Consider the following 223,358-nt stretch of genomic DNA (forward strand, 5'->3'; position numbering starts at 1 on the left):
TGCTCCGGCCATTATTCGCATAACGAGCCACGCCGGTCTTCCTGCGTGGCTTGTTGTTTTTTGACGCGCCTGCGGGCGCCCAAGAGAAGAGGCTCGACGATGAGTGCATTGGTTGGCGTGATCATGGGCTCCAAGTCCGATTGGTCCACCCTTAGCCACACCGCCGATATGCTGGAAAAGCTCGGTATTCCCTTCGAGGTCAAGGTGGTTTCCGCCCACCGCACCCCGGACCTGCTGTTCCAGTATGCCGACGAGGCTGAAAGCCGCGGCATCGAGGTGATCATCGCCGGCGCCGGTGGCGCGGCGCACCTGCCGGGCATGTGCGCGGCCAAGACGCACCTGCCGGTGCTGGGCGTGCCGGTGCAGTCGTCCATGCTCTCGGGCGTCGATTCGCTGCTGTCCATCGTGCAGATGCCGGCCGGCATCCCGGTGGCGACACTGGCCATCGGCAAGGCCGGCGCGATCAACGCCGCGCTGCTGTCGGCCAGCATCCTGGGCGCCAAGCACCCGCAGTTCCACGCTGCGCTGAAGACGTTCCGCGCCGAGCAGACAGACAACGTTCTGGACAATCCCGACCCGCGCCAGGCCTGAGGTTCTTTGACATGAAGATCGGTGTAATCGGTGGCGGCCAACTGGGCCGCATGCTGGCCCTGGCCGGTACCCCCCTGGGGATGAATTTCGCTTTCCTGGATCCGGCGCCCGACGCCTGTGCCGCGCCCTTGGGCGAGCACCTGCGGGCCGACTACGGCGACCAGGACCATCTGCGCCAGCTGGCGGACGAAGTCGACCTGGTCACCTTCGAGTTCGAAAGCGTGCCGGCCGAGACGGTGGCCTTCCTGTCGCAATTCGTGCCGGTGTACCCCAGTGCCGACGCGCTGCGCATCGCGCGCGATCGCTGGTTCGAGAAGAGCATGTTCAAGGACCTGGGCGTTCCCACGCCGACGTTCGCCGACATCCAGTCCCAGGCCGATCTTGACGCTGCGGTGGCCAGCATCGGCCTGCCTGCTGTCCTCAAGACCCGCACCCTGGGCTATGACGGCAAGGGCCAGAAGGTCCTGCGCAGCGCTGCCGACGTGGCTGGCACCTTCGCCGAGCTGGGCAGCGTGCCGTGCCTGCTCGAAGGCTTCGTGCCGTTCACCGGTGAAGTGTCGCTGATCGCCGTGCGCGCCCGCGATGGCGAAACCCGTTTCTACCCCTTGGTGCACAACACCCACGAGACCGGCATCCTGCGCCTGTCGGTGGCTAGCACCGCACACCCGCTGCAGGGTCTGGCCGAAGATTACGCTGGCCGTGTGCTGGAGAAGCTCGACTACGTCGGCGTGCTGGCATTCGAATTCTTCGAAGTGGACGGTGGCCTCAAGGCCAACGAAATTGCACCCCGCGTCCACAACTCCGGGCACTGGACCATCGAAGGCGCCGAGTGCAGCCAGTTCGAGAATCACCTGCGGGCTGTAGCAGGTCTGCCCCTGGGCTCGACTGCCAAGGTCGGCGAGAGCGCCATGCTCAACTTCATCGGTGAGGTGCCGTCAGTGGCGCAGGTCGCCGCCATCGACGATTGCCATCTGCACCACTACGGCAAGGCCTTCAAGGTTGGTCGCAAGGTGGGTCATGCCACCGTGCGCAGTGCCGATCGCGCCACGCTGCAACGGCAGATCGCCGAAGTGCAGGCCCTGATCGAGGGTTGAGGAACCATTGCCGACCATCAACTCTCTGATGGCTGTACGCCAAGGCTGCTATCGAGCCCTGGCATCAAGCCTGTTCATATCAGAGGGAACATCATGGGAATCATTGGGACTATCTTCATCGGCTTGATCGTTGGTCTGCTGGCTCGTTTTCTGAAGCCTGGCGATGACAGCATGGGTTGGATCATGACCATTCTGCTGGGTATCGCCGGCTCCCTGGCCGCGACCTACGGTGGTCAGGCCCTGGGCATCTACCGAGCTGGCGAAGGTGCCGGCTTCCTTGGTGCCCTGGTCGGCGCGATCATCCTGCTGGTGATCTACGGCATGATCAGCAAGAAGCGTTGATCCACCGCGTTCGATGCCCGTGGCAGCGATGCGGGTGTCACGCCGCTGGAACCGCAGCCCCCCTCGAGCCTGCCTCGATGGGGGCTGCGTCGCGTCTGGGCTGTGAGTAGAATGGCCGACCTTTCAACCTGGGCCCTGTCATGCGCCGACTTCTACTGCTCTGCCTCGTATTCGCTGCAGCCACTGCGCGCGCTGAATTGCCGGAAACCGACTGGCTGCAACTGATGCCCAAGGCCGATCAGGAGGCGTTGGAACGGATGCCCGAAATCGACCACGACTCGCCCGAAGCCCAGGGTACGTTCACCGAAAAAGGCGGGATGAAGCAGGCCAAGGGTCTGCCCGCCGTGATGTATTCCACCAAGACCGTGCCGGCCATGAACGGCAAGGACATCCGCATCGGTGGCTATCCCGTTCCGTTGGAAAGCGATGCCAAGGGCAACAGCACGCTGTTCTTCCTGGTGCCGTATCCGGGTGCCTGCATCCACGTGCCGCCACCGCCGCCGAACCAGTTGATCCTGGTGCGCTACCCCAAGGGCTTGAAACTGGCCGATATCTATACGCCGTTGTGGGTGACGGGCAAGGTCAAGGTGGAGAAGGTCAGCAACGACTTGGCCGATGCGGCCTATGCGCTGGATGCGCAGAAGGTGAGGGTGGTGAAGGAGTCGGATTTGTGAGTTTGTGAGTTTGTGAGTTTATGAGTTTATGAGGTTGCAGGTCTGGCCTCTTCGCGGGCAGAGCCCCGCTCCCACAGGTAAAGTGATCATCTGTGGGAGCGGGCTCTGCCCGCGAAGAGGCCCGCAAAGCCTGCATAAATCAAAGCTGTGAAGCAGTAAACCTCACACCCATGGCACAGGCCGCGCCAGGCGCCAGCGTCACCACGTCATCCCACACGTTCGCCGTCTCGATGCACAGCATGCCCTGCCAACCGTCGTCGGCCATGTCCGGCAAGGCTGCGGCCCGTGCGGTCCATGGGTTCCACACCACCGCGCTGCGCGAGCCGGTGGAGGCGAGGGTTACCCGACGGTGCCAGCCCGGGTCGACGAAGCTCAGCTGCGCCGGAGTGTTCAGGTAGATCCGGTCGGTCTCGCCGGCAAAGCCGAGCACCCCGGCCTGCTGGCGGGGCTGCCAGTTGTCCAGGGTCTCGATGTAGGTCAGGCCGCCCAGGCACTCGACCGTGGCCTGGCGCACGTCACTGACGGCGAAGTAACTGTGCAGCGCCTGGCTCAGGGTGACCGGATGGTCGTCCAGATTGCGGCTGTGCAGTGTGATTTCCAACGCGTCGCCGAGTACCACGCACAGCTTGACTTCGACCTTGTGCGGCCATCCAGGCAGTTCGCCGCGAGCGGCCTGCGGTACGCTCAGTTCGACCTTGATGCCCGATTCGAGTTGGTCGATGCCCAGCAATTCCCAGTCCAGCGTACGCACCAGGCCATGGGCAGAGGCTTCGTCGGTGGCGGTACGCATGGCCTGCACCGACTCGGGGTTGCGCGCCAGGTTGCCGAACCACGGCCAGCACACCGGCACGCCGGTACGAACGGCCTTGCCCGGCTTGTACAGCGCCGCCGGGTTGGGCCAGATCAGCGGCTGCTGCCCGTGGCGCTGGTAGCTGATTACCTGGGCGCCCTGTTGCGCGATCAGCAGCTCGGCCTGATCGGTGCTGATGCGCCAGCAATTGAGTTCATCGAGCTTGACCGATTCGACCTGCGGCTCAGACATGTAGAGTTCTCGCTATGGGTTCAAAAAGTCGGGGTGAAGCGCCGCGGGCTCATCAGCGCCGTGGCGGTACCGCGCGGGTGCGACCGCTGCCGTCGATGGCGACGAACACGAAGACGGCTTCGGTGACCTTGCGCCATTCACTGGACAGCGGATCGTCGCTCCACACTTCGACCATCATCTGGATCGAGCTGCGGCCGATCTCCAGGGTCTGGGTGTAAAAGGACAACTGCGCGCCGACGGCGACCGGGACCAGGAAGGCCATGCGATCGATGGCCACCGTGGCCACGCGGCCTCCGGCAACCTTGCTGGCCATGGCCGTGCCGGCCAAATCCATCTGGGCCACCAGCCAGCCCCCGAAAATATCACCGAAGCCATTGGTTTCGCGCGGCAGCGCGGTGATCTGCAAGGCCAGGTCGCCTTGGGGAATTGGGTCTTCTTGTTCGAGTTCAATCATGCCGGGGGGCCTCTGACCCGTGACGCTTTATTGGAGTGGCGCATCGATCGTCGCCAATGACAAAAGCCTACACGGCTTTTCTTTCAACTGGCGCACACAGGGTACCTCTGCGAAATCGGCTACAACGCTAGCTGCGTTTTCGCACAACACCCTTCAATAATGCCCAGTATATAGGCGCAGAACCGCTATAACGACCGTTCGCTGTTCAATTACTGTGTTTGCCAATACAGGCCATGTGCTTTTTCTAGCAATTTGCTATCGTGCCTGCACTGCCAAACCCAAAACAGCAACAAAGCTGTGGATTTGTATATAAGAGAACATCACATGACCGCCGCGCCTTCGAGTATCGCTCCGCCTTCGCGTCCGCTGACCCGCAGTGATTACAAGACACTTTCGTTGTCCGCCCTGGGCGGTGCACTTGAGTTCTACGACTTCATCATCTTCGTATTCTTCGCAGCGGTGGTGGGCAAGTTGTTCTTCCCCGCCGACATGCCCGAGTGGCTGCGCCTGATGCAGACTTTCGGCATCTTCGCGGCCGGCTACCTGGCGCGACCGCTGGGCGGCATCATCATGGCGCACTTCGGCGACCTGCTGGGGCGCAAGAAGATGTTTACCCTGAGCATCTTCATGATGGCCGTGCCGACCCTGATCATGGGTCTGCTGCCGACCTACGCACAGATCGGCATCTTCGCACCCATCCTGTTGCTGCTGATGCGCGTGATCCAGGGCGCGGCCATCGGTGGCGAAGTGCCCGGCGCCTGGGTGTTCGTCTCCGAGCACGTGCCGGGGCGCAATGTCGGCTATGCCTGCGGCACGCTGACCTGCGGCCTGACCAGCGGGATTCTGCTGGGGTCGCTGATGGCCACGGCCATCAACAGCATCTACACCCCGGCCGAGGTTTCCGACTACGCCTGGCGTATCCCGTTCCTGATCGGCGGTGTATTCGGGCTGGCCTCGGTGTACCTGCGTCGCTGGTTGCATGAAACCCCGGTCTTCGCCGAACTGCAGCAACGCAAGGCGCTGGCCGCCGAAGTGCCGCTGCGCACGGTGCTGCGCGACCATCGCGGTGCGGTGGCCATTTCCATGCTGCTGACCTGGTTGCTGTCGGCGGGGATCATCGTGGTCATCCTGATGACCCCGACCATCCTGCAGACCCTCTACGGGTTTACCCCCAAGCAGTCGCTGCAGGCCAACAGCCTGGCGATCGTGTTCCTGAGCCTGGGCTGCATCGGATCGGGCGCGCTGGCCGACCGGTTCGGCGCCGGCAAGGTGTTCGTATTCGGCAGCCTGGCCCTGCTGGCCACCTCCTGGACCCTGTTCCACAGCCTGCACGCCCACCCGGATTGGCTGTTCCCGCTGTATGCGGTGACGGGGCTGAGCGTCGGTGTGATCGGTGCGGTGCCGTACGTGATGGTCAAGGCCTTCCCGGCCGTGGTGCGCTTCTCCGGCCTGTCGTTTTCGTACAACGTGGCCTACGCCATCTTCGGTGGCCTGACGCCGATGGCGGTGACCCTGCTGATGAAGTCCAACCCCATGGGCCCGGCCTACTACGTGGCGGCGATCTGTGTGATCGGCTTCCTCTGCGGCGTGTACCTGATGGCCAAGAAGCGCTGAGCCCGGCGCGCGTTCGCGGGTTCTGCCCGCGAACGGACCTCGCGCAGAGGATGATGGCCATTCATCCTACTGTCATAATCCTTTCATAGAGTGTTGCCACGGCCCACCGATACCGAGCGCCGATTCAACACCCTTTTCTGGATTCGCTAGGAGCAAGGCATGAAACTCACGCGTTTGATGGCCGCCATGACCTTTGTCGCTGCTGGCGTTGCCACGGCCAATGCGGTAGCCGCCGTCGACCCTTCCATCCCTGCCTACGTCAAGACCACCGGCGTGTCGGGCAACCTGTCCAGTGTCGGCTCCGATACCCTGGCCAACCTGATGACCTTGTGGGCCGAGAACTACAAGAAGGAATACCCGAACGTCAACATCCAGATCCAGGCAGCCGGTTCGGCCACGGCGCCCACGGCGCTGATCGAAGGCACCGCCAACCTGGGGCCGATGAGTCGCAAGATGAAGGACACCGAAATGGCGGCCTTCGAGCAGAAATACGGCTACAAGCCCACCGCCATTCCAGTGGCCGTCGACGCCCTGGCCGTGTTCGTGCACAAGGACAACCCGATCCAGCACCTGACCATGGAGCAGGTCGACGCCGTGTTCTCGTCGACTCGCCTGTGCGGCGCCAAGGCCGACGTGAAGACCTGGGGCGATCTGGGCGTGACCGGCGACCTGGCCAACAAGCCGGTGCAGCTGTTCGGTCGCAACTCGGTGTCCGGCACCTATGGCTACTTCAAGGAGGAAGCCCTGTGCAAGGGTGACTACAAGCCCAACGTGAACGAACAGCCGGGCTCGGCCTCGGTGGTGCAGTCGATCAGCAGCTCGCTGAACGGCATCGGTTACTCGGGTATCGGCTACAAGACGGCCAGTGTGAAGACCGTGCCATTGGCCAAGAAGGGCAGCACCGACTTCATCGAAGACACCGAGGAAAACGCCCTGAACGGCAAGTACCCGCTGTCGCGCTTCCTCTATGTGTACGTCAACAAGGCACCGAACAAGCCACTGGCACCGCTGGAGGCCGAGTTCGTCAAGCTGATGCTGTCCAAGCAGGGCCAGGAAGTCGTGGTCAAGGATGGCTACATTCCCCTGCCTGCCAAGGTCGCCGCCAAGGCACTGGCCGACCTGGGCTTGAAGGAAGGGGCAGACGTCGCCAAGCAGTGAATATAGCCACCCTGTAGGAGCGGCCGGTGGCCGCGAAAAGAGCGCCGCGGTACACCTGATGCACCGCAGTGACAGGTTCGCGGCCAAAGACCGCTCCTACGGGATTACCGTATATCCATTCGCCGACGGCCTTGAGCCGGCCGGCGATTTTGTCGCGTCACCTCGTTGTCATGTTTCTGTCATACAGGATCGCTAGGGTGTGCGCATGAACGATCTGGCCAATTCCCGATGACCCCGACTTCTCCACCCAAGCGCATCGATTTCAACACCCCCGAGATGCAGCGCAAGCGGCGCATGCGTGCGCTCAAGGATCGCTTCACGCGCTGGTATGTGTTGGTTGGTGGCCTGGCGGTGCTGGCCGCGATCACCCTGATTTTCTTCTTCCTCGCCTATGTCGTGGTGCCGCTGTTCAAAGGCGCCGACCTGACCGTCGAGGCGCCCTTGCATCCGGCATGGCTGCAGGAGGCCGGCAAGCCTTTGGTGTACGCGCTCGAAGAGCAGAACGAAGCGGGCATGCGCGTTTCCGAGCAGGGCACGGCGCTGTTCTTCAATGCCCATACCGGTGAAGAGCTGTCGCGCACGGCGCTGCCGATTCCGGCCGGGGTGACCGTGACCGCCAGCGCCAAGGACCAGCCCGGCGCACCGCTGGTGGTACTGGGCTTGTCGAACGGTGCGGCCCTGGTATTTCGTCATACCTACCGCGTGACCTACCCAGGTGGCAACAAGACCATCACGCCGGCGATCGAATACCCCTACGGCAATACCCCCATCGTACTCGACCCCCAGGGTCGCGCGCTGGAGCGGGTCAGTATCAATGCCAGCGATGCCAGCCTGATCCTGGCCGGCTCGACCGGCGACCAGCTCAACGTGCTGCAACTCACCCGCGAAGAAAGCATGATGACCGGCGAGGTCACTAACGAGCAGAAGCGCATCGAGCTGCCGCAGATGAACCAGGCGGTGAAGGCGATCTTCATCGACCCGCGTCAGCAGTGGCTGTACGTGATCAACGGACGTGCCCAGGCCGATGTTTTCAGCCTGCGTGACCGCAGCATGAACGGCCGCTACAAGCTCAGCGAAAACGCCGACACCCAGATCACCGCCAGCGCGCAACTGGTCGGCGGCATCTCGCTGATCATCGGCGACTCCAAGGGCGGCCTGGCGCAATGGTTCATGGCCCGCGACGAGGACGGCGAACCGCGCCTCAAGCAGATCCGTACGTTCCAGATGGGCCACTCGCCGATCGTGCAGATCAGCTCCGAGCAGCGTCGCAAGGGCTTTACCGCCCTGGACGCTTCGGGCCAGCTGGGCGTGTTCCACAGCACCGCCCACCGTACGCTGCTGGTCGAGCAGGTGGTCGACGGTCCCGGTATCTACGCCTTGTCGCCACGGGCCAACAGGCTCATGGTCGAAGCCAACGGCGCATTGCAGCCGTTGAGCCTGCACAACCCGCATCCGGAAGTGTCGTGGAGCTCGATGTGGAGCAAGGTCTGGTACGAGAACTACGACAAGCCCGCCTACGTCTGGCAGTCGACGGCGGCCAACACCGATTTCGAGCCCAAGATGAGCCTGGCGCCGTTGACCTTCGGTACCTTGAAGGCCGCGTTCTACGCGATGCTGCTCGCCGCGCCACTGGCCATCGCCGCCGCGATCTACACCGCCTACTTCATGGCTCCGGGCATGCGTCGCAAGGTCAAGCCAGTCATCGAGCTGATGGAAGCCATGCCCACGGTGATCCTCGGCTTCTTCGCCGGCCTGTTTCTGGCACCCTATGTGGAAGGCCATCTGCCGGGTATCTTCAGCCTGCTTCTGCTCACCCCGCTGGGCATTCTGAGTGCAGGCTTTCTGGTCAGTCGTCTGCCCGAGTCGATTCGCCTGCGCATCCCGGATGGTTGGGAAAGTGCGATCTTGATCCCGGTGATCCTGCTAGTGGGCTGGTTCGCTCTGTACATGAGCCCGTTCCTGGAAACCTGGTGGTTCGGCGGCGACATGCGCCTGTGGATCAGCAACGACCTGGGCATCACCTACGACCAACGCAACGCGCTGGTAGTGGGCCTGGCCATGGGCTTCGCGGTCATTCCTAACATCTATTCGATTGCCGAGGACGCCGTGTTCAGCGTGCCGCGCGGCCTGACCCTTGGCTCGCTGGCGCTGGGCGCCACGCCGTGGCAGACATTGACACGCGTGGTGATCCTGACCGCCAGCCCGGGCATCTTCTCGGCGTTGATGATCGGCATGGGCCGGGCCGTGGGCGAAACCATGATCGTGCTGATGGCCACCGGCAACACGCCGGTCATGGAAATGAACCTGTTCGAAGGACTGCGCACCCTGGCCGCCAACGTGGCGGTGGAAATGCCGGAGTCGGAAGTGGGCGGCAGCCATTACCGCGTGCTGTTCCTCTCGGCCCTGGTGTTGCTGTTGTTCACCTTTGTCATGAACACCGCGGCCGAGCTGATTCGTCAGCGCCTGCGCAAGAAATATTCATCGCTTTGAGAAAAGGTAGCCGGCTGTGAAGCAGAACTCCCTGAAAGGCTGGTTCAAGAGCGGCTCGCCCGGTGTCTGGATCAGCGGTGGCGCCGTGTCCATTGCGGTCATCATGACGCTGGGCCTGCTGGCCGTGATCGCCGTGCGCGGTCTGGCGCACTTCTGGCCGGCGGACCTGGTCCACGCCAGCTACAACGTGCCGGGGATGGCCAATCATCTGGTCATCGGCGAGATCGTGCAGCAGGAAGAGGTGCCGCGCGAACGCCTGAAGAGCGCTGGCCTGCCGGTGCCCGACGACGGCCCCGAGTTCATGACCCGAGAGCTGGTCAAGGTGGGCAACCGCGACATCAACGGTGCCGATTTCACTTGGATCGTCGGTGACTGGCTGACCGAACAGAGCACCCCACCCGAATTGCTGGCGCTGGAACGTCGCGAGTGGGGCAATTTCTACGGCTACCTGGTCAACATCAAGGAGCAGGGCAAGGTCGTGGCCGAGGGCGAGGGTGCCTGGCCGGAGCTGCAAAGCCGCATCTTGCGGGTCAGCGACCTGGCGGACGCGCTCGGCCGACTGGAAAAATCCGACATCGGCAAGGTCAACGCCGGGCTCGAAAGGCTGCGCCTGCAAAGCCGTCGCCTGGAGCTCGAAGGCCAGCTCAATCCAGCCGCTCAGGCCGACATGGACGCCGAGCGTGCCGAGCTCGATGCGCGCTACAAAGACATCGAAACCCGCCTGGGTGCGCTGCATGCCCAGGTCAACCGCGACAGCATCACGGTGCGCGACGCCAACGGCAAGGAAATCGAGGTCCAGCTGGGCCAGATCGTCCACGCTTATCAGCCCAATGCCATGAGCACGCTGACCAAGCTGGGTTTCTACTTCAACAAGATGTGGGAATTCCTCAGCGACGATCCGCGTGAAGCCAACACCGAAGGCGGGATCTTCCCGGCCATTTTCGGCACGGTGATGATGACCCTGATCATGGCCGTCATCGTCACGCCGTTTGGCGTGCTGGCAGCGGTGTACCTGCGCGAATACGCCAAGCAGAACGCCCTGACTCGGCTGATCCGCATCGCGGTGAACAACCTGGCGGGGGTGCCGGCCATCGTCTATGGCGTGTTTGGCCTGGGGTTCTTCGTGTACGTGCTCGGTGGCTCGGTCGATCGGCTGTTCTTCCCCGAAGCCCTGCCAGCGCCGACCTTCGGCACGCCCGGCTTGTTGTGGGCCTCGCTGACCCTGGCGCTGCTGGCGGTGCCGGTGGTGATCGTGGCCACCGAGGAAGGTCTGGCGCGGATTCCGCGCACCGTGCGCGAAGGTTCCCTGGCCCTTGGCGCGACCAAGGCGGAAACCCTGTGGAAGATCGTCCTGCCCATGGCCAGCCCGGCGATGATGACCGGCATGATCCTGGCGGTGGCCCGTGCCGCTGGCGAGGTGGCCCCGCTGATGCTGGTGGGCGTGGTCAAGCTGGCGCCGTCGCTGCCGCTGGACGGCAACTACCCGTACCTGCACCTGGATCAGAAGATCATGCACCTGGGCTTCCATATCTATGACGTGGGGTTCCAGAGCCCCAACGTCGAAGCCGCCCGACCGCTGGTGTATGCCACCGCATTGTTGCTGGTGCTGGTGATCGCTACGCTGAACCTGTCGGCGGTCTGGATTCGCAACCATTTGCGCGAGAAGTACAAGGCGCTGGACAGTTGAGTGCGCTCACCCGCACCACACGTTTGCAGCGCGAACAGAATTTGACAGCCTTTGGAGTCTGCCATGCAGCATGAAAACCCATCCCATGGCATCAACCTGTCGGCCCTGGGGCGCGACAAGCAGGGCCTGAACCTGGCCAAGGAAACCGTAGCCATCGAAGTGCCCGGCTTGAGCCTGTTCTACGGCGACAAGCAAGCGCTGTTCGACATCGGCATGAACATTCCCAAGCAACGCGTGACCGCGTTCATCGGTCCGTCGGGCTGCGGCAAATCGACCCTGCTGCGCACCTTCAACCGCATGAACGACCTGGTCGACGGCTGCCGTGTGCAGGGCGCGATCAACCTCTATGGCAACGACATCTATCGCAAGGGTGAAGACGTCGCCGAGCTGCGTCGTCGCGTCGGCATGGTGTTCCAGAAGCCCAATCCGTTCCCCAAGACCATCTACGAAAACGTGGTCTACGGCCTGCGCATCCAGGGCATCAACAAGAAGCGCATCCTCGACGAAGCGGTCGAATGGGCACTCAGGGGCGCGGCGCTGTGGGACGAGGTCAAGGACCGCCTGCACGAGTCGGCCCTGGGCCTGTCCGGCGGCCAGCAGCAGCGCTTGGTGATCGCCCGCACCATCGCCGTCGAGCCCGAGGTATTGCTGCTCGACGAGCCGTGCTCGGCGCTCGATCCGATCTCCACGCTCAAGGTCGAAGAGCTGATCTACGAGCTCAAGTCCAAGTACACCATCGTCATCGTCACCCACAACATGCAGCAGGCCGCACGGGTGTCCGACTACACGGCGTTCATGTACATGGGCAAGCTGGTGGAGTTCGGCGACACCGACACGCTGTTCACCAACCCGGCCAAGAAGCAGACCGAAGACTACATCACCGGTCGCTACGGCTAGGGCTTCGCCGCCGTTGCTGGCATCATCCCGAGCGGACGCACCAAGGATTCGACCCATGATCAGTAAAGAAGGCCTTACCCATCACATCTCGCAGCAGTTCAACGCCGAACTGGAGGAGGTGCGCAGCCACCTGCTGGCCATGGGCGGGCTGGTCGAGAAGCAAGTCAACGACGCGGTCACTGCGCTGATCGAGGCCGATTCGGGCCTGGCCCAGCAGGTGCGCGAGGTCGACGAGCAGATCAACCAGATGGAACGCAACATCGACGAGGAATGCCTGCGCATCCTGGCGCGGCGCCAGCCGGCGGCCTCCGACCTGCGGCTGATCATCAGCATTTCCAAATCGGTGATCGACCTGGAGCGTATCGGCGACGAGTCCACCAAGATCGCCCGCCGTGCCATCCAGCTATGCGAGGAGGGCGAGTCACCGCGTGGCTACGTCGAGGTGCGCCACATCGGCGACCAGGTGCGCATCATGGTGCGCGACGCGCTCGACGCCTTCGCCCGCTTCGACGCCGACCTGGCCCTATCGGTGGCCCAGTACGACAAGACCATCGATCGCGAGTACAAGACCGCGCTGCGCGAGCTGGTCACCTACATGATGGAAGACCCGCGCTCCATTTCCCGCGTGCTCAACGTGATCTGGGTGCTGCGCTCGCTGGAGCGCATCGGCGACCATGCGCGCAACATCTCGGAACTGGTGATTTACCTGGTGCGCGGCACCGATGTGCGGCACATGGGCCTCAAGCGCATGAAGCAGGAAGTCGAAGGCACCCTCGACAGCGCTAATGTTCTGGACCAACCTGACGATAAGTAAGGTGGTCCGACACGAACGCCCGGCCTTTGCCGGGCGTTTTTCGTTGTAGGGCGAAGCGAGGCAGCCGTGTGGCCAGCCCCGCCGAGTGGCACGTGGCCCTCGGCGAGTGGCGATGCCCGCGCGGTTTTCAGGAGCGGTCGATGAGCAAGATCAGTGTACTGGTAGTGGATGACGCGCCGTTCATCCGCGACCTGGTGAAGAAATGCCTGCGCAATGCCTTTCCCGGCATCGTCGTCGAAGACGCAGTGAACGGCCGCAAGGCGCAGTCGCTGATGATGCACAACAGCTACGACATGGTGCTGTGCGACTGGGAAATGCCGGAAATGTCCGGCCTGGAACTGCTGACCTGGACCCGCGAGCAGGAAAACAGCAAGACCTTGCCCTTCATCATGGTGACCAGCCGTGGCGACAAGGAAAACGTCGTACAGGCGATCCAGGCCGGCGTGTCGGATTACATCGGCAAGCCGTTCACCAACGAGCAGCTGATGACCAAGGTCAAGAAGGCCCTGGCCAAAGTCGGCAAGTTGCAGGCCCTGGCTGCAGGCGCGCCGACCCGTCAGCAGGCGGCCTCGGCCTTTGCCAACGATTCGCTCAGCGCGCTGACCTCGGGCCGCGCCGAGCCTGCTCGGACCGCCACGCCGGCACCGCAGCCTGCCGCTGCGTTCGCGTCAACCGGTGCGCCTGCGTCAGCGTCGCCACGGGCGGCTGCGCCCATGGGCCGCGGCCAGGGCCAGCTACGCCTGCCCGGCGGCAGCCAGCAGTGCGTGATCAAGGCCCTGAGCCTCAAGGAAGCCTTGCTGGTGGTACGGCGCACGGCCACGCTGCCTCAGGTGCTGGAACTCGCGGTGCTGGACCTGGAGCAGGGCGAGAACGCCGAAGTGGCGCGCCTCAATGGTTATCTGCACGCCGTGGCGGCCTTCGAACCCAAACCCGACAGCGACTGGCTGCAGCTGACGTTCCGTTTTCTCGACCAAGATGCGCAGAAGCTGGACTATGTATCGCGCTTGATCGCCCGTGGATCCGTGCAAAAGCATTTCGTGCCGGGCGCCTGACAGATGGCACATTGCCGCTCTGCGGATACCTGCTAATCTGGGCGCACTTTTCCTCTCAGACATTGCCGCCATGATCTATCGCCTCCTGCTGATCTGCGGCCTGTTCGCGGCTGCCCCCCTGGCTCAGGCCGCGACTGTCTACAAATTCACCAATGCCGATGGCGTCACGTCCTATACCGACCGGCCTGTGCCCGGCGCGCGGGTCTTCGTGATGCGCGAGCGCATCGTCGAACGCATCGACCGGCAGGTTCGTCTCGAGGTCAAGAAGAGCAAGGGCAGCGCCAATTTCATGGTGCGTAACGATCTGTATGCGCCCGTCGAGGTAGAGCTCAAGCTGAGCAAGTTGCGCAACGTGCAAGGCCAGCCGCCCAGCAGCATTCGTCGGGTGGTGCCTGCGCGCAGTAGCGTCAGCCTGGTGATACTCACGGCGCAGCAGGCCAGCAAGCCGCTGGGCTACGCCCAGACCCTGATGTCCTCGATCGGCGATCCGCAGGGCGAGGCACACGGCTACCGCTACCCCTTCCCATGGCGCGGCGGGCCTTTCCGCCTGACCCAGGGGCCCAATGGCCAATACAGTCACTTCGGCGCCAAGGGGCGCTATGCCATGGACATCGCCATGCCCGAAGGCACGCCGATCATCGCGGCGCGCGGCGGCACGGTGATCAAGGTGGAAAACGAGCAGAACAATCGCGGTGACAACCCTTCGGGCAACTTCGTGCGCATCCTGCACGAGGACGGCACCATGGGTGTGTACCTGCACCTGATGCGCGGCTCGGTGAGCGTCAAGGAAGGCCAGAAAGTGAGCGTCGGCTCAGCGCTGGCGCGCTCGGGCAACACCGGCAACAGCACCGGCCCGCACCTGCATTTCGTGGTGCAGCGCAACGTCGGCCTGGCGCTGGAATCGATTCCCTACCAGTTCGACCGGCCACTGGGCGTACTGCCCAACTTCGCCGTCGGCGGCCAGTAGAGGCTCATATCACTCGATTTTGAGCACCTTGGCCAGGATGATCTTGGGCCCCTTCATCTTCTTGATGATGATGCGCAAACCTTCCACCTCCAGCAGCTCCTCTTCCTCGGGCACCCGCTTGAGGGTCTCGTAGATCAGCCCTGCCAGGGTTTCCGCCTCGATATGATCCAGGTCCACGCCCAACAGCCGCTCAACCTTGAACAACGGCGTGTCGCCCCGCACCAGTAGCTTGCCGGGCTGATAGGCGAGAATGCCGCGCTCGGCCTTGCGGTGTTCGTCCTGGATGTCGCCGACCAGCACTTCGAGCACGTCTTCCATGGTCAGGTAGCCGATGATCTTGCCGTCGGCTTCTTCGACCAGGGCGAAGTGCGCGCCGCCCTTGCGGAACTGCTCCAGCAGACGCGACAGCGGCATGTGCCGCGAGACGCGCTCCAGCGGACGGGTCAGCTCGGCCAGGTTGAACGACTCGGGCAGGTGGTCGAGCGCGGCCAGTTCCAGCAGCAGGTCCTTGATGTGCAGCAGGCCGACGAATTCTTCGCGCTCTGTGTCATACACCGGATAGCGGCTGAACTTGTGGCGACGAAACATCGCCAGGATTTCCTTGAGCGGCGCGTTGAATTCCAGGCTCACCAGGTCTTCGCGCGAGTTGGCCCAGTCGACCACCTCCAGCTCGCCCATTTCAACCGCCGAGGCCAGTACGCGCATGCCTTGGTCGCTGGGGTCCTGGCCACGGCTCGAGTGCAGGATCAGCTTGAGCTCGTCGCGGCTGTAGTGGTGTTCGTGATGCGGGCCGGGTTCGCCTTGGCCGGCGATGCGCAGAATGCCGTTAGCGCTGGCATTGAGCAGGTAGATGGCCGGGTACATCGCCCAGTAGAACAGGTACAGCGGCACCGCCGTCCACATCGACAGCAACTCGGGCTTGCGGATCGCCCAGGACTTGGGCGCCAGCTCGCCGACCACAATGTGCAGGTACGAGATAACGAAGAAGGCGCTGAAGAACGATACGCCCTTGATCACTTCCGGCGACTGTACGCCAACGGCGCCCAGCAGCGGCTCGAGGATGTGCGCGAAGGCCGGCTCGCCGACCCAGCCCAGGCCCAGCGAGGCCAGGGTGATACCCAGCTGGCAGGCGGACAGGTAGGCATCGAGCTGGCTGTGCACGGTGCGCAGAATGCTGCCGCGCCAGCCGTGCTTCTTGGCGATGGCCTCCACGCGGGTCGAGCGCAGCTTGACCATGGCGAACTCGGCGGCAACGAAGAAGCCGTTGAGCAAGACCAGGAACAGAGCGAAAAGAATCATGCCGAAGTCGGCGAACAGTGACGAAAGGGAGATGCCTGTGGAAGGGTCCATGGTGGCGTTTTACGGTGTCCGTGTGCTGGAGGGGAATTAAGGCGATACCCAGGGTGGGTAATGTGTTTGGCAATGTAACGGCTGGGCGGGCCCTTGCCTAGGGGGTGCGCTGATAAGGCAGCCATATGCAGCGTTCACCCAACGCACCGCAGCGCCTGCTTCGCGGCCAATGACCGCTCCTACGGGAACACCACAACTTCCGTAGGAGCGGTCCGTGGCCGCGAAGGGCGCGCCGCGGTTACCGAACCACCACCTGTACCAGCGAGAAGTGACAAGTGAAGACACTGCCATGGCCCGGCACGCTGCTGATCTCCAGCGTCGCCCGATGGCGCAGCAGCACATGCTTGACGATGGCCAGCCCCAGCCCGGTGCCGCCGGTATTGGAAGCGCGGCTGGAGTCCACGCGATAGAAGCGCTCGGTCAGGCGCGGCAGGTGCTTGGCATCGATGCCGATCCCCGAATCCTGTACCCGCAGATGGGCACCCTGGGCGTCGGCCCAGCAGCGCACGCGAATGGTCCCTTGTTCCGGCGTGTATTTCACCGCGTTGAACACCAGGTTGGAAAACGCGCTGCGCAGCTCCGCCTCGCTGCCTTTGAGCAGCACGTCGTTCTCGATGTCCAGGCTGATCGTCTGATTGCGTGGCCCGGATAGGGCCCGGGCGTCACCGACGATGCTCTGCAGCAGGGCCGTGACTGCCACGGGGAGATTGTCCGAGGGGTAGTCGGTGGCTTCCAGCTTGGCGAGCAGCAGCAGGTCATTGAGCAGGGTCTGCATGCGCACGCCTTGCTGCTCCATTTGCTGCAAGGCGCGCGTCCAGCGCGGGTTCACGTCCTCGACGTTGTCCAGCAGGGTTTCCAGGTAGCCCGTGATGACCGTCAACGGTGTGCGCAGCTCGTGGGATACGTTGGCCACGAAATCCTTGCGCATCTGTTCCAGCTGGTGGATACGCGTCACATCGCGCACCAGCATCAGGTGTTCGTTATTGCCGTAGCGCGTGATCAGAAACTGCACACGCACACGATCGTTGACCGGCGAGGGAATCTCCAGCGGTTCGGCGTACTGCTCTTGGGCAAAGTATTCCTTGAAGCGCGGATGGCGGATCAGGTTGGTCACCGGTTGCCCGCTGTCCTGCGGGGTCTTGAGCCCCAGCAAGGTCTCGGCGGCACGGTTCCACCATTCCAGGTTGCCGTCGGCGTCGAGCATGATCACGGCATCGCGCAGGGCTGCGGTGGACTCCTGCACGCGATCGATCACCGCCTGCAGACGCCCGCGCGCGCGCTGATCGCGTCGCTGCATGTGATAGATGTTGTCGAATACCTCGCCCCACAGGCCATAGCCATCGGGCGGCGGTTGATCCGGCTGGTGCTCGCGCAGCCAGCGGTGCAGGCGCAACAGTTGCTTGAGCGTCCAGGCCAGGTACAACCCCAGGCCCACTGCCAGGCACCACCCATAGTGGCCAGTGATCAGCCCGACCAGCAGGCACCCCGTTACCAGTAGCAGCATGTGACGCACGAGGGTGGCATACCAGTCTTGTTTCACGTATCGCGCATCCTTTGCTGTGAAAGCCCGCCGGTTCAGCTCTTGGTGGAGAAGCGGTAACCGGTGCCGCGCACGGTTTGTACCAGATTTTCGTACGCGTCGCCCAAGGCCTTGCGCAGACGCCGGATATGGACATCCACGGTGCGCTCTTCGACGTAGACATTGCCACCCCAGACCTGGTCGAGCAGTTGTCCGCGGGTGTAGGCGCGCTCCTGATGGGTCATGAAGAACTGCAACAGGCGGTATTCGGTAGGGCCCATTTCGGCAGGCTTGCCGTCGATGGTCACGCGATGGCTGATCGGGTCGAGCAGCAGGCCGCCGACTTCGATCGGCGATTCGCCATCGCTGGGGCCGGCACGGCGCAGCACGGCCTTGAGCCGGGCCACCAGTTCGCGTGGCGAGAACGGCTTGGTGATGTAGTCGTCGGCACCGACTTCCAGGCCCTGGATCTTGTTGTCTTCTTCGCCCTTGGCGGTGAGCATGATGATCGGGATATCGCCGGTCAGCTCGTCGCGCTTGAGGCGCCGGGCCAGTTCGATGCCCGAGGTGCCGGGCAGCATCCAGTCGAGCAGGATGAGATCGGGTTTGCGGTCGACGATGATCGCATGGGCCTGCTGGGCGTTCTCCGCCTCGAAGCTGTCGTAGCCTGCCATTTCCAGGGCTACGGCGATCATTTCGCGGATCGGTGCCTCATCGTCGACGATGAGAATGCTCCTGCCAGCCATTGTGCAAACCTCTTGTCATTACCCTGTCATGCGCCGCATTAGATAACGCAATTATTGCAGTCGTGTGACAGCTGCTCGAGCGTATCAAGTTATTCAGACTGTACTAAGCTGTAAATCCCTGTTCATCGATGACAAGAGGTACCCATGAAGACTCGTACGACTTCGGCCTGGACGGCCCTGTGTGGCGCCCTGGCGCTGACGTTGTCCGGCATGGCGATGGCCGCCGACCACCCGCTGCTGGAGCCGGGCAAGGCGTTCGTCGACAGCCGCGGCATGACGCTCTATACCTATGCCGAAGACGAAGACGGCAAATCGACCTGCAACGCCGACTGCGCGAAGAACTGGCCACCGCTGATGGCCAACAAAGGCGCCAGCGACGACGGCGACTGGACCGTGGTCAGCCGCGACGACGGCAGCCTGCAGTGGGCCTACATGGGCAGCCCGCTGTACACCTACAAGGCTGACAAGAAGCCTGGCGACACCAGCGGTGACGGCAAGAAAGACAACGCCTGGCAGGTCGCGCGCCCCGTGGAAGACTGACCCGCCGGCTCGATGCGGCGCGACGGCCAGGGACGGCGTCAGCGCAGCGCGTAGTCGAGCACGATACCGACGAAGATGGCCAACCCTACCCAATGGTTGTGCAAAAACGCTCGGAAGCAGGCCATTCGCTCGCGCTCGCGGCTGTGCCACCACTGCCAGGCGAAACACAGCGCGGCCACTGCCAGCCCTGCATGAAACCAGCCGCCAAGGTCGAACCGCGCGCCGGCCAGCAGCAGGCAGGCCAGTGCCAGCCCCTGCAGAATGACGATGATCAGCCGATCGGCCGCGCCGAACAGAATGGCCGTGGACTTGACCCCGATGCGCAGGTCGTCATCGCGGTCGGTCATGGCGTAATAGGTGTCGTAGGCCACTGTCCAGAGCAGGTTGGCGATCCACAGCAGCCAGGCAGCCGCTGGCAATTCACCGGTTTCGGCGGTGAACGCCATCAGCATGCCCCACGAGAACGCCATGCCCAGCACCACTTGGGGGTAGTAGGTATAGCGCTTCATGAACGGGTAGCTCGCCGCCAATATCAAGCCACCTACCGACAGGCCAATGGTCTGGGCGTTGGTGCACAGCACCAGCACGAAACTGATGCCCACCAGCACGGCAAAGAACATCAGCGCTTCCTTGCTGCTGATTTTGCCACTGACCAAGGGCCGCGCTTCGGTGCGCTTGACGTGGCCATCGACCTTGCGGTCGGCGAAATCGTTGATCACGCAACCGGCCGCGCGCATCAACACCACACCGGCGACGAAGATGCCCAGGTTGGCCAGCGAAGGCCGGCCTTCACCGGCAATCCACAGGGCCCATAGGGTTGGCCACAGCAACAGGTAGACGCCGATGGGCTTGTCCATGCGCGTCAGCTGAATGAAATCCCAGGCGCGCGGGTTCAGCCGGTTCAGCGACTTGAGCAGGCTCTGGTACATCAACGACGCTCCACATGGTTACGAACGGCTTGCCACACAGGCGGCAGGAAGACTTCAGCGACCAGCACCGCCAGCGGCCCGCGGTCGAAGCGCGAGCGCCTGGCCCAGAATTGCTCGCCGGCGTGCTGCGCGGGCAGCCACCGGGCCGGGTAGCGGCAGGTCTGGATGGGGCCACGGACGAACGCCGGGTCGCAGAACAACAGCTCGCCGAGCGAACGATTGCCCAGCGCCTGCAGGTCCAGGTCACTGGCCTGCAAGCTGCTGCGCGCCGCCACACTGCGGGCGAACACCCAGCTCTGGCCATGACCGAGCAGGCACACCTCGCGCACCCAGCCCTCGCTGCCCACTGGCACGCCAAGCGCCAGGCATTCTTCATCGCGCAGTGGTTGCCAGTCCTGCAGCAGCACGCGGACGCTGAAATGGTCATCACTGAGCAGGGTCAAGCGGCGGGTCAGGGAGCCTGGGTCGAACAGCCAGTCGCGTACCAGCGGTTCGGCGTCGGCCAGGCATTGCCAATCGGGGGCGGGGTATCCTGAATGGGGCACGGTAGCGGATCGGGTCGGCCGAAAAGACGCCGAGCTTATCATGTTTGCCGACGCCGATTGACCGCCCCCGCCCGATGAAGCTTGCATCGCACGGCGTTGATCAGTACAACCCGCCAGAGCCGGGCGACAACGTCATACCATCGAGCGCCCGCCAGATCGCCTGAATACCGAGGGAAGATGATGAAGAAGTGGCAATGTATCGTGTGTGGCCTGATCTATGACGAGGCTGACGGCTGGCCCGAGGACGGCATCGCTGCCGGCACCCTTTGGCAAGACGTGCCCGAAGACTGGCTGTGCCCCGACTGTGGCGTGGGCAAGATGGATTTCGAAATGATCGAGATCGGTTGATCATGACCCCCGTACAGGCACGCCTGCTCTGATCGGCACCGTTCTGTCGGAATAAACCGCGCTTTGCCGCAACAAACCCGTGGCAGACACTGGCGCGCCCTCGTGCAGCGTGCCATTCTCACTTGGTCTGCCGCAGCGTAGAGCCTGCGGCGAGTTAGGCGTCGCCATCCTCCAGGCCGCCGCCAATAAAAACAAAAACCGCCATAAGAGGCTTCACCATGCGTAAACCAGAGCTCGTAGATGCTATCGCTGAAAAAGCGGACCTGACCAAGGAAGAGGCCAACCGCGTCTTGAATGCCGTACTCGAAGAAATCACCGGCGCACTGCACCGCAAGGACAGTGTCACTCTGGTGGGCTTCGGCACCTTCATCCAGCGTCATCGCGGCGCCCGTACCGGCAAGAATCCGCAGACCGGCGAGCCAGTGAAGATCAAGGCCAGCAATACCGTTGCCTTCAAGCCTGGGAAATTTCTCAAGGACAGCGTGAACACCACCAAATAAGGCGTCTGGTACCGCGCCGCCGAGCGCAGCCCGCCAAGGCACCCGGTCCGCCGGGTGCTTGCGCCATACCCGCCGCCATACCAGCCAGATAGCCTGTCCCGCCGCAGCCGGACTGCCTTGACCCAGGCATTGCCGGTACACTCGCCGCCACGTTCCCGCGCCGAGACCTCGCCATGAAATTCCGCTTCCTGCTCTGGGCCATGGGCCTGATGATGGCCCGCGCCAGCCGCAACAACCCAGCCTTCGCCCAGCAGCTCAAGGACAAAGACCTGGTGTTCCAGTTGCAGACACTGGACGGCAAGATCGCCCGGCATTTCACCGTGCGCGATCAACGCGTGACCAGCCGCAGCGGCAGCGTCGAGCAGCCGGCCTTCGCGATTGCCTTCAAGGATGCCGCGTACGGCTACGACACCCTGCAGGCCAGCAACAAACAGCTGGCATTCATGCAGGGCATCCAGGACAAGCACATCCAGATCAAGGGCAATCCGGCGCTGGTGATGTGGTTCCAGGGCGCGATGAAATACCTCAAGCCCAGGAAACGCTGAGGCTACCGCGCACTCATCAGTCGAACTGGTGGGCCAGCTCGCGCAACAGCGCCTCGGCTTCCAGCACCTTGCTCACGACCGCTTCGGCCTTGTCTCGGCTCAGTTCCAGGTGCTCGAACAAGGCATCGGGAATGTGCTGATCGCCGCTGCCGATGCCACGGCTGCGCAGCAGGCGGATGGCCAGGCACACGAGGTTGGCATAGGCCGCATGCTCGCCGGTATAACCAGGATCGTGCTGAAAGCGCAACGCGGTGCTGAGCTCTTCCGGCATTTCCCAATAGCGCATCAGCCAAGCGCCCATCTGTTCGCGGGTCACGCCCAGCAAATGCTGCTCGACGAAATCATGTTGCAGGTGCGGGTTGACCTCCAGGTGTCGGCAGATCAGCTGGAAATGCGGTGGAAACAAGTGGGCGAGCAGCAGGTAGCCGAAGTTGTGCAGCAAGCCAGCCAGGTAGGTAAGGCCGGCTTCCGGACGACTGGCCCGCGGCATGGCACGAGTCAGACCCTCGATCACCGCTGCCACGTAGATGGACTGGTGCCAATGGGGCGTGGCGTGGCGCGGATGATCCTTGGGCAGGCTCATGGTCTTGCCCAAGGCCAGGCCCAGCGCCAGATTGATCACCAGATCGAATCCGAGCACGCGGACGATGGCATCTTCCACCGAACGAATCTTGCCCGGTGAGGCGTAGTAGGGCGAAGCCGCCCAACTGACTACCTGCGCAGCCAGCGCCGGATCGGTCTCGACCACGCCGGTGATGTCGTCGATGGTCGCATTGGGGTCGACACGCAGCTTGATGATCTTCTGCGCGGTGGCCGCCAGGGGAGGAATCTCGATGGTCGATTCCAGGCGCTGTTGTATCCGCCGTGCGGTGAAGTTCTGCACGGCGCGAGTGATTTCCTTGCCGTCGTCCGCAGGTCGATCGAGGTTGGGCCGGACGTTGGCCAAGGGCTCGCCGAAGGCGTTGGAGCTGGCTTTGGTCAGCATCTTGCGGAAATCATCGACGCCCAGCTCGAGCCATCCACCGGGTTCACCGGAGCTGATCAGCAGCGTGGGTTCGAGCAGCAATCGCTCGTCGTACAGGCAGGGCGAGCTGGTCAGGATCGGCAAGCCAGGGAGCACGGCCAGGCGATGCTTGCCGAGCATGGATGCCAGGCGCTCCTCGGACACGGCTGCGAGCTTGCGACCGGTCAGTTCGGCCAGGCGACCGAGGTCCAGCAGCTGGCTTTGAGGAAACAGCACCATGAGTGCGCCGATCTCGTCCTCCAGCAGGACGGCCTGGATCGTGCGGCTGGCATCGGCGGCGGTCAGGGGTTGCCCATCGACCAGGGTCCAGGCGATGCCAGAATCGCTGAGCATCTTCTGGATGACCGAGGGGACGGGCGAGGTGACGGCTTCCAGCGCAAGTTCATTCATGGTCTGCATCCATTGTCCTACATTCACTTCAGTATACTCAGCTTGCCTGGGAAACCGAGCTCTGTATCGTGCAAGTTTCTGGAGTGCTTCAGACCTGACCGTATTGCTGCCCATGTCGCAGCCAACGTTCGAGCAGCGGCGTGACATGTCCGGGCCAGCGCTGAATCAGCTCCTGGGCCGCATCGCGCACGGCCGGCAGCAGGTCGGCGTCGCGCATCAGGTCGGCGACCTTGAACTGCAGCAGGCCTGTTTGCCGGGTGCCGAGCATTTCGCCGGGGCCCCGCAGTTGCAGGTCCTTCTCGGCAATCACGAAGCCGTCGTTGGTTTCACGCATGATACCCAGCCGTTCCCGACCGATCTGCGACAGCGGCGGATGGTAGAGCAACACGCAGTGGCTGGCGGCGCTGCCGCGACCGACGCGTCCGCGCAGCTGGTGGAGCTGGGCCAGGCCCAGGCGTTCCGGGTTCTCGATGATCATCAGGCTGGAGTTGGGCACGTCGACGCCGACTTCGATCACCGTGGTCGCCACCAGCAGCTGAAGCTCGGCGGCCTTGAACAGCGCCATCACCTCGGCCTTCTCGACCGGCTTCATGCGCCCGTGGATCAACCCCACGCGCAGCTCGCCCAAGGCCAGGGTGAGTTCCTCGAAAGTGCTTTGCGCGGCCTGGCAGGTCAGCTCTTCGGATTCCTCGATCAGGGTGCACACCCAATAGGCCTGACGGCCTTCGGCACAGGCGGCGCGCACTCGCTCCACCACTTCGGGGCGGCGGCTGTCGACCACCAGCACGGTATTGACCGGCGTACGTCCCGGCGGCAGCTCGTCGAGTACGGACGTGTCGAGGTCGGCATAGGCGCTCATCGCCAACGTCCGCGGGATCGGCGTGGCGGTCATGATCAACTGATGCGGGCACATCGTTCCGCCCACGCCTTTCTGGCGCAAGGCCAGGCGCTGCTGCACACCGAAACGATGTTGTTCGTCGATGATCACCAGGGCCAACCGGGCGAACTGCACTTCGGGCTGGAACAGCGCGTGGGTGCCCACCACCATCGGCGCACCCGCGGCAATCCGCTCAAGTGCGCTGACCCGTGCCTTGCCCTTGAGCTTGCCGGCCAGCCACGCGACTTCGATGCCCAAGGGCTCGAGCCAGCGCTGGAAGGTGATGAAGTGCTGCTCGGCGAGAATCTCGGTCGGCGCCATCAAGGCCACCTGATAGCCCGCTTCCAGCGCTTGCAGTGCCGCGAGGGCCGCAACCACTGTCTTGCCCGCGCCAACGTCGCCCTGCACCAGGCGCAACATCGGCTCCGGCTGGCTCAAGTCGTAGGCGATTTCGGCACCCACCCGACGTTGGGCGCCGGTTGGCGCAAAACCCAGGTTGTCCAGGTAGCGTACCGGCAGGTCGCGAGCCTGGGGCAGGGCGGGGGCGCGCTGGGCGCGCAGGCTTTCGCGCAGGCGCTGCTGGGACAGCTGATGGGTCAGCAGCTCTTCGAAGGCCAGGCGGTGCTGGGCCCAGTGATGCCCTACCGCAAGCTCCTCGAGATCGGCGTCCGGCGGTGGCCGATGCAGGTAGCGGATCGCTTCATCCAGGGGCGCCAACTGGTGCTCGCGCGCCAGTTCCAGGGGCAACCAGTCGGGCAGGCTGCGCGGGCCCAGCAGGTCGAGGGCCTGCTGGGACAGCTGACGCAGACGCTGCTGGGTAAGGCCTTCGGTAGTGGGGTAGATCGGCGTCAGGTTCTGCTCGACCGGAATGTCTTCTTCGCCGGTCAGGACGCGGTATTCGGGGTGGTAGATTTCCAGCCCCGAGGCGCCGGGCCGTGCCTCGCCGTAGCAACGCAGGTGGGTGCCACGCTTGAGCGCTTCCTTCTGGGCATTGCTGAAGTGATAGAAGCGCAGGCTCAACGAACCACTGCCATCGCCCAGGCGCACCAGCAGGCTGCGGCGCTTGCCCATGGAGACGTCGGCGCCACTGACCACGCCTTCGATGACGGCGTCCTGGCCAGGCCGCAGGGCACCGATCGGTACCACGCGGGTGCGGTCCTGATAGCGCAAGGGCAGGTGGAACAATACGTCCTGCAGGTTCTCGAGACCCACCCTGGCGAGTTTTTCCGCCATCGCCTCGCCCACACCCTTTAGCGCGGTGACCGATACCTGAGCCAGCTCGGTCATGGCGTGTCGCGGCCCACCGGCTTGGCCACCGAACACAGGCGGATCGAGTCGGCGAGGATCTCGATGGCCTTGGGCCGCGGGAAGCTGGCGCGCCAGGCGATGGCCACGGTGCGGAACGGCGTCGGCGGGGTCAGGGGGCGCACTTCGATGATGCCAGGCGCGTAGTGATGGCTGTCGACTGCCGACAACGGCAGGATCGACACCCCAAGGCCCGAAGCAACCATGTGCCGAATGGTTTCCAGCGAACTGGATTCCACGGTGGTGTGCTTGGCGCCTTCCGAACCTTTGGTCAGGGTCGGGCAGGCCTCCAGGACCTGATCGCGGAAGCAGTGGCCTTCGCCCAGCAGCAGCAGGCTCTTGTCGTTGAGCAGGCCCGAGTCGATGGTTTGCTTGCGTGTCCACGGGTGGTCGGCAGGCATCAGGACGTAGAACGGCTCGTCGTAGAGCGGCAGGGTCAGCACATCGGCTTCATTGAATGGCAGCGCGATGATCACCGCGTCCAGCTCACCGTTGCGCAGTTTGTCGCGCAGCACGTGAGTGAAGTTTTCCTCGATGTACAGCGGCATCTGCGGCGCCACGCGGTGCAGTTGCGGAATGAGGTGCGGGAACAGGTACGGGCCAACGGTATAGATGGCGCCGACCTTGAGCGGTGCGGTGAGCTGGTTCTTGCCGGCCTGGGCCAGCTCGCGGATGCCCTGGGCCTGCTCGAGCACCTTCTGCGCCTGAGCCACGATGCCTTCGCCGACCGGGGTCAGGCGCACGGCGCTCTTGCTGCGCTCGAAGATCAGCACGCCCAGCTCGTCCTCGAGCTTCTTGACGCCAACCGAGAGGGTGGGCTGGCTGACGTGGCAGCGCTCGGCCGCGTGGCCGAAGTGTTGCTCCTGGGCCAGGGTAACGATGTAGCGCAATTCTGTGAGGGTCATAACGTGCGTCCATGAAGTTGCGAGCCCAGCATAGCGGCTGCAACCGATAGACGCACGTTATCAACAGCGCGCAAACGCATCAAAGTATGCGATTCAGCGCTTGTCCAGCGAGTAAACGAAAGGCGCGACCACTTCCAGGCTGCCATTGACCAGAATTTCGGCCGGTGGCTTGGGCAACGGTTGCGCCCGACGGATCATCTCCATTGTGGCGCGATCCAGCGCAGCGCTGCCCGACCCCCCTGCCAGGGAGTACGACAACACCCGGCCTTCGGCATCCACCACGAAGCGCAAGCGGTTGACCCCAGTCATGCCGCGGCGACGCGCATCCTCCGGATACTTCTTGTACTTGGCCAGATGGCGCAGCAGATCGCCCTGCCAGCTGGGCAACGCATTGCTGTTGGACGGCGGGCTGGGCGCAGGCGCTGCCGGCTTGGCCGGTTGTGGCGGTGCCGGGCGGCTGTCCACGGTCTGCTCGGCTGGCGGCTGCTCCTTGGGCGGCTCGGGTTTCTTCTCGACCTTGGGCGGCTGCGGTTTGGGCTTGGGCTTGGGCGGCGTCGGCTTGGGCACCGAGATGGTCGGCTTGGGCGCTTCGGCCAGCTTGGGCAATGGGTCCTCGACCACAGGCTCGGGCGGTGGCGGCGGCGTGACGACCTGCGGCGGCGGTGGTGGCGCCGGTTCGGGCAGCGGCGCCATCTCCACCATCATGGCCTGCGGCGGCAGCTCGATGGGCTGCGGCGCGGGCCAGTTCAAGGCAATCACGATGGCCGCAGCGTGCACACCGAGGACGACCGCCAGGCTGGCAACATAACGCGTCGTTTTCTGGCGCGTCGTGATCATTGCTTGGCTGCCGTCTCAAGGCCGACCAGGCCTACCTTCAGGTAGCCCGCGCCGCGCAGGGTGTTCATCACTTCCATCAGGTCGCCGTAATCCACGCCTTTGTCGGCCTGGAAGAAGATGGTCGTGTCCTTGTTGCCGTGGGTCTTGGCATCGAGGATCTGGCCCAGCTGCGTGCGCTCGACCTTGTCGTCGCCCACGTACAGGTTCTGGTCGGCCTTGACGCTGAGGAACACCGGTTTCTCGGGCCGCGGCGCCGGCTTGGCGGTCGAGGCGGGCAAGTCGACCTTGATGTCCACCGTCGCCAGGGGGGCTGCGACCATGAAGATGATCAGCAGCACCAGCATGACGTCGATGAACGGCGTCACGTTGATTTCATGGTTCTCGGCGAGGTCATCGCCGCCTTCGTTCAGGTGCAGGCCCATAGGTCAGCCCACCTTGACCATCTGCGGCTGAGCTGCGCGCTCGCCTGGCTGGTGGTCGAGGTCGCGGCTGACCAGCAGCAGCACCTGGGCCGAAGCGTCCGATACCTGCGCCTTGTAGCCGGCGATGGAACGGGCGAAGACGTTGTAGATGACCACCGCAGGAATGGCCGCCACCAGGCCCAGGGCCGTGGCGAGCAGGGCTTCGGCGATGCCGGGGGCGACCACGGCCAGGTTGGTGGTCTGGGTCTTGGCGATGCCGATGAAGCTGTTCATGATGCCCCAGACGGTGCCGAACAGGCCGACGAAGGGGGCGGTGGAACCGATGGTGGCCAGCACGCCGGTGCCCATGCTCATGTTGCGACCGCAGGCGGCGACCAGGCGCTCGAGACGGAAGCTGACCCGCTCCTTGATGCCTTCACGTTCGCGGGCGTTGGCCGACAGGTGCATTTCTTCGAGCGCGTCGTGCACCAGCAGGTTGGCCAGGGTGCCTTTGCGCGTAGCGGTTTCGCTCGCCTGCTTGAGGTTGGCGGCTTTCTTCAGCGCGGCGATTTCACCCTTCAGACGACGCTTGGCGCCCAGCAGCTCGAAGCCCTTGGCGATCCAGATGGTCCAGGTGATGATCGAGGCGATTGCCAGGCCGATCATCACGGCCTTCACCACGATGTCCGCATTCTGGTACATGCCCCAGGGCGACAGGTCGTGACCCATGCCCAGGGTGGTGTCTTCGGCCAGCGCCTGCTCGGCAGGCACCGGTGCCGTCTGCTCGGCGCCCGGTGCAGCAGTGGCGGCAGGCTGGGAAGCCGGCGCGGCTTGTACGGGGGCTGCGGTCGCAGTCGACGCCGGTGCATTGCTCGGCGCAGTGGCGTCGGCGAATGTCAGCGGGGCGATGGCCAGGCCCAGCAACAACGCGGCAATGGCGCGCCATGCGCGTGGCTGGTTTGGCGAAGCGGAAGGGTGTTTGCGAATCATGCTGGCCGGACCTGAGAAGAGAAAGAAAAGGGGGCACGTTCTTCAAGGCCTCGAAAGACCGAGAACAGATTGGGGGCGCATTATTGCAAGTAATTCTTGTTAGCAAAAGTAATAATGTAACTTTTTTAATACCGCTGGCCGCAAAACCTTGGGTAAGGGTAGGCTCGACGCCTGACTTTCAGGAGCCTTGCGCATGACCTCACCCACTGTATTGATTGCCGGTTGCGGCGATATCGGCAGTCGCGTTGCACGCCGCTTGTTGGCACTGAACTGGCGCGTGCACGGTCTGCGCCGACACATCGAGCAACTGCCCACCGGCGTGCTCGGCGTCGCAGCCGACCTGCATCAGGCGCAATGCCCTGCCGCCTGGCCACAGGAGCCGCTGGACTACCTGCTGTATTGCGTGGCGGCCACGCAGCATGACGAGCAGGGTTATCAGGCCGCCTACGTCGACGGCTTGCGCCACGTATTGGACTGGTTGGCAGACAATCGGCAGGCACCCAGGCGAATCGTCTTCGTGTCCAGCAGCAGCGTGTATGGACAGAGCGAAGGGGAGTGGGTCGATGAAACTTCGACGGTAGCGCCGATTGGGTTTTCCGGGAAACTGATGCGCAAGGCCGAGCAACTGGCACTGGGCGCTCCCGTGCCGGCGACCATCGTGCGCCTCACTGGTATCTATGGTCCCGGCCGTGAGCGGCTGGCCGGCCAGGTACGCGAGGGGTATCAGGTCGCGTCGCAGCCACCGTTGTACGGCAACCGCATTCATGCCGACGATGCAGCAGGGCTTTTGACGTTTCTGCTAGAGGCGGATGCTCGGGGCGTCGGGCTGGATGAGTGCTACATAGGCGTCGACGACGCTCCGGCCCCGTTGCACGAGGTGGTGGATTGGCTGCGCACGTACCTGGGTGTCACTCAGCGCTCGCAGACCCAGAGCATCCGCCGCACCGGTTCCAAGCGCTGCAGCAATGCGCGCGCACGCGCTCTGGGTTGGACGCCGCAATACCCCACCTATCGAGAGGGGTACGCGGCCTTGCTGAGCCGGTAGCCTTGCCTCGTCCCGGTGCTACTTGCTGAGCAACCAGCGCCGGGTGCCAGGCACCAGGTTGGGCATCTCGTCGTCCAGTGCCTGGTTGAGCGCCTGCAGGATTTCCAGCTGATTGCCATTGCGCCGGAAGATGAAGGCGTTGCCGCGCTGTTGCTGTTCCAGCCACAGGCTGTCGAACTCGCCGCTCATGGCTGCACAGTCCCCGGCCAGGCATAGCGCGTACCGGTCCAGGCCGGCCAGGCCATCGATGCGGCCATCGGGCAGGAAGTGCGCCACGCCGCCCTGGCCTGGGCCTTCGACGACCTTCCAGTCGCCGCCCATGTAGGCGGTGTACAGCGCCTGCTCGAAGGTCGCACCCACTGGGGTGTCCGCGCGCGCTGGCGTGGCCGACTTGCTGAACGTCTGCATCGGGGTGTTTTCGCTCGCGGCCTGCTGCAAGGTATCGCCGTCGATCTTCAGGGTGTCTTCGCCGTTGTCGTAGAAGTCCACCTTGAACTCACCATCGGCCTGGGGCAACAGCTTGCCTTCGCCCTCTTCGAAACCGTTGCTGAATCGAGCCTGGCCGGCCACGGTGTCGATCGACCATTCCAGTGTCGGACCGTTAGCCAACAATGCCTGGCGCAGGCTTGCGCCCTTGGCGGCGGCATCGATGGCTTTCTGATTGATCCAGACGCCGTTGGGGTCGACGTTTTCGTGGCTGGCGCAGCCACCCAGAAGCAGGGCGGCCAGGGATAGGGCGAGGGCGTGACGCATGAAGGAAGTCCTTGCTGGCGAATGGCGCTGCAGGCAGTGGCTGCAGCGCGCGAGGCGGCTTATTCGATGACCAGGATAGCGTCCATTTCAACCTGCGCGCCCTTGGGCAGGGCAGCGACGCCAATGGCGGCACGGGCAGGATAAGGCTGCTGGAAGTAACGGCTCATCACTTCGTTGACCGTGGCGAAATGGCTCAGGTCGGTCAGGAAGATGTTGAGCTTGACGATGTCCTTGAACGAACCACCGGCTGCCTCGGCGACCGACTTAAGGTTCTCGAACACCTGCACGGTCTGGGCTTCGAAGCCTTCGACCAGTTCCATGGTGGCAGGGTCCAGGGGAATCTGGCCAGACATGTAGACGGTATTGCCAGCCTTGATGGCCTGGGAATAGGGGCCGATGGCAGCCGGTGCCTTGTCGCTGGTGATTACGGTCTTGGTCATGAACAGCTCCTTTGAATGAGGGTTCCGCGCCTCAGGCACGCACGCGCGTGAGGCGGGTGACGCCAGCCAGGGCGCGCAGTTTCTTGATCACGCGGGCCAGGTGCACACGGTCGTGCACACTGACCACCAACTGGACCACGCTGATGCGGCCATCGCGTTCGTCCATGCTGATTTTCTCGATGTTGCCGTCGGCCGCGTTGACGCTGCTGGCCAGCAATGCGATCAGGCCGCGCTGGTGCTCGAGTTCCACGCGCAGTTCGACGTTGAACTCGCCCGTGACGTCCTTGGCCCAGCCCAGCTGGATGCATTTTTCCGGGTTGTGGCGAATCTCGCTGATGTTGCGGCAGTTTTCCAGGTGAACCACCATGCCCTTGCCCGCCGACAGGTGCCCCACGATCGGGTCGCCGGGGATGGGCGTGCAGCACTTGGCATAACTGAGCACCAGGCCCTCGGTCCCGCGAATGGCCAGCGGCCCCTCGGGGCTGGGCAGTTGCTCGCCGCCATCGGTGGCCAGCAGGCGTCGCGCCACCACATAGGCCATGCGGTTACCCAGGCCGATGTCTTCGAGCAGGTCCTCGATGAGTTCCAGGCGGTACTCGGCCAGCATGGCCTGGATGCGCTCGGCGGGGATCTTGTCCAGGGCGCTGTCGAAACCGTTGAGGACCTTGTTCAGCAGGCGTTCGCCCAGGTTCACCGATTCGGAGCGGCGTTGCAGCTTGAGGGCATGGCGAATGTGCGTGCGGGCCTTGCCGGTGACCACGAAGTTGAGCCAGGCCGGGTTGGGCCGTGCGCCGGGCGCGCTGACGATCTCCACCGTCGAGCCGCTCTGCAGCGGCTCGGACAGCGGTGCCAGGCGCCGGTTGATGCGGCAGGCGATGCAGCTGTTGCCCACGTCGGTATGCACCGCATAGGCGAAGTCCACCGCCGTGGACCCCTTGGGCAGCTCCATGATGCGGCCCTTGGGCGTGAACACGTAGACCTCGTCCGGAAACAGGTCGATCTTCACGCTTTCGATGAATTCCAGTGAGTTGCCGGCACGTTGCTGCATTTCCAGCACACCCTTGACCCACTGGCGGGCACGGGCATGGGTGCCCTTGGGCTGTTCGTCGTCGCTGGACTTGTACAGCCAGTGGGCAGCGATGCCGTTGTTGGCCATCTCTTCCATTTCGCGGGTGCGGATCTGGATTTCGATGGGCACGCCGTGCATGCCGAACAAGGTGGTGTGCAGTGACTGGTAGCCGTTGGCCTTGGGGATCGCTATGTAGTCCTTGAAGCGACCGGGCAGGGGCTTGTACAGGTTGTGCACGGCGCCGAGCACGCGGTAGCAGGTGTCGACCTTGTCGACCACGATGCGGAAGGCGTACACGTCCATGATCTCGTTGAAGGCACGGCGCTTGCCGCGCATCTTCTTGTAGATACCGTAGATGTGCTTCTGGCGACCGCTGACATCGCCCTCGATACCGTCCACCGAAAGGCAATGGGCCAGGGAATGCTCGATCTTGTTGACCAGTTCCTTGCGATTGCCGCGGGCACGCTTGACCGCCTGGTAGATGCGCGCCGAGCGCATCGGGTACATGGCCTTGAAGCCCAGGTCCTCGAATTCGACGCGCACGTTGTGCATGCCCAGCCGATTGGCGATGGGTGCGTAGATTTCCAGGGTTTCCTTGGCGATGCGTCGACGTTTTTCGCCGGACAGCACTTCGAGGGTGCGCATGTTGTGCAGGCGGTCGGCCAGCTTGACCAGGATCACGCGGATGTCCCGGGCCATGGCCATGGCCATCTTCTGGAAGTTTTCCGCCTGGGCCTCGGCCTTGGTCTCGAAGTTCATCTGGGTCAGCTTGCTGACCCCGTCGACCAGATCGGCCACGGTTTCGCCGAACTGGGCACTGAGTGCTTCCTTGGCGATACCGGTGTCTTCGATCACATCGTGCAGCATGGCCGCCATCAGGCTCTGATGGTCCATGTGCATGTCGGCGAGAATGCCTGCCACCGCCAGCGGGTGGGTGACGTAGGCTTCACCGCTGCGACGGCGTTGACCGTCGTGAGCTTGTTCGGCGTAGAAATACGCCCGGCGGACCAGATTCACCTGTTCCTTGCCGAGGTAGGTCGACAAGCGATCGGCGAGGGCGTCTATGCTCGGCAAGGGGAGACCTCCTGCCGATGTGGGATAGAACCTCGCGCCGTACAGCGTCGACCAGGCATGGACTTAGACGGCCTCGTTGGCCTCGTCTTCGAACGCTGCGAAAAGGGGTTCGTCTTCAACGATTTCAGCTTCAGCGATAGCAGCATAGTCGATCAGGCCTTCAGCGATTTCACGCAGGGCTACCACGGTAGGCTTGTCATTTTCCCACGCCACTTTCGGCTCTTTGCCGCCGGTCGCCAGTTGGCGAGCACGTTTGGTGGAGAGCATGACCAGCTCGAAACGGTTATCCACGTGTTCTAGGCAGTCTTCAACGGTTACGCGGGCCATGGTCTTCCTCGTAGCAAATGCAATTATGCGCGCAGCCCGGACGGGCGAGCGGACTCGATAGTTTAAAAAAACACCAGCGTTTAGGGAAGCTTTGTTTTCAGGCAAGCAGTTCGGCCAGCAAATTGCCGTGCCTTTGCTGCTGCGCCTGCTGCTGAAGACGGTTGGCGCGAAACACCGCCTTGAGGTCTTCCAGGGCCGAAGCGAAGTCGTCGTTGATGATCAGGTAATCGTATTCCACGTAGTGGCTCATCTCGCTGACCGCCTCGCGCATCCGCGTCTCGATGATCTCGTCGCTGTCGGTGCCGCGGTTGGTCAGGCGCTGGCGCAGTGCCAGTTGCGACGGCGGCAAGATGAAGATCGAGCGCGCGCCGGGCATCAATCGACGTACTTGCTCGGCACCTTGCCAGTCGATTTCCAGGATCAGGTCGTGGCCTTCGTCGAGGGTCTGCTGCAGGTGGCTCTGGGAGGTGCCGTAGAGATTGCCGAACACCTCGGCCTGCTCCAGGAAGTCGCCATGGCCGATCATGTCGATGAAGGTTTCGCGGTCGACGAAGTGGTAGTTCACGCCACACACCTCGCCCGGACGCATGGCGCGGGTGGTGTGCGAGACCGAGACGCGAATGGAAGGCTGGGCGTCGATCAGGGCCTTGACCAGGCTGGTCTTGCCCGCGCCCGAAGGCGCCGAAACGATGTAAAGGGTGCCGGTGCTGTGGTTCATGAAGGGATGGCCTTACTCAATGTTCTGCACTTGTTCACGCATCTGCTCGATCAACACCTTGAGGTTGACGGCAGCCTGCGTACTGCGTGGGTCGAAGGCTTTGGAGCCCAGGGTGTTGGCTTCGCGGTTGAGTTCCTGCATGAGGAAATCCAGGCGCCGGCCGGCGGCACCGCCGGCCTTGAGCACGCGCCGCACTTCGGTGACATGGGTGGCGAGGCGGTCGAGCTCTTCGGCCACGTCGCTTTTCTGCGCCAGCAGGACCATTTCCTGCTCCAGGCGCTGCGGGTCGAGTTCGGCCTGCAGGTCGGCGCAGCGGTCGAGAATCTTCTGTCGCTGGACGCTGAGCATCTGCGGCACCAGGCTGCGCAAGGTGGCGACCTCGCTGCTCATGGCATCGAGCCGGTCGTTGATCAGCCGGGCCAGTTCGGCGCCCTCGCGCACGCGGCCGGCCTTGAGCTCGGCCAGTGCCTGGGCGAACAGTTCGTTCGCGGCCGTGCTCAGCGCCTGCGGATCGCTGGCGTCGGCCACCAGCACGCCGGGCCAGGCCAGTACTTCCAGCGGGTTGAGGGGGGCAGGCTGCTTGAGCAAAGCGGCGACGGTTTCGGCGGCGGCGATCAGCTGGGTGGCGCGTTCGCGATCGACCTGCAGGGGCTGGCCACCGGTTTCCTCGGTGTAGCGCAGGGTGCATTCGACCTTGCCGCGCGACAGGCCCTGGCGCAGTGCCTCGCGCACCGAGCCTTCGAGGTCGCGCAGGGCGTCGGGCAGGCGCAGATGCGGTTCGAGGTAGCGATGGTTGACCGATCGCAGCTCCCAGCTCAGGGTGCCTTGGGCCGCGGCTCGTTCGCAACGGGCGAAGGCGGTCATGCTGTGCACCATGGGGGAGAAACCTCGCAGGCGATGGACGATGAATCGAGGCGCAGGATTGTAGCGCAACCTGGCGTCGGCTCCCAAGGGTGGCGTGACCTGCGGGAGCGGGACGGGCAATTCATGGTCGGACGCCCTATAATGCCCGCCAGATTTGTGTCCAGTACAGGTATCCCGATGAAACGTCCAAGTGGTCGCGCCGCCGATCAGCTCCGCTCGATTCGCATCACTCGCAACTACACCAAGCACGCCGAAGGGTCTGTATTGGTGGAGTTCGGCGACACCAAGGTGATCTGCACCGTCAGCGTCGAAAACGGCGTGCCGCGCTTCCTCAAGGGACAGGGCCAGGGTTGGTTGACCGCCGAATACGGCATGCTGCCACGCGCCACTGGCGATCGTAACCAGCGCGAAGCCAGCCGTGGCAAGCAGGGTGGTCGCACCCTGGAGATCCAGCGCCTGATCGGCCGCTCGCTGCGCGCTGCGCTCGACATGAGCAAGCTGGGCGACATCACGCTGTATGTCGACTGCGATGTCATCCAGGCCGACGGTGGCACGCGGACCGCGTCCATCACCGGTGCCATGGTGGCGTTGGTCGATGCCTTGAAAATGGTCAAGAAGCGCGGCGGCCTGAAGGGCGGTGATCCGCTCAAGCAGATGATTGCCGCAGTATCTGTAGGCATGTACCAGGGCGAGCCGGTCCTGGACCTCGACTACCTGGAAGACTCCGCCGCCGAGACCGACCTCAACGTGGTGATGACCAGCACCGGTGGCTTCATCGAAGTGCAGGGCACTGCCGAAGGCGCGCCGTTCCAGCCCGCCGAGCTGAACGCCATGCTGGCGCTGGCCCAGCAGGGCATGGAAGAGATCTTCGCCCTACAGAAAGTCGCCCTGGGCGAGTGATGCAACCATGGGCACTCGGTTTGTCTGAAATACCGCAGTGCCTTTTTCGCGGCCACCGACCGCTCCTGCGAAGGGGATCAGCAGTACCCGTGGGAGCGGTCATCGGCCAGGCACAAAAAAGCCGACCTCGCAAGGTCGGCTTTTTTGTGCCTGGCGATCAGATCGTCAGGGTCCAGTCGTAGTCCACGATGAGTGGCGCATGCTGGGAGAAGCGTGGCTGGCGCGGCAGGCGCGCGCTGCGCACGAAGCGCCGCAGGCCGGGGGTCAGCAACTGGTAGTCGAAGCGCCAGCCCAGGTTGAGCATCTCGGCCTGTTCGTTGTCGGGCCACCAGCTGTACTGGTCGCCTTCGCGGCTGACTTCGCGCAGCGCATCGACATAGCCCATGTTGCCGACGATTTCATCCATCCAGGCCCGCTCGGGCGCCAGGAAGCCGGGCGACTGCTGGCTGTCGCGCCAGTTCTTGATGTCGAGTTTCTGCTGCGCAACATACAGCGAGCCACAGTAGATGTATTCGCGACGCTTGCGCCGTTGCTTGTCCAGGTACTTGCCGAAGTCGTCCATGAGCTTGAACTTCTGGTTCAAGTCTTCATCGCCGTTCATGCCCGAGGGCAACAGCAGGGTGGCAATACTGAGCTTGTCGAAATCTGCCTGCAGATAACGCCCGTAGCGGTCGGCTGTCTCGAAACCCAGCCCACTGATGACCGCCTTGGGTTGCAACCGCGAATACAGCGCCACGCCGCCTTGGGCTGGAACTTCTGCATCGCACGCATAAAGGAAGTAGCCGTCCAGTTGGAAGGCGGCGTCGTCCAGTTCAAAGGCGGAAGCACGGGTGTCCTGCAAGCAGATGACGTCGGCATTCTGGGCCTGCAGCCAACTGAGCAACCCGCGCTCGACTGCCGCCTGAATACCATTGACGTTCACACTGATGATCCGCATACATGGCCCCAAAAATCTTGTGCGTGTATGATACCCGAGCTCTACCTAATTAGCTAAATCCGTGGTATCCGGGACTTTTTCGATGCAGGCCTATCAGCGCGACTTCATTCGTTTTGCAATTGATCGAGGCGTTCTGCGTTTCGGCGAATTTACCCTGAAATCAGGGCGTACCAGTCCTTATTTCTTCAATGCCGGCCTGTTCAATACCGGCGCCGCACTGGCCGAACTGGCGCGCTATTATGCCGCAGCCATCGTTGACAGCGGCATTGCCTTCGACGTGCTGTTTGGCCCTGCCTACAAGGGTATTCCACTGGCGGCCGCCACTGCCGTGCAACTGGCCGAAAAGCATCAGTTGGACGTGCCTTGGTGCTTCAATCGCAAGGAAGCCAAGGCGCACGGCGAAGGTGGCAGCCTGGTCGGCTCGCCGCTGGCCGGCAACGTGCTGATCATCGACGACGTGATCACCGCCGGTACCGCCATCCGTGAAGTCATGCAGATCATCCAGCAGCAGGGCGCGACTGCGGCGGGGGTGATGATCGCCCTCAATCGCCAGGAGCGCGGCAATGGCGAGCTGTCGGCTATCCAGGAGGTGGAACGTGACTTCGGCGTGCCGGTGGTCAGCATCGTTTCGCTGAACCAGGTGCTGGAATTCCTTGCCGACGATGCGCAGCTCAAGCAGCACCTGCCGGCGGTCGAAGCCTATCGTGCGCAATACGGTATTTAATCACGTGCGTTTGCGGGCGCTGGCGATCGCAGCGCTCGGTGTGCTGCCGGCCACGGTCATGGCTGCCGAGGCGCCGGGCATGCTGCTTTATCGCTATGTCGACAGCCGCGGCGTGACGGTGCTGGATCGCCAGGGTGTACCGCCGGAGTACGTGGGCAAGGGTTATCAGGTGCTCAACCAGAGCGGTCGGGTGGTGCAAACCGTGCCGCCTGCGCCGACGGCCGAAGAAATACGCCTCAAGCAACAGGCCGAAGTGCAGTCGCAGGCCGATGCGCAGTTGCTCGACCGTTATCCATCGTTGGACGAGCTGGACAAGGTCAGTGCTCGCCGCCGGGCGGAGATCGACGCATTGATTGCCGTGGCCACGGCGAACGTGCAGACCTTGCAGGGGCAGCAAGCGACGCTGCAGGGGCAGGCAGCGGCGCAGGAAAGGGCGGGTCAGGAGGTGTCGACATCGATGCTCGACCAGTTGCGTGATGTGCAGGCCCAAACTGCCGAACTGCAGGCCCGAATCGCCAAGCTGCAGCAGACACGTAGCGAAGCCGACGCCGGGTTCGCCCAGCAGCGAGCCCGATTGGTCAAAGTCCTCGAATCCCCGCTGTAGTTGCGTCGGGTCTTTCCGCGTTTTTTCCGAAACACCGCATGCACCGCCGACGCGGCTCGCGCCGCTGCTACAGGGATCGCGAACTCTGTAGTTGGCCATCGCGGGGAGGCCGGACGCGGCTTGCGCCGCTGCTACAAGGGATTGCGAATTCCGTTGTTACGGGGGATCGGAATTCTGTAGCAGCGGCGCGAGCCGCGTCGGCGGCGGGCGCGGTGCGTCTGCTGCACCGCGGTCGGGTCAGCCGATCTTCTTGTTGCTGATCAGGGTGCCGACGCCGCTGTCGGTGAAGATTTCCAGCAGCACGGCGTTGGGGACGCGGCCGTCGATGATGTGCGAGGTGGTCACGCCACCCTGAACCGCTTCCAGTGCGCAACGGATCTTGGGCAGCATGCCGCCGTAGATGGTGCCGTCGGCAATCAGGCCGGCTACCTGCTCGGTGGTCAGACCGGTCAGCACGTTGCCTTCCTTGTCCATCAATCCGGCAATGTTGGTCAGCAGCATCAGCTTCTCGGCCTTGAGCGCCTCAGCCACCTTGCCGGCCACCAGGTCGGCGTTGATGTTGTAGGACTCGCCATCCGGACCCACCCCGATGGGCGCGATCACCGGGATGAAGTCACCGTTGACCAGCATGTTCAACAGGTCGGTATTGACCCCGGTGACTTCCCCGACGTGACCGATGTCGATGATCTCCGGCTTGGTCATCTCAGGGGTCTGGCGAGTCACCGTGAGCTTGCGCGCGCGAATCAGTTCGGCGTCCTTGCCGGTCAGGCCGATGGCGCTGCCGCCGTGGCGGTTGATCAGGTTGACGATGTCCTTGTTCACCTGGCCACCCAGCACCATCTCCACGACGTCCATGGTCTGGGCATCGGTGACGCGCATGCCATCGACAAAATGGCTCTCGATGGACAGGCGCTTGAGCAGGTCGCCGATTTGCGGCCCACCGCCGTGCACCACCACCGGGTTGATGCCCACAGCCTTCATCAGCACGATGTCACGGGCGAAACCGGTCTTGAGCTCCTCGCTCTCCATCGCGTTGCCGCCGTACTTGATCACCAGGGTCTTGCCGACGAAGCGGCGGATATAGGGCAGCGCTTCGGACAATACCTTGGCGACGTTGGTGGCGGCATCACGTTCGAGGGTCATGCGGGGCTCCAGTGAAACAAGTGGTCAGAACGGTAGGTGCAGATCAGGTGCGACTTTCAACAGCTGGGTACGGAAGACGCCCTGGATTCGTTCGAGTTCCTCGGCGTCTTCGGCCTCGAAACGCGTCACCAGCACAGGGGTGGTGTTGGAGGCACGGACCAGGCCCCAGCCTCTAGGGTAGTCCACGCGCACGCCGTCGATGAGGGTGAGCTGGGCGTCACCCCATTGAGCGCCGTGGTGCAGGGCGTCGATGATGCTGAATTTGTTGTCTTCGGTCACTGGGATATTCAGCTCGGGCGTGGACACGTCGTCGGCGAATGCCGCGAACACGTCTTCGGCACTGAGGTTTTCCCGGCTGAGGATCTCCAGCAGGCGTGCAGCACTGTAGATGCCGTCGTCGAAGCCGAACCAGCGCTCCTTGAAGAAGATGTGCCCGCTCATTTCCCCGGCCACCAGCGCGCCCGTGCGCTTCATTTCTTTCTTGATCAGGGAATGGCCGGTCTTCCACATCACCGGGCGACCGCCGTGTTCCTTGATCAGCGGGCCCAGGCGGCGGGTGCATTTGACGTCGTAGATCACGTCGGCGCCGGGGTTGCGCGACAGCACATCGCGGGCGAACAGCATCAGCAGGCGATCGGGATGGATGATGCGGCCGGTGTTGGTCACCACGCCCACACGGTCCGCGTCGCCGTCGAAGGCCAGGCCCAGGTCGGCGCCCGTTTCACTGACCTTGGCGATCAGCGCCTGCAGATTGGCGGCTTTGCTGGGGTCCGGATGATGATTGGGGAAGTGCCCGTCGACCTCGCAGAACAGCGGGATGACCTCGCAACCCAAGGTCTGGATCAGCTGCGGCGCCACCACGGCGCCGGCGCCGTTGCCACAATCGACCACGACTTTGAGCCGGCGGGTGAGGACGATGTCGTCGCGGATCTGCGCCACATAGCGCTCCAGGATCTCGACCTTCTCCACACTGCCCTGGCCCTGGGTGAGGTCGTTGTGCACCAGGCGCTGGTGCAGGGCCAGGATCTGCTCGTTGGCCAACGTGTCGCCGGCGATCACCACTTTGAAACCGTTATAGTCCGGCGGGTTGTGGCTGCCGGTGAGCATGACCCCGGAGCGGCCGGTGAGCACATGGTTGGCGTAGTACAGCGCCGGTGTCGGCACTAGGCCGACATCGCTGACATGGCAGCCGGCGTCGACCAGGCCCTGGATCAGCGGCTGCACCAGCTCAGGCCCGGACAGACGGCCGTCGCGACCGACATTGACGTTGGCCTCGCCCATGGCCAGGCTTTGCGCGCCGACGGCGCGGCCAACCCAGTAGGCCGTATCGGCATTCAAGGTGCTGCCGACGATGCCGCGAATGTCGTAGGCGCGAAAGATACCGTGGGGCAGCGCTGGCGGCAGGTCGCTTGCTTCGACGACAGGGTCGGCGACATCGAGCTCGAGCATGTCGATGTCCTGGAAGATCGGGTTGGTCCAGTTGTCCGATACCGGCGCCGGCGCGGGTGCAGCCGAAGTGCTGTCGGTCGGGTGCGCAGTGCGTTCGCGCAAGGACAGCCGCGCCAGACCCTGTGCCAGGCCGTTCAGGGGCGCCAGGCTCAGGCCGAACGCCTTGACCGCCTTGCCACCGGACAACTCATCGAGCAGTTGCTCGAGCTGCCGCGCGTCGGCCTCGATGCGTGCATACAGCTGGCGTTGAGCCAGACGCACCGCCAGCGCGGCGCAGCCAATGGCAATCGCTGCGGCCAGCATCATCAGGCCCAGCGAACTCCAGGCGAAGGGTGGTTGGAACAACGGCCCTGGGCTGAATTCCAGGCGCCAGTTGGGGTTGGCCGTCGGATACGGATAGCGGGTGGCCGAAGCGTTGCTGCCTTGCTCGGCCAGCACCTGCGGTGGGCTGCCCAGCACGCTCTGCTGCAGGCGCAGCTGGCCGAACTCGGCGTCGGGCAACGCCAGGGCCTGGGTCAGCGGCTGCATCTCGAAGGCCAGCACCAGCGTGCCCAGCACGGGCGATGTCGAACTCTGCTGGACGGTCGCGACGTTGTAGATCCACCAGCGTCCGTTGACCTTGTAGGCTTCCGGCGGCGTGGCGACACCGCGTTCGGCGCGGCTGATCATGTCCAGCACGGCGAAATTGATCGGCGCAGCGCCCTGCTGGTCGACCTTGGCCTGGCCTGGCAAATTCAGGCGCACGCCTTGCAAGCCGCCAATCAAAGGCACCGCACCGGCGGCCTGAGCGATAACCGCAGGGTCCTGGCTAACCAGCGCGGCACCCAGCGCAGGTGAGTGCGCCAGGGTAGTCGTCACGCCTGACTGGCGCGCGATCACGGCGTCCAAGCCTGCGATGAAAGGCGCGGCGGCGCTCGCTTCGGCATTCTGGAAGGCCCGGCTGGCCAGCGGTGCAACGACCAGAAACCAGATCAGGAGCAGGGCGGCGAGCACCCCGGCAATGGCGATCAGCAATGCTTGACTGCCGGCACCAGACCGCGCGTTCGACGCCTGGCCGTTTTCGGCCGTCTTGGCATTGCGAGGAAATCCTTTCACCTGTCATCTCCGCATTGAACGCTTGGGAGCAGCCTGGTATCGCCAGGGCGCCGGGTCTGCATGGCCGTTTACTGGGTGCCGGAGTGACCGAAACCGCCGGTCCCGCGCTGGCTCTCGTCGAAGCTTTCGACGAGTTCGAAATGGGCCTGCACCACCGGCACCAGCACCAGCTGGGCGATGCGTTCGCCCACCGTCAGGGTGAACGCGCTATCGCCACGGTTCCAGCACGAGACCATCAGTTCACCCTGGTAATCGGAGTCGATCAGGCCGACCAGGTTGCCGAGCACGATGCCGTGCTTGTGGCCCAGGCCCGAGCGCGGCAGGATCATCGCCGCCAGGTCCGGATCGCCGATGTAGATCGACAGACCGGTGGGGATCAGCAGGGTTTGCCCTGGTGCCAGCAGGGTGTCCTGCTGCAGCATGGCGCGCAGGTCCAGGCCCGCGGAGCCAGGTGTGGCGTAGTGGGGCAGTGGGAAATCCCGGCCCAGGCGTGGGTCGAGAATCTTGGCTTGAAGGGCGTGCATGGGTGTCGTTAAACCTGGTCGAGGCGCTTGGCAATGAAGGAAACCAGCTGGCGGGCGATCTTGCCTTTGCTGGTCTGGGCGAAAGCAGTGGTCTGCAACTGGCGGTCGATCACGCTGCAGGCGTTTTCTTCGCTGTTGAAACCGATGCTGGGGTTGGCGACGTCGTTGGCCACGATCAAGTCCAGGTTCTTGTCCTTGAGCTTGCGCGCGGCGTAGTCGAGCAGGTGTTCGGTCTCGGCGGCGAAGCCCACGCTGAACGGGCGGTCGGCGCGACCGGCGATGGTCGCCAGGATGTCCGGGTTGCGCACCATCCGCAGCAGCAGGCCGTCGCCACTGCTGGGGTCTTTCTTGAGCTTTTGCGCAGCCACCACCTCTGGGCGGTAGTCGGCCACGGCGGCGGACGCGATGAACACGTCGCAGGGCATGCCAGCCTCGCAGGCGGCGAGCATGTCGCGCGCGCTGACCACGTCGATACGGGTGACACGATCGGGCGTGGGCAGATGCACCGGGCCGCAGATCAAGGTGACGCGCGCACCGGCCTCGACGGCCGCTTCGGCCAGGGCAAAGCCCATCTTGCCGGAGCTGTGATTGGTGATGTAGCGCACCGGATCGATGTTTTCCTGGGTCGGCCCGGCGGTGATCAGCACGTGCTTGCCGGTCAGTGCCAGGTGCTCGAAGCATTCGGCCGCGCACAGTGCCAGTTCGGTGGCTTCGAGCATGCGGCCCAGGCCGATGTCGCCACAGGCCTGGCTGCCGGCAGCTGGGCCGAAGACCTTCAGGCCGCGGCTGCGCAGCAGGTGCAGGTTGTCCTGGGTGGCCGGGTCGCGCCACATGGCCTGGTTCATGGCCGGGGCGATGGCCACGGTGGCGTCGGTGGCCAGTACCAGCGTGGTCAGCAGGTCGTTGGCCAGGCCCTGGGCCAGGCGTGCCATCAGGTCCGCGGTGGCCGGGGCGATGAGCACCAGATCGGCCCATTTGGCCAGGTCGATATGGCCCATCGCAGCTTCGGCCGCCGGGTCGAGCAGGTCCATGTGCACCGGGTGGCCGGAAAGCGCCTGCAGGGTCAGCGGCGTGATGAACTCGCTGCCGCCCTTGGTCATTACCACGCGCACTTCGGCGCCTTGCTCCAGAAGCCTACGTACCAGCTCGGCGCTCTTGTAGGCGGCAATGCCGCCGCCGACGCCCAGAATGATGCGTTTTCGATACAGCCGCTGCATAGGCCTGCCTTTATCATCTGGTAATAACACCACGGTGAAACCGCCTCCCGGGGCCGGGTCGCCGTGCAAAAAGTTGCGTTAAGATAGCACAGCGCTCGCTATGGAACAGCGAGGCACACAGACAGGGAGTGGGGATGAGTATTCGTGATTGGCCCGAGGCCGAGCGTCCGCGTGAGCGCCTGCTGGCGCATGGTCCGGGTAGTCTTTCCGATGGCGAGCTGCTGGCGATATTCCTGCGCACCGGCGTGGCCGGGCACAGCGCCGTGGACGTCGCGCGCAACCTGCTGATCCGCTTCGGCGGCCTGCGCGCCCTGCTCGAGGCCGACCAGAAAACCTTCAGCCAGCATTTCGGCATGGGCCCTGCCAAATACGCCCAGCTGCAGGCCTCCATCGAGATGAACCGCCGCTACATGGCCGAGCGGTTGAACCGCGGGCCGGCCATGGAAGATCCGGAGTCGGTGCGCCGCTACCTCAAGGCCAAGCTGCGCCACGAGCGCCAGGAAGTGTTCGGTTGCCTGTTCCTCGACACCAAGCATCAGCCGTTGGGTTTCGAAGTGCTGTTTCGCGGCACCATCGACAGCGCGGCGGTGTACCCGCGCGAAGTGGTCAAACGGGCTATCGCCCTGAACGCCGCGGCGTTGATCCTGGCGCACAACCATCCTTCCGGGAATCCAACCCCGAGCCAGGCCGATCGCTCGCTGACCCAGCGCCTCAAGGAATCACTGGCGCTGGTGGATGTGCGGGTGCTCGATCACATCATCATCGGCGAGGGTGAGCCGCTGTCGATGGTCGAGCACGGGTGGATGTAAGGACCGGGTTCTACCCGCGAAGAGGCCGGTAGTGGCAGCCTATTTCTCGACTGACACCCTGGAGAAATCCTGCCGGCCGAACGGGCTGACGGTGTAGCCCTCGACACCTTTTCGCGCCAGCACCGCAGCTGTCGGGTGGGCCAGCGGCAGCCACAGCGCCTGCTTCTGGATCAGAGCCTGGGCCTGCTGGTACAGCTTGCTGCGCTGAGCCTGGTCGGTTACCGCCTTGCCGTCACTGATCAGCTTGTCCAGGCCCTTGTCGCAGTAACGCGCGAAGTTGGTCCCCGACTGCACGGCCGCACAGGAAAACTGCGGTGTGAGGAAGTTGTCCGGATCACCGTTGTCGCCGGCCCAGCCCATGAACAGCAGGTCGTGCTCGCCAGCCTTGGCGCGGCGGATCAGTTCGCCCCATTCGATCACGCGGATCTCGGCCTTGATGCCGACCTTGGCCAGGTCGGCCTGCAACAACTGCGCACCCAGGCTGGGGTTGGGGTTGAGCAGGCTGCCGGAAGGGCGGGTCCAGATGGTGGTGTTGAAGCCGTCCTTCAGGCCGGCCTTGGCGAGCAGCTCGCGGGCCTTGGCCGCATCCTGCTTGTAGCCTGGCAAGTCGCGCGCATAGCTCCAGGTATTGGGTGGGTACGGGCCATTGGCAGCCTCGGCGGTGCCTTCGAACACGGCCTTGAGGTAGCTGTCCTTGTCGAAGGCCAGGTTGATGGCCTGGCGCACTTCAGGCTTGTCCAGGGGTGGGTGCTGGCTGTTGATGGCCAGGAACGCGGTCATGAAAGCCTCGGTCTTGATCACCTGGAGGCTCTTGTCGTCGGCGGCTGCGGCGATGTCCAGTGGCTTGGGCGACAGGGTCAACTGGCACTCGTTGCGGCGCAGTTTCTGCAGGCGCACGTTGGCGTCCGGGGTGATGGCAAACAGCAGCGGGTCGACTGCAGGCTTGCCGGCAAAGTAGTCCGGGTTGGCCTTGTAGCGCACCACGGCGTCCTTCTCGAAACGCACGAAGACGAACGGGCCGCTGCCGATCGGCTGGCTGTTGAGCTTTTCCGGAGTGCCGGCTTTCATCAATTGATCGGCGTATTGCGCCGAATAGATCGAGGCGAAGCCCATGCTCAGGGTCGCCAGGAACGTTGCATCGGGATGATTCAGGGTGAACCGCACGGTCAGCGGATCAGGCGCCTCGATGTTCTTGATCAGGCCAGGCAGCTGCATCGACTGGGCATGCGGGAAGCCGCTCTGCGCGACCTTGTGCCAGGGGTTGGCCGGGTCGAGCATGCGCTGGAAGCTGAACAGCACGTCCTGCGCGTTCAGCTCGCGGTCCGGCTTGAAGTACGAAGTGCCGTGAAACTTGACGCCGGGGTGCAGCTTGAACGTGTAGGTCAGGCCATCGGCCGACACGCTCCAGCTGTCCGCCAGGCTGGGAATGACCTTGCCAGCCTTGGCATCGAATTCAACCAGGCGGTTCATCAGCACATCGGCCGACGCGTTGGTGGTAGTCAGCGAGTTGTACTGCACCACGTCGAAGCCTTCGGGGCTGGCCTCGGTACAGACCGTCAACGGCGCGGCATGCACCAGCGCAGAGGCAAACAGGGGAGCAAGCAAGAACGGCAAAGTCGCAAGACGCATGGTGTGTTTCCTTGGCGTGTCGAGGGCCCATCTGCCTATGCAGTCTGGAGAAAAGTCCTACCCTAGAGATGTCGAGCAGCGTTGACTATCCCTAAATCGTTTTTTTGCGCGACGAGTGGTCATGCCGCAGCACGCCCGCCAGTGCTGTGCCTGCGCCGATGCCTGCGCAGCTGGACGCACCGATTGTGCATCTGGAGTTGTTGCGCCGCAGGGTTTCTGGTATAAAGCAGCGCTCTTTTCTAGGGCCCTGTTCCTCTGCCTTTACGGTGAGGCGGGTAAGACCCTGAAGAAACGCGGCGCCGTGCGCCAAATGACTGAGAGATAAGCGGCCAACCCATGCCGGGTTGGGCATGTGGTTTTAGAGGGCTGAGGCATGTCGAGAGTCTGTCAAGTTACCGGTAAGGGTCCGGTGACTGGGAATAACATTTCCCACGCAAACAACAAAACCCGTCGTCGTTTCCTGCCGAACCTGCAGCATCACCGCTTCTGGGTTGAAGAAGAGAAACGTTTTGTTCGCCTGCGCGTATCCGCCAAGGGCATGCGTATCATCGACAAGCGCGGCATCACTGTCGTGCTGGCCGAAATCCGCAAAGCTGGCAAGATCTAAGGGAGCTTTATCATGCGTGAATTGATTCGTTTGATCTCGAGCGCCGGTACTGGTCACTTCTACACTACCGACAAGAACAAGCGTACTACCCCGGACAAGATCGAGATCAAGAAATTTGATCCGGTTGTTCGCAAGCACGTGATGTACAAGGAAGGCAAAATCAAGTAATTGATTTTGGCGACCAGAAAAAGGCCCGCGTCGAAAGATGCGGGCTTTTTTTTATGTGGATTTTGACCTCGTGGGGAGGCCTTCGCGGGTAGAACCCGCTCCCACAGGGAAGCCCCATCAAGCTTTGGCTTCGAACACCACGTAGATCTTGCGGCACGCCTCCAGCACCTCCCAGGTGCCGGTGAAGCCTGCGGGGATCACGAAGCGGTCGCCGGCGCGCAATGTCTTGCCGTTGCCTTGGTCGTCACGCAGTACGGAAACGCCCTGCACGATCTCGCAGTATTCGTGCTCGGTGTAGTTGACCTTCCATTGCCCCACTTGGCCTTCCCAGACTCCCGCGTTCATCTGTCCGCAAGGACTTTGATAGTGGTTGAACAGCGTCTGTTCGGGGTCGCCACCGAGGATCTTTTCGGGCGCCGGCCGGTAGCGTTCCGGGGTGACGCTGTGTTGGGCAAAGTCGACGATGCTGGTGATGTTCATGCAGGAAACCCCTCGCTTGTTGGATAAAACGCACATCCGTGGGCCTGTGTGCGCTGAGTGTCAAATATATTGAAATGCGGCGCGCCGGTGGTTTAGGGTGGTTCGATGTCACCCCGCTCAGCCTTGCACGGCCGGGCTTTGCATTCAATCACAGGAGATCCGTATGACCACTCTGACTCGCGCTGACTGGGAGCAACGTGCCCAGCAGCTGAAGATCGAAGGGCGCGCGTTCATCAACGGCGAGTACACCGACGCCGTGTCGGGCCAGACCTTCGAATGCGTAAGCCCCGTCGACGGTCGACTGTTGGCCCAGGTGGCCAGCTGCGATGCTGCCGACGCTCAGCGCGCGGTCGAGAATGCCCGCGCCACGTTCGATTCCGGGGTCTGGGCCAAAGCCGCGCCGGCCAAGCGCAAGGCCACCCTGATTCGTTTCGCCGGGTTGCTGCGCGAGCATGCCGAGGAACTGGCGCTCCTGGAAACGCTGGACATGGGCAAGCCGATCAGTGATTCGCTGAACATCGACGTGGCCGGCTCGGCCAATGCCTTGGCCTGGAGCGGCGAGGCCATCGACAAGGTCTACGACGAAGTCGCCCCGACCCCACACGACCAGCTCGGGCTGGTCACCCGGGAAGCGGTGGGCGTGGTGGCCGCAGTGGTGCCGTGGAATTTCCCTCTGATGATGGCCTGCTGGAAGCTGGGTCCGGCCCTGGCCACGGGCAACTCGGTGATCCTCAAGCCGTCGGAGAAATCCCCGCTGACGGCCATTCGCATCGCGCAGCTGGCGATCGAAGCCGGCATCCCGAAAGGCGTGCTCAACGTGCTGCCCGGCCATGGCCACACGGTCGGCAAGGCGCTCGCCCTGCACATGGACGTGGACACCGTGGTGTTCACAGGTTCCACCAGAATCGCCAAGCAACTGATGATCTACGCGGGCGAGTCGAACATGAAGCGCGTCTGGCTGGAAGCGGGCGGCAAGAGCCCGAACATCGTGTTCGCCGATGCACCCGACCTACAGGCGGCGGCCGATTCGGCGGCCAGTGCCATTGCCTTCAACCAGGGCGAGGTCTGCACGGCCGGTTCGCGCCTGCTGGTGGAACGTTCGGTCAAGGAGCGCTTCCTGCCGATGGTGGTCGAGGCGCTGAAGGCCTGGAAGCCGGGCAACCCGCTGGACCCGGCGACCAATGTCGGTGCGCTGGTGGATACCCAGCAGATGAACACGGTGCTGTCGTACATCGCTGCCGGTCAGGAAGGCGGCGCCACCTTGCTGGTGGGCGGCAAGCGCATCCTTGAAGAAACCGGTGGCACCTACGTCGAACCGACCATTTTCGATGGCGTGACCAATGCCATGAAGATCGCCCAGGAAGAAATCTTCGGGCCCGTGCTGTCGGTGCTCACCTTCGACACCGCCGAGGAGGCCGTACGCATCGCCAACGACAGCGCCTATGGCCTGGCGGCGGCGGTATGGACCGCAGACATCTCCAAGGCGCACCTGACCGCCAAGGCACTGCGCGCAGGCAGCGTGTGGGTCAACCAGTACGACGGTGGCGACATGACCGCGCCGTTCGGTGGGTTCAAGCAGTCGGGCAACGGCCGTGACAAGTCACTGCATGCGTTCGACAAATACACCGAACTGAAGGCGACCTGGATCAAGCTCTGATCCACTGCCAGTCGGGTTGGGGGTCAAAGCATCTTCTCCAGCCCGATCACCTCACTGGCCCACGCATTCAGCCGACGCCACCAGTCACCCGGTTCGCGGTACAGGGTGTGCATCTGCTGATGGTCCTCGGTGTCCCACACTACCTGGCCATTCTCCAGACGCACCTGATAGCTGCGCGCAGGTGACATACCCTCATGGGCCAGGTGGCGCATCTGTGCCGCCAGTTCCGGGCTGTCGACCAGCACGCCCACCTCGGTGTTCCACAGCACCGAACGCGGGTCGAAGTTGAACGAGCCGATGAAGGATTTGCGCTCGTCGAAGATCATCGCCTTGCTGTGCAGGCTTGAATCGGAACTGCCGCTAAAGCTCAACGTGCCACCGGCATCGTCGCCCGGCTGGCGACGCAGCTCGAACAGCTTCACTCCGTGCTCGAGCAAGTTCTTGCGGTAGGGCACGTAGCCGCCGTGCACCGCCGGTACGTCGGTCGCTTCCAGGGAATTGGTCAGCAGGCTGACGTCGACGCCGGCGTCGGCGCGTCCGGTGAGATAGTCGCGGCCCGCTTCGCCGGGCACGAAGTAGGCGGAAATCAGCATCAGTTCATGCTTGACCTGGGTCAGCTCCGGAGCGAGCTGCGTGGTCAACAGCAGGTGCGGGTCGGGCTCGCCTCGGGCCAGTACCTTGGTCGGCGCATCCCACAGCGCCTGGCCCCAGGCCCAGATCAACTGGCGTCGCCAGACGTCCAGCTGCGGCGCACTCTGGTAGGTCATCAGGCGTTCGTAGAGGGCATGGTGCTGGCTCCGCGAGGTGGTCAGGGACTTTTCCAGGCGCACCCGCGACGCAGCCAGGTGTTTGGCCGTCGGCACCGTGAACAGGAAGTTGGCAATCGGCTGGCTCAGGGCACTGTTCCAGTATTGGTCGAAGCTGTAGCCCAGCTGCTGGGCCACCGGGCCAAAGCCGAGCAGATCGATGTCAGTGAAGTTCATGTCCGGCTCGGCGTCGAAGTATTCGTCGCCCAGGTTGCGTCCGCCGACGATGGCCACGCTGTTGTCGGCCAGCCACAACTTGTTGTGCATGCGCCGGTGTTGCCGGGACAGGTGCAACAGGCGACCCATCGCGCGGGTGACGCCAGTCGAACGGCCTAAGTGCGTCGGGTTGAACAGTCGGATCTGGATGTTGTGATGCGCCGCCAGGGTGGCGATGGTCTTGTCCAGGCCATCGCTGGTGGTGTCGTCCAGCAGGATGCGCACGCGCACGCCGCGGTCGGCAGCCTTGAGCAGCTCGTCGACCAGCGCCCGGGTACTGAAACCGTCATGCACGATGTAGTACTGCAGATCGAGGCTGACCTGGGCATTGCGGATCAGCTCGGCGCGCGCGCGGAACGCCTCGTCACTGCTCGACAGCAGGCGGAAACCCGACTGGCCACGGTGGGCTTGTACTTGGGCCTGCACCGACCTGCCGAAGGCCGATTGCTCGGCCGGTAGCATCTCGCTGTACTCGCGCGGCGCATTCACGCTGGCACAGCCTTGCAGTGCCAGGATCAAGGTCAACAGCAGCGGTAACAGCCTGGGGCAGGGCAAAGCGATCATCCTTGTGGGGTAGCTGGTGGGGAGGCGGGCGTGCCGTTCGACCTTGGCATGGGCTCAAAGGTCGGCGTCAGGGTGCGGATTTTCCATGAGCAACTGCTGCGCGCAGCTTCCTACCGTGCGCACCGCGGCCTCGATCTCGGGCGAAGGCTTGCTGGCGAAGTTCATGCGCAGGCAATTACGGTACTTGCCCGAAGCCGAAAAGATACTGCCCACGGCGATCTGCACGCCCTGGTCGAGCAGCAGGCGGTTGAGCTTGAGGGTATCGAAACCTTCGGGCAGTTCGACCCACAGCATGAAGCCACCCTGCGGACGGCTGCAGCGGGTGCCCGCGGGAAAGTAGCGGGTGACCCAGTCGATCATCAGGTCGCGGCTACGCTGGTACTGCGTACGCATGCGGCGCAGGTGCGGTTCGTAATGGCCACCCTTGATGAATTCGGCGATGGCCAGTTGCGGCTGCGTGGCCGTCGAGCCGGTGCCGATGTACTTCATGTGCAGCACCCGCTCCAGGTAGCGACCCGGCGCCACGAAGCCGATCCGCAGGCCGGGGGCCAGGGTCTTGGAAAACGAACTGCACAACAGCACGCGGCCGTCTTCGTCGAACGACTTGATGGTGCGCGGACGCGGATAGCTGAAGGCCAGGTCGCCATACACATCGTCCTCGATGATGGCCACGTCGAAGCGTTGCGCAAGCGTCAGCAAGGCGCGCTTGCGAGCTTCGGGCATGACGTAGCCCAGCGGGTTGTTGCAGTTGGGCGTCAACTGTATGGCCTTGATCGGCCATTGTTCCAGTGCCAGCTCCAGGGCTTGCAGGCTGATGCCGGTCAGCGGGTCGGTGGGGATCTCCAGGGCTTTCATGCCCAGGCCCTTGAGGGTCTGCATGGCGCCGAAGAAGCTGGGCGAGTCCACCGCAACGATGTCGCCGGGTTCGCAGATGGCGCGCACGCTGGCCGACAGCGCCTCGTGGCAGCCGGTGGTGACGACCAGTTCGCCAATGCTTAGCTGGCAGCCAGCATCCACCAGTAATCGGGCGATCTGTTCGCGCAGCGCCTGGGTGCCATGCAGCGAGTCGTAGTAGAGGCCTGGCATCGCCTGGTGCCGACTCAGGCGGGCCAGCTCGCGCAGCAAGGGCCGCAGGGTCGGGCTGCTCACATCGGGCATGCCGCGGCCCAGCTGCACCACGTCGTCGCGCGGCGCGGCGCGCATCAGCTCGACGACCTGGTCCCACTGCGAGATGTCCACGGGACGCTGCATGGGTCGGCCTACCGCCGGCAACGCTGGCAGCTCGCGGGCAGTGGGCACGAAGTAACCGGACTTGGGCCGGGGCGCTGCCAAGCCATGGTCTTCGAGCTGTCGATAGGCTTGCTGCACGGTGCTCAGGCTGACGCCGTGCTCGATGCTCAGGGCGCGCACCGAGGGCAGGCGATCGCCAGGACGGTAAAGACCCTGCTCGATGCGCTGGCTGAGCAGTTGGGCAAGGTTCATGTACAGCGTCATGGGCGTGCTCGAACTGATGACCATACAGATGCGTGGAAAATACAGCATTCAGACGCACTGGTCAGCCATCTGTATGAAAAACATAAGCGATTTTTGAATCTGTATTAAGTGGTGTCGGCTGCGGCACCATGGCCTTGCTGTCCAAACACTTCAAGGAGAACGGCCATGAACGGCTTGAGCGATGTACGTCTGCTGCTGCGCAACGAAGAACTGCTGGAAGAGCCGAAGGTGCGCTCCCGTGCCCGGTGCGCCTCAGCGGATTTGGGGCGATGGGCGCTGATGCTGCATCACTTGCGCACACGGCCCGCTTTGCTCGAACTGGACAAGGACCAGCTGCGCGACATCGGTCTGGATGCGCAGCAGGCGCGCCGCGAGGGCATGAAGCCGTTCTGGCGCCTGTAGGGGCGCTGCTGGGCGCTGCGTCTAGCCCAGTTCCTTGAACCGGTGCCAGAGCATGCCCAGCGCCAGCAGGGGCGAGCGCAGGTGGCGGCCGCCGGGAAAGGTCATGTGCGGCACCTTGGCGAACAGGTCGAAGCCACGGCTGGCCTGGCCGCTGATGGCTTCGCCGAGCAGCTTGCCGGCCAGGTGCGTCACGTTCAGCCCGTGCCCGGAATAGGCCTGGGCATAGAACACGTTGGGCTGCTCCTTGAGCCTGCCGATCTGCGGCAGACGGTTGGCACCGATGCCAATCATGCCGCCCCATTGATAGTCGATGCGCACATTCGCCAGCTGCGGGAACACGTCGAGCATCTTGGGCCGCATGTATTCGGCGATGTCCTTGGGATCGCGCCCCGAATAGTGACAGGCGCCGCCGAACAACAGGCGCCGGTCGGCGGACAGTCGGTAGTAGTCCACCGTTACACGCTGGTCGCACACCGCCATGTTGCGGGGCAGCAGCTGCCGCGCCTGTTCGGGGTTCAGCGGCTCGGTGGCGATGATGTAGCTGCCGGCCGGCAGCACCTTGCCACTCAACTGCGGGTTGAGATCGTTCAGGTAGGCGTTGCAGCCCAGCACCAGGAAGCGTGCCCGCACCTGGCCTTGAGCGGTGTGCACGCGCACTTGCGGGCCATATTCGATACGCGTCACCCGCGAGTGCTCGAAGACCTGCACACCCAACTGCCGGGCCACTTCGGCCTCACCCAGGGCCAGGTTGAGCGGATGCAGGTGGCCGGAGCCCATGTCGACCAGGCCGCCGTGGTAGCGATTCGAGCCGACCACGCTGTGCATGTCCTGCGCCTCGATCACTTGCAGTTCGTGCCGGTAGCCAAGGCTGCGCAGGGCTTCGGCGTCTTCGACGAACCCCTGCAGCTGGGCCGGCTTGTTGGCCAGGTCGCAGTAGCCCCAGGTCAGGTCGCACTCGATACGGTGCTGGTCGACCCTCTGACGGACGATCTCGACTGCTTCCAGCCCCATCAGGGTCAGGTCGCGCACACCCTCGTCGCCGATGGTCTTGCGAAACTGCTCCAGATCATGGCCGACGCCGCGAATCAATTGCCCGCCGTTGCGCCCACTGGCGCCCCAGCCAATCTGGTGGGCCTCGAGCAGGGCCACGCTGAAACCGCGCTGGGCCAGTTCGATCGCCGTGTTCAGCCCGGAGAAACCGCCGCCTACCACGCAGACGTCGACGCTGACCTCACCCAGCAGGGGCGGGTATACCGGCTGCCGATGCAGACTGGCGGCGTAGTACGAGGCGGCGTGCTCGGCGCGAGCGTTCATGGGTGTGATCCTGATTGGAGGGCTTGGAAAAGTGTTTGGAAAATTTGACGCAGCATAAGCCGGGGTTTCCCACGGCGGCAACCGCGCGGCACAATGGCGCCTCGTCCATCCGGTGACCTTCATGAGCTGCAACAGCCACAAGCTTCGCTTCCTGCGCGAGCAGATCCCTTCGTTCGAATGCGTGCCGGGATGCCATGACTGCTGCGGGCCGGTGACCACTTCGTCCGAGGAAATGGCCCGCCTGCCGCGCAAGACGGCTGCCGAACAGGAGGCCGCGCTGGCGCGTTTCGACTGTGTGCATCTAGGGCCGCAGGGGTGCACGGTGTATGAAGAGCGTCCGCTGATCTGCCGACTGTTCGGAACCACGCCGACCCTGCCGTGCCCCAACGGACGGCGTCCGGTGGAGTTGATCGACCCTGCCGTGGAGCATCAGGTGCACAAGCTGATCGCCAGTACCCGCCAGGTGCTGGTTTGAAGCGTCTGCGGTTCAGTCCGGCACTGGCAGGTTCAAGCTCTCCTTCACCTCTTCCATGACGATGTAGCTCTTGGATTCGCGCACATGGGGCAGTTTCAGGAGGATGTCGCCCAGCAGCTTGCGGTAGGAGGCCATCTCGGAAATGCGGGCCTTGACCAGATAGTCGAAGTCGCCCGACACCAGGTGGCACTCCAGCACGTGGGGCAGCTTGAGGACCGCGCGGCGAAATTCCTCGAAGGTGTCGCCCGACTTGTAGTCCAGGCTGATCTCGACGAACACCAGCAGGCTGCCGCGCAAGTGTTGCGGATTGAGCCGGGCGTAATAGCCCATGATGATGCCTTCGCGTTCCAGGCGGCGGACCCGTTCGGTGCAGGGTGTGGTCGACAGGCCGACCTTCTCGCCCAGCTCGGTGAACGACATGCGCCCGTCGGCCTGCAATATGCGCAGGATGTTGCGGTCGATCTTGTCGAGTTCGCGTTTGCTCTGATGCTGGGTACGCACAGGCGATGCCCCTCCGTTAAAGCGTCGATGGCCGAGAATTGTCGCCAAATATAGCCTTGCATACAGTGAAAAGCACTGGCTGGACCTTTTTATACTGCCCACATCTTCGGACCTAACATCTTACGTCAGCGGATTTCCGCGATGAGGGCGACACACATGCGCGTTCTGGTACTCGGTAGTGGTGTGATCGGCACCGTCAGTGCCTATTATCTGGCTCGGCAAGGCATGGACGTGACCGTGGTCGATCGCCAGCCGGCCGTCGCCATGGAAACCAGCTTCGCCAATGCCGGGCAGGTGTCGCCGGGCTATGCCTCGCCCTGGGCCGCGCCGGGTGTGCCGCTCAAGGCGATCAAATGGCTGCTGGAGCGTCACTCCCCGCTGGCGATCAAGCTGACCGGCGATGTCGACCAGTACCTGTGGATGGCGCAGATGCTGCGCAACTGCACCGCCAGCCGTTATGCGGTGAACAAGGAGCGCATGGTGCGCCTGTCCGAGTACAGCCGCGACTGCCTCGACGAGCTGCGCGCCGAGACCGGCATCGCCTATGAAGGCCGGACCCTGGGCACCACCCAGCTGTTCCGCACCCAGGCGCAACTGGACAACGCGGCCAAGGACATCGCTGTGCTGGAGCAGTCCGGCGTGCCCTACGAGCTGCTCGACCGCGAAGGCATCGCCCGCGTCGAGCCGGCCCTGGCGTCGGTGACCGGCATTCTGGCCGGTGCCCTGCGCCTGCCCAACGACCAGACCGGCGACTGCCAGATGTTCACCACCCGCCTGGCGCAGATGGCCAGGGACCTGGGCGTGCAGTTCCGCTTCGGCCAGGCCATCGAACGTCTGGACTTCGCCGGCGATCGCATCAACGGTGTCTGGATCGACGGCAAGCTGGAAACCGCCGACCGCTACGTGCTGGCACTGGGCAGCTATTCGCCGCAGCTGCTCAAGCCATTGGGCATCAAGGCGCCGGTATACCCGCTCAAGGGCTACTCGCTGACCGTGCCGATCACCAATGCGGCGATGGCGCCAACCTCGACCATTCTCGACGAGAGCTACAAGGTGGCGATCACCCGTTTCGACAACCGCATCCGCGTCGGTGGCATGGCCGAGATCGCCGGTTTCGACCTGAGCCTGAATCCACGTCGTCGCGAAACCCTGGAAATGATCGTCAATGACCTCTACCCGCAGGGTGGTGATCTGACTCAGGCCAGCTTCTGGACCGGGTTGCGGCCGACCACCCCGGACGGCACGCCGATCGTCGGTGCCACGCCGTTCAAGAACTTGTTCCTCAATACCGGTCACGGTACTTTGGGCTGGACCATGGCATGCGGTTCGGGACGCTTGCTTGCCGACCTGATCGCGCGTAAAAAGCCGCAGATCAGCGCCGCCGGCCTGGACATATCGCGCTACGGACAGCCACACGAAACGGTCCGCCAGGGTCAGTCGGCGCCGGCGCATTCGTAACTGTTGGTCCAGGATCGCCGCCCTGCGCGGCGGTCCTTGCAACTTTTTACCCTTCAAACTTTGCAAAAGAAGCCCGCCATGCGTCCAGCCCGCGCCGTGATCGACCTCTCCGCCTTGCGCCACAACTATCGACTGGCACGCCAGATGAGTGGGGCGAAGGCGTTGGCCGTGGTCAAGGCCGATGCCTACGGGCACGGTGCAGTGCGTTGCGCCCAGGCGCTGGAAGGCGAGGCGGACGGGTTTGCCGTGGCCTGCATCGAGGAAGCCCTGCAGCTGCGTGCGGCGGGTATCACCGCGCCAGTGTTGCTGCTCGAAGGTTTTTTCGAAGCCAGCGAATTGCCGCTGATCGTCGAGCACGGCCTGTGGTGCGTGGTGCATTCGCTATGGCAGCTCGAGGCCATCGAGCAAGCGCGCTTGAGCCAACCGTTGCAGGTCTGGCTGAAGCTCGATTCGGGCATGCACCGCGTGGGTCTGCATCCCAAGGATTACCAGGTTGCCTATCAACGTCTGCTGGCCAGCGGCAAGGTGGCCAAGATCGTGCTGATGAGCCACTTCGCCCGCGCCGACGAGCTGGACTGCCCCAGCAGTACCGAGCAGCTGGCGGTGTTCGACGCCGCCCGCCAGGGGCTGAGCGCCGAGATCAGCCTGCGCAATTCCCCGGCCGTGCTTGGCTGGCCGCAGATCCCCAGCGACTGGGTGCGCCCCGGCATCATGCTGTACGGGGCCACGCCGTTTGAAACCGACACCGCCGCCAGTGCGCCGTTGCAGCCGGTGATGACCCTGCAATCCAAGGTCATCAGCGTCCGCGAACTGCCCGCCGGGGAGGCCGTGGGCTACGGCGCGCGCTTCGTCACCCAGCGGCCCAGCCGGATCGGTGTAGTGGCCATGGGTTATGCCGATGGTTACCCGCGCCTGGCGCCCAATGGCACGCCGGTGCTGGTCGACGGGGTACGTACCGTGCTGGCGGGGCGGGTGTCGATGGACATGCTCAATGTCGACTTGACCGACGTGCCCCAGGCGGGCGTCGGCAGTACGGTCGAGCTGTGGGGCAAGCAGGTGCTGGCCAGCGACGTCGCCCAGACGGCAGGCACCATCGCCTATCAGATCTTCTGCAACCTGCGCCGCGTGCCGTTGCAGTACGTCTAGGCGAACCGCCTGGCCGCGCCACGCCTGGCCAAGGCATTGCCCGCCCACGTGTTGTAAATCCTGAACGCTGTTGCCATGATACGGGCCATCATGAACTGCACAGCATTCCAGGAGGCTTAAGCATTGGACGTCGGCGAACGACTGCAAGCCATTCGCAAACTCAAGGGTTTGTCCCAGCGTGAACTCGCCAAACGGGCGGGCGTCACCAACAGCACCATTTCCATGATCGAGAAGAACAGCGTCAGCCCCTCGATCAGCTCGCTGCGCAAGGTGCTGGGCGGGATTCCGATGTCCATGGTGGAGTTCTTTTCCGAAGAACTGCAGGCCGAGCGTCCTACCCAAGTCGTCTATAAAGCGGACGAGCTGATCGATATCTCCGACGGCGCGGTGACCATGAAACTGGTCGGCAAGGCCCATCCCAGCCGGGCCATCGCCTTTCTCAGCGAGGTCTATCCGCCCGGTGCCGACACGGGCATGGAAATGCTCATGCATGAAGGCGAGGAGACCGGCATCCTGGTGGAAGGGCGTCTGGAGCTGGTGGTTGGCCAGGACACCTACGTGCTCGAAGAGGGCGACAGCTACTATTTCGAAAGCAGCAAGCCCCATCGTTTTCGCAATCCGTTCGACAGGCCCGCCCGCTTGATCAGTGCCGCCACGCCGGCAAACTTCTGAGCCTTCCGCCTGCTGGGATCAGCCTGCAGGCGTTTGCAGCACGTCGAACAGCTGTTCGCCGAGCTGGAATTGCGCGACGACGTCCATGCCCATTTTTTGATGAGCCTTCAGTGAGCCGACGTTGCTGCGGTTGATGAACAGCAGTCCGCGGCGCTCCCCCATGTAATCACACAGCTTTGTGTAGAGAGCCTTGGGCAGGCCCTGGCCGCGCATCGAGGCATCTACGCAGATAGGGCCATAGGCGTAGGCATCGTCAATGGCGGGGCAGGCGGCGAACATGGCCTTGACGGGCGCAGCGGCTCCGTCAGCATTTTCGGCGCTGAACAGCACGCCTTTTACCTGTTCGCCGTCGATCGCGACAACGATGGGCGTACCTATTTCGATCCACGTGCGCACCACGGCCTCGGACCAGTCGCCATACAGGGTTCCGCCGTTGGCGGCCGAGTTGGCAACCAGCAGGCGGGAGATCGCCGCGGCGTCGGTACGGGCGGCAAGACGAAGTTCGAGCGTCATCGGGTATTCCTGAGTAATCTTGATTGGGTCTCTCACCCGGCCGGCGCAAGCGGTGGGTGTGCAACGATCACAACAGGATAGCGGTCCAACCTGCAAATAACAGGTCAGGAGGCCAGAGCATGGTGCACCGATGTTCAATCGAAGCGGCCGTGGACCAGGTATTGCAGCGTTTGCCCACGCATATCCACATGGGCATGCCACTGGGCCTGGGCAAGCCCAACCGCTTCGTCAATGCGCTGTATGCCCGCATCAAGGGCCTGCCCGAACGCCGCCTGACGATCTACACCGCACTGGTGCTGGGCCGCCCACCGCTGGGCGATGGCCTGCAGAAACGGTTGCTGGAACCGTTCGTGGAGCGGGTTTTCGGCGATTACCCCGAGTTCGACTTTCTCGCCGACCTGCGCAGTGATGAGCTGCCCGCGAACGTCAGTGTGCAGCAATTCTTCATGCAGCCGGGCAGCCTGTTGGGCAGCACCACGGCGCAGCAGAGCTACATCAGCAGCAACTACAGCCATGCCGCCCGCGACATCAATGCCAAGGGGTTGAACCTGGTGGCGCAGTTGGTCAGCCAGAACCCTGAAGATGCCGAGCGCCTGAGCCTGAGCTGCAACCCGGACATCACCCTGGACCTGCTGCCGATGATCGAAAAGCGTCGCGCTGCGGGCGAGACCATTCTGATGCTGGGCCAGGTCCATGAAGCACTGCCGTTCATGCCGGGCAGTGCCGAGATCGACAGCGCGGCATTCGATCTGCTGATCGATACCCCTGAGCAATCGACGCTGTTTTCCACACCGAACATGCCGGTGGGTGTGCAAGACCATTTCATCGGTCTGCACGCCAGCACCCTGGTGCGCGACGGCGGCACGCTGCAGATCGGTATCGGTGCAATGGGTGATGCCTTGAGCGCCGCCTTGCTTGCGCGCCAGGCCGACAACGCCGGTTACCGGGCGCTGCTCGATGAGCTCGACCTGTCGCCCTGGCAGGCGTTGATCCAGGCCGAAGGCGGGGTGGAGCCCTTTGCCACCGGTCTGTATGGCTGCAGCGAAATGTTCGTCAACGGTTTGCTGGCCCTGGCCGAGGCGGGGGTGATACGCCGTAAGGTGTATCCGGACGTGGCCCGCCAGGCTGCGGCCAACGCTGGCGTGCTGCAAACCGCGGAGGACCGGGATGGGGTGGTGGTGCACGGCGGTTTCTTCCTTGGCCCGAACAGTTTCTATCAGCGCCTGCGCGAGCTGCCCTCGGCCAGCCTTGCGCAGTTCGACATGACCGCGATCAGCTACATCAACGAGTTGTATGGCGACGAGCCGCTCAAACGTCTGCAACGGCGCGATGCGCGCTTCATCAATACCGTGTTCACGGCCACCGTCATGGGCGCGGCAGTGTCGGACCAGCTTGAAGACGGGCGGGTCATCAGTGGGGTTGGTGGGCAATACAACTTCGTTGTCCAGGGGCACGCGCTGGAGGATGCGCGTTCGGTCCTGATCCTGCGCAGCTGGCGCGAATCGGCGGGCGTCATCAGCTCCAATGTGCTGTGGGATTACGGCCACTGCACGATCCCCCGACACCTGCGCGACATCGTCGTGACCGAGTACGGCATCGCCCAGTTACGCGGGCGTAGCGATGCCGAGGTGATCGAGGCGATGATCAACATCAGCGATTCGCGCTTTCAGCCCAGCCTGATCGCCGAGGCTCAGCGCGCAGGGAAGTTGAACAAGGATTTCGTGCTCGATCCGCGCTTTGCCAACAACACCAGCGAGCGTCTGGAGGCGATCCGCAATCGACACGCGTCGCTGTTTCCGGAGTACCCGCTGGGGTGCGACTTCACCGACGAGGAGAAGGACCTGCTGCGCGCGCTGAACTGGCTCAAGAGCAAGTTCAAGCTCAGCGAGCTCCTCGAGCTGGGCAAGGCGGCCATGGAAGCTCCCGAGGCCAGCCGCTACCCCCTGCACCTGCAGCGCATGGGGCTGGATCAGCCACAGGGGTTGCGCGAGGAGCTCTACCAGCGCCTGGTACTGGCCGCCCTGCAGGAAACCGAAAACCCCATGTTCCAGGAGCGGGTCACTCCATGAAGGTCACGACGCCGTTGGCCAGCGACTGCACGCGGGCCAGGGATTCCACGCGATAGCCTTGCGCATCGAGTTCGGCGCGGCCGCCCTGGAAGGATTTCTCGATGACGATACCCAGCCCGGCCAGTTTGGCACCGGCCTGGTTGATGATCGAAATCAACGCCTGCGAGGCCTTGCCATTGGCGAGAAAATCGTCGATCACCAGCACGGTATCGTTGCTGTTCAAATGACGTGGCGAGATGGCCACCGTGCTCTCTGTCTGCTTGGTGAACGAATACACCGAGGCCACCAGCAGGTTTTCCGTCAGCGTCAGCGACTGATGCTTGCGCGCGAAAATCACCGGTACGCCCAGGCGCAGCCCGGCCATCACCGCCGGGGCGATGCCCGAAGCCTCGATGGTGACGATCTTGGTGATCCCGGCATCGGCGAACCGGCGGGCGAACTCGTCGCCGATCTGCTGCATCAAGAGCGGATCGATCTGGTGGTTGAGAAAGGCATCGACCTTCAATACCTGATCGGAAAGCACGATGCCTTCTTCGCGAATCTTTTTGTGCAGAGCTTCCACGGTGGTTCCTCGATGTACCAATGTGCGCGGGCCGGCTATGGCCCGGGCAGGGTTGAATTCAGCGTTTGAGCATGGCGCGGATATCGGCCAATGCGGTATTGCCGCGCACGGCTTTGACTTCCGTGGGCGTGTCGTCGTTGCCTTCCCAGGCCAGGTCGTCGGGCGGCAGCTCGTCCAGAAAGCGGCTGGGCGCACAATCGATGATCTCGCCGTACTGCTTGCGCTTGGCGGCGAAAGTGAAGGCCAGGGTCTGCCGCGCGCGGGTGATTCCCACGTAGGCCAGGCGGCGCTCTTCTTCGATGGTGTCGGCCTCGATGCTGGAGCGGTGCGGGAGGATTTCCTCTTCCATGCCCATGATGAACACGTAGGGGAATTCCAGGCCCTTGGACGCGTGCAGGGTCATCATCTGCACGCCCTCGGCGCCGTCCTCTTCTTCCTGCTGGCGTTCGAGCATGTCGCGCAGCACCAGCTTGCCGATGGCTTCCTCGACCGTCATGGCACCGTCTTCGTCTTTCTCCAAGGTGTTCTTCAACGCCTCGACCAGGAACCACACGTTGCTCATGCGGTAGTCGGCGGCCTTCTCGCTGGAGCTGTTGGTGCGCAGCCACTGCTCGTAGTCGATGTCCATGACCATGCTACGCAGCGCACCGATCGGGTCTTCGCCGGCGCACTGCTCGCGAACCTTGTCCATGTAGCGCTTGAAGCGGCCCAGGCGGTCGGTGAAGCGTGCGTCCAGATGCTCGCCCAGGCCGATCTCGTCGGTGGCCGCGTACATCGAGATCTTGCGCTCGGTGGCATAGTTGCCGAGTTTTTCCAGGGTCGTGGAGCCGATTTCCCGGCGTGGCACGTTGATCACCCGCAGGAAAGCGTTGTCGTCGTCCGGGTTCACGATCAGGCGGAAATAGGCCATCAGGTCTTTCACTTCCTGACGCCCGAAGAAGCTGTTGCCGCCGCTCAACCGATAGGGAATCTGGTGGTGCTGTAGCTTGAGCTCGATGAGCTTGGCCTGGTAGTTGCCGCGATAGAGGATGGCGAAATCGCTGTAGGGCCGGTCGGTGCGCAGGTGCAGGCTGAGAATCTCGACGGCCACCCGTTCGGCTTCGGCATCTTCGTTGCGGCAACGGATCACGCGGATTTCATCGCCGTGACCCATCTCGCTCCACAGCTGCTTCTCGAAGGCATGCGGGTTGTTCGAGATGAGCACGTTGGCGCAGCGCAGGATGCGGCTGGTGGAGCGGTAGTTCTGCTCCAGCATGACCACCTTCAGCGACGGGTAGTCGTCCTTGAGCAGCATCAGGTTTTCCGGCCGCGCACCACGCCAGGCGTAGATGGACTGGTCGTCGTCGCCGACCACGGTGAACTGGTTGCGCGTACCGATCAGCAGCTTCACCAGCAGGTACTGGCTGGCGTTGGTGTCCTGGTACTCGTCCACCAGCAGGTAACGCACCTTGTTCTGCCACTTCTCGAGGATGTCCGGGTGTTCCTGGAACAGCTTCACCGGCAGCAGGATGAGGTCGTCGAAGTCCACCGCATTGAACGCGCGCAGCGTGCGTTGATAGTGGGTGTAGACGATGGCGGCGGTCTGTTCCTTGGGGTTGCGCGCGTTTTCCAGGGCTTCGGGCGGCAGCACCAGGTCGTTCTTCCAGGCGCCGATCATGTTCTTGATCTCGTCGACGCCGTCCTCGCCCGAGTACTCTTTTTGCATGATGTCGGTCATCAATGCTTTCACGTCGGCTTCGTCGAAGATCGAGAAGCCCGGCTTGAAGCCCAGTCGCGTGTGTTCCTTGCGAATGACGTTGAGGCCCAGGTTGTGGAAGGTCGAGACGGTCAGGCCGCGCCCTTCGCCGCCGCGCAGCAGGCTGCCGACGCGCTCTTTCATCTCCCGCGCCGCCTTGTTGGTGAAGGTCATGGCGACGATGTACTGGGCACGGATGCCGCAGTTCTGGATCAGATGGGCGATCTTGCGGGTGATCACGCTGGTCTTGCCGGAACCGGCACCGGCGAGCACCAAAAGAGGGCCGCCGACATAGTTCACGGCTTCTTGCTGCCGGGGGTTGAGTCGGGACATGACGGGAGTCACTGACGAAATGGCCGCGCATTTTAGCACCGCTGGTCACGCTGTGCCGCGACCGCAGATCCATTAAAATTTGCCGGTTTGGCGACTTTGCAGCAGGATGTGGTTACACGTTGACACGTACTTTGGATTGGGTCTGCCCCGAGCTGTTGGCGAGGCCGTTTTTAATCGCTATCGAATGACTGTGAAACTGTCCTAAGGAGCTCGTTTGTCTACGCCTGTCGAACCCGCGCGGCTGTTGCTACTGGCCCAGGATCGTACCTGGGCTACGTCGTTGCGCGAGTGCCTGGCGCCCCTGGGCGACGTGGCCACCTTGGTCGAAGCCGCGTCCTGGGACGCCGTGGCCAGGCAGTTCGACAATCAGCCCGGCACCCTGCTGCTGACCACCACCGCCTTGCTGCCGGCGCCCGGCCGCTGCGCCCTGCCGATCGTGCTGCTGCTCAGCCAGGAGCCTGCGCAACCGCCGCCAGGCGCCAGCGACTGGCTGGTGGCGGGCGAACTGACCAGCGATACCCTGCGCCGCTGCCTGCGCCATGTACGCGAGCGTGGCGTGCTGCAGGACACCCTGCAACGCCTGGCCGAACAGGACCCATTGACCGGTATCGCCAACCGCCCCGGTTTCCAGACCCTGCTCGCCGCCCGCCTGGCCGAGCAGGAAGGCCGTGGCGTCGCCCTGGGCCATCTGGACATGGACAATTTCCGCCATGCCAACGATGCGCTGGGGCATCAGGCCGGCGACCGACTGATCCTGCAGGTGGTGGCACGCCTGAAGAAGCAGCTCGAGGCCGGCGACCAGGTCGCTCGCCTGGGCAGCGACGAGTTCGCCTTGCTGATCGACACCCGGCGCGACCCGTCGCGCGCCGAGCGCCTGGCCGCCAACATCATCGAGGCCATGGCCGAACCCTATTACGTGGACGGCGAGAGCCTGCTGATCGGCTGCAGCCTGGGCATCGCCCATGCCCGCGCCGGCGCCGGTGCCGACCCGCTGATGTGGCACGCGCACATCGCCATGCAGCAGGCCAAGAGCACCCAGGGCTGCAGCTACCATCTGTTCAACGAACGCATCAACCGCCATGCGCGCAGCCTGGCCGACCTGGAAAGCGAGCTGCGCCGCGCCCTGCGGCGTGACGAACTGGAACTGCACTACCAGCCACGGCTGGACCTGAGCGGCAATACCATCGTCGGTCTAGAAGCCCTGGTGCGCTGGCGTCACCGCGAGCGCGGCGTGCTCGCCCCCGGCGAGTTTGTGCCCCTGGCCGAGCAGAGCGGGCTGATCGTGCCGATGGGCTACTGGGTCATCGCGCGCGCCCTGCGCGACATGCAGACTTTGCGCGAAAGCGGCTTCGAACCGTTGCACATGGCGATCAACCTGTCGTTCCGGCAGTTTCAGGACAGCCAGCTGCTCAGCACCTTGGGACGCTTGATCGCCGAGCGCGGCATCGATGCCGGTTGGCTGGAGTTCGAACTCACCGAAACCGCCGTCATGCGCCGCAATGACCTGGTCAAGCAGACCATGGATGCATTGGGCTGTCTGGGCGTGCGCTTTTCCCTCGACGATTTCGGCACCGGGTTTTCCTCGTTCGTCCACCTGAGCAGCCTGCCCATCGCCCTGCTCAAGATCGACAAGAGCTTCGTCAGCGGCATGGAGCAGCGTCCGGAAAACAGCAAGCTGGTGCACGCCATGATCAACCTGGCGCACAACCTCGACCTGAAGGTTGTCGCCGAAGGTGTGGAAACCCCTGAACAATTGGCTTTGCTGCGCGGGTTCGGCTGCGACCAGGTGCAGGGCTACCTGATCAGCCGGCCCTTGCCCCTGGAGCAGTTGCAGGCCTTCCTGCGTTTCGGCCAGGCGCAGGCGATCAGGTCGCCTGCGCCGTAGTCATGGCCAGGCGCCGCAGTCGGCGCATGCGCCATTCGAACGCCCAGGTCAGGGTGCAGGCCGAGCACAGCAGACCCAGCGCCAACCCCCACCAGACGCCCACCGCGCCGAGCTGGAAATGGAATGCCAGGCTCCAGGCCGCGGGCGCACCGATCGCCCAGTAGCAGAACAGCCCGACCAGAAAGGTGGTCTTGGCGTCCTTGAGGCCACGAATGGCCCCCATGGCGATGGTCTGGATACCGTCGAACATCTCGAACCAGGCCGCCACGGCCAGCAGACTGATGGCCAGCTCGATGACGCCGTGGAAGGCCGGATCGGAGCGGTCCAGAAACACCCCGACCAAAGGCCCCGGCGCGAGCCAGAACAGCAGGGCGAAGCCGAGCATCACCACCGCGCCGAGACTGATGCCGACCCGCCCCGCCAGGCGCGCGGCCAACAGGTGCCCAGCGCCGTAGTGCTGGCCGATGCGCATGGTCACCGCGTAGGACATCCCGGCAGGCACCATGAACGCCACCGAAATGATCTGCAGGGCGATCTGGTGCGCAGCCAGCGGCGTGGTGCCCATGGTGCCGATGCACAGCGCGGCGAAAGCGAACAGGCCGACTTCCACGGCATAGGTGCCGCCGATCGGCAGGCCCAGCCGCCACAACTCGCGCAGGGCGTTCAAGTTTGGCCTGGCCAGACCCTTCAACAGTGGATAGGGCGTATAGGCACGGTGATAGCGGATGTACAGGGCCAAGGCAATCGCCATCAGGTTGCTGATGATCGCCGTGACCATGCCGATGCCCACCAGACCGAGCTTGGGCAAGCCGAACATGCCTTCGATGAACGCGTGGTTGAGCAGGTAGTTGGCCACGGTGGCAACGATGCTGATGACCATCACCGGCGTGGCGCGGCCCAGCGCGGCGGTGAAGCCGCGCAGCGCCATGAAACTGAGGTTGCCCGGCAGCGCGAAGGGCAGTAGCAGCAGAAACTGGGTGGCGAAGGCGACGTTGGCCGGGGTCTGCCCGAGCATGGCCAGGACCGGCCCCAGGTTCCACAGCAGCACGGCCGCCACTGCGGCCATCGCCCATGCCAGCCAGAGCCCGGCCTGGGTCAGGCGGGCCACGCCTTGCTGGTCGTTGGCACCCTTGCGGATCGCCACCAAGGTACCGACGGCGGCAATCACGCCGATGCAGAAGATCGAGACGAAAGAATAGCTGGCCGCTCCCAGGCCGCCCCCGGCCAACGCCTCGGGGCTCAGGCGCGCCATCATCAAGGTGTCGGTCAGAACCATCAGCATGTGTGCCAGCTGCGAGGCGATCAGCGGCCCCGCCAGCCGAAGCAGGGCTCGAAGTTCGATACGGAGGGTGGAATGCATGATGAAGCTCGGTCGGCTCGGCGATGGGACGCTGGATTCTCGGCCTTGTGGCAGCGCAACGCAAATGGATGTGTCGGGTGCATGCCACAGTGCGGCGCTCAAGTATTCATTCGAATTGCCGATGTAGCAGTACCAATAAAAACCAAGGATGGCAGGTGCCCGGCAGGTCTGGACTGTCTTTGGCATTGCCTGTCACGTACACGTTTCTCAGGAGCTTCACATGTCTCAACCTCGCGCTCGTATCGCCACGCAACTGGGCATTGCCCTGGCTGTGATCCTGGCCGTCGTCATCACCGCCAGCACGGCATTCGCCCTGCGCTCGCTGGACATCGCCAACCTGGCCATCCGCGAACAGCACATGGCCAGCGAGGCGCGATTGCTGGCCGATCAGCTCAGCACTTTTCACAGCACCCTGCGCGACAGCACCCAGCGCTTGAGCGGGCTGTTCGAAAAGCGCTTCGCCGGCGGCCTGAGCGTGGACACAAGCACGCAGGTCACGGTGGCCAACCAGCAGACGCCGAGCCTGCGCCTGGGCAGCCAGACGCTGAACAACGATTTCAAGGAAGTCGACGATTTCAAGCAGCTCACGGCAGGCGTTGCCACGGTGTTCGTGCGCAGCGGCAACGAATTCGTGCGCATCAGCACCTCGTTGACCAAGCAGGACGGCAGCCGCGCGATCGGTACGATTCTCGACCACGCCCATCCCGCCTACCAGCGCCTGCTCGACGGCCAGAACTACATCGGCCGTGCCGTCCTGTTCGAACGCTCCTACATGACCCAGTACACCCCGGTGCGCGACGGCTCGGGCCAGGTGATCGCCGTGCTGTTCGTCGGCTTCGACTACACCGACGCGCAGAACACCCAATTCGCCAACCTGCAGCGCTTCCGCATCGGCCAGACCGGCTCGCTGGCCTTGCTCGACGAGCAGAACCGCTGGCTGGTAGCGCCGGCCAACGTCAACGATCCGCAGGCCGCCGCCAAGACCTTGGCCGACCTGGCACTCCTGGATGGCAAGGGCCGGCTGTGGAACGACGGCAAGCAGGACATCTTCTCCGAAGCGGTGACTTTCCCAGGCGGCCCCTGGAGCGTCGTGGCGAGCATGCCCAAGGCCGAAATCAATGCAGTGACCTGGAACGTCGGCACTCAGTTGGCGATCGGCAGCCTGTTGGCCATGCTGATCGCGGTGGGCGCCGCCATCTGGCTGTTGCGCAGCAAGCTGCGGCCACTCGGTGAGCTGGTCCGCCAGGCCGAAGCGCTGGGTGCAGGCGATCTGGATGCCCGCTTGAAGGTGTCCAGCCACGACGAGATCGGCCAACTGGCCAGCAGTTTCAACCACATGGGCGAAGCCCTGTCGAACATGGTGGTGCACATCCGCAACGCCGCCCATGAAGTCAGCGGCCGTGCGCAAACGTTGTCGAGCCTGTCGGCGGGCGCCTACGAAGGCATGGAGCACCAGTCCGGGGAGATTTCCAGCATGGCCGGCGCGGTCGAGGAATTCAGTGCGACGTCCCTGGACATCGCCGACAACATGGGCCACACCCAGCGCCTGGCCCAGGACAACGCCCAGCAGACCCGCATCGGCCGCACCTCGATGGACGAGGCGTCCAATTCCCTGGAGCAGATTGCCGGCGCGCTGAACAGCACCGCGGGCGTGATCAACACCCTGGGCCAGCGCTCGCAGGAAATCGGCGGCATCGTCGGGGTGATCACTTCGATCGCCGAGCAGACCAACCTGCTGGCCCTCAACGCAGCCATCGAAGCGGCTCGTGCCGGCGAACAGGGCCGAGGTTTTGCCGTGGTCGCCGATGAGGTACGCAGCCTGGCCTCGCGTACCCGCCAGGCCACTGATGAGATTTCCGGCATGATCGGCAGTATCCAGAAGGAAACCGCCAACGCCATCAGCACCATGGACCAAGGCAACGTGCTGATGCGCGAAGGCCTGACCCGCAACGCCAAGGTCGCCCAGGCGCTTGCCCAGATCGACGAGCAGAGCCGGTCGGCCGGGCATCAGTTCGATGCGATCAGCACCGCGACCCAAGAGCAGAGCAGCACGGCCACCATGCTCAGCAGCAACCTGCAGAGCATTGCCATGACCAATGGCGAGCAGCGCGAGGTGGTCTCCAACCTGGCGCAGACCGCTCGCGAGCTGGAAGGGCTGGCGGCGGAACTGCGTCAGGAAGTGAATCGCTTCCGCGTGGGCGGCGCCCGCTAGCGGCAGGATCAGCCTAGCGAGGGGAGGCCCAGTGCGCGAGCGCAGTCGTTCAGCGAGCGCTGCTGGGTCTGGGCGTACAGCGCGAGCTCATCGAGCACCGTGCGGCCCAAGGCCTGGTGAAACGCCTCCTGGCTCGAGCCCAGACCGTATTCGGCCTGGGCATCGTCGCCCAGGTTGGACTGGAAGATGCCGGCGGCGCTGACCGGCAGGAAATCTTCGTACACCAATGGCTCGCAATGAATCGCGCCATTGTCCAACAGCCCCTGCAATGTGGTTTCGCCGGCACTTGGCTGGCCGCTGGGGAAATAACGGAAGAACGCCAGGTCCTGCTCGCGCATCTGCGCCAGATCATCCGGAAACTCACTGAACTGCTCGCCCAGCAGGCGCATGTATTCGGTAGCGTTGGTCTCGCTGGGAAACCCGGCAAGCGCGGTACGCGAGGCGTTCAGCAGGCGGTCGTACAGCGCGCGTCCCTTGGGCGTCAGCGCCGCACCGCGTTGTTCGATCTCGCCGAAGCGTGCGGTGTGGCTGCCTTCGGCCACAGCGGTCTGGTCTGTAAACGCGACTTTTTCCTGCAACGCCTTGAAGCTGGTCTGGCGCAGCAGAATGGCGTGGCGTCGCGGTGGCGGCCCTTCGATGACAGCCTTGGGCGCGATCCCGCGCGCCGGCATCAGCGCCTGCACCGTGTCGATGTCCAGCGTGCGTGGCGTCAGGTGATTGATGTGCGGCCCCTTGAAGGCCACCACGTCGGCGATCAGGCGGTGGGCGTCATGCAAGCGCTGGTACTGGGCCGCGGTCACCGTGGCGTCATGGTGCCAGCGGAAGGTTTCCAGGGCCTGCTCGACGAACGCGTCGGAGCCGGCCTGATCGAGGCCGCCGTCCCGCTCGAATTGTTCGATCAAGGCCAGGCACGATTGGGTAAAGATCTGCCGCTGTTCCAGCAGTTGCCGGGCCTGCTCGCGCAAGGCCACATCCTCGATCAGCTCCAAACGCAGCAGCGAAGTGAACACGCGAAAGGGGCTTACTTGTAGCGACTGCTCATGCACCGCCCGAAAGGCCGTGGAATGCACCGGTACACCTGCCGAGGTGAGGTCGTAATAACCCACGGGCTGCATGCCCATGACCGCGAACAGGCGGGCGATGGTCGCCAGCTCCGCAGCGGTGCCGACCCGAATCGCGCCATGGCGCTCGGCATCCAGGCGCTCAATCTCGCCGGTACGGGCCAGGGATCGGGCCAGCTCCGGCTGTTGCTCGAGGCACTGACGATTGACCTCGCCGACCAGGCTCATCAAGTCGCCGTACAACGGCACTTCTTTCTTGTACATCTCGGACATGGCGCGGGAAAACGCGGCACGGGTCTGGTCGGGACTGACGAAGGGCATGGTGGACTCCTGGCGCAAAGGGCTGGGAGTATGAAAGCGGGGAATGACCTGGACGATCAAGCGAAAAAAAGTGCGGGGGTCATTCCGACAAGTCGGCTTCAGTGGGCCTGGGGCGTGATCTGTTCCAAGATCCAGTCGACCAGCGCACGTACCTTCGGCACTTCCGCCGCGTGTTCGGCGAACGCGACGAAATGCGCTCCCTGACTGCGCATGGTATGCGGCCAGGGCATCACCAGACTGCCGCTGGCCAAGTGGCTCTCCGCCAGATAGCGCGGCACCAGTGCCACGCCGCAGCCAGACAGGGCAGCACTCAAGCACATATAGAAAGTGTCGAAGCGCGGGCCGTGGTAGCTGTTCTGGGCGCTCAGGCCCTGCTCCAGAAACCATTCGTGCCACGCCTCGGGCCGCGATGTGCATTGCATCAGTACCAACTCGGCCAGTTGTTCGGCGTTACTCAGCGGCTGTTCCAGCAGGTCGGGCGCACACACCGGCACCACCTGATCGTCGAACAGCTCGATGCACGTCGCCCCGGGCCAGGTGCCCTGGCCGAAAAAGAAACCCACGTCCGCCTTGGCCTGCAGCAGCGCGAACGGCTCCAGTTCATTGCGGATGTCCAGGTGGATATTGGGGTGCGCCTTGCCGAAACCCTTGAGCTTGGGGATCAGCCAACCCACGCCGAAGCTGGGCTGGGTGGCCACGGTGAGCACTTCGGTCTCGTCACCGTAGGACAGGATGTAGCGGCTGGAAATGTCCACCTGGGTGAGGATCTTGTTCACCTCGGCCAGGTACAGCGAGCCTGCCGGTGTCAGTTGCAGGCGTCGGCGAATGCGCAGGAACAGGTGGTGGCGCAGCATGTCTTCGAGCTGTGCGACCTGCTTGCTGACCGCACTCTGGGTCAGGTGCAGTTCTTCCGCCGCGCGGGTGAAGCTCAAGTGGCGGGCGGCCGCTTCGAAGCACTGCAAGGCCGTCATCGAAGGAACAAGGCGTTTTGACATGGAGGCATCGGCGCAAGGTCATGAGGTGAGGGAATGATATATGGAATATTGCTCCGTTGTGGTGGTCTGGCCTGCGGATTAATACTGATCTCAATTCGTTCTTATCGTTAAAGCCTTGTGAGGAGAAAACAATGGTCGATGGCCTGCTCGAAAGCCTGGGTGTTGCAGCGAGTGCATTCAAGGATGGCAACCATCCCGTGCATACCCCGATCGATGGCAGCCAGATCGCCTCGGTAAGCCTGGAATCCAAGGCGCAGGTGGTCGACAAGATCGCCCTGGGGCATGAGGCGTTCCTGGCCTGGCGCACCGTGCCGGCACCACGTCGCGGCGAGCTGGTGCGTCTGTTCGGCGAAGTCCTGCGCGCCCACAAGGCCCAGCTCGGCGAGCTGGTGTCGATCGAAGCGGGCAAGATCACCCAGGAAGGGTTGGGCGAAGTGCAGGAAATGATCGACATCTGCGACTTCGCGGTCGGCCTGTCCCGCCAGCTGTACGGCTTGACCATCGCCTCCGAGCGCCCTGGCCACCACATGCGTGAAACCTGGCAGCCGCTGGGCGTGGTCGGCGTCATCAGCGCCTTCAACTTCCCGGTGGCGGTATGGGCGTGGAACACCGCCCTGGCCCTGGTGGCCGGCGACTCGGTGATCTGGAAACCGTCGGAAAAGACGCCGTTGACTGCGCTGGCCTGTCAGGCGCTGTTCGACAAGGCGCTTCAGCAGTTCGGCGACGCCCCCAAGGGCCTGGCGCAGTTGATCATCGGTGATCGCGAAGCCGGTGAAGCACTGGTCGACGACCCGCGCGTCGCCTTGGTCAGTGCCACCGGCAGCACCCGCATGGGCCGCGAAGTCGGCCCACGGGTCGCCGCGCGCTTCGGCCGCAGCATCCTCGAACTGGGCGGCAACAACGCCATGATCCTGGCCCCCAGCGCCGACCTCGACCTGGCCGTGCGCGGCATCCTCTTCAGTGCCGTCGGCACTGCCGGCCAGCGCTGCACCACGCTGCGCCGGGTGATCGTGCACAGCTCGATCAAGGACGAAGTGGTCGCTCGGGTCAAGGCGGCCTACGCCAAGGTGCGTATCGGCGATCCACGCAAGGACAATCTGGTCGGCCCGCTGATCGACAAGCCATCCTTCGACGCCATGCAGGGCGCCCTGGCCAAGGCCCGTGACGAAGGCGGCGAAGTGTTCGGCGGCGAGCGTCAACTGGCCGAGCAATACCCGAACGCCTACTACGTGGCCCCGGCCATTGCTGAAATGCCTGGGCAATCGGACGTGGTGCGCCACGAGACCTTCGCGCCGATCCTGTACGTCTTGAGCTACGAAGATTTCGACGAGGCCCTGCGTCTGAACAACGAAGTGCCACAGGGCCTGTCTTCGTGCATCTTCACCACCGACCTGCGTGAAGCCGAGCGCTTCCAGAGCGCGGCCGGCAGCGATTGCGGCATCGCCAACGTCAACATCGGCACCAGCGGCGCGGAAATCGGCGGCGCTTTCGGTGGTGAGAAGGAAACCGGTGGCGGCCGCGAATCCGGCTCCGATGCCTGGAAAGCCTACATGCGTCGCCAGACCAACACCGTCAACTACTCGCGCGAACTGCCGCTGGCCCAGGGCATCGTATTTGATTGATGGTTGATTGATGGTTGATTGATGGTTGATTGATGGTTGAGTGATGTGGTGGCGGGGCTGGCGCTATCGCGGGCAGAGCCCGCTCCCACAGGGATCTTTGCTGCAGTGGATATCCCTGTGGGAGCGGGCTCTGCCCGCGATGACGGCGGCGCGGTCCGAACCCGATTTCCCTGGCTTGGAATGAGTCATGAGCGAACTACGGCAACAATGTCTTTGGGAACACATCACCGCCAGGCCCCCTCACACGGCGGCTCTGGCCAGTGCGGTAAAGGCGGATGTCTGCGTGATCGGCGGCGGTATCACCGGGTTGTGCGCGGCCATCGAATTACTGGAGCAGGGCAAGCGTGTGGTGCTGCTCGATGCCAGTGAAATCGGCACCGGCGGCTCGGGCCGCAACGTCGGGCTGGTCAACGCCGGTACCTGGATCCCGCCCGACGAAGTCGAGCAGACCTTGGGCAGTGCCGTGGGCGGTCGCCTCAACACCGTGCTCGGCGGGGCGCCGGCCGAAGTCTTCGCGCTGATCGAACGCTATGGCATCGACTGCCAGGCTCACAACGACGGCACCCTGCACATGGCCCACAATGCCAATGGCGTGGCCGACCTGAAGTCGCGCTGCGAGCAATGGCAGCGGCGGGGCGCCGACGTGGAACTGCTCACCGGGGCGCAATGCATCGACTACTGCGGCACCGAGAAGATCGAAGCGGCCTTGCTCGACCGCCGCGCCGGCACCATCAACCCCATGGCCTACACCCGTGGCCTGGGCGCGGCGGTACAGCGCCTGGGCGGGCAGGTGTTCCAACACTCGCCGGTACTGGGGCTGGAGCAACAAGCCGGGGGCTGGCTGGTGAAGACCGCCAGGGGCGAGGTCAACGCCGACAAGGTGCTGATCTCCACCGGCGCCTACACCGAAGGCGACTGGTGCAACCTGCGCGGGCAATTCTTCCGTGGCTACTACTATCAGGTCGCTTCCAAGCCCCTGGATTCGGCAGCCGCCGATGCCGTGCTCAAACATGGGCAAGGCTCGTGGGATACCCGCCTGGTGCTGAGCAGCATCCGCCGCGACGACGACGGCCGTCTGTTGCTCGGCAGCATGGGCCGGGTGGACAACAAACCTGCCTGGTTCATCCGCCGCTGGGCCGACCGCATCCAGACCCATTACTTTCCACAACTGGGCAAGATCGACTGGGAGATGCACTGGACCGGCTGCATCGACTTCACCCCCGACCACCTGATGCGCCTGTTCGAACCGGCGCCAGGGCTGGTGTCGGTGACCGGCTACAACGGTCGCGGCAACACCACCGGCACCGTCGTGGGCAAAGCCTTGGCGCAGTTCTTGTTGCATGGCCAGGCTGGCAAGCTGCCCTTGCCGTTCTGCGCGGACAAACCGGTGTCGGCAGCTGGTTTGCGTACCGGCGTCTACGAAACCGGCTTCTCCCTCTACCATGCCGGCCAAGTCCTGCGCGTTGTTTTGTAAGCCGAAGGCGTGTCGGACCTGATCGCGTTCCGACAGATCCATCGCACCCACCGCCGACGCGGCTCGCGCCGCTGCTACAGGGGTATCGCAATTCTCCACCGGCGTGGTGAGCCACGAACACCGCATCCATGACCGACGCGGTGATGCACGAACACCGCATCCATGGCCGACGCGGTGATGCGTGAATGCCCGATCCCCTGTAGCAGCGGTGCAAGCCGCGTCGGCGGTATCCCCGATTGGCCTGCTGAAACGCAATCCTGCTTCTGGCTCCACTGCACATCCCCGTCACCGCTCACTGTGCCGAAGGCCGATATTGCAACGCTTCCGCAACATGCGCCCGCTCGATATCTTTCGCCTGCTCAAGATCCGCCAAAGTGCGAGCCACCTTCAACAATCGATGCGCCGCCCGCAGCGACAGCGTCAATCGCTCGCACGCGGTTTCCAACCAGCGCTCGTCCTCGCCCGACAACCTGCAATGCTCGCGCAACCCCGGCAGATCCAGAAACGCATTGGCACAACCCTGACGTCGATTCTGCAATTCACGCGCCTCGGCCACCTTGGTGGCAGCACTGGCTGTGTTTTCACCCGCCTGTGGCTCATGGCTCAGGGCCGTCGCCTCCCGCGCCACCGTGAGATGCAGATCGATCCGATCCAGCAACGGCCCGGACAGCTTGTTGCGGTAGCGCTGGATCTGATCGCTGCCGCATTGGCATTTGCCACTAGGGTCTCCCAGATACCCACAGGGGCACGGGTTCATCGCCGCCACCAGTTGAAACCGCGCAGGAAAACGAATCTTGTCCCGCGCCCGCGCAATCACGATCTCGCCGCTCTCCAAGGGTTCGCGCAAGACCTCCAGCACCTTCCTGTCGAACTCCGGCAATTCATCGAGAAACAGCACGCCATGGTGCGCCAGGGTGATTTCCCCTGGCTGCGGCCGACTTCCCCCGCCCACCAGCGCCGCACCCGATGCCGAATGATGGGGATGCCGAAAGGGCCGCTGCGGCCAATTCTTCAGCGGCACATGGCTGGCCACCGACTGAATGGCTGCCACTTCCAGCGCTTCGCGCTCGTCCAGCGGCGGCAGCAATCCGGGCAATCGACTGGCGAGCAAGGTCTTGCCGGTTCCCGGTGGGCCACTGAACAGCAGGTTGTGCGCGCCAGCGGCGGCCACCAGCAACGCGCGCTTGGCCGCGACCTGACCCTGTACTTCGCTCAAGTCCGGATAAGGCTTGCTCACCAGCAGCAGCCCATTGGCATTGAAGGGGCTGATCGGGTTGCGCCCGTTGAAGTGACTGACCAGCTGCATCAGATCATCCGCGGCAATCACTGTCAGGTTCGAGGCCAGCGCCGCCTCTTCGGCGTTATCCCTGGGCACGATCAGCGTGCGTCCTGCATCGCGAGCGGCAAGGGCAGCGGGCAACACACCCTGCACCGGCCGAACGGCGCCCGAAAGCGCCAGCTCGCCCAGGCACTCTACGTTATCCAGCGTGATCGCCGGAATCTGCCCGCTGCCCGCCAGGATACCCAGCGCAATGGCCAGATCGAACCGCCCGCCGTCTTTCGGCAGATCCGCCGGCGCCAGGTTCAACGTGATCCGCCGCGCCGGAAACTCCAGCCCCGAATTGAGGATGGCACTGCGCACCCGATCCTTGCTCTCCTTGACCGATGCCTCCGGCAACCCCACCAGGGTCAGCGCCGGCAGCCCATTGGCCAGATGCGCCTCGACCGTGACCGCAGGCGCACCCACACCCACCTGGGCCCGGCTGTGAACGATAGCGAGAGACATGCGTGCTCCATGCGTTGAGAGATGAACCGCTTCCTGCGGTGGTGGTGCGAGGGTAGTAGAAGAGGGCAGGTATGCCAGTGGGGAAATGATTCACGGTGCTACGGACACTGCGCCAAAATAGACGGGTTCACGCCCTCATGTTTGAGGGCAAAGATGATGTGGGCGAGAAAATCCCCAGCCTCCGGTGCAACCGCCTGTGGCACTGCAAGTGCGCCATTGATCCGCTCAATACGGGTGACGGGTTGAACGAGTGCAGGCTTCTTTACCCCGATAGCCTTCAGGCCCATCGCCTCGATCAAATGGGCGTAACCCACCAGATTTCCCATTTTCCGCCCCCTGCCTTTGGCCAGATTTTCTTAACGCAGCCAAGATTTTTTTAAAATATGCGCCAATCGCTCAGAAAATCTTAACCGGAAATGGCCCGCCTTCACTATTTTTGGGCCCATGCCTACAGGAATGTCACCGTAGAGCGACCTGATATCCTGAACGTACTTGATCGAGAGTTCAGCGTGGCATCCCCCAACAAGGTCTGGTGCGGTGACATGACGTACGCTTGGGCCGAAGTCGATGGTACTAACGAGCAGCGATGATCGATCCTTATGCGTGCCGAGTCGTAGGCTGGGCTACAACCCACCCCGATCCCCCATGAACGCCTCCAACCGCGACCGCAACCACCGCTCCGCCGGGTCCGTATCGGTGATGCTCAACCACACCATCGACAGGTCCAGGGTGGGCGCATCGAACGGCAACGGTTCGTCGAACAGATTGCCATGCGCGGCCATGGCGGTTGCGGCGTAGTCGGGCAGGCCCGCGAGCAGGTCGGTGCCGGCGAGCAGAGCGGGGAGGGAGCTGAACTGGGGCACCGAGAGCACCACCTGGCGGGTGCGGCCTATCTCATGCAGCCACTCGTCCGCAATGCCGCTTGTGTGTGCGGTGGGCGATACCAGCACGTGGGGGCGCGAGCAGTATTCGTCCAGGGTTAAAGGTGTGGCGGATTTGTCGGCGCGCAGCACGCGCGGGCGCATGCGGCGCAGCAGTTTGCGCTTGGCGTTGGCCGGCAGGCCGCGGGTCTGGCTGATGCCCACGGTGATGTCGCCGGAGGCGAGCAGGTCGGGGATGCGCCAGTAATCCACGTGCTGCACCACGATCACCACTTTTGGCGCTTCGGTGCGCAACGCGCGCAGCACTTGCGGCAGCAGGCCGAACTCGACGTCGTCTGACAAACCGATGCGGAAGGTCATGGTGCTCACGGTCGGGTCGAAATCGTGGGTCAGGCTCAGCGCGACGGACATGGCGTCCAGCGCGGGCGAAAGGTGCCGGATGATTTCCTCGGCGCGCGCGGTGGGCTCCATGCGATGGCCGATGCGGATGAACAAGGGGTCGTTGAACAGGGCACGCAGCCGGTTCAGTGCCGAGCTGACCGTGGGCTGGCCCAGGAACAGCTTTTCCGCGACGCGGGTGACGTTACGCTCGAGCATGAGCGCTTCGAACACTACCATCAGGTTGATATCGGCCTTGCGCAGTTCGTTGCGGTTCATCGAAGCACGTCCCTGCTGTTCAATGGCGATACCGAGGGGGTGATGCAAAGCGGTGCAGTCGAACACCCGACGACGTGCACCACCGACGTTACTCGACCTTTGGCGTCGCCTTGGCTTCCATCTCGGCGACTTTGGCCTCCAGGCTCTCCAAACGTGCACGGGTGCGTGCAAGGACGAGCATCTGGCTATCGAATTCTTCGCGGCTGACCAGGTCGAGCTTACTGAAACCGGATTGCAGCAACGCCTTGAACTGGTTTTCCAGCTCGGCGCGCGGCTGCGCGGTGTCGCCGCTGAACAGGCGTGAGGCATGGTCGCTCAGGGCGTCGAGGAAAGCTTTGGGCGCGAGCATGGGAAATATCCTGAGGCGAAGTGACGTGCAGTGTATCACGCAGCCTTGTACTGCAAAGCTGGCGGGCGGCGCACGGTTTTCGCGCACGGCAGTGCGGGTGGCTGCACCCTTGTTGTGCGCCGGTAGGCGTTACCCGGCGACGCAGCTGCACAAAAACCGGGCCCGGCTGTGAAATCACGCTGTTTACGCGACATGGCAAGCTTTCTGCTTAGAGCCAAGTGACGACGCGTTACAAAGCCAGGCGCTGCGCTTAGACTTGATCCGGGTTTGTTTTCCTGGGGCAAGTCCACCAATTCGGGAGAAGTTTCATGAAGCTAGTCACTGCCATCATCAAGCCATTCAAGCTGGACGACGTTCGCGAGTCGTTGTCGGAAATCGGCGTGCAGGGCATCACGGTTACCGAAGTCAAGGGTTTCGGTCGGCAGAAAGGCCACACCGAGCTGTATCGCGGTGCGGAATACGTGGTCGACTTCCTGCCCAAGGTCAAGATCGACGTGGCCATCGACGACAAGGATCTGGATCGCGTCATCGAAGCCATCACCAAGGCCGCCAACACCGGCAAGATCGGCGACGGCAAGATTTTCGTGGTCAATCTGGAACAGGCGATTCGCATCCGTACCGGCGAAACCGATACCGACGCAATCTAAAAAAAAGCCGACACAACCCAACGCCCCAGGAGTAAACAATATGACTCTGCGTCAATTCGCAGGGCTAGGAGCCCTGTTGTCCCTCGCAATGCCTGGCCTTGCCTTGGCGGACGAGGCGGCAGCCCCTGTTCTCAACTCCGGCGATACCGCCTGGATGTTGACCTCGACCGCACTCGTGCTGTTCATGACCATTCCTGGCCTGGCGTTGTTCTACGGCGGCATGGTGCGCTCCAAGAACGTGTTGTCGGTGATGATGCAGTGTTTTGCAATCACCGGTCTGATCAGCATCCTGTGGATGGTCTACGGCTACAGCCTGGCCTTCGACACGACCGGCATGGAACAAGGCGTCGTCAACTTCAATTCCTTCGTCGGCGGCCTGTCCAAGGCGTTCCTCAGCGGCGTCACCCCGAGCAGCATCACCGGCCCTGCGGCGCTGTTCCCTGAAGCGGTGTTCATCACCTTCCAGATGACCTTCGCCATCATCACCCCGGCGCTGATCGTCGGTGCTTTCGCCGAGCGCATGAAGTTCTCCGCGATGCTGATCTTCATGGCCATCTGGTTCACCCTGGTCTATGCACCGATCGCGCACATGGTCTGGTCCGGCAACGGCGGCCTGATGTGGGACTGGGGCGTGCTGGACTTCGCCGGTGGCACCGTGGTGCACATCAACGCCGGTATCGCCGGTCTGGTTGCCTGCATCGTGCTGGGCAAGCGCAAGGGCTACCCAACCACCCCGATGGCGCCGCATAACCTGGGCTACACCCTGATCGGCGCGGCCATGCTGTGGATCGGCTGGTTCGGCTTCAACGCCGGTTCCGCGGCCGCAGCCAACGGCACGGCCGGCATGGCGATGCTGGTGACCCAGATCGCTACCGCCGCCGCTGCACTGGGCTGGATGTTCGCCGAGTGGCTGACCCACGGCAAACCCAGCGCCCTGGGCATCGCTTCGGGCGTGGTGGCTGGTCTGGTCGCCATCACTCCGGCGGCCGGTACGGTCGGCCCGATGGGCGCACTGGCCATCGGCCTGGTATCCGGTGTCATCTGCTTCCTCTGCGCCACTACGCTCAAGCGCAAGATGGGCTACGACGACTCCCTGGACGCCTTCGGTGTGCACGGTGTCGGCGGTATCGTCGGCGCGATCCTGACCGGCGTGTTCGCCGCGCCCGCACTGGGTGGTTTCGGCACCGTCGAAGACATCGGCGCGCAGGTCTGGATCCAGCTCAAGGGCGTTGGCTTCACCGTGGTCTACACCGGTATCGTGACCTACGTCATCCTCAAGGTGCTGGATGCGGTAATGGGTCTGCGGGTCAACGAGGAAGAAGAGGCCGTGGGCCTTGACCTCGCGCAACACAACGAGCGCGGCTACAACTTGTAACCGTTCGGAAAAAAATGCCCGGCTTGCCGGGCATTTTTTTGCCTGCGATTTGTCATCTGCTTCAGTCCCTGCGGGTTTGCCGCACGGACCGCCCTTTGCCGTAGCGATCGAGGACGGCGGCTCACTGCAAAACAGTCGCGAACAGGCTCTTTGCTTTTTCCCAGAGCGCGCTAGAATGCGCCCCGAACGGACGAGAACGGTATGTGGCAGCAGACCCTCATCACCTTGCGAGCCAGGCCTCGCGGGTTTCATCTGGTGACTGACGAGTTGCTCGCGCAACTGCCGCGCCTGCGCGAATGCCGCACGGGCCTGCTGCACTTGTGGCTGCAACACACCTCGGCGTCGTTGACCGTCAACGAAAACGCCGATCCGGCCGTTCGCCGGGACTTCGAGCGTTTCTTCAACCGTCTGGTGCCACAGGGCACGGAGGGTTTCGAACACAACGACGAAGGCGCCGACGATCTGCCAGCGCACTTCAAGGCCAGCTTGCTGGGCTGCCAGGTGACTGTCCCGGTCACCGCGGGAAGGCTGGCGACGGGTACCTGGCAAGGTATTTATCTGGGCGAGCATCGCGATCATGGCGGCGCGCGTCGGGTCCTTGCCACGCTGTATGGCGAGGACGCTTGACCGCTGGTTATCAGTGGATGTGAATTTTTTCCGGCTACCGTCGACATAAGGTAAAGCTGGGCTATAAATAATCTGCTTTCGCAAGTCATGAGGTAGAACATGAGCGACGATGATCTGGAAAACGACGACCTCGAAGTAGGCGAAGAAGACGATACCGAGGAAACCCTCGAAGCGGCTGCCGAAGACGTGGCCGATGACGAAGGCGGCGACACGCCCGCGCCGGCTGCCAAGGGCAAGGCCAAGGCAGCGGTGTCGGTGGACGAATTGCCGAGTATCGAAGCCAAGAACAAAGAGCGCGATGCGCTGGCCCGGGCGATGGAAGAGTTCCTGTCGCGCGGTGGCAAGGTGCAGGAAGTCGAGCCCAATGTGGTGGCCGATCCACCCAAGAAGCCGGACAACAAGTACGGCAGCCGTCCTATCTGACGGTTTGCTGCGCTTGGCGCACTGACGAAAAAGCCCGCGGTCGCTGCGGGCTTTTTTGTGGGTATGGGGTAGGCAGTCAGGACCTCTTCGCGGGCAGCGGGCTCGCCGCCCGCTCCGCTCCTACAGCTAGGCTAGTTGGGGCAGCAACGCAGGGAGTTCGGCGAGGCTGGCCACTTCGGCGTCGGGTTTGCCTTCGGCGGCCCATGGCTTGCCCTGCGGGTTGTACCAGATAGCTTTCATGCCGGCTTTCTGAGCGCCGGCGATGTCATCGCTGGGGTGATCGCCGATGTGCACCGATTCATGGGCAGCCGCGCCACCCAGGCGCATGGCCTCCAGGAAGGGCTGCGGATCCGGCTTGCCGATACCCAGGTCCTCGGCGCACAGCGCAAAGGTGAAGAAGTCGGCCAGGCCCAGCCGACGCACATCGGCGTTGCCGTTGGTGACCACGCCCAGGGTGTAGCGCTGACAGAGAATTTCCAAAGCCGGTTGGGCCTCCGGGAATATCTCCACCTGGTGCCGCGCGTGCAGAAACACCTCGAAAGCCTTATCGGCCAATGACGTTGCCTCACCCTCGGCATAGCCTGCCTCCAGCATCGCGTGCAGCAGTACGCGCCGGCGCAAGGCGCTGATACGATGCGTGAGCGATGGGTCGGCGTCGACAAGGCGTTGGCGGATCTGGAACAGATGCTCGACGGGAACCGGCCCCAGTTTCGGCGCCTGGTCGGCGAGCCACTCGCGCAGGATGGCCTCGGCGCTGACGATCACCGGGGCGGTGTGCCACAGGGTGTCGTCGAGGTCGAAGGTGATCAGCTTGATGCTCATGAGTCGGCGCCTTTGCGTTTGGCCCGTGGATGGGCACTGTCATAGACACTGGCCAGGTGCTGAAAGTCCAGATGCGTGTAGATCTGCGTAGTGGCGATGTCGGCGTGACCGAGCATCTCCTGCACGGCGCGCAGGTCCTGGGACGACTCCAGCAAGTGGCTGGCGAACGAATGACGCAACATGTGCGGATGCAGGTTCTGCCCCAGTTCGCGCTCGCCGGCGGCCTTGACCCGGACCTGGATGGCGCGCGGCCCGAGCCTGCGGCCCTGCTGGCTGACGAACACGGCGTCGTCGATGGGGTTGCTCATCGAGCGCATGGCCAGCCACTGCTCCAGTGCCGCACGGGCCTTGCGCCCCACGGGCAGCACGCGCGTCTTGCTGCCCTTGCCATGCACCTGTACCAGTCCATCGGCGAGATCGAGCTGCCCAATGTCGAGGCTGGTCAGCTCCGACAGCCGCAGGCCCGAAGAATAGAACAGTTCAAGAATGGCCTGGTCGCGGTGGGCCAGGAAGTCATCCTCCACCGCACCTTCGAGCAGCTGCAGGGCACGATCGGTGTCCAGCGTCTTGGGCAGGCGACGTTCGCCCTTGGGTGGGGCCAGGCCGTTGGCCGGATCGTGGCTGCACAGGCCTTCGCGGTTCAGATAGCGGTACAGACCGCGCACCGCCGAAAGCAGGCGTGCCAGGCTGCGCGACGACTGGCCCTGCTGATGCTGGCGAGCGATCAGGCGCCGCAGCTGCTGAATGTCCAATGCCTGCCAGCTCGCCAGGTTTTCCTTTTCGCAGAATTCGACGACCTTGGTCAGGTCGCGACGGTAGGCGTCCAGGGTGTGCACCGACACCTGGCGCTCACTGCGCAGGTGCGTGCAGTAGGCGTCCAGTTGGTCGCGCACCTCAGCGTACCGCGCGCAGGGCGCCGGTGAAGCGTGGCAATACGCGGCTGAGCACTTCGCCAATATGGCTGAGGAACAGCGTGCCTACCGAGCTCTTGTAGTGCGCAGGATCGCGGCTGCCGATGGCCAGCACGCCATGCAGGCCTTGGTGCAACAACGGCACCAGTGCAGTCGAGCCCACCTGCGAGGCCTGGTCGCTGCCGAACAGGAACGCCAGCTCGTGCTCGCGCAATGCGCCACTGAGCGACTTGCCCTCCGACAACAAGCCGCCGATGGCCTGCTGGGCCTCGGCGCTGGTCACGCTACGGCCTACCGGTGCGGGAATGTCGTTGAACAGGATAAGGCTGACGAAGGGCACCTGAAAGTCCTCGCGCAAGCTGTCTTCCACGCAGATCACCAACTCATCCAGGGAGGTGGTGTCGAGCAGGGCCAGGATCAGGCGACGGGTCTTTTCGAACAGGCGATCGTTGTCCCGCGCGACCTCCATCAGGTGCGAAAGGCGCTGGCGCATCTCGCCGTTGCGCTCGCGCAGCAGGGTCATCTGCCGCTCGACCAGCGACACCGTATCGCCACGTTGATGGGGCAGGCGCAGCTGGGTCAGCAGTTCTTCATGCTGCTCGAAGAAGGCCGGGTTGGCAGCGAGAAACTCGGCCACGGCCGAAGCCTCCAGGAGCTCCGCAGGCGCGGGTACTTGAGGCTGATCGGTCATTGGCTGTACTCGCTCATAAACGCACTTGTCCTTCGAAGACCCGCACCGCAGGGCCGGTCATGATCACCGAATGGCCCGGCCCGGCCCATTCGATGGACAGGCGGCCGCCCGGCAGGTCGAGCAGCAGCGGCGAGTCCATCCAGCCCTGGCTGATGGCCGCGACCGCAGCGGCGCAGGCGCCGGTACCGCAGGCCTGGGTCTCGCCGGCGCCACGTTCCCACACCCGCAACTGGGCACGGGTACGGTCCACGACGTGGAGGAAACCCACGTTGACCCGCGCCGGAAAGCGCGGATGGTGCTCGATCTTTGGCCCCAGCGCGTGCACCGGCGCGTTGTTGATATCGTCCACACGCAACACCGCATGGGGGTTGCCCATGGACAGCGCGGCAATCTGCACGCTCTGGCCGTCGACGGACAGCGCGTAGCTGTGCGCCTGGGTGTCGGCCTGGAACGGAATATCGGCCGGTACCAGGCGTGGCGGACCCATGTCGACGCTGATCTGGCCATCGTTGCGGACGTCCAAGGTGATGATGCCGCCCTTGGTTTCCACGCGAATGGTCTTCTTGGCCGTCAGGCGCTTGTCCAGCACGAAGCGGGCGAAGCAGCGTGCGCCGTTGCCACATTGCTCCACTTCGGAGCCGTCGGAATTGAAGATGCGATAGCGGAAGTCGACGTCGGGATTGCTCGGCGCTTCCACCAGCAGCAACTGATCGAAGCCGATGCCGGTGTGGCGATCGCCCCATTGCTTGGCGTGTTTGGGCAGGATGTGGGCATGCTGGCTGACCAGGTCCAGCACCATGAAATCGTTGCCCAGACCATGCATCTTGGTAAAACGCAGTAGCATGGGATTACTCCGGCAACAGGCTTTCGCCGGCGAAAAGCTCAGCCACGGTTTCGCGGCGGCGGACTTCGAACGCCTGGTCGCCATCGACCAGCACTTCGGCACAACGGCCGCGCGTGTTGTAGTTCGAGCTCATAACGAAACCGTACGCACCGGCCGAATGCACTGCCAGCAGGTCGCCTTCGGCCAGCACCAGTTCACGATCCTTGGCCAGGAAGTCGCCGGTTTCGCAGATCGGGCCGACGACGTCGTAGGCTCGCGCCTGACCTTCACGCGGCTTGACCGGGGTGACGTTCATCCACGCCTGGTACAGGGCCGGGCGGATCAGGTCGTTCATGGCCGCATCGACGATGGCGAAATCCTTGTGCTCGGTGTGCTTGAGGTATTCCACCTGGGTCAGCAGGACGCCGGCATTGGCCACGATGAAACGTCCCGGCTCGAACACCAGGGCCAGCTCGCGACCGTCCAGGCGCTCGCGCACAGCCCCGATGTAGTCGGCCACCAGCGGCGGCTGCTCTTCGCTGTAGCGCACGCCCAGGCCACCGCCCAGGTCGATGTGGCGCAGGTAGATGCCGCAATCGCCCAGGCGATCGACCAGGTCGAGCAGACGGTCCAGGGCATCCAGAAACGGTGCCAGGGTGGTCAGCTGCGAGCCGATGTGGCAGTCCACGCCGACGACGTCGATGTTCGGCAATTGCGCCGCACGCACGTAGACGTCTTCGGCTGCGGCGATGTCGATGCCGAACTTGTTCTCTTTCAGGCCGGTGGAAATGTACGGATGGGTGCCGGCGTCGACGTCCGGATTGACGCGCAGCGACACCGGTGCCCGCACGCCCAGTTCGGCGGCGACGCCCTGCAGGCGTTCCAGCTCGTCGCTGGACTCGACGTTGAAGCAATGCACGCCCACTTCGAGGGCGCGGCGCATGTCGGCGCGGGTCTTGCCCACGCCGGAGAACACCACGCGATCGGCGCGCCCGCCCGCGGCCAGCACACGCTCCAGCTCACCGCCCGAGACGATGTCGAAACCGGCGCCCAGACGCGCCAGGACATTGAGCACGGCCAGGTTGGAGTTGGCCTTCACGGCAAAGCAGACCAGCGAGGGAGTGCCCTGCAGGGCATCGGCGTAGGCGTTGTACTGTGCCTCGATGTGGGCGCGCGAGTAGACGTAGGTCGGTGTGCCGAAGCGCTGGGCCACGGCCGACAGGGCTACGCCTTCGGCGAACAGTTCACCGTCGCGGCGTTGAAAAGCGTCCATGGTGTTCCCTTAGTAGTGCTTGTGCGGTTGCGACGACTTGGCTTGGTCTTCGGGCGATTTGCTGTCATCGGGCAGGTACAGCGGGCCTTTTTGACCACAGGCAGACACCAGGCAGGCAACGGCGACGAGCGCGGCCAGGGAAGAGATCAGGCGCTTCATGGCGAAATCCTTTGTATAAGCAGTAATTGCGCCCGAGTATACCCAGCGCCCGGCATGGTGGCTATGCAGGTGGGCTGCCAGCGTTGCCACCGATCCAGACGGGTGCATTATGCTTTGCATAAACCGCTGGCTGCTCGTATCTTGCCGCCCGTAGCGCGAACAGACACTTTCCGAGGTTCCTGCAATGAGTTTGACCGAAGCCCGTTTCCACGACCTGGTCGATGCCACCCAGCAGGCGCTGGAGGAGTTGCTCGAAGACCACGCCGACGACATCGAGATTTCCGCCGGCATGATGACCATCAAGTTCAAAAACGGCAGCCAGCTGATCATCAGCCGCCAGGAGCCGTTGCGCCAGCTGTGGCTGGCCGCACGTTCCGGTGGCTATCACTTCGACTACGACGAAGAGTCGGGCAAGTGGAGCTGCGAGAAATCCGAAGAATTGCTAGGCGAAGTGTTGGCCCGGGCCACCAAGGAACAGGCCGGCGTCGAGCTGGACTTCGAAGAGATCTGATGCCTGTGAGCCAGCCTGCACGCGCGCCCAAGCCGCTCTACAGCAATGTCAGCCCCTCGGTACAGTCACCCTGCGTGAGCTTGTGCCGACTGGACGAAGAGCGGGTCTGTCAGGGTTGTTTCCGCCACGTCGAGGACATCAGGGCCTGGCGCTCGGCAGATGACGACACCCGGCGCCAGATCATCGCTGCTGCCGAGCAGCGCCGGTTGCAGGCGCGGTCGGCGCCTGCGGACGATTGATCAGGTTTCCGCCACTCAGGCCGGTTCGGCCACCGTCAGGATGGTCAGCAACGACTGCGCGTGCTCGGCCGCTTCATGGCCCAGGCTGGTCAGATAGCCGCCGTCAGGCTTGGTGATCAATTCCTTCTCGTGCAGGCGCGTGGCGGCGGCAATGGCTGCCGGCGCTGCGGTGTGGTGGATTTTCAGGCCTTCCATGGTGTTGCCGAGGTTGAACAGGGCAAGAATTTCCAGCTCGGCAACCAGTTCCGGGGTGTAGGACGACATAGGCGCTCCCGACTTTCTTATGGAATGAACGACAGCGCCGAGTGGCGCTGTGCGCTGTACCCTCGACGCTGAGGCGCGGGGGTTTTTCCAGTGTAGTCAGCCTTGGGCGAACGCGCCTGCGCCGCTTCAGACTTTTTCCGGCGGCAGCTCGGGCAGGGCGCGCAGGGCGGCTTCGTACCACGCCGTGTCGAACGGCCGATCCTGTTCCAGAATCGCGTCGATCTCGATCGCCAGCACGTGAGCCATCATGTTCAGGATGTCCTCGCGCTCGTAGCCCACCAGCGTCAGCTTGTTGAACGTGGCCTTGGCAGCCGGCGGGTTGTCGCTTTCGATCTGGTTCTCGATGGCCTGGGTGAGGGTGGCTTCGGCGAACGCTTCGTCTTCGTCTATCAGGGTATCGCTCATGGCGTGTTCTCGATCGGGGGTCAATGTCGGGTTCTGTGGGGCGCCCTTCGCGGGCAGAGACCCGCTCCCACAGTAGGTGTTGAATATCCTGTGGGAGCGGGGGCAGGCGGCGAGCCCTCTGCTCGCGAAGAGGCCGGACCTGCCAGGCGCCTAGCGAGCGCACAGCCACTCCCCTTCCTGTGGGAGCGGGTCTCTGCCCGCGAAGAGGCCAGGCCTGCCAAGCACGTCTAGCGAGCCGTCAGCAACTCCCGGCCACGAGCCACGGCTGCACGCACCTGAGCCGGCGCCGTGCCGCCGATGTGATCGCGGGCGTTGACCGAGCCTTCCAGAGTCAAGACCTCGAACACGTCTGCCTCGATCTGGTCGCTGAATTGGCGCAACTCGTCCAGGCTCATTTCCGCCAGGTCCTTGCCGGTGTTTACGCCATGTTTCACAGCGTGGCCGACGATCTCGTGGCAATCACGGAACGGCAAGCCACGGCGCACCAGGTAATCGGCCAGGTCGGTGGCGGTGGAGAAGCCACGCAATGCCGCTTCGCGCATCATGGCGTGCTTGGGCTTGATCGCCGGGATCATGTCGGCAAAGGCGCGCAGCGAATCGCGCAGCGTGTCGGCGGCGTCGAACAAGGGTTCCTTGTCTTCCTGGTTGTCCTTGTTGTAAGCCAGCGGTTGGCCCTTCATCAGGGTCAGCAGGCCCATCAACGATCCGAACACCCGGCCGCTCTTGCCACGCACGAGTTCTGGCACGTCCGGGTTCTTCTTCTGCGGCATGATCGAGCTGCCGGTGCAGAAACGGTCGGGCAGGTCGATGAACTGGAACTGCGCGCTGGTCCACAGCACCAACTCTTCGGAGAAGCGCGACAGGTGCATCATCGCGATGCTGGCCGCAGCGCAGAATTCGATGGCGAAGTCACGGTCCGAAACGCCGTCCAGCGAGTTGACACCGACGGCTTCGAAGCCTAGCAGCTGGCAGGTCAGCTCACGGTCGATCGGGTAGGTGGTGCCGGCCAGCGCCGCGCTGCCCAGGGGCATCCGATTGGTGCGCTTGCGGCAGTCGACCAGGCGCTCATGGTCGCGGCTGAGCATTTCGAACCAGGCCAGCAGGTGGTGTCCAAAGGTCACCGGCTGGGCCGTCTGCAGGTGCGTGAAGCCCGGCATGATGGTGTCGGCTTCGCGCTCGGCCTGCGCAAGCAGACCTTGCTGCAGGCGGGTGATTTCGCCCAGGATCAGATCGATTTCGTCACGCAGCCACAGGCGAATGTCAGTGGCGACCTGGTCGTTGCGGCTGCGCCCGGTGTGCAGTTTCTTGCCGGTCACGCCGATGCGATCGGTCAGGCGCGCCTCGATGTTCATGTGCACGTCTTCGAGGTCCACGCGCCAGTCGAACTGGCCGGCCTCGATTTCCTGCTCGATGGTGCGCAGGCCATCGACGATGGTGTCGCGTTCCGCGTCGGTCAGCACGCCGACCTTGGCCAGCATGGTGGCGTGGGCGATCGAGCCCATGATGTCATGGCGGTACAGGCGCTGGTCGAAGTCGACCGATGCGGTGAAGCGGGCGACGAAGGCGTCGACGGGTTCACTGAAGCGGCCGCCCCAGGACTGGTTGGTCTTGTCAGTGCTCATGAATTGGCTCGTGCAAGGCGTGAACGGGAAATTGCCGCGATAATAACAAATGCGGCCCGGGTCTGTTGGCGGCATAGTGCAGGTGTCTATTGTCTGCATTCACCCCTTCGCGGGCAGAGGGCTCGCCGCCTGCCCCGCTCCCACAGATCGAGGTGATCCCTTGTGGGAGCGGGTCTCTGCCCGCGAAGAGGCCCGCAACACACCACAGCAGCCAGGGAACCGTACATGTTCAGCAAGCCGTCGAACCCTCCCGAGCCGGACTTTTTCCTGCCCGAGCTCTGCCTGCCCCAGGCCCTGCTGATGCTGATCGTGCTGGCGCAATTGCTGGTGTTCGTACTGGTGCTGGCCGAGCCCATGAACCCGGGCTTCAACTGGGTGCGCCTGGCGCTGACCTCGCTGTTCGTGCAGTGGATCGTCCTGCTCTCGGCCGGCCTGCTCTGTGCGCTGCGACCCTGGCTGGCGCGCCTGCGTCCGGGCGTGGCGGGCGGCCTGTGCTGCGCCCTGGTGGTGGGGCTGACCCTGGCGGGCACGGCGGTGATCGACTACTTCCAGCTGAGAGGGCTCGACACGCCGACCGTGGAGGTCAACCGCTACCTGCGCCATGCCTTGATCGGGCTGATCATGTCGGCACTGATGCTGCGTTACTTCTACCTGCAGAGCCAATGGCGGCGCCAGCAGCAAGCCGAGTTGCAATCGCGCATCCAGGCCCTGCAGGCGCGCATCCGTCCGCACTTCCTGTTCAACAGTCTGAACAGCATCGCCAGCCTGGTGGTCAGCGATCCGGTGAAGGCCGAACAGGCGGTGCTCAATCTCTCCGACCTGTTTCGCGCCAGTCTCGCGCAGCCCAACAGCCTGGTGATGTGGCGTGATGAAGTCGAATTGGCCAAACGTTATTTATCGATTGAGCAATATCGCCTCGGCGAGCGTCTACAGTTGCACTGGAGGATCGAAACAATCCCGGATGATCTGCCGATCCCCCAGCTAACCTTGCAACCATTGTTGGAAAATGCGCTGGTGCATGGCATCGCCCCGTTGATTTCGGGCGGAGTGGTCAGCGTGGAGGCCGACTATAAAGGGGGAGAGTTCATATTGACCGTCAGCAATCCCTACCAAGAAGCCGCCGCAGCCCATGCGTCAGGCGGAACCCAGCAGGCACTGGCAAACATTGGCGCTCGACTTGCGGCACTTTTCGGTCCGCGTGCAAGTCTTAGCGTGAATCGCCGTGACGGTCGTCACTTCACTTGTCTACGTTATCCATGTGCGAGACTCACGCAGGAATCCAGCGCTATATGAATGTCCTGATCGTTGATGACGAACCCCTTGCCCGCGAGCGATTGAGCCGATTGGTTGGCGAGCTCGAGGGCTATCACGTGCTCGAACCCGGTGCCAGCAATGGCGAAGAAGCGTTGAGCATGATCGAGGCGCAAAAGCCGGATGTGGTCCTGCTCGACATTCGCATGCCTGGCCTGGATGGCCTGCAAGTCGCCGCCAAACTGTGCGAGCGCGACGCGCCCCCAGCGGTGGTGTTCTGCACCGCCCACGATGAGTTTGCCCTGGATGCATTCCAGGTCAGTGCCGTGGGTTATCTGGTCAAGCCGGTGCGCTCCGAACATCTGCTCGAGGCACTGAAGAAAGCCGAAAAGCCCAACCGCGTGCAACTGGCTGCCCTGACACGTCCGGCGGCCGAAGCCGGCACCGGGCCGCGCAGTCACATCAGTGCACGCACCCGCAAGGGCATCGAGCTGATTCCGTTGGATCAGGTGATCTACTTCATCGCCGACCATAAATACGTGACCCTGCGTCATGAAGGCGGCGAAGTCCTGCTCGACGAGCCGCTCAAGGCGCTGGAAGACGAGTTCGGCGATCGGTTCGTGCGTATCCACCGCAATGCCCTGGTGGCCCGCGAGCGTATCGAGCGCCTGCAGCGCACCCCGCTGGGCCACTTTCAGCTCTATCTGAAAGGCCTGAACGGCGACGCGCTGATCGTCAGCCGCCGCCATGTCGCGGGCGTGCGCAAGATGATGCAGCACCTCTAGCGATCGAGCGACCGCGCCCGGTCTGCCCGATCGGGCGCGGTCCGGCGCACAGCTGGTATCATCGTCCGCTAATTTTCAAACGGATCGATCCATGCCCATTCGCGAAGTCCGCATCGCCACCCGTAAGAGCGCGCTTGCCCTGTGGCAGGCCGAATACGTAAAGGCCCGTCTGGAACAGGCCCATCCGGACCTGCAGGTAAGCCTGGTCCCGATGGTCAGTCGTGGCGACAAGCTGCTCGACTCGCCCTTGTCGAAGATCGGCGGCAAGGGGTTGTTCGTCAAGGAGCTGGAAACCGCCTTGCTCGAAGGCACGGCCGACATCGCCGTACACTCGATGAAAGACGTGCCGATGGATTTTCCCGAAGGGCTGGGTCTGTACTGCATCTGTGAGCGAGAAGATCCCCGCGATGCGTTCGTCTCCAATGCCTGGGACAGCCTGGAAGCATTGCCGGCGGGGAGCATCGTCGGCACCTCGAGCCTGCGTCGCCAGACCCAACTGCTGGCGCGGCGCCCGGATCTGCAGATTCGCTTCCTGCGCGGCAACGTCAACACGCGCCTGGCCAAGCTCGATGCCGGTGAATACGACGCGATCATTCTTGCCGCGGCAGGCCTAATCCGTCTGGGCTTCGAAGACCGCATCACCACCAGCATCAGCGTCGAGGACAGCCTGCCTGCAGGCGGGCAGGGCGCGGTCGGTATCGAATGCCGGACGGGTGACAGCGAGATCCATGCCCTGCTTGGGTCATTGCATCATCGCGATACCGAGTTCCGCGTCAGCGCCGAGCGGGCCCTGAACAAGCACCTCAACGGTGGCTGCCAAGTGCCGATCGCCTGCTATGCGGTGCTCGAAGGCGAACAGATCTGGCTGCGCGGCTTGGTGGGCGACCCCGCTGGGCAGCGTTTGCTGCACGCCCAGGCGCGGGCACCGCTGGCCGATGCGCAGCAGCTGGGTGTGCAGGTTGCCGAGGCGTTGCTGGAGCAGGGCGCCGACGACATCCTGCGTGCCGTGTACGGCGAGGCCGGTCATCCTTGAGCCCTTGGCGCGTGTTGCTGACACGGCCCATCGACGAATGTGCGCTGCAAACTCGAGCGCTGTGCGAGGACGGAGTGTTCGCCGCAAGCTTGCCGCTGCTGGCAATCGAGCCGCTGCCGGTGAGCGAGGATCAGCGCCGGGTTCTGGCCGATCTGGATCAATACGCGGCTGTGATCGTCGTCAGCAAACCGGCCGCGCGCCTGACGCTTGAGCGCGCCCCTGCCATCCTTGGCCAGACCCACTGGTTCAGCGTTGGCGCTGCTACGGCAGCCATTCTCGAAGAGCGTGGGCTGCACGTGACGTATCCTGAAACAGGAGACGATAGCGAAGCCCTGCTGAATCTGGCCCAATTGCGCACCGCGTTGGCCGGCCCCCGCCCGCGGGTGCTGATCATCCGCGGGGAGGGTGGACGCGAGGCACTGGCCGAACACTTGCGCGACCAAGGCGTGGCGGTGGAGTATCTGCAGCTGTACCGGCGCCGCATTCCAACCTACCCGCCGGGGACCCTGGCGGCCCGTATCGCGTCGGAACGCTTGAACGCCGTGGTGGTCAGCAGTGGGCAGGGTTTTCAACACTTGCATCAGTTGGCAGGCGAGCAATGGCCGGCGATCCGCGCCCTGCCGCTGTTCGTGCCCAGCCCGCGAGTGGCTGCGCTGGCGCGTGACGCTGGCGCTTTGAATGTTGTGGATTGCCGAGGTGCCAGCACTTCGGCGTTGCTGGCGGCGCTGCGTAGGCAGGCCGCACCCAGATCGTAAGGCGCGACCGTCAGCCGGTGAGCGCGCCCCTATGCAAAGGATGGACACGTGAGCGAAACAGCCTTGCCCAAAGACGAACCGCAGAGCGCCCCCAAGGCGCCTTTCGAACAGCCAGCCGCCGCGCCGCTACGGCCCTCGGCCAACGGCAATGGCTTGGCGATCATCGCGCTGCTGCTCGCCGCTGCGGGCCTGGCGGCCGCCGGCTGGGGCGTGTGGCAGGTGCGCACGCTCACTGCCGGTCATCAGCAGCAGTCGCGGGTGATCGAAGGGCTCGCCACGCAGACCCTCACCCTGGAACACAACGAACGGCAACTCAGTGCCGACCTCGCGCAATTGCCCGATGCCACCGAACTGGAAGACCGCCACCGCCTGGTCGCGCAGTTGCAGGGCGACCAGCAGCGCTTGAGTCAGCGCCTTGAAACCGTGCTGGGTGCCAGCCGCAAGGACTGGCGCCTGGCCGAAGCCGAGCACTTGTTGCGTCTGGCCAGCCTGCGTCTGTCTGCCTTGCAGGACGTCACCAGTGCCAAGGCCCTGGTGCAGGGCGCCGACGAAATCCTTCGCGAGCAGGACGACCCGCAAGCCTTTGCGGCGCGCGAACAACTGACCCGCAGCCTGGCGTCCCTGCAGGGCACTACCCAGCCCGATCGCACCGGGCTGTTCCTGCAACTGAGCGCACTGCGTGAACAGGCGACGCAAGTTACGGCCTTGGCACCGGAATTCCAGGCTGCCGCCGAGGCTGCGCAAGGGACTTCGCCAGAGGGCGAGACTCGCTGGCGGCAATGGTGGAACAAGATTTCCGGTTTCTTCCGGGTCGACTTCAACCCCGATGACAGCATTCGTCCGCTGCTCGCCGGGCAAAGCCTGAACCAGGTTCGCCTGGCCTTGAGCCTGGCACTGGAGCAGGCGCAGTGGGCTGCGCTCAATGGTCAAGGCAAGGTCTATACCCAGGCGCTGGACGACGCGCGCAGCATCCTGGTGGCAGGGTTCAATCGCGAGAACGGCCCTACCCAGGCCATGATCGAACAGTTGACCGCGCTCAAGAGCCAGCCGGTCTCGGTGACCACGCCTGATCTGGATGCCAGCCTCAATGCCATCCAAGCCTACCTGCAGCATCGCCACACCCCGGTCGAAGGCTTGCAGAAGTCGACCCAAGCCACGCCGGACGCTGCGGAGAGCCAGCCATGAAACGGTTCTACGTGATCCTGTTTCTGGTGATTGCCGCCATGGTTGGCCTCGGCTTGGCCGTGGCCAAGCACCCTGGTTATGTATTGATCGACTACCCCCATGTAATGCGCTATGAGTCGGGTCTGTGGACCACGTTGCTGGCATTGCTAGCCCTGGTGTTGCTGGCGTTCATCGTCTATCTGCTGGTCAGCGTGGTGGTCACTTCCGGTCGCGTGGTCAACCCGTGGTCGGGGCGCAATCGCAGTCGCCGCGTGCAGACGTCCATCGAAAAAGGTCAGCTGGACCTCGCCGAAGGGCGCTGGGCCAGTGCCCAGAAACATTTGCAGTACGCCGCCGAACATGAGCGCCAGCCGTTGCTTTACTACCTGGGCGCGGCCCGTGCGGCCAACGAGCTGGGTCGCTACGAAGACAGCGACAATCTGCTCGAGCAGGCCCTGGCACGTCAGCCCCAGGCCGAACTGGCAATTGCCCTGAGCCATGCTCAGTTGCAGAGCGACCGTGGCGACAGCGACGGTTCCCTCCAGACCTTGCAAGCCATGCACGAGCGTCATCCGCGCAACGTGCAGGTGCTGCGTCAGCTGCAACGGGTTCACCAGCAACGCGGCGACTGGCCGGCCGTCGTCAAGCTGCTGCCGCAATTGCGCAAGGACAAGGCGTTACCTGCTTCCGAACTTGCCGAGCTTGAGCGACGTGCCTGGGGTGAGAACCTGAGCGTGGCTGCCCATGTACCTGGGCAAGAGCCGGGGCAGGGCGAGGCGGGCCTGGCTGCATTGGAACGCGCTTGGCAGGCACTCAGTTCGGCGCAGCGCCAGGAGCCGGCACTGGTGCTCGCCTATGCCGAGCAACTGCGCCAGGTGGGTGCCCAGACCCAGGCCGAAGAGGTTCTGCGCACTGCGCAGAAGCGCCAATACGACACGCATCTGGCGCGACTCTACGGCCTGGTGATCGGCACCGATCCTGCGCGTCAGTTGCAGACTGCCGAAGGCTGGCTCAAGCAGAACACCCACGATGCCGGGCTGTTGCTGACCCTCGGCCGCCTGTGCCTGCAGAACCGCCTATGGGGCAAGGCCCGCGACTACCTGGAAAGCAGCCTGCGCCTGCAGCGCAGCCCGGAAACTTGCGCCGAACTGGCACGCTTGCTGGCCCAGTTGGGTGATACCGAGCGCAGCAATCTGCTGTTCCAGGAGGGGCTGGGAATGCTCGACGAGCGTTTGTTGTCTGCGCCACTACCCACATCGGTGCGTACGCTCTGAAACGCTTTCACACATAATCGCTTGCCGCGCCATCCCTCCGCTGCCCACTCACAGGCGGCACAGAGGGAGGCGCCGGTAAATCGGGCACATGCCTCGATATTGCTGCGATTAAACACTTGTATGAACATTATCCGATGCGTACCTTGATGCCATTGGCGCACGGGCATAATCTCCCCCTGCATGTACATCGACATTCGCCGTCACAGACCGCGAATCGGTCCGAGCCCTGTTTCCTGTGGTACAGGATCGCGAAGCCGGGCATGACCCACAAGGGAAGCACTCATCATGTTGGAAAGCTGCAAGAATGCCCAGGAACGCTGGGGCGGAGTTCACCTGCTGATCGATCGCTGGTTGCAGGAACGCAATGAGCTGATCAAGGCATTCGATGCACTGGGCGACACGCCCCAGGCACTGGTCGAGGATCGCAAGAGGCTGCAAGATTTTTGCGGCTTGCTGGTCGACTATACGTCGGCGGGCCACTTCGAGATCTATGAGCAATTGACCGACGAGGCCAAGGCGTTCAACGACAAGCGTGGACTGGAGCTGGCCGAGACGATCTGGCCGCGCATCGACGAAATCACGCAAAAAGCGCTCGACTTCAACGACTACTGCGACAAGGGCGACTGCTCCGATGCTGCGGTCATCCTCGACAAGCTCAAGGAGCTGGGCCGGTTGCTGCACGAGCGCTTCGAGCTCGAAGACTGCCTGATCGAAGTCCTGCACAACGCTCATAAGGAAGAGTCCGTCGCCCAGGCGTGACTCGATGCAAAAGCGGCCCTACGGGGCCGTTGCCAGTAACTGGATGTCGAACGTCAACGGTGTATAGGGCGCAATCAAGTCGCCCGCGCCGTCGGCACCGTAGGCGTGGGCAGAGGCGATCACCACACGCCATTTCGCACCGGTTGGCATCTGTTGCAAGGCTGTGCGCCAACCTTCGATGACGCTGTTCAAGCGAAACCATTGTGGTTGGTTGCTTTGATCGAACACGCTGCCGTCGGGCAATCTCCCTATGTACTGAACCTGCACGCGTCCATCGGCCGTGACGGGGGCGCCTGCCCCAGGCTCCAGCACGCTGACCAGCACCCCGTCCGAGATCTCCCGTACCCCTGACTTGGCCCTTTCGCCCGCCATGAAGCGACGCTCGGCGGCCAACGCCTTTTCAATGTCCGGCGCATTGTCGGCCGGGTCAGTCTGTACCTGATGCTGAGCCTGGTACTGGGCCAGCAATTGGCCTATGCGCTCATTGCTCAGCGCCAGTGGCTCTTGCCGATACGCCTGCTGCAAGCCCTTGAGCAGGGCGTCGAGCTGAAGGTCCGGCGCGTCCACGCGCAAGCGCTCGCCCAGGCTGGCGCCGACGCTGTAGGCCAGGTCATGGGCGCCATCGGGTATACCTTGCGCAGCCTGCGCTTGCGACCAGACCCAGGACAGCGGCAGCAGGGACAACGACACCAGCAGGCGAGGCAACATCACATTCTCCAGGACAAGGCATATCGAGCATCGAGCAATTATGCCACCGACCGCGCAACAGGGCCCGGCAAGCGGGGTCAACATGTTCTGGCGGCTCTACCGGCACAGGTCTAGTATGAGCCTCTACCCATCGGCCCGGAGGTAACCCATGTCGGCTAACAAGAAGCCCGTAAACACCCCGTTGCATTTGCTTCAACAGCTTTCTGGCAGTTTGCTCGAACACCTTGAAAGCGCGTGTTCCCAAGCCTTGGCCGATGCGGAAAAACTGCTCGCCAAGCTCGAGAAGCAGCGCGGCAAGGCTCAGGAAAAACTGCACAAGTCGCGCACCAAAGTGCAAGACGCTGCCGCAGCCGGCAAGAAAAAGAAACAGGCCAAGGCACATGACTCGGTGGCCGAACTGGAGCAAGTGCTCGACGACCTCAAGGACCGTCAAGCCGAAACCCGCGCCTACATTGTCGAGCTCAAACGCGATGCCCAGGACAGCCTGAAGCTGGCGGCTGGTGTGGGCCGTGTTCAGGAGGCGGCCGGCAAGGCCATCGAAGCGCGCTCGGCCAAGCCCAAGGCAACCACCGCCACTGGGTCCAAGTCGACCAGCGCTGCGACACGTACGCCGGCCAAGACCGCCACGCCGGGTTCGGCCGCGCGTGCCGCAGCCAAGCCGGCAGCGAGCAAGCCCGCAGCCTCGCGCAGCACCACACGCAAGGCCCTCGCGGCGCCGGGTGCCGCGGTCAAGCCTGAAACCCAGGCACCTGCCAAACCCAGCGCCCGCCCTGCCAGAAAACCTGCCGCCGCCAAGTCGCTTGCCGCAGCCGTGCATTCGAGCGCAACAGAGTCCGGCGCTCCAGCTGCTGTCGGTCAGGATGACAAAGGCGGCGCGTCGTCCAGCGAAGCCTGAGTCTCCCCGGCGGCCACGCTCAGCGCTTGCAAAGCGGGGCTGACGTGCGCTGCCGGCGTCGGTAGCAATGCAGACAGCCAAGCCTTACTCGATCGATCTGTATCGAGCGGCCAGCACGCGGCCTGGTCGTGCAAACGCTGCAGCAACTGGCGCTCGGCGCTCAACTCCAAGGCCTTGATCGATTCGCGCAGCAGCGTCAGTTCGGCGTCGCGCAAGGCCTGGTCGCGCCACTGCTGGCGAAGCGTGCGCAATGGTTGCACGACCTCTTCGTGCCACGGCGTGGCGATTGCTTGCAGCAGCGCCACGCGCTCGCCCGAGCAGGCCACACCCCGGGTATCCAGCCAGGCGCCGCACAGCAGCAGGCACACATTGGCGCCCTCTGCCTGCAACTGCAGGCAGGCGGCCTCGATACCCGGTCGGGCATAGAGGTTCAAGGCAAACTTCCACAACTCATCACGCATCGTGCTACTCGCGCCAGTGGGCGAGGAAGCTGGTAGACTTCGCCGCCATTATGATCCGACTTCAGAACCTCACTTTACAGCGTGGCCCGCAGCGTCTGCTAGAAGACGCCGAGCTGACCCTGCACGCCGGTCACAAAGCCGGCCTCATCGGTGCCAACGGCGCCGGTAAATCCAGCCTGTTCGCCTTGCTGCGCGGCGAACTTGCACCCGACTCCGGTGATTGCTACCTGCCTGCCGATTGGCGCATTGCCCATATGCGCCAGGAAGTCGATACCCTCGAACGTATCGCGGTCGATTATGTGCTCGATGGCGATGTGCGCCTGCGCGAAGTGCAACATGCGCTGGCGGACGCCGAAGCCCGGCAGGACGGTGCGGCCCAGGCTCGGCTGCATGCCGAGCTCGACAGCGCCGATGGCTATACCGCCGACGCCCGCGCTCGCAAGCTGCTGGCCGGGCTGGGCTTCAGCAACGAGCAGATGGATCGTCAGGTCGGTGATTTTTCCGGCGGCTGGCGGATGCGCCTGAGCCTGGCGCAGGCCCTGATGTGCCCCTCCGACCTGCTGCTGCTCGACGAGCCGACCAACCACCTCGACCTCGATGCCATCCTCTGGCTCGAGGACTGGCTCAAGGGCTATCCCGGCACCCTGCTGCTGATCTCCCACGACCGCGACTTCCTCGACGAAGTCGTCGATCACGTGGCGCACGTCGAGCAGCAGAAGCTGACGCTTTACCGCGGTGGCTACAGTGCTTTCGAGCGCGCCCGCGCCGAACGTCTGGCGCAGCAGCAGCAGGCGTACGACAAGCAGCAGGCGCAGCGTGCGCACATGGAGAAGTACATTGCGCGCTTCAAGGCCCAGGCCACCAAGGCGCGCCAGGCCCAGAGCCGGATCAAGGCCCTGGAGCGCATGGAAGAACTGTCGGCGGCCCATGTCGACTCGCCCTTCGATTTCGTCTTCCGCGAGTCGGTGAAGATTTCCAGCCCGCTGCTCGACCTTTCCGAAGGCCGACTGGGCTACGGCGACAAGGTCGTGCTGGAGAAGGTCAAGCTGCAACTGGCACCCGGTGCACGCATCGGTCTGCTGGGCCCCAACGGCGCTGGCAAGTCGACCCTGATCAAGAACCTGGCCGGCGAGCTGACACCCATTGGCGGCCGTCTGGTGCGTGGCGAGAATCTGGTCGTGGGCTATTTCGCCCAGCACCAACTGGATTCCCTGGACAGCAAGGCCAGCCCGTTGCTGCATCTGCAGCGGCTGGCCCCCAGCGAGCGGGAGCAGACACTGCGCGACTTCCTCGGCGGCTTCGATTTTCGTGGCGCGCGCATCGACGAGCCGGTGCTGAATTTTTCGGGCGGAGAAAAGGCCCGTCTGGCGCTGGCCCTGATTGCCTGGGAACGGCCCAACCTGCTGCTGCTCGACGAACCGACCAACCACCTGGACCTGGAGATGCGCCTGGCTTTGACCATGGCCCTGCAGGAGTTCAGTGGCGCGGTGCTGGTGGTGTCCCACGACCGGCATCTGCTCAAGAGCACCACGGACGATTTCCTGCTGGTAGCCGAGGGCAAGGTCGAGCCGTTCGACGGCGACCTGGACGACTACGCGCGTTGGCTACTGGATTATCGTCAACGCCATGCCCCGGTCAGCAACACCCCGGTCAACCTGGACAAGACCGACAAGAAAGCCCAGCGCCAGGCCGCCGCGGCGCTGCGCCAGCAGTTGGCACCGCACAAGCGCCAGGCCGACAAGCTGGAAAGCGAACTGGGTGAGGTGCAGACAAAGCTCGCCACGATTGAGGCCGGCTTGTCCGACAGCGCCGTCTACGAGGCTGCGCGCAAGGATGAACTGCGCGACCTGCTTGCCCAGCAGGCCAAGCTCAAGGTTCGCGAGGGTGAGCTTGAGGAGCAGTGGATGGAAGCCTTGGAGCTGCTCGAAGACATGCAGGCGCAACTCGAGGCATTGGGCTGATACTGGGCCTTGATGCCTAGCTGCCTGCACGGGCCCATAGCCAAATTCGCTGCGCCGTTTTACCTTAGGCTGTCCCTATTCGAGCGTCGAGGTCCGTATGCTGCTGGAAACCTGGTTGGCCTTTTTGGTGGCGTGCTGGATCATCAGCCTTTCGCCGGGGGCTGGGGCTATCGCGTCCATGTCCAGTGGCTTGCAGCACGGGTTCCTGCGCGGCTACTGGAATGCGATCGGCCTGCAGTTGGGGCTGCTCCTGCAGATTGCGATCATTGCGGCTGGCGTCGGTGCCGTGCTCGCGGCGTCGGCCACGGCGTTCCAGGCGATCAAGTGGTTTGGCGTGCTCTATCTGCTCTATCTTGCGTTCAAGCAATGGCGTGCCCTGCCTGCCGACATCAGCGAGGAAGCGGGGCAGAAGCCGGCCGGCAAGGCGTCGAGCCTGGTGCTGCGAGGTTTTCTGGTGAACGTCGGCAACCCCAAGGCGCTGGTGTTCATGCTCGCCGTGTTGCCGCAGTTCATCAATCCGCACGCGCCACTGCTGGTTCAATACCTGACCATTGCCGCGACCATGGTGACCGTGGACCTGATCGTCATGGCCGGCTACACGGGACTGGCGGCCAAGGTCTTGCGCCTGTTGCGCACGCCACGTCAGCAACGGCGCATGAACCGTACCTTCGCAGGATTGTTCGTGGCCGCCGCGACGTTGCTCGCGACCCTGCGTCGAGTGCCGGCCTGAAGCCGGCCGTCAGGCCTGGGTGAGCTCGATCACCCGGTCCACCAGCTTGTTGATGCCGGCAGCGGCCTCACTGATGGTCTTGGCGCTCATGTAGGCAGGTGTGCTGACCAGCTTGCGGGCGGTGTCCTCGACGATCTCGGTCACTTCGCATTCCTGGTGAGTGCCGCCCATCTTCTCGATGGCTTGGGCGGTGTCGGCATCGGTGCCGATGGTGCAGGTCACGCCGGGTCCGTAGATCTTCGCGGCCAATGCCGGCGAGATGCAGATCAGGCCAACCGGCTTGCGCGCTTCGGCGAACGCCTCGGCCAGTGCCTGCACCTGCAGGTTGACCGAGCAGGCAGCGCCGTCGCTGGCGAAGGAAGACAGATTTTTCGCCGCGCCGAAGCCGCCGGGGACGATCAAGGCATCGAAGTCGTCGGCGTTGGCCAGGGCGATGTCCTTGACCTGGCCACGGGCGATTCGCGCCGATTCCACCAGCACATTGCGCGACTCGGGCATTTCCTCGCCATTGAGGTGGTTGATGACGTGCTTCTGGGCAACGTCGGGGGCGAAGCACTGCACTTCACAGCCGCGTTGGTCCAGGCGCAGCAGGGTGATCACGCTTTCCTGAATTTCGCTGCCGTCATAGACGCCACAGCCGGAAAGGATCACCGCGATTTTCTTGGTCATGTCGAACTCCGATTCTGTCCGCTGTTTCAGTAGCATGGATCCCGATCGGCGTCGCGTGTTCAGTTCGAGTCGGCGATCAGGGCTGTTCGTCGCTGGGCGTAGGCGTGGCTGCTGGAGGTTGCAGGCGAGCCTGGCGGGCGATGCGTGCGGCCTTGATGCGGCGACGTATCCAGAACAGGACGCCGACCAGCACCAGCGCACCCAGCACCCACAGCTCGTACTTCTTTACGTTGCCCAGCATGTGTTCCAGGAACGAGCCGAAATGGTAGGCCGCAAGCCCCAGCGCAGTGGCCCACACCGCCGCGCCAATGCCATTGAGCAAGAGGTAGCGCCGCGGCGGATAGCCCGACAGGCCGATGGCGACCGGCATGACCGTACGCAGGCCATAGACGAAGCGAAAGCTCAGGACCCAGATGTCCGGATGCCGACGAATGTGCTCCAGCGCACGGTCGCCAAGCAGCTGCCAGCGAGGTTTGCGCGCCAACAACTTGCGTCCGTGCTTGCGGCCCATGAAATACCACAGCTGGTCGCCTGCGTAGCTGCCGAAGAAGGCCACCACCACAACCATGTTGATATCCATGTAGCCACGGAACGCCAGAAACCCGGCCAGGACCAGAATGGTCTCGCCTTCGAAGAACGTGCCGAGGAACAGGGCGAAATAGCCAAAATCGTTCAGGAATTGTTGGAGCATTTTATCGATGCTGGCGAAGTGAATGCGCAGCCTAACCCGTCATGGACAGACATGAAAGTGTCCAAATGTGTCTTGTCGTGAACAATGCTTGTCAACCAGAGATCGTAGACACCATGTGGATGCGGCCGGCCTGTCATGCAAACGTCATAATCGATGCTTATAACTGTCGCGCCCCCCTTCCAAGCGTGCAGGCGCCAATGGCATCCTGACGCATTACGCGATCCGTGCCGCTCAATTGCAGAGGGCAGTTACGCCCCCGGGAACGCCAGATGAACAACGAAGCCCAGACTCAAGTCGCTCTCACCCAAGATCAGCCGGTGGTCGAAACCCCGGTAGAAGCGCCGTTGGTCATAGAAGCCATCGTCGAACCCGCGCACCCGAGCGAGGCCCTCGCGCCGGCGCCGCACATCGTCGTGCCGGGGCTGGACGACAGCAGCCTGTACATTCATCGCGAGCTGTCGCAATTGCAGTTCAACATCCGCGTGCTGGAACAGGCTCTGGATGAATCTTATCCGCTGCTCGAGCGGCTCAAGTTCTTGCTGATTTTTTCCAGCAACCTCGACGAGTTCTTCGAGATCCGCGTGGCGGGGCTGAAGAAGCAGATTACCTTCGCCCGCGAGCAGGCTGGCGCCGATGGCCTGCAGCCGCATCAGGCACTGGCCCGAATCAGCGAGTTGGTGCATGGCCATGTCGATCGCCAGTACGCGATCCTCAATGACATCCTGCTGCCGGAGCTGGAGAAGCACCAGGTTCGCTTCATTCGCCGGCGGCACTGGACGACCAAGCTCAAGACCTGGGTGCGCCGCTATTTCCGCGACGAGATCGCACCGATCATCACCCCCATCGGCCTCGATCCCACGCACCCGTTCCCGCTGCTGGTGAACAAGAGCCTGAACTTCATCGTCGAGCTCGAGGGCATCGACGCCTTCGGCCGTGATTCGGGGTTGGCGATCATACCGGCGCCGCGCTTGTTGCCCCGCGTGATCAAGGTGCCCGAGGATGTCGGTGGGCCGGGTGACAATTTCGTCTTCCTGTCCTCGATGATCCATGCCCACGCCGATGACCTGTTCCAGGGCATGAAGGTCAAGGGCTGCTATCAGTTCCGCCTGACCCGCAACGCCGACCTGTCGGTCGACACCGAAGACGTGGAAGACCTGGCGCGCGCCCTGCGCGGCGAGCTGTTTTCGCGGCGCTACGGTGATGCGGTGCGCCTGGAAGTGGCCGACACCTGCCCCAAGCACCTGTCCGACTACCTGCTCAAGCAGTTCAACCTGTCCGAGACCGAGCTGTATCAGGTCAATGGCCCGGTCAACCTGACCCGCCTGTTCAGTATCACCGGCCTGGACAGCCATCCGGAGCTGCAGTACCTGCCGTTCACGCCACAGATTCCGAAATTGCTGCAAAACAGCGAGAACATCTTCAGCGTGGTCAGCAAGCAGGACATCCTTCTGCTGCACCCGTTCGAGTCGTTCACGCCGGTGGTCGACCTGCTGCGCCAGGCCGCCAAGGACCCTCATGTGCTGGCCGTGCGGCAGACGCTGTACCGCAGCGGTGCCAACTCCGAGATCGTCGATGCGCTGGTGGACGCCGCCCGCAACGGCAAGGAAGTCACCGCGGTCATCGAGCTGCGGGCGCGCTTCGACGAGGAATCCAACCTGCAACTGGCCAGCCGCCTGCAGGCAGCCGGCGCAGTGGTGATCTATGGCGTGGTGGGGTTCAAGACCCACGCCAAGATGATGCTCATTCTGCGTCGCGAAGCGGGCGAGATCGTGCGCTACGCGCACTTGGGCACCGGTAACTATCACGCCGGCAACGCCAAGCTGTATACCGACTACAGCCTGCTGACCTCGGACGATGCGCTGTGCGAAGACGTCGGCAAGCTGTTCAGCCAGTTGATCGGCATGGGCAAGACGCTGCGCATGAAAAAGTTGCTGCACGCACCCTTCACGCTGAAGAAGGGCATGCTCGACATGATCGCGCGCGAGACCCAGTACGCGGTCGACGGCAAGCCGGCGCACATCATCGCCAAGTTCAACTCGCTGACCGATCCGAAGATCATTCGCGCGCTGTACAAGGCGAGCCAGTCGGGCGTGCGCATCGATCTGGTAGTGCGCGGCATGTGCTGCCTGCGGCCGGGCATTCCCGGAGTGTCGCACAATATCCATGTGCGCTCGATCATCGGACGGTTCCTGGAGCACACGCGGGTGTTCTACTTCCTCAACGGTGGCGAGGAGCAGATGTTCCTGTCCAGTGCCGACTGGATGGAGCGCAACCTCGACAAGCGCGTCGAGACCTGTTTCCCGGTCGAAGGCAAGAAGTTGATCATGCGGGTCAAGAAGGAGCTGGAAAGCTACCTGACCGACAACACCCACTCCTGGATCCTGCAGGCCGACGGGCGCTACGTGCGCAACACCCCGACCGGCAACCAGAACGCCCGCAGCGCGCAGGACACCCTGCTGGAGCGGCTGAGCAACCCGATCTTGCCGGTGCGCTAGCGGCCAGCAAGATCGGCAGTGCCCCCTTCGCGGGCAGAGACCCGCTCCCACAGGGATCGCATTCCAATGTGGGAGCGGGTCTCTGCCCGCGAAAGGGCCTGTGCGGTCTTCAGCGAACGGTCAGGGTGAAGCCCACCCGAGTCAGCCATTCGGCTTCCTGGGCGAAGTCGGCCTGGGTCAACTGGTTGTTTTCCAGCCAGCCATCGGGGAACACTACATCCAGGCTCTTGGCCTTGGCATGCAGGGACACCGCCGGCATCTCCTGGGTGCCACGGATGTGGTGGAACAGGATGGCGAAGCGCAGCAGCACGCACAGGCGGATCAACTGCATCCCGTCGTCGCCGAACTCGGCGAACTTGTCCTTGGGGATATTGCGTCGGTGGCCGCGCACCAGCAGGGCCAGCATCTGCTGGTCTTCACGCGAAAACCCGGCCAGGTCCGAATGCTCGATCAGGTAAGCGCCGTGCTTGTGGTAATGGTAGTGGGCGATGTCCAGGCCGATCTCATGGACCTTGGCCGCCCAGCCCAATAGTTCGCGCCAGACACCGTCTTCCAGCTCCCAGTCCGCCGCCACCTGATCGAAGGCATGCAAAGCCTTGCGCTCCACGCGCTCGGCCTGCTCGACATCGACGTGATAGCGGGTCATCAGCGAACTCAAGGTGCGCTCGCGCACGTCCTCGTGGTGATGACGACCGAGCAGGTCGTACAGCACGCCCTCGCGCAGGGCGCCATCGCAATGGTCCATGCGTTGCAGGGCGAGCGCATCGAAGATCGCCTCGAGAATCGCCAACCCGGCCGGGAAAATGGTTCGGCGGTCGGGCTTGATGCCCTCGAAGTCGATCTTGTCTACGTCGCCCAGCTTGAACAGCTTGCGCTTGAGCCAGGCCAGGCCGTCGGCGTTGACCTCGCCGCTGCCCTGACCGCCGGCCTTCAGTGCCAGGCCGATGGCGCGGATGGTGCCGGACGAGCCGATGGCCTCGTCCCAACTGAGCCGATGCAGAGCGTTTTCGATGCTCATGATCTCCAGACGCGCCGCCGTGTAGGCCTGGGCATAGCGGGCGGGGGTGATCTTGCCGTCGCGGAAGTAGCGCTGGGTGTAGCTCACGCAACCCATCTGCAGGCTTTCGCGCAACAAGGGCTCGAAACGCTGGCCGATGATGAATTCGGTACTGCCGCCGCCGATGTCGGCGACCAGGCGCTTGCCCGGCGTGTCGGCCAGGGTATGGGAAACGCCCAGATAGATAAGGCGGGCTTCTTCGCGGCCGGAGATGACCTCCACCGGATGGCCGAGGATCTGCTCGGCGCGGACGATGAATTCGTTGCGGTTGCGCGCTTCGCGCAGGGCATTGGTGCCAACGATGCGCACGGCGCCCAGGGGCAGGCCGTTGATCAGTTGGGCAAAGCGCTTGAGGCAGTCCAGGCCGCGCTGCATCGACTCTTCGCTGAGCTGGCGCTCTTCGTCGATGCCGGCGGCGAGCTGGACCTTTTCCCCCAGGCGCTCGAGGATGCGGATTTCATTGACGTGGGCCTTGGCCACCACCATATGAAAGCTGTTCGAGCCCAGGTCGATGGCGGCGATCAGGGACAGGTTCTTGGCTTTGGTCTGCGGCATGGTCAAAGGATCTCGGTCGTTAACCCCCGCATCGTGCCACGATCAGGCGACGGCGCCAACGCGCCATCCTGATCTTTGCCCCCAGGCCCGAGCCCAGGCGAGCTTCAAGCCGGTTGCATACCGATGAACTGCGCCAGCTCAGGCGTGCGCGGATTGACGAACAACTCCTTGGGGTCGCCCACTTCATGCACCTTGCCGTGGTGCATGAACACCAGCTTGTCCCCGACTTCGCGGGCGAAGCGCATTTCATGGGTGACCATGATCAACGTCATGCCGTCTTCGGCCAGCTTGCGCACCACGCTGAGCACTTCGTTGACCAGCTCCGGGTCCAGCGCCGAGGTGATCTCGTCGCACAGCAGCACCTTGGGCGACATGGCCAGTGCCCGGGCAATCGCCACGCGCTGTTGCTGGCCGCCGGACAGCCGATCGGGAAACGCATCGAACTTTTCCCCCAGACCGACGCGCTCGAGCATCTCGCGGGCCAGCTCGCGGGCGCGGGCCTTGGGCACCTTCTGCACCACCTGCGGGGCGAGCATGACGTTCTCGCCCACGCTCAGGTGCGGGAACAGGTTGAACTGCTGGAACACCATGCCGACCTTCTGGCGCAGGCTGCGCAAATCGGCGCGCGCGGCATCCAGGTATTCACCATCGACTTCGATGACGCCGTCGTTGATCGATTCCAGGCCGTTCAGGGTGCGCAGCAGGGTGCTCTTGCCCGAACCGCTGCGGCCGATGATCGCGACCACCTGACCTTCGTCCACACTCAGGTCGATGCCCTTGAGCACGTGATGATCGCCGTAGTACTTGTGCAGGGCGGAAATCCTAAGCAGCGGCATGCAGCCTCCTTTCCAGATAGCGGGCACTGAGCGACAGCGGGTAGCACAGGGCGAAGTAGCCCAGGGCGACGAAGCCGTAGACCATGAAGGGTTCGAAGGTGGCGTTGGCCAGCATGCTGCCGGTCTTGGTCAGCTCGGTGAAGCCGATGATCGAGGTCACCGCGGTGCCCTTGACCACCTGCACCGAAAAGCCCACAGTCGGCGCCACGGCGATGCGCAAGGCCTGGGGCAGGATCACGTAGCGCAGTTGCTCGGTGCGGGTCAGTGCCAGGCTGGCCGAGGCTTCCCACTGGCCGTTGCCGATGGACTCCACGCAACCGCGCCAGATCTCGGCCAGGTAGGCGCTGGTGAACAGCGTCAGGGCCAGGGCCGCGGCCACCCAAGGCGAGATGTCCACGCCCATCAGCGCCACGCCGAAGAACACCAGAAACAGCTGCATCAGCAGCGGCGTGCCCTGGAACACTTCAATGTAGCAACGCGCGAGGGTGCGCAGTGGATGCATGGGCGAGATACGCAGGGTCATCACCAGCAAGCCGATCAGCCCGCCGCCGATGAACGCCACCAGGCTCAAGGCCAGGGTCCATTGCAGGCCGGTGAGCAGATTGCGCACGATGTCCCACAGGGTGAAATCCATCAACTGTTCCTCATGATGAAACGCCGACCCAGCCAGTTCAGCAGCATGCGGATCAGGATCGACATGGCCAGGTACACCAGAGTGGTCAGCACATACGTCTCGAAGGCGCGGAAATTACGCGACTGAATGAAGTTGGCGTAGAAGCTCAACTCCTGCGTGGCGATCTGCGAACACACCGCCGAACCCAGCATGACAATGATGATCTGGCTGCTCAGCGCCGGCCAGACCTTGGCCAGCGCAGGCTGAAGGACCACGTAGCGGAAGGCTTCGAACCGACTCATGGCCAGGGCCGCCGACGCTTCGAGCTGGCCCTTGGGTATGGCCTGGATGCCGGCACGGATGATCTCGGTGGAATAGGCCCCCAGATTGACCACCATGGCCAGCACCGCGGCCTGCCATTCGCTGATCTGCACGCCCAGGCTGGGCAGGCCGAAGAAGATGAAGAACAGCTGCACCAGGAAGGGCGTGTTGCGGATCAACTCCACGTAGACCCCGAAGAGGCCGGCGAACGGCTTGATCTGCCAGGCCCGCACGGCGCCGCCGACGATGCCCACGGACACCCCGAGCAGCGCGCCGATGGCGGTCAGCTCAAGGGTGAACAGTGCCCCCTTGAGCAGCAGGTCGGCCTGGGCGAGTACCGGGGCGAAAGCGAACTGATAAGCCATTGCGTACGCTCGACAATCAGAGATCGGCGGGCAGCGGCTGCTTCAGCCAGGTCTGCGCGTTCTTTTCCAGGCTGCCGTCTTTCTTGCCCGCGGCAATGATCTCGTTGACCTTGGTCAGCAGCTCGGGCTGTTGCTTGTTGATGCCCACGTACACCGGGGAATCCTTGAGCTTGATCTTCAAGGCTGGAATGCGCTTGGGGTTCTTCTCCGAGATGGCCACCATCACCACGTTGCCGCTGGCGATCAGATCGGTCTGACCGGCGAGGTAGGCGGCGATGGTCGAGTTGTTGTCTTCGAAGCGCTTGATGGTCAGGCCTTCGGGGGCGACCTTGCTCAGCTCGATATCCTCGATGGCGCCACGGGTCACGCTGATGGTCTTGCCCTTGAGGTCGTCGAGGTTGGCGACCGGTGCTTCCGGCGGACCGAACACGGCCAGGTAGAAGGGCGCGTAGGCACTGGAAAAATCGATGACCTGCTCACGTTCGGCGTTCTTGCCCAGGCTCGAGATGACCAGGTCGACCTTGCCGGTGGTGAGGTAGGGAATGCGGTTGGTGGAGTTTACCGGGGTGAGCTGCAGCTTCACCTTCAGTTGATCGGCGATCAGCTTGGCCGTGTCGATGTCCAGGCCACGCGGCTGCATGTCGGGACCGACCGAACCGAAGGGGGGGAAGTCCTGCGGCACGGCGACACGCAGGGTACCGCGCTCGGTGATGTCGCTCAGGCCATCGGCGTGGGCGACCTGGCCCAGCATGAGGCTGGCGACCAGGGCAGTGAACAGCAAGCTGCAGCGCGAAATCATGGCAATACTCCGATTACGGTCGAGTCGAGGTTGCCAGGGTGGTAGCACAGCGCGTGCCAGAATGGGGCAGGGCACGGGCCGTGCCGCGTGGCGATGCGAATCGGGTCGCGAGGGTTGCCCAGTTGTGGTCCCGGCGCGCACCGTTGCGGAGCGCGGCAGCCCAGCCCTACGGTCACTCCTGGTGCATCGCACAGGGTTCCATTGGCTGTATCACCACTGTTCATAGTGATGATCAATGATCATCGGCTTCCTGTAGCAGCGCTGTGCCGCTATGATGGGCCACGTTTTTCTTTCCGAATATGACCACGGAGACACTCCATGAGCAGCGACCTTATCAAGCACGTCAGCGACGCCAGCTTCGAAGCAGATGTACTCAAGGCTGACGGCGCTGTACTCGTCGACTACTGGGCCGAGTGGTGTGGCCCGTGCAAGATGATCGCCCCGGTCCTCGACGAGATCGCCGAAACCTACAAGGGCAAGCTGACCGTCGCCAAGCTCAACATCGACGAGAATCAGGAAACCCCGGCCAAGCACGGCGTGCGCGGCATCCCGACGCTGATGCTGTTCAAGAACGGCAACGTCGAGGCGACCAAGGTCGGCGCGCTGTCCAAGTCGCAGTTGGCAGCCTTCCTGGACGCCAACATCTGATACCCCAAAGGCCCCGCATTCGTCGGGGCCTTTTTCTGGGCGCAATACTAGACGCCTACAAATCGAGGTGTTACATTCGGCCTCGCATTGGTTTCTCCTCTGCCCCCTGCAAGCCGTCGCCGACGCACTCCTACTCGAATCAGTACGCGATCCTGTCGCCTTCTCTGCGGCGCGGCCTCATTAAGCCCAAAGCTTAATTTCTCCCCTCCATACATGATTACGTCATTCCCTTATGAACCTGACTGAACTCAAGCAAAAGCCGATCACCGATCTGCTCGAAATGGCCGAACAGATGGGCATAGAAAATATGGCCCGTTCGCGCAAGCAGGATGTGATTTTCTCCCTGTTGAAGAAGCACGCCAAAAGCGGTGAGGAAATCTCCGGTGATGGCGTGCTGGAGATTCTCCAGGACGGCTTCGGCTTCCTGCGTTCGGCTGACGCCTCGTACCTGGCCGGCCCAGACGACATCTACGTCTCGCCCAGCCAGATCCGCCGCTTCAACCTGCGTACCGGCGACACCATCGTCGGCAAGATCCGGCCGCCCAAGGAAGGCGAGCGTTATTTCGCCCTGTTGAAAGTCGATACCATCAACTTCGACCGCCCGGAAAACGCGAAAAACAAGATTCTCTTCGAAAACCTCACGCCACTGTTCCCTACGGTGCGCATGAAGATGGAAGCCGGCAACGGTTCCACCGAAGACCTCACCGGTCGCGTCATCGACCTGTGTGCACCGATCGGCAAGGGCCAGCGTGGCCTGATCGTCGCTCCGCCGAAAGCGGGCAAGACCATCATGCTGCAGAACATCGCGTCGAACATCACGCGCAACAACCCCGAATGCCACCTGATCGTCCTGCTGATCGACGAGCGTCCGGAAGAAGTGACCGAGATGCAGCGCACCGTGCGCGGCGAAGTGGTCGCCTCGACCTTCGACGAGCCGCCAACCCGCCACGTGCAAGTGGCCGAGATGGTGATCGAGAAGGCCAAGCGCCTGGTCGAGCACAAGAAGGACGTGGTCATCCTGCTCGACTCCATCACCCGTCTGGCGCGTGCCTACAACACCGTGATCCCGAGCTCCGGCAAGGTCCTGACCGGTGGTGTCGACGCTCACGCCCTGGAGAAGCCGAAGCGTTTCTTCGGCGCCGCGCGTAACATCGAGGAAGGCGGTTCGCTGACCATCATCGCCACCGCGCTGGTCGAAACCGGCTCGAAGATGGATGAAGTGATCTACGAAGAGTTCAAGGGTACCGGCAACATGGAACTGCCCCTGGACCGCAAGATCGCCGAGAAGCGCGTCTTCCCGGCCATAAACATCAACCGTTCCGGTACCCGTCGCGAAGAGCTGCTGACCGCCGACGACGAACTGCAGCGCATGTGGATCCTGCGCAAGCTGCTGCACCCGATGGACGAAGTCGCAGCCATCGAGTTCCTGATCGACAAGCTCAAGCAGACCAAGACCAACGACGAGTTCTTCCTGTCGATGAAACGCAAGTAAGCCCACCGGCTGCTTGATCCGAATGGCGCCCTTGCGGCGCCATTCTTATTTTCACCGTTCACCCATTCCGCCAGACCCGCTCGGCCGACAAGGATTGTTATGAATCACCTAGCCTATCGACGTGACATCGACGGCTTGCGCGCCGTGGCCGTCATTGCCGTGGTGTTGTTCCACTTTGGTATTCCGGGTTTCGCCGGCGGATTCGTCGGCGTCGACGTGTTCTTCGTCATTTCGGGCTACCTGATCACCTCGATCATCTGCCGCGAGCGTGCGTCGGGCCACTTCAGTTTCGTGGCGTTCTGGGTGCGGCGTGCGCGGCGTATACTGCCGGCCCTGGTGGTGATGGTGGTGGCCTGCCTGGTCGTCGGCTGGTTCCTGCTGGTGCCCCGTGACTACGAGGAGCTGGGACGTTCGGCGCGGTACCAGGCGATGTTCATCTCCAACGTACTGTTCGCGCGGCAGGACGGCTATTTCGATACCGATTCGGAGCTCAAGCCACTGTTGCACACCTGGTCGCTGGCGGTGGAAGAGCAGTTCTACATTCTTCTGCCGCTGTTGCTGGCCTTGCTGGGACGCTATGTGAAAGCCTGGCGCCGGGGCTTGCTGGGGATTGCCTTGGTGTCGCTCGCGGTGAGCCTTTGGCAAGTGCAGCACGCGTCTGCGCAAGCGTTCTTTCTGCTGCCGGCGCGGGCGTGGGAGTTGCTGGCTGGTAGCCTGCTGGCAGTTGCGCCCGTGTTCGACCGGGCAGTGTCGTCGGTGGTGCGCCACGCCGTGGCCACGGCCGGGATCGCCGCCGTTGCCGTGGCCATCGCCTGCTACGATTGGCAGACCGCGTTCCCCGGCATGGCGGCATTGCTGCCGGTACTGGGTACGGTGGCAATCATCTGGTCCGGCAGCGGGCAGGGCACCTGGTTGTCACGCATGCTGGGCACACGGCCGATGGTGGCGGTGGGTTTGATTTCGTATTCCTGGTACCTGTGGCATTGGCCGGTGCATGTATTCGCCGAGTACGCCGCCGTCGACGGTATCGCCATGCACGAGAACCTCGCGCTGATGCTGTGCAGTTTGCTGCTCGGCTACCTGTCCTGGCGCTGGGTCGAAACACCTATGCGAGGTCGGCGTTGGCTGGCCCAGCCGCGCCAGGCACTGCTGGGGGCACTGCTGGCCATGGTTCTGGTGGGCCTGGCCGGTCAGTCCCTGCGCTGGAGCGAAGGGGTGCCGTGGCGACTGTCGACGCAGGCGCTGGGTTATGCCAATGCCAGCCAGTGGCATGCCGGGCAGCGTGATTGCATGTTCGAAGCGGCTACCGCGCCCGAACGCCTGATCTGTCACTTCGGACCTCGAGGCGACGAGGCGTTGCCGCCGCTGGTCTGGGGTGACAGCCATGCCGCTGCGCTGATACCGGCGCTGCGGGTACATAGCGAGCACACCGGTCAGGCCCTCGACCTGGCCAGTTCGGCCGGCTGCATACCGGTCGCCGGGCTGGAGCGCAATGCGTTGTGCCGTCAGTTCAATGCACAGGTCCGCAGGGTGATCGCTCAGGCGCCGCGGCGCGACGTCGTGCTGGTCGCGCGCTGGACGTTGTACCTGTATGGCGACGAGCATGGCGACCTGACCTATCGCCTGCCTGGGCCTGATACATCGGCCCAGATGGCCGACGCGCTCAAGCGCGAAGTGCAGGCCCTGCGCCAAGGGGGCAGCCGCGTCTGGCTGCTCGACGAGGTCCCCTTGCAGAGCGCCAACGCGCCCTATCGGCTCAGTCGCCTGGCCATGCTGGAACGACCCACGCAGGGCGTCGGACGTAGTCTGAGCGAGCATCGGCAGCGCCAGGCGTTCATGCATGCGCTATTCGCCGAACTGGCCGCTGGCGATCCCCAGGTCCGTATTCTCGACACAACCAGGCTGTTCTGCGCCGACGGCATCACCTGCGTGGCCGAGGCCGCGGGGCACTCGTTGTACATGGATGACAATCACTTGGGCGACGATGCTGCCCGCTTCGTGGCGCCGCTGTTCGCACCCTTGCTTTCACCGGCGAAGGTCACCGGCCAGGGCAATTCCCATTAAAGCCCAGGCGGCGGCTGCGAGCGGCCGCCAGAGCAGGTAGGATGTAGGCTTATTTTCTAACTGGCATGGTCGATGAAATTCAAGGATCTTCGGGATTTCGTGCAGCAGCTTGAGCAGCGCGGAGAGTTGAAACGCATTCAGGTGCCTATCTCGCCGGTGCTCGAAATGACCGAGGTGTGCGACCGCACCCTGCGCGCAAAAGGGCCGGCGTTGCTGTTCGAAAAGCCCACCGGCTTCGACATTCCGGTGCTGGGCAACCTGTTCGGCACGCCCGAGCGGGTGGCCATGGGCATGGGCGCCGAATCGGTGAGCGAGCTGCGCGAGATCGGCAAGCTGCTGGCGTTCCTCAAGGAGCCCGAGCCGCCCAAGGGGCTGCGCGATGCCTGGTCCAAGCTGCCGATCTTCAAGAAGATCATCGCCATGGCGCCCAAGGTGATCAAGGACGCGCCCTGCCAGGAGATCGTCCTGGAGGGTGACGACGTCGACCTTGGCCTGCTGCCCGTGCAGCATTGCTGGCCCGGCGACGTCGCGCCGTTGATCACCTGGGGCCTGACGGTCACCAAGGGGCCGAACAAGGAACGCCAGAACCTGGGTATCTATCGTCAGCAGGTGATCGGCCGCAACAAGGTCATCATGCGCTGGCTGAGTCATCGCGGCGGTGCCCTGGATTACCGCGAATGGTGCGACAAGCACCCGGGCCAGCCCTTTCCCGTGGCGGTGGCCCTGGGTGCCGACCCTGCGACCATCCTGGGTGCGGTGACGCCGGTCCCCGACAGCCTTTCCGAATACGCCTTCGCCGGGCTGCTGCGCGGCAACCGCACCGAGTTGGTGAAGTGCCGCGGCAATGACCTGCAAGTGCCGGCGACCGCCGAGATCATCCTGGAAGGGGTGATACATCCAGGCGAGATGGCCGACGAAGGGCCATACGGCGATCACACCGGCTACTACAACGAAGTCGACAAGTTTCCAGTCTTCACGGTGCAGCGCATCACCCACCGGATCAAGCCGATCTACCACAGCACCTACACCGGCCGGCCGCCGGATGAGCCGGCGATCCTGGGCGTGGCGCTGAACGAAGTGTTCGTGCCGATCCTGCAGAAGCAGTTCCCGGAAATCACCGACTTTTACCTGCCGCCCGAAGGGTGTTCGTACCGCATGGCGGTGGTCACCATGAAGAAGCAGTACCCGGGGCATGCCAAGCGGGTGATGCTCGGGGTGTGGTCGTTCCTGCGCCAGTTCATGTACACCAAGTTCGTCATCGTCACCGACGACGACATCAATGCCCGGGACTGGAACGACGTGATCTGGGCCATCACTACGCGCATGGACCCCAAGCGCGACACCGTGCTGATCGACAACACCCCGATCGATTACCTGGATTTTGCCTCGCCGGTGTCGGGCCTGGGCTCGAAGATGGGCCTGGACGCCACGCACAAGTGGCCGGGCGAGACTACGCGTGAATGGGGCCGGGTCATCGTCAAGGACGAGGCCGTGACCCGACGCATCGATGAACTCTGGAATCAGTTGGGAATAGATTGATGCGTGTGACCTTGCAACCTTCGGGCGTGGTGCTGGAAACCTTGCCTGGCGAGCGAATCCTGGCCGCCGCGCAGCGCTTGGGCTACGACTGCCCGCAGAGCTGTCGCAATGGCAATTGCCATGTGTGCAGCGCGGTGCTGGTGGAAGGCAGCGTTCGCGAGGAAGGTGCCGTGATCGATCGGGGCGAATTTCATACCTGTATCGCCGAGCCGCTTGAAGACTGCGTGATCCTCTGGGACGGCGTGCTGGCCAAAGGCGAGTTGCCGGTGCGCAGCCTCGCCTGCCAACTGGTCGACTGCGTCGATATCGGCGGCGACGTCTGGCGCGTGCGCCTGCGTGCGCCGGCTGGCAAGCCGCCGCGCTACCACGCCGGCCAGTACCTGATGATCGAGCGCGACAACGGCGAAAAATCAGCCTTTTCCCTGGCGTCGGCGCCTCACAGCGGGCGCGATCTGGAATTGCACGTGCTGGTCCGCGAGGCCAGCGCGCAAAGTCTGATTGAGCAGTTGCAGCGTAACGGCATGGCCCGTGTGCACATGCCCTACGGCGATACGCACCTGGCCGAGCTGCCTGATGGGCCGTTGGTGCTGATCGCTGCAGGCACCGGCATGGCGCAGATGAACAGTCTGATCGAGCACTGCCGCTCCCAGGGCTTCAAGCATCCGGTGCATCTGTATTGGGGTGTACGTCGGCCCGAGGATTTCTACGAACTGGAACATTGGGAGCAGTGGAAACTGTTGCCCAACCTGTTCCTGAACAAGGTGGTGAGCGACCTGTGCGGTTGGGAAGGGCGCTGCGGCATGCTGCACGAAGCGGTCTGCGAGGACATTGCCGACCTGGGCGGCGTGCACGTCTACGGCAGTGGTTCGCCAGCGATGATCTACGCCACGCTCGATGCTCTGGTCAATGCCGGGATGGATGCGCACCAGATGCGTGCGGATGTCTTCGCCTACGCGCCGCGTCCGCTCTAGTTTCACCGGCACTGCTTCATTTCGTTGCCTGATTCATTCCCGTGCAATGCCTGCGTCGACCCCGACGCAGTCGCATTGGCGTGAAATCGTGCACGCGAATTTGGCCATGTACCTGTTTGGTGCTTATAACTCATTTATTTAAAGTTGATTATAAGCAATTGTATTTGTTGATTTATCTGCCATACGGTAGAAGTGCAGGACTTGCAATGCGTTAGAGTAAGGTGTCATTGCAATCTTACGGGGATAACAGGCGACTGCTTATGTCGGTATTCGAAACTGCGCACTTGAATGTGGTCTATCCACCGTCGCTCGATCTCGGGCCGCAATTGACCCACGAGCAACTTCTTCATTCGCTGGACACGACCATGCGGCGTCATCATGGCGGCCCGGTCTGGCTGTTCGCCTACGGCTCGCTTATCTGGCGGCCGGAGTGCAGCGCTGCGGAGCGTCGCCGGGCGCGCGTGCATGGCTATCACCGAGGCTTGTACCTCTGGTCCCACGAGCACCGTGGCACGCCCGAGCGTCCCGGCCTGGTGTTTGGTCTGGACCGGGGTGGCTCCTGTGCCGGGTTCGCCTATCGCTTGCCTGCGGAAAATCTCGAAGAGTCACTGCTGGCGCTGTGGAAGCGCGAGATGCCCTATCCCTCGTACCGCCCGCACTGGCTCAACTGCCGCCTGGAAGACGGCACCCGGGTGCAGGCGCTGGGTTTCGTATTGGAGCGGCATCTGCCCAGCTATGCGGGCAACTTGCCCGACAACCTGCTGACGCAGATTCTGGACAGTGCCAGTGGGCGGTTCGGCAGCACCCGCGATTACGTCGAGCAGACCATCAGTGCCCTGCGTAACCACGCGATGCCGGACAAGAACCTGGAAGCCAGGCTCAAGCGTTGCCATCAGGGCAGCTGCACTCAAGCTTCGCAGCAATTCCTGCCCTGACGGCATATTGCCCCCGAATCAGGCATGGCGCTCGGTGCTGGCGACTTGCTTGTGCCAGAGCGTGGGGATCAGGAACACGATCGCCAACAGGCAGGCGCCGATCAGCAGGACAAAACCACCGTCCCAACCGAAGTGATCCACGGTGTAGCCCATCGCTGCGCTGGCGGCGACCGAACCGCCCAGGTAGCCGAACAGGCCGGTGAAACCGGCGGCAGTACCGGCCGCTTTCTTCGGTGCCAACTCCAGGGCCTGCAGGCCGATCAACATCACCGGGCCATAGATCAGGAACCCGATCGAGAACAGCGCGATCATGTCCACGGTCGGGTTGCCCGGCGGGTTGAGCCAGTACACCAGGGTAGCCACGGTCACCAGGGCCATGAACACCACGCCGGTCAGCCCGCGGTTGCCGCGGAAGATCTTGTCCGACATCCAGCCGCACAGCAGGGTGCCGGGAATGCCCGCCCACTCATAGAAGAAATACGCCCATGAGGTGGTGTCCACGGTGAAGTGCTTGGCTTCCTTGAGGTAGGTGGGCGCCCAGTCCAGCACGCCGTAGCGCAGCAGGTAGACGAACACGTTGGCCAAGGCGATGTACCACAGCATCTTGTTGCGCAGCACGTACTTGACGAAGATTTCCTTGGCGGTGAATTCTTCTTCGTGGCTGGCATCGTAGCCTTCCGGGTAATCGTTCTTGTACTGCTCGATCGGTGGCAGGCCAACCGATTGCGGTGTATCGCGCATCGTCGCGAAGGCGAACAGAGCCACCAGCAGCGCCACGGCAGCGGGGACGTAGAATGCTGCGTGCCAGTCGTTGAACAGGCCCATGCCCAGCAGGAACAGCGGACCGATCAGGCCACCGCCGACGTTGTGGGCGACGTTCCATACCGATACCACGCCGCCGCGTTCCTTCTGCGACCACCAGTGCACCATGGTCCGTCCACTCGGCGGCCAGCCCATGCCTTGAGCCCAGCCGTTGATGAACAGCAATATGAACATCATGGTGACGCTGGACGTAGCCCAAGGCGCGAAACCGAACACGAACATCACGCCGGCGGACACCATCAGGCCGAACGGCAGGAAGTAACGCGGGTTTGAGCGGTCCGAGACGATCCCCATGAGGAACTTCGACAGGCCATAGGAGATGGCAATGGCCGACATCGCCAGGCCCAGCTGGCCGCGGGTGTAGCCCTGCTCTTCGATGAGGAACGGCATGGCCAGCGAGAAGTTCTTGCGCAGCAGGTAATAGCCGGCGTAACCGATGAATATCCCGGCGAAGATCTGCCAGCGCAGGCGGCGGTAGGTGCTGTCTATCTTTTCATCGGGCAGGGCTGCGCGATGAGGGGCGGGACGAAAGAAGGCGAACATGCACAAGCTCCATTTATTGTTATTTGCTGCGAATTCGAATATTACAGTTTCATTACCGAAAATAACATTCATTACCGCTCAATGGAGCTGCGAAAATGTTGCAATGCGAACTTAAGCGGTTCAGTTCTACCGAGCAAACGGCTTCTCGCTTTTGAAGAAGCGTTTCAGCTCATCGAATGCGACTAGCTATTGAATTGCCCGTACTGGCCGATACAGGCAGGTAACAGCGCCGGCAGCATGACAGTCCCGGCCAGGACACGACCTTGCGGAGAAATGAAAGATGAAAGCCTGGGTATCCATAGTGCTGGCGTTGGCCCTGCCAACCGCCGTGATGGCCAATGAAGCGGCCAAAGAAGGTGAAAATGCCGTGCCCAAGGTCGCCTACATCGGCATGACTCCGCCGTTCGTGGGCAACTACGCGCTCGACGGCGGCCCCAAGCTGCGTGTGTACAAGGCAGACATCGCCTTGAAGGTGACCGGGGTGGAAGCCGAGGCCGCAGTCAAACGGCAGGATCCTCTGCTGCGCAACCAACTGGTGGCACTCTTCGCCCAGCAGACCACTGAATCAATGAGCAATATCGAGGGCAAGGAAAAGCTGCGCCAGGAAGCCCTCAAGCAATTGCAGCAGGTGATGAACGACGAAGAGGGCAAGCCCATCGTGGAAGACTTGCTGTTCAACAACCTGATCGTGCAGTAACAGCGCAGACGGTCAGTCGGCACTCGAGCGGCAACAATTTCAGCGTTGGCCACGGCCTATTCGAATGCTCAGCGCAACTGCATCACCACCGCCCACTGCTCAGCCGTCACCGGCATTACCGAAAGACGGCTGCCTTTCTGCACCAGAGGCATGTCGGCCAGACCTGCTTGCTGCTTCAGATAACCAAGCCCAAGGACTTTGCCAAAGGTCTCCACATGCGCCACGTCGACCGAGGTCCAGGGATTCTTCTCAGTGCTGGCCTTGGCGTCGAAGTAGGGGCTGTCCGGGTCCAGAGCGGTGGGGTCTGGGTAGTCGGCGGCCACGATCCTGCCTACGCCGGCGATGCCAGGTTCCGGACAGCTGGAGTGATAGAAAAAGAACTCGTCGCCCACCGCCATGGCGCGCAGGAAATTACGCGCCTGGTAGTTGCGAACGCCGTCCCAGCGGGTTTGGCCAAGCGTGGCCAAACCTTGGATGGACAGTTCATCGGGTTCGGATTTCATCAACCAATAGGCCATGACGGAAGTTCCTCAGTGATACGAAATGGCCAGCTTTCAAGGGATTGAAATGCAGCCGACAATTGGTTGTGCACAAAGTTTGCTTGTCACGGAAGCTTGCCCCAGAATGCGCGCAAATTTAAGCCCGGCGTTGCTGTCCGGCACGCCAGAATACCGTTCTGTTTATTCCTGAATTGCCTGTAGGGGGGCAACGTCGATGCGCCGTAAGCCGGATTTGTTGTGGACATTGGTGATCTTGTTTGGCCTGGGTGTGGTCACTACCGGATACGCGCAGAGTCTGTGGGCGAGCAAGGCGGATACGGGTGTGGAGTTGACCGTGGTGCAGACTTCGGTGGTGAACTCGCGGTAACGGCGGCGCGGCTTTCGCGGCTACTGACCGCTCCCACAGGTTTCAAGTCAGATACCAACCCCTGTCCGTGACCGTGCCCTGCAACGGTACATCCCAGCTGGCTTGCGCCAGCCGCTCGACCTTCTGGCACTCATGGGCCAGACCCACCAGCACCGGTGCATGCCAGGCCGTGCGGCGTGGGCGATACGCCAGGCTGCGGTCGTAAAAGCCGCCGCCCATACCCAGGCGCCCCCCTTCGTCATCGAACCCCACCAGCGGCAGCAGGATCAGATCCAGCGCCCAGATGGTGCGTTGACGTGCGCGCTTGATACGTGGCTCCGGAATGCCAAAGCGGTTGGGACGAAGCTTTTCGCCTCGGCGTACCTGCTGAAACACCATCTTGGTGCGCGGCCAATCGCTGAGCACCGGCAGGTAGGTCCGCTTGCCGCGCCGCTGGGCTTCACGCAGCAAGGGCCGCGGGTCTATTTCACCGTCGTTCGGTAGATACAGCGCAATGTGCCGGGCACGCCGAAACAACGGATGCTGAGCCAGTTGCCGATAAAGGCACTGGGCAGCCTGACGCTGTTGTGCGGGGGTGAGGGCGCGACGTGCGGCGCGCAGCTGGCGGCGCAATTGTTGCCGAGACAGTTGTTCACGAGGCAGCGGCGCGGAGACGGTCATGGGCGCGGTCGATCCTGATCACGGACGCCACCGGGGCTGTACTGCCCAGCGACAAATGAAAAGCCCACGCCGAGTCGAGCTGGCATGGGCTGGAAATTCAGGTACTCCCCGACGAACCGCTGTCGGTGTAGCCCTTGAACCCGAAAGTTCAAGGTGGAGATCACAGGAGGTTTTAAGGCTTTCCGTCGAGCGGACATGCACACCAACCCCACGTGCAACCCCCGTGGTTGTGCGTATCGGCTCAGGGACATGACCGACTGGCAAGCACTCCAGGGAGTGACGCCAGTATACAGAAAAGCTTTGCGGATTTCAGCCCTTGGGCGTTTCCGGATCGTTGGCGAGCACCAGATCCACGCGTTCGAGCAGGTCGCGAACCTGTTCGCGGGTGTTGTCGTTGACCGGCTGTGCAGGCGTGTCCTGGCGATGCAGCAGGTCGTGGGTAATGTTGAGTGCGGCCATGACAGCAATCCGGTCGGCACCGATCACCTTGCCGCTGCTGCGGATCTCGCGCATCTTGCCGTCCAGGTAGCGGGCGGCGTTGACCAGATTGCTGCGCTCCTGCGGCGGGCAGATGATCGAGTATTCCTTGTCCAGGATCTGGACGGTGACGCTATTGCTTGAACTCATGAGTCTTGCTCCAGGGCCTTGAGGCGCGAAATCATGGACTCGACCTTACGCCGGGCGATTTCATTCTTTTCGATGAGACTTGCGCGTTCCTCGCGCCAGGTCTTTTCCTGCGCTAATAGGAGTCCGTTTTGTCGTTTAAGTTGCTCGACTCGGCCGATCAATGATTCGAGTCGGCTCATCAGCGCTTGCAGGTCGTTGTGTTCCATGGAGTCCCGGTAGATACGGTTGGAAAAAATGTCGCCCGCCGCTGAACTGGCAGGTCCGGTGAAGATGAACACGTAGTTGGCCGCGTCGATAGTCTGGCGCGGTTGCCGGTGCTAGGATACAAGGCCTTCATTCTAGTCATTGCGCCGTCTGGCGCCTAGTTGCCCATGCCTATTCAGAATTCCCCCTATCACGCTTTCGCCGCCCTGCTTGCCAGCAGCGGCCACACCGTCTCGCCCGCCGAACTGCACGGCTTGTTGCTGGGGCGCAGTTGCGCCGGTGCCGGCTTCGAGGTCGAGCCATGGCTGGTCGATGCTGCCGACCTGCTCGGCACGCCGCCTGCAGACAACGTTCGCCAGGCACTGATCGGCCTGCAGGAAATGGTCAAGGGCGAATTGACCAGCGACGACATGACCGTGGTGCTGCTGGTGCCCAGCGACGAGTCGCCGCTGCCCGAGCGGGCTGCCGCCCTGGGCGAATGGTGCCAGGGTTTCCTGGCCGGTTTCGGCCTGACCGCGCGGGACACGGCGCTGAGCACCGAGGCCATGGAAGTGCTGCAGGACCTGGCCGCCATCGCCCAGGTGCAGGATGCGCTGGAAGAGTCCGAAGACGGCGAGACCGACTACATGGAAGTCATGGAGTACCTACGCGTCGCGCCACTGTTGCTCTACACCGAATCGGCCAAGCCCCCGACCGCAGCCAGCCCCAAGCCGTCGCTGCACTGACCTGACCCTGGAGCCTGCGCCTGCCCATGAGCCACATCCCGAAATCGGAATATGCCCGCCGCCGCAAGGCGCTGATGGCGCAGATGGTGCCCAACAGCATCGCCATCCTGCCGGCCGCCGCGGTGGCCATCCGCAATCGCGACGTGGAGCACGTCTACCGCCAGGACAGCGACTTCCAGTACCTGAGCGGCTTTCCCGAGCCCGAAGCGGTGATCGCCTTGATCCCGGGGCGCGAGCATGGCGAGTACGTGCTGTTCTGCCGCGAGCGCAACCCCGAGCGCGAGCTGTGGGACGGGCTGCGGGCAGGGCAGGAAGGTGCGGTGCGCGATTTCGGTGCCGATGATGCCTTTCCCATCAGCGATATCGACGACATCCTGCCCGGCCTGATCGAGGGCCGAGATCGTGTCTACTCATCGATTGGCAGCCATCCCGAGTTCGATCGACACCTGATGGACTGGATCAATAGCATCCGTTCCAAGGCGCGTCTGGGCGCCCAGCCGCCCAATGAATTCGAGGCGCTCGACCACCTGCTGCACGACATGCGGCTGTACAAGTCGGCAGCCGAGGTCAAGGTCATGCGCCGGGCTGCCGACATTTCCGCGCGTGCCCATGTGCGCGCCATGCAGGCCTGCCGCGCCGGGCTGCACGAGTACAGCCTGGAAGCCGAGCTGGACTACGAGTTCCGCAAAGGCGGGGCGAAGATGCCGGCCTATGGCTCGATCGTGGCTGCGGGGCGCAACGCCTGCATCTTGCATTACCAACAGAACGATGCGTTGCTGCGCGACGGCGACCTGGTGTTGATCGACGCCGGTTGCGAAATCGACTGCTATGCCAGCGACATCACCCGTACCTTCCCGGTCAGCGGTCGCTTTTCCCCCGAGCAGAAAGCCATTTACGAGCTGGTGCTCGAGGCGCAGCAGGCGGCCTTCGCGGCGATTGGTCCCGACAAGCACTGGAACCAGGCCCATGAAGCCACGGTCCAGGTCATAACCCACGGGCTGGTGCGGCTGGGCCTGCTCAAGGGCGAGGTCGACGAGCTGATCGCCCGCGACGCGCACCGCGCGTTCTACATGCACCGCGCCGGCCACTGGCTGGGCCTGGATGTGCACGATGTCGGCGAGTACAAGGTGGGTGGCGAGTGGCGGGTGCTCGAACCCGGCATGACCCTGACCGTGGAGCCTGGTATCTACATAGCGCCCGACAATCTTGACGTTGCCAAGAAGTGGCGCGGCATTGGCGTACGAATCGAGGACGATGTAGTGGTGACCAAGAAAGGCTGCGAGATTCTTACCGGGGCGGTGCCCAAGTCGGTCGCCGAGATCGAGGCGCTGATGGCGGCCGCGCGGGCCGAGGCATGAGCCGCTTCAATCTGGCCATCATCGGTGGCGGGCTGGTGGGCGCGAGCCTGGCCCTGGCCTTGCAGGCCGGCGCCAAGGCTCGCGGCTGGAAAATCGTCCTGATCGAGCGTTTTGCCCCCGGCGATGCCTATCAGCCCAGCTATGATGCCCGTTCCTCGGCCTTGTCCTACGGCACCCGGCAGATCTATGAGCGCCTGGGGCTGTGGCCGGCCATCAGCCAGCGCGCCGAAGCGATCCAGCAGATTCATGTGTCCGACCGCGGGCGCTTCGGCACCGCGCGGCTTCGTGCGGACGACGAGGGCGTGCCTGCACTGGGCTATGTAGTGGAAAACGCGTGGTTGGGCCAGTGTCTGTGGCAGGCCCTGGACCAGGAGGTGGTGAGCTGGCGCTGTCCGGCGGAAGTCATCGGCACCCAGGCCTTGGCCGACGGTTACGAATTGACCTTGAACGACGGCACCCAGGTGCAGTGCGACCTGGCCGTGCTGGCCGACGGGGGGCGTTCCGAACTGCGCGAACGACTGGGCATTGCCGTACAGGAAACGCGCTACGATCAGGACGCCCTGATCGCCAACGTCACCCCTGGCAACCCGCACCAGGGTCAGGCGTTCGAGCGCTTCACCGATGACGGGCCGATGGCCTTGCTGCCTTTGCCCGACAACCGCTGCGCGCTTATCTGGACACGAACGCCGGCCGATATCCGCCGCCTCTCGGGTTTATCCGACCAGGCGTTTCTGCACGAGCTGCAGGCGGTGTTCGGCTATCGCCTGGGGACGCTGCAGCGCGTCGGCGCCCGGCACGTCTACCCGCTGTCGCTGGTCCGTGCCGAGGAGCAGGTGCGTTCCAATCTGGTGGTCCTGGGCAACGCGGCGCATGCCTTGCACCCCATTGCCGGGCAGGGTTTCAACCTGTCGATGCGCGATGTGCAAGCGCTGGCCGATGCCTTGCTCGCCAGTACCGGCCATGTCGGCCAGCTGTCGCTGCTGCGTGGCTATGAGCAACGCCAGCGCCTGGATCAGAACCTTACCGTGGGCTTTTCGGACCAACTGACACGCTTGTTCGCGACACCTGATCCATGGGTCGCGGTAGGCCGCAACCTGGGCCTGCTAGGGCTCGATTTGCTGCCGCCAGCCAAGCGCTGGTTCGCACGCCAGGCCATGGGCCTGGGCACTCGGTCGGACATCAAAGGGCAATGAATACAGTGACCCACACCAATGAGTTGCGCGCCGACCTGGTCATCGTCGGCGCGGGCATGGTCGGCAGCGCACTGGCGCTTGCCCTGCGTGACAGCGGCCTGGACATCCTGCTGATCGACGGCGGGCCGCTGACCAGCAAGCCTTTCGACGCCCAGGCGGCTTTCGAGCCGCGCGTCAGCGCGCTGTCCATGGCCAGCCAGCGCATTCTTCAGCGCTTGGGCGCCTGGGATGGCATTCAGGGGCGGCGTGCCAATCCTTATGGCCACATGTGCGTGTGGGATGGCAGCGGCACGGGTCAGATCAATTTTTCCGCCGCCAGTGTGCATGCCGACACCCTGGGCCATATCGTCGAGAACCGCGTGGTTCAGGACGCCTTGCTCGAACGTCTGCAGGACAGCGAAATCCGCCTGCTGGCCAATGCGCGACTGGAGCAGCTGCGCTATTCCGGCGACGATCGCCTGTTGACTCTCGCCGGTGGCCAGACCGTACGCACCCCGCTGGTGATCGCTGCGGACGGTGCGCATTCGGCGGTGCGCCGACTGGCAGGCTGCGAGACCCGCGAATGGGACTACCTGCACCACGCCATCGTGACCAGCGTGCAGTGTGCCGAGGGCCATCGCGATACGGCCTGGCAACGCTTCACCGACGAGGGACCATTGGCCTTTCTGCCTTTGCAGCGCGGTGATGGCAAGCATTGGTGCTCGATCGTCTGGTCGACCACGCCGGAGCAGTCCGAACGCCTGATGGCGCTGGATGACGCGGCGTTCTGCCGAGCGCTGGGGCAGGCCTTCGAGGGGCGCCTGGGGGAGGTCATGGCTGCCGATGCCCGCTTGTGCGTCCCGTTGCGTCAGCGACATGCCAAGCGCTATGTGGAAACCGGCCTGGCGTTGATCGGCGATGCCGCGCACACCATCCATCCGCTGGCCGGGCAGGGGGTCAACCTGGGCCTGCTCGACGCCGCGGTGCTGGCCGAAGAACTGATCCATGCCCGACAGCGCGGTGAGCGCCTGGCGGGACTGCCGGTGCTGACGCGCTATGAGCGCCGACGCATGCCTCACAACCTGGCGCTGATGGCAGCCATGGAAGGTTTCGAGCGGCTGTTCCAGGCCGATCCGCTGCCACTGCGCTGGCTGCGCAACACGGGCTTGAAATGGGTCGAGCAACTGCCGGAAGCCAAAGCGTTGTTTGTGCGCCAGGCGCTGGGGCTGACGGGTGACCTGCCGGCGCTCGCGCGCCGCTGAAAACGTCCACAGGACGGCGACTGCTTGCAACATTTGGTAACGCCTGAGCCCCGAGTTCGGTTGAGAAGCTAAATGTGATTCACTACCATTTCGCCTCACTCGAACGGCAAGGGTTCCCTCATGATGGCGCGCAAACGTCTCTTCGCTGCACTGGCGCTCTGTCTGCTGGGTGGCAACGCCCACGCTGCCGATGAAGTGGTCGTCTATTCCTCGCGCATCGACGAGCTGATCAAGCCGGTGTTCGACGCCTACACCGCGAAAACCGGGGTCAAGGTCAAGTTCATCACCGACAAGGAAGCGCCGTTGATGCAACGCATCAAGGCCGAAGGGCGGAACGCCACGGCCGACCTGCTGCTGACCGTCGATGCCGGCAACCTGTGGCAGGCCGAGCAGATGGGCATTCTGCAGCCCATCAATTCCACCGTCATCGATGGCAACATTCCTGCCCAATACCGCGCCGCGTCCCACCAGTGGACCGGCTTGAGCCTGCGCGCGCGGACCATTGCCTACGCCAGCGAACGCGTCAAGCCGCAGGAGCTGAGCACCTACGAGGCGCTGGCCGACAAGCAATGGGAAGGGCGGTTGTGCCTACGGACGGCGAAGAAGGTGTACAACCAGTCCCTGACCGCCACCTTGATCGAGACCCACGGCGCCGAGAAGACCGAGCAGATTCTCAAGGGCTGGGTAAACAACCTGTCCACCGACGTGTTCTCCGATGACATCGCCGTGCTGCAGGCTATCGATGCCGGGCAGTGCGATGTGGGTATCGTCAACAGTTACTACTATGGCCGCCTGCACAAGCAGCAGCCGGATCTGGGCGTGAAGCTGTTCTGGCCTAACCAGGGCGATCGCGGCGTTCACGTGAACCTGTCGGGCATTGGCCTGAACAAGTACGCACCGCACCCACAGGCGGCCATCGCTCTGGTCGAGTGGATGACCGGGCCGCAGGCGCAGGAAATCTTCGCCGGGGTGAACCAGGAATTTCCGGCCAATCCGGCGGTGGCTCCCTCTGCGGAAGTCGCCAGTTGGGGCAAGTTCAAGGCCGACACACTGCCCGTGGAAGTGGCGGGCAAGCGTCAGGCCGAAGCGATCCGGTTGATGGACCGTGCCGGGTGGAACTGAGCTGACATCGGTGGTGCGGCCTTCGCGGGCAGAGACCCGCTCCCACAGAAGAACAGGTGCTTTTGTGCTTTCAGTGTGGGAGCGGGTCTCTGCCCGCGAACGGCGCATGAGTAGCCCGCAATCTGAAAACCACGAGTGAGTCCATTGTCCTCTTCCGTCCAACGCCGTTGGTACCCGCTGGTTCTGGCTGTGGTCGGGCTCGTGCTGTTGCCGCTGAGCGTGCTGGCGCTGTCTTGGCAAAACATCGACCTGCAGATCTGGTCCCATTTGTGGGACACGCAGATGCCGCGTCTGCTGGGCAATACGCTCACCCTGGTGGTGGGCGTCGGTTGTGGCGTGACGGTGATCGGCGTCAGCCTGGCCTGGCTTACCAGCCTGTGTGAATTTCCCGGGCGGCGCTGGCTCGACTGGGCGCTGATGCTGCCGTTCGCCATCCCTGCCTATGTGCTCGCCTTCGTGTTCGTAGGGCTGCTGGATTTTGCCGGCCCCGTGCAGAGCCTGCTGCGCGAGTGGTTCGGCAGCGGCCTGCGCCTGCCGCGGGTGCGTTCCACGGGCGGGGTGATCATCGTGCTGGTGCTGGTGTTCTACCCCTACGTTTATTTGCTGGCGCGGACCGCGTTCCTGGCCCAGGGCAAGGGCTTGATGGAAGCGGCGCGCATGCTTGGCCAATCACCTTGGCAAGCTTTCTGGCGAGTGGCTCTTCCCGTGGCCCGGCCCGCCATCGGTGCCGGTGTCGCCTTGGCATTGATGGAAACCCTGGCCGATTTCGGTGCCGTGGCGGTGTTCAACTTCGACACCTTCACCACGGCCATCTACAAGACCTGGTACGGCTTCTTCAGCCTCTCCAGCGCAGCGCAGCTGGCCAGCCTGCTGTTGCTGGCCGTGATGCTGGTGCTCTATGGCGAACGCCGGGCGCGTGGCCAGGATCACGCGGCCAACGAGCGGCCGCGTGGGCAGGCGTTGTATCGGCTGAGCGGGCTCAAGGCGTGGCTGGCCAGCGGCTGGTGTGCGCTGGTGTTCGCCTGTGCCTTCGTCGTGCCCATGCTGCAGTTGGTCGTGTGGTGCTGGCAACGTGGGCGCTTTGACCTCGACGAGCGCTACCGCGAGTTGATCCTGCATACCTTGTACCTGGGCGCCATGGCTGCGCTGATCACCGTCACCGTGGCCCTGTTGCTGGCGTTTGCGCGGCGTCAGGCGCCCACGCCCGGCATTCGCGCCGGCGTGGCGGTGGCGAACCTGGGCTATGCCTTGCCGGGGTCGGTGCTGGCGGTATCGCTGATGCTGGCTTTCAGTTTTCTCGATCGCGAGCTGGTCGTGCCGTTGTCCGGCTGGCTGGGCGGTGCCGGTCGGCCATTGCTGCTGGGCAGTGTGGCGGCATTACTGGTCGCCTACCTCGTTCGCTTCATCGCAGTAGCCTATGGGCCGCTGGAAAGCAGCCTGGCGCGGATTCGTCCGTCCTTGCCCGAAGCGTCACGCAGCCTGGGTGTGGGCGGTCCGCGGCTGTTTTTCAAGGTCTACCTGCCACTGTTGCTGCCTGGCACGCTCAGCGCAGCGCTGCTGGTGTTCGTCGACACGTTGAAGGAGATGCCGGCCACTTTGCTGATGCGTCCTTTCGGCTGGGATACGCTGGCGGTGCGCGTCTTCGAAATGACCAGCGAAGGCGAGTGGGCACGTGCTTCGCTGCCGGCCCTGACCCTGGTGCTGGTCGGCCTGCTGCCGGTCATCGGGTTGATTCGGCGTTCGGCGCGTCAGTTGGGTCGAACTCACTGATCCAAGCTTCAGATGTCACACCGCGACCTTGTCGCTACAGATATCACCACCGCGACCTTGTCGCTACAGATGTTATACCGCGACCTTGTCGCTACAATGCGCCGCATCCGGCGCAGGCACCAAGGACAATCCGCCTGCGCTTTCGCCACGCCCGGAAGGAGAAACCCATGGGACAGCGTACGCCTCTGTATGACTTGCATCTTGCCCTCGGCGCAAAGCTGGTCGATTTTGGCGGTTGGGACATGCCCCTGCATTACGGCTCGCAGGTCGAGGAGCATCATCAGGTACGTCGCGATTGCGGCGTCTTCGACGTGTCGCATGTGACCGTGATCGATATCCACGGGCCGGATGCCCGGGCGTTCCTGCAATACCTGCTGAGCAACGACGTGGCCGCCCTGGCGCAGGCCGGCCAGGCCCTGTACAGCGCCATGCTCAATGAGCAGGGTGGAGTGGTGGACGACTTGATCGCCTACCTCACCGAGGATGGCTACCGCCTGGTGGTCAATGCCGCCACCCGCGACAAGGACCTGGCTTGGCTGAGCACCCACGCAGACGGATTCGATGTGCAGTGGCGCGAACGTCCCGAGTTGGCGCTGCTGGCGGTGCAGGGGCCCGAGGCTCGGCGCAAGGTCGCCGATCTGTTGGGCAGCCAGCGTCGCGAATTGCTGCTGCGATTGGAACCCTTCGAAGGGCGCCACCATGGCGACTGGTTCATCGCACGCACCGGCTACACCGGTGAAGACGGTCTCGAGATCGTCTTGCCGGCGGCGCAGGCGGCCGACTTCTTCAACGAACTGATCGGTGCCGGCATCCCGCCCATCGGGCTTGGCGCGCGCGATACGCTGCGCCTGGAGGCCGGCATGAACCTGTATGGCCAGGACATGGACGAGGCGCACTCGCCATTGGCGTCGAACATGGCCGGCAGTGTGGCGTGGCAACCGGCGTCGCGTGCCTTCGTCGGGCGTGAGGCGCTGGAGCACGAACGCGCCGTCGGACCGGCGATGAAACTGGTCGGTCTGGTGCTGGAGGAGCGCGGCGTGCTGCGCGCGCATCAGGTCGTGCGGATCGCCGGAGTTGGCGAAGGGGAGATCACCAGTGGTAGTTTCTCACCTACGCTGAGCAAGTCGATTGCCCTGGCGCGCGTGCCGATGGCGACCGCGGACCGTGCGGAAGTCGAGATACGTGGCAAATGGTACCCGGTACGGGTGGTCAAGCCGACCTTCGTCCGGCATGGTAGAACCCTGATCTGAATAATATGGCGGGCTGGCCGCTGACCCTTGTTGAGGACAATGTTATGAGCGATATCCCTGCTGAACTCCGTTTTGCCGAAAGCCACGAGTGGGCACGTCTGGAAGCCGATGGCACAGTGACCGTGGGCATCAGCGATCACGCACAGGAAGCGTTGGGCGACGTGGTGTTCATCGAGCTGCCGGAAGTCGGCAAGGTGTTCGCGGCCGCCGATCAAGCCGGTGTGGTCGAGTCGGTGAAAGCGGCGTCCGATATCTACTCGCCGGTAGGTGGCGAAGTGGTTGCCATCAACGAGGCACTTGCCGACGCGCCCGAGAGCGTCAACGGCGATCCGTATGGCGCCTGGTTCTTCAAGCTCAAGCCAAGCGCTTCCGATGAGCTGGACAAGCTACTCGATGCTGCCGGCTACAAGGCTGCCATTGGCGAATGACGGTCAGCGGGGGCGGCCTCCGCAGCCCCTGCCCGTTCAGAACGGTCGATCCCCCAATATCGTCGCTCGATGCATCACGCGTCGCTGCGGTCGGTAGTCGTCGATCGCGTAATGCTGGGTCACGCGGTTGTCCCAGAATGCCACGTCCCCCTGGCGCCACTGCCAGCGTACACAGAACTCGGGCCGCGTGCCGTGGGCGAACAGCAGGTCCAGCAGCGCCCGGCTTTCCGCCGCCGACACCTCGTTGATGCGTGTGGTGAAGCCGTCACTGACGAACAGTGCCTTGCGCCCGCTGACCGGATGGGTCCGCACCACCGGGTGCGACAGCGGCGGATGCTGCTGGCGCGTCTGCTCCCAGCGTGCCAGTGCCTGGGCATCGCTGCCGAAGCGCTCGAGTGGAAACGATTTGGCGAAATCATGGGTGGCAGTCAAGCCGTCGAGCAAGGTCTGCAACGGTGCAGACAAGGCCTCGAACGCAGCGATCCCGCTGGCCCAGCAGGTGTCGCCGCCGTAGGGCGGTACTTGCTGGGCCGTCAGTATCGCGCCCATCGCCGGTTCCGCGAGAAAGGTGACATCGGTGTGCCAGATGGCATTGTCGCGCACATCGGTCACGGCGGTGTCGAGCACCAGCACGTCGGGCTGCCCCGGCACGCTGGGGTAGATCGGATGGATATGCAGGTCACCGAATTGGTGCGCAAGCCGGGCCTGCTGGGCCGGCGTCAGCGGCTGGTCGCGCCAGAACAAGACCTGATGGGCGAGCAGCGCGGCGTCGATTTCGCGTTGCTGGGCCGGGGTCAGTTCGCGGCTGAGGTCGACGCCTGCGACGACCGCGCCGATGGTGGGGCTCAGGGGGGTGATGTGCAGAGTCATGTTGGTCAGCTCTGTTGGTGAAGTCGGTGATTCAGTGGCTCTGGCCGTGCCAGGGCACCAGCCGTCGTTGCAGGGCGCGCAAGCCCATTTCCAGGCCAAAGGCGATCAGCGCGATCACCAGGATGCCCAGTACCACCACATCGGTGACCAGAAACTGCGCGGCCGACTGCACCATGAAACCCAGGCCGCTGGTGGCGGCGATCAACTCGGCGGCGACCAGGGTCGACCAACCGACGCCCAGGCCGATGCGGATACCGGTGAGGATCTCGGGCAGGGCGCTGGGCACGATCACGTGACGAATCAGCTGCGCGCGGGTGGCGCCCAGCGATTGTGCGGCGCGCAGGCGGGCCGGATCGACGTTGCGCACGCCGGTGGCCGTGGCAATGGCGATCGGGGCGAAGATCGCCAGGTAGATCAACAGCACCTTCGAGGTCTCGCCGATGCCGCACCAGATCACGATGAGCGGCAGGTAGGCCAGTGGCGGAATGGGCCGGTAGAACTCGATCAGCGGGTCGAGAATGCCCTGGGCGATGCGGTTGTGGCCGATGGCAATTCCGACCGGAATGGCGAACAGCACGGCAAAAAACAGCGCCAGGCCGATGCGACCCAGGCTGGCGGCCAAGTGTTGCCACAATGTCGCGTCCATATAGCCCTGGGTTGCCAGCAGCCAGGCTTTGCTCAGCACCGCGCCGGGCGAGGGCAGGAACAGCGGCTCGATCAATTCGGTGGCAGTGACGGCCCACCAGAGCAGCAGCACGCCGGCCAGGGTCAGCGTGCTGATGGCTTGCGTACTCAGACGCCAGGGTCGGCGCGCAGCGGGTGCGCGAGCGCTGTCGATGGCTTGGGTTGAATAGAGGCTCATGCCAGTTCCTCGTGCGCGGTGGTGCCCTGTGGGGAAAGACGCTGTGCACATCCACGTTGTGCAAACTCTCGTTGTGCAAAAACCTGAGTCAGCACGTGCTCGCGGGTCTCGATGAATCGGGGGTCTGACTTGATCGCCCGGGCGCTCTCGCCGGCGGCGTAGCGTTGGCCGAAGTCCAGGCTCAGACGTTCCTCGACATGCCCCGGATTGGGCGCCAGCAGGATCAGATCGGTGGCCAGGAACACCGCTTCTTCGATGTCGTGAGTGATCAGGAACACCGGCTTGGCGGTTCGTTGCCAGACCTGCAGCAGCAGTTCCTGCATCTGCTCGCGAGTGAACGCATCCAGTGCGCCGAACGGCTCGTCCATCAACAGTACCTGCGGATCGGCCGCCAGCGCTCGGGCCAGGCCCACGCGTTGGCGCTGACCACCGGAGAGTTGCCACACCTGCCGCTCGGCGAAACCGGCCAGATCGACCAGCGCGAGCATTTCACGCGCCCGCGCTTCACGCTGGGCGCGGCCGATGCCCGCCAGTTGCAGGCCGAAGGCGACATTGGCCAGCACGTCCTGCCAAGGCAGCAGGGCGTCATCCTGAAACACCACGCCACGGTCCGCCCCTGGGCCCTTCACCGCGACGCCGTCCAGCGTGATGCGGCCACTGCTGGGCGGCACGAAACCGGCGATCAGGTTGAGCAGCGAGGTCTTGCCGCTGCCCGACGGACCCAGCGCCACGCACAGTTGCTGCGGGCCCAGGCTCAGGGAGATGTCCTGCAGCACCGGCTGCGCGGCGCCCGGGTAGTGGGCGCCGATACGGTCGAGAATCAATTGGGCCACGGTCGGACTCCGTTGGGCGTGTGCGGGATCACTGAACGAACTTGGCGCTGACGTAAGGCGTGTAATCGGGCAGCACGGCTTCCAGCTTGCCTTGCTCCTTGAGGAACTCGGCTGTCTTGGCCACCGCCTTGGCAGTGCCACCGCCCAGCAGCGCTTCCAAAGCCTGGGCCTCGGCGTCGGGATAGGTAGAGCCGGCGAGCAGGTCGGGAACATCCGCGGCATTGGCGCCCGTCAGCTTGGCGATCTTGCGCACCGGCTCGGAGTCGGCGGTCCACTGCGCCTGGTTCTTCGCGTAGTCGGCGAACGAATCCAGGGTGACCTTGGCGAATTTGGCGATCACTTCAGGGTGCTTCTCGGCGTAGTCCTTGCGCGCCACCCAGACCTCGAAGGTCGGTGCGCCCCATTGCCCGACCTGCGCGGCATCGGTCAGGGTCTTGCCGCTCTTGCGGATCTCGCCCAAGGCCGGCGACCAGACGAATGCGCCATCGATGTCGCCTCGCTTCCACGCGGCGGCAATCTCGGCCGGTTGCAGGTTGACCACCTTGACCTTGCCTTCCAGGCCCCAGTGCTTCAGCGCACCGAGCAAGCTGTAGTGGGAGGTGGAAACGAACGGCGTGGCGATGGTTTTGCCCACCAGTTGCTGAGGGTTGTCGATACCGCTGCCGTTGCGCACCACCAGGGCCTCGGCGGAATTGATCTGCGCCGAAACGATGAAGGCGACGATGGGCAGTTTGCGTGAAGTGGCAGCTGCCAGCGGGCTCGACCCCAGATTGCCGATCTGCACATCGCCCGAGGCGATCGCCGTCACCACTTCCGGCCCGCTGTTGAAGCGGCGCCAGTCGATCTTCTCGCCAATGGCTTTCTCATAGACGCCGTCGGCCTGGGGCACCTTGCTGGGGTCTATGCCGGTCTGGTAGCCGACGGTCAGCGGCGCGGCCTGGATGCCCATGGCCAGACCCGTCAGGGCCAAAGTGGTGAACAGTTTTCGTGCGAAGCGCTGCTTGGCCATGGTGGCTGCCTTTTGCAAGAGTCGGGTGGCGAGGGACCTTCAAGCGCGCGTCTTCGGCGTATGAAAAGTCGGGTGCCAGATCAACTGGCGATGGGGAATCTAAACGATATAAGAAACGGCTTTGAAATACCGTTTGGGAATTAGCTTATGTTTGGCAACTGGATTGAACTTTTTGGTTTGGAAGGTTCAGGCTGTTATGCGATTAAATTCTAAAAAAAATTGAAACAATGCTTTTTGGTTTTGTGAAAATTTCGTTAATCTCGGCACCCAGAGTTTGGCTTAGACCAAGGTCTCGAATCGGCTTGTAAACATTGACTAACTGGTCACGCTTTAGCGCTAATCGCGCATCGGCGGACAAGGGGCGCCAGACCCCGACCAAAGACACCACAAAAATTAGAAACCAGAGGAGCATCACATGTACAAGCAGTCGCTCGCCGTAGCCATCGCGCTCGCCAGCATCTCCACCAGTGTTTACGCCGCCGATCCGGCACCCTCGGGTTTCCTCGACGCCAGCAAGGTAACGCTGAGCTCGCGGACCATGTACTTCCGCAACGACACCCGTGAAGGCACCGCGAACGACCAGGAAGAGTCGGCTCAGGGCTTCCTCTTCAATTTCCTCTCTGGCTACACTGCCGGCACCGTCGGCTTCGGTCTGGACGTGCAGGCCATGACCGGTATTCACCTGGACGGCGGCCGTGGTCACCACCCGAATGCCAACACCTTCTTCCCAAGCGACAGCGATGGCTCGGCTGAGAAGTCCTGGTCGCGTCTGGGCGCCAACGGCAAGGTCAAGTTCTCCAAGACCGAACTCAAGGTGGGTAGCGCACTGCAGCCCAACCTGCCAATCCTGGTATCCAACGATGGTCGCTTGCTGCCTGCTGTGTACCAGGGCGGTATCCTGACTTCCAAGGACCTGGACAACTTCACCTTCACCGCCGGTCGACTGAACAAGTCCGCGGGCCGTGCCACCAGCAACTATTCGGGCCTGGGCGTCGGCGGTGCCACTCAGGACTCCAACAACTTCCAGTTCGGCGGTGTGGACTGGAAAGTGACCAAGGACCTGACCCTGCAGGTCTACCATGCGCAGCTGGAAGACTATTACAAGCAGACCTTCCTGGGCGCCGTGCACGTACTGCCACTGGGTGAAGATCAGTCGTTCAAGACTGACCTGCGCTACTTCGACAGCCGTTCCGACGGCAAGAACGGCGACGTCGGCTACCGCTTCAACAACAACAGCGGCTACGCCAAGAACCCTGGCAAGATCGACAACAAGACCTGGACTGCGATCTTCACCTACAGCCTGGCTGGCCACGCGGTCACCGCCGGCTACCAGCAGGTGGGCGATGATGGCGGCATGCCGTTCATCAACAACGGCAACGTGGTCGATGGCAACGGTCGCAACGAAGGCAACGGTGGCTCCAGCGTCTACCTGTTCACCGACAGCATGATCAACTCCTTCACCCGTGCTGGCGAGAACACCACGTTCGCCCAGTACTCCTACGACTTCAGCCGCATCGGCGTACCGGGCCTGAAAGCTTCGGTTGCCTACCTGCATGCCGATGACATCAAGGCAGCCGGTACCGGCGATTCGAGCAACTCGGAGTGGGAACGCGACATGCGCGTCGACTACGTGATCCAGAGCGGTCTGCTGAAGAACTTCGGCGCCACCCTGCGTAACGGTACCTACCGCAGCGACGTGGGCACCAACACCGATCAGACCCGTCTGATCTTCAACTACACGTACGCTTTCAAGTAATACGTGCCGTTGGAAAAAGCCCGCCTCGTGCGGGCTTTTTCGTTTGTGGCGGGGCGTTATTCCAGATTCGCCTAGCGCCATCACCATCCATTCTTTTTGTTTCCCGGCCGCTCGGTGCACAGTCATGCGCACAACAGTCCAGGAGCAGCACCATGACCATCCGACTCGGCGACATCGCCCCTGATTTCCAGCAGGAATCCAGCCAAGGCAGCATCAGCTTTCACCAGTGGTTGGGAGATAAATGGGGCGTGCTGTTCTCGCACCCGGCCGACTTCACGCCCGTTTGCACTACCGAGTTGGGCTTCACCGCCAAGCTGGCCGACGAGTTCGCCAAGCGCAACGTCAAGGCCATTGCCTTGTCGGTCGATCCAGTCGAGTCCCACCACCGCTGGATCGGCGACATCGACGAGACCCAGGGCACGACCGTGAATTTCCCGATTCTGGCCGATGTCGACCGCAAGGTGTCCGAGCTCTACGACCTCATCCACCCGAACGCCAACGACACCCTGACCGTGCGCTCGCTGTTCGTCATCGATCCGAACAAGAAGGTACGGCTGACCATCACCTACCCGGCCAGTACTGGGCGTAATTTCCACGAAATCCTGCGGGTGATCGATTCGCTGCAACTCACTGACAACCACAAGGTGGCGACTCCGGCCAACTGGCAGGATGGCGACGACGTGGTGATCGTGCCTTCGCTCAAGGACGAAGAAGAGATCAAGCAGCGCTTTCCCAAGGGCTACAAAGCGGTGAAGCCGTACCTGCGCCTGACCCCACAGCCAAACCGCTGAGCACCTCCCCTGTAGCAGCGGTGCAAGCCGCGTCCGGCATTTTGCGGTGCGTCTGATGTACCACGTTTACAGCCGACGCGGCTTGCGCCGCTGCTACAGGGGATGAGGTGACGTGGATATGTTTTTATCGAATAACCAAATGAATAAATATGATTTAAAGATATAAATCCTGCCTGTTACTGTTCCCTTCATTCCGGCGACTTCTCCAGAAGCGCTCCGACTTCGCTATTCAAGGATTTACCCCATGCTGGTCGTATCTCTGGGCGGCAGCCCCAGCCTGCGCTCGCGCTCCGGTGTACTGCTGGAGCGCAGCAAGCAGTGGTTGCAGCGTCAAGGCGTCGAAGTGGTGACCTTCCAGGTACGGGACTTCCCGGCCGAAGACCTGCTGCACGCTCGTTTCGACAGCCCGCACGTGCTGCTCTTCATCGAACTGGTCGGCAAGGCCGATGGCCTCGTGGTTGCCACGCCGGTGTACAAGGCCTCGTTCTCCGGCGCGCTGAAGACGCTGCTGGACCTGCTGCCCGAGCGTGCCCTGAGCAACAAGGTGGTCCTGCCCATCGCCACTGGTGGCAGCATCGCCCACATGCTGGCCGTGGACTACGCACTCAAGCCGGTGCTGGCCTCGCTCAAGGCCCAGGAAATGCTTCAGGGCATCTTTGCCGACGACAGTCAGATCGCCTATGGCGAAGGCGGCGTCGCAGCCCAGTTGGCACCGGCTCTCGAGCAGCGGCTGGAAAGCGCCTTGCAGGAGTTCCACGCATTCCTGCTGCGCCGACCGCAGACCCATGACCCGGCCCTGCTCACGCAAAGCCTGCGCAGTGCCCGCTGGAGCATCTGATTCCGACCGCCTTCGCGGCCGCTGGACCTTTCGCTGTACCCACCTTACTCGCCCGCCAACGGGCAAGCAGGTGCAACCCAATTCCCCCTGCAGAAGGAGAGTGCCATGCGCACCCTGTTCTTGCGTCGTGGCGTGGTCGCACTGTTTGCTGCGGCTGTGTCGTTCGGCGCCATCACCAAGGCCCAGGCTGAAACCCTGCGCATCGGTTATCAGAAATACGGCACGCTGGTGCTGCTCAAGGCCAAGGGCACGCTGGAGAAGCGCTTGGCAGCCCAGGGTGTGGACGTCAAATGGACCGAGTTTCCCGGCGGGCCGCAACTGCTCGAAGGGCTCAACGTCGGCTCGATCGATTTCGGCGTGACCGGAGAAACTCCGCCGGTGTTCGCCCAGGCGGCCGGTGCCGATCTGCTATACGTGGCTTATGAGCCACCGGCCCCGACCAGTGAAGCGATCCTTGTGCCCAAGGACTCGCCGATCCGCTCGGTCAGTGAGCTCAAAGGCAAGAAGGTCGCGCTGAACAAGGGCTCCAACGTGCACTACCTGCTGGTGCGCGCGCTGGAAGAGGCGGGGCTCAAGTACTCCGACATCCAGACCGTCTTCCTGCCGCCGTCGGATGCACGCGCCGCCTTCGAGCGCGGCAGCGTCGATGCGTGGGTCATCTGGGACCCCTACCAGGCGGCCGCGGAGCAGCAATTGCAGGCTCGCACCCTGCGTGACGGTCAAGGCATCGTCGACAACCTGCAGTTCTACCTGGCCACCAAGCCCTACGCCGAGAAGCACCCCGAGGTGATCACGGCACTGGTCGAAGAAGTCCGCGCGGTGGGTGAGTGGTCCAAGGCGCATCCCGAAGAAGTCACCGCCCAGGTCGCGCCGTTGCTCGGCCTGCCGGCCGACATCACCCTGACCTCGGTGAAACGCCAGGGTTACGGTGCGCAGTTCCTCAACCTGCAGACCGTTGCCGCGCAGCAGAAGATCGCCGACAGCTTTCATCAGCTCAAGCTGATCCCCAAGCCGCTGCGCATCCAGGATGTGATCTGGACACCACCGGCCAACGTAGCCAAGGCCCCGTGAATCGCGGCGTTGCAGCCATCGCACAACTTCACCGGCGCGCAGGCGCCGGTTCCGAGCCACGTCAGGAGACAACTCCATGAGCCTCAATATTTTCTGGTTTCTTCCCACCCACGGCGACGGCCATTACCTGGGCACCTCCGAAGGTGCACGGGCAGTCGACCACGGGTACCTGCAACAGATCGCCCAGGCCGCCGATCGCCTCGGCTACGGCGGCGTACTGATCCCGACCGGGCGTTCATGCGAAGACTCATGGCTGGTGGCGGCCTCGTTGATTCCAGTCACCCAGCGCCTGAAATTCCTCGTGGCCCTGCGCCCAGGCATCATCTCGCCCACCGTGGCAGCACGCCAGGCCGCGACCCTGGACCGGCTGTCCAACGGCCGTGCGCTGTTTAACCTGGTGACCGGTGGCGACCCGGACGAATTGTCCGGCGACGGGCTGTTCCTCACCCATGAGGAACGCTACGAAGCATCGGTGGAGTTCACCCGCATCTGGCGTCGTGTGCTGGAAGGCGAGACCGTCGATTACGATGGCAAGCACCTCACCGTCAAGGGCGCCAAGCTACTCTATCCACCGGTGCAGCAACCCCGGCCGCCGCTGTATTTCGGCGGCTCTTCCGACGCTGCCCAGGACCTTGCTGCCGAACAGGTGGAAATGTACCTGACCTGGGGCGAACCGCCCGCTGCCGTGGCCGAGAAGATCGCCCAGGTGCGCGAGAAGGCGGCCAAGCTCGGCCGCACCGTGCGGTTCGGGATCCGCCTGCACGTGATCGTGCGGGAAACCAACGAAGAAGCCTGGCAGGCCGCCGAACGACTGATCGCTCATGTCGATGACGACACCATTGCCCGCGCCCAGGCCTCGCTGGCGCGCTTCGACTCGGTGGGTCAGCAGCGCATGGCCGCCTTGCACGGTGGCAGCAAGGACCAGCTGGAGGTCAGCCCCAACCTGTGGGCCGGCGTCGGCTTGGTGCGCGGCGGGGCGGGTACCGCGCTGGTCGGTGACGGTCCGACCGTGGCCGAACGGGTCAAGGAGTATGCGGCGCTGGGTATCGATACCTTTATTTTCTCCGGCTATCCGCACCTTGAGGAGTCGTACCGCGTGGCCGAGTTGCTGTTTCCGCACCTGGACGTGCAACGCCCGGAGGCTCCTACCGGCGCCAACTACGTCAGCCCTTTCGGTGAAATGGTCGCCAACGACATTTTGCCCAAGGCCGCCGCCAAGCGCTGAGACCCTGCCATGAGTACATCGACTAGAATCATCCACCGGTTGGCGCCTTGGGCGCTGCCGGTCGGCCTGCTGCTGATCTGGCAGCTGTCGGTCAGCGTCGGCTGGCTGTCGACGCGTATCCTTCCGGCACCCAGCGCGGTGCTCGAAGCGGGTGTCGCGTTGTTCAAGTCCGGGGAGATCTGGACGCATCTGGCCATCAGTGGCTGGCGCGCCGGCATCGGCTTTGCCATCGGTGGCGGCATCGGCCTGGTGTTGGGGCTGATCAGCGGCCTGTCGCGCTGGGGCGAGCGGCTGCTCGACACTTCCGTGCAGATGATCCGCAACGTGCCGCACCTGGCGCTGATTCCGCTGGTGATCCTGTGGTTCGGCATCGACGAGTCGGCAAAGATCTTTCTGGTGGCTTTGGGCACGCTGTTCCCGATCTACCTGAACACCTACCACGGCATCAAGAACGCCGACCCCGCATTGGTGGAAATGGCACGCAGCTATGGCCTGTCAGGGTTTCGCCTGTTCTGGCAAGTGATCCTGCCCGGGGCCTTGCCCTCCATTCTGGTTGGCGTGCGTTTCGCCCTGGGTCTGATGTGGCTGACGCTGATCGTCGCGGAAACCATTTCCGCCAGTTCGGGTATCGGCTACCTGGCCATGAACGCGCGTGAATTCCTGCAGACCGATGTGGTGGTGCTGGCCATCGTGCTCTATGCGATTCTCGGCAAGCTGGCCGATCTCGCGGCACGGGGGCTGGAGCGAGTGTGGTTGCGCTGGCATCCGGCCTATCAAAGCAAGGGAGGTGCGGCATGACCGTTCTCAAGGAGCAGCCGCAGAACCTGCGGCGCGGGATTCCCCTGGCGGTCCGCCAGTTGCGCAAGACCTTCGGCGAGCGCGAGGTGCTGCGCGACATCGACCTGAACATTCCGGCCGGGCAGTTCGTGGCCATCGTCGGCCGCAGTGGGTGCGGCAAAAGCACCCTGCTGCGCCTGCTGGCGGCCCTCGACCAGCCTACCAGTGGCCAGTTGCTGGCCGGCACGGGGCCGCTTAGCGATGCGCGCAACGATACTCGGCTGATGTTTCAGGAGGCCCGGTTGCTGCCGTGGAAGCGGGTCATCGACAACGTTGGCCTGGGGCTTTCCGGCAATTGGCGCGAGCAGGCCTTGCAGGCGCTGGAAGCGGTGGGGTTGGCCGAACGTGCCAATGAATGGCCGGCGGCGTTGTCGGGCGGGCAGAAGCAGCGTGTGGCCTTGGCGCGGGCATTGATCCACAAGCCGCGGCTGTTGCTGCTGGATGAGCCGTTGGGTGCGCTGGATGCACTGACGCGCATCGAAATGCAGCAGTTGATCGAGAGCTTGTGGCGCAAGCATGGCTTCACCGTGTTGCTGGTGACCCATGATGTGTCCGAAGCCGTGGCGATTGCCGATCGGGTGATTCTGATCGAGGAGGGGCGTATCGGTCTGGACCTGGCCGTCGAGCTGCCGCGGCCGCGGGCCCGTGGTTCACATCGCCTGGCGGCGCTGGAAACCGAGGTGCTCAACCGGGTGTTGGCGTTACCGGTCAATCCACCGGAGCCAGAGCCCCCATCGCCATTGCCGACCCAATTGCGCTGGGCGCGTTGAACCGGACGCGGTACGTCAGGTAGTCCGCACGTACCGCCGACGCGGCTCGCGCCGCTGCTACAGGGACTGCATACCTAAACGATACGGTGGCACCCTGTAGCAGCGGCGTGAGCCGCGTCCGGGTGCGATGCGGTGTACCTGCCGCACCGCAGTCCAGAAGACACGGGGGACCCCTGTAGCAGCGGCGCGAGCCGCGTCCGAGGACGACGCGGTCTACCTGCCGCACCGCAATCCAAGCGCAACGCCTAGCCGTTATACGGTGTGCAAATACCAGTTGTATTCCAAATCCGAGATGGAATGCTCGAATTCTTCCAGCTCGCTTTCCTTGCAGGCCACGAAGATATCGATGTATTTCGGATCGATGTACTTGGCCAGCACCTCGCTGTCGTCCAGCAGGCGCAGGGCATCGCGCAGGTTGGTCGGCAGGCTCTGCTCGTTCTGCTCGTAGGAGTTGCCCGTCACCGGTTCGTTGGGCTCGACCTGGTTGGTCAGGCCATGGTGCACGCCGGCCAGCACCGCAGCCATCAGCAGGTAGGGGTTGGCGTCGGCACCGGCCACTCGATGCTCAAGGCGCACCGCATCCGGTGTGCCAGTAGGCACGCGCAGGGCCACGGTACGGTTGTCCAGGCCCCAGCATGGGGAGTTTGGCACGTAGAACTGAGCACCGAAGCGGCGGTACGAATTGACGTTCGGGCACAGGAACGCCATCGACGCGGGCAGGGTCTCGAGCACACCGCCGATCGCGTGACGCAATGCGGCGTTCTGCTCGGGATCCTCACTGGTGAAGATGTTCTTGCCGTCCTTGTCGAGGATCGAGATGTGCACGTGCAAACCGTTGCCCGCCTGGCCCGGGTAGGGCTTGGCCATGAACGTGGTGTCCATCTCATGGTCGTAGGCGATGTTCTTGATCAGACGCTTGAGCAGCACTGCATAGTCGCAAGCCTTCATGGCATCGGCGACGTGGTGCAGGTTGACCTCGAACTGCGCCGGCGCACTTTCCTTGACGATGGCGTCGGCTGGAATGCCTTGTTCCTTCGCCCCTTCGAGGATGTCCTGCAGGCAGTCCACGTACTCGTCCAGGTCGTCGATCAGATACACCTGGGTCGAATGCGGACGCTTGCCGGAGATCGGCGAGCGCGGTGGTTGTGGTCGACCGTTTACGTTCTCCTGGTCGATCAGGTAGAACTCCAGCTCGAAGGCAGCGCAGATGGTCAGGCCCATGGCGTCGAATTTCTCGACGACCTGGCGCAGCACCTCGCGCGGGTCGGCGAAGAACGGCTCGCCTTCGAGTTCGTGCATGGTCATCAGCAGTTGCGCGGTAGGGCGCTTCTGCCAAGGCTCGTTGCACAGGGTGTCGGGGATGGGATAGCAGATACGATCGGCGTCGCCGATGTCCAGGCCAAGGCCGGTGCTTTCCACGGTGGAACCGTTGATGTCCAGGGCAAACAGCGAGGCAGGCAGGTTGATGCCTTTCTCGTAAACCTTGTGGAGGCTGGTGCGTTCGATGCGCTTGCCGCGCACCACACCATTCATATCTGCAATCAGAAGGTCGACGTACAGAACCTCAGGATGTTCCTTAAGGAATGCGTTCGCTTCGTTAAGCTGAACGGCACGCGGGGGTACCGACATGATGCAACACCTTTGTTGTTAAAAATATCGTTGTTAAAAATATCAATCATTGGGTTGAGCAGGTTTCAGTCAATCCGAAAGCCCACATGAAGTCAAGCGAGCCCGGTTTTGCCCTGAAAGGGCGCTGTTGAGCCTTTTTTGCTGCATATCAGGGCGCGCGTGACCGGTAATCGCAGCACTTTGCAACTGCCCTGAAAGTGCGCGATGAAGTTTGCAGGTCGCCAGTTGTGGAAAAAAATGAACAAGGCTAAGCTCATTTTCAACCCGTCATTTCAATAATACCGAGGGTGAAGCATGGCACGCCTGCCATTATCTGTTATCAGTCACTGCAGCCACCGCTCGCCGGCGGCCAGAATAATTGACAGCCCACGGCGTTGCGTCTCTGTTTTTTTGCCCATCGTGTACTGCCTGCCGCCTGAAACCGCTACCCTGAGCCAGATGCTCCGGCCAGGTATCGAAAAGCCGGGCGGGCATCGTGGTGCCCTCGCATGAACGCTTTCCCAACGACGCCCACGCGTCACAAGTGCCCGGCTCGCCGCGAGCCAGGTTAATGGCCTCCTGAGGTATTTATGAGTCCCAACCTCGACCAGCTCACCGATTGGTTGAAAGATCACAAGATCACCGAAGTCGAATGCCTGATCGCCGACCTCACCGGCATCACCCGCGGCAAGATCTCTCCGACCAACAAGTTCATCGCCGAAAAGGGCATGCGCCTGCCGGAAAGTGTTCTATTGCAAACTGTGACCGGCGACTATGTAGAAGACGACATCTACTACGAGTTGCTCGACCCCGCCGACATCGACATGATCTGCCGTCCCGACGAGAACGCGGTGTTTCTCGTTCCCTGGGCCATCGAACCTACGGCGCAGGTCATTCACGACACCTACGACAAGCAGGGCAACCCCATCGAGCTGTCGCCGCGCAACGTGCTCAAGAAGGTCTTGAAGCTGTACGCGGACAAGGGCTGGCAGCCCATCGTGGCGCCGGAGATGGAGTTCTACCTGACCAAGCGCTGCGAAGACCCGGACTTTCCGCTGCAGCCGCCGATTGGCCGCTCCGGGCGTCCGGAAACCGGCCGGCAGTCGTTTTCCATCGAGGCGGCGAACGAGTTCGATCCGCTGTTCGAAGACGTCTACGACTGGTGCGAAGCACAGAACCTGGACCTCGACACGCTGATCCACGAAGACGGCACGGCGCAGATGGAAATCAATTTCCGGCACGGCAATGCCCTGCACCTGGCCGACCAGATCCTGGTGTTCAAACGCACCATGCGCGAGGCCGCACTCAAGCACAACGTAGCCGCGACGTTCATGGCCAAGCCCATGACCGGCGAGCCGGGCAGTGCCATGCACTTGCACCAGAGCATCGTCGATTCGGCCACCGGCAAGAACATCTTCGCCAACGAAGATGGCTCCATGAGCCAGCTGTTCCTGCACCACGTCGGCGGCCTGCAGAAATTCATTCCCGAACTGCTGCCGCTGTTCGCCCCCAACGTCAATTCGTTCCGCCGCTTCCTGCCCGACACCTCGGCGCCGGTCAACGTCGAGTGGGGTGAGGAAAACCGCACCGTGGGCCTGCGCGTGCCCGATGCCACGCCGCAGAACCGGCGGGTCGAGAACCGCCTGCCGGGCGCCGATGCCAACCCGTACCTGGCCATCGCAGCCAGCCTGCTGTGCGGCTACATCGGCATGGTCGAGGGCTTGAACCCGAGCGCGCCGGTCCAGGGCCGTGGCTACGAACGTCGCAATCTGCGCCTGCCGTTGACCATCGAAGATGCGCTGGAGCGCATGGAAAACTGCAAGACGGTGGAGAAATACCTGGGCAAGAAATTCGTCGTCGGCTATGTCGCGGTCAAGCGCGCCGAACACGAGAACTTCAAGCGCGTGATCAGCTCATGGGAACGTGAGTTCCTGCTGTTCGCGGTGTGAGAAAAAGGAGTAACAGATGAGCAACAACAACCCCCAGACCCAGCATTGGCAGGACTTGAGCAGCGCCCATCACCTGGCGCCTTTCAGCGATTACACGCAGCTCAAGAACAAGGGTCCGCGGATCATCACCAAGGCCGACGGCGTATACCTGTGGGACAGCGAAGGGCACAAGATCCTCGACGGCATGGCGGGCCTGTGGTGCGTGGCCATCGGCTACGGTCGCGAAGAGCTGGTGCAGGCCGCCAGCACGCAGATGCGCGAGCTGCCTTATTACAATCTGTTTTTCCAGACCGCCCACCCGCCTGCGCTGGAACTGGCCAAGGCCATTGCCGACCTGGCGCCGGCGGGCATGAACCATGTGTTCTTCACCGGTTCGGGCTCCGAAGGTAACGACACCGTGCTGCGCCTGGTGCGCCATTACTGGGCGCTCAAGGGCAAGCCCGAGAAGAAGGTCATCATCAGCCGCGTCAATGGCTACCACGGCTCCACCGTGGCCGGTGCCAGCCTGGGCGGCATGTCGGGCATGCACGAGCAGGGCGACCTGCCGATTCCCGGCATTGTGCACATTGCTCAGCCGTACTGGTTTGGCGAGGGCGGCGACATGACCCCCGACGAGTTCGGTGTCTGGGCCGCCGAGGAGCTGGAAAAGAAGATCCTGGAAGTGGGCGAAGACAACGTCGCGGCGTTCATCGCCGAGCCGATCCAGGGCGCCGGCGGGGTGATCATTCCGCCCGAAAGCTACTGGCCGAAGGTCAAGGAAGTGCTGGCGCGCTACGACATCCTGTTCGTCGCCGATGAAGTGATCTGTGGCTTCGGCCGTACCGGCCACTGGTTCGGCAGCGACTACTACGACCTGGCGCCCGACCTGATGACCATCGCCAAGGGCCTCACCAGCGGCTACATCCCCATGGGTGGAGTGATCGTGCGCGACGAAGTCGTGCAGGTGATCAACCAGGGCGGCGACTTCAACCATGGCTTCACCTATTCCGGGCATCCGGTAGCGGCGGCAGTGGGGCTGGAAAACCTGCGTATCCTGCGCGACGAGCACATCGTCGATAACGTTCGCACCGAGGCGGCACCGTATTTGCAAAAGCGTCTGCGGGAGCTGCAAGACCACCCGCTGGTGGGTGAGGTGCGCGGCCTGGGCATGCTCGGGGCAATCGAACTGGTCAAGGACAAGGCTACCCGCAGGCGCCACGAAGGCCGTGGCGCCGGCATGATCTGTCGGCAGTTCTGTTTCGACAACGGGCTGATCATGCGCGCGGTCGGTGACACCATGATCATCGCTCCGCCGTTGGTCATCAGCCATGCCGAGATCGACGAACTGGTGAGCAAGGCACGCCTTTGCCTGGACCTGACACTCGAAGCGCTAGGTGGCTAAATGCTAGGCTTGCTCCCGTCGGGAGCATCGGTACGCGAAATGCGGCGGGCTCCCGTGGGAGCGGTCATCGGCCGCGAAAGCCGCGACGCGGTATCAACGGATACCGCAGTGATTTCTTCGCGGCCGATGACCGCTCCTACGGATTCGCAAGGCCCGTCGTCTCGATCACTATTGGCATCAGGTTAAGACCAAGAACATTTAGGAGCTCAACGCATGAAGATATTTGGCAAGACCCTCCTCGCCGCAGCCCTGATGGGGGCGATGGCCAGTGCTGCACAGGCAGACGACAAGGTGCTGCATGTGTACAACTGGTCGGACTACATCGCACCGGACACGGTCAAGCAGTTCGAGGCGGAGTCGGGGATCAAGGTCGTCTACGACGTATTCGACAGCAACGAAACCCTGGAAGCCAAGCTGTTGGCCGGCAAGTCCGGCTACGATGTCGTCGTGCCTTCCAACAACTTCCTGGCCAAGCAGATCAAGGCCGGCGTTTACCAGGAACTGGATCGCTCCAAGCTGCCGAACTGGAAGAACCTCAACGAATCGCTGCTCAAGGCCGTGTCGGTGAGCGACCCGGACAACAAGCACGCCTTCCCGTACATGTGGGGCTCGATCGGCATCGGCTTCAATGCCGACAAGGTCAAGGCAGCACTGGGCGCCGACGCGCCGACCAACAGCTGGGACCTGCTGTTCAAGCCGGAAAACGCCGCCAAGCTGAAGTCGTGCGGCATCAGCTTCCTCGATTCGCCAACCGAAATGCTGCCGATCGCCCTGCATTACCTGGGCTACCCGACCGATTCGCAAGACAAGAAGCAGCTCGCCGAAGCCGAGGCGCTGTTCCTCAAGGTGCGTCCATCGATCGGTTACTTCCACTCGTCCAAGTACATCTCCGACCTGGCCAACGGCAACATCTGCGTGGCCGTGGGTTACTCGGGTGACATCTACCAGGCCAAGTCCCGCGCCGAAGAGGCCGGTGGCAAGGTCAAGGTCAGCTACAACATTCCCAAGGAAGGCGCTGGCAGCTTCTTCGACATGGTCGCCATTCCCAAGGATGCCGAAAACGTCGAAGGTGCCTACAAGTTCATGACCTTCCTGATGAAGCCGGAAGTCATGGCCGAGATCACTAACAGCGTGCAATTTCCCAACGGTAACCAGGCTGCAACGGCACTGGTGGATAAAGCCATCAGCGGCGACCCAGGCATCTATCCACCGGCCGATGTGCAAGCCAAGCTGTACGCCATCGCCGACCTGCCTGCGGCAACGCAGCGCATCATGACGCGCAGCTGGACCAAGATTAAGTCGGGCAAGTAAGTTTGCTTGAAGTGTCGTGTTGCGCCGTTCGCGGCCACCGACCGCTCCCACAGGGTATCTGTAGGAGCGGTCCGTGGCCGCGAAGGGCGCAACTCGATCTCGGCCCAGGTGAATCAGCAATTGCGGCGTGCGCGCATGGGCTGTAAGTTGCGCGCCGGTTTGTCTTATAGAACAAACGCTTGAGAGGACCTCCACTTGTCACACTCTTTGTTTCGCAAGGCCATGCTGATCGGTGCGGGTCTGACCCTGGCGCTCAATGCCCAAGCGGCAGGCACCGTGCACATCTACAACTGGTCCGACTACATCGGCGAAAGCACCCTGGCGGATTTCGAAGCGGCCAGCGGTATCAAGCCGGTCTACGACGTCTTCGATTCCAACGAAACCCTGGAAGGCAAGTTGCTGGCCGGCCATACCGGCTACGACGTGGTGGTGCCGTCCAACCATTTCCTGGGCAAGCAGATCAAGGCCGGCGCTTTCCAGAAGCTGGACAAGAGTCAGCTGTCCAATTATTCGAACCTGGACCCGGTGCTGCTCAAGCGCCTGGAAAAGAACGATCCGGGTAACCAGTACGCCGTACCCTATCTATGGGGCACCAATGGCATCGGTTACAACGTCGACAAGATCAAGGCCGTGCTGGGCGTCGACAAGATCGACTCCTGGGCCATGGTGTTCGAGCCCGAAAACATCAAGAAACTGTCCAAGTGCGGCGTCGCCTTCCTCGACTCGCCCGACGAGATGTTTCCGGCCGTGCTCAACTACATGGGCCTGGACCCCAACACCACCGACGAAAAACTCTACAAGCAAGCCGAAGCGAAGCTGCTCAAGGTCCGTCCCTACGTGACCTACTTCCATTCTTCCAAGTACATCAGCGACCTGGCCAATGGCAACATCTGTGTGGCCGTGGGTTACTCCGGCGACATATTCCAGGCCAAGGCGCGTGCCGAGGAAGCGGGCAAGGGCATCCAATTGGCCTATTCGATTCCCAAGGAAGGCGGCAACCTGTGGTTCGACATGCTGGCCATCCCTGCCGATGCGCCGGATGCCAAGCACGGCCTGGCGTTCATCGACTATCTGTTGAAACCTGAAGTGATCGCCAAGGTCAGCGACTACGTGGGCTATGCCAACCCCAATCTCAAGTCCGGCGAATTCATGGACCAGGACGTACGCAACGACGAGGCGGTGTATCCGCCACAGGCCATACAGGACAAGCTGTACGTCAACGTCGAGCTGCCGCCCAAGGTGCAGCGCTTGATGACGCGCAGCTGGACCAAGGTCAAGTCGGGCAAATAAATACTCGGGGCGGCCCGATCCAGAGCCGCCCCCACTCATGTTTGGGAGTTTCGTGAATGGCTGTTGCCTCCAGCGCCTACAAAAAAGCCCTCGAAGGCAGCCAGCAACCGAAGAAGGTGCTGGTGCGGATCGAAAAGGTCACCAAGAAATTCGACGAAACGGTGGCCGTGGACGACGTGTCGCTGGAAATCAACCAGGGCGAGATCTTCGCCTTGCTGGGCGGGTCGGGTTCCGGCAAGTCCACCTTGCTGCGCATGCTAGCAGGCTTCGAACGGCCGACCGAGGGGCGTATCTTCCTCGATGGCGTGGACATCACCGACATGCCGCCCTACGAGCGGCCGATCAACATGATGTTCCAGTCCTATGCGTTGTTCCCGCACATGACGGTCGCGCAGAACATCGCCTTCGGCCTCAAGCAGGACAAACTGCCGGCGGCCGAGATCGATGCGCGCGTGGCGGAAATGCTCAAGCTGGTGCAGATGACCCAGTACGGCAAGCGCAAGCCCCATCAATTGTCCGGTGGCCAGCGTCAGCGCGTTGCGCTGGCTCGCTCGCTGGCAAAGAAACCCAAGCTGTTGCTGCTCGACGAGCCGATGGGGGCGCTGGACAAGAAGCTGCGCTCGCAGATGCAACTGGAGCTGGTGGAGATCATCGAGCGGGTCGGTGTGACCTGTGTGATGGTGACCCACGACCAGGAAGAGGCCATGACCATGGCCCAGCGCATCGCCATCATGCACCTGGGCTGGATCGCCCAGATCGGCAGCCCGATCGACATCTACGAAACCCCCACCAGCCGCCTGGTGTGCGAGTTCATCGGCAACGTCAACCTGTTCGAAGGCCAGGTGGTCGAGGACATGGAAGGCTACGCGCTGATCAGCAGCCCGGAGCTGGAACGCAGCATCTATGTCGGCCATGGCGTGAGTACCGCTGCCGAAGACAAGAACGTGACCTACGCCATTCGCCCGGAAAAGATGCTGGTGACCACCGAGCAGCCCACCAGCGAGCACAACTGGTCGCGTGGCAAGGTCCATGACATCGCCTACCTGGGCGGTCATTCGGTGTTCCACGTGCAGTTGCCGTGCGGCAAGCTGGTGCAATCGTTCGTGGCCAACGCCGAGCGCCGCAACGCCCGGCCGACCTGGGACGACGAAGTATTCGTCTGGTGGGAAGACGACAGCGGCGTGGTACTGCGCTCATGAAGCTGCGCAAGATCAAACGCAAGCTCAAGCGGATCATCCCCGATGGGCGCCAGATGGTCATCGGCGTGCCGTTCCTGTGGTTGTTCCTGTTCTTCATGCTGCCGTTTTTCATCGTTCTCAAGATCAGCTTCGCCGAAGCCGACGTGGCCATTCCGCCGTACACCGAAATCTGGAGCTACGCCGAACAGAAGTTCGAGCTGATCCTCAATTTCGCCAACTACGCGCTGCTCACCGAAGACGACCTGTACATCTCGGCCTACCTGGGCTCGTTGAAGATGGCCTTCTTCAGCACGCTGATCTGCCTGTTGGTCGGCTATCCCATGGCCTACGCCATCAGCAAGGCGCGCAAGGACCTGCAGACCGTACTGTTGCTGCTGATCATGATGCCGACCTGGACTGCTATCCTGATCCGCGTGTACGCCTGGATGGGCATCCTGAGCAACAACGGTTTGCTCAACGCTTTCCTGATGTGGCTGGGCGTGATCGATCAACCGTTGCAGATCCTCAACACCAACCTGGCGGTGTACATCGGCGTGGTCTATGCGTACCTGCCGTTCATGATCCTGCCGTTGTTCGCCAACTTGGTGAAGCATGACAACAGCCTGCTGGAAGCGGCCTCCGACCTGGGTTCGAGCACCTTCAACAGCTTCTGGAAGATCACCGTGCCGCTGTCCAAGAACGGCATCATCGCCGGCTGCATGCTGGTGTTCATTCCGGTAGTCGGCGAGTTCGTGATTCCCGAGCTGCTCGGTGGCCCGGAAACCCTGATGATCGGCCGGGTGTTGTGGCAGGAGTTCTTCAACAACCGCGACTGGCCCGTTGCTTCGGCGCTGGCGGTGCTGATGCTGGCGATTCTGATCGTGCCCATCGTGCTGTTCAATCGCAGCCAGGCCAAAGAGCTGGAGGGCAAGCCATGAAGCGTTTCGGGTTCTCCAAACTGATCCTGATCCTGGGGCTTGTCTTCATCTATGCCCCGATGCTGATCCTGGTGATCTACTCGTTCAACGCCTCGCGCCTGGTGACGGTGTGGGGCGGCTGGTCGGTGCAGTGGTACGTCGGCCTGCTGGACAACGATCAACTGATGGGCGCAGTGATGCGCTCGCTGGAAATCGCCTGCTACACGGCGGTGGCGGCCGTTGCGCTGGGGACCATGGCAGCGTTCGTGCTGACGCGCATCAGCCGCTTCAAGGGGCGCACGATGTTCGGCGGCCTGGTGACGGCGCCGCTGGTGATGCCCGAGGTGATCACCGGCCTGTCGTTGCTGCTGCTGTTCGTGGCCATGGCCCAAGTGATCGGCTGGCCGCAGGAACGCGGCATCGCCACGATCTGGATCGCCCACACCACCTTCTGCGCCTCGTACGTGGCGGTGGTGGTGTCCTCGCGGCTGCGTGAACTGGACCTGTCGATCGAAGAGGCCGCCATGGACCTCGGTGCGCGGCCGTGGAAGGTGTTCTTCCTGATCACCATTCCAATGATCGCGCCATCGCTGGCAGCGGGCGGGATGATGTCTTTCGCGCTGTCGCTGGATGACCTGGTGCTGGCCAGCTTCGTTTCCGGACCCGGCTCCACGACCCTGCCGATGGAAGTGTTCTCGGCCGTGCGCCTGGGCGTGAAGCCCGAGATCAACGCGGTGGCCAGCCTGATCCTGCTGGCGGTTTCGTTGGTGACGTTCCTGGTCTGGTACTTCGGTCGGCGGGCCGAGGAACGTCGCCGCAAGGCGATCCAGCAAGCCATCGAGGAAAGCGCGGCGAACGCCTGGCAGCAGCCCACGGCACAGCGGCCGGTGGCGTCGGTTTGATGGGGTAGGGCGCTGGATCTTCAGCGCCCTCGAGGGCCTCTTCGCGGGCAGAGGGCTCGCCGCCCGCCCCGCTCCCACAAGTACGATGCAGGTTTATTGTGGGAGCGGGTCTCTGCCCGCGAAGAGGCCCGCACAGTCAGCACACGTATTGCCTTGGAATAATCATCCATGTCCCCTGCATTCCAGCCCGACACACTACGTACTTCTCTGCTACCTCTAAACGCACGGCAGCCGCTGTCCGCCGAAGCCCAGGCCTACCGACGCTTCTACCAGCTCGACCTGCCCGCGCAAAGCTGGCTGGGCCGCTTCTCGGCAGCCGGTTTCGACCTCGTCGCCCAGGTATGGATACCGCAACGAGCTGTCGCCACGCTCTTCGTGATGCACGGCTTCTATGATCACATGGGGCTGTATCGACACGCGGTGCAGTGGGCCATGGAACGAAACTTCGCCGTCATTTCCTGCGACCTGCCGGGCCATGGCCTGTCCAGTGGCGAACGGGCCAGCATCCATAACTTTGCCGACTATCAGGCCACCCTCGACGGCTTGTTCGCCGAGGCGAGCCTGCTGCAGTTGCCCCAACCGTGGCATTTGCTGGGCCAGAGCACGGGCGGCGCAATCATCGTCGACCACTTGCTGCACCACGGCGAGCAATCGCCGGCGCAAGGACGGGTCCTGTTGATGGCGCCGCTGGTGCGACCCTCCGCGTGGGGCGTGTCAAAGCTCAGCTATCGGGTGCTCAAACCCTTCGTCAGCGGTATTGCCCGGCGCTTCAGCGCTAATACCAACGACCCGGATTTCATGCCCTTTCTGCAAGCCGATCCACTGCAGCCGCGGCGCCTGCCGACGGCGTGGGTGGGTGCGCTGGTGCAGTGGGTGCAGCACATCGAAGCCGCGCCGCGCAGTCCGCGGACGGTGCTGATCGTGCAGGGCGATGACGACGACACCGTGGACTGGCACCACAACCTCAAGGTGCTGCGAGCCAAGTTCGCCGACGTGCGGGTGTTGCAGGTGGCGGGGGCCAGGCATCACCTGGTCAATGAGCTACCGGCCATTCGGGCGCAGTGTTTCGGGTTTTTTGACCAGCATCTGTAACCGAGTCGTTCCATTCGCGGCCACTGACCGCTCCCACAGGGGGTACTGGCCGCGAAAGGGGCGACTCAATTCCCGGCTCTGTCCTGGGGCTGTCCAACCGCCAGCCCCGCACGCACCGCTTCCAAGGCCGCCTGATAATAAGCCTGTCCAGCGGCAGACTCGGCGAAGCCGACGAACTCTTCCAGTTGAGGATCGGAGAGTTCGCGGTACACGTACAACAGCGTGTTGTTCAAATCGATGGCGATCTGCTGCTGCAGCCGCTCGCGCTGACCGTCGAGCAAGCCAGCCGCCTGTCCACCGCCGAGCAGCCCGGGAATCATCGAACTGAGGCTGTCGGCGGCCACCCCGGCGATCGCCAGGCTGACCTCCGCACCGGCCTGGCGGGCAGGCAGTGCCTGCGCCAAGTGGCCGATCAACAATGCGCGCGTGGACTCCACCTGCAGTTTCGGCAGACCCTGAGCGTTCTTGGCCAGTTGATCGCTGCGAGTCGCCAGTAGTTCGGCGGCGACGATCTTGCGGCCCAAGGGCGACTCGAAGAAAGCGAGGGCCGGCTTGGGGTCGGCCAGACCCTGACGCAGCCGCGCCTCGGCACGCTGGTCCATGGCCTGGGCCGCGAAGCGTTGGTCGCTGTTGCTCACCAGTGCCTGGAACACCGCCGGTGGCAGGCTGCTCTGGTAACGCTGCTGGGCCGCCTTGAGGGCATCGCTGAAATGTGCCCTTTGTTCAGGCCAGCCAGCGGCCTTGTACAGCTGGTCGTGGTCGTCGGCCCAGGCGGGCGTCGTACTGAACATCATCAAGAACACAAGGACGCGGCGCATAGGGACTCCTGTCGGCAAGGGGCCATTGTCCGTGGCATTGCCTGGCTTTGTCGAGAAGTGACACAGGCATCGCGCTTGGATGCGTCGACACTGTGCAAGCCTCTGTCGGTTTTGCGGGCGTATGGATACTATGCCGGGCATGCCAATACCTTCTGACCATCCACTGCTGCTGCGCATCGTCGACGACCTGGCCGAACACGGCTGGTCGCAGCAGGAACTCTTCGTGCCCCAGGATCTGACCCTGGCGCTGGCCGCCGAGTGCCGTTTGCGTCATGCCCAGGGTGAACTGGCGCCAGCGGCTGTCGGGCGCGGCCCGTCCCAAGAAATTCGCGAAGGCATTCGCGGTGATCGCATCCAATGGATCGAAACGGGCGAAGCGGCCTCGTGCGATCGCTACATGACGATCATGGACAGCCTGCGCGAGGCCCTGAATCGCGGCCTGTTCCTGGGGCTGGAAGACTTCGAATGCCACTTTGCCCTGTACCCGCCGGGCAGCGTTTACCTGCGCCACCTGGACCGCTTTCGCGACGATGACCGGCGCATGGTTTCAGCGGTGCTGTACCTGAACGATGCGGACTGGAGCGAAGAGGATGGGGGACAGTTGCGCATGTACCTGCAAGGCGACACGGCGTACGACGTGCAGCCGATGGGTGGCACGCTGGTGGTGTTTCTGTCGGGAGAGGTCCCGCACGAGGTGATGCCGGCGCAGCGCAACCGGCTGTCGCTGACAGGCTGGTTTCGCCGTCGCGGCAACGAGCCGTTCTGAAGCACTGCGGTGTGCCAGGCACACCGCAATCCGGCCGCTTTTAGAACAGTACGCGGCAGCGAATGGTCCCGTTGACCTGTTGCAGCTTCTCCTGCGCCAGGTCCGAGTATTCGGCGTCGACGTCGATCACCACGTAGCCGACCTTTTCATTGGTCTGCAGGAACTGGCCGGAGATGTTGATGGCGTTCTCGGCGAAGACCTTGTTGATCTCCATCATCACGCCTGGCACGTTCTCGTGGATGTGCAGCAGGCGGTGCTTGCCAGGGTGGGCCGGCAAGGCCACTTCCGGGAAGTTGACCGACGACACCGAGGTGCCGTTGTCGCTGTACTTGACCAGCTTCTCGGCCACTTCCAGGCCGATGTTGGCCTGTGCTTCGGCGGTGGAACCACCGATGTGCGGGGTCAGGATGACGTTGTCCAGGCCACGCAGCGGGCTTTCGAAGATGTCGTCGTTGGAGCGTGGCTCGACCGGGAACACGTCGATGGCAGCGCCGATCAGGTGCTTGTCCTTGATCGCCTCGGCCAGTGCGTCGAGCTCGACCACGGTGCCGCGCGCGGCGTTGATGAGGATACCGCCCTTCTTGATGGCGCGGATTTCCTTCTCGCCGATCATCCACTGGGTGGCGGCGGTTTCAGGCACGTGCAGGGTGACGATGTCGCTCATGCCCAACAGCTCGGTCAGGCTGGCGACCTGGGTAGCGTTGCCCAGCGGCAGCTTGGTCACGGTATCGTAGAAATACACCTGCATGCCCAGGCCTTCGGCCAGCACCGACAGCTGGGTGCCGATCGAGCCATAGCCGACGATGCCCAGTTTCTTGCCGCGGATCTCGAAGGAGTTCGCCGCGCTTTTGATCCAGCCGCCACGGTGGCAGGACGCGTTCTTCTCGGGGATGCCGCGCAGCAGCAGGATGGCCTCGGCCAGTACCAGCTCGGCCACGGAACGGGTGTTGGAGTAGGGCGCGTTGAACACCGCAATGCCGCGCTCGCGGGCGGCGGCCAGGTCGACCTGGTTGGTGCCGATGCAGAAGCAGCCCACGGCCACCAGTTTCTTCGCGCAGTCGAACAGCTCTTCGGTCAGCTGGGTGCGTGAGCGAATGCCGATGAAGTGCGCGTCGGCGATCTTTTCCTTGAGCTCGGCTTCGGGCAGGGACTTGGTGTGGTACTCGATGCTGGTGTAGCCGGCAGCCTTGAGGACGTCCACGGCGGATTGGTGGACACCTTCGAGAAGAAGGAACTTGATCTTGCTCTTGTCGAGGGAAGTCTTGCTCATCTGCGTAAACCTGTGTCCCGAAAAAAATGGCAGGAAGTGAAGCGGCGCGCACCGGGCCAGAGCTCGATTGGCGGGGTGCGTATGCTAGCATAGCCTCCCTGTCGTACGCCCATCCTGGGTCATGAGCCGTTCTCAGGGTGACTATGAATGGTTCGCGGTTCAACGTGCCGCAAACCGCTCGATTCGTGAATCCTTCACTTGCAGAGCCGCGTCCATGAACAGCCACGCCCTGATCGATGAACTCAAGACCCTGCTCGAGCCCGGCAAGGTCCTCACCGATGCCGCCTCCCTCGACACCTACGGCAAGGACTGGACCAAACAGTACGCCCCGGCCCCCAGCGCCATCGCCTTTCCCAAGACCACCGAACAGGTCCAGGCCATCGTCCGCTGGGCCAACCAGCGCCAGGTCGCACTGGTGCCCTCCGGCGGCCGCACCGGCCTGTCGGCGGCGGCCGTGGCGGCCAACGGCGAAGTGGTGGTGTCGTTCGACTACATGAACAAGGTGCTCGACTTCAACGCCACCGACCGCACCGTGGTGTGCCAGCCCGGCGTCATCACCAAGCAGTTGCAGAACCTGGCCGAAGAAAATGGCCTGTACTACCCCGTGGACTTCGCCTCGTCGGGATCCAGCCAGATCGGCGGCAACATCGGCACCAATGCCGGCGGCATCAAGGTCATCCGCTACGGCATGACGCGCAACTGGGTGGCGGGCCTCAAGGTCGTCACCGGCCAGGGCGATCTGCTGGAGCTGAACAAGGACCTGGTCAAGAACGCCACCGGCTACGACCTGCGTCAGCTGTTCATCGGTGCCGAGGGCACCCTGGGCTTCATCGTCGAGGCGACCATGCGCCTGGATCGCGCGCCGAAGAACCTCACCGCGATGGTGCTGGGCACTGCCGACTTCGACGCGATCATGCCGGTGCTGCATGCGTTCCAGGGCAAGCTCGACCTCACCGCGTTCGAGTTCTTCTCCGACAAGGCTTTGGCCAAGGTACTGGGCCGCGGCGACGTGCCGGCGCCGTTCGAAACGGCCTGTCCGTTCTACGCCCTGCTGGAATTCGAAGCCACCACCGACGACATCGCCGACACCGCGCTGGCTACCTTCGAGCATTGCGTGGAGCAGGGCTGGGTGCTGGATGGGGTGATGAGCCAGAGCGAGCAGCAGCTGCGCAACCTGTGGAAACTGCGCGAGTACATCTCCGAAACCATTTCCCATTGGGTGCCGTACAAGAACGACATCTCAGTGACCATTTCCAAGGTGCCGGCCTTCCTGCGCGAAATCGACGCCATCGTCAGCGAGCGCTACCCGGCCTTCGATGTGCTCTGGTACGGCCACATCGGCGACGGCAACCTGCACTTGAACATTCTCAAGCCCGAACACATGGACAAGGACGCGTTCTTCGCCGAATGCGCGCTGGTCAATACCGAAGTGTTCGAAACCGTGCGCAAGTACAACGGCTCCATCTCCGCCGAGCATGGCGTGGGCATGGTCAAGCGCGACTACCTGCAGTACAGCCGTTCGCCGGTCGAAATCCAATACATGAAGGCCATGAAGGCCGTGTTCGACCCCAATGGGGTCATGAACCCGGGCAAGATCTTTTCCATTTGATGCGTTCATCTGAGCAGAGGTTCGAGCAATGAGCTACCAGCACCAGTACATCGACGGCACCCGTATCCATTTCCCGCTGGGCAAGGTGGTGTGCATCGGCCGCAACTACGCCGAGCACGCCAAGGAGCTGGACAACCCGATCCCCACCGAGCCGCTGCTGTTCATCAAGCCCAGCAGCTGCGTGGTGCCATTGCAGGACACCTTTAGCATTCCCACCGACCGCGGCGCGGTGCACTACGAAGCCGAAATCGCCGTGCTGCTGGGCAAGTCCCTGAGCACCCGGCCCAGCGCCGAAGAAGTCATCGATGCCATTTCCGGTTTCGCCCCGGCGCTGGACCTGACCCTGCGCGACGTCCAGTCACGCCTGCGCGAGAAAGGCCTGCCGTGGGAAATCGCCAAGTCGTTCGACGGCGCAGCGGTGATCGCCCCCTTCGTGTCGGCCGCAAGCTTCGCCGACCTCACCGACATCCCGGTACGCCTCACCATCAATGGCGAAGTGCGCCAGGACGGCAACAGCAGCCTGATGCTCAACCCCATCGTGCCGATGATCCAGTACATGGCCGGGTGTTTCTCGTTGCAGGCCGGCGATGTCATTCTCACCGGCACCCCGGCCGGGGTAGGCCCGCTCGAGGTCGGCGCCGACATCGTGCTGGAACTGCCAGGTGTCAGCCGCTTCACCAGCCGCGTCCAGTAATCGCCGGGCGCCTCACCTTTTTTTGACATTCGATCTGGATAATGCCCCCACCCCAGTGGGTGCATCGTCCGGATGTGCCTGCATGAATTCGTCTCCAGCAAGGGTACTCCATGGTCCGCGCCGCGCTGCATTCATCCCGCCCCCTGCACAAACGCTGGTACCTGTGGGCCTTGCTGGTGCTGCTGATCGGCTACATCGTCGCGGTGGTCCTGCATTGGGACGACCGCGCCGAGCTGTGGGTGCAGGAATGGACGCAGAACGGCGCCGAGCGCAAGGCCAGCGTCTGGTTGCCCGATTACAAGGCCGTGATCGATGGCAAGCCGCTGCCGGGCATGGAAAACGACGAAGCTTCAGATATCGCTTACCACCCCGGCACCCGCACGTTGTTCTCGGTCATGGGCAAGAACCCCTATCTGGTCGAACTGAGCCTGCAGGGCGACGTCCTGCGCAAGATGCCGCTGACCGGCTGGAGCAATCCAGAGGCCGTCACGGTATTGGCCGATGGACGCCTGGCGATCATCGACGAGCGTCAGCACCAATTGACCGTGGTCAAGGTCGACGCCAACACCCGTGAGCTGAACATCGCCGACTTCGCACCGTTCGACCTCGGCCCCTCGGCCGACCAGAACAAGGCTTTCGAGGCACTGGCCTGGGACCCGCGCAACCAGCGCCTGCTGCTGGGCGAAGAACGACCGCCGGCATTGTTTTCCGTGAAGTTGGGCGGCGACGGCCAACCTGTTGGCGAGAAACAACGCCTCGATGCACCTGACCTGGACATGCGCAACCTTTCGGCGCTGGCGGTAGACCCGCGCACCGGTCACCGCCTGTTGCTGTCAGCCGACTCGCACCTGCTGATGGAATACGACGAAGCGGGCAAGCAGTTGAGCTTCATGGCACTGCTGGGCGGCATGAACGGCTTCAAGGACACCATTCCCCGCGCCGAGGGCGTAACCATCGATGACCAGGGCACGATCTACCTGGTGAGCGAGCCGAATCTGTTCTACGTATTGCGCAAGGAGTGAGCCGACGGGAGTGCATTTTGCGGTCGCACCATCACGGACATTTCCTACCTATAAATCCGCAGATACTTAAGCTTGGCTTCATCATTTAATGGTTTGATGCGCACACTTCATTCAAGAGCCCGACGCAATGCGTTTCTTCGTCCGACCCATTCACCTGCTGCTGATCGCGGCACTGATCGCGCTGATCTGCGCCTTCGCTGCACTGCACCACTTCCGCTGGCTCGAACGCGCCAGTTTCAACGTCGAACGCTGGCTCGGCGGGCCCTTCCCGGGCGCGATCGACCTGGACAGCTATCAGGTGGACATCGAGGCGCAGGTGGTCGAGGGGCTGGACGACGACATTTCTGCGCTGACCTTCGACCCGTCGCGCAAGACCCTGTTTACCGTCACCAACCAGCGTTCCGAACTGATCGAGCTGTCGCTGCAGGGTAATATTCTGCGCCGCATTGCCCTGGTCGGATTCGGTGACCCAGAGGCGGTCGAGTACATCAGCCCCGGCGTCTACGTGATCACCGACGAGCGCCAGCAGCGCTTGATCAAGATCAACATCGACGACAGCACGCAGATCATCGATGCACAGGACGCCGAACAGTTGAGCCTCAACTTCGGCGGGCGCAGCAACAAGGGCTTCGAAGGGCTGGCCTACGACTCGGCCGGCAAGCGCCTGTTCGTGGCCCGCGAGCGCGACCCGATGCTGATCTACGAGGTGCAGGGTTTTCCACGCGGGGTCAGCGACAAGCCGCTGGACGTGCAGGTGACCCAGGACCGCCGGCGCGATGCCGGGCTGTTCGTGCGCGATCTTTCCAGCCTGCAATACGACGAACGCAGCGGCCACCTGCTGGCGCTCTCGGACGAGTCGCTACTGGTGCTGGAACTCGACGTGCAGGGCAGGCCCCTGAGCACGATGTCGCTGCGCAAGGGTCGCCAGGGGTTGAGCAAGAGCGTGCCGCAACCCGAAGGCATTGCCATGGACGACGATGGCAACCTGTACATGGTCAGCGAACCGAACCTGTTCTACGTGTTCCGCAAACGCTGAGCGGCGCTACCCCTCGGGGTGCAGAAACTTGTCGAGGAATTGCCGGGTCCGCGCGTGCCGAGGGTTGGCGAACAGCTCGCGGGCCGGGCCCTGTTCCACGATCGCGCCCTGGTCGAAGAACACCACGCGGTTGGCCACGTCCCTGGCAAACTGCATCTCGTGAGTGACGATGACCATGGTCCGCCGCTCCTGCGCCAGGCCCCGAATGGTCGCCAGCACCTCGCCGACCAGTTCCGGGTCGAGCGCCGAGGTCGGCTCGTCGAACAGGATGACCTGCGGCTGCATGGCCAGCGCCCGGGCAATCGCCACGCGCTGCTGCTGACCGCCCGACAAGCGCCTGGGGTAGGCGTCTTCCTTGCCGGCCAGGCCCACTTTTGCCAACAGGCTGCGACCCAGTTCGACCGCTTCGGCCATGGCCATCTTCTTCACCACCACCGGCCCTTCGATGACGTTTTCCAACGCCGTGCGGTGAGGGAACAGGTTGAAGTTCTGGAACACGAAGCCCACCTGCTGGCGCAACTCGCGAATCAAGCCTTGCTGTTGCGCCACCCGGGCGCCGTCGATTTCGATGTCGCCCACGCGGACCTGGCCACTGGTAGGTGTTTCCAGCAGGTTCAGGCAGCGCAGGAAGGTCGTCTTGCCCGAGCCACTGGGGCCGATAATGGCCACCACTTCGCCGGCGGCGACCTCCAGATCGATGCCCTTGAGTACGGTGTGACCATTGAACTGCTTGGTCAGGCCCTTTACCACGATCATTGCTTCATGCCTCTTGGTCGTGGCGGTTGACCCGCCGTTCCAGATGATTCTGCAGGTGCGCCAGAAGGCTTGCCAGCAGCCAGTAGATCAGTGCGGCCGCCAAGTACATGGTGAAAATCTCGAACGTGCGTGCCGTGATCAACTGCGCCTGGCGAAATAGCTCCGGCACCTGGATGGTCGCAGCCAGCGCGGTGTCCTTGACCAGCGAGATGAAGCTGTTGCCCAGCGGCGGCAGGGCAGTGCGCATGGCCTGTGGCAGGATGGCCCGGCGCAGGGTCTGCGCGCGGGTCATGCCGATGCTGGCAGCGGCTTCCCACTGGCCGCGCTCGATGGACGCGATCGCCGCCCGCAGGATTTCACAGGCGTAGGCCGCCATGTTCAGGGAAAAACCGATCAGCGCCGCCGACAGCGGGTCCAGTTCGATACCGACCTGGGGCAGGCCGTAGTAGATGACGAACAGTTGGACCAGCAACGGCGTGCCGCGGAAGAACGACACATAGACCCGCGCCGGCCAGCTCAGCAGCCGGCTCCTGGACAGGCGCATGAGCGCCAGGCCGAAGCCCAGCAGCAAGCCGAAGAACATCCCGCCCAGGCTGAGAAACACCGTGTAGTAGGCACCCTTGAGCAGAAAGGGTGCCGAATCGAGCATCAGCTGCAGGCTGCTCTCGATCATTGCGTGACGTCAGCGCTGAACCATTGCTTGGACAGCTTGGCCAGGGTGCCGTCTTTGCGCAGTTTTTCCAGTGCGTCGTCGAGTGCCTTGAGCAGCTCCGGTTCGCCTTTGCGCACGGCGATCCCGGCTTCCTGGCGCGAGAATGCGTCGCCGGCCAGGGCGAGGGTCTCGTTGGTCTTGTTGATCAGGTCGAAGGCCGCCAGGCGGTCCACCAGAATGGCATCGATGCGGCCGACGCGCAGGTCCTGGTATTTGGTGGGGTCATCGTCGTAGGTTTTGACAATGGCGCTCGGTACGTTGTCCTTGAGCCACTGCTCGTAGTTGGTGCCCAGGCCCATGCCGACTTTCTTGCCGGCCAGGTCCGACGCCTGCTTGATGCTGTCGGCGTTCTTCTTCGCGACCACTGCCTGGATACCGGACACGGTGTAGGGCGTCGAGAAGTCGTACTTCTTCTTACGCTCTTCGGAGATGGTCACCTGATTGACCACCACGTCCAGGCGCTTGGACTCCAGCGCCGCAAGAATGCCGGCCCACGGGGTCGCCTGCAGTTTGACCTTGACCCCCAGCTCCTTGGCCAGGGCCTCGGAGAGCTGCACTTCGAAGCCGGTCAGCTTGCCGTTCTCGTCGACGAAGCTGAACGGTGGATAGGTCCCCTCCAGGCCGACGTTGATGACACCGGCGTCCTTGATCTTCTGCAACTGTTCGCCGGCAACCGCCTGGCCCAGCAGCGAACTGCCCAGAACCAGACCGGCGATCAGCAGGTGTTTGCGCAATGCGGGAAAATTCATGGCGGATCCTTGAGATGAGGGAGGGTTTCGCATCGTTTGCAGCAACCTTCGCGGCTACCGATCGTCGATGTGAAGGCGCGTCGGGAAAAACAGGACTATAGGCACCGCCACGCTGGGCCACAAGCCCCCGCAGTGGCTACGGAACGTAAGACCCCGGCTTATGTTCAGATGCTCCACGAGCGATCCAAAGCGTTCTTTTTACCGCCTGGATTTTTCCCGTATGGTGGGCGCCATCGGCGACCATCGCTGTTTTCGCACAGGGCAGGACATAACCGTGAACGACATCCCTCAGGCACGCAAAGGCCATTGGCAGTTACAGTCCATCGTCGGCCAGTTGCATGAGGCGCGGTCCGATTGGCGCCGGCAGAACGGACGCAGTTGCGGCATGCAGGGCGGTCGCGAACTGCCGTCGCGCGAGGCCATGGCCCAGGTGCTCGAGCAGCTGTGCGGGGCGCTGTTTCCGATGCGCCTGGGGCCGGTGGACCTGCGCGAGGAAAGCGAAGATTTCTACGTAGGCCATACCTTGGACGCCGCGCTCAACGAACTCTTGACCCAGGCCCGCCTGGAGCTGCGCTACGCCGCGCGCAATGGCGACTGCGACCTGCCGGCCGTCGACGCCAAAGCGTTGCAGTTGATCCAGGGTTTCGCCGTCGCCCTGCCGGGTCTGCGGCGCTTGCTCGATACCGATGTGCTGGCGGCCTACCACGGCGATCCGGCGGCGCGCAGCGTCGACGAAGTGCTGCTCTGCTATCCGGGCGTGCTCGCGGTGATCCATCATCGCCTGGCGCACCATCTGTATCTCGCCGGCTTGCCGTTGCTGGCGCGCATCAGCTCGGAACTGGCCCATTCGGCGACCGGTATCGACATTCACCCCGGCGCGCGGATCGGTCCGAGTTTCTTCATCGACCATGGCACGGGCGTGGTGATCGGCGAAACCGCCGTCATTGGCGAACGAGTGCGTATCTACCAGCAGGTCACCCTGGGGGCCAAGCGCTTCCCGGCGGACGAGTCCGGGCAGTTGCAGAAGGGTCATCCGCGCCATCCGATCGTCGAGGACGATGTGGTCATCTATGCCGGCGCAACCATTCTGGGCCGCATCACCATCGGCAAGGGCTCGACCATCGGCGGCAACGTGTGGCTGACGCGCACCGTGCCGGCAGGCAGCAACCTGACCCAGGCGAACCTGGTACACGACGACGGCAGTCAGAAATAGGCCGGCACAGCTGCCAGTGAACGGTCTGTTTGTCGGGCCGTTCGGCCCATCAATTGGCCATCCACCCATCAGTCGTGTTTTAATTGAACGCTCGTTCAATAAAACCATGGATCGCGATTCGCGTTCAACAGGAGGCCATCCCTTGCTGAAAACGCCCAGTTTCTTCCATTTCCGAACGTGTGGAGTGCACAACGCATGAGTGCATCTTCATCGACCCCAAGCGGCAATGTGCGCATGAACCCTCCGGTGTTCTATTTTGCCGCCAGCTTCATCCTGATTTTCGGCATCGTCGTCATTTCCTTCCCGCAAGCGGCCGGTCAATGGTTGCTGGCAGCGCAAAGTTGGGCCGCCAACACCGTGGGCTGGTATTACATGCTGGCCATGACGTTGTACCTGGTGTTCGTCGTGGTAACGGCGCTGTCGGGGTACGGCAAGATCAAACTGGGGGCCGATCACGACGAGCCCGAGTTCAGCTACCTGTCCTGGGCCGGGATGCTGTTTGCCGCCGGCATCAGCATCACCCTGTTCTTCTTCTGCGTGTCCGAACCGCTGACCCACATGCTGCAACCGCCGCAGGGCGAGGCAGGCACCCAGGAAGCCGCGCGCCAGGCCATGCAGCTGCTGTTCCTGCACTGGGGCCTGCATGGGTGGGGTGTGTTCGCCTTCGTCGGCATGGCCCTGGCCTATTTCGCCTATCGTCACAACCTGCCGCTGGCGCTGCGTTCGGCGCTGTACCCGCTGATCGGCAAGCGCATCAACGGACCGATCGGCTACGCAGTGGATGGCTTCGGCATCATCGCCACCATTTTCGGCCTGGGTGCCGACATGGGCTTTGGCGTGCTCCACCTCAACTCGGGCCTGGACTACCTGTTCGGCGTGGCCCATACCCAGTGGATCCAGGTGATCCTGATCACCCTGATGATGGGTGCGGCCATTCTGGTGGCGGTCTCCGGCGTCGACAAGGGCGTGCGGGTGATGTCCGACATCAACATGCTGCTCGCCTGTGCGCTGCTGCTCTTCGTGTTGTTCGCCGGCCCGACCCAGCATTTGCTCAGCACTCTGGTACAGAACGTCGGCGACTATCTGGGCGCGCTGCCCAGCAAGAGTTTCGACGTCTACGCCTACGACAAGCCCAGCGACTGGCTGGGCAACTGGACGGTGTTCTACTGGGCCTGGTGGATTGCCTGGTCGCCGTTCGTGGGTCTGTTCATCGCGCGGATCTCGCGCGGGCGCACGATTCGCGAGTTCGTCTTCGGCGTGCTGCTGATTCCTCTGGGCTTTACCCTGGCCTGGATGTCGATCTTCGGCAACAGCGCGATCGACCAGGTGATCAACCATGGCATGGCTGCAATCGGCCAGTCGGCCATCGACGACCCATCGATGACCCTCTACCTGCTGCTGGAAACCTATCCGTGGGCGCGGACGGTGATCGCGGTCACCGTGTTCATCAGTTTCGTGTTCTTCGTCACCTCGGCCGACTCGGGCACTGTCGTGCTCTCGACCCTGTCTGCACGTGGCGGCAACCCGGACGAAGACGGTCCGAAATGGCTGCGGGTGTTCTGGGGCGCGATGACTGCACTGGTAACCAGTGGCCTGCTCTTCGCCGGCAGTATCGATTCGCTGAAGTCTGCCGTGGTGCTCACCTCGCTGCCGTTCTCGGTCATCCTGCTGGCGATGATGTGGGGCTTGCAAAAGGCCTTCCATATGGAAGGCCAGCGCAAGATCGCCCAGTTGTATTCGCTGGCGCCGGTCGCCAGTTCGCGGCCAGGGCGTGGCGGTTGGCGTCAGCGGCTGGGCCAGGCCGTGAGCTTCCCCTCGCGTGACGAGGTGTACCGCTTCATGGACACCCACGTACGGCCAGCCGTGGCTGAAGTGACCGCCTCGTTCGCCGAGAAAGGGCTGGATGCCGTTGCCCAGGAGGACACCAGCCACGACAACGTGACTTTCGAGATCGGTCATGGTGAAGAGCGGCCGTTCATCTATCAGGTGCAGATGCGTGGTTACTTCACGCCATCCTTTGCCCGTGGCGGGATGGGCAATCAGGAACTGAAGAACCGCCGCTACTACCGAGCCGAGGTGCATTTGTCCGAAGGCAGCCAGGACTACGACCTGGTGGGCTACAGCAAGGAGCAGATCATCAACGACATCCTCGACCAGTACGAACGGCACATGCAGTTCCTGCATCTGGTGCGTTGACCGATATAGAGGGGCAATCAGGCCCCTCGCTCGACCCCGGGCAGAAAAGCTGTACGCATAAAAAAACCCTCGCACCGATGTGCGAGGGTTTTTTATGGACGCGCTGTCAGTTATCGGCGACGGCGTTCTTGGCCAAAATGGCGTTGGCCAGGTCCATGTCGGATGCTTCCAGACCAGGGTTCTGCGCACGGACTTTCTGGATCGCGGCTTCCAGATACGGGCCGCGGATACCGCCTTCGCTGGCCACGAAACTGCCGGCATCGTCCTGGGCCGCGATGATCAGCTTGTGATCCTTGAAGGTCAGGTAGGAAGAGCCGGTGGTGGCGCCGGAAGAGAGCACATTGCGCCAGAAGGGATCGGCCATGGCCGAACTGACGGGCAAAGACAGCAATGCGAGGGTAGCAACGGCAGTTTTGAGGCGCATGATCGAGACTCCACAGTGTGATCCGGTACGAATGTAATCCGGGGCAGTTGTCGTTCGCACGTTGGATACGGCCAACCGCAGTCAAGTTCCCCAAGGCGATCGACCTGCCCATCGCGGTGCTCTACATCGCGTCGATGCGCGGGGTCACACGCAGCACCTCCTCGAGCGTGGTGAGGCCGGCAGCGATCTGCCTCGCACCACCCAGGCGCAGGCTGCGCATGCCCTCCCTGCAGGCCTGGCGCCTGAGCGCGGCGAAATCGGTATTGGCGCCGATGCACGCCTTCACCCCGTCGCTCATCAGCAGCACCTCGTACACCCCGGCCCGCCCGCAGTAGCCGGTGTCGCGGCAGCGCGAACAGCCTACGGCTCGTCGTGCGCCCTTGGGTACGGCCATGCGCCAGGGCTCGATGAGCGCCGTCCAGGTGTTCGGGTCGACCCGCGCCGGTGCCTTGCAGTCTTCGCACAGCGTGCGTATAAGGCGCTGCGCCATGACGCCCAGCACCGTGGCCTTGATCAAATAATGCGCGACCCCAAGTTCCAGCAGGCGAGTGATCGCACTCACGGCATCGTTGGTGTGCAGGGTCGACACCACCAGATGGCCGGTCAGGGCCGCCTGGATGGCCATCTCGGCCGTCTCCAGGTCGCGGATTTCACCGACCATGATGATATCCGGGTCCTGCCTCATCAATGCGCGCAGGCCACTGGCGAAATCCAGGTCGATGTTGTGCTGCACCTGCAGCTGGTTGAAGGCCGGCTCGACCATCTCGATCGGATCTTCGATCGTGCACAGGTTGATCTGCGGCGTCGCCAGCTGTTTGAGGGTGGTGTACAGCGTGGTGGTCTTGCCCGAGCCGGTGGGCCCGGTGACCAGCACGATGCCGTGGGCCTGGGTGGTCATCTGCTGCCAGCGCCGCAGGTCGTCGGCGGCCAGGCCGAGCTGGGCAAAATCCTTGAGCAACACCTGAGGGTCGAAGATGCGCATGACCATCTTTTCGCCGAAGGCGGTGGGCAGGGTGGACAGCCGCAACTCGATCTCCTGGCCCCCGGGCAGGCGGGTCTTGATCCGCCCATCCTGGGGCTTGCGTTTCTCTGCGACGTTCATGCGCCCCAGGCTCTTCAGGCGGCTGACGATGGCCAGGGTGACCTGCTCCGGGAAGCGGTACACGCAATGCAGCAAGCCATCGATGCGAAAGCGCAGCGCACCGAACTCGCGCCGCGGCTCGATATGAATGTCGCTGGCGCGCTGCTCGAACGCGTAGTGGAACAGCCAGTCGACGATGTTGACGACGTGCTGGTCGCTGGCGGCGGGCGCGGCCATGTCGCCCAGTTGCAGTAGTTGCTCCAGATTGCCCGTGGCACTGGACTGGCCCTGGAACCTGGCGCCGCTGACCGAGCGCGCGAGTTGGAAAAACTGTTCGGTGAAGCGCTGGATGTCGACGGGGTTGGCCACCACCCGCGTGATCGTGCGCTTGAGCACATGGGCCAGATCGGCTTCCCACTGGCGCTGCCAGGGCTGCGCGCTGGCGACGGTGACGCTGTACTCGTCCACGGCCACGGCGAGGATGCCGTGGCGCAGTGCAAAGGCCTGGGGCATCAGGGCAACCACGGTGGGTACGTCGATGCACAGAGGGTCGATGCGCAGGTAGGCTTGCCCGGCGTGGTGGGCCAGCCACTGGCTCAGGGCATCGAGGTCAAGCAACTGCCCCGGTTGGCGCGGATCGGGTAGCCGGCAATCCGCCAACCGTTGCAGCGGGTGAAGCCGGAGCGCACCTGCGTGCTGGAAATCCTTGTGCAGCGCTTGAGCGGTGTGTGGTTCGATGAGCCCGTCGGCGAGCAGGTCGTCGACCAGTTCATCGATGTCCAGGTCGCAGTCGTGGCGATGCCGGTGGGGAGTGGCGACGAGGGTCATGCGGGGCCTCCTTGGCGGTGCGCGATCTGTCGTGCCACACAGCCTAGCGCCCGTGCCCAAAGTTGCCGTCATGGCAACCGTTGCCGCATTTGTCTCGCTCGCTCAAGCGTACGACTGCACCTGGGCCGGGTGCTGGGCGTCGGTGATCTGCACGTCGAAAACGCTGATCAGGTTGCGCATTTTCTCCGCGATCACTTGCGCCCGGTGCCAGGTCAACTCGCCGACCTGTACCTGGATCTGCAGGCTGTCCGCCATTTGCACGGCGCTGAGCTGGCAAGGAATCAGGTACTGCATGGCAAACAGATTGAGCACCCGACACAGCACGTCGGCCTCGATCTCTGCACTCAGGCTGAACTGCACGGTCGTGGTGAGGTTGCCGGCAGCCCAGACATCGGGGCGCGGCGGGGTCAGCAGTTCAAAGGCAGACATGGGCGATCTCCGTGGTGAATGCAAGAAAGTTTCCCACGTCCATCGGGGCATTTCTTGCCTGACTTTGCGAGTATTCGAGCTATCTTGAATTGGGCAAGTCTAAAAAATCGAAATTGGAGATAAATCTATGCAAAGCCCGTTGGATGCTTACGACCGACGTATTCTGGCGTTGCTGCAAGAAGACGCCACGCTGTCCAGTGCACAGATCGCCGAGCAGGTGGGCTTGTCGCAGTCGCCGTGTTGGCGGCGCATCCAGCGGCTCAAGGAGGAGGGGGTGATCAGGGCCCAGGTGACGCTGCTGGACCGCAAGAAAATCGGCCTGAACACGCAGATATTCGCCGAGGTGAAGCTCAACGCCCACGGCCGCTCGAATTTCACCGAGTTCACGGAAGCGATACGGGGTTTTCCAGAGGTGCTGGAGTGCTACGTGCTAATGGGCAACGTCGATTTTCTACTCCGTATCGTCACGCCGGACATCGAAGCCTACGAGCGCTTCTTCTTCGAGAAGCTGTCGATGGTGCCGGGCATTCAAGAGGTGAATTCGACGGTGGCGCTGTCCGAAATCAAGTCGACCACCAGCCTGCCGGTGGATCGGTGACTGGCGAGATCAGCCGCTCCTACAGGTTCACAACACCCTGTAGGAGCGGCTGGCAGCCGCGAAGAGGTCAGAAAAACACCACAAAGCTTACTTGCGCAGCAACAGTTTCCACGCGCGATTCTGGCTCACGGCAATGGCCTGCTGCATCCGCGCATCTAGCACTTCATCGCTGATGTCCAGGCTGGCCAGGGCGTGCAGCTTGTTCAGCTCGCCGAACAGGCGGTCGACTTCCGGTACGTCCAGCACGCCGCGGGCCAGGTGCAGCCAGCTCTGGATACGTTCGATACGCGGCAACTGCTCGGCCAGGTCCTCGGGTTGCTGCTGGTAGCGCGGCAGTTGCAGCGCCGCGCCTTCCTCGGCCAGCAGATGGCCCAACCAGCTTTGCAACTGGGCGCTGCCCTGGCGGTTGCCGCGGTTGTTGCGTTCGACCGTCCACAGACGGCCCATCAGCCAGCGGGAGGTGTTCAGCGAGAACTGGCCCCAGCGCACGTCCAGCAACTCTTCGGCGAACTGTTCGGGTGCGGCCTTGCGCACGTCTTCGTCGTCCTGGCCGGCCTGCACCAGGGGGCGCCAGTCTTCGAGCAGAGCATCGAGGGTGGTGCGCAGCTCGTTGCTGCTGGCACGCGGCGCGGCCTGGCCCAGGCTGCCGACCAGTCCGCGTAACTCGATGAGCTGTTGCACCCAGTCCTGCAGCAGGCGCCAGTGGCCATTGAAGCGGTACTGCTCGGCCAAGCGCTGGCTGTTCGCCAATAGGTGCCAGGCCAGGGCAGTGAAGGCGTCGTCCAGCGTGGTCTCGGCGTTCAATTCCGGGGCGGGCAGGCTCAGGGCGTAGCTGTCCGGATCGCTGAGACGATAGCCGCGCTCGGCCTTGCTGATGTCGCAAGGCATCAGCGGCAGTTTCTCGGCCAGTTCGGCGGCCAGTTCCAGCAAGGCTGCCGGCTCGCCTTCACGCAGTTCCAGTTCCAGTTCGCAGATCTCTTCGGACTGCTTGCCGACGATGACCTTGCCCAGGTCCAGGGCCGCTTCGATCACCACCCGCGCCTTGCCACGGCCCCAGGCGATTTCCGCGCGCTCGCGGACGAAGTCGGTGGTGAATACCGGCTTGATGGTCTTCTTGTCCAGCTCGGCCAGTTGCTCGGGCCAGCATTCGCCGTCGAGCTTCTTCAGGTCGAGCTTGGCCTTGGGCAGGTTCCAGTCGTATTCGTTGCGCTGCGACAGCCCGGCCACGCTGCTGCCACGGGTCTTGAGCGTCTGGATGACTTCTTCGCCATCGCGGCGCAGGCGCAGGGCGACCTTGGCGGCTGCCAGTTCGCGTGCAGGCGTGTCGAAGTACTGGTTGAACAGCTCTCGGCGCTCCCAGCCACTTTTGTTGCGCTTTTTCAGCAGGGGGTGCTCACGCAGAGCAGCGAGCGTTTCGCGGCTGACGCGCAGTTTGATTTCGGTTTCTTTGTGCATGAGGGGGCAATCCAAGCGCTGGCGGACAACAACGCGCTGATGACTAGATAAGGCCGTGCAGTGTACAGCAGTCGTGCCACGGCGGTTTATTCTTGGCGCTCGATGGCTCTATGATGGGGCTCGTCCCGGGAGGATCGCCATGCCATTGCCGTCCATGCAGGAACAGTTCGCCGCCCTCATTGCGGCGCCTTCGGTCAGTTGCACCCAGCCCAGCCTGGACCAGTCCAACGGCCCGGTCATCGAGCTGCTGGCCAACTGGTTGTCCGAACTGGGGTTTGCCTGCGACATCCAGCAGGTCGAGCCCGGCAAGTTCAACCTGATCGCCACGTTCGGCAGCGGCCCCGGCGGTCTGGTGCTGGCCGGTCACAGCGACACGGTGCCTTACGACGAGGCGCTGTGGAACACCGACCCGCTCAAGCTCACCGAAGTCGATGGCCGTTGGGTCGGGCTGGGCAGCTGCGACATGAAAGGCTTTTTCGCCCTGGCGATCGAGGCGGTGCGTGGCCTGATCGACCAGCCGTTCAAGCAGCCGCTGATCATCCTGGCCACCTGCGACGAAGAAAGCTCGATGTCCGGTGCCAAGGCGCTGGCCGCCGCCGGTCGTCCGCTGGGCCGTGCCGCGGTGATTGGCGAGCCGACCGGGCTCAAGCCGATCCGCCTGCACAAGGGCGTAATGATGGAACGCATCGACATTCTGGGTCGCAGCGGGCACTCGTCCGATCCAAGCCTGGGCCACAGCGCCCTGGAAGCCATGCACGGGGCGATCGGTGAGTTGCTGGACCTGCGTCGGCAATGGCAGCGCGAATACAACAACGCGCAGTTCAGCGTGCCGCAACCGACCCTGAACCTGGGCTGCATCCATGGCGGCGACAACCCCAATCGCATTTGTGGGCAATGCTCGCTGGAGTTCGACCTGCGGCCGCTGCCGGGCATGGACCCCCAGGTGCTGCGCGCTGCGATCCGCAGCAAGCTGGCGCCGCTGGCCGAGCTGCACCAGGTAAAGATCGACTATGCCCCGCTGTTCGCCGAGGTGCCGCCTTTCGAGCAGCGTGCCGACGCCGAGCTGGTCCGCGTGGCCGAGCGCCTGACCGGGCATACGGCGGCGGCCGTGGGTTTCGGTACCGAGGCACCGTACTTCCAGAGCATGGGCTGCGAAACCCTGGTGCTGGGGCCAGGCAATATTGCTTGTGCGCATCAGCCAGGCGAATACCTGGAAATGTCACGTTTGCAGCCTACCGTGCGTCTATTGCGTGAACTGATCGAGCATTACTGCCTCGAATCGGTGATCGCCTAATTCAGGCGTGCCCCCGGGCCGCCTTTCATGCAAGGAGTGCACGCGTGTTGCCAAGCCTGTCACGACGATAACCCTCAGACCGCTGTGCGCCGAATGATGTTTTTCGTCCCACCTTTCTACAGGCTTTTGCAGTTATGCCCGACTACGTGAATTGGCTTCGCCACGCTTCCCCCTACATCAACGCCCACCGTGATTGCACCTTCGTGGTGATGCTGCCCGGCGAGGGCGTTGCCCACCCCAACTTCGGCAATATCGTCCACGACCTGGTGCTGTTGCACAGCATGGGCGTGCGCCTGGTGCTGGTCCACGGATCGCGCCCGCAGATCGAAAGCCGCCTGGCCGCCCGTGGCCTGAGCCCGCACTACCATCGCAACCTGAGGGTCACCGACGCCGCCACGCTGGAATGCGTGATCGATGCGGTGGGCCAGTTGCGGATCGCCATCGAGGCGCGCCTGTCCATGGACATGGCGTCCTCGCCGATGCAGGGCTCGCGGCTGCGCGTGGCAGGCGGCAACCTGGTCACGGCGCGGCCGATTGGGGTGGTAGAGGGTGTCGACTATCACCACACCGGCGAAGTGCGTCGGGTTGATCGCAAGGGCATCAACCGCCTGCTCGACGAACGTTCGATCGTGCTGCTGTCGCCCCTGGGCTACTCGCCCACCGGCGAGATCTTCAACATCGCCTGTGAAGACGTGGCAACGCGGGCCGCCATCGATCTTGCGGCCGACAAGCTGCTGCTGTTCGGCGCCGAGCCGGGGCTGCTCGACGAAACCGGTCACCTGGTGCGTGAGCTGCGTCCGCAGCAGGTGCCGGCGCACCTGTTGCGCCTGGGCAACGATTACCAGGGGGAGTTGCTCGATGCGGCGGCCCAGGCGTGCAAGGGTGGCGTCAGCCGTGCGCACATCGTCAGCTACGCCGAAGATGGCGCATTGCTGACCGAGTTGTTTACCCGCAATGGCGGCGGCACCCTGGTGGCGCAGGAGCAGTTCGAGCAAGTACGCGAGGCTAACATCGAAGATGTCGGTGGCTTGCTGGACTTGATCAGCCCGCTGGAAGAGCAGGGCATCCTGGTGCGCCGCTCTCGGGAAGTGCTGGAGCGCGAGATCACCCAATTCAGCGTGGTCGAGCGTGAAGGCATGATCATCGCCTGCGCCGCGCTGTACCCGATTGCCGACTCCCAGACCGGCGAGCTGGCGTGCCTGGCGGTGAATCCGGAATACCGCCATGGCGGTCGTGGCGACGAGCTGCTCGAGCGCATCGAGGAGCGGGCGCGGGCATTGGGTTTGAATACCTTGTTCGTACTCACCACCCGCACGGCACACTGGTTCCGCGAGCGCGGCTTCGTACCCAGCGGCGTCGAACGCCTGCCTTCGGCACGCGCCTCGCTGTACAACTACCAGCGTAATTCGAAGATCTTCGAAAAGGCGCTGTAGCGGCGCATCAGACCGATCGGTGGCGCCTTCTTCGCGGGCAGAGCCCGGCTCCCACATGAGATAAGCACATATCCATTGTGGGAGCGGGCTCTGCCCGCGAAAAGGGCGCTGCGGTGCAGCAGAGATACCGCAGGGTATTCACTGCGGTCAGTTGCTGATGGCCAGGATGCTTGCCTGATAGGAGCCGACGAACACATCGAAATCCCCCACTTCTTCCGCCTCGAGCGTCGCCTGGGCGGCCAATGAATCGCGGGCTTGTTGTTCGAAGTGCGCCTGGTCCTGGGCGCTCAGGGGCTGTTGCCGGAAGTACTCGGCATGGGCCTGGCTCTGGCTGAAGGAGAACTCGGCGAAGCTCTGCTTCTGCTCGGCCATCTTCGCCAGGACCTGCGCCGACGGCGTCAGCGAAGGGTCGCTGACCTTGGCGCGCTGCGCCGCCATCGCCTGGGCATGCTCATCGGTACCCGTGCTGCGATCGAGCAGTGCAGCGACCGCGTCGATACGCTCCAGCAAATCGCCGGCCCATGCCTTGAGCTCCACCGCCTCGCCATTGCGCTGCAACTGCAGGCCCGGTCGACGACCTTCCTTGACCGTGCTGAGGAAATTGTCGGTGCACGCCGCGCATTCGTTGCTGTCGATCTGCGGGCTGCTTTCCAGCGCGCAGAACAGCAGGAACGCATCGAGAAAACGCGACTCGGTCAGGTCGACCCCCGTGGGCACGAACGGGTTGATGTCCAGACAACGCACTTCGATGTACTGCACGCCACGCGCCATCAAGGCCTGAATCGGGCGCTCGCCGCTGTAGGTCACCCGCTTCGGACGAATGTTGGAGTAATACTCGTTTTCGATCTGCAGGATGTTGGTGTTCAGCTGCACCCATTCGCCATCCTTGTGCGTGCCCACCTGCACATACGGCGGATACGGCGTGGCCACCGCCTTGCGCAGGCTGTCGGTGTAGCTGGCCAGATCGTTGTAGCACGGCGTCAGGCCGGCCTGGGCATTGCTCTGGTAACCCAGGTCGCTCATGCGCAGGCTGGTAGCGTAGGGCAGGTACAGGGTCTGCGCATCCAGTTGCTCGAGCTGATGGGCGCGGCCACGCAGGAAGCCGGCATCCAGCGCCGGCGAGGCGCCGAACAGGTACATCAGCAGCCAGCTGTAGCGACGGAAGTTGCGGATCAGCGCGATGTACGCGGAAGACTGGTAATCGCGATCGGTACCCACATAACCGTCGGCTTGCTTGAGCACCGGCCACAGCTGCTCGGGCAGGGAGAAATTGTAGTGAATGCCGGCGATGCACTGCATGGTACGGCCGTAACGCAGGGACAGCCCCTGGCGATAGACGTATTTCAGACGCCCGATGTTCGAGGTGCCGTAATAGGCCAGCGGAATGTCTTCCTCGGCTGGCAGCGGGCAGGGCATGGAGGGGCTCCACAGGTACTCGCTGCCCAGCTTGCTGTACACGAAGCGGTGGATCTGCTCCAGGCTGTGCAGGGTCTGTGCAGGGTCCTTGAGTGCGGGCGTGATGAACTCCAGCAGCGACTCGGAATAGTCCGTGGTGACCTGTTCATTGGTCAGCGCCGACCCCAGCGCCTCGGGGTGCGGCGTCTGCGCCAGACGACCCTCGTGGTTGACGCGCAGGCACTCACGTTCGATGCCATGCAGGCACTGCGCGAGCAGAGAAAGGGTGGCAGGCTCGCCGAGCAGAGTCAGGCGGCGGTTGAGAAATTCGCTCAAGTTGGATTCCTTCACGCGTCAGTCGCCCCGATATGGGGGTGGAGCGGACGGTCTGCAAGGGTGAAGACAAAAAGGAACCGGCGTCGTCGCCTGGTTTCGATCGGGCAAGGTACAGGCCGTACTGCAATCGACACCGCCTGCGCCGTGCCGAAATTACCGCAGAACGACCCCTTCGGGCTAGAGAACCACGAAAGTACCTTGTGCCTTTGCCATCAGTTTTTCGCCCTGAAGCACCTCGGCCTCGACCACCATGGTGCGTCGGCCGGCGTGCAATACCTGGGCCTTGCAGATCACCTCACCTTCTGACACCGCGCGAAGGTAATTGATCTTGCATTCGAGCGTGACGCTTTGATTATCGAAGCCGTGGGAGGTCGAGCAGGCCAGGCCCATGGCGATGTCGACCAGGCTGAAGATGGCGCCGCCGTGCATCACCTGTCCGCGGTTGCGCAGGTGTTCGGCCATTGGCAGCGCCACTTCCGCCACGCCGGCGTCCAGGCGCCGCACCTCGCAGCCGAGGTTTCGAAAGTAGGCGCTTTGAGTCAGGTCGTCGTCGATCTGCATCAGCGTTTCTTCAGCTGTTTGGCGTTGGCGAACAAGGATGCCATGGCACCGTTGGCCGGGGCAGCGGCAGGTTCCTTGACCCGTGCCGGAGCGGCCTGCTGACGCGCCGCGGCACCGGGACGGCTGCCCCGTGCGCCGTCGACTTTCTCGCCAGGCGTATCACCCATGCGCATCGACAGCCCCACGCGTTTGCGTGGAATGTCCACCTCCATCACCTTGACCTTGACCACGTCGCCAGCCTTCACCGCTTCGCGCGGGTCCTTGATGAATTTTTCCGACAAGGCCGAGATGTGGACCAGACCGTCCTGGTGTACACCGATATCGACGAACGCGCCGAAGTTGGTCACGTTGGTGACCACGCCTTCGAGCACCATGCCCAGTTGCAGGTCCTTGAGGTCTTCCACACCGTCCTGGAATTCGGCGGTCTTGAACCCGGGACGAGGGTCGCGGCCTGGCTTGTCCAGTTCCTGGAGGATGTCGGTGACGGTTGGCAGGCCGAAGGTTTCGTCGGTGAATTTCTTCGGGTCCAGGCGCTTGAGAAAGCCGCTGTCGCCGATCAGCGAGCGGATGTCGCGATCGGTACCTGCAGCGATTCGCTGCACCAGCACATAGGCTTCGGGGTGGACGGCCGAGGCGTCCAGGGGATTGTCGCCGTTCATGACGCGCAGGAAGCCGGCCGCCTGTTCGAAAGTCTTTTCACCCAGGCGCGAGACTTTTTTCAGCGCCGCGCGAGTGCGGAACGCACCATGCTCGTCGCGATGCGCGACGATGTTCTGCGCCAGCGTGGCGTTGAGCCCGGAAATGCGCGCCAACAAGGCCACGGAGGCGGTGTTGACGTCCACGCCCACGGCGTTCACGCAGTCCTCGACCACGGCATCCAGGCCGCGCGCCAGCTTGAGCTGCGAGACGTCGTGCTGGTACTGGCCCACACCAATGGATTTCGGATCGATCTTCACCAGTTCGGCCAGTGGATCCTGCAGGCGCCGGGCAATCGACACCGCACCGCGAATCGACACGTCCAGGTCGGGAAACTCGCGAGCCGCCAGCTCCGAGGCCGAATACACCGACGCACCGGCTTCGGACACCATGACCTTGGTCATTTTCAGCCCAGGGTATTTCTTGATCAGCTCGGCGGCCAGCTTGTCGGTCTCGCGGCTGGCGGTGCCGTTGCCGATGGCGATCAGGTCCACGGCATGCTTGGCGCACAGGGCGGCCAGCGTGGCCAGGGTCTGGTCCCACTTGTTGTGCGGCACGTGCGGATACACCGTGGCGTGATCGAGCAGCTTGCCGGTGGCGTCCACCACGGCCACCTTGCAGCCGGTGCGCAGGCCGGGGTCCAGGCCCAGGGTGGCGCGCGGGCCAGCCGGGGCAGCCAGCAACAGGTCGTGCAGGTTGTGCGCGAAGACGTTGATGGCTTCGCTTTCGGCGTTCTCGCGCAGTTCGCTCAGCAGGTCGGTTTCCAGGTGCGTGTAGAGCTTGACCTTCCAGGTCCAGCGCACCACTTCGCCAAGCCACTTGTCGGCAGCGCGCTGCTGGTTTTTCACGCCGAAACGTTCGCCGATCATCATTTCGCAGGGGTGCAGGGTGCCGGGCAGTTCCTCGCCCACCTTCAGCGACGAACCGAGGATGCCCTCGTTACGCCCGCGGAAAATGGCCAGGGCGCGGTGCGAAGGCATGCTCTTGAGCGGCTCGTCGTGTTCGAAGTAGTCGCGGAACTTGGCGCCTTCCTCTTCCTTGCCGGCCAGTACGCGGGCGCTGAGCACCGCTTCCTGCTTGAGGAAGTCACGCAGCTTGGCCAGCAGCGTGGCGTCTTCGGCGAAGCGTTCCATCAGGATGTACTTGGCGCCTTCCAGCGCGGCCTTGACGTCGAGCACGCCCTTGTCGCCGTCGACGAAGCGAGCCGCTTCGGTTTCCGGGCTCAGCGTCGGGTCGGCGAACAGGCGGTCGGCCAGCTCGCCGAGGCCGGCTTCCAGGGCGATCTGGCCCTTGGTGCGGCGCTTCTGCTTGTACGGCAGGTAGAGGTCTTCCAGGCGCGTCTTGGTCTCGGCTTGCTTGATATCGCGGGCCAGCTCGGGCGTCAGCTTGCCCTGCTCCTCGATGCTGGCAAGGATGCTGACGCGGCGCTCGTCGAGTTCGCGCAGATAGCGCAGCCGCTCTTCGAGATGCCGCAGTTGGGTGTCGTCAAGGCTGCCGGTCACTTCCTTGCGGTAACGAGCGATGAAAGGCACGGTCGAACCTTCATCCAGCAGTGCGACGGCCGCTTCGACCTGTTGAGGGCGGACACCGAGTTCCTCGGCGATGCGGCTGTTTATGCTGATCATGATAACCACCTGAAAAATGATAGGTACAAGGTGCAGTCCGTCGCGGGCCTGGGGTACGGGCACGCTTGGGGCACCGCGGCAGCGAACGCCCTCGGGCAGACGTTGCCTGACTGACGAGCCGCGCAGTATACCCAGCGACTTCGTCTTGGCGCGAACCCGACGCCTGGGCGATGAAGGAATGTGACTGGCGGCCCAGGAAAAATCTGCTAACAATGCACACGGCACGAGCGTCGGCAGCTACGCCATAATGCGCGCCGAGATCAAAGGAGCAACCCATGAGCAGTACCGCACAAGCAGCCGAAGGTGAAAAGATCCTCATCGTTGACGACGATCCAGGATTGAGCAGCCTGCTGGAGCGATTCTTCACCAGCAAAGGCTACCGTGCGCGCGCCGTGCCCAATGTCGAGCAAATGGACCGTCTGCTGGCCCGCGAAGTGTTCCACCTGGTTGTCTTGGACTTGATGCTGCCCGGTGAAGACGGCCTGTCCGCCTGCCGCCGCATGCGTGCCGGCAACAATCAGGTGCCGATCATCATGTTGACCGCCAAGGGTGACGAGCTCAGCCGCATCAAGGGTCTGGAGCTGGGCGCGGACGACTACCTGGCCAAGCCCTTCAACCCCGACGAACTGATGGCCCGGGTCAAGGCCGTGCTGCGCCGCCAGTCGGCACCGGTTCCAGGCGCGCCGGGCAGCGAGGACGAGTCGGTTTCCTTCGGCGACTACGAACTCTCCCTGGCCACCCGCGAGCTCAAGCGCGGCGACGAAGTGCACATGCTCACCACCGGTGAGTTTGCGGTGCTCAAGGCGCTGGTGATGAACGCCCGCCAGCCATTGACCCGTGACAAACTCATGAACCTGGCCCGCGGCCGCGAATGGGACGCCCTGGAGCGCTCCATCGACGTGCAGATCTCCCGGCTACGCCGCATGATCGAGCCCGACCCGTCCAAGCCGCGCTACATTCAAACGGTCTGGGGCGTAGGTTACGTGTTCGTACCCGATGGCAACGCTGCCCGGTAGACTCTTGGGGTTTTTGTAGGAGCGATATCCTGAATCACTCGTTGATTCGGGATTTTCGTCATCCACAATGTCTGCGAGCCTGCTCGCTCCTGCAACCTATGTGATCGCCGCGCAATGAAGACCCCTGTCTGGTTTCCCCAAAGTTTCTTCGCTCGAACCCTCTGGCTGGTGCTGGTCGTGGTCCTGTTCTCCAAGGCCCTGACTCTGGTGTATCTGCTGATGAACGAGGACGTGCTGGTCGATCGTCAGTACAGTCACGGCGTGGCGCTGACCCTGCGCGCCTACTGGGCGGCGGACGAGAACAACCGCGACCAGATCGCCGATGCCGCGGGCCTGATTCGCGTGGTCGGCGGCGGTGTGCCGGAAGGCGAGCAGCACTGGCCCTACAGTGAAATCTACCAGCGCCAGATGCAGGCCGAGCTGGGCGAAGACACCGAAGTGCGGTTGCGCGTGCATGCCCCGCCTGCATTGTGGGTGCGCGCACCGAGCCTGGGTGCCGGTTGGTTGAAGGTACCCCTCTATCCACACCCATTGCGCGGGCAGAAGATCTGGAGCGTGCTGGGCTGGTTCCTGGCGATCGGCCTGCTGTCGACCGCTTCGGCCTGGATTTTCGTGCGTCAGCTCAACCAGCCGCTCAAGCGCCTGGTGTTCGCTGCTCGGCAACTGGGGCAGGGCCGCAGCGTGCGTCTGCCGGTGAGTGACACGCCCAGCGAGATGACCGAGGTGTACCGCGCTTTCAACCAGATGGCCGAGGATGTCGAACAGGCCGGCCGCGAACGCGAGTTGATGCTGGCCGGGGTGTCCCATGACTTGCGTACGCCGCTGACGCGCTTGCGCCTGTCACTGGAATTGATGACCTCGGATAACGAGTTCACCCCAGACATGGTCCGCGACATCGAGGACATGGACGCGATCCTCGATCAGTTCCTGGCCTTCATCCGCGACGGCCGTGATGAAAGCGTCGAGGTCGTCGACCTTGGGCATCTGGTGCAGGAAGTGGTTGCGCCCTACAACCAGGCCGAGCAGCAGGTGCTGCTGCGTATGGAGCCGATCCCGCCGTTTCCGCTGCGTCGGGTATCCATGAAGCGGCTGCTGAACAACCTGATCGGCAACGCCCTCTACCATGCCGGCAGCGGCGTGGAGGTGGCGGTCAATGTCTCGGGCGACGACAACGCGCCTTATGTCGTGCTCAGCGTGCTGGACCGCGGAGCGGGTATCGATCCGGGTGAACTGGCCGGGATCTTCGACCCGTTCATCCGTGGCGACCGTGCGCGCAGTGGCAAGGGCACCGGGTTGGGTCTGGCGATCGTCAAGCGCATTGCCGCCATGCATGGCGGCAACGTAGAGCTGCGTAATCGTTCGACGGGGGGGCTGGAGGCGCGAGTACGGCTGCCACTGGGCCTGATGTTGCCCAGGGATGCCGTGTAGGGGGTTAACCCTTGCCCTTGGTACGGGTCATGTTCGGGCCGCTGTTTTTCTCGATGTGCTCGATGATCATCCCGGCCACATCCTTGCCGGTGGTCACCTCGATACCTTCCAGGCCGGGCGATGAGTTCACCTCCATCACCAAGGGGCCGTGGTTGGAGCGCAGGATGTCCACGCCGGCAACGCTGAGGCCCATCACCTTGGCGGCGCGAATGGCGGTCATGCGCTCTTCGGGGGTGATCTTGATCAGGCTGGCACTGCCACCGCGGTGCAGGTTGGAGCGAAACTCGCCGGGCTTGGCCTGACGCTTCATCGCCGCAATCACCTTGTCACCGACCACGAAGCAGCGAATGTCGGCGCCGCCGGCTTCCTTGATGTACTCCTGAACCATGATGTCCTGTTTGAGGCCCATGAAGGCCTCGATCACCGACTCGGCGGCGGTGGCTGTTTCGCAAAGCACCACGCCGATGCCCTGGGTGCCTTCGAGCACCTTGATCACCAGCGGGGCGCCATGGACCATGCTGATCAGATCGGGGATGTCGTCCGGCGAGTGGGCGAAGCCGGTGACGGGCAGGCCGATGCCTCGCCGTGACAGCAGTTGCAGGGAGCGCAGCTTGTCCCGCGAGCGGGCGATGGCCACCGATTCGTTCAGCGGAAAGACATCCATCATTTCGAACTGACGCAGCACTGCGCAGCCATAGAACGTGACCGACGCACCGATGCGCGGAATGACCGCATCGAAGCCTTGCAGCGGCTTGCCCCGGTAGTGGATCTGCGGTTTGTGACTGGCGATGTTCATATACGCGCGCAGCGTGTCGATCACCACCATTTCATGGCCACGGGCAGTACCGGCTTCGATCAGACGACGAGTGGAATACAGACGCGGATTGCGCGACAGCACAGCGATCTTCATGCAACACCTGTGGCAGAGGTAGTAGAGGCCGGGAACACCGGCTTGTCTTGAACGTAGGTGACGCCCGGGTTCACGACCAGTTGGCCGTGGACCAGCGCCTTGGAACCCAGCAGCAGGCGGTAACGCATGGACTTGCGGCAAGCCAGGGTGAATTCGACTGTCCAGACCCGGTCGCCCAGAGCCAGCGTTGTCTTGATCACGTAGCGCGTCTGCGCATGGCCATTGGAGCTCTTGATGGTTTTCATGGCCACCAGCGGTGCTTCGCAGCGTCGGTGGCGCAGTTGCACCACGGTGCCCAGATGAGCGGTGAAACGCACCCATTTCTCGCCGGCACGGGTGAACGGCTCGATGTCCGTGGCGTGCAGGCTGGAGGTGCTGGCGCCGGTATCGATCTTGGCGCGCAGGCCGGCGACTCCCAGGTCGGGCAACGCCACCCACTCGCGCAGACCGATAACGGTCAGATGGTCAAATGTCTTCAAATCGGCAAACCGCAAGAGGTAGGGATGGACCCGTATACGCAAGCTTCAGACCGGCGCGGTCTGGATCAATTCAACCCAGCCCGATGCCGCTTGGCAAGCGTGCGTGCACTGTAATCGTAAAGACCGCCGCTTGCATCCGACAGGCACGGTAGTACAGTTTGATGACGGCATTTCGCGAGGTGAGCCTGTGGCACAGAAGCACAAGCAGGAAGAAGAGGAAAAGGTCCGTCTGGACAAATGGCTGTGGGCCGCGCGCTTCTACAAGACCCGCGCCCTGGCCAAGGAAGCGATCGAAAGCGGCAAGGTGCATTATCGCGGCGAGCGCTGCAAGCCGGGCAAGGAGCCGCATGTAGGCGATGAGTTGCAGATACGCACCGGTTTCGACGAGCGCAGCGTGATCATCGAGGCGCTGTCCATCGTGCGCCGTGGCGCGCCCGAAGCGCAGACGCTGTACCGTGAAACCGAGCAGAGCCAGGCCAAGCGCGAGGCTGCGGCAGCCATGCGCAAGGCGGGCGCGCTGGGCGTGACCACTGACGGCAAGCCTTCGAAGAAGCAGCGTCGGCAGTTGTTCAGTTTTCGTTCGGCAGATTGATGTGGGGCAGTGCCGGCCTCTTCGCGGGCACTGCCCGCTCCCACAGTTCATCCCCTTGTGGGAGCGGGGCGGGCGGCGAGCTCTCTGCCCGCGAAGAGGCCGGGACAGACACCGCGTCACCCTGCGACGATACTCGACCGGCCGATGATTGGCAGCTTCGCCAGCAGCCTGAACAACGGCTCGGTGATCCGTACCAGCCACTGCGAAGTGTGAGCCGCGAAAGGCGTGTAGTAGCCCCAGCCGAGCGCCCAGACGGCCATCAGCACGCCGCCAATGTAGTCGTCCTGCCCCCAGTGGGCGCCCGCCACCAGGCGTGGCAGCATGAATATCAGGGCCAGGACCCAGATGCACAGCCGCTGCATGAGCCTGCGGGTACAGACGCTCATGAACAGCGCCCAGATCAGCAGCACCGAAGCATGATCGCCTGGAAAACTCTGGCTGGAGCGGTCCTTGAGTTCCCAGTGGCGTTCCAGATCCGGGTACCAGTCGCTGAGCAGTACGGGGTTGGCCAGGACCATGCTCGGGCTGTCATGGTCCCAGCCCATTGCGTGTATCCACTTGGAAAACAGCGCACGCACCACCACTAAGAGCAGCAGCACGGCCATGAAGCCAAAAAAGGCCTGGCGAACCTGCCCCGTCTTGAACACCCAATTGCCGCGGATCAGCAACGCCAGCATGATCACGCCGACCACGATGTCGAAGGGCCGCAGGCTGCCCAGGGTCCACACGTAACGCCATGCTGCATTGCTGGCCAGGGGTGCGTTGAGCAGGTGAAACAGCCATTCGTCGAATGCTGTACACAAATGATGGCCAATAGGCCATAACCAGAAGCACAACAGCACGATCGGGATTGAATTGCACAGCAGCAAGCCGCTAACGTTCCACCTGGCTTGGAACAGTGGGGCTTTGTTCATAAGATACCTCTACATCCACAGGGCAGTGAGCGATCAAGCGAGCGCTCTGAAGCGGGCTTTATAAAAGCCGCTACACATTTTGTCACCATTCTCAGATACTGGACTTATGCACGATCTTCCTGAAGCCGATTTCACCCAACGCTTTATTTTCGACGACGCCGATGTACGCGGTGAGGCGGTAGCATTGGAACGCAGCTACGCCGAGGTCCTGGCCAAGCACGACTATCCGCTGCCGGTGCAGCTGCTGCTGGGCGAGTTCATGGCGGCTGCGGCCCTGCTGGTGGGGACGCTCAAGTTCGACGGCTTGCTGATTCTGCAGGCGCGTTCCGAAGGCCCCGTGCCGTTGTTGATGATCGAGTGCTCCAGTGAACGCGAAATCCGCGGCCTGGCGCGCTTCCATGCCGAGCGGATCAGCGACACCGATGGCCTGCCGGAACTGATGCCCGCCGGTACCCTGGCGATGACCATCGACCCTACCGAAGGTCAGCGCTACCAAGGCATCGTGGATCTGGAAGGCGCCGACCTGTCGGCGAGTTTCTCCAATTATTTCGCCCTTTCCGAACAGCTCGGCACACGCTTCTGGCTCAAGGCCGATGGCCAGCGTGCGCGTGGCTTGCTGCTGCAGCAATTGCCTGCTGCCGTGATCAAGGACGAGGACGATCGCGCCGAAAGCTGGAAGACCGTCACCACCCTGGCAGACACCCTCACGGCCGAAGAACTGTTGGGCCTGGATAACGAAACCGTGCTGTACCGCCTGTACCACGAACAGGCACTGCGGCTTTTCGAGGCCCAGCCGATTCGGTTTCGCTGCAGCTGTTCCAGGGAGCGTTCGGCACGAGCGCTTGTCAGTCTTGGGCACGACGATGCACGTGAGTTGCTCAAGGAACACGGCGGTACGGTGGAAATCGACTGTCAGTTCTGCAACCAGCGATATTTGTTTGACGCCACCGACGTCGACCAGCTTTTCAGTGGAGCTGGGGTCGACGCTCCGTCAGATACCCGTCACTGAAGCGATTAGTCTCGCTAAATCCGCAAAAATACGCCGGAATAACGCCGTTACCGACAGGAAGACGCTATTTTTTCCAAGCGTTTCTGGCATAATCCGGCCCACTTTTTAGCTGTAGTGGTTGTTGTAAACTTACTACAAAACGTTTGGAGCACTCGGCCCAGAGCCGACGGGGAACCTCATGACGCAAGCCAAGAACGCCGTATACGCCGATCTGACTGTAGATGATCTGGTTAAAGAAGCCTTGAGCCGTGGTGAAGGCGAGCTTGCCGATACCGGTGCTCTGGTGGTGCGTACCGGTCATCGTACCGGTCGTTCGCCAGTCGACCGTTTCATCGTCGAAGAGCCCACTACCCAGGATGCCATTGCTTGGGGCCCGATCAACCGCAAATTCCCGGCCGACAAGTTCGATGCCCTGTGGGATCGCGTCGAAGCCTATCTGGGCGAGCGTGAGCGGTTCGTTTCCCACGTTCATGTAGGCTCCGATCCGGCGCACTACCTGCCGGTCAAGATGACTACCCAGACCGCCTGGCACAACCTGTTCGGCCGTTGCCTGTTCATCAACCCGGAGCAGTACAACGCCGGTGGCAAGGATGAATGGCAGGTGCTCAACGCGCCCGAGTTCGAGTGCGTGCCAGAGCGTGACGGCACCAACTCCGACGGTACCGTGATCATCAATTTCGCGGCCCGCAAGGTGCTGATCGCAGGCATGCGCTATGCCGGCGAGATGAAGAAAGCGATGTTCTCGGTGCAGAACTTCCTGCTGCCGGCCGCCGACGTGCTGCCGATGCACTGCGCCGCGAACATGGGCGAAGACGGCGACGTCACCTTGTTCTTCGGCCTGTCGGGCACCGGCAAGACCACCCTGTCGGCCGATGAAAGCCGTTACCTGATCGGTGACGACGAGCACGGTTGGGGTGTGGGCGTGGTGTTCAACATCGAAGGCGGTTGCTACGCCAAGTGCATCGACCTGTCCGAGAAGAACGAGCCGGTCATCTGGAAAGCCATTCAGCATGGCGCCGTGCTGGAAAACGTCGTGCTCGATGCCGACAAGAAAGCCGACTACGCCGATGACAGCCTGACCCAGAACAGCCGTGCCGCGTACCCGCGCGAGCTGATCGAGAAGCGCGCACCGAAGAACCTGGGTGGCGAGCCCAATGCCGTGATCTTCCTGACCTGCGACCTGACCGGCGTGCTGCCGCCAGTGTCCATCCTCAGCGAAGAGCAGGCGGCCTATCACTTCCTGTCCGGCTACACCGCGCTGGTGGGTTCGACCGAGATGGGTTCGGGCAGTGGCATCAAGTCGACCTTCTCGACCTGCTTCGGCGCACCGTTCTTCCCACGTCCGGCAGGCGAGTACGCCGAACTGCTGATCAAGCGTATCCGTGGCTTCGGCTCCAAGGTCTACCTGGTCAACACTGGCTGGACCGGTGGCGGCTACGGCGTCGGCAAGCGCTTCAACATCCCCACCACTCGTGGCGTGATTGCAGCGATCCAGAGCGGCGCCCTGATCGGCACCGAGACCGAGCACCTGGACATCGTCAACCTGGACGTGCCAAAGGTCGTCCCAGGCGTCGATACCAACCTGCTCAACCCACGCAACACCTGGGCTGATCCAGCCGCCTACGACGAAGCCGCCAAGGGCCTGGCTTCGCTGTTCATCGAAAACTTCAAGAAGTTCGACGTGAGCGACTCGATCAAGGCCGCTGGTCCGCAGTTGTAAGCAGCGGCTGGTGAAAGAAACCGCCCCTTGTGGGCGGTTTTTTCGTTTCTGTGTGTTCGATTTTCGCAGGATCAACACGACATCGTTGGCGACAAGATGCCCATCCACCTAGCGAAAACGCGGTGTATTCTTGCTGACGTCAACTGATCAAGATGGAGGCGAGCATGTCCCCAATGTCATTTCCCATACCTGATGATATGGCTGAGTCCTTGTCGCGTCTTGCGCGTGATACGGGGCATAGCGAATCGTTTTTAGTGCTTCAAGCCATGCGCGAATACTTGCAGCGTGAAAGTTGGCAGATAGAAGAGATCAAGGACAGCCTTCGTGAACTGAAAGCAGGCAATGTTGCAAGCGCTGAAGAAGTAAGCGCCTTGTGGAAAAAATGGGGCAATAGTGCGAACTGAGTGGCTGACCAAAGCCCTCAGGGCTCTTGATCATGAAGCCAGTTACATCGCCGAGGGCAGTGAGTTGGCGGCGAGCCGATTCGTGTCCGAAGTGCGGGAAGGCGTTGAGCGTCTCTCCGAGTTCCCAAGGCTGGGCCGCAAAGGTCGTGTAGAAGGAACGCGCGAGTGGATAATGCCCGGCTGGCCCTATGTGATTCCCTAACGAATTGAAGGCGATCGACTGATCGTTCTGCATATCTTCCACACACGGCGGGCACCGCCGGGCAGCTGGTAGCGGCTCAGCCGTCGCGCACGGGTTGGGTTATCTTTCCGAGGGGTTGGAGTCGGATTAAAGGCAGGAAGATGCACGACACTGCGTGGGCGGTAGATACCCCGCCGCCCACTCCTACAAAGAAGGCTTTGCTCTAATAGAGAAGACTCAGCGATCGCGCCAGTGCTTGTTGTGGCCGACATGGCGGCCGCGGTCGCGGTGTTTTGATTTGCCGCGGTTGTCGTGGCCGCGATAGCGGCGATCGTCACGGTCGTCGCGGTCGGCGGAGGTGCCCATGTAGTTGCCCAGCGCACCGCCGGCGCCGCCGCCGGTTGCGGCACCCACCAGGCCACCGGTGCTGCCGCCTACGTTGCGGCCCACTACGTTGCCGCCTGCAGCGCCCAAGGCGCCACCAATCGCGGCCTGGCCACGGTTGCGCTTGTCGGCGCCGACTGCGCTGCCGGCCGCACCGCCCAGGCCTGCGCCAATGGTTGAGCCGGTGCTGCCGCCCAGTTGCTGGCCGACCACCGCGCCCAGTACCCCACCCAATGCGCCCCCTACACCGGCTTCGGTGTTACTGCCTGCAGAGGCAGCGCCTGTCACCAGGCCAAGGGTCAACAAAAGTATCGAGGGAAATTTCATCGATCAGATCTCAGAGGGATGACGGCGCGACTTTGCTATGCGATCGGTCGTCCGACAAGCGCGATGTGATGGAAAGCGCGATAAGTACGCAATTCTGAGATTCTGAAGTTTCATGGGGAAACTTTGAGCGGGGAGGGCGGTCGCAGGTACTTGCGGAGTGGCGTCTTTTGGTTGAGATCGAGATCAAGATCAAGAGCTACGCGGCTTGCGCCGCTGCTACAGGGTGGGTGTGATCCCTGTAACAGCGGCGCAAGCCGCGTTGATTTGAACAAACGCCCTTCTCTGCGTGAGCGTCAGGCGATGCGGGCGCTTGGGGCAGGCTGCTCCAGGCGAATGGCAACGAACTTGGAGGTTGGCGTGCTGCTGCCTTCGCCCACGCTTTCCAGCGGCACCAGCGGGTTGACCTCGGGGTAGTACGCCGCTGCCTGGCCGGCTGGAATGTCGAATGCCAGCAAGGTGAAGCCCTTCACGCGGCGCTCGCGGCCATCTTCCCAGAGTGATACCAGATCGGCTTTCTGACCCGGGCGGAAGCCCAGGCGAATGATGTCGGCTTCATTGGCGAACAACACGTCACGCTGGCCGCGCACGCCGCGGTAGCGGTCGTCCAGGCCATAAATCGTGGTGTTGTACTGATCGTGGGAGCGCATTGACTGCATGATCAGGTCCGGCACCTGGCCAGTGGCGCGCACCCGCTCGTCGATCAGGTCCGAGGGCAGGCGGTTGGGCTTGAAGTTGGCACGTCCGGTGGGCGTATTCCAGCGACGTGCGCCGGCGCTGTTGCCCAGGTAGAACCCGCCAGGGTGCTTGAGACGCTCGTTGAAATCCTTGAAACCGGGCAGGGTGTCGGCAATCAGGTCACGGATACGGTCGTAGTCGCCGATCAGCCAGTTCCAGTCCACCGGCTGCGCGCCCAGGGTTGCGGCGGCGATGCCGGCAACGATGGCCGGTTCGGAGCGCATCTGCTTGGACAGCGGCTGCAGCTGGCCGTTGGAGGCGTGCACCATGCTGAACGAGTCTTCCACGGTGACTGCCTGCGGGCCCTCGCTCTGCTGGTCGATATCGGTGCGGCCCAGGCATGGCAGAATCAACGCCTGCTTGCCGTGCATCAGGTGGCTGCGGTTGAGCTTGGTGCTGATCTGCACCGTCAGCTCGCAGTTGCGCAGCGCCTGCGCCGTGCGCGTGCTGTCCGGCGTGGCCTGGGCAAAGTTGCCGCCCAGGGCAATGAAAACCTTGGCCCGACCTTCGGCCATGGCATGGATGGCTTCCACCACGTTGTGGCCGTTGCTGCGCGGCACATCGAAACCGAAGCGCTTTTCCAGAGCATCGAGCAGGAACGCCGGAGGGCGTTCGTTGATACCCATGGTGCGGTCGCCCTGCACGTTGCTGTGACCACGGACCGGGCACAGGCCGGCGCCCGGACGGCCAATGTTGCCGCGCAGCAGCATCAGGTTGGAGATTTCCTGGATGGTCGGCACCGAGTGACGGTGCTGGGTAATGCCCATGGCCCAGCACATGATGACGTTCTTGCCCTTGAGGTACATGCGTGCAGCCAGCTCGATGTCGTCCAGCGGCAGGCCGGACTGCTCGACGATGTGCTCCCAGGACGTGTCATCGATCGCGGCCAGGTATTCGAGCACGGTAGCGGTGTGCTCGTTGAGGAAGTCGTGGTCGAACACCGACGGCGCGTTATTGGCCTGGGCCTCGCGCTCCCATTGCAGCAGGAACTTGGCCATGCCGCGCATCATCGCCATATCGCCGCCCAGGGCCGGACGGAAGTACGCGGTGTTGGTGGGACGGTCACCGTTGGTGAGCATCTCGATCGGGTGCTGTGGGTGCTGGAAGCGCTCCAGGCCACGCTCCTTGAGCGGGTTGATGCAGACCACCTGCGCGCCGCGCTGGACCGCTTCGCGCAGCGGTTCGAGCATACGCGGATGGTTGGTGCCGGGGTTCTGGCCCCAGACGAAGATGGCGTCGGCATGCTCGAAGTCTTCGAACGTCACCGTTCCCTTGCCGACCCCGACGCTCTGCGACAGCGCCACGCCACTGGCTTCGTGGCACATGTTCGAGCAATCGGGAAAGTTGTTCGTGCCGTAGGCGCGCACGAACAGCTGGTACAGGTAGGCCGCTTCGTTGCTGGCCCGGCCCGAGGTGTAGAACTCGGCCTGGTTGGGGCTTTCAAGGTTGAGCAGATGCTTGGCGACCAGCGCGTAGGCGTCGTCCCAGGCAATCGGGACATAGCGGTCGCTGGTGGCGTCGTAGACCATCGGCTCGGTCAAGCGGCCCTGGTATTCGAGCCAGTAGTCGCTTTGCTCGAGCAGCGAGGTCACGCTGTGCTTGGCGAAGAACGCCGGGTCGACACGGCGCTTGGTCGCTTCCCAGTTCACCGCCTTGGCGCCGTTCTCGCAGAATTTCACCATGCCGCTTTCCGGCGAATCGCCCCAGGCGCAACCCGGGCAATCGAAGCCGCCGTTCTGGTTGGTCTTAAGCATGGTGCGGATGTTCTTCAGCGCGTTGTCGCTGCTCAGCCAGAACTGCGTCACGCTGATCAGTGCGCCCCAGCCGCCGGCAGCGCCCTTGTAGGGCTTGTAGCGGGGAACAGGGGTCTTGTCGGCTTGATTGTGAATGCTCACGCTTGATTCTCCAACGCAGGGCTATAGACCCGCGGCGCGCTGTGCTGCGGCAGGTGAATGAGGTTCAGGTTATGCCGGCGTGCCCATTGCAGGGCCAGGCCGGTGGGCGACGACAGGCTGACCAGGGTCTGGATGCCGGCGCGCAGTACTTTTTGAATGAGTTCCAGACTGCAGCGGCTGGTGACGATGGCCAGGCCGCCAGTGCTGTCGATGTCCTGCCGCACCAGGGCGCCGATCACTTTGTCGAGGGCGTTGTGGCGGCCAATGTCTTCGCGGCCCAGCAGCAGGGTGCCGGTGGCGTCCATGAACAGCGCCGCGTGCACCGCGCCGCTGCGCTGGCCCAGGGGCTGGAACGCGCCGATGCGTTGGCGCAGGCCTTCGAGCCACTGCGCTGGCGGCAAGGACGCACCGGGCAACACCGCCAATTCGGGCAGCGCCTGCTCCACGGCCTCGACGCCGCACAACCCGCAGCCGCTGCTGCCGGCCAGTTGCCGACGCTGGGTCTTGAGGTTCCAGAAGGCGCGGTTGGCGATCTGCACCTCGGCGTGACGTGCCGAGCCTTCGCCGCTGAGCTTGATGTCGTAGATTTCATCGGCGCCGGCCACGATACCGCTGCCGATGCTGAAGCCGGTGACGAAGTCTTCAAGATCGGTGGGCGTGACCAGCATCACCGCCTGGCTGATGCCGTTGTAGGCAATCGCCAGCGCCACTTCTTCAGCGAGCGGTGTGCTGCCGGGCTCGTCCAGGCTCAAGCTGCAATAACTGTAGGTCTGGCTGGCTGTAGGGCTGGCAATGGAGCTGGCGAGGGGTGCAACCGAGGAAGAAACGGGCACCGCGCGGGCCGGGTGCTTGGCGTTCATGGGAATGGACCGGCAATGAATTCAGCGTTCAGCCTAGGCGCAGGATTGCCCAGCGTCTAATCGCTATTACCGATGCGACGATAGACCGCATTGATCATGGCGTGTCAAAGAGCTTGAAGCAGGCTTCGGCTAGTGCCGAACGTGGCGCTGCGCGACGCATGATCAGGCCCAGAGGCGCCAGGGTGTGGGCCTCCGCAATGGGTTGCAGGCGCAAGTGCTCGGTCAGACCTTCGAGCCCGCTGTCCAGCGGCATGATTGCGCAGCACAGGCCACCATGGACGGCCTGGATCAACTGATGGACGGCATCGGTCTGCAGTAGGGGTTGCGGTGCAAGCCCGCGCGAGTGGAAATTATGGTCGATGGATTGGCGAAAGTGCATGCCAGCGGTAAGCATGCCCAAGGGCAGTTCGGTGAGGGCTTCCCAGCTCAGCGCTTGCTCGCCGAAATCGTAGTGGCGCTGATCGAACAACAGGCCCATGCGCGTTTCACCCAGCGCCCGCGATTCGAAGCGTTCTTGGTCCAACCGTTCGAGAAACGAGACGCCCAGGTCGATGCGGTTGCTCGCTAGTTGTTCGAGGATCTGCTCGGAGCTGAGCGAGCTGAGTTCGAAGCGCAGGTTGGGGTGCTCGCCGTGCAGGGTGTGCAGCAGCGGCACCGGGTCGAAACTGGACAGCGGCACCACGCCCAGGCGCAGGGTGCCGACCAGATGCCCGCGGCACGCCGCCGCCTCGGCCTGCAGGCCGTCGTAGGCGGCCAGTACCGTGCGCGCCCAAGCCAGCACGCGCTCCCCGGGCGCGGTGAAACCTTCGAAGCGCTGGCCGCGCTTCACCAAGGGTAATTCGAGTTCTTCTTCAAGGTTGCGCAGACGCATCGAAAGGGTCGGCTGGGTGATGTGGCACCGCGCTGCGGCCTGGCCGAAGTGACGGGTTTCATCCAACGCGATGAGGAATTTGAGTTGCTTGATGTCCATGCTCGCTCCTGGGTTGGCGATGCGCAGTATAGCGACACGCGCTTGCGCTAGGTCGTGGGCAAGCCGGACGGCTCACAGGCCCGCAATGAGGTCGCGATAGTCACCCACCGCCGCGAACTCCTCGGTGTCCTTGGCGCCCTTGCGGCTGTCGGGCTCGCTGACCGCCAGCAGGTGCCTGATTCCGTAGGCCTGGGCGCTGCGCAGCACGGGCAGGGTGTCGTCGATGAACAGGCTGCGCGCCGGGTCGAAGCCGATGTCGGCCTGCAGGGCGTCCCAGAACTGCGGGTTTTCCTTGGGATAGCCGTAGTCGTGGGAGCTGATCAGCCGTTCGAAATAGGGCGCCAGTTCGATGCGTTCCAGCTTCAGCGACAGCGAGTCGCGGTGCGCGTTGGTGATCATGATCACCCGCTTGCCGGCCTGTTTGATCGCGGCCAGGAACGTGTCGGCGTCGGGTCGCAGGGCGATCAAATCGGCGGTTTCGCGTTTTAGCTCGCGCACCGGGATGTTCAGCTCGCGGGTCCAGAAATCCAGGCAGTACCAGTTCAGCTTGCCGGCGTTGTCGCTGAACAGCGGTTGCAGCTCCAGCTGCGCCATGGCCAGGCTGACCCCGTGCAGTTGGGCATAGCGTTGCGGCAGATGTTCGAGCCAGAAGTGGTTGTCGTAGTGCAGGTCCAGCAGCGTGCCGTCCATGTCCAGCAGGACGGTGTCGATGGTATTCCAGGCGAGGCAAGGCATAGCGAAGATTCTCGGGCAGTGGTGGATCAAGGGTGGCCTGCCGCAGGCCAAGCCACGGTATAGTAACCCGTTCACGTCCAGGAGCTGCCCGATGCGCCAGAAACCCGAAGTCCTTGCCCGCGAAATCGTCGCCAGTAGTCGCCTGTTCCGCGTCGAAGAAGTGCAACTGCGCTTCTCCAATGGCGTGGAGCGTACCTACGAGCGTCTGGTGGGTCGCGGCAATGGTTATGGCGCGGTGATGATCGTGGCCATGGCCGATGCCGAGCATGCGCTGCTGGTCGAGGAGTACTGCGGCGGTACCGACGCTTATGAACTGTCGCTGCCCAAGGGCTTGATCGAGCCTGGCGAAGATGTGCTGGCCGCCGCCGATCGCGAGCTCAAGGAAGAGGCTGGGTTCGGCGCCCGTGAACTGGAACACCTTACCGAGCTGTCATTGTCGCCGGGGTACATGAGCCAGAAGATCCAGGTCGTACTGGCGCAGGGGTTGTACGAGGAGCGGCTCGAGGGCGACGAGCCGGAGCCGATGCGTGTCGAAAGGGTCAACCTGCGCGACCTGTCCAGCCTGGCCCAGCATCCGCAGTTTTCCGAAGGCCGCGCATTGGCCGCCCTGTACCTGGCGCGCGACCTGTTGATCCAGCGCGGAGCGTTCAGCCTGTGAGCGACGTCGAACGTCTGTTGCCCGAAGTCGTGGCACTGGCCCATCGGGCTGGCGCGGCCATATTGCCGTTCTGGCGGGCCGATGTGCAGGTCATGGCCAAGGCCGATGAATCACCGGTGACTGCAGCCGATCTCGCTGCGCATCAGGTCATCGTCGAGGGCCTGACCGCGCTGGCGCCCGACATTCCGATCCTCTCCGAAGAAGATGCCGACATCGCGCTGGCCGTGCGCGAGCAGTGGACCCGCTGGTGGCTGGTGGACCCGCTGGACGGCACCAAGGAGTTCATCAACGGCAGCGAAGAATTCACCGTCAACATCGCGCTGATCGAGCGCGGGCAGGTGGTGTTCGGCGTAGTCACCGTGCCGACCACGGGCAGCGCCTACTATGGCGGTGCCGGGCTCGGCGCATGGCATGCTGCGGCCGGGCAGCCGGCCGAGGCGATCAGCGTGCGCCAGGTTCCGGCGCCGGGCAGCGCATTTACGGTGGTCGCCAGCCGTCGCCATTCCAGCCCCGCGCAGGAGCACCTGCTGGCCGGACTGAGTGCCGTGGTGGGTCCACTGGATTTGGTCAGCGTGGGCAGTTCGCTGAAATTCTGCCTGCTGGCCGAAGGCGCTGCCGACTGCTATCCACGCCTGGCGCCGACCTCGCAGTGGGACACCGCTGCGGCCCAGGGCGTGCTCGAAGGCGCGGGCGGCGAAGTGCTGCAGATCGACGGGCAGCCGTTCGTCTATCCTGCCCGCCCGTCGTTGCTCAATCCCTCGTTCCTGGCGCTGCCTCGCAATGTGCCGTGGCGTGAGTCACTGGTTGCGCTGGCGCATCCGTAGACCTTACTGGCAGTCTTCGACCCTCATCGACAAGCCTGCCGCTTGAGGGACTAGGCTTCACTCAGGCTCCTCACCCCCGCCAAAGCTGAGGCCGTGTTTGCGCAGTTTGTCGTGCAAGGTCTTGCGTGGAATGCCCAAGGCTTCGGCGAGGCTGCGCACGGAGGTGTGCGAGCGGCTCATCTCGGCTGCGATCAAGGCGCGCTCGAAATGCTCGACCTGCTCGCTGAGTCCACCAGCGACTGTGCGGGTCATTTCCACCGGACCCGGCTCGCTGTTATCCAGTGCCAGTTCCAGGCCCAGGGCGAAGCGCTCGGCGGCGTTTTGCAGTTCGCGCACGTTGCCCGGCCAGCTGTGCCGCAACAGCAACGCGCGCTGCGCTGCGGAGAGTTCGTTGGCCAGCACGCCATGGCGCTCGGCTGCGGCATCGGCGTAGTACTGGAACAGCATCAGCACGTCTTCGCCGCGCTCGCGCAGCGGCGGGATGCGCAGCGAGGCGACATTGAGGCGGTAATACAGGTCGGCGCGGAAGCGCCCCTGGTCGGCGGCCTGGCGCAGGTCTTCCTTGGTTGCGGCAATCACGCGGATATCCAGGCGGATCTGCTGGTTGCCACCCAGGCGCTCGACCACCCGTTCCTGTAGCAGGCGCAGCAGCTTGACCTGCACGTCCATGCTCATGCTTTCGATTTCGTCGAGAAACAGCGTGCCGCCGTTGGCGAACTCGAACTTGCCGATGCGGCGTTTCTGCGCGCCGGTGAAGGCGCCGGGCTCATGGCCGAACAGCTCGCTTTCCACCACCGATTCGGCGAGGGCGCCAGCGTTGATCGCCACGAACGGGCCGCTGCGGCGGCTGGACAGATCGTGCAGGGCGCGCGCCACGACTTCCTTGCCGGCCCCGGTTTCGCCCAGGATCAGCACATCGGCGCGGGTCCCGGCCAGCGCGCCGATCTGCTCGCGCAGGCGGGCCATGGAGCCCGACTGACCCACCAGGCGCGTGCTCAATTGCTGGCGGTCGCTGAGTGCCATGCGCAGGCTGCGGTTGTCCAGCACCAGGCGGCGCACGGCCAGGCCGCGGCGCACGCTGTCGAGCAGCGCGTCGCTGGCGAAGGGTTTCTCGAGAAAGTCGTAGGCACCGGCGCGCATGGCCTGCACGGCCAGCGGTACGTCGCCGTGGCCGGTGATCAGCAACACCGGCAGCTCGCTGTCGCGGGCGTGCAGTTGTTCGAGCAGTTGCAGTCCGTCGATGCCCGGCATGCGGATGTCGCTGACCACCACCCCAGGCCAGTCGCGCTCGATGCGCGCGGACAGGCCCTGGGCGTCGGCCAGAGCCAGCACTTTCAAGCCGGCGAGGTCCAGGGTCTGGCTCAAGGCCTGGCGCAGATGGGGATCGTCGTCGATCAGCACGACCTGGATCTTGCTGTCGATGGCGTTGTCGCTGGTCATGCCGATGGGTCCTCGGGAGCTTGCAGGCTGACGCCCGGCTCTCCGGCGCGCAAACGCAGGATCAGCAGGGCACCGCCTTGGGGATGGTTGGACAGCAGCAGTTCGCCGCCCAGTGCGCGCATCAGCGTATCGCAGATCGCCAGGCCCAGGCCCAGGCCTTGGGTGCGTGTCTTGGTGGTGAAGAACGGTTCGCGGGCGCGGGCCATGGCTTCGCTGGTGAAACCGGGGCCGTTGTCGCGGATGCGCAGTTCCACGCCGTCGGCCGTCTGTTCCGCGCTCAGCCACAGGCAGCGGGGATTGGCCTTTTCGGTCAGGGCATCGAGGGCGTTGGCCAGCAGGTTGCCGAGCACCTGGCGCAGCCGGGTTTCACCGGCCTGGACCCAGAGCGGCGCATCGGGCAGGTCGCGGATCAGCTCGACGGCCATGGCCCGGCGACGCTTGGCGAGCAGCGCCAAGGCATCGTCGAGGGCCGGTTGCAGGGCGACGCTTTCCAAGGCGTGGCGGTCGCGCCGGGCGAAGGCGCGCAGGTGAGCGATGATCGACGCCATGCGGCCGGTCAGTTCGCTGATCAGCTTGAGGTTGCCCCGCGCATCCTCGATGCGCTCGTGGTCGAGCAGCACCTCGGTGTTCTCGGCGTAGCTGCGAATGGCCGCCAGGGGCTGATTGAGCTCGTGGCTGATGCTGGCCGACATGGTGCCCAGTGCCGACAGCTTGCCGGCCTGGACCAGTTCGTCCTGGGCACGCACCAGCTCCTGCTGGGCCTGTTCGCGCTCGAGTACTTCCTGGCGCAGCTTGCTGTTGAGTCCTTCCAGCGCGCTGGTGCGCTCCACCACCCGGGTTTCCAGCTCGTGACGGGTGCGCCCTTCGAATTCGATGCGCTGCAGGTAGTGACGACGGCGCTGCATCATCAGCCCGAGCAGCAGCATCAAGGCCAGGAGCAAGGCGCCGCCCACGGCGACGACAGTGCGTACCGGGCGATCGAGCAGGGTCTTGGGGGCGAGGATGCTGACGTTCCAGCCGGTTTCGGCGATGGTCCGCGTCTGCGTGAGCCAGGCGTCGGCGTCCAGGTTCAGCGGCTGCGGGTCGCGGGTAGGGTAGGGCAGGATCGAGACGATGGCCTGGCGCTCGTTGTCGCTGAGCGGGCGTGTGGCCCGGAAGCGCCATTCGGGGCGCGAGGTGAGGATGACCACGCCGTTGTGGTCGGTGAGCAACAGCTGTTCGGGCGTTTTGCCCCACAGGGTTTCGGTGTGGTCGAGGTCGACCTTCACTACCAGCACGCCGATGACCTTGTCCTGGTCGTGCACGGCGGCGGCGAAGAAGTAGCCGCGCTTGGCCGACGTGGTGCCCAGCCCGAAGAAACGTCCCAGGCGCCCGGCCACGGCATCGCTGTAGTAGGGGCGGAAAGCGAAGTTGCGGCCAACGAAGCTGTCGCGCTGCTCCCAGTTGGAGGCGGCCAGGGTATTGCCGTCGGCGTCCAGCAGGTACATGACTTCGGCACCGGTCTGTTCGCGAATGTCCTTGAGCAGGTGATTGGCGTCGAGGATCGCCTGGGCGTTGCGAGGGGCGGCCAGCAAGGCGCGCAGCGCCGGCAGGTCACCGAGGATCTGCGGCAGGGTTTCGTAGCGGTGCAGGGTGCCCAGCAGGTTGGCGACGTAGAGGTCCAGCGTCTGCCGATTCTGGCTGACCAGTTCGCTTTTGTAATAGCGCTCGGCCAGATGTTCCAGCGGCCACAACAATGGCGCCAGGCACAGGGCCAGGATCGCCAGGCTGCGCCAGCGGGGTCTGCGAGTGATGGAGGCTCTGGGGGTCATAGGACAACACGCCGGGATAGACCGGCGTATTATGCGCCAGGCAAACGCCGCGAAGCACTGTTGGCATGCATCGCGACGTTACCTGGGGCCGATCACGGGAACACGTCGGCCTCTTCCAGGCGCTTGCCTGCCAGGTCCTTGGCCGACAGCGACGGCACTGTGTCCAATTGCCAGTCGATCGCCAACTGCTCGTCATCCCAGGCAATGCTGCGCTCGGAGGACGGGTCGTAGTAGTCGGTGGTCTTGTAGAGGAACTCGGCGTACTCGCTCTGGACCACGAAACCATGGGCGAAGCCCGGCGGAATCCACAATTGGCGGCTGTTCTGCGCAGACAGCTCCACGGCCACCCACTTGCCGAAGTTGGGCGAGCTGCGGCGGATATCCACCGCCACGTCGAGCACCTGCCCGGCGACCACCCGAACCAGCTTGCCCTGGGCATGCTGCACTTGGTAGTGCAGCCCGCGCAACACGCCACGGGCGGAGCGCGAGTGGTTGTCCTGGACGAACGACAGCGTTACGCCGGTGGCTTCCTGGAAAGCCTTGGCATTGAAGCTTTCGTAGAAGAAGCCGCGCTCGTCACCGAAAACCTTCGGCTCGATGATCAAGACATCGGGCAGTTCGGTAGCGATCACGTTCATCGGGTTTCTCCGGCCAGCGAGTACAGGTACTGACCGTAGCCGGTCTTGCCGAAGTACTTGGCGCGCACCAGCAGCTGTTCGCGATCGATCCAGTGGTTCTGGTAGGCGATTTCTTCCAGGCACGCCACTTTCAGGCCCTGGCGGTGTTCGATGGTCTGTACGTACTGCGAGGCATCGAGCAGGCTGTCGTGGGTACCGGTGTCGAGCCAGGCGAAGCCGCGGCCGAAGCGCTCGACGCGCAGGTCGCCGCGTTCCAGGTAGGCGTTGTTGACGTCGGTGATTTCCAGCTCGCCACGGGGCGAAGGCTTGACTTCCTTGGCGATGCGCACCACGTCGTTGTCGTAGAAATACAGACCGGTGACCGCATAGCTGGACTTGGGCTCTGTCGGCTTCTCTTCGATGGACAGTGCACGACCGTCCTGGTCGAACTCGACCACGCCGAAACGCTCGGGATCCTTGACCCAGTAACCGAACACCGTGGCGCCGGCAGGGTGTGCCGAGGCGCGCTTGAGCTGGTCGCTGAAGTGCTGGCCGTGGAAGATGTTGTCGCCCAGGATCAGGCACACCGGGTCTTCGCCGATGAATTCCTCACCGATCAGGAACGCCTGGGCCAGGCCGTCCGGCGCCGGCTGTTCGGCGAACTGGATGTTGATCCCGAACTGGCTGCCGTCGCCCAGCAACTGGCGGTATTGCGGCAGGTCCTGGGGGGTGGAGATCAGCAGGATCTCGCGGATGCCGGCCAGCATCAGTACCGAGATCGGGTAGTAGATCATCGGCTTGTCGTAGATGGGCAGCAACTGCTTGGAAACACCCAGGGTAATAGGGTGCAGGCGGGTGCCGGAGCCCCCGGCCAGAACGATACCTTTCATCATGCGATCAAATCCTTAGGTTCGGTGAAGCCCAGGCGTTCACCTTGATAACTGCCATCCTGTACACGACGGCACCATTGAAGATTGTCCAGATACCACTGCACGGTCTTGCGCAAGCCGGTCTGGAAGGTTTCCTGCGGCACCCAGCCCAGTTCGCGCTCGATCTTGCTGGCGTCGATGGCGTAGCGCACATCGTGGCCGGGGCGGTCCTTGACGAAGGTGATCAGGTCGGCATAGTGGGCCACGCCGTCCGGGCGCTGGGGCGCCAGTTCGTCGAGCAGGCCGCAGATGCTGCGCACCACGTCGATGTTCTTTTGTTCGTTGTGGCCGCCGATGTTGTAGGTCTCGCCGACCACGCCTTCGGTGACGACCTTGAACAGGGCGCGGGCGTGGTCTTCGACGTACAGCCAGTCACGCACCTGCATGCCATTGCCGTACACCGGCAGCGGCTTGCCGGCCAGTGCGTTGAGAATCACCAGCGGAATGAGCTTCTCCGGGAAGTGATACGGGCCGTAGTTGTTCGAGCAGTTGGTGATCAGCACCGGCAGGCCGTAGGTGCGCTGCCAGGCACGCACCAGGTGGTCGGAGGCCGCCTTGCTGGCTGAGTACGGCGAGCTTGGCGCGTACGGCGTGGTTTCGGTGAACAGGTCGTCGACGCCGTGCAGGTCGCCGTAGACTTCGTCGGTGGAAATATGGTGGAAGCGGAAGGCTTCGCGCTCCGCCGCCGGCAGCTGCTGCCAGTAGCCACGGGTGGCTTCGAGCAGGGCATAGGTGCCGACCACGTTGGTCTGGATGAACTCGCCTGGGCCATCGATGGAGCGGTCGACGTGGGACTCGGCCGCCAGGTGCATGATCGCGTGGGGCTGGAAACGCGCCAGCACGGCGGCGACAGCTGCCTGGTCGGCGATGTCGGCCTGGACGAACTCGTAACGGCTGTCGCTGGCGATTTCGGCCAGTGACTCGAGGTTGCCGGCGTAGGTCAGCTTGTCGAGGTTGAGTACTTCGTGCTCGGTGTTGGCGATCAGGTGGCGAACCAGCGCCGAGCCGATGAAACCGGCGCCGCCGGTGATGAGAATGCGCATGTCGAAAGCCTTCTTCCTTTAGCTGACAATGATTCGTTGCAGCCTAGCTTGTGTGGATGGGCGCGGCGGTGCAAGCCCGGTTTGTCAAACGAATGTGCAACGTCGTATCAGTGGTCGCCGGCCTGCACGATCGCGTCGCGAGAGGCAGCGTTGCCAACGGTGGAAATCGTGCGCGGCGAACCGCTACAGTACTTGCAAATCAGGCCATCGAGATTTCATTCATGCCGCTCGACCCGCTCGACCCGCTCGTGCATCGCGCCAGTCGTCCCAACCCCGTGGTGAGTATCGAACAGGCGCAGGCATTGTTGTTCGAGCATTACGGGCTCCAGGGCCAACTGCACAGCCTGGGCAGCCAGCAAGACCTCAACTTTCGTGTCGAAAGCACCCGGGGCTGCTGGGTGTTGAAATTCTGTCACGACGACGCGGTGCTTCAAGCGCTGGCTGCCCAGCACGCCGCGATGCTGCACCTGGCCCGCCAGGGCGTACCGGTGCCCCAGGCGCTGATCGCGCCCGATGGTCGCGACACCATCGCCGTGCAGCTTGGCCAGCAGCATCTGCAGATGCGTGTGTTGAGCTATCTGGAAGGCCGGCCGCTGACCCGTCTCAAGCACCTGGGGTACGAATCGATCGCCCGCATCGGCAGGTTGTGCGGTGAGGTAGACCGCGCCTTGTTCGACTTTCGGCACCCGGGCCTTGCGCGCACGCTGCAATGGGACCCGCGCCACGCCCATAAGTTGCTTGATCACCTGCTGCCGGCGCTCGAAGATGTACGGCAGCGTGGTCGTGTGGTCGAAATGACATTCCAGGCGCAGCGCCGACTGGCTGCGGTAAGTGCCGATCTGCCGATGCAGGCCGTGCATTTGGACATCACTGATGACAACAGTGTCTGGCAGCGCGATAACGACCTGCGCTGGCAGCTCGCGGGCCTGATCGACTTCGGTGATCTGGTGCATACCTGGCGTGTGGCGGACCTGGCGGCCACCTGTGCTGCGCTGCTGCATCATGCCCATGGCGATCCGTTTGCGGTATTGCCGGCAGTGGTGGCCTATCAGCAGGTCACTGCGCTGAGCGAGGCAGAGTTGCGTGCGCTGTGGCCCCTGGTGGTGCTGCGAGCGGCGGTGCTGGTGTCGAGCAGTGCCCGGCAGTTGAGCGTAACCCCAGACAACACCTACATCCGGGCCAACGTCGAACATGAATGGGAAATCTTCGACATAGCTACCGCAGAACCATTCGAATTGATGGAAGCGGCAATTTTCAGCAGTGTGGGGCGGAGCATACCCGAATTTTCCAAAGATGGCATATTGCCTTTGTTCGTCGGCGTGACAGACTCGACAGTTTGCCAGGTGGATTTGAGCGTGCTCAGCGAGCATTTCGCGGACGGCAATTGGGAGCAAGCGGATGTCGACGAACGGCTGCTGGCCGACGTCGCCGCGGACAGTGGCTGGGCGTGTACGAGGTATGGCGAGTACCGTCTTTCGCGGACCCGCATCGATACATGCGTGGCGTCGGCGACCTGTGCGCTGCACGTGCAGGTTAAGGCGCCGCCGGGTACCGCTCTGCAAGCGCCTTGGGCCGGTACGCTGCGACGCTTGGCCGATGCCAGTGTGGTCCTCGAAGGTGCGTTCGCAAGCCTGCACCTGTGGGGAATGAATTGCCCTTTCCCTGCAGGGGCCGTGCTGGCGGCGGGCGCCTCGCTGGGCGAGGTCGATGGTTCACTGCTGGTGCAGCTGTGCCGCAGCCCTGAGCTGAGTCCACCGCTGTTCTGTACGCCGGCGCGGGCAGCAGCCTGGCAGCGGCTGTGCCCGTCACCGGCCACTTTGCTGGGCATGCACTGCGATGCACCGCCGCCGCCAGACGCGGAGCATCTGCTGCAGCGGCGCGAAGCCAGTTTTGCCCGCTCGCAGAAACATTATTACCAGGCGCCGCCGCAGATCGAGCGCGGCTGGCGCAACCACCTGATCGACATGCACGGCCAGGCGTATCTGGACATGCTCAACAACGTCGCGGTGCTCGGCCATGGCCATCCGCGCATGGCCCAGGTGGCGGCGCGACAATGGTCGCTGCTCAATACCAATTCGCGCTTTCACTATGCAGCCATCGCCGAGTTTTCCGAGCGCCTGCTGGCCTTGGCGCCCGAGGGGTTCGACCGGGTGTTTCTGGTCAACAGCGGCACCGAGGCCAACGACCTGGCGATTCGGCTGGCCTGGGCGGCCAGCGGTGGCCGTGACATGCTCAGCATGCTCGAGGCCTACCATGGCTGGTCAGTGGCCACCGATGCCATTTCCACCTCCATCGCCGACAACCCGCAGGCCTTGAGCACGCGTCCGGACTGGGTCCATCCGGTGATGGCGGCCAACAGTTACCGCGGCACCTTCCGCGGTGCCGACAGCACCGCTGGCTACGTACGCAGTGTCGACGAGACCTTGCACCAGCTGGATGCACAAGGCCGTCAGGTGGCCGGTTTCATCTGCGAGCCGGTGTATGGCAACGCTGGTGGCATCGCCTTGCCCGATGGCTACCTGCAACAGGTCTACGAGCGAGTCCGCGCCCGTGGTGGCCTGTGCATCGCCGACGAAGTGCAGGTTGGCTACGGTCGGCTCGGCGAGTACTTCTGGGGGTTCGAGCAGCAAGGCGTGGTCCCGGACATCATCACCATGGCCAAAGGCATGGGCAATGGTCATCCATTGGGTGCGGTCATCACCCGCCGCGAGATTGCCGAGGCGCTGGAAGCCGAGGGCTATTTCTTTTCTTCCGCCGGTGGCAGCCCGGTGAGCTGCCGCATCGGCCTGGCGGTGCTCGATGTCATGGCCGAAGAGGGTCTGTGGGAGAACGCCCGGGTGGTCGGCGCGCATTTCAAGGCTCGCCTGCAGGCCCTGGTCGATCACCACCCGTTGGTGGGCGCCGTGCATGGGTCCGGGTTCTACCTTGGGTTGGAACTGGTGCGCGACCGCGACAGCCTGGAGCCGGCGACCCAGGAGACGGCGCTGTTGTGCGAGCGGCTGCGGGAACTGGGCATCTTCATGCAACCTACCGGTGATCACCTGAACATCCTCAAGATCAAGCCACCGATGGTGACGACGCGGCAGAGCGTGGACTTCTTCGTCGACTGCGTGGCGCGGGTGCTGGACGAAATGAGCTGCTGAAACGTCCGTTGGCGCGCCCTGCGGCGGGCGCGTTTCACGATCAGCCCGACAACCTGTAGAGTGCGCCCATACCTTTTCATGGACCACCGGAGCCCTGACCCATGACCACGCTCGACAGTACCCCTCGCGCCGACGGTTTCCACATGCCGGCCGAATGGGCGCCCCATACCCAGACCTGGATGCTGTGGCCCGAGCGCCCGGACAACTGGCGCCTGGGTGGCAAGCCGGTGCAGGCGGCGCATGTCGCCCTGGCCAAGGCCATCGCGCGTTTCGAACCGGTCACCGTCGGTGTGTCTGCCGGGCAATACGACAACGCGTGCGCGCGCCTGGACGTGCCCAACATCCGTGTGGTCGAGCTCAGCAGTGACGATGCCTGGATGCGCGACACCGGCCCGACTTTCGTCGTCGATCACGGCGGTGAGGTGCGCGGTGTGGACTGGGCCTTCAACGCTTGGGGTGGTTTTCTCGGCGGCCTGTACGCGCCCTGGAACCGCGACGAGCAGGTCGCCAGCAAGGTCCTGGACATGGAGCGTTGCCAGCGCTATCACACCCAGGATTTCGTGCTCGAAGGCGGCTCGATCCACGTCGACGGCGAAGGCACGCTGATCACCACCGAAGAGTGCCTGCTCAACCGCAATCGCAATCCGCACCTGAACCGCGAGCAGATTGAACATATCCTGGCCGATCATCTGGCGGTGGAGAAGATCATCTGGCTGCCCGACGGCCTGTTCAACGACGAGACCGACGGCCACGTCGACAACTTCTGCTGCTACGTGCGCCCCGGTGAAGTGCTGCTGGCCTGGACCGACGACGCCAGCGACCCGAACTATCCGCGTTGCCAGGCCGCTTTGCAGGTGCTGGAAAACAGCGTCGATGCCAAGGGACGGGCGCTGGTTGTGCACAAGATGCCGATCCCTGGGCCTCTGTACGCCACTCAAGAGGAATGCGATGGCGTCGATCTGGTTGCCGGCAGCCAGGAGCGTCACCCGTCGGTGCGTCTGGCCGGCTCCTACGTGAACTTCCTGATCGTCAACGGCGGCATCATCGCCCCAAGCTTCGACGATCCGCTCGACGGCCAGGCGCAGGCCTTGCTGCAGAAGCTGTTTCCCGAGCATGAAGTAGTGATGGTGCCGGGCCGCGAACTGCTGCTCGGTGGCGGCAACATTCACTGCCTGACCCAGCAGCAGCCGGCACCTGTGCGCGGTTGAGTTGGCCTGAGTCGCCTTGAAAAGCCCGGCCTGATGCCGGGCTTTTTCATGGGCGTTATTCCATCGCAAGACCTTCTTATAGCCACAAAGTTTCACGAAATTTTGACTTTCGTTGTCCCCCATCGCTAGGATCCGACCCCGCACACGGATCCTCATAGACCCTGCCCCACCGTTCGAACGCCTGTTGCAGAGCGCTGCGCAGGCCGCACGAACGACGGAAAACAAGCGGGTGGTCGTGTAGCGTCCTCACTGGTGATTAGGGAAAACAAGATGTTGAACAAGAAATGGGCTGTCCTCGTCCTGGGCGTGATGGCGGCCACCCAGGCCATGGCCAACGAGCAGGCCGATGCCAAGGGTTTCGTCGAAGACAGCCACCTCAATGTACTGCTACGCAATGCCTATATCAGCCGTGACTACAAGCATGGCGGGCAGGACAAGGCCGAGTGGGGCCAGGGCGTGATCGCCAAGTTCAATTCCGGTTTCACCCAGGGCACGGTCGGCGTGGGCGTCGATGCCTTCGGTCTGTATGCTCTGCGCCTGGATGGCGGCACTGGTCGCGCCGGTGCTGGCGGTATCGACTTCTTCAAGCGTGGCGGTACTTCGGATGATCCGAGCAGCGCGCCCCACGATCTGGCCCGTGCCGGGGCAGCGGTGAAGGTGCGCATCTCCAACACTGTGATCAAGTACGGCGACCAGATGCCGGCACTGCCGGTGCTCAACTTCGACGATTCGCGCCTGTTGCCGGAAAGCTTCACCGGCACCCTGATCACTTCCAAGGAAATCGACGGCCTGGTGCTCAACGCCGGTCGCTTTACCCAGGAAGCGCGCAAGAGTGCCGAAGCCCGCGACAGCGGCGGCCTGAAGAAGATCGACGTGTACGGCGGCAGCTACCAGTTCAGCGACAGCTTGAGCGGTGCCCTGTATGCCTCCGATGTCGAAGACCGGCTCAAGAAGCAGTACATCAACCTCAACTACGTGCTGGCCCTGCCGAGCGAGCAATCGCTGACGTTCGACTTCAACGGCTACCGCTCGCACCTGGACAAGGACTACGCCAGCACCCTGGGCACCGGCCAGGACAACAAGATCTGGAGCCTGGCTGCGACCTGGGCCTTCGGCCCGCACTCGCTGACCCTGGCACACCAGCGCAGCACCGGCGACACCGGCTACAACTACGGCTTCTACCAGAACGCCGGCGGTGTGGGCGACGGTGGCTCGACCATCTTCCTGGCCAACTCGTACTGGTCGGACTTCAACGCCGAAGACGAAGTCTCCTGGCAGTTGGGCTACGGCATCGACTTCCGCACATTCGGCGTGCCGGGGCTGACCTACAAGGTGGCCTACGTGCGTGGCGACAACATCCGCACCCCGACCGGCGACGGTCAGGAGCGCGAGATCTTCAACCAGCTCCAGTACGTGGTACAGAACGGCCCGGCCAAGGACCTGACCCTGCGCCTGCGCGGCTCGTGGCTGCGCACCTCGGACAACGTCCGCGCCTCGGGCTACAACGACGACGGCAACGAAGTACGCGCCTTCGTCGAGTACCCGATCAACATCTTCTGATGTCGATACGGCGATAACAAAGAACCCCGCATCAGCGGGGTTCTTTGTTTTGTGAGCAGACGCGTACCAGAAACGAAAACCCCGGCTCGAGGCCGGGGCGGGTGTTTCGTGGTCTTTGCGGTGAGTCGTAAGCTTTCGCCAATTGGAGCTCACTGCCAACCTGTATATCGATGCTACGGTCCGTTGACATGCGTGTCAAGCCGTAGCTATACAGGGAAAAGACGCGTCGCCAGAAGGAAGCTGAGCATGCCACACACCGTTCAATATCGACCTGTGTTGATCGATGATTTGATCAGCACTCACCGAATCGCCAGTTATAACAGAGTGTTTTCCATCAGCAGTGACTCGGAGTTGGTGGGGGCCTATCTATGGAATTCGCATGTCTGTGCAGCACTGTATCCGTTGCTCGGTGCAACGGAGATCACGCTCAGAAATGCTATCGATGTGGCCTTGACGGCGGACCTGGGAAAGTTCTGGTGGAGAAAGGGTACGCTGAAATTCAAGAGTTACACGCCTGGGACTTCAAAGGAACCGTATCCGGTAAGTCACTTGGCCGGGAATTTTGCGTCGGCTTACAACGCCGCACAGCGTGAGCGTTCCAGGCGAATCGGCAAGACGTTCAAAGGCGCTCCGGATCACCATGAGATCGTTTCGCAGACCGATTTCTCGACGTGGGAATTCATCCTCGAAAGCGAGTACATGGGGAACCACCTGATTTGGCCCAAGCATCTGGGTGCGGTCTTCAGAGGAGAGTGGCCCACCACGGCCGCCGCGAGCATGCTCAAGCAATGCAGGGAGCGTGTCTCACTTGTCCGACACTTTCGAAATCGGATTTTCCATCACGAGCCGGCATGGAAACGCTCTGGAATTACCAATGAGCAGCAGGCAGTGACTCACCTTCATGAAAAAATCGCCAGGATAAAGCAGCTGCTTTCCTGGATATCGCCCGAGAAAATCGACCTTCTGGAAAAGTGTGGTGCTATCAGAAATGCTTACCGCGCGTGTTCATTGGACGAGATCGAGAGGTTCAAATACCGGTCGAAAACCACAACCATCAACAGCATGCCCAAGCTTGTCAGAGTCGCGCAGGCTGCCAGTGATCATGATCGTGTAATGAGAATCGCGGTTCATGGAAAGCGTAAAGCGGTCTATACCCTGCAACCTGGTTAAAGGCCGCTCGGGCTCGCACCATCATGCTTAACGTCGAAGGCATCGAGCCTTCGAGCCTTTGATTGCGCATGCACCGTCGACACGGCACGCGGTGGCAGGGTAAGGCAGCCGGATCAGCAAATTGCTACTTGTGAACAGGGCTGCCGCTTTCCTTTTATCATTGCCTCAGTGCTCGCGCACCGCCTGCGTGTCGGGCTCGCGGGTGACGGCCTTGACCAGCTTGCCGATGCTCAGGCCTTGCAGCAGGATCGAGGACAGCACGACGATGTAGGTGATGCTCAGCAGCAGGTCGCGCTCCGGGCCGATGGGCAGGGCCAGGGCCAGGGCGACCGAGACGCCGCCGCGCAGGCCGCCCCAGGTGAGCACGCGAATGGTGCCGCGCGGGACGCTGCGAAAGCGCCGTAGCAGCAGAATCGCCGGGGCTACGGTGAGCAGCCGCGAGAGCAGGATCGCCACGGCCAGCAGCGAGGCTGCAAGCAAGTGCAGCCAGGAGAAGGGCAGCAGCAACAGTTCCAGCCCGATCAAGGCGAACAGCAACGCGTTGAGGATGTCGTCGAGCAGCTCCCAGAAACCGTCCATGTAGCGCCGGGTCATGTCGTTCATCGCCAGGTTGCGTCCCAGGTTGCCGATGATCAGCCCGGCCACCACCATCGCGATCGGCGCCGAGACGTCCAGCTCGGAGGCCATGGCCGAGCCACCGATCACCAGGGCCAGGGTCAGCATGACTTCGACCTGGTACTGCTCGATGCTCTTGATCATGCGATAGACGATGTAGCCGATCAGCCCACCGAACAGCACGCCACCCACGGCCTCATGCAGGAACAGCATGGTCGTCGCGCCGAGCGTCGGGGTTTCGCCCAGCTGGGCGATGCCCAGCAGCACGGTGAACACCACCACCGCTGTGCCGTCGTTGAACAGCGATTCGCCAACGATGGTGGTCTTGAGCGGCTTGGAAGCATTGGCCGTGCGCAGCACGCCCAGCACCGCGATCGGGTCGGTCGGTGAAATCAGGGCGCCGAACAGCAGGCAGTACAGGAAGCTGACGTGCCAGCCGAACATGCCGAAGATCCAGAAGGCCAGGGCACCGATCACGAAGGTGGCAATCAGCACGCCGAAGGTGGCCAGCAAGCCGATCGGCCAACGGTAGTTGCGCAGGTCGGCCAGGTTCACATGCAGCGCGCCTGCGAACAGCAGGAACGAGAGCATCCAGTTCATCAGCAGATCGCCGAAGTCGATCTGGTTCATCAGCGCTTCGACGCGATCTTCGAGGCCCGGATAGCCGATGAAACTCAAGCCTTGCAAGATCAACGAGAACAGCAGGGCGGTGACCATCACGCCGATGGTGGGTGGCAGGCCGATGAAGCGGAAGTTCACGTAGGTGAGCAGTGTGGTGAGGCAGATGAATGTCGCGACTATCTCGAGCATCCGGGCTCCCAGGGTCAGGTAATTGAAATCTATCGATAGAGGGCGCCTATCAGGCGCCGCAGTATTGTTGGATGTTGCCGCGTGCCTGAACGGCACACTTCATTTATCCCGCGGCGTTGACTGCCGCTGGCCGTCTCTGCCAATAGATGAACACCACGGCCAGGGCAAGGGTGCCCAAGCCCGTGACGGCGCCTGTCCATGGCAAGTCCACCAGCGGTGCACCACTGGCCACCACCAACCCGCCGACCCAGGCGCCTGCCGCATTGCCAAGGTTGAAGGCACTCTGGTTCAGCGTCGAACCCAGGTTCGGTGCCTCGTGCGCCTGGTCGATGATCAGCAATTGCAGGATCGGGCACAGCGCGAAGGCGAACACGCCCCAGGCCAGCAAGGTGATCGCCGCCGGGATCAGCGAGCGGCTGGTCTGGGTGAACAGCGCCAATATCAACACCACCGCGATCGCCATGCCCACCAGCGCGGGCAACAGGCGTGAGTCGGCCAGGCGCCCGCCGAGCATGCTGCCGATGGTCAAGCCGACGCCGAACAGCAGTAGCATTGCGGTGATGCCATGGGCGCTGACGCCGGTCACGACCTGCAGGATCGGCGCAATGTAGGTGAACACACTGAACAGGCTGCACGAGGCCATCGCACTCATGGCCAAGGGCAGCAACACGTTGGGCTTGCGCAGGACACGGAACTCGCGGGCCAGGTTGCCCCGTTCCATGGGAATGGCCTTGGGCAGCCAGATGAGCTGTGCCAGCAGGGCAATGATGCCAATCACCGCAACGGCGCAGAACGTCGAGCGCCAACCCGCAAACTGGCCCAGGGCAGTGCCCAGGGGTACGCCCAGCACGTTGGCCAGGGTCAGGCCCATGAACATCAGGGCAATCGCCTGGGCGCGCTTGTTCGGCGCCACCAGGCCTGCGGCCACGACCGAGCCGATCCCGAAGAAAGCGCCGTGGCACAGGGCAGTGATCACTCGCGCACCCATCAGCGTGGCGTAGTTGGGGGCCATTGCGCACAGCACGTTGCCCAGGATGAACATCAAGGTCATGCCCAGCAGGGTGGCCTTGCGCGGCAGGTTGGCGGTGAGTACCGCCAGGAGCGGCGCGCCGAACACCACGCCCAGGGCATAGCCGGTGATCAACAGGCCCGCGTCCGGGATACTGACGGACAGGTCCTGCGCCACATCGGTCAGCAGGCCCATGATGACGAATTCGGTGGTGCCGATGCCGAATGCGGCGACGGCCAATGCAAACAATGCAAGTGGCATACGGATTCTCTCGAGTAGGAGGTGAGTTGCCCGATGAGGGCATGCGCCAGCCTCCGCATGAGCTGCAGAGAACACGATTTATTGGAATGGGTGCGCAAAATGCTGTAACGATACAGCGGGCAATATTATAGGGAGTGCGCGGGAGCGGACCAAATTGATAATTGCAATGGAACTCCGTGCCGACGAACCTTTCGCGGCAGGTATCCTCTCACTTTATATCGGCTGTGCATGGGCACATCGATGTGCACGACTTTGACAAGGAACTGTGTATGACCGTCGCCTTCTGGTGTGTCCTGATCGCTTTGATATTGCCCTATGGCTGCGCGTATATCGCCAAGTTCACGGGCGGCAAGTTCAGCCTGAAGCAAAACCATGATCCCCGCACGTACCTCGATGCCCTGGAAGGCTTGCCCAAGCGCGCCCACGCCGCCCAGCTGAACAGTTTCGAGATTCTTCCAGGCTTTATCGCGGCCGTGGTGATTTCCGATATCGTCGGCAATGCGCAGCAAGTGACCCTGGACGTATTGGCGGTGGTGTTCATCACTTCGCGCCTGCTGTACATCATCTGCTATCTGGCTGACTGGGCAACGTTGCGTTCGCTGGTGTGGTTCGCCGGGTTTGCGATCATCGTCAGTTACTTCTTCGTCTCGATGTAATCGGAACTGCGCTTGGAGGGCGACGCGTCACTGATGGACGCGTCGCCGCACAATCGTTATTTGTCCAGTTCATCCATGGCTTCTTGCAGTTCCTTGCGCGCTTCGGCGAGCTTGTCCTTGCGCTTGTTGATCTTCTCCGAATCGCCTTTCTTCATGGCCTTGTCCAGATCGCTCTGGCGCTTGCTGACTTCGCGTTTGGCATCCAGCACCTTGCCTTCACGTTCCTTGCGCAGTCCGTTTTCGGTGCAGTTGTTCTGGATCTCCCGTAGCGCGGTGCTCAGCCCGTCGACCTGGTTCTGATTGCCGTGCGCCTTGGCGATGTCGATCTGTGCCTGCACTTGCTGCTGCTTGGCAGCGCAGCCGGTGGCCACAGCGGCTGTGGCGGGAGCGGCAGGGGCGGCCGTGGCTGGGCCGGCCAGCACACCGGCGACCAGTAAGGCACACAGGGAAGAAAACTTGTTCATGGTGACTCCGAGAAAATGATTCTGAATAGTTGACGATGAATTGACGTAGCTGTCTGTAGGACGCGTCTTATTTACGGCTGGATAGGTCGATGAGCTCGAATAGCCGACGACGTGATCCACCTATTGAAGGACCTTTTGCCAGCCAGGTCAAAGCGGTCGCGTCCAAATCGGGCCCGCAGCCTTGGCGCCGACACGAAAAAAAGCCCCGGCCAGTCACCCGGCCGGGGCTTTTTACGCGGTACTGCGAGGCGCTTATTTCAGGCCAGCGGCGTCGCGCAGGGCGGCGGCACGGTCGGTGCGCTCCCAGGTGAAGGCAGTGAAAGTGTCGTCACCCACGGTCATTTCAACCGGTGCACGGCCGAAGTGGCCATAGGCTGCGGTGGCCTGGTACATCGGGTGCAGCAGGTCGAGCATGGTGGTGATGGCATACGGGCGCAGGTCGAAGTGCGCGCGCACCAGCTTGACGATCTGCTCGTCGCTGATCTTGCCGGTGCCGAAGGTGTTGATCGAGATCGACGTCGGCTGGGCCACGCCGATGGCGTAGGACACCTGGATCTCGCAGCGCTCGGCCAGGCCGGCGGCAACGATGTTCTTGGCCACGTAGCGGCCGGCGTAGGCGGCCGAGCGGTCGACCTTGGACGGGTCCTTGCCGGAGAAGGCACCGCCGCCGTGGCGAGCCATGCCGCCGTAGCTGTCGACGATGATCTTGCGCCCGGTCAGGCCACAGTCGCCCACCGGTCCGCCGATGATGAAGTTGCCGGTCGGGTTGATGTGGAACTGGGTGTCCTTGTGCAGCAGCTCGGCCGGCAGCACGTGCTTGACGATCAGCTCCATCACGCCTTCGCGCAGGTCGTTGTAGGACACGTCCGGATTGTGCTGGGTCGACAGCACCACCGCGTCGATCCCCACGACCTTGCCGCCTTCGTACTGGCAGGTGACCTGGGACTTGGCGTCGGGGCGCAGCCACGGCAGCAGGCCGGACTTGCGCGCTTCGGCCTGGCGCTCGACCAGACGGTGCGAGAAGCAGATCGGAGCGGGCATCAGCACGTCGGTTTCGTTGCTGGCATAGCCGAACATCAGGCCCTGGTCGCCTGCACCCTGGTCTTCCGGCTTGCTGCGGTCCACGCCCTGGGCGATGTCCACCGACTGCTTGCCGATGATGTTCATGACCGCGCAGGTGGCGCCGTCGAAGCCGACATCGGAGCTGTTGTAGCCGATGTCGACGATGACCTTGCGCACGATGTCTTCCAGGTCGACCCAGGCCGACGTGCTGACTTCGCCGGCGATGATCGCCACGCCGGTCTTGACCAGGGTTTCACACGCCACGCGGGCGAACTTGTCCTGGGTGATGATGGCGTCCAGCACCGCGTCGGAAATCTGGTCGGCGATCTTGTCCGGGTGTCCTTCGGAGACGGACTCGGAGGTGAAAAGGGAGTATTCGCTCATCTCGACGGTTTCCTAAATTGACCGATGGTGAGTGTCGCCAGCCGGCCGCGAGAAATGTCGGACCTGAATCTGGAAACCATTACGTAAGCCCACGTAGAGGCTCTCTCCGGGAACAAGCCCCGCAGCGGTGGCCCAACGGGCCAGATCTTCCTGTTCGAACCCCAACCAGAGATCACCGCAGGCCTCCTTGGCCCAACTCTGATTGTGGCTGCACAACTCTGTTACCAAAAGACTGCCGCCCGGCTGCACCCGCTGCGCCAAATGGCCAAGCGCCTGCGCCGGATCGCTGAAGTGGTGCAGGACCATGTTCAGCACCACGCAATCGGCACGCAGGCTGGTAGGGGCCAAGGCATCGGCCAGTTCCAGGCGCACGTTGCTCAATTGCTCGCGCTGGCAGACCTGGCGGGCCAGTTCGAGCATCGCCGGGCTGTTGTCCTGCGCGGTGACCTGGGCAAAGCGTCGGGCCAGCTCAGGCAGGAAGCCACCGTCGCCGGGGCCCACTTCCAGAGCGCTGGCCTGCTGCCCGAAGCTGAGTTTGTCGAGCAGAGCCAGCAGGCTTTCGCGGTACTGCGGCAGGCCGGCAATGAGGTCCTGCTGGGCACGGAACTTCTCTTCCATGCGCGAGAAGAAATCTTCGCTGGCCGCGGCGCGCTGGCGCTGTACCACCGCCATGCGCGCCTGGGCCTCGGCCGGCAGGCTCAGCCCGTCGACTTCCTCGAGCAGGGCGCTGTGCAGGCGTCCGCCCAGCACACGACCGTTGGGCAGGGCGCGACGATAGAAAATCGCGTTGCCTTCACGCCGCGTGGCCACCAGATCGGCCTGGGCCAGCACCTTGAGGTGATGGCTCATGCCCGACTGGCCCACCGCGAAGATCTGCGCCAGTTCCAGCACGCCGAACGAATCGCTGGCCAGCGCGCGCAGCACGTTCAGGCGCAGGGGGTCGCCACCGGCCTTGCACAGGGCGGCCAGATCGTCACTTGCCTGATGGTCGAAAGCAGGGGCGCGCAGGTTCATAGGTTCGGCAGTCTAGTGAGCGCAGCCTGCCCTCGCAACACCAATATCAAAAAGTTTTGATATTGCTTTGGGGCGCACTCCGCCCTGCAATTGCCGCTCGGGGCAAATGTCCGATTGCCCAACCCCCTGCCGGTGGGGGAAAATGACCTCCTTTGTTGTATCCCTGCCTACACAGACCCCAGGAGATAAGCGATGCCCAGCCGTCGTGAGCGCGCCAATGCCATTCGTGCACTGAGCATGGATGCCGTGCAAAAAGCCAACAGCGGTCACCCAGGTGCCCCCATGGGTATGGCGGATATCGCCGAAGTGCTGTGGCGTGACTTCCTCAAGCACAACCCGGCCAACCCGGCGTTCGCCAACCGCGACCGTTTCGTCATGTCCAACGGCCATGGCTCGATGCTGGTCTATTCGCTGCTGCACCTCACCGGCTACGACCTGGGCATCGAAGACCTGAAAAACTTCCGCCAGCTGCACAGCCGCACCCCGGGCCACCCGGAATACGGCTACACCCCAGGCGTGGAGACCACCACCGGTCCGCTGGGCCAGGGCCTGGCCAATGCGGTGGGCTTCGCCCTCGCGGAAAAAGTGCTGGCGGCGCAGTTCAACCGCGACAGCCACAAGATCGTCGACCACAACACCTACGTGTTCCTCGGCGATGGCTGCATGATGGAAGGTATCTCCCACGAAGTGAGCGCGCTGGCCGGTACCCTGGGCCTGGGCAAGCTGATCGCCTTCTACGATGACAACGGCATTTCCATCGACGGTGAAGTCGAGGGCTGGTTCACCGACGACACGCCGAAACGCTTCGAAGCCTACGGCTGGCAGGTGATTCGCAACGTCGACGGCCACGATGCAGACGAAATCAAGACCGCCATCGAGACTGCCCGCAAGAGCGAGCAGCCGACGCTGATCTGCTGCAAGACCACCATCGGCTTCGGCTCGCCGAACAAGCAGGGCAAGGAAGACTGCCACGGCGCGCCACTGGGTGCCGAGGAAATCGCCCTGACCCGCGCAGCATTGAAGTGGAACCACGGCCCGTTCGAAATCCCGGCCGACATCTACAAGGAATGGGACGCCAAGGAAGCCGGCGTGGCCCTGGAAGCTGAGTGGAACCAGCGCTTTGTTGCCTATTCCGCCGCCTATCCCGAGCTGGCCAACGAATTCGTGCGGCGCATGAGCGGTGAACTGCCGGCCGACTTCTCCGAGAAGGCCAGCGCCTACATCGCCGAAGTGGCCGCCAAGGGCGAGACCATCGCCAGCCGCAAGGCCAGCCAGAACGCGCTGAATGCCTTCGGTCCGTTGCTGCCGGAGATCCTCGGCGGCTCTGCCGACCTGGCCGGTTCCAACCTGACCCTGTGGAAAGGCTGCAAAGGCGTCGAAGCGGATGACGCCGCCGGTAACTACATCTATTATGGTGTGCGCGAATTCGGCATGAGCGCGATCATGAACGGCATCGCCCTGCATGGCGGCTTCGTGCCGTACGGCGCGACCTTCCTGATCTTCATGGAATACGCCCGCAACGCGGTGCGCATGTCGGCGCTGATGAAGAAGCGCGTGATCTACGTGTTCACCCACGACTCCATCGGTCTGGGCGAAGATGGCCCGACTCACCAGCCGATCGAACAGCTGGCAAGCCTGCGCTGCACCCCGAACCTCGACACCTGGCGTCCTGCCGATGCGGTCGAGTCGGCGGTAGCGTGGAAATTCGCCCTGGAACGCAACGATGGCCCGTCGGCGCTGATCTTCTCGCGCCAGAACCTCGATCACCAGACCCGCGACCAAGTCCAGTTGGCCGACATCACCCGTGGCGGCTACGTGCTCAAGGACTGCGCCGGCGAGCCTGATCTTATCCTGATCGCTACCGGCTCCGAAGTGGGCCTGGCCGTGAAGGCCTTCGACAAGCTGACCGAACAGGGCCGCAACGTGCGCGTCGTGTCGATGCCGTGCACCAGCGTGTTCGATGCGCAGGACGCAGGTTACAAGCAGTCGGTATTGCCGCTGCAGGTCAGCGCGCGCATCGCCATCGAGGCCGCGCACGCCGACTACTGGTACAAGTACGTGGGCCTGGAAGGCCGAGTGATCGGCATGACCAGCTTCGGCGAGTCGGCACCGGCTCCGGCGCTGTTCGAAGAGTTCGGCTTCACCCTGGAGAACATCCTGGCCACCGCCGAAGAATTGCTCGAAGACTGATCCACATCTCGTAGGAGCGGTCGTTGGCCGCGAAGGGCGCACTGCGGTGTGTCAGGCATATCGTGGTAAGGCTTTCGCGGCCACGGACCGCTCCTACGAGAACGCTGTAGGAGCGGTCGTTGGCCGCGAAGGGTGCACTGCGGTGTGTCAGGCATATCGTGGTAAGGCTTTCGCGGCCACGGACCGCTCCTACGCAAGATCTATACAGCTTCCATAACAATTCCAGGCGTAACTCTCCATGTCTCAGAAACGCCCCTACAGAGTCGCCCTCAACGGTTACGGCCGCATTGGCCGCTGCGTGCTGCGCGCGTTGTGCGAGCGCGGTGAGCAGGCGGACTTCGAGGTAGTGGCGATCAACGACCTGGCCGACATGGCCAGCCTCGAATACCTGACACGCTTCGACTCGACTCACGGCCGCTTTCCCGGTGAAGTCACGGTCGAAGCCGACCATTTGCTCATCAACGGGCGACCTATACGGGTCACCCGCAGTGCCACGCCCGAAGCGATCGACTGGGCCGCGTTGGACATCGATCTGGTGCTCGAATGCTCCGGGGCCTACAACACCCGTGCCGACGGCGAGCGCTTTCTGGCGGCCGGTGCACCGGCCGTGCTGTTTTCCCAGCCCATGGCCAGCGAAGCCGATGTCGATGCCACCATCGTGTTCGGCATCAATCAGGATTGCCTCACTGGACGCGAAAAGCTGGTTTCCAACGCGTCCTGCACCACCAATTGCGGCGTGCCCTTGTTGCGCCTGCTGGACCAGGCGATTGGCCTGGAATACGTGTCCATCACCACCATTCACTCGGCCATGAACGACCAGCCGGTGATCGATGCCTACCACCACGAAGACCTGCGCCGCACGCGCTCGGCCTTTCAGTCGGTCATTCCGGTTTCCACGGGTCTGGCCCGCGGCATCGAACGCCTGCTGCCGGAACTTGCCGGGCGAATCCAGGCCAAAGCTGTGCGCGTGCCAACCGTCAACGTGTCATGCCTGGACATTACCCTGCAGATGGCGCGCGACACCTGTGCCGTCGAGGTCAACCAGATCCTGCATGAAGCCGCAGGCAGCGGCCCGCTGCAAGGTCTGCTGGCTTACACTGAACTGCCGCACGCCAGTTGTGATTTCAACCACGACCCCCATTCGGCCATCGTCGATGCCAGCCAGACCCGTGTATCCGGGCCGCGCCTGGTGAACCTGCTGGCCTGGTTCGACAACGAATGGGGCTTCGCCAATCGTATGCTCGACGTTGCGGGGCACTACCTGCGCGTCATGAACAATTCCAAACGAGCTTGAAAGGACTGAACGCAATGACCGTGTTGAAGATGACCGACCTCGACCTGCAAGGTAAGCGCGTATTGATTCGCGAAGACCTCAACGTGCCCGTGAAGGATGGCAAGGTAACCAGCGACGCGCGCATCCTCGCCTCGTTGCCCACCATCAAGCTGGCCCTGGAGAAGGGCGCAGCGGTAATGGTCTGCTCGCACCTGGGCCGTCCGAGCGAAGGCGAGTTCTCCGCCGAGAACAGCCTCAAGCCGGTGGCCGAGTACCTGAGCAAGGCCCTGGGCCGCGACGTGCCGCTGGTGGCCGACTATCTGGACGGCGTTCAAGTCGAGTCCGGCTCTGTCGTGCTGTTCGAGAACGTGCGCTTCAACAAGGGTGAAAAGAAGAACGCCGATGAACTGGCGCAGAAGTACGCCGACCTGTGCGACGTGTTCGTGATGGACGCGTTCGGCACCGCGCATCGCGCCGAAGGCTCCACTCACGGTGTGGCCAAGTTCGCCAAGGTGGCTGCTGCCGGTCCGCTGCTGGCCGCCGAGTTGGAGGCGCTGGGCAAGGCACTGGGCGCCCCGGCCAAGCCGATGGCGGCCATCGTCGCCGGTTCCAAGGTGTCGACCAAGCTGGACGTGCTCAACAGCCTCAGCGCCATCTGCGATCAGTTGATCGTCGGCGGTGGCATCGCCAACACCTTCCTGGCCGCGGCCGGGCACAAGGTCGGCAAGTCGCTGTATGAACCCGACCTGCTGGACACCGCGCGCGCCATTGCCGCCAAGGTCAGCGTGCCGTTGCCGGTCGACGTAGTGGTGGCCAAGGAGTTCGCCGAAAGCGCGGAAGCCACGGTCAAGCTCATCGCCGATGTGGCCGATGACGACATGATCCTCGACATCGGCCCACAGACTGCCCAGCAGTTCGCCGAGCTGCTGAAGTCGTCCAAGACCATCCTGTGGAACGGTCCGGTGGGGGTGTTCGAGTTTGATCAGTTCGGCAACGGCACCCAGGTCCTGGCCAAGGCAATCGCCCAGAGCCCGGCCTTCTCCATCGCCGGGGGCGGCGACACCCTGGCGGCCATCGACAAATACGGCGTGGCCGATGACATCTCGTACATCTCCACCGGTGGCGGTGCGTTCCTCGAATTCGTCGAGGGCAAAGTGCTGCCAGCCGTAGAAATGCTGGAACAGCGGGCCAAGGGCTGAGGCCCGGTGAGCTTCGAGGAGAAACGGATGCCCAAGGCACCCACCCTGGCGCTGCTGGTCGGCCTGTTGGCCGGTTGTTCCGGTACGCCGGCAACCTCGGTCGACGACGGACCGGCGGCAATCCCAGGCGGCTGTTCACAGTCGCAGTGGCAGGCCGAGAGCATTCCGGTGGTTGGTAAACGCATGGGGCCCGAGGCGCTGGAGCGCTACGAGCCGGAACAGCAGGCGCAGGCACCTGGTTGCCCTTGAGGGCAACCATTGGCGCTCGCCAGAGGTCTTCTAAGGTGAGTTCACACATTATCGTTGCCCCTGGCACCTGGAGTTCACCATGAAGATCGGTTCCGCAACACTCGGTTTGGCCACTCTGCTGGCAGCAGCCTTGTCCAGCGGTTGCATGAGTTCGGGCGCGAACAGCGCCTGTGAAGTGTTCAGCCCGGTGGCGTTGGTCACGCCGACCACCCAGGATGATCAGCGCGTGCAGACCAACGCCACGGGCGCGCCGGCCGGTACCCAGAACACGGCGCAGGATTGCGGGTCGTGAGTCAGTGCGTCATGGGGCAGCAGTGCTCTGCGCTCAGAGGTATATGAATGAAAGGCGGTATGGCGATAATGGTACTGGCGCTGCTGTCTGGTTGTGCCTACATGGACAAACAGATGCCGGTGTCTCCCAACTGGACGCGCTGGCAGTGCGACAGCCAGGTCGATGTGCAATGGCGCTATAGCGCTGCCGACAAGAGCACGATGCAAGTGCGCCTGGCGGGCAGTGACAAGGTGTATGCGCTGACCCCTCAGGCCGGTGCCGAAGGCGAGCTGTTCAGCGATGGCGTGCTGGCGTTCCACAAAAAAGGTGATGAAGGCCTGGTGTACTGGGTTGCCACCGACGATTTGATTGGCCGGGGTTGCAAGGCTCCGTGACGGCTGGGCCCACTGCGCCAGACCGATGATAGGCATTACTTCAAGAGCGGCCGCCGGTGCGGCGAGCTGCAACGATCAACGACCCTGAACCGGGAGACACAAGACAATGGCACTTATCAGCATGCGTCAGATGCTGGATCACGCCGCCGAATTCGGCTACGGCGTACCAGCTTTCAACGTCAACAACCTCGAGCAAATGCGCGCCATCATGGAAGCGGCCGACAAGACCGACTCCCCGGTCATCGTCCAGGCGTCCGCCGGTGCCCGCAAATACGCCGGTGCGCCGTTCCTGCGCCACCTGATTCTGGCAGCGATCGAGGAATTCCCGCACATCCCGGTGTGCATGCACCAGGACCACGGCACCAGCCCGGACATCTGCCAGCGTTCGATCCAGCTGGGCTTCAGTTCGGTGATGATGGACGGCTCGCTCGGCGTCGACGGCAAGACCCCCACCGACTACGACTACAACGTGCGCGTGACCTCGCAGACCGTTTCCTTCGCCCATGCCTGCGGCGTGTCGGTAGAAGGCGAGCTGGGTTGCCTGGGTTCGCTGGAGACCGGCCAGGCCGGTGAAGAAGACGGCGTCGGTGCCGAGGGCATCCTGGATCACAGCCAGATGCTGACCGATCCGGAAGAAGCCGCCGACTTCGTGGCCAAGACCCAAGTCGACGCCTTGGCCATCGCCATCGGCACCAGCCACGGCGCCTACAAGTTCACCAAGCCGCCCACCGGCGACATCCTGGCCATCGATCGCATCAAGGCGATCCATGCGCGCATCCCCAACACTCACCTGGTCATGCACGGCTCCTCGTCGGTGCCGCAGGAATGGCTGGCGATCATCAACGAGTACGGTGGCGCCATCAAGGAAACCTACGGCGTGCCGGTCGAGGAAATCGTCGAAGGCATCAAGTACGGCGTGCGCAAGGTCAACATCGACACCGACCTGCGCCTGGCGTCCACCGGCGCGATCCGCCGTTTCATGGCGCAGAACCCGGCCGAGTTCGACCCACGCAAGTATTTCGCCGAAACCGTGAAAGCCATGCGTGACGTGTGCATTGCCCGTTACGAAGCCTTCGGTACTGCCGGCAACGCCTCGAAGATCAAGCCGATCTCCCTGGAAGGCATGTTCCAACGCTACGCCAGCGGCGAGTTGAACGCCAAGGTCAACTAAGCTTCAGCGTTACGAAGGAACCCGCCCGCTGGCGGGTTTTTTCGTTCCAGTCGGAGCGTTTCGATGTCGGGGCTATCCTCAATACAAGTGCGCCGTCTATCGGCCAGAGGCCAGGCATAGGGCAAACTGGGGGAAATTGTCCTACAGCTTTGGGTGATGGCCGTCTAAAGTGATGCATGTCATCTCCGGGTCCCTCCGGACTCAGCCACGTCTGAACGAGTAGTAGCATGGAATGCGTCTCTTATCCGTCCACGGACGGCGGATCTACGTTGTTGGTGGTCGATGATTACCCGGAAAACCTGTTAAGCATGAGAGCACTGCTCGAACGCCAGGATTGGCAGGTGGTCACTGCGGCCTCGGGTGTCGAAGCGCTGGGCAAACTGCTCGAGCACGAAGTCGATCTGGTTTTACTGGACGTGCAGATGCCGGGCATGGACGGTTTCGAAGTGGCTCGCCTGATGCGCGGTAGCCAGCGCACGCGCCTGACCCCGATCATCTTCCTGACCGCCAACGAGCAGTCACAGGCCGCCGTGCTCAAGGGCTACGCCACGGGCGCCGTGGATTATCTGTTCAAGCCGTTCGATCCTCAAATTCTGCGGCCCAAGGTTCAGGCACTGCTCGAGCAGCAGCGCAACCGACGCGACCTGCAACGCTTGAGTCGGGAGCTGGAAACGGCTCGCGCCTTCAATGCCTCGGTACTCGAAAACGCCGGAGAAGGCATTCTGGTGGTCAGCGAACAGGGTCTGATCACCTTCGCCAACCCGGCTATCTCGCGCCTGCTCGGCGCCAATGTCGAGCAATTGCAGCGCGGAGCCTTGACCGACTACCTGCACAAACCGCATGTCCCCGAGTGGTTCGAATCCGACTTCTACCGCGCCTACAGCACGCGCACGACCTACCGCGTTCATGATGCGCTCCTGCGCACGGCGAACGGCCAGCAATTGCCGGTGGCCTTGTCGTGCGCGCCGTTGCCGGGCGAGCAGCGCGCGATGGTGGTGACGATCCTGGACATGTCGGTGGTGCGCAGCCTGCACCAGCAGCTCGAATACCAGGCGGTCACCGATCCGCTGACCGGGCTGCTCAACCGCCGTGGTTTCTATCAGGCCGTAGAGAGTGCGCTGGTGCGCAACGAGCGTGCGGAAAAGGCCCAGGCCCTGCTGTATCTGGACCTCGACGGTTTCAAGCGAATCAACGACAGCCATGGCCATGACGCTGGCGATCGAGCCCTGCGCTGGGTGGCCGAACAGCTCAAGGCGGTCCTGCGCCCCTTCGACGTGGTGGCGCGTCTGGGTGGCGACGAGTTCACAGCGTTGCTGGACAACCTCGACTACCCGGAGCAGGCGGCCAAGGTGGCGGAAAAGCTCATGGAACGCATCGCCATGGAGCAGACCGTGGAGGGCGTGGACATCAGCCTGGGCGTCAGCATTGGTATCGCCACCTACCCCGAATGCGGGGCCAACCTGGACAGCCTGCTGCGTGCGGCCGATATCGCCATGTACGCTGCGAAGCAGGCCGGCCGCCAGCAATACCGCTACTACGACCAGGATCTGAATGGCCGGGCGCGGTCGCGTCTACTGCTCGAAACCAGTGTCGGCGAAGCCATCGAGAACCGTGATTTCAGTTTGGTCTACCAGCCGCAGGTGTCGCTGCTCGACGGCCGTCTGCGAGGTTTCGAGGCGCTGTTGCGCTGGTGCCATCCCAGCGTGGGCGACGTGCAGCCGGGGCTGTTCATTCCCCTGCTCGAACAGGCGCGGCTGATCAATCGCCTGTCGAGCTGGATCTACACCCAGGGTGCGGCTCAGCGGCAGGCCTGGTCCAGCCGGTTTCCTGCCGAGCTTGTGCTCAGCATCAGCTTGAGCAATGCCCAGTTCGCCATGCCCAACCTGATTGCCGAACTGCAGCGCGCGATCGCCTTGCATGGGCTGCGCCCGCAACAGCTCGAAGTGGAAGTGGTGGAATGTTCGCTGATGCACAACCTGCCCCAGGCCACTACGCAACTGCATCAGCTGCGCAACCTGGGCGTACGCATTGCCCTGGACGATTTCGGCACGGGCCCGTGCTCGCTGAAGCTGCTGCGCGACTTGCCCATCGATACGCTCAAGCTGGACCGCCACCTGATCGCCAGGCTGCCCGACTCACACCCCGACGGTGTCTTCGCCCGCAGCGTGATCCAGGCCTGCAACGCCTTCGACATCACGGTGATCGCCGAGGGCGTGGAAACCGCCGAGCAATGCCAGTGGTTACGCGCCGCCGGTTGCGAATGGATCCAGGGCTTTGTGATTGCCCGGCCGTTGACTGCACAGGCTGCCAGCGACTTCCCACTGGTCAGCACGGGGGTGCAGCCTGCGGTGGTGTGACGCCAACGCCGGGCAGGCGTTACACTGCACGCTTCTTTCCCGTTGAAACAGGCATCATGACCGCGCTGAAGTACCTGCAAGCCTACCCACCCGCACTGCAGGAGCAGGTACGGCAACTGATCGAGCGCGGCCAACTGGCGGACTATCTCAGCCAGCGTTACCCCGGGCGCCACGCCGTGCAGAGCGACAAGGCGCTGTACAGCTATGCCATGGCGTTGAAGCAGGAGCACCTGCGCAATGCGCCGGCCATCGACAAGGTCCTGTTCGACAACCGCCTGGACCTGACGCATCGCGCGCTGGGCCTGCACACGGCGGTGTCGCGGGTACAGGGCGGCAAGCTCAAGGCCAAGAAGGAAATCCGCATCGCTTCATTGTTCAAGGACGCAGCGCCGCAGTTTCTCCAGATGATCGTGGTGCATGAGCTGGCGCACTTCCGTGAGAGCGACCACAACAAGGCGTTCTACCAGCTGTGCGAGCACATGCTGCCCGGTTACCACCAGTTGGAATTCGACCTGCGCGTCTACCTGACCTACCGTGATCTACCCCCGCCGACGTGAAGGACATTCCCATGCAAGTCAGCAAGACCCGCAGCAGTTTCTACCGTCGGCTCTACGTAGCCTGGCTGATCGACAGCGGCCAGGCGGCCACCGTGCCGGCCCTGATCGAGGCCACGGGCATGCCTCGGCGCACCGCCCAGGACACCATTGCAGCGCTGGCCGATCTGGACATCACCTGCGAGTTCGAGCAGCAGGACGGTGAGCGCAATCACATCGGCCGCTATGTGATCAGGCAGTGGGGTGCAATCGACCGGGAATGGATCGGCCAGAACCTGGGGCAGATCCGGCAGGTCCTGGGCTACCCCTGAGCAGCTTCGTTCTCGCGGCGCATGGCGATGTGCGGGATGTTGTCCTCGAGGTATTCCTCGCCCTGGGCGATGAAACCGTAGCGGCCGTAATAGCCCTGCAGATGGGCCTGGGCCGATAGCTGGATCGGCACCTGCGGCCAGCGTTGGGCGGCCTGCTCCAGTGCGTTGGACAGCAACGTGTGGCCCAATCCCGTGCCGCGAGCCGATGCGGCGGTGATCACCCGGCCGATCACCACGTCGCCGTCCTGGGTCGACGGGTCGAGCAGACGCAGGTAGGCCACCAGCTGCCCGTCACTCCACGCCAGCAGATGGCAGGTGTCGGCGTACAGGTCCTGCCCGTCGACGTCCTGGTAGGGGCATTGCTGCTCGACCACGAAGACTTCGCTGCGCAGGCGCAGGATTTCGTACAGCTGGCGCACGTCCAGCTCGCTGTGGTGCATGCACATCCATTCGACGGCCATAGTTACCTCGTTCAACGTTTCGATTCGGGCAGGCTGCAGCGCCGCTAGGGGGCGACCGCGGTCGGCCCCTTGATCAGGTGCGCGGCCAGGGTTCGCAGTGGCCCCAGTTGCCGACAGATCAACGCCAGTTGGGTCTGGACCAGGCGCTGGCCTTCGTCGACCTCGTCGGGCATCTGCTCCAGCGCGTCGGCCAACGCTTCCTCACTGTCGCTCTGCACCTGCACCGGTTCGCGCGTGGCCAGGCCCGTCGCGATTTCATCGATGCTGCGCGCCAGGCTTTCGCCGGCCTCGCCGATCAGTTGCTCACGCGCCTCGCCTGGCAACTCGGTGCCACGGTGAGCACCCAGGCCGGACAG

The 223,358-nt window shown here is 63.3% G+C and carries 216 protein-coding genes, 1 other RNA gene and 1 pseudogene (1 of these 218 running past the window's edge); 117 read left to right on the forward strand and 101 right to left on the reverse strand.

Annotated features, from left to right (window positions below):
• Positions 1-99 precede the first annotated feature (99 nt).
• The 4 genes from purE to LT40_RS16335 all read left to right on the forward strand — a co-directional run bounded on the left by purE (position 100) and on the right by LT40_RS16335 (position 2,701).
• Entirely contained in the window at positions 100-591 is a 492-nt protein-coding gene (gene purE, locus LT40_RS16320; RefSeq protein ID WP_043192124.1) for a 5-(carboxyamino)imidazole ribonucleotide mutase, read from the forward strand.
• 11 nt (positions 592-602) lie between these two features.
• A complete protein-coding gene (locus LT40_RS16325) occupies positions 603-1,685 on the forward strand; it encodes a 5-(carboxyamino)imidazole ribonucleotide synthase (RefSeq protein WP_043192126.1) in 1,083 nt (360 codons plus the stop codon).
• Between the two features lie 93 nt (positions 1,686-1,778).
• Entirely contained in the window at positions 1,779-2,027 is a 249-nt protein-coding gene (locus LT40_RS16330; RefSeq protein WP_043192127.1) for a GlsB/YeaQ/YmgE family stress response membrane protein, read from the forward strand.
• A gap of 140 nt (positions 2,028-2,167) precedes the next feature.
• Positions 2,168-2,701, forward strand: coding sequence for a DUF3299 domain-containing protein (locus LT40_RS16335; RefSeq protein ID WP_043192129.1), 534 nt, complete (start codon positions 2,168-2,170; stop codon positions 2,699-2,701).
• A gap of 139 nt (positions 2,702-2,840) precedes the next feature.
• Here LT40_RS16335 and LT40_RS16340 read toward each other — a convergent pair whose 3' ends face one another.
• Together LT40_RS16340 and LT40_RS16345 are read right to left on the reverse strand one after the other, a co-directional pair.
• Positions 2,841-3,743, reverse strand: coding sequence for a D-hexose-6-phosphate mutarotase (locus LT40_RS16340; protein ID WP_043192130.1), 903 nt, complete (start codon positions 3,741-3,743; stop codon positions 2,841-2,843).
• A 52-nt stretch (positions 3,744-3,795) separates the two neighbouring features.
• Positions 3,796-4,197 (reverse strand): acyl-CoA thioesterase, encoded by a 402-nt coding sequence (locus tag LT40_RS16345; protein WP_043192132.1) that lies wholly within the window; start codon positions 4,195-4,197, stop codon positions 3,796-3,798.
• 324 nt (positions 4,198-4,521) lie between these two features.
• Here LT40_RS16345 and LT40_RS16350 point away from each other — a divergent pair, with 324 nt between their 5' ends.
• From LT40_RS16350 to LT40_RS16385, 8 genes are all read left to right on the forward strand, one after another.
• A complete protein-coding gene (locus LT40_RS16350) occupies positions 4,522-5,811 on the forward strand; it encodes an MFS transporter (RefSeq protein WP_043192135.1) in 1,290 nt (429 codons plus the stop codon).
• 159 nt (positions 5,812-5,970) lie between these two features.
• Positions 5,971-6,969, forward strand: coding sequence for a phosphate ABC transporter substrate-binding protein PstS family protein (locus LT40_RS16355; RefSeq protein ID WP_043192137.1), 999 nt, complete (start codon positions 5,971-5,973; stop codon positions 6,967-6,969).
• Between the two features lie 456 nt (positions 6,970-7,425).
• On the forward strand, positions 7,426-9,459 hold the full coding sequence (locus tag LT40_RS16360) for an ABC transporter permease subunit (RefSeq protein ID WP_167335536.1): 2,034 nt from the start codon (positions 7,426-7,428) through the stop codon (positions 9,457-9,459).
• 16 nt (positions 9,460-9,475) lie between these two features.
• Entirely contained in the window at positions 9,476-11,146 is a 1,671-nt protein-coding gene (gene pstA / locus LT40_RS16365; protein WP_043192140.1) for a phosphate ABC transporter permease PstA, read from the forward strand.
• 63 nt (positions 11,147-11,209) lie between these two features.
• Positions 11,210-12,043 carry a phosphate ABC transporter ATP-binding protein PstB gene (gene pstB, locus LT40_RS16370; protein ID WP_043192142.1) on the forward strand — a complete coding sequence of 278 codons (834 nt, stop codon included), beginning with the start codon at positions 11,210-11,212 and terminating at the stop codon, positions 12,041-12,043.
• A gap of 55 nt (positions 12,044-12,098) precedes the next feature.
• A complete protein-coding gene (phoU, locus tag LT40_RS16375; RefSeq protein WP_043192144.1) occupies positions 12,099-12,857 on the forward strand; it encodes a phosphate signaling complex protein PhoU in 759 nt (252 codons plus the stop codon).
• 140 nt (positions 12,858-12,997) lie between these two features.
• On the forward strand, positions 12,998-13,909 hold the full coding sequence (locus tag LT40_RS16380; RefSeq protein ID WP_043192146.1) for a response regulator: 912 nt from the start codon (positions 12,998-13,000) through the stop codon (positions 13,907-13,909).
• A gap of 70 nt (positions 13,910-13,979) precedes the next feature.
• The gene (locus tag LT40_RS16385) at positions 13,980-14,876 is read left to right on the forward strand and encodes a peptidoglycan DD-metalloendopeptidase family protein (RefSeq protein ID WP_043192148.1); all 897 of its coding nucleotides are present in this window, start codon (positions 13,980-13,982) and stop codon (positions 14,874-14,876) included.
• Positions 14,877-14,885: 9 nt separating this feature from the next.
• Here LT40_RS16385 and LT40_RS16390 read toward each other — a convergent pair whose 3' ends face one another.
• The 3 genes from LT40_RS16390 to phoB all read right to left on the reverse strand — a co-directional run bounded on the left by LT40_RS16390 (position 14,886) and on the right by phoB (position 18,491).
• Positions 14,886-16,226, reverse strand: a complete 1,341-nt coding sequence (locus LT40_RS16390) for a hemolysin family protein (RefSeq protein ID WP_043192150.1) — start codon at positions 16,224-16,226, stop codon at positions 14,886-14,888.
• Between the two features lie 238 nt (positions 16,227-16,464).
• Positions 16,465-17,730, reverse strand: a complete 1,266-nt coding sequence (phoR, locus tag LT40_RS16395; protein ID WP_237749332.1) for a phosphate regulon sensor histidine kinase PhoR — start codon at positions 17,728-17,730, stop codon at positions 16,465-16,467.
• Between the two features lie 71 nt (positions 17,731-17,801).
• Positions 17,802-18,491, reverse strand: coding sequence for a phosphate regulon transcriptional regulator PhoB (phoB, locus tag LT40_RS16400; RefSeq protein WP_043192154.1), 690 nt, complete (start codon positions 18,489-18,491; stop codon positions 17,802-17,804).
• Positions 18,492-18,635: 144 nt separating this feature from the next.
• Between phoB and LT40_RS16405 the strand changes: the two genes are divergently transcribed.
• Positions 18,636-19,031 (forward strand): COG4315 family predicted lipoprotein, encoded by a 396-nt coding sequence (locus LT40_RS16405; RefSeq protein ID WP_043192156.1) that lies wholly within the window; start codon positions 18,636-18,638, stop codon positions 19,029-19,031.
• Positions 19,032-19,069: 38 nt separating this feature from the next.
• Here LT40_RS16405 and ubiA read toward each other — a convergent pair whose 3' ends face one another.
• Positions 19,070-19,960: a 4-hydroxybenzoate octaprenyltransferase gene (ubiA, locus tag LT40_RS16410; RefSeq protein ID WP_043192158.1), complete on the reverse strand. Its 891-nt coding sequence runs from the start codon at positions 19,958-19,960 to the stop codon at positions 19,070-19,072.
• Positions 19,960-20,505 carry a chorismate--pyruvate lyase family protein gene (locus LT40_RS16415; protein WP_420329670.1) on the reverse strand — a complete coding sequence of 182 codons (546 nt, stop codon included), beginning with the start codon at positions 20,503-20,505 and terminating at the stop codon, positions 19,960-19,962. Before LT40_RS16415 ends, ubiA begins: the two co-directional genes overlap by 1 nt.
• A gap of 180 nt (positions 20,506-20,685) precedes the next feature.
• Between LT40_RS16415 and LT40_RS16420 the strand changes: the two genes are divergently transcribed.
• The 3 genes from LT40_RS16420 (at position 20,686) to LT40_RS16430 (ending at position 21,898) form a co-directional block, all read left to right on the forward strand.
• Entirely contained in the window at positions 20,686-20,853 is a 168-nt protein-coding gene (locus LT40_RS16420; protein WP_043192160.1) for a rubredoxin, read from the forward strand.
• Positions 20,854-21,071: 218 nt separating this feature from the next.
• A complete protein-coding gene (locus LT40_RS16425; protein WP_043192162.1) occupies positions 21,072-21,353 on the forward strand; it encodes an HU family DNA-binding protein in 282 nt (93 codons plus the stop codon).
• Positions 21,354-21,526: 173 nt separating this feature from the next.
• On the forward strand, positions 21,527-21,898 hold the full coding sequence (locus LT40_RS16430) for an SCP2 sterol-binding domain-containing protein (protein ID WP_043192164.1): 372 nt from the start codon (positions 21,527-21,529) through the stop codon (positions 21,896-21,898).
• A 16-nt stretch (positions 21,899-21,914) separates the two neighbouring features.
• On the opposite strand, the gene LT40_RS16435 is transcribed toward LT40_RS16430, so the two are convergent.
• From LT40_RS16435 to exbB, 6 genes are all read right to left on the reverse strand, one after another.
• Entirely contained in the window at positions 21,915-23,312 is a 1,398-nt protein-coding gene (locus tag LT40_RS16435) for an aminoacyl-tRNA deacylase and HDOD domain-containing protein (protein WP_043193767.1), read from the reverse strand.
• Positions 23,313-23,400: 88 nt separating this feature from the next.
• Positions 23,401-25,476 (reverse strand): ATP-dependent DNA helicase RecG, encoded by a 2,076-nt coding sequence (gene recG / locus LT40_RS16440; protein ID WP_043193769.1) that lies wholly within the window; start codon positions 25,474-25,476, stop codon positions 23,401-23,403.
• Positions 25,473-26,399 carry a hydrogen peroxide-inducible genes activator gene (locus LT40_RS16445; RefSeq protein ID WP_043192166.1) on the reverse strand — a complete coding sequence of 309 codons (927 nt, stop codon included), beginning with the start codon at positions 26,397-26,399 and terminating at the stop codon, positions 25,473-25,475. Before LT40_RS16445 ends, recG begins: the two co-directional genes overlap by 4 nt.
• Positions 26,400-26,492: 93 nt before the next feature.
• On the reverse strand, positions 26,493-27,236 hold the full coding sequence (locus LT40_RS16450; RefSeq protein ID WP_043192168.1) for an energy transducer TonB: 744 nt from the start codon (positions 27,234-27,236) through the stop codon (positions 26,493-26,495).
• On the reverse strand, positions 27,233-27,658 hold the full coding sequence (gene exbD, locus LT40_RS16455) for a TonB system transport protein ExbD (protein ID WP_043192170.1): 426 nt from the start codon (positions 27,656-27,658) through the stop codon (positions 27,233-27,235). The genes LT40_RS16450 and exbD overlap by 4 nt, the downstream gene beginning before the upstream one ends.
• A 3-nt stretch (positions 27,659-27,661) precedes the next feature.
• Positions 27,662-28,627: a tonB-system energizer ExbB gene (gene exbB / locus LT40_RS16460; RefSeq protein ID WP_043192172.1), complete on the reverse strand. Its 966-nt coding sequence runs from the start codon at positions 28,625-28,627 to the stop codon at positions 27,662-27,664.
• Between the two features lie 193 nt (positions 28,628-28,820).
• Here exbB and LT40_RS16465 point away from each other — a divergent pair, with 193 nt between their 5' ends.
• Entirely contained in the window at positions 28,821-29,672 is an 852-nt protein-coding gene (locus LT40_RS16465) for an SDR family oxidoreductase (protein WP_043192174.1), read from the forward strand.
• An 18-nt stretch (positions 29,673-29,690) separates the two neighbouring features.
• On the opposite strand, the gene LT40_RS16470 is transcribed toward LT40_RS16465, so the two are convergent.
• The 6 genes from LT40_RS16470 to LT40_RS16495 all read right to left on the reverse strand — a co-directional run bounded on the left by LT40_RS16470 (position 29,691) and on the right by LT40_RS16495 (position 34,929).
• Positions 29,691-30,425, reverse strand: a complete 735-nt coding sequence (locus LT40_RS16470; protein ID WP_043192176.1) for a hypothetical protein — start codon at positions 30,423-30,425, stop codon at positions 29,691-29,693.
• A gap of 59 nt (positions 30,426-30,484) precedes the next feature.
• Positions 30,485-30,865: a RidA family protein gene (locus LT40_RS16475; protein ID WP_043192177.1), complete on the reverse strand. Its 381-nt coding sequence runs from the start codon at positions 30,863-30,865 to the stop codon at positions 30,485-30,487.
• Between the two features lie 31 nt (positions 30,866-30,896).
• Entirely contained in the window at positions 30,897-33,008 is a 2,112-nt protein-coding gene (spoT, locus tag LT40_RS16480; RefSeq protein ID WP_043192178.1) for a bifunctional GTP diphosphokinase/guanosine-3',5'-bis pyrophosphate 3'-pyrophosphohydrolase, read from the reverse strand.
• A gap of 63 nt (positions 33,009-33,071) precedes the next feature.
• A complete protein-coding gene (gene rpoZ, locus LT40_RS16485) occupies positions 33,072-33,335 on the reverse strand; it encodes a DNA-directed RNA polymerase subunit omega (RefSeq protein WP_043192179.1) in 264 nt (87 codons plus the stop codon).
• A gap of 97 nt (positions 33,336-33,432) precedes the next feature.
• A complete protein-coding gene (gmk, locus tag LT40_RS16490; RefSeq protein ID WP_043192180.1) occupies positions 33,433-34,053 on the reverse strand; it encodes a guanylate kinase in 621 nt (206 codons plus the stop codon).
• Positions 34,054-34,065: 12 nt separating this feature from the next.
• Positions 34,066-34,929, reverse strand: coding sequence for a YicC/YloC family endoribonuclease (locus LT40_RS16495; RefSeq protein ID WP_043192183.1), 864 nt, complete (start codon positions 34,927-34,929; stop codon positions 34,066-34,068).
• 165 nt (positions 34,930-35,094) lie between these two features.
• Here LT40_RS16495 and rph point away from each other — a divergent pair, with 165 nt between their 5' ends.
• Complete coding sequence (gene rph / locus LT40_RS16500; RefSeq protein ID WP_043192184.1) at positions 35,095-35,817, forward strand: ribonuclease PH; 723 nt, start codon at positions 35,095-35,097, stop codon at positions 35,815-35,817.
• Between the two features lie 157 nt (positions 35,818-35,974).
• Here the strand turns inward: rph and LT40_RS16505 are convergent, their stop codons facing one another.
• Positions 35,975-36,754, reverse strand: coding sequence for an exodeoxyribonuclease III (locus LT40_RS16505; RefSeq protein ID WP_043192186.1), 780 nt, complete (start codon positions 36,752-36,754; stop codon positions 35,975-35,977).
• A gap of 82 nt (positions 36,755-36,836) precedes the next feature.
• On the opposite strand from LT40_RS16505, the gene pyrE reads away from it, so the two are divergent.
• Complete coding sequence (pyrE, locus tag LT40_RS16510; RefSeq protein ID WP_043192188.1) at positions 36,837-37,478, forward strand: orotate phosphoribosyltransferase; 642 nt, start codon at positions 36,837-36,839, stop codon at positions 37,476-37,478.
• 58 nt (positions 37,479-37,536) lie between these two features.
• Positions 37,537-38,082 (forward strand): DUF4124 domain-containing protein, encoded by a 546-nt coding sequence (locus LT40_RS16515; protein WP_148308622.1) that lies wholly within the window; start codon positions 37,537-37,539, stop codon positions 38,080-38,082.
• Positions 38,083-38,319: 237 nt separating this feature from the next.
• On the opposite strand, the gene argB is transcribed toward LT40_RS16515, so the two are convergent.
• The 4 genes from argB to coaBC all read right to left on the reverse strand — a co-directional run bounded on the left by argB (position 38,320) and on the right by coaBC (position 43,510).
• The gene (gene argB / locus LT40_RS16520) at positions 38,320-39,225 is read right to left on the reverse strand and encodes an acetylglutamate kinase (protein ID WP_043192190.1); all 906 of its coding nucleotides are present in this window, start codon (positions 39,223-39,225) and stop codon (positions 38,320-38,322) included.
• 24 nt (positions 39,226-39,249) lie between these two features.
• Positions 39,250-40,674, reverse strand: coding sequence for a phosphomannomutase/phosphoglucomutase (locus LT40_RS16525; RefSeq protein ID WP_237749333.1), 1,425 nt, complete (start codon positions 40,672-40,674; stop codon positions 39,250-39,252).
• A gap of 1,163 nt (positions 40,675-41,837) precedes the next feature.
• On the reverse strand, positions 41,838-42,293 hold the full coding sequence (gene dut, locus LT40_RS16530) for a dUTP diphosphatase (protein WP_043192192.1): 456 nt from the start codon (positions 42,291-42,293) through the stop codon (positions 41,838-41,840).
• Between the two features lie 8 nt (positions 42,294-42,301).
• Positions 42,302-43,510, reverse strand: coding sequence for a bifunctional phosphopantothenoylcysteine decarboxylase/phosphopantothenate--cysteine ligase CoaBC (gene coaBC / locus LT40_RS16535; protein WP_043192193.1), 1,209 nt, complete (start codon positions 43,508-43,510; stop codon positions 42,302-42,304).
• A gap of 134 nt (positions 43,511-43,644) precedes the next feature.
• Here coaBC and radC point away from each other — a divergent pair, with 134 nt between their 5' ends.
• Positions 43,645-44,319: a RadC family protein gene (gene radC, locus LT40_RS16540; RefSeq protein WP_043192194.1), complete on the forward strand. Its 675-nt coding sequence runs from the start codon at positions 43,645-43,647 to the stop codon at positions 44,317-44,319.
• A gap of 39 nt (positions 44,320-44,358) precedes the next feature.
• Here the strand turns inward: radC and LT40_RS16545 are convergent, their stop codons facing one another.
• A complete protein-coding gene (locus tag LT40_RS16545) occupies positions 44,359-45,948 on the reverse strand; it encodes an ABC transporter substrate-binding protein (protein WP_043192195.1) in 1,590 nt (529 codons plus the stop codon).
• A gap of 373 nt (positions 45,949-46,321) precedes the next feature.
• Between LT40_RS16545 and rpmB the strand changes: the two genes are divergently transcribed.
• Positions 46,322-46,555: a 50S ribosomal protein L28 gene (rpmB, locus tag LT40_RS16550; RefSeq protein ID WP_007894701.1), complete on the forward strand. Its 234-nt coding sequence runs from the start codon at positions 46,322-46,324 to the stop codon at positions 46,553-46,555.
• Between the two features lie 12 nt (positions 46,556-46,567).
• Positions 46,568-46,723, forward strand: coding sequence for a 50S ribosomal protein L33 (rpmG, locus tag LT40_RS16555; protein ID WP_022960960.1), 156 nt, complete (start codon positions 46,568-46,570; stop codon positions 46,721-46,723).
• Between the two features lie 117 nt (positions 46,724-46,840).
• Here rpmG and LT40_RS16560 read toward each other — a convergent pair whose 3' ends face one another.
• Positions 46,841-47,203 carry a cupin domain-containing protein gene (locus LT40_RS16560; protein ID WP_043192196.1) on the reverse strand — a complete coding sequence of 121 codons (363 nt, stop codon included), beginning with the start codon at positions 47,201-47,203 and terminating at the stop codon, positions 46,841-46,843.
• Between the two features lie 163 nt (positions 47,204-47,366).
• Between LT40_RS16560 and LT40_RS16565 the strand changes: the two genes are divergently transcribed.
• The gene (locus LT40_RS16565; RefSeq protein WP_043192197.1) at positions 47,367-48,860 is read left to right on the forward strand and encodes an aldehyde dehydrogenase; all 1,494 of its coding nucleotides are present in this window, start codon (positions 47,367-47,369) and stop codon (positions 48,858-48,860) included.
• Between the two features lie 23 nt (positions 48,861-48,883).
• Here the strand turns inward: LT40_RS16565 and LT40_RS16570 are convergent, their stop codons facing one another.
• Entirely contained in the window at positions 48,884-50,446 is a 1,563-nt protein-coding gene (locus LT40_RS16570) for a phospholipase D family protein (protein WP_043192198.1), read from the reverse strand.
• Between the two features lie 54 nt (positions 50,447-50,500).
• Positions 50,501-51,940, reverse strand: a complete 1,440-nt coding sequence (locus LT40_RS16575) for an aminotransferase-like domain-containing protein (RefSeq protein WP_043193777.1) — start codon at positions 51,938-51,940, stop codon at positions 50,501-50,503.
• A 165-nt stretch (positions 51,941-52,105) separates the two neighbouring features.
• On the opposite strand from LT40_RS16575, the gene LT40_RS16580 reads away from it, so the two are divergent.
• Positions 52,106-52,342, forward strand: a complete 237-nt coding sequence (locus tag LT40_RS16580) for a DUF1127 domain-containing protein (RefSeq protein ID WP_043192199.1) — start codon at positions 52,106-52,108, stop codon at positions 52,340-52,342.
• Positions 52,343-52,363: 21 nt separating this feature from the next.
• On the opposite strand, the gene LT40_RS16585 is transcribed toward LT40_RS16580, so the two are convergent.
• Positions 52,364-53,656, reverse strand: a complete 1,293-nt coding sequence (locus LT40_RS16585; protein WP_043192200.1) for an NAD(P)/FAD-dependent oxidoreductase — start codon at positions 53,654-53,656, stop codon at positions 52,364-52,366.
• A gap of 121 nt (positions 53,657-53,777) precedes the next feature.
• Between LT40_RS16585 and LT40_RS16590 the strand changes: the two genes are divergently transcribed.
• Positions 53,778-54,131, forward strand: a complete 354-nt coding sequence (locus LT40_RS16590) for a YkgJ family cysteine cluster protein (RefSeq protein ID WP_043192201.1) — start codon at positions 53,778-53,780, stop codon at positions 54,129-54,131.
• A gap of 12 nt (positions 54,132-54,143) precedes the next feature.
• On the opposite strand, the gene LT40_RS16595 is transcribed toward LT40_RS16590, so the two are convergent.
• Positions 54,144-54,632, reverse strand: coding sequence for an Lrp/AsnC ligand binding domain-containing protein (locus LT40_RS16595; RefSeq protein WP_043192202.1), 489 nt, complete (start codon positions 54,630-54,632; stop codon positions 54,144-54,146).
• A 156-nt stretch (positions 54,633-54,788) separates the two neighbouring features.
• On the opposite strand from LT40_RS16595, the gene dadA reads away from it, so the two are divergent.
• The 3 genes from dadA to LT40_RS16610 all read left to right on the forward strand — a co-directional run bounded on the left by dadA (position 54,789) and on the right by LT40_RS16610 (position 57,908).
• Positions 54,789-56,090, forward strand: coding sequence for a D-amino acid dehydrogenase (gene dadA, locus LT40_RS16600; protein WP_043192203.1), 1,302 nt, complete (start codon positions 54,789-54,791; stop codon positions 56,088-56,090).
• Between the two features lie 78 nt (positions 56,091-56,168).
• The gene (gene alr / locus LT40_RS16605; RefSeq protein ID WP_043192204.1) at positions 56,169-57,236 is read left to right on the forward strand and encodes an alanine racemase; all 1,068 of its coding nucleotides are present in this window, start codon (positions 56,169-56,171) and stop codon (positions 57,234-57,236) included.
• Between the two features lie 123 nt (positions 57,237-57,359).
• Positions 57,360-57,908: a cupin domain-containing protein gene (locus LT40_RS16610; protein ID WP_043192205.1), complete on the forward strand. Its 549-nt coding sequence runs from the start codon at positions 57,360-57,362 to the stop codon at positions 57,906-57,908.
• Positions 57,909-57,926: 18 nt separating this feature from the next.
• Here the strand turns inward: LT40_RS16610 and LT40_RS16615 are convergent, their stop codons facing one another.
• A complete protein-coding gene (locus LT40_RS16615; RefSeq protein ID WP_043192206.1) occupies positions 57,927-58,421 on the reverse strand; it encodes a GNAT family N-acetyltransferase in 495 nt (164 codons plus the stop codon).
• 119 nt (positions 58,422-58,540) lie between these two features.
• Here LT40_RS16615 and LT40_RS16620 point away from each other — a divergent pair, with 119 nt between their 5' ends.
• Entirely contained in the window at positions 58,541-60,490 is a 1,950-nt protein-coding gene (locus tag LT40_RS16620) for an acetyl-CoA hydrolase/transferase C-terminal domain-containing protein (protein WP_043192207.1), read from the forward strand.
• On the opposite strand, the gene LT40_RS16625 is transcribed toward LT40_RS16620, so the two are convergent.
• Positions 60,480-61,052, reverse strand: a complete 573-nt coding sequence (locus LT40_RS16625) for a xanthine phosphoribosyltransferase (protein WP_043192208.1) — start codon at positions 61,050-61,052, stop codon at positions 60,480-60,482. The genes LT40_RS16620 and LT40_RS16625 overlap by 11 nt on opposite strands.
• Before the next feature lie 58 nt (positions 61,053-61,110).
• Positions 61,111-63,120, reverse strand: coding sequence for a DNA helicase Rep (gene rep / locus LT40_RS16630; RefSeq protein WP_043192209.1), 2,010 nt, complete (start codon positions 63,118-63,120; stop codon positions 61,111-61,113).
• A gap of 214 nt (positions 63,121-63,334) precedes the next feature.
• On the opposite strand from rep, the gene LT40_RS16635 reads away from it, so the two are divergent.
• A complete protein-coding gene (locus tag LT40_RS16635; RefSeq protein ID WP_043192210.1) occupies positions 63,335-65,005 on the forward strand; it encodes a putative bifunctional diguanylate cyclase/phosphodiesterase in 1,671 nt (556 codons plus the stop codon).
• On the opposite strand, the gene LT40_RS16640 is transcribed toward LT40_RS16635, so the two are convergent.
• Positions 64,986-66,365, reverse strand: a complete 1,380-nt coding sequence (locus tag LT40_RS16640; protein ID WP_043192211.1) for a NorM family multidrug efflux MATE transporter — start codon at positions 66,363-66,365, stop codon at positions 64,986-64,988. The genes LT40_RS16635 and LT40_RS16640 overlap by 20 nt on opposite strands.
• 358 nt (positions 66,366-66,723) lie before the next feature.
• On the opposite strand from LT40_RS16640, the pseudogene LT40_RS22110 reads away from it, so the two are divergent.
• Both LT40_RS22110 and LT40_RS22115 read left to right on the forward strand, forming a co-directional pair.
• Positions 66,724-67,707 (forward strand): annotated as a pseudogene (locus LT40_RS22110) (Cache 3/Cache 2 fusion domain-containing protein); the annotation flags it as partial.
• A gap of 132 nt (positions 67,708-67,839) precedes the next feature.
• Positions 67,840-68,577: a methyl-accepting chemotaxis protein gene (locus LT40_RS22115; protein ID WP_420329698.1), complete on the forward strand. Its 738-nt coding sequence runs from the start codon at positions 67,840-67,842 to the stop codon at positions 68,575-68,577.
• A gap of 8 nt (positions 68,578-68,585) precedes the next feature.
• Here the strand turns inward: LT40_RS22115 and hglS are convergent, their stop codons facing one another.
• Together hglS and LT40_RS16655 are read right to left on the reverse strand one after the other, a co-directional pair.
• A complete protein-coding gene (gene hglS, locus LT40_RS16650) occupies positions 68,586-69,959 on the reverse strand; it encodes a 2-oxoadipate dioxygenase/decarboxylase HglS (protein WP_043192213.1) in 1,374 nt (457 codons plus the stop codon).
• A gap of 98 nt (positions 69,960-70,057) precedes the next feature.
• Positions 70,058-70,954 carry a LysR substrate-binding domain-containing protein gene (locus LT40_RS16655; protein WP_043192214.1) on the reverse strand — a complete coding sequence of 299 codons (897 nt, stop codon included), beginning with the start codon at positions 70,952-70,954 and terminating at the stop codon, positions 70,058-70,060.
• 131 nt (positions 70,955-71,085) lie between these two features.
• On the opposite strand from LT40_RS16655, the gene amaB reads away from it, so the two are divergent.
• Together amaB and amaA are read left to right on the forward strand one after the other, a co-directional pair.
• The gene (amaB, locus tag LT40_RS16660; RefSeq protein WP_043192215.1) at positions 71,086-72,576 is read left to right on the forward strand and encodes an L-piperidine-6-carboxylate dehydrogenase; all 1,491 of its coding nucleotides are present in this window, start codon (positions 71,086-71,088) and stop codon (positions 72,574-72,576) included.
• A 187-nt stretch (positions 72,577-72,763) separates the two neighbouring features.
• Positions 72,764-74,050 carry an L-pipecolate oxidase gene (gene amaA, locus LT40_RS16665; protein ID WP_043192216.1) on the forward strand — a complete coding sequence of 429 codons (1,287 nt, stop codon included), beginning with the start codon at positions 72,764-72,766 and terminating at the stop codon, positions 74,048-74,050.
• 292 nt (positions 74,051-74,342) lie between these two features.
• Here amaA and LT40_RS16670 read toward each other — a convergent pair whose 3' ends face one another.
• The 4 genes from LT40_RS16670 to LT40_RS16685 form a co-directional block, all read right to left on the reverse strand.
• A complete protein-coding gene (locus LT40_RS16670; protein WP_043192217.1) occupies positions 74,343-75,836 on the reverse strand; it encodes a YifB family Mg chelatase-like AAA ATPase in 1,494 nt (497 codons plus the stop codon).
• Between the two features lie 98 nt (positions 75,837-75,934).
• Positions 75,935-76,162, reverse strand: a complete 228-nt coding sequence (locus tag LT40_RS16675; protein WP_043192218.1) for a hypothetical protein — start codon at positions 76,160-76,162, stop codon at positions 75,935-75,937.
• A gap of 297 nt (positions 76,163-76,459) precedes the next feature.
• A complete protein-coding gene (locus tag LT40_RS16680; protein WP_043192219.1) occupies positions 76,460-77,374 on the reverse strand; it encodes a LysR family transcriptional regulator in 915 nt (304 codons plus the stop codon).
• An 88-nt stretch (positions 77,375-77,462) separates the two neighbouring features.
• On the reverse strand, positions 77,463-77,723 hold the full coding sequence (locus tag LT40_RS16685) for an accessory factor UbiK family protein (RefSeq protein WP_043192220.1): 261 nt from the start codon (positions 77,721-77,723) through the stop codon (positions 77,463-77,465).
• 308 nt (positions 77,724-78,031) lie between these two features.
• On the opposite strand from LT40_RS16685, the gene glnK reads away from it, so the two are divergent.
• The 4 genes from glnK (at position 78,032) to sutA (ending at position 80,795) form a co-directional block, all read left to right on the forward strand.
• Positions 78,032-78,370 (forward strand): P-II family nitrogen regulator, encoded by a 339-nt coding sequence (gene glnK, locus LT40_RS16690; protein ID WP_002555808.1) that lies wholly within the window; start codon positions 78,032-78,034, stop codon positions 78,368-78,370.
• Between the two features lie 40 nt (positions 78,371-78,410).
• Positions 78,411-79,745 carry an ammonium transporter gene (locus tag LT40_RS16695; RefSeq protein WP_043192221.1) on the forward strand — a complete coding sequence of 445 codons (1,335 nt, stop codon included), beginning with the start codon at positions 78,411-78,413 and terminating at the stop codon, positions 79,743-79,745.
• 201 nt (positions 79,746-79,946) lie between these two features.
• Positions 79,947-80,372, forward strand: a complete 426-nt coding sequence (locus LT40_RS16700) for a secondary thiamine-phosphate synthase enzyme YjbQ (protein ID WP_043192222.1) — start codon at positions 79,947-79,949, stop codon at positions 80,370-80,372.
• A 99-nt stretch (positions 80,373-80,471) separates the two neighbouring features.
• The gene (gene sutA / locus LT40_RS16705; RefSeq protein WP_043192223.1) at positions 80,472-80,795 is read left to right on the forward strand and encodes a transcriptional regulator SutA; all 324 of its coding nucleotides are present in this window, start codon (positions 80,472-80,474) and stop codon (positions 80,793-80,795) included.
• Positions 80,796-80,921: 126 nt separating this feature from the next.
• Here the strand turns inward: sutA and LT40_RS16710 are convergent, their stop codons facing one another.
• From LT40_RS16710 to lptM, 6 genes are read right to left on the reverse strand one after another with little or no spacing between them, the layout of a single operon-like run.
• Complete coding sequence (locus LT40_RS16710) at positions 80,922-81,617, reverse strand: HAD family hydrolase (protein ID WP_043192224.1); 696 nt, start codon at positions 81,615-81,617, stop codon at positions 80,922-80,924.
• Entirely contained in the window at positions 81,614-82,510 is an 897-nt protein-coding gene (gene xerC / locus LT40_RS16715) for a tyrosine recombinase XerC (RefSeq protein ID WP_043192225.1), read from the reverse strand. The genes LT40_RS16710 and xerC overlap by 4 nt, the downstream gene beginning before the upstream one ends.
• Before the next feature lies 1 nt (position 82,511).
• Positions 82,512-83,219, reverse strand: coding sequence for a DUF484 family protein (locus tag LT40_RS16720; RefSeq protein WP_043192226.1), 708 nt, complete (start codon positions 83,217-83,219; stop codon positions 82,512-82,514).
• 13 nt (positions 83,220-83,232) lie between these two features.
• Positions 83,233-84,063, reverse strand: coding sequence for a diaminopimelate epimerase (dapF, locus tag LT40_RS16725; RefSeq protein ID WP_043192227.1), 831 nt, complete (start codon positions 84,061-84,063; stop codon positions 83,233-83,235).
• Between the two features lie 4 nt (positions 84,064-84,067).
• Positions 84,068-85,315: a diaminopimelate decarboxylase gene (gene lysA / locus LT40_RS16730; protein ID WP_043192228.1), complete on the reverse strand. Its 1,248-nt coding sequence runs from the start codon at positions 85,313-85,315 to the stop codon at positions 84,068-84,070.
• A gap of 9 nt (positions 85,316-85,324) precedes the next feature.
• Positions 85,325-85,474 carry an LPS translocon maturation chaperone LptM gene (lptM, locus tag LT40_RS21390; RefSeq protein ID WP_043192229.1) on the reverse strand — a complete coding sequence of 50 codons (150 nt, stop codon included), beginning with the start codon at positions 85,472-85,474 and terminating at the stop codon, positions 85,325-85,327.
• Positions 85,475-85,658: 184 nt separating this feature from the next.
• Here lptM and cyaY point away from each other — a divergent pair, with 184 nt between their 5' ends.
• A complete protein-coding gene (cyaY, locus tag LT40_RS16740) occupies positions 85,659-85,985 on the forward strand; it encodes an iron donor protein CyaY (RefSeq protein ID WP_043192230.1) in 327 nt (108 codons plus the stop codon).
• A complete protein-coding gene (locus LT40_RS16745; protein ID WP_043192231.1) occupies positions 85,985-86,224 on the forward strand; it encodes a DUF1289 domain-containing protein in 240 nt (79 codons plus the stop codon). The genes cyaY and LT40_RS16745 overlap by 1 nt, the downstream gene beginning before the upstream one ends.
• A 15-nt stretch (positions 86,225-86,239) precedes the next feature.
• On the opposite strand, the gene LT40_RS16750 is transcribed toward LT40_RS16745, so the two are convergent.
• The 3 genes from LT40_RS16750 to argH all read right to left on the reverse strand — a co-directional run bounded on the left by LT40_RS16750 (position 86,240) and on the right by argH (position 88,515).
• The gene (locus LT40_RS16750) at positions 86,240-86,488 is read right to left on the reverse strand and encodes a TIGR02647 family protein (protein ID WP_043192232.1); all 249 of its coding nucleotides are present in this window, start codon (positions 86,486-86,488) and stop codon (positions 86,240-86,242) included.
• 126 nt (positions 86,489-86,614) lie between these two features.
• The gene (locus LT40_RS16755; RefSeq protein ID WP_043192233.1) at positions 86,615-86,893 is read right to left on the reverse strand and encodes a hypothetical protein; all 279 of its coding nucleotides are present in this window, start codon (positions 86,891-86,893) and stop codon (positions 86,615-86,617) included.
• 227 nt (positions 86,894-87,120) lie between these two features.
• The gene (argH, locus tag LT40_RS16760; protein WP_043192234.1) at positions 87,121-88,515 is read right to left on the reverse strand and encodes an argininosuccinate lyase; all 1,395 of its coding nucleotides are present in this window, start codon (positions 88,513-88,515) and stop codon (positions 87,121-87,123) included.
• A gap of 225 nt (positions 88,516-88,740) precedes the next feature.
• Here argH and LT40_RS16765 point away from each other — a divergent pair, with 225 nt between their 5' ends.
• From LT40_RS16765 to LT40_RS16795, 7 genes are all read left to right on the forward strand, one after another.
• Entirely contained in the window at positions 88,741-89,808 is a 1,068-nt protein-coding gene (locus LT40_RS16765) for a sensor histidine kinase (protein ID WP_043192235.1), read from the forward strand.
• The gene (locus tag LT40_RS16770) at positions 89,805-90,551 is read left to right on the forward strand and encodes a LytR/AlgR family response regulator transcription factor (protein WP_043192236.1); all 747 of its coding nucleotides are present in this window, start codon (positions 89,805-89,807) and stop codon (positions 90,549-90,551) included. Before LT40_RS16765 ends, LT40_RS16770 begins: the two co-directional genes overlap by 4 nt.
• 91 nt (positions 90,552-90,642) lie before the next feature.
• On the forward strand, positions 90,643-91,584 hold the full coding sequence (gene hemC, locus LT40_RS16775; RefSeq protein ID WP_043192237.1) for a hydroxymethylbilane synthase: 942 nt from the start codon (positions 90,643-90,645) through the stop codon (positions 91,582-91,584).
• Complete coding sequence (locus tag LT40_RS16780; RefSeq protein WP_043192238.1) at positions 91,581-92,339, forward strand: uroporphyrinogen-III synthase; 759 nt, start codon at positions 91,581-91,583, stop codon at positions 92,337-92,339. The genes hemC and LT40_RS16780 overlap by 4 nt, the downstream gene beginning before the upstream one ends.
• A gap of 48 nt (positions 92,340-92,387) precedes the next feature.
• Entirely contained in the window at positions 92,388-93,524 is a 1,137-nt protein-coding gene (locus LT40_RS16785; RefSeq protein WP_043192239.1) for a uroporphyrinogen-III C-methyltransferase, read from the forward strand.
• Positions 93,521-94,777 (forward strand): heme biosynthesis HemY N-terminal domain-containing protein, encoded by a 1,257-nt coding sequence (locus tag LT40_RS16790; protein WP_043192240.1) that lies wholly within the window; start codon positions 93,521-93,523, stop codon positions 94,775-94,777. The genes LT40_RS16785 and LT40_RS16790 overlap by 4 nt, the downstream gene beginning before the upstream one ends.
• 285 nt (positions 94,778-95,062) lie before the next feature.
• Complete coding sequence (locus tag LT40_RS16795; protein WP_043192241.1) at positions 95,063-95,536, forward strand: Rsd/AlgQ family anti-sigma factor; 474 nt, start codon at positions 95,063-95,065, stop codon at positions 95,534-95,536.
• Positions 95,537-95,554: 18 nt separating this feature from the next.
• Here LT40_RS16795 and LT40_RS16800 read toward each other — a convergent pair whose 3' ends face one another.
• Entirely contained in the window at positions 95,555-96,244 is a 690-nt protein-coding gene (locus LT40_RS16800) for an FKBP-type peptidyl-prolyl cis-trans isomerase (protein WP_043192242.1), read from the reverse strand.
• 148 nt (positions 96,245-96,392) lie between these two features.
• Here LT40_RS16800 and LT40_RS21630 point away from each other — a divergent pair, with 148 nt between their 5' ends.
• A complete protein-coding gene (locus LT40_RS21630; RefSeq protein WP_052393452.1) occupies positions 96,393-97,139 on the forward strand; it encodes an AlgP family protein in 747 nt (248 codons plus the stop codon).
• Here LT40_RS21630 and LT40_RS16810 read toward each other — a convergent pair.
• Entirely contained in the window at positions 97,100-97,600 is a 501-nt protein-coding gene (locus LT40_RS16810; protein ID WP_043192243.1) for a TIGR02444 family protein, read from the reverse strand. The two genes, LT40_RS21630 and LT40_RS16810, sit on opposite strands and share 40 nt — an antisense overlap.
• A gap of 50 nt (positions 97,601-97,650) precedes the next feature.
• Here LT40_RS16810 and LT40_RS16815 point away from each other — a divergent pair, with 50 nt between their 5' ends.
• Together LT40_RS16815 and LT40_RS16820 are read left to right on the forward strand one after the other, a co-directional pair.
• Positions 97,651-99,561, forward strand: coding sequence for an ATP-binding cassette domain-containing protein (locus tag LT40_RS16815; RefSeq protein ID WP_043192244.1), 1,911 nt, complete (start codon positions 97,651-97,653; stop codon positions 99,559-99,561).
• A 97-nt stretch (positions 99,562-99,658) separates the two neighbouring features.
• Positions 99,659-100,291: a LysE family transporter gene (locus LT40_RS16820; protein WP_043192245.1), complete on the forward strand. Its 633-nt coding sequence runs from the start codon at positions 99,659-99,661 to the stop codon at positions 100,289-100,291.
• Positions 100,292-100,300: 9 nt separating this feature from the next.
• Here the strand turns inward: LT40_RS16820 and elbB are convergent, their stop codons facing one another.
• Together elbB and LT40_RS16830 are read right to left on the reverse strand one after the other, a co-directional pair.
• Positions 100,301-100,960, reverse strand: coding sequence for an isoprenoid biosynthesis glyoxalase ElbB (elbB, locus tag LT40_RS16825; protein WP_043192246.1), 660 nt, complete (start codon positions 100,958-100,960; stop codon positions 100,301-100,303).
• Between the two features lie 76 nt (positions 100,961-101,036).
• On the reverse strand, positions 101,037-101,651 hold the full coding sequence (locus tag LT40_RS16830) for a DedA family protein (RefSeq protein WP_043192247.1): 615 nt from the start codon (positions 101,649-101,651) through the stop codon (positions 101,037-101,039).
• 269 nt (positions 101,652-101,920) lie between these two features.
• Between LT40_RS16830 and ppk1 the strand changes: the two genes are divergently transcribed.
• Complete coding sequence (ppk1, locus tag LT40_RS16835) at positions 101,921-104,146, forward strand: polyphosphate kinase 1 (protein WP_043192248.1); 2,226 nt, start codon at positions 101,921-101,923, stop codon at positions 104,144-104,146.
• A 109-nt stretch (positions 104,147-104,255) separates the two neighbouring features.
• On the opposite strand, the gene ppx is transcribed toward ppk1, so the two are convergent.
• The 5 genes from ppx to LT40_RS16860 all read right to left on the reverse strand — a co-directional run bounded on the left by ppx (position 104,256) and on the right by LT40_RS16860 (position 108,692).
• On the reverse strand, positions 104,256-105,758 hold the full coding sequence (gene ppx, locus LT40_RS16840; RefSeq protein ID WP_043192249.1) for an exopolyphosphatase: 1,503 nt from the start codon (positions 105,756-105,758) through the stop codon (positions 104,256-104,258).
• Between the two features lie 104 nt (positions 105,759-105,862).
• The gene (locus tag LT40_RS16845; RefSeq protein ID WP_043192250.1) at positions 105,863-106,594 is read right to left on the reverse strand and encodes an amino acid ABC transporter ATP-binding protein; all 732 of its coding nucleotides are present in this window, start codon (positions 106,592-106,594) and stop codon (positions 105,863-105,865) included.
• Entirely contained in the window at positions 106,581-107,231 is a 651-nt protein-coding gene (locus LT40_RS16850) for an amino acid ABC transporter permease (protein WP_084139837.1), read from the reverse strand. Before LT40_RS16850 ends, LT40_RS16845 begins: the two co-directional genes overlap by 14 nt.
• Positions 107,228-107,893: an amino acid ABC transporter permease gene (locus tag LT40_RS16855; protein WP_043192252.1), complete on the reverse strand. Its 666-nt coding sequence runs from the start codon at positions 107,891-107,893 to the stop codon at positions 107,228-107,230. The genes LT40_RS16850 and LT40_RS16855 overlap by 4 nt, the downstream gene beginning before the upstream one ends.
• Before the next feature lie 16 nt (positions 107,894-107,909).
• Entirely contained in the window at positions 107,910-108,692 is a 783-nt protein-coding gene (locus LT40_RS16860; RefSeq protein ID WP_043192253.1) for a transporter substrate-binding domain-containing protein, read from the reverse strand.
• 318 nt (positions 108,693-109,010) lie between these two features.
• Between LT40_RS16860 and trxA the strand changes: the two genes are divergently transcribed.
• The 6 genes from trxA to LT40_RS16890 all read left to right on the forward strand — a co-directional run bounded on the left by trxA (position 109,011) and on the right by LT40_RS16890 (position 116,341).
• Positions 109,011-109,340 (forward strand): thioredoxin TrxA, encoded by a 330-nt coding sequence (trxA, locus tag LT40_RS16865; protein WP_043192254.1) that lies wholly within the window; start codon positions 109,011-109,013, stop codon positions 109,338-109,340.
• A 232-nt stretch (positions 109,341-109,572) separates the two neighbouring features.
• Positions 109,573-110,832, forward strand: a complete 1,260-nt coding sequence (rho, locus tag LT40_RS16870; protein ID WP_043192255.1) for a transcription termination factor Rho — start codon at positions 109,573-109,575, stop codon at positions 110,830-110,832.
• A gap of 99 nt (positions 110,833-110,931) precedes the next feature.
• Positions 110,932-112,896, forward strand: a complete 1,965-nt coding sequence (locus tag LT40_RS16875) for an acyltransferase family protein (RefSeq protein WP_043192256.1) — start codon at positions 110,932-110,934, stop codon at positions 112,894-112,896.
• A 72-nt stretch (positions 112,897-112,968) separates the two neighbouring features.
• A complete protein-coding gene (gene ubiD, locus LT40_RS16880; protein ID WP_043192257.1) occupies positions 112,969-114,435 on the forward strand; it encodes a 4-hydroxy-3-polyprenylbenzoate decarboxylase in 1,467 nt (488 codons plus the stop codon).
• Complete coding sequence (locus LT40_RS16885; RefSeq protein ID WP_043192258.1) at positions 114,435-115,406, forward strand: CDP-6-deoxy-delta-3,4-glucoseen reductase; 972 nt, start codon at positions 114,435-114,437, stop codon at positions 115,404-115,406. The genes ubiD and LT40_RS16885 overlap by 1 nt, the downstream gene beginning before the upstream one ends.
• 260 nt (positions 115,407-115,666) lie before the next feature.
• Positions 115,667-116,341: a gamma-glutamylcyclotransferase gene (locus LT40_RS16890; RefSeq protein WP_043192259.1), complete on the forward strand. Its 675-nt coding sequence runs from the start codon at positions 115,667-115,669 to the stop codon at positions 116,339-116,341.
• Between the two features lie 18 nt (positions 116,342-116,359).
• Here the strand turns inward: LT40_RS16890 and glpT are convergent, their stop codons facing one another.
• Positions 116,360-117,706: a glycerol-3-phosphate transporter gene (glpT, locus tag LT40_RS16895; protein WP_043192260.1), complete on the reverse strand. Its 1,347-nt coding sequence runs from the start codon at positions 117,704-117,706 to the stop codon at positions 116,360-116,362.
• Positions 117,707-117,986: 280 nt separating this feature from the next.
• Here glpT and LT40_RS16900 point away from each other — a divergent pair, with 280 nt between their 5' ends.
• Complete coding sequence (locus LT40_RS16900; RefSeq protein ID WP_043192261.1) at positions 117,987-118,403, forward strand: flagellar basal body-associated protein FliL; 417 nt, start codon at positions 117,987-117,989, stop codon at positions 118,401-118,403.
• A gap of 68 nt (positions 118,404-118,471) precedes the next feature.
• On the opposite strand, the gene LT40_RS16905 is transcribed toward LT40_RS16900, so the two are convergent.
• Positions 118,472-118,921, reverse strand: a complete 450-nt coding sequence (locus LT40_RS16905) for an EVE domain-containing protein (RefSeq protein WP_043192262.1) — start codon at positions 118,919-118,921, stop codon at positions 118,472-118,474.
• A gap of 196 nt (positions 118,922-119,117) precedes the next feature.
• Here LT40_RS16905 and LT40_RS21760 point away from each other — a divergent pair, with 196 nt between their 5' ends.
• Positions 119,118-119,270: a hypothetical protein gene (locus LT40_RS21760; protein ID WP_148308573.1), complete on the forward strand. Its 153-nt coding sequence runs from the start codon at positions 119,118-119,120 to the stop codon at positions 119,268-119,270.
• Between the two features lie 42 nt (positions 119,271-119,312).
• On the opposite strand, the gene LT40_RS16910 is transcribed toward LT40_RS21760, so the two are convergent.
• The 4 genes from LT40_RS16910 to LT40_RS16920 form a co-directional block, all read right to left on the reverse strand.
• Entirely contained in the window at positions 119,313-119,930 is a 618-nt protein-coding gene (locus tag LT40_RS16910) for a 5-formyltetrahydrofolate cyclo-ligase (RefSeq protein WP_043192263.1), read from the reverse strand.
• A gap of 101 nt (positions 119,931-120,031) precedes the next feature.
• Positions 120,032-120,209, reverse strand: a non-coding RNA gene (gene ssrS / locus LT40_RS21405) — 6S RNA.
• A gap of 30 nt (positions 120,210-120,239) precedes the next feature.
• Positions 120,240-120,557, reverse strand: coding sequence for a cell division protein ZapA (locus LT40_RS16915; protein ID WP_043192264.1), 318 nt, complete (start codon positions 120,555-120,557; stop codon positions 120,240-120,242).
• Positions 120,554-120,763 carry a TIGR02449 family protein gene (locus LT40_RS16920; RefSeq protein ID WP_043193782.1) on the reverse strand — a complete coding sequence of 70 codons (210 nt, stop codon included), beginning with the start codon at positions 120,761-120,763 and terminating at the stop codon, positions 120,554-120,556. The genes LT40_RS16915 and LT40_RS16920 overlap by 4 nt, the downstream gene beginning before the upstream one ends.
• Positions 120,764-120,928: 165 nt before the next feature.
• Between LT40_RS16920 and LT40_RS16925 the strand changes: the two genes are divergently transcribed.
• The 8 genes from LT40_RS16925 to gcvH all read left to right on the forward strand — a co-directional run bounded on the left by LT40_RS16925 (position 120,929) and on the right by gcvH (position 129,848).
• On the forward strand, positions 120,929-121,486 hold the full coding sequence (locus LT40_RS16925; RefSeq protein WP_043192265.1) for a YecA/YgfB family protein: 558 nt from the start codon (positions 120,929-120,931) through the stop codon (positions 121,484-121,486).
• 26 nt (positions 121,487-121,512) lie between these two features.
• Positions 121,513-122,844 (forward strand): Xaa-Pro aminopeptidase, encoded by a 1,332-nt coding sequence (pepP, locus tag LT40_RS16930; RefSeq protein ID WP_043192266.1) that lies wholly within the window; start codon positions 121,513-121,515, stop codon positions 122,842-122,844.
• The gene (gene ubiH / locus LT40_RS16935; RefSeq protein WP_043192267.1) at positions 122,841-124,037 is read left to right on the forward strand and encodes a 2-octaprenyl-6-methoxyphenyl hydroxylase; all 1,197 of its coding nucleotides are present in this window, start codon (positions 122,841-122,843) and stop codon (positions 124,035-124,037) included. The genes pepP and ubiH overlap by 4 nt, the downstream gene beginning before the upstream one ends.
• A 23-nt stretch (positions 124,038-124,060) precedes the next feature.
• A complete protein-coding gene (locus LT40_RS16940; protein WP_162473370.1) occupies positions 124,061-125,278 on the forward strand; it encodes a 2-octaprenyl-3-methyl-6-methoxy-1,4-benzoquinol hydroxylase in 1,218 nt (405 codons plus the stop codon).
• Positions 125,279-125,398: 120 nt separating this feature from the next.
• On the forward strand, positions 125,399-126,400 hold the full coding sequence (locus LT40_RS16945) for an extracellular solute-binding protein (RefSeq protein ID WP_043192269.1): 1,002 nt from the start codon (positions 125,399-125,401) through the stop codon (positions 126,398-126,400).
• A gap of 144 nt (positions 126,401-126,544) precedes the next feature.
• On the forward strand, positions 126,545-128,170 hold the full coding sequence (locus LT40_RS16950; RefSeq protein WP_043192270.1) for an ABC transporter permease: 1,626 nt from the start codon (positions 126,545-126,547) through the stop codon (positions 128,168-128,170).
• Between the two features lie 167 nt (positions 128,171-128,337).
• Complete coding sequence (gene gcvT / locus LT40_RS16955; protein ID WP_043192271.1) at positions 128,338-129,420, forward strand: glycine cleavage system aminomethyltransferase GcvT; 1,083 nt, start codon at positions 128,338-128,340, stop codon at positions 129,418-129,420.
• 44 nt (positions 129,421-129,464) lie between these two features.
• Complete coding sequence (gcvH, locus tag LT40_RS16960; protein WP_043192272.1) at positions 129,465-129,848, forward strand: glycine cleavage system protein GcvH; 384 nt, start codon at positions 129,465-129,467, stop codon at positions 129,846-129,848.
• Positions 129,849-129,884: 36 nt separating this feature from the next.
• On the opposite strand, the gene tauD is transcribed toward gcvH, so the two are convergent.
• From tauD to tauA, 4 genes are read right to left on the reverse strand one after another with little or no spacing between them, the layout of a single operon-like run.
• The gene (gene tauD, locus LT40_RS16965) at positions 129,885-130,718 is read right to left on the reverse strand and encodes a taurine dioxygenase (RefSeq protein ID WP_043192273.1); all 834 of its coding nucleotides are present in this window, start codon (positions 130,716-130,718) and stop codon (positions 129,885-129,887) included.
• A 31-nt stretch (positions 130,719-130,749) separates the two neighbouring features.
• The gene (gene tauC, locus LT40_RS16970) at positions 130,750-131,580 is read right to left on the reverse strand and encodes a taurine ABC transporter permease TauC (protein WP_043192274.1); all 831 of its coding nucleotides are present in this window, start codon (positions 131,578-131,580) and stop codon (positions 130,750-130,752) included.
• Positions 131,577-132,413: a taurine ABC transporter ATP-binding subunit gene (gene tauB, locus LT40_RS16975; protein WP_052393453.1), complete on the reverse strand. Its 837-nt coding sequence runs from the start codon at positions 132,411-132,413 to the stop codon at positions 131,577-131,579. Before tauB ends, tauC begins: the two co-directional genes overlap by 4 nt.
• A 28-nt stretch (positions 132,414-132,441) precedes the next feature.
• The gene (tauA, locus tag LT40_RS16980; protein ID WP_420329699.1) at positions 132,442-133,362 is read right to left on the reverse strand and encodes a taurine ABC transporter substrate-binding protein; all 921 of its coding nucleotides are present in this window, start codon (positions 133,360-133,362) and stop codon (positions 132,442-132,444) included.
• Positions 133,363-133,837: 475 nt separating this feature from the next.
• Here tauA and LT40_RS16985 point away from each other — a divergent pair, with 475 nt between their 5' ends.
• The 7 genes from LT40_RS16985 (at position 133,838) to ssuB (ending at position 140,710) form a co-directional block, all read left to right on the forward strand.
• On the forward strand, positions 133,838-135,178 hold the full coding sequence (locus LT40_RS16985; protein ID WP_043192276.1) for an OprD family outer membrane porin: 1,341 nt from the start codon (positions 133,838-133,840) through the stop codon (positions 135,176-135,178).
• A gap of 152 nt (positions 135,179-135,330) precedes the next feature.
• The gene (locus LT40_RS16990; RefSeq protein WP_043192277.1) at positions 135,331-135,969 is read left to right on the forward strand and encodes a peroxiredoxin; all 639 of its coding nucleotides are present in this window, start codon (positions 135,331-135,333) and stop codon (positions 135,967-135,969) included.
• Between the two features lie 244 nt (positions 135,970-136,213).
• Positions 136,214-136,807 carry an NADPH-dependent FMN reductase gene (gene ssuE, locus LT40_RS16995; protein ID WP_043192278.1) on the forward strand — a complete coding sequence of 198 codons (594 nt, stop codon included), beginning with the start codon at positions 136,214-136,216 and terminating at the stop codon, positions 136,805-136,807.
• 105 nt (positions 136,808-136,912) lie between these two features.
• A complete protein-coding gene (locus tag LT40_RS17000; protein ID WP_043192279.1) occupies positions 136,913-137,878 on the forward strand; it encodes a sulfonate ABC transporter substrate-binding protein in 966 nt (321 codons plus the stop codon).
• A gap of 76 nt (positions 137,879-137,954) precedes the next feature.
• Positions 137,955-139,103 (forward strand): FMNH2-dependent alkanesulfonate monooxygenase, encoded by a 1,149-nt coding sequence (gene ssuD / locus LT40_RS17005; protein ID WP_043192280.1) that lies wholly within the window; start codon positions 137,955-137,957, stop codon positions 139,101-139,103.
• Between the two features lie 9 nt (positions 139,104-139,112).
• Positions 139,113-139,901 carry an aliphatic sulfonate ABC transporter permease SsuC gene (ssuC, locus tag LT40_RS17010; RefSeq protein WP_043192281.1) on the forward strand — a complete coding sequence of 263 codons (789 nt, stop codon included), beginning with the start codon at positions 139,113-139,115 and terminating at the stop codon, positions 139,899-139,901.
• Entirely contained in the window at positions 139,898-140,710 is an 813-nt protein-coding gene (gene ssuB / locus LT40_RS17015; RefSeq protein ID WP_043192282.1) for an aliphatic sulfonates ABC transporter ATP-binding protein, read from the forward strand. The genes ssuC and ssuB overlap by 4 nt, the downstream gene beginning before the upstream one ends.
• A gap of 252 nt (positions 140,711-140,962) precedes the next feature.
• On the opposite strand, the gene LT40_RS17020 is transcribed toward ssuB, so the two are convergent.
• Entirely contained in the window at positions 140,963-142,339 is a 1,377-nt protein-coding gene (locus LT40_RS17020) for a glutamine synthetase family protein (RefSeq protein ID WP_043192283.1), read from the reverse strand.
• Between the two features lie 569 nt (positions 142,340-142,908).
• On the opposite strand from LT40_RS17020, the gene LT40_RS17025 reads away from it, so the two are divergent.
• The 8 genes from LT40_RS17025 (at position 142,909) to bipL (ending at position 152,338) form a co-directional block, all read left to right on the forward strand.
• The gene (locus tag LT40_RS17025) at positions 142,909-144,267 is read left to right on the forward strand and encodes a glutamine synthetase family protein (protein WP_043192284.1); all 1,359 of its coding nucleotides are present in this window, start codon (positions 142,909-142,911) and stop codon (positions 144,265-144,267) included.
• A 16-nt stretch (positions 144,268-144,283) separates the two neighbouring features.
• The gene (locus tag LT40_RS17030) at positions 144,284-145,648 is read left to right on the forward strand and encodes an aspartate aminotransferase family protein (RefSeq protein WP_043192285.1); all 1,365 of its coding nucleotides are present in this window, start codon (positions 144,284-144,286) and stop codon (positions 145,646-145,648) included.
• A 213-nt stretch (positions 145,649-145,861) separates the two neighbouring features.
• Positions 145,862-146,959 (forward strand): polyamine ABC transporter substrate-binding protein, encoded by a 1,098-nt coding sequence (locus LT40_RS17035; RefSeq protein WP_043192286.1) that lies wholly within the window; start codon positions 145,862-145,864, stop codon positions 146,957-146,959.
• A gap of 195 nt (positions 146,960-147,154) precedes the next feature.
• A complete protein-coding gene (locus tag LT40_RS17040; RefSeq protein WP_043192287.1) occupies positions 147,155-148,249 on the forward strand; it encodes a polyamine ABC transporter substrate-binding protein in 1,095 nt (364 codons plus the stop codon).
• Positions 148,250-148,305: 56 nt separating this feature from the next.
• Entirely contained in the window at positions 148,306-149,448 is a 1,143-nt protein-coding gene (potA, locus tag LT40_RS17045; RefSeq protein ID WP_043192288.1) for a polyamine ABC transporter ATP-binding protein, read from the forward strand.
• Positions 149,449-149,483: 35 nt separating this feature from the next.
• On the forward strand, positions 149,484-150,365 hold the full coding sequence (locus tag LT40_RS17050) for an ABC transporter permease subunit (RefSeq protein ID WP_162473371.1): 882 nt from the start codon (positions 149,484-149,486) through the stop codon (positions 150,363-150,365).
• Positions 150,362-151,246 carry an ABC transporter permease subunit gene (locus tag LT40_RS17055; RefSeq protein ID WP_043192290.1) on the forward strand — a complete coding sequence of 295 codons (885 nt, stop codon included), beginning with the start codon at positions 150,362-150,364 and terminating at the stop codon, positions 151,244-151,246. Before LT40_RS17050 ends, LT40_RS17055 begins: the two co-directional genes overlap by 4 nt.
• Before the next feature lie 168 nt (positions 151,247-151,414).
• The gene (gene bipL, locus LT40_RS17060) at positions 151,415-152,338 is read left to right on the forward strand and encodes a phospholipase BipL (RefSeq protein ID WP_043192291.1); all 924 of its coding nucleotides are present in this window, start codon (positions 151,415-151,417) and stop codon (positions 152,336-152,338) included.
• Positions 152,339-152,403: 65 nt separating this feature from the next.
• Here bipL and LT40_RS17065 read toward each other — a convergent pair whose 3' ends face one another.
• Positions 152,404-153,156, reverse strand: a complete 753-nt coding sequence (locus LT40_RS17065) for a DUF2059 domain-containing protein (protein ID WP_043192292.1) — start codon at positions 153,154-153,156, stop codon at positions 152,404-152,406.
• A gap of 130 nt (positions 153,157-153,286) precedes the next feature.
• Between LT40_RS17065 and LT40_RS17070 the strand changes: the two genes are divergently transcribed.
• Positions 153,287-153,922: a 2OG-Fe(II) oxygenase gene (locus LT40_RS17070; protein ID WP_043192293.1), complete on the forward strand. Its 636-nt coding sequence runs from the start codon at positions 153,287-153,289 to the stop codon at positions 153,920-153,922.
• A gap of 40 nt (positions 153,923-153,962) precedes the next feature.
• Here the strand turns inward: LT40_RS17070 and serA are convergent, their stop codons facing one another.
• On the reverse strand, positions 153,963-155,192 hold the full coding sequence (serA, locus tag LT40_RS17075; RefSeq protein ID WP_043192294.1) for a phosphoglycerate dehydrogenase: 1,230 nt from the start codon (positions 155,190-155,192) through the stop codon (positions 153,963-153,965).
• Between the two features lie 214 nt (positions 155,193-155,406).
• Here serA and LT40_RS17080 point away from each other — a divergent pair, with 214 nt between their 5' ends.
• The 4 genes from LT40_RS17080 to LT40_RS17095 all read left to right on the forward strand — a co-directional run bounded on the left by LT40_RS17080 (position 155,407) and on the right by LT40_RS17095 (position 159,553).
• Entirely contained in the window at positions 155,407-156,801 is a 1,395-nt protein-coding gene (locus LT40_RS17080; protein WP_043192295.1) for an FAD-binding oxidoreductase, read from the forward strand.
• A 28-nt stretch (positions 156,802-156,829) separates the two neighbouring features.
• Positions 156,830-157,495: a fumarylacetoacetate hydrolase family protein gene (locus LT40_RS17085; protein ID WP_043192296.1), complete on the forward strand. Its 666-nt coding sequence runs from the start codon at positions 156,830-156,832 to the stop codon at positions 157,493-157,495.
• Between the two features lie 110 nt (positions 157,496-157,605).
• Positions 157,606-158,517 carry an SdiA-regulated domain-containing protein gene (locus tag LT40_RS17090; protein ID WP_052393454.1) on the forward strand — a complete coding sequence of 304 codons (912 nt, stop codon included), beginning with the start codon at positions 157,606-157,608 and terminating at the stop codon, positions 158,515-158,517.
• 127 nt (positions 158,518-158,644) lie between these two features.
• Complete coding sequence (locus tag LT40_RS17095) at positions 158,645-159,553, forward strand: SdiA-regulated domain-containing protein (protein WP_043192297.1); 909 nt, start codon at positions 158,645-158,647, stop codon at positions 159,551-159,553.
• A gap of 6 nt (positions 159,554-159,559) precedes the next feature.
• On the opposite strand, the gene tcyN is transcribed toward LT40_RS17095, so the two are convergent.
• Genes tcyN through tcyJ form a run of 3 tightly spaced genes read right to left on the reverse strand, consistent with a single transcriptional unit; the run spans position 159,560 to position 161,770 of the window.
• Positions 159,560-160,309 carry an L-cystine ABC transporter ATP-binding protein TcyN gene (gene tcyN, locus LT40_RS17100; RefSeq protein WP_043192298.1) on the reverse strand — a complete coding sequence of 250 codons (750 nt, stop codon included), beginning with the start codon at positions 160,307-160,309 and terminating at the stop codon, positions 159,560-159,562.
• A 4-nt stretch (positions 160,310-160,313) separates the two neighbouring features.
• On the reverse strand, positions 160,314-160,982 hold the full coding sequence (tcyL, locus tag LT40_RS17105) for a cystine ABC transporter permease (RefSeq protein ID WP_148308575.1): 669 nt from the start codon (positions 160,980-160,982) through the stop codon (positions 160,314-160,316).
• The gene (gene tcyJ / locus LT40_RS17110) at positions 160,979-161,770 is read right to left on the reverse strand and encodes a cystine ABC transporter substrate-binding protein (RefSeq protein WP_043192299.1); all 792 of its coding nucleotides are present in this window, start codon (positions 161,768-161,770) and stop codon (positions 160,979-160,981) included. The genes tcyL and tcyJ overlap by 4 nt, the downstream gene beginning before the upstream one ends.
• 274 nt (positions 161,771-162,044) lie before the next feature.
• Between tcyJ and epsC the strand changes: the two genes are divergently transcribed.
• Both epsC and betT read left to right on the forward strand, forming a co-directional pair.
• Positions 162,045-162,983, forward strand: coding sequence for a serine O-acetyltransferase EpsC (epsC, locus tag LT40_RS17115; RefSeq protein WP_237749264.1), 939 nt, complete (start codon positions 162,045-162,047; stop codon positions 162,981-162,983).
• 234 nt (positions 162,984-163,217) lie between these two features.
• Positions 163,218-165,179 carry a choline transporter BetT gene (betT, locus tag LT40_RS17120; protein ID WP_193385583.1) on the forward strand — a complete coding sequence of 654 codons (1,962 nt, stop codon included), beginning with the start codon at positions 163,218-163,220 and terminating at the stop codon, positions 165,177-165,179.
• Positions 165,180-165,285: 106 nt separating this feature from the next.
• Here betT and LT40_RS17125 read toward each other — a convergent pair whose 3' ends face one another.
• From LT40_RS17125 to LT40_RS17135, 3 genes are all read right to left on the reverse strand, one after another.
• Entirely contained in the window at positions 165,286-165,603 is a 318-nt protein-coding gene (locus tag LT40_RS17125; RefSeq protein ID WP_043192301.1) for a DUF2388 domain-containing protein, read from the reverse strand.
• Positions 165,604-165,724: 121 nt separating this feature from the next.
• Positions 165,725-167,512, reverse strand: a complete 1,788-nt coding sequence (gene tfpB / locus LT40_RS17130; RefSeq protein WP_043192302.1) for a type IV pilus assembly ATPase TfpB — start codon at positions 167,510-167,512, stop codon at positions 165,725-165,727.
• A 102-nt stretch (positions 167,513-167,614) separates the two neighbouring features.
• On the reverse strand, positions 167,615-167,941 hold the full coding sequence (locus tag LT40_RS17135) for a hypothetical protein (RefSeq protein ID WP_043192303.1): 327 nt from the start codon (positions 167,939-167,941) through the stop codon (positions 167,615-167,617).
• A gap of 127 nt (positions 167,942-168,068) precedes the next feature.
• Here LT40_RS17135 and LT40_RS17140 point away from each other — a divergent pair, with 127 nt between their 5' ends.
• Complete coding sequence (locus LT40_RS17140; RefSeq protein WP_043192304.1) at positions 168,069-168,539, forward strand: Lrp/AsnC family transcriptional regulator; 471 nt, start codon at positions 168,069-168,071, stop codon at positions 168,537-168,539.
• A gap of 87 nt (positions 168,540-168,626) precedes the next feature.
• On the opposite strand, the gene LT40_RS17145 is transcribed toward LT40_RS17140, so the two are convergent.
• Positions 168,627-169,994: a CYTH domain-containing protein gene (locus tag LT40_RS17145; RefSeq protein WP_043192305.1), complete on the reverse strand. Its 1,368-nt coding sequence runs from the start codon at positions 169,992-169,994 to the stop codon at positions 168,627-168,629.
• A 139-nt stretch (positions 169,995-170,133) separates the two neighbouring features.
• Here LT40_RS17145 and argE point away from each other — a divergent pair, with 139 nt between their 5' ends.
• Together argE and argA are read left to right on the forward strand one after the other, a co-directional pair.
• On the forward strand, positions 170,134-171,288 hold the full coding sequence (argE, locus tag LT40_RS17150) for an acetylornithine deacetylase (RefSeq protein WP_043192306.1): 1,155 nt from the start codon (positions 170,134-170,136) through the stop codon (positions 171,286-171,288).
• Between the two features lie 134 nt (positions 171,289-171,422).
• Positions 171,423-172,721: an amino-acid N-acetyltransferase gene (gene argA / locus LT40_RS17155; RefSeq protein WP_043192307.1), complete on the forward strand. Its 1,299-nt coding sequence runs from the start codon at positions 171,423-171,425 to the stop codon at positions 172,719-172,721.
• A gap of 147 nt (positions 172,722-172,868) precedes the next feature.
• On the opposite strand, the gene gshA is transcribed toward argA, so the two are convergent.
• The 3 genes from gshA to LT40_RS17170 all read right to left on the reverse strand — a co-directional run bounded on the left by gshA (position 172,869) and on the right by LT40_RS17170 (position 177,334).
• Entirely contained in the window at positions 172,869-174,452 is a 1,584-nt protein-coding gene (gshA, locus tag LT40_RS17160; protein WP_043192308.1) for a glutamate--cysteine ligase, read from the reverse strand.
• Positions 174,453-174,629: 177 nt separating this feature from the next.
• Positions 174,630-175,013, reverse strand: coding sequence for a PaaI family thioesterase (locus LT40_RS17165; RefSeq protein WP_052393455.1), 384 nt, complete (start codon positions 175,011-175,013; stop codon positions 174,630-174,632).
• Positions 175,013-177,334 (reverse strand): Tex family protein, encoded by a 2,322-nt coding sequence (locus LT40_RS17170; RefSeq protein ID WP_043192309.1) that lies wholly within the window; start codon positions 177,332-177,334, stop codon positions 175,013-175,015. The genes LT40_RS17165 and LT40_RS17170 overlap by 1 nt, the downstream gene beginning before the upstream one ends.
• Before the next feature lie 275 nt (positions 177,335-177,609).
• Between LT40_RS17170 and ompR the strand changes: the two genes are divergently transcribed.
• A complete protein-coding gene (gene ompR, locus LT40_RS17175) occupies positions 177,610-178,350 on the forward strand; it encodes an osmolarity response regulator transcription factor OmpR (protein WP_043192310.1) in 741 nt (246 codons plus the stop codon).
• A gap of 114 nt (positions 178,351-178,464) precedes the next feature.
• Complete coding sequence (locus LT40_RS17180; protein WP_043192311.1) at positions 178,465-179,778, forward strand: ATP-binding protein; 1,314 nt, start codon at positions 178,465-178,467, stop codon at positions 179,776-179,778.
• A gap of 4 nt (positions 179,779-179,782) precedes the next feature.
• Here the strand turns inward: LT40_RS17180 and rimK are convergent, their stop codons facing one another.
• Positions 179,783-180,688 carry a 30S ribosomal protein S6--L-glutamate ligase gene (gene rimK, locus LT40_RS17185; RefSeq protein ID WP_043192312.1) on the reverse strand — a complete coding sequence of 302 codons (906 nt, stop codon included), beginning with the start codon at positions 180,686-180,688 and terminating at the stop codon, positions 179,783-179,785.
• Entirely contained in the window at positions 180,685-181,167 is a 483-nt protein-coding gene (gene rimB, locus LT40_RS17190; RefSeq protein WP_043192313.1) for a retropepsin-like aspartic endopeptidase RimB, read from the reverse strand. The genes rimK and rimB overlap by 4 nt, the downstream gene beginning before the upstream one ends.
• Positions 181,168-181,354: 187 nt before the next feature.
• Here rimB and LT40_RS17195 point away from each other — a divergent pair, with 187 nt between their 5' ends.
• Positions 181,355-181,759 (forward strand): RNA-binding S4 domain-containing protein, encoded by a 405-nt coding sequence (locus LT40_RS17195; protein WP_043192314.1) that lies wholly within the window; start codon positions 181,355-181,357, stop codon positions 181,757-181,759.
• Between the two features lie 116 nt (positions 181,760-181,875).
• On the opposite strand, the gene LT40_RS17200 is transcribed toward LT40_RS17195, so the two are convergent.
• Positions 181,876-182,673, reverse strand: coding sequence for a phosphatase PAP2 family protein (locus tag LT40_RS17200; RefSeq protein WP_043192315.1), 798 nt, complete (start codon positions 182,671-182,673; stop codon positions 181,876-181,878).
• Positions 182,674-182,779: 106 nt separating this feature from the next.
• On the opposite strand from LT40_RS17200, the gene hslO reads away from it, so the two are divergent.
• The 4 genes from hslO (at position 182,780) to LT40_RS21410 (ending at position 186,008) form a co-directional block, all read left to right on the forward strand.
• Positions 182,780-183,682 (forward strand): Hsp33 family molecular chaperone HslO, encoded by a 903-nt coding sequence (gene hslO / locus LT40_RS17205; RefSeq protein ID WP_043192316.1) that lies wholly within the window; start codon positions 182,780-182,782, stop codon positions 183,680-183,682.
• A 178-nt stretch (positions 183,683-183,860) separates the two neighbouring features.
• Positions 183,861-185,402 carry a phosphoenolpyruvate carboxykinase gene (locus LT40_RS17210; RefSeq protein ID WP_043192317.1) on the forward strand — a complete coding sequence of 514 codons (1,542 nt, stop codon included), beginning with the start codon at positions 183,861-183,863 and terminating at the stop codon, positions 185,400-185,402.
• A gap of 164 nt (positions 185,403-185,566) precedes the next feature.
• Positions 185,567-185,806 carry a CopG family ribbon-helix-helix protein gene (locus tag LT40_RS17215; protein WP_043192318.1) on the forward strand — a complete coding sequence of 80 codons (240 nt, stop codon included), beginning with the start codon at positions 185,567-185,569 and terminating at the stop codon, positions 185,804-185,806.
• Positions 185,796-186,008 (forward strand): type II toxin-antitoxin system RelE/ParE family toxin, encoded by a 213-nt coding sequence (locus LT40_RS21410; protein ID WP_167335528.1) that lies wholly within the window; start codon positions 185,796-185,798, stop codon positions 186,006-186,008. Before LT40_RS17215 ends, LT40_RS21410 begins: the two co-directional genes overlap by 11 nt.
• Before the next feature lie 216 nt (positions 186,009-186,224).
• On the opposite strand, the gene LT40_RS17220 is transcribed toward LT40_RS21410, so the two are convergent.
• The 5 genes from LT40_RS17220 to yrfG form a co-directional block, all read right to left on the reverse strand.
• Positions 186,225-186,698 (reverse strand): glycine zipper 2TM domain-containing protein, encoded by a 474-nt coding sequence (locus tag LT40_RS17220; RefSeq protein WP_043192319.1) that lies wholly within the window; start codon positions 186,696-186,698, stop codon positions 186,225-186,227.
• Between the two features lie 293 nt (positions 186,699-186,991).
• Positions 186,992-189,328, reverse strand: coding sequence for an FdhF/YdeP family oxidoreductase (locus LT40_RS17225; protein ID WP_043192320.1), 2,337 nt, complete (start codon positions 189,326-189,328; stop codon positions 186,992-186,994).
• Complete coding sequence (fdhD, locus tag LT40_RS17230; RefSeq protein WP_043192321.1) at positions 189,325-190,188, reverse strand: formate dehydrogenase accessory sulfurtransferase FdhD; 864 nt, start codon at positions 190,186-190,188, stop codon at positions 189,325-189,327. The genes LT40_RS17225 and fdhD overlap by 4 nt, the downstream gene beginning before the upstream one ends.
• 94 nt (positions 190,189-190,282) lie before the next feature.
• Positions 190,283-191,158, reverse strand: a complete 876-nt coding sequence (locus LT40_RS17235) for a LysR family transcriptional regulator (RefSeq protein WP_043192322.1) — start codon at positions 191,156-191,158, stop codon at positions 190,283-190,285.
• A gap of 72 nt (positions 191,159-191,230) precedes the next feature.
• Complete coding sequence (gene yrfG, locus LT40_RS17240) at positions 191,231-191,893, reverse strand: GMP/IMP nucleotidase (RefSeq protein WP_043192323.1); 663 nt, start codon at positions 191,891-191,893, stop codon at positions 191,231-191,233.
• Positions 191,894-191,984: 91 nt separating this feature from the next.
• Here yrfG and nudE point away from each other — a divergent pair, with 91 nt between their 5' ends.
• Together nudE and cysQ are read left to right on the forward strand one after the other, a co-directional pair.
• The gene (gene nudE / locus LT40_RS17245; protein ID WP_043192324.1) at positions 191,985-192,551 is read left to right on the forward strand and encodes an ADP compounds hydrolase NudE; all 567 of its coding nucleotides are present in this window, start codon (positions 191,985-191,987) and stop codon (positions 192,549-192,551) included.
• Positions 192,548-193,375 (forward strand): 3'(2'),5'-bisphosphate nucleotidase CysQ, encoded by an 828-nt coding sequence (cysQ, locus tag LT40_RS17250; protein ID WP_043192325.1) that lies wholly within the window; start codon positions 192,548-192,550, stop codon positions 193,373-193,375. The genes nudE and cysQ overlap by 4 nt, the downstream gene beginning before the upstream one ends.
• 57 nt (positions 193,376-193,432) lie before the next feature.
• Here cysQ and LT40_RS17255 read toward each other — a convergent pair whose 3' ends face one another.
• The 5 genes from LT40_RS17255 to rfbB form a co-directional block, all read right to left on the reverse strand.
• Positions 193,433-194,815 carry a sigma-54-dependent transcriptional regulator gene (locus LT40_RS17255; protein WP_043192326.1) on the reverse strand — a complete coding sequence of 461 codons (1,383 nt, stop codon included), beginning with the start codon at positions 194,813-194,815 and terminating at the stop codon, positions 193,433-193,435.
• Positions 194,812-196,626 (reverse strand): sensor histidine kinase, encoded by a 1,815-nt coding sequence (locus LT40_RS17260; protein ID WP_043192327.1) that lies wholly within the window; start codon positions 196,624-196,626, stop codon positions 194,812-194,814. The genes LT40_RS17255 and LT40_RS17260 overlap by 4 nt, the downstream gene beginning before the upstream one ends.
• Positions 196,627-196,718: 92 nt before the next feature.
• Entirely contained in the window at positions 196,719-197,264 is a 546-nt protein-coding gene (gene rfbC / locus LT40_RS17265) for a dTDP-4-dehydrorhamnose 3,5-epimerase (RefSeq protein WP_043192328.1), read from the reverse strand.
• The gene (rfbA, locus tag LT40_RS17270) at positions 197,261-198,136 is read right to left on the reverse strand and encodes a glucose-1-phosphate thymidylyltransferase RfbA (protein ID WP_043192329.1); all 876 of its coding nucleotides are present in this window, start codon (positions 198,134-198,136) and stop codon (positions 197,261-197,263) included. Before rfbA ends, rfbC begins: the two co-directional genes overlap by 4 nt.
• Entirely contained in the window at positions 198,133-199,215 is a 1,083-nt protein-coding gene (rfbB, locus tag LT40_RS17275; protein WP_043192330.1) for a dTDP-glucose 4,6-dehydratase, read from the reverse strand. Before rfbB ends, rfbA begins: the two co-directional genes overlap by 4 nt.
• Before the next feature lie 221 nt (positions 199,216-199,436).
• On the opposite strand from rfbB, the gene LT40_RS17280 reads away from it, so the two are divergent.
• The 4 genes from LT40_RS17280 to LT40_RS17295 all read left to right on the forward strand — a co-directional run bounded on the left by LT40_RS17280 (position 199,437) and on the right by LT40_RS17295 (position 206,296).
• Positions 199,437-202,358 carry an aminotransferase gene (locus tag LT40_RS17280; protein ID WP_043192331.1) on the forward strand — a complete coding sequence of 974 codons (2,922 nt, stop codon included), beginning with the start codon at positions 199,437-199,439 and terminating at the stop codon, positions 202,356-202,358.
• Between the two features lie 101 nt (positions 202,359-202,459).
• Positions 202,460-203,566, forward strand: coding sequence for an agmatine deiminase (gene aguA, locus LT40_RS17285; RefSeq protein WP_043192332.1), 1,107 nt, complete (start codon positions 202,460-202,462; stop codon positions 203,564-203,566).
• Positions 203,567-203,836: 270 nt separating this feature from the next.
• The gene (locus LT40_RS17290; protein WP_043192333.1) at positions 203,837-205,126 is read left to right on the forward strand and encodes an OprD family porin; all 1,290 of its coding nucleotides are present in this window, start codon (positions 203,837-203,839) and stop codon (positions 205,124-205,126) included.
• Positions 205,127-205,372: 246 nt separating this feature from the next.
• Positions 205,373-206,296, forward strand: a complete 924-nt coding sequence (locus tag LT40_RS17295; RefSeq protein ID WP_043192334.1) for a CAAX amino protease — start codon at positions 205,373-205,375, stop codon at positions 206,294-206,296.
• 165 nt (positions 206,297-206,461) lie between these two features.
• On the opposite strand, the gene LT40_RS17300 is transcribed toward LT40_RS17295, so the two are convergent.
• Both LT40_RS17300 and LT40_RS17305 read right to left on the reverse strand, forming a co-directional pair.
• Positions 206,462-207,721 (reverse strand): cation:proton antiporter, encoded by a 1,260-nt coding sequence (locus LT40_RS17300; protein WP_043192335.1) that lies wholly within the window; start codon positions 207,719-207,721, stop codon positions 206,462-206,464.
• A 103-nt stretch (positions 207,722-207,824) separates the two neighbouring features.
• The gene (locus LT40_RS17305) at positions 207,825-208,991 is read right to left on the reverse strand and encodes an MFS transporter (RefSeq protein ID WP_043192336.1); all 1,167 of its coding nucleotides are present in this window, start codon (positions 208,989-208,991) and stop codon (positions 207,825-207,827) included.
• Positions 208,992-209,260: 269 nt separating this feature from the next.
• Here LT40_RS17305 and LT40_RS17310 point away from each other — a divergent pair, with 269 nt between their 5' ends.
• Complete coding sequence (locus LT40_RS17310) at positions 209,261-209,647, forward strand: MAPEG family protein (RefSeq protein ID WP_043192337.1); 387 nt, start codon at positions 209,261-209,263, stop codon at positions 209,645-209,647.
• 56 nt (positions 209,648-209,703) lie between these two features.
• Here the strand turns inward: LT40_RS17310 and LT40_RS17315 are convergent, their stop codons facing one another.
• The 3 genes from LT40_RS17315 to LT40_RS17325 all read right to left on the reverse strand — a co-directional run bounded on the left by LT40_RS17315 (position 209,704) and on the right by LT40_RS17325 (position 212,571).
• Positions 209,704-210,111: a DUF1090 domain-containing protein gene (locus tag LT40_RS17315; protein WP_043192338.1), complete on the reverse strand. Its 408-nt coding sequence runs from the start codon at positions 210,109-210,111 to the stop codon at positions 209,704-209,706.
• A 252-nt stretch (positions 210,112-210,363) separates the two neighbouring features.
• Entirely contained in the window at positions 210,364-211,557 is a 1,194-nt protein-coding gene (gene metK, locus LT40_RS17320; RefSeq protein ID WP_043192339.1) for a methionine adenosyltransferase, read from the reverse strand.
• Between the two features lie 12 nt (positions 211,558-211,569).
• Entirely contained in the window at positions 211,570-212,571 is a 1,002-nt protein-coding gene (locus tag LT40_RS17325) for an ArsR/SmtB family transcription factor (RefSeq protein WP_043192340.1), read from the reverse strand.
• Between the two features lie 192 nt (positions 212,572-212,763).
• On the opposite strand from LT40_RS17325, the gene tkt reads away from it, so the two are divergent.
• From tkt to LT40_RS17375, 10 genes are all read left to right on the forward strand, one after another.
• Positions 212,764-214,761 (forward strand): transketolase, encoded by a 1,998-nt coding sequence (gene tkt / locus LT40_RS17330; protein ID WP_043192341.1) that lies wholly within the window; start codon positions 212,764-212,766, stop codon positions 214,759-214,761.
• Positions 214,762-214,999: 238 nt separating this feature from the next.
• The gene (epd, locus tag LT40_RS17335) at positions 215,000-216,055 is read left to right on the forward strand and encodes an erythrose-4-phosphate dehydrogenase (protein WP_043192342.1); all 1,056 of its coding nucleotides are present in this window, start codon (positions 215,000-215,002) and stop codon (positions 216,053-216,055) included.
• Positions 216,056-216,069: 14 nt separating this feature from the next.
• On the forward strand, positions 216,070-217,233 hold the full coding sequence (locus LT40_RS17340; protein WP_043192343.1) for a phosphoglycerate kinase: 1,164 nt from the start codon (positions 216,070-216,072) through the stop codon (positions 217,231-217,233).
• 27 nt (positions 217,234-217,260) lie between these two features.
• Complete coding sequence (locus tag LT40_RS17345) at positions 217,261-217,482, forward strand: hypothetical protein (RefSeq protein WP_043192344.1); 222 nt, start codon at positions 217,261-217,263, stop codon at positions 217,480-217,482.
• Positions 217,483-217,561: 79 nt separating this feature from the next.
• Complete coding sequence (locus tag LT40_RS17350; protein ID WP_043192345.1) at positions 217,562-217,774, forward strand: hypothetical protein; 213 nt, start codon at positions 217,562-217,564, stop codon at positions 217,772-217,774.
• Positions 217,775-217,821: 47 nt separating this feature from the next.
• Positions 217,822-218,148, forward strand: a complete 327-nt coding sequence (locus LT40_RS17355; protein WP_043192346.1) for an MliC family protein — start codon at positions 217,822-217,824, stop codon at positions 218,146-218,148.
• 106 nt (positions 218,149-218,254) lie between these two features.
• Positions 218,255-219,319, forward strand: a complete 1,065-nt coding sequence (gene fba / locus LT40_RS17360; protein ID WP_043192347.1) for a class II fructose-bisphosphate aldolase — start codon at positions 218,255-218,257, stop codon at positions 219,317-219,319.
• A gap of 227 nt (positions 219,320-219,546) precedes the next feature.
• Positions 219,547-221,676, forward strand: a complete 2,130-nt coding sequence (locus tag LT40_RS17365; RefSeq protein ID WP_043192348.1) for a putative bifunctional diguanylate cyclase/phosphodiesterase — start codon at positions 219,547-219,549, stop codon at positions 221,674-221,676.
• A gap of 56 nt (positions 221,677-221,732) precedes the next feature.
• The gene (locus LT40_RS17370; protein WP_043192349.1) at positions 221,733-222,233 is read left to right on the forward strand and encodes a M48 metallopeptidase family protein; all 501 of its coding nucleotides are present in this window, start codon (positions 221,733-221,735) and stop codon (positions 222,231-222,233) included.
• A gap of 11 nt (positions 222,234-222,244) precedes the next feature.
• On the forward strand, positions 222,245-222,541 hold the full coding sequence (locus LT40_RS17375) for a winged helix-turn-helix domain-containing protein (RefSeq protein ID WP_043192350.1): 297 nt from the start codon (positions 222,245-222,247) through the stop codon (positions 222,539-222,541).
• Here the strand turns inward: LT40_RS17375 and LT40_RS17380 are convergent.
• A complete protein-coding gene (locus tag LT40_RS17380) occupies positions 222,532-223,002 on the reverse strand; it encodes a GNAT family N-acetyltransferase (protein WP_043192351.1) in 471 nt (156 codons plus the stop codon). The two genes, LT40_RS17375 and LT40_RS17380, sit on opposite strands and share 10 nt — an antisense overlap.
• Positions 223,003-223,046: 44 nt before the next feature.
• On the reverse strand, positions 223,047-223,358 hold the 3' portion of the coding sequence (gene yccS / locus LT40_RS17385; RefSeq protein WP_043192352.1) for a YccS family putative transporter. Its footprint extends 1,878 nt past the window's final position; the window shows 312 of its 2,190 coding nt (coding positions 1,879-2,190); its start codon lies beyond the right edge, outside the window; it ends in the stop codon at positions 223,047-223,049.

The sequence above is a fragment of the Pseudomonas rhizosphaerae genome (genome assembly GCF_000761155.1).
Classification (GTDB): Bacteria; Pseudomonadota; Gammaproteobacteria; order Pseudomonadales; family Pseudomonadaceae; genus Aquipseudomonas; species Aquipseudomonas rhizosphaerae.

What these genes read in the sequence shown, in the direction of transcription:
- purE (WP_043192124.1), top strand. Translation starts at nt 100, where the DNA reads ATGAGTGCATTGGTTGGCGTGATCATGGGCTCCAAGTCCGATTGGTCC.
- LT40_RS16325 (WP_043192126.1), top strand. Translation starts at nt 603, where the DNA reads ATGAAGATCGGTGTAATCGGTGGCGGCCAACTGGGCCGCATGCTGGCC.
- LT40_RS16330 (WP_043192127.1), top strand. Translation starts at nt 1,779, where the DNA reads ATGGGAATCATTGGGACTATCTTCATCGGCTTGATCGTTGGTCTGCTG.
- LT40_RS16335 (WP_043192129.1), top strand. Translation starts at nt 2,168, where the DNA reads ATGCGCCGACTTCTACTGCTCTGCCTCGTATTCGCTGCAGCCACTGCG.
- LT40_RS16340 (WP_043192130.1), bottom strand. Translation starts at nt 3,743, where the DNA reads ATGTCTGAGCCGCAGGTCGAATCGGTCAAGCTCGATGAACTCAATTGC.
- LT40_RS16345 (WP_043192132.1), bottom strand. Translation starts at nt 4,197, where the DNA reads ATGATTGAACTCGAACAAGAAGACCCAATTCCCCAAGGCGACCTGGCC.
- LT40_RS16350 (WP_043192135.1), top strand. Translation starts at nt 4,522, where the DNA reads ATGACCGCCGCGCCTTCGAGTATCGCTCCGCCTTCGCGTCCGCTGACC.
- LT40_RS16355 (WP_043192137.1), top strand. Translation starts at nt 5,971, where the DNA reads ATGAAACTCACGCGTTTGATGGCCGCCATGACCTTTGTCGCTGCTGGC.
- pstB (WP_043192142.1), top strand. Translation starts at nt 11,210, where the DNA reads ATGCAGCATGAAAACCCATCCCATGGCATCAACCTGTCGGCCCTGGGG.
- phoU (WP_043192144.1), top strand. Translation starts at nt 12,099, where the DNA reads ATGATCAGTAAAGAAGGCCTTACCCATCACATCTCGCAGCAGTTCAAC.
- LT40_RS16380 (WP_043192146.1), top strand. Translation starts at nt 12,998, where the DNA reads ATGAGCAAGATCAGTGTACTGGTAGTGGATGACGCGCCGTTCATCCGC.
- LT40_RS16385 (WP_043192148.1), top strand. Translation starts at nt 13,980, where the DNA reads ATGATCTATCGCCTCCTGCTGATCTGCGGCCTGTTCGCGGCTGCCCCC.
- LT40_RS16390 (WP_043192150.1), bottom strand. Translation starts at nt 16,226, where the DNA reads ATGGACCCTTCCACAGGCATCTCCCTTTCGTCACTGTTCGCCGACTTC.
- phoR (WP_237749332.1), bottom strand. Translation starts at nt 17,730, where the DNA reads ATGCTGCTACTGGTAACGGGGTGCCTGCTGGTCGGGCTGATCACTGGC.
- phoB (WP_043192154.1), bottom strand. Translation starts at nt 18,491, where the DNA reads ATGGCTGGCAGGAGCATTCTCATCGTCGACGATGAGGCACCGATCCGC.
- LT40_RS16405 (WP_043192156.1), top strand. Translation starts at nt 18,636, where the DNA reads ATGAAGACTCGTACGACTTCGGCCTGGACGGCCCTGTGTGGCGCCCTG.
- ubiA (WP_043192158.1), bottom strand. Translation starts at nt 19,960, where the DNA reads ATGTACCAGAGCCTGCTCAAGTCGCTGAACCGGCTGAACCCGCGCGCC.
- LT40_RS16420 (WP_043192160.1), top strand. Translation starts at nt 20,686, where the DNA reads ATGAAGAAGTGGCAATGTATCGTGTGTGGCCTGATCTATGACGAGGCT.
- LT40_RS16425 (WP_043192162.1), top strand. Translation starts at nt 21,072, where the DNA reads ATGCGTAAACCAGAGCTCGTAGATGCTATCGCTGAAAAAGCGGACCTG.
- LT40_RS16430 (WP_043192164.1), top strand. Translation starts at nt 21,527, where the DNA reads ATGAAATTCCGCTTCCTGCTCTGGGCCATGGGCCTGATGATGGCCCGC.
- LT40_RS16435 (WP_043193767.1), bottom strand. Translation starts at nt 23,312, where the DNA reads ATGAATGAACTTGCGCTGGAAGCCGTCACCTCGCCCGTCCCCTCGGTC.
- recG (WP_043193769.1), bottom strand. Translation starts at nt 25,476, where the DNA reads ATGACCGAGCTGGCTCAGGTATCGGTCACCGCGCTAAAGGGTGTGGGC.
- LT40_RS16445 (WP_043192166.1), bottom strand. Translation starts at nt 26,399, where the DNA reads ATGACCCTCACAGAATTGCGCTACATCGTTACCCTGGCCCAGGAGCAA.
- LT40_RS16450 (WP_043192168.1), bottom strand. Translation starts at nt 27,236, where the DNA reads ATGATCACGACGCGCCAGAAAACGACGCGTTATGTTGCCAGCCTGGCG.
- exbD (WP_043192170.1), bottom strand. Translation starts at nt 27,658, where the DNA reads ATGGGCCTGCACCTGAACGAAGGCGGCGATGACCTCGCCGAGAACCAT.
- exbB (WP_043192172.1), bottom strand. Translation starts at nt 28,627, where the DNA reads ATGATTCGCAAACACCCTTCCGCTTCGCCAAACCAGCCACGCGCATGG.
- LT40_RS16465 (WP_043192174.1), top strand. Translation starts at nt 28,821, where the DNA reads ATGACCTCACCCACTGTATTGATTGCCGGTTGCGGCGATATCGGCAGT.
- LT40_RS16470 (WP_043192176.1), bottom strand. Translation starts at nt 30,425, where the DNA reads ATGCGTCACGCCCTCGCCCTATCCCTGGCCGCCCTGCTTCTGGGTGGC.
- LT40_RS16475 (WP_043192177.1), bottom strand. Translation starts at nt 30,865, where the DNA reads ATGACCAAGACCGTAATCACCAGCGACAAGGCACCGGCTGCCATCGGC.
- rpoZ (WP_043192179.1), bottom strand. Translation starts at nt 33,335, where the DNA reads ATGGCCCGCGTAACCGTTGAAGACTGCCTAGAACACGTGGATAACCGT.
- gmk (WP_043192180.1), bottom strand. Translation starts at nt 34,053, where the DNA reads ATGAACCACAGCACCGGCACCCTTTACATCGTTTCGGCGCCTTCGGGC.
- LT40_RS16495 (WP_043192183.1), bottom strand. Translation starts at nt 34,929, where the DNA reads ATGGTGCACAGCATGACCGCCTTCGCCCGTTGCGAACGAGCCGCGGCC.
- rph (WP_043192184.1), top strand. Translation starts at nt 35,095, where the DNA reads ATGAAACGTCCAAGTGGTCGCGCCGCCGATCAGCTCCGCTCGATTCGC.
- LT40_RS16505 (WP_043192186.1), bottom strand. Translation starts at nt 36,754, where the DNA reads ATGCGGATCATCAGTGTGAACGTCAATGGTATTCAGGCGGCAGTCGAG.
- pyrE (WP_043192188.1), top strand. Translation starts at nt 36,837, where the DNA reads ATGCAGGCCTATCAGCGCGACTTCATTCGTTTTGCAATTGATCGAGGC.
- LT40_RS16515 (WP_148308622.1), top strand. Translation starts at nt 37,537, where the DNA reads ATGGCTGCCGAGGCGCCGGGCATGCTGCTTTATCGCTATGTCGACAGC.
- argB (WP_043192190.1), bottom strand. Translation starts at nt 39,225, where the DNA reads ATGACCCTCGAACGTGATGCCGCCACCAACGTCGCCAAGGTATTGTCC.
- LT40_RS16525 (WP_237749333.1), bottom strand. Translation starts at nt 40,674, where the DNA reads ATGCTCGAGCTCGATGTCGCCGACCCTGTCGTCGAAGCAAGCGACCTG.
- dut (WP_043192192.1), bottom strand. Translation starts at nt 42,293, where the DNA reads ATGCACGCCCTTCAAGCCAAGATTCTCGACCCACGCCTGGGCCGGGAT.
- coaBC (WP_043192193.1), bottom strand. Translation starts at nt 43,510, where the DNA reads ATGCAGCGGCTGTATCGAAAACGCATCATTCTGGGCGTCGGCGGCGGC.
- radC (WP_043192194.1), top strand. Translation starts at nt 43,645, where the DNA reads ATGAGTATTCGTGATTGGCCCGAGGCCGAGCGTCCGCGTGAGCGCCTG.
- LT40_RS16545 (WP_043192195.1), bottom strand. Translation starts at nt 45,948, where the DNA reads ATGCGTCTTGCGACTTTGCCGTTCTTGCTTGCTCCCCTGTTTGCCTCT.
- rpmB (WP_007894701.1), top strand. Translation starts at nt 46,322, where the DNA reads ATGTCGAGAGTCTGTCAAGTTACCGGTAAGGGTCCGGTGACTGGGAAT.
- rpmG (WP_022960960.1), top strand. Translation starts at nt 46,568, where the DNA reads ATGCGTGAATTGATTCGTTTGATCTCGAGCGCCGGTACTGGTCACTTC.
- LT40_RS16560 (WP_043192196.1), bottom strand. Translation starts at nt 47,203, where the DNA reads ATGAACATCACCAGCATCGTCGACTTTGCCCAACACAGCGTCACCCCG.
- LT40_RS16565 (WP_043192197.1), top strand. Translation starts at nt 47,367, where the DNA reads ATGACCACTCTGACTCGCGCTGACTGGGAGCAACGTGCCCAGCAGCTG.
- LT40_RS16570 (WP_043192198.1), bottom strand. Translation starts at nt 50,446, where the DNA reads ATGATCGCTTTGCCCTGCCCCAGGCTGTTACCGCTGCTGTTGACCTTG.
- LT40_RS16575 (WP_043193777.1), bottom strand. Translation starts at nt 51,940, where the DNA reads ATGACGCTGTACATGAACCTTGCCCAACTGCTCAGCCAGCGCATCGAG.
- LT40_RS16580 (WP_043192199.1), top strand. Translation starts at nt 52,106, where the DNA reads ATGAACGGCTTGAGCGATGTACGTCTGCTGCTGCGCAACGAAGAACTG.
- LT40_RS16585 (WP_043192200.1), bottom strand. Translation starts at nt 53,656, where the DNA reads ATGAACGCTCGCGCCGAGCACGCCGCCTCGTACTACGCCGCCAGTCTG.
- LT40_RS16590 (WP_043192201.1), top strand. Translation starts at nt 53,778, where the DNA reads ATGAGCTGCAACAGCCACAAGCTTCGCTTCCTGCGCGAGCAGATCCCT.
- dadA (WP_043192203.1), top strand. Translation starts at nt 54,789, where the DNA reads ATGCGCGTTCTGGTACTCGGTAGTGGTGTGATCGGCACCGTCAGTGCC.
- alr (WP_043192204.1), top strand. Translation starts at nt 56,169, where the DNA reads ATGCGTCCAGCCCGCGCCGTGATCGACCTCTCCGCCTTGCGCCACAAC.
- LT40_RS16615 (WP_043192206.1), bottom strand. Translation starts at nt 58,421, where the DNA reads ATGACGCTCGAACTTCGTCTTGCCGCCCGTACCGACGCCGCGGCGATC.
- LT40_RS16620 (WP_043192207.1), top strand. Translation starts at nt 58,541, where the DNA reads ATGGTGCACCGATGTTCAATCGAAGCGGCCGTGGACCAGGTATTGCAG.
- rep (WP_043192209.1), bottom strand. Translation starts at nt 63,120, where the DNA reads ATGTCCCGACTCAACCCCCGGCAGCAAGAAGCCGTGAACTATGTCGGC.
- LT40_RS16640 (WP_043192211.1), bottom strand. Translation starts at nt 66,365, where the DNA reads ATGCATTCCACCCTCCGTATCGAACTTCGAGCCCTGCTTCGGCTGGCG.
- LT40_RS22115 (WP_420329698.1), top strand. Translation starts at nt 67,840, where the DNA reads ATGGCCGGCGCGGTCGAGGAATTCAGTGCGACGTCCCTGGACATCGCC.
- hglS (WP_043192213.1), bottom strand. Translation starts at nt 69,959, where the DNA reads ATGCCCTTCGTCAGTCCCGACCAGACCCGTGCCGCGTTTTCCCGCGCC.
- LT40_RS16655 (WP_043192214.1), bottom strand. Translation starts at nt 70,954, where the DNA reads ATGTCAAAACGCCTTGTTCCTTCGATGACGGCCTTGCAGTGCTTCGAA.
- amaB (WP_043192215.1), top strand. Translation starts at nt 71,086, where the DNA reads ATGGTCGATGGCCTGCTCGAAAGCCTGGGTGTTGCAGCGAGTGCATTC.
- amaA (WP_043192216.1), top strand. Translation starts at nt 72,764, where the DNA reads ATGAGCGAACTACGGCAACAATGTCTTTGGGAACACATCACCGCCAGG.
- LT40_RS16670 (WP_043192217.1), bottom strand. Translation starts at nt 75,836, where the DNA reads ATGTCTCTCGCTATCGTTCACAGCCGGGCCCAGGTGGGTGTGGGTGCG.
- LT40_RS16675 (WP_043192218.1), bottom strand. Translation starts at nt 76,162, where the DNA reads ATGGGAAATCTGGTGGGTTACGCCCATTTGATCGAGGCGATGGGCCTG.
- LT40_RS16680 (WP_043192219.1), bottom strand. Translation starts at nt 77,374, where the DNA reads ATGAACCGCAACGAACTGCGCAAGGCCGATATCAACCTGATGGTAGTG.
- LT40_RS16685 (WP_043192220.1), bottom strand. Translation starts at nt 77,723, where the DNA reads ATGCTCGCGCCCAAAGCTTTCCTCGACGCCCTGAGCGACCATGCCTCA.
- glnK (WP_002555808.1), top strand. Translation starts at nt 78,032, where the DNA reads ATGAAGCTAGTCACTGCCATCATCAAGCCATTCAAGCTGGACGACGTT.
- LT40_RS16695 (WP_043192221.1), top strand. Translation starts at nt 78,411, where the DNA reads ATGACTCTGCGTCAATTCGCAGGGCTAGGAGCCCTGTTGTCCCTCGCA.
- LT40_RS16700 (WP_043192222.1), top strand. Translation starts at nt 79,947, where the DNA reads ATGTGGCAGCAGACCCTCATCACCTTGCGAGCCAGGCCTCGCGGGTTT.
- sutA (WP_043192223.1), top strand. Translation starts at nt 80,472, where the DNA reads ATGAGCGACGATGATCTGGAAAACGACGACCTCGAAGTAGGCGAAGAA.
- LT40_RS16710 (WP_043192224.1), bottom strand. Translation starts at nt 81,617, where the DNA reads ATGAGCATCAAGCTGATCACCTTCGACCTCGACGACACCCTGTGGCAC.
- LT40_RS16720 (WP_043192226.1), bottom strand. Translation starts at nt 83,219, where the DNA reads ATGACCGATCAGCCTCAAGTACCCGCGCCTGCGGAGCTCCTGGAGGCT.
- dapF (WP_043192227.1), bottom strand. Translation starts at nt 84,063, where the DNA reads ATGCTACTGCGTTTTACCAAGATGCATGGTCTGGGCAACGATTTCATG.
- lysA (WP_043192228.1), bottom strand. Translation starts at nt 85,315, where the DNA reads ATGGACGCTTTTCAACGCCGCGACGGTGAACTGTTCGCCGAAGGCGTA.
- lptM (WP_043192229.1), bottom strand. Translation starts at nt 85,474, where the DNA reads ATGAAGCGCCTGATCTCTTCCCTGGCCGCGCTCGTCGCCGTTGCCTGC.
- cyaY (WP_043192230.1), top strand. Translation starts at nt 85,659, where the DNA reads ATGAGTTTGACCGAAGCCCGTTTCCACGACCTGGTCGATGCCACCCAG.
- LT40_RS16745 (WP_043192231.1), top strand. Translation starts at nt 85,985, where the DNA reads ATGCCTGTGAGCCAGCCTGCACGCGCGCCCAAGCCGCTCTACAGCAAT.
- LT40_RS16750 (WP_043192232.1), bottom strand. Translation starts at nt 86,488, where the DNA reads ATGTCGTCCTACACCCCGGAACTGGTTGCCGAGCTGGAAATTCTTGCC.
- LT40_RS16755 (WP_043192233.1), bottom strand. Translation starts at nt 86,893, where the DNA reads ATGAGCGATACCCTGATAGACGAAGACGAAGCGTTCGCCGAAGCCACC.
- argH (WP_043192234.1), bottom strand. Translation starts at nt 88,515, where the DNA reads ATGAGCACTGACAAGACCAACCAGTCCTGGGGCGGCCGCTTCAGTGAA.
- LT40_RS16765 (WP_043192235.1), top strand. Translation starts at nt 88,741, where the DNA reads ATGTTCAGCAAGCCGTCGAACCCTCCCGAGCCGGACTTTTTCCTGCCC.
- LT40_RS16770 (WP_043192236.1), top strand. Translation starts at nt 89,805, where the DNA reads ATGAATGTCCTGATCGTTGATGACGAACCCCTTGCCCGCGAGCGATTG.
- hemC (WP_043192237.1), top strand. Translation starts at nt 90,643, where the DNA reads ATGCCCATTCGCGAAGTCCGCATCGCCACCCGTAAGAGCGCGCTTGCC.
- LT40_RS16790 (WP_043192240.1), top strand. Translation starts at nt 93,521, where the DNA reads ATGAAACGGTTCTACGTGATCCTGTTTCTGGTGATTGCCGCCATGGTT.
- LT40_RS16795 (WP_043192241.1), top strand. Translation starts at nt 95,063, where the DNA reads ATGTTGGAAAGCTGCAAGAATGCCCAGGAACGCTGGGGCGGAGTTCAC.
- LT40_RS16800 (WP_043192242.1), bottom strand. Translation starts at nt 96,244, where the DNA reads ATGTTGCCTCGCCTGCTGGTGTCGTTGTCCCTGCTGCCGCTGTCCTGG.
- LT40_RS21630 (WP_052393452.1), top strand. Translation starts at nt 96,393, where the DNA reads ATGTCGGCTAACAAGAAGCCCGTAAACACCCCGTTGCATTTGCTTCAA.
- LT40_RS16810 (WP_043192243.1), bottom strand. Translation starts at nt 97,600, where the DNA reads ATGCGTGATGAGTTGTGGAAGTTTGCCTTGAACCTCTATGCCCGACCG.
- LT40_RS16815 (WP_043192244.1), top strand. Translation starts at nt 97,651, where the DNA reads ATGATCCGACTTCAGAACCTCACTTTACAGCGTGGCCCGCAGCGTCTG.
- LT40_RS16820 (WP_043192245.1), top strand. Translation starts at nt 99,659, where the DNA reads ATGCTGCTGGAAACCTGGTTGGCCTTTTTGGTGGCGTGCTGGATCATC.
- elbB (WP_043192246.1), bottom strand. Translation starts at nt 100,960, where the DNA reads ATGACCAAGAAAATCGCGGTGATCCTTTCCGGCTGTGGCGTCTATGAC.
- LT40_RS16830 (WP_043192247.1), bottom strand. Translation starts at nt 101,651, where the DNA reads ATGCTCCAACAATTCCTGAACGATTTTGGCTATTTCGCCCTGTTCCTC.
- ppk1 (WP_043192248.1), top strand. Translation starts at nt 101,921, where the DNA reads ATGAACAACGAAGCCCAGACTCAAGTCGCTCTCACCCAAGATCAGCCG.
- ppx (WP_043192249.1), bottom strand. Translation starts at nt 105,758, where the DNA reads ATGCCGCAGACCAAAGCCAAGAACCTGTCCCTGATCGCCGCCATCGAC.
- LT40_RS16845 (WP_043192250.1), bottom strand. Translation starts at nt 106,594, where the DNA reads ATGCCGCTGCTTAGGATTTCCGCCCTGCACAAGTACTACGGCGATCAT.
- LT40_RS16855 (WP_043192252.1), bottom strand. Translation starts at nt 107,893, where the DNA reads ATGGCTTATCAGTTCGCTTTCGCCCCGGTACTCGCCCAGGCCGACCTG.
- LT40_RS16860 (WP_043192253.1), bottom strand. Translation starts at nt 108,692, where the DNA reads ATGATTTCGCGCTGCAGCTTGCTGTTCACTGCCCTGGTCGCCAGCCTC.
- trxA (WP_043192254.1), top strand. Translation starts at nt 109,011, where the DNA reads ATGAGCAGCGACCTTATCAAGCACGTCAGCGACGCCAGCTTCGAAGCA.
- rho (WP_043192255.1), top strand. Translation starts at nt 109,573, where the DNA reads ATGAACCTGACTGAACTCAAGCAAAAGCCGATCACCGATCTGCTCGAA.
- LT40_RS16875 (WP_043192256.1), top strand. Translation starts at nt 110,932, where the DNA reads ATGAATCACCTAGCCTATCGACGTGACATCGACGGCTTGCGCGCCGTG.
- ubiD (WP_043192257.1), top strand. Translation starts at nt 112,969, where the DNA reads ATGAAATTCAAGGATCTTCGGGATTTCGTGCAGCAGCTTGAGCAGCGC.
- LT40_RS16885 (WP_043192258.1), top strand. Translation starts at nt 114,435, where the DNA reads ATGCGTGTGACCTTGCAACCTTCGGGCGTGGTGCTGGAAACCTTGCCT.
- LT40_RS16890 (WP_043192259.1), top strand. Translation starts at nt 115,667, where the DNA reads ATGTCGGTATTCGAAACTGCGCACTTGAATGTGGTCTATCCACCGTCG.
- glpT (WP_043192260.1), bottom strand. Translation starts at nt 117,706, where the DNA reads ATGTTCGCCTTCTTTCGTCCCGCCCCTCATCGCGCAGCCCTGCCCGAT.
- LT40_RS16900 (WP_043192261.1), top strand. Translation starts at nt 117,987, where the DNA reads ATGAAAGCCTGGGTATCCATAGTGCTGGCGTTGGCCCTGCCAACCGCC.
- LT40_RS16905 (WP_043192262.1), bottom strand. Translation starts at nt 118,921, where the DNA reads ATGGCCTATTGGTTGATGAAATCCGAACCCGATGAACTGTCCATCCAA.
- LT40_RS21760 (WP_148308573.1), top strand. Translation starts at nt 119,118, where the DNA reads ATGCGCCGTAAGCCGGATTTGTTGTGGACATTGGTGATCTTGTTTGGC.
- LT40_RS16910 (WP_043192263.1), bottom strand. Translation starts at nt 119,930, where the DNA reads ATGACCGTCTCCGCGCCGCTGCCTCGTGAACAACTGTCTCGGCAACAA.
- LT40_RS16915 (WP_043192264.1), bottom strand. Translation starts at nt 120,557, where the DNA reads ATGAGTTCAAGCAATAGCGTCACCGTCCAGATCCTGGACAAGGAATAC.
- LT40_RS16920 (WP_043193782.1), bottom strand. Translation starts at nt 120,763, where the DNA reads ATGGAACACAACGACCTGCAAGCGCTGATGAGCCGACTCGAATCATTG.
- LT40_RS16925 (WP_043192265.1), top strand. Translation starts at nt 120,929, where the DNA reads ATGCCTATTCAGAATTCCCCCTATCACGCTTTCGCCGCCCTGCTTGCC.
- pepP (WP_043192266.1), top strand. Translation starts at nt 121,513, where the DNA reads ATGAGCCACATCCCGAAATCGGAATATGCCCGCCGCCGCAAGGCGCTG.
- ubiH (WP_043192267.1), top strand. Translation starts at nt 122,841, where the DNA reads ATGAGCCGCTTCAATCTGGCCATCATCGGTGGCGGGCTGGTGGGCGCG.
- LT40_RS16945 (WP_043192269.1), top strand. Translation starts at nt 125,399, where the DNA reads ATGATGGCGCGCAAACGTCTCTTCGCTGCACTGGCGCTCTGTCTGCTG.
- gcvT (WP_043192271.1), top strand. Translation starts at nt 128,338, where the DNA reads ATGGGACAGCGTACGCCTCTGTATGACTTGCATCTTGCCCTCGGCGCA.
- gcvH (WP_043192272.1), top strand. Translation starts at nt 129,465, where the DNA reads ATGAGCGATATCCCTGCTGAACTCCGTTTTGCCGAAAGCCACGAGTGG.
- tauD (WP_043192273.1), bottom strand. Translation starts at nt 130,718, where the DNA reads ATGACTCTGCACATCACCCCCCTGAGCCCCACCATCGGCGCGGTCGTC.
- tauC (WP_043192274.1), bottom strand. Translation starts at nt 131,580, where the DNA reads ATGAGCCTCTATTCAACCCAAGCCATCGACAGCGCTCGCGCACCCGCT.
- tauA (WP_420329699.1), bottom strand. Translation starts at nt 133,362, where the DNA reads ATGGGCATCCAGGCCGCGCCGCTGACCGTCGGCTACCAGACCGGCATA.
- LT40_RS16985 (WP_043192276.1), top strand. Translation starts at nt 133,838, where the DNA reads ATGTACAAGCAGTCGCTCGCCGTAGCCATCGCGCTCGCCAGCATCTCC.
- LT40_RS16990 (WP_043192277.1), top strand. Translation starts at nt 135,331, where the DNA reads ATGACCATCCGACTCGGCGACATCGCCCCTGATTTCCAGCAGGAATCC.
- ssuE (WP_043192278.1), top strand. Translation starts at nt 136,214, where the DNA reads ATGCTGGTCGTATCTCTGGGCGGCAGCCCCAGCCTGCGCTCGCGCTCC.
- LT40_RS17000 (WP_043192279.1), top strand. Translation starts at nt 136,913, where the DNA reads ATGCGCACCCTGTTCTTGCGTCGTGGCGTGGTCGCACTGTTTGCTGCG.
- ssuD (WP_043192280.1), top strand. Translation starts at nt 137,955, where the DNA reads ATGAGCCTCAATATTTTCTGGTTTCTTCCCACCCACGGCGACGGCCAT.
- ssuC (WP_043192281.1), top strand. Translation starts at nt 139,113, where the DNA reads ATGAGTACATCGACTAGAATCATCCACCGGTTGGCGCCTTGGGCGCTG.
- ssuB (WP_043192282.1), top strand. Translation starts at nt 139,898, where the DNA reads ATGACCGTTCTCAAGGAGCAGCCGCAGAACCTGCGGCGCGGGATTCCC.
- LT40_RS17020 (WP_043192283.1), bottom strand. Translation starts at nt 142,339, where the DNA reads ATGTCGGTACCCCCGCGTGCCGTTCAGCTTAACGAAGCGAACGCATTC.
- LT40_RS17025 (WP_043192284.1), top strand. Translation starts at nt 142,909, where the DNA reads ATGAGTCCCAACCTCGACCAGCTCACCGATTGGTTGAAAGATCACAAG.
- LT40_RS17030 (WP_043192285.1), top strand. Translation starts at nt 144,284, where the DNA reads ATGAGCAACAACAACCCCCAGACCCAGCATTGGCAGGACTTGAGCAGC.
- LT40_RS17035 (WP_043192286.1), top strand. Translation starts at nt 145,862, where the DNA reads ATGAAGATATTTGGCAAGACCCTCCTCGCCGCAGCCCTGATGGGGGCG.
- potA (WP_043192288.1), top strand. Translation starts at nt 148,306, where the DNA reads ATGGCTGTTGCCTCCAGCGCCTACAAAAAAGCCCTCGAAGGCAGCCAG.
- LT40_RS17055 (WP_043192290.1), top strand. Translation starts at nt 150,362, where the DNA reads ATGAAGCGTTTCGGGTTCTCCAAACTGATCCTGATCCTGGGGCTTGTC.
- bipL (WP_043192291.1), top strand. Translation starts at nt 151,415, where the DNA reads ATGTCCCCTGCATTCCAGCCCGACACACTACGTACTTCTCTGCTACCT.
- LT40_RS17065 (WP_043192292.1), bottom strand. Translation starts at nt 153,156, where the DNA reads ATGCGCCGCGTCCTTGTGTTCTTGATGATGTTCAGTACGACGCCCGCC.
- LT40_RS17070 (WP_043192293.1), top strand. Translation starts at nt 153,287, where the DNA reads ATGCCGGGCATGCCAATACCTTCTGACCATCCACTGCTGCTGCGCATC.
- serA (WP_043192294.1), bottom strand. Translation starts at nt 155,192, where the DNA reads ATGAGCAAGACTTCCCTCGACAAGAGCAAGATCAAGTTCCTTCTTCTC.
- LT40_RS17080 (WP_043192295.1), top strand. Translation starts at nt 155,407, where the DNA reads ATGAACAGCCACGCCCTGATCGATGAACTCAAGACCCTGCTCGAGCCC.
- LT40_RS17085 (WP_043192296.1), top strand. Translation starts at nt 156,830, where the DNA reads ATGAGCTACCAGCACCAGTACATCGACGGCACCCGTATCCATTTCCCG.
- LT40_RS17090 (WP_052393454.1), top strand. Translation starts at nt 157,606, where the DNA reads ATGGTCCGCGCCGCGCTGCATTCATCCCGCCCCCTGCACAAACGCTGG.
- LT40_RS17095 (WP_043192297.1), top strand. Translation starts at nt 158,645, where the DNA reads ATGCGTTTCTTCGTCCGACCCATTCACCTGCTGCTGATCGCGGCACTG.
- tcyN (WP_043192298.1), bottom strand. Translation starts at nt 160,309, where the DNA reads ATGATCGTGGTAAAGGGCCTGACCAAGCAGTTCAATGGTCACACCGTA.
- tcyL (WP_148308575.1), bottom strand. Translation starts at nt 160,982, where the DNA reads ATGATCGAGAGCAGCCTGCAGCTGATGCTCGATTCGGCACCCTTTCTG.
- tcyJ (WP_043192299.1), bottom strand. Translation starts at nt 161,770, where the DNA reads ATGAATTTTCCCGCATTGCGCAAACACCTGCTGATCGCCGGTCTGGTT.
- betT (WP_193385583.1), top strand. Translation starts at nt 163,218, where the DNA reads ATGAACCCTCCGGTGTTCTATTTTGCCGCCAGCTTCATCCTGATTTTC.
- LT40_RS17125 (WP_043192301.1), bottom strand. Translation starts at nt 165,603, where the DNA reads ATGCGCCTCAAAACTGCCGTTGCTACCCTCGCATTGCTGTCTTTGCCC.
- tfpB (WP_043192302.1), bottom strand. Translation starts at nt 167,512, where the DNA reads ATGACCCTCGTCGCCACTCCCCACCGGCATCGCCACGACTGCGACCTG.
- LT40_RS17135 (WP_043192303.1), bottom strand. Translation starts at nt 167,941, where the DNA reads ATGTCTGCCTTTGAACTGCTGACCCCGCCGCGCCCCGATGTCTGGGCT.
- LT40_RS17140 (WP_043192304.1), top strand. Translation starts at nt 168,069, where the DNA reads ATGCAAAGCCCGTTGGATGCTTACGACCGACGTATTCTGGCGTTGCTG.
- LT40_RS17145 (WP_043192305.1), bottom strand. Translation starts at nt 169,994, where the DNA reads ATGCACAAAGAAACCGAAATCAAACTGCGCGTCAGCCGCGAAACGCTC.
- argE (WP_043192306.1), top strand. Translation starts at nt 170,134, where the DNA reads ATGCCATTGCCGTCCATGCAGGAACAGTTCGCCGCCCTCATTGCGGCG.
- argA (WP_043192307.1), top strand. Translation starts at nt 171,423, where the DNA reads ATGCCCGACTACGTGAATTGGCTTCGCCACGCTTCCCCCTACATCAAC.
- LT40_RS17165 (WP_052393455.1), bottom strand. Translation starts at nt 175,013, where the DNA reads ATGCAGATCGACGACGACCTGACTCAAAGCGCCTACTTTCGAAACCTC.
- LT40_RS17170 (WP_043192309.1), bottom strand. Translation starts at nt 177,334, where the DNA reads ATGATCAGCATAAACAGCCGCATCGCCGAGGAACTCGGTGTCCGCCCT.
- ompR (WP_043192310.1), top strand. Translation starts at nt 177,610, where the DNA reads ATGAGCAGTACCGCACAAGCAGCCGAAGGTGAAAAGATCCTCATCGTT.
- LT40_RS17180 (WP_043192311.1), top strand. Translation starts at nt 178,465, where the DNA reads ATGAAGACCCCTGTCTGGTTTCCCCAAAGTTTCTTCGCTCGAACCCTC.
- rimK (WP_043192312.1), bottom strand. Translation starts at nt 180,688, where the DNA reads ATGAAGATCGCTGTGCTGTCGCGCAATCCGCGTCTGTATTCCACTCGT.
- LT40_RS17200 (WP_043192315.1), bottom strand. Translation starts at nt 182,673, where the DNA reads ATGAACAAAGCCCCACTGTTCCAAGCCAGGTGGAACGTTAGCGGCTTG.
- hslO (WP_043192316.1), top strand. Translation starts at nt 182,780, where the DNA reads ATGCACGATCTTCCTGAAGCCGATTTCACCCAACGCTTTATTTTCGAC.
- LT40_RS17210 (WP_043192317.1), top strand. Translation starts at nt 183,861, where the DNA reads ATGACGCAAGCCAAGAACGCCGTATACGCCGATCTGACTGTAGATGAT.
- LT40_RS17215 (WP_043192318.1), top strand. Translation starts at nt 185,567, where the DNA reads ATGTCCCCAATGTCATTTCCCATACCTGATGATATGGCTGAGTCCTTG.
- LT40_RS17220 (WP_043192319.1), bottom strand. Translation starts at nt 186,698, where the DNA reads ATGAAATTTCCCTCGATACTTTTGTTGACCCTTGGCCTGGTGACAGGC.
- fdhD (WP_043192321.1), bottom strand. Translation starts at nt 190,188, where the DNA reads ATGAACGCCAAGCACCCGGCCCGCGCGGTGCCCGTTTCTTCCTCGGTT.
- LT40_RS17235 (WP_043192322.1), bottom strand. Translation starts at nt 191,158, where the DNA reads ATGGACATCAAGCAACTCAAATTCCTCATCGCGTTGGATGAAACCCGT.
- yrfG (WP_043192323.1), bottom strand. Translation starts at nt 191,893, where the DNA reads ATGCCTTGCCTCGCCTGGAATACCATCGACACCGTCCTGCTGGACATG.
- nudE (WP_043192324.1), top strand. Translation starts at nt 191,985, where the DNA reads ATGCGCCAGAAACCCGAAGTCCTTGCCCGCGAAATCGTCGCCAGTAGT.
- LT40_RS17255 (WP_043192326.1), bottom strand. Translation starts at nt 194,815, where the DNA reads ATGACCAGCGACAACGCCATCGACAGCAAGATCCAGGTCGTGCTGATC.
- LT40_RS17260 (WP_043192327.1), bottom strand. Translation starts at nt 196,626, where the DNA reads ATGACCCCCAGAGCCTCCATCACTCGCAGACCCCGCTGGCGCAGCCTG.
- rfbC (WP_043192328.1), bottom strand. Translation starts at nt 197,264, where the DNA reads ATGAACGTGATCGCTACCGAACTGCCCGATGTCTTGATCATCGAGCCG.
- rfbA (WP_043192329.1), bottom strand. Translation starts at nt 198,136, where the DNA reads ATGATGAAAGGTATCGTTCTGGCCGGGGGCTCCGGCACCCGCCTGCAC.
- rfbB (WP_043192330.1), bottom strand. Translation starts at nt 199,215, where the DNA reads ATGCGCATTCTCATCACCGGCGGCGCCGGTTTCATCGGCTCGGCGCTG.
- LT40_RS17280 (WP_043192331.1), top strand. Translation starts at nt 199,437, where the DNA reads ATGCCGCTCGACCCGCTCGACCCGCTCGTGCATCGCGCCAGTCGTCCC.
- aguA (WP_043192332.1), top strand. Translation starts at nt 202,460, where the DNA reads ATGACCACGCTCGACAGTACCCCTCGCGCCGACGGTTTCCACATGCCG.
- LT40_RS17290 (WP_043192333.1), top strand. Translation starts at nt 203,837, where the DNA reads ATGTTGAACAAGAAATGGGCTGTCCTCGTCCTGGGCGTGATGGCGGCC.
- LT40_RS17295 (WP_043192334.1), top strand. Translation starts at nt 205,373, where the DNA reads ATGCCACACACCGTTCAATATCGACCTGTGTTGATCGATGATTTGATC.
- LT40_RS17300 (WP_043192335.1), bottom strand. Translation starts at nt 207,721, where the DNA reads ATGCTCGAGATAGTCGCGACATTCATCTGCCTCACCACACTGCTCACC.
- LT40_RS17305 (WP_043192336.1), bottom strand. Translation starts at nt 208,991, where the DNA reads ATGCCACTTGCATTGTTTGCATTGGCCGTCGCCGCATTCGGCATCGGC.
- LT40_RS17310 (WP_043192337.1), top strand. Translation starts at nt 209,261, where the DNA reads ATGACCGTCGCCTTCTGGTGTGTCCTGATCGCTTTGATATTGCCCTAT.
- LT40_RS17315 (WP_043192338.1), bottom strand. Translation starts at nt 210,111, where the DNA reads ATGAACAAGTTTTCTTCCCTGTGTGCCTTACTGGTCGCCGGTGTGCTG.
- metK (WP_043192339.1), bottom strand. Translation starts at nt 211,557, where the DNA reads ATGAGCGAATACTCCCTTTTCACCTCCGAGTCCGTCTCCGAAGGACAC.
- LT40_RS17325 (WP_043192340.1), bottom strand. Translation starts at nt 212,571, where the DNA reads ATGAACCTGCGCGCCCCTGCTTTCGACCATCAGGCAAGTGACGATCTG.
- tkt (WP_043192341.1), top strand. Translation starts at nt 212,764, where the DNA reads ATGCCCAGCCGTCGTGAGCGCGCCAATGCCATTCGTGCACTGAGCATG.
- epd (WP_043192342.1), top strand. Translation starts at nt 215,000, where the DNA reads ATGTCTCAGAAACGCCCCTACAGAGTCGCCCTCAACGGTTACGGCCGC.
- LT40_RS17340 (WP_043192343.1), top strand. Translation starts at nt 216,070, where the DNA reads ATGACCGTGTTGAAGATGACCGACCTCGACCTGCAAGGTAAGCGCGTA.
- LT40_RS17345 (WP_043192344.1), top strand. Translation starts at nt 217,261, where the DNA reads ATGCCCAAGGCACCCACCCTGGCGCTGCTGGTCGGCCTGTTGGCCGGT.
- LT40_RS17350 (WP_043192345.1), top strand. Translation starts at nt 217,562, where the DNA reads ATGAAGATCGGTTCCGCAACACTCGGTTTGGCCACTCTGCTGGCAGCA.
- LT40_RS17355 (WP_043192346.1), top strand. Translation starts at nt 217,822, where the DNA reads ATGAAAGGCGGTATGGCGATAATGGTACTGGCGCTGCTGTCTGGTTGT.
- fba (WP_043192347.1), top strand. Translation starts at nt 218,255, where the DNA reads ATGGCACTTATCAGCATGCGTCAGATGCTGGATCACGCCGCCGAATTC.
- LT40_RS17365 (WP_043192348.1), top strand. Translation starts at nt 219,547, where the DNA reads ATGGAATGCGTCTCTTATCCGTCCACGGACGGCGGATCTACGTTGTTG.
- LT40_RS17370 (WP_043192349.1), top strand. Translation starts at nt 221,733, where the DNA reads ATGACCGCGCTGAAGTACCTGCAAGCCTACCCACCCGCACTGCAGGAG.
- LT40_RS17375 (WP_043192350.1), top strand. Translation starts at nt 222,245, where the DNA reads ATGCAAGTCAGCAAGACCCGCAGCAGTTTCTACCGTCGGCTCTACGTA.
- LT40_RS17380 (WP_043192351.1), bottom strand. Translation starts at nt 223,002, where the DNA reads ATGGCCGTCGAATGGATGTGCATGCACCACAGCGAGCTGGACGTGCGC.